This is a genomic window from Mesorhizobium sp. C089B, from assembly GCF_030323125.1.
GTDB lineage: Bacteria > Pseudomonadota > Alphaproteobacteria > Rhizobiales > Rhizobiaceae > Mesorhizobium.
Genome location: NZ_CP100469.1, coordinates 4,631,040 through 4,852,900, shown reverse-complemented (window position 1 = coordinate 4,852,900; position 221,861 = coordinate 4,631,040). Strand labels below are relative to the sequence as shown.

The window sequence follows — 221,861 nt, the reverse complement described above, 5'->3', positions numbered from 1 at the left end:
CAGCCTTCCTTGGAAGCGACCAGTTCGGCATAGTGCTTGCTGGTTGCCCATGAGACGAACTTCTGGGCGGATTCCGCCTTCTGCGTGCCTGCGGGGATCGCCAGCGACCAGGCCCAGAGCCAGTTGGCGCGCTTGCCGAGGCCATTGTCCGGCGCCAAAGCATAACCGACCTTGTCGGCCACCTTCGAGGCCTTCGGATCCGAGACGAAGGACGCCGCCACGGTGGCGTCGATCCACATGCCGCACTTGCCTTGCTGGAACAGAGCCAGATTCTCGTTGAAGCCGTTGGACGAAGCGCCTTCCGGACCGTCGGCCTTCATCAGGTCGACATAGAACTGCAGTGTGTTCTTCCATTCCGGCTGGTCGAACTGCGGCTTCCAGTTCTCGTCGAACCAGCGGGCGCCAAACGAGTTGGACATGGCCGTCAGGAACGCCGTGTTCTCGCCCCAGCCGGCCTTGCCGCGCAGGCATACGCCGTTCACGCCATTGGCGCGGTCGGTCATCTTGTCGGCGGCCTGCTTAATGAAGTCCCAGGTCGGGGCATCGGGCATGGTCAGCCCGGCCTTCTCGATCAGGTCCTTGCGGTACATGACGAAGGAGCTTTCGCCGTAGAAGGGCGCGGCATAGAGCTTGCCGTCGACCGACAGGCCGCCGGCGATGGCCGGGATGATGTCCTTGGCGTCATAGTCGTCGCCGAGCTTGTCGAGCGGCAACAGCCAGCTCTGCTTGGCCCAGATCGGAACCTCGTAGGTGCCGATGGTCATAACGTCATACTGGCCGCCCTTGGTGGCGATGTCGGTGGTGACGCGCTCGCGCAGCACGTTCTCTTCGAGCGTGACCCAGTTGAGCGTGACGTCGGGGTTAGCCTTGGTGAAGTCGTCGGTCAGCTTTTGCATGCGGACCATGTCGCCATTGTTGACCGTGGCGATGGTGATGGATTCGGCGTGTGCGGCAAAAGCGAAAGCGCTGGCCGACAACAAGCCCAGGGTGAGCGTGCGCAGTTTCATCAAATTCCTCCCATGAACCAAGATGAGCATTTGCCTTGGTAATGGGCAATTACTCACTTGGCATAAATTATGTCAAGCCAGATTCGATGCTGCAGCGCAGCACGCAAGGCGGAGCGCGGCGTTGCGCGCGTAGAGGATATTGAACGGATTTGGGAAGCTGTTTGCACGGGATGTGAGAGCGGGTAGATGCCGACCCATCGCAACCCAATCATGGCGCCAAGGGAGCGATGGGGCCCAGCCCGTCAGCCGTGGGACGGGTAGCTTCCGACGGAATATTCGAAAACCCTGCCGTCGCGTGTTTGCTTGGCTCTGGTCAGCACTTCCGTCACCTGGATCCAGCTGGGCTCGTCCTTGCGCAGCCTAACTTCCCGGCCGATTGCCTTCACGGCAGCTTGAAACGGCGTAAATGCTTCGATCACCTGCGTCGTGCGCACGGTGTTGTTTTCGATTTCTTCGACGCGATAGACTTTCATCAGCCGGCTGATCGACCCTGTTTCAATCTGCAGACGATTGATCCTGCTCAATTGGGTCGTCACAAGCACAAGCCTATGCCGGGCGAGTGATATCGACAGCGTTTTTGTCAAGCTTGGTTAACCGGGTGGCCCGATCGCAGCTGTTTGTCCGCGAAAGCGAGCATTCGTCGCGGATCCATGGCTCGCTTTGCATCTCGGAAATCAATCCGCGAGTCGCTCGCCCTCAGGCGCAGGCGATCTCGGCCAGGATCCAGTCCCGGAAGGCTTTTATCTTCGGCACGTTGCGACGCGCCGTCGGGTAGACCAGCCAATAGGCGTGGCCGTCGTCGCCGACTAGGTCGAAGGGCTGGATCAGGCGGCCGGCGGCGAGCTCGGTCTTGAACAATGCGGTGGTCAGGATCGCCACACCATGGCCGGCGATGGCCGCGTTCGCCTCATAGGCCTGCGCGCCCATGCTGGTGCCGGTGCGCCTGGCAAGTTCGTCCGCCGGGACGCCGGCAAGGGCGAACCATTCCCGCCACCAGATGTCGCCGGGATCGAGAATGGGCAGCTTGAACAGGTCGGCGGGTTCGTGGACGCCACCTATGGTGGCAGCGAGTGCCGGGCTCAGCACCGGGGTGAAATCGGCCTTGAACAAAAGATGGGTCTCCACTCCAGGCCACTTGCCGCTGCCGGAGCGGATAGCGATGTCCATGTCCTCGCGGGCAAAATCGATCACCCTGTTCGAGGTATCGACGCGCACCGCCAGCGACGGATGCGCGACCTGGAAGGAGCCGAGATGCTGCGCCAGCCAGTTCGAGGCGAAGGTCAGCAGCGTCGAGACACACAGCACACCATCGGCGCCCCCACGCGCGGCGGAATAGGCGCTTGAGAGCAGGCTGAACGCCTCGCTGACGGCGGGCGCCAGGCGCTGGCCGGGTTCCGTCAGCACAATCTGTCGCGGCTGGCGCAGGAACAGCGGCGAACCGATGCGCTCTTCCAGAAGCTTGATCTGATAACTGGCGGCGGCCTGCGTCATGCCGAGTTCCTGCGCGGCCTTGGTGAAGGAGAGATGCCGCGCGACGGCTTCGAACACCCTGATGGCCTGCAGCGGCGGCAACTGAGCGAGCTGTGGTGCCTTGAGATCGGGCATAAGCCCTCCTTATGGGTCGTGATCGACGTTTGATTGGCGGCAAGAGGCAATCAGGCCGATATCTGGTGTCAACGATCAATCAAGTTCAAGCATAGCGGAGGCTGAAGATCATGACCACGGTACAGCAAAAGCTCCATTCGACCCCGGCGCAGAGCTGGTTTTCCCTGCTGGTGCATGAATTTTCCCTGCTTGTGCACCGCCGACGCGGCTACGTCGACGTCCGGGAGTTGTCGCCGCATCTGCAGCGCGACATGGGTTTCCTCGATGGAAATGATGTTTGCGGACGGCACAAATAGCAGTGCCGATTTTATCACCAGATCAGGCGCCGTCGAGTAGGGCCGTGGCGGTCCGCTCGTCGGTGATGAGGCCATTGACCAGCCGGCGGTTCACCGCGGCCAGGATGCCCGGCAATTTGCGTTCGCCCATGGCGAGTGCAATGACCAGCGACTTTTCGCGTGACGGCAAGGCTGCCGACGATACCCGGTCGTTGGTGATGCCCTCGATCATGCGGCCTTCCCGGTCGAACACCCAGCCGACGATCTCGGCGACGCCGCCAGCCTTTTGCAAAGCCTTCAGCTCGCTTTCCGAGATAAAACCGTCCTCGTAGAGCGGCGCCTTCGGGCCGAGATCGCCGATGCCGACAAAGGTGACGTCGGCTTCCGCGGCCAGCGCCAGCGTCGGTTGGATCATCGGCTGGGCAAGCAGCATCTCGCGCTCTTCCGGCGACGAGGCGATGACCGGCAGCGGCATCGGGAACGAGCGGGCCTTGACCCGGTCGGCCATGGTGAAGATGACGTTGTAGAAGGCGGCCGAACCGTCGGGCGAGATGTTGCCGGTCAAGGACACAACCTTGTGCTGCGAGCATTCCATCGGCGGCAATTGCTCGATCGCCGCCTTCAGCGTGCGGCCGGTGCCGATGGCCAAGACGATGGGCGTCGGTGACCGCAGCCGCCGCTCGATCTCGGCCGCGGCCGCCTCGGCAATGCCGATCGTGGTCGAGGATGAGGTTGGATCGCTCGGCACCACTTCGACGAGGTCGAGCGCGAAGCGTGACTTCAGTCTAGCTGCGAGATCAAGGCAATTGGCGATCGGGTGATCGACGCGAACCTTGATCAGCCCCTCCGACACCGCCAGCGACACCAGCCGCTGCGCCGTCTGCCGGGAAATGCCGAGCGTGGCGGCGATCTGGTCCTGGGTGTTGCCGGCAACATAATAAAGCCAGCCGGCGCGCGCTGCCTCGTCCAGCCTGCTGCTGCCGCCATCTTGCCGCGAATTCAAAATGTGCCTCCAGCCCTGCCCCTTTGCGCGCCCTTGGGCGAAGCGTCGTAGTCTTGCAGGGAATGTGTCGGCGCGCAATTGTTCAATCGGGAAGACAATTGCTTGCTGCTTCGATCCGGCCGCCGCGCGGCAACCAACCCAGCGAAAATCGCCAGCGGACGGGCTCGGCGGTTTATCTCCTGATACAAACGCTTTAAGGGGATCGGCAAAGGAGCCTCGCATGACGCCGAAAGCGGTTTTCTGGGATATGGACGGCACGCTGGTCGACAGCGAGCCGCTGCACGAGGCGGCCTTGGTGGCGGCGCTGCGCAGCGTCGGTATCACGCCGCCGGCCGACCTGCATGAGCGGGTGCTGGGCGTCGCCGCCGCACCGGTCTACGAGATGCTGCGCAGCGAGTTCGGCCTCGACCTGCCCTTCGACGACTGGATCGTGCGCAAATACGATCACTACATGCCGATGGCCGAGACGCTGAAGCCGCGCCCCGGCGCGATCGAAGTGTTCAACGAGTTGCGCGCGCTCGGCGTGCAGCAGGCGGTGGTGTCCAATTCCGACCGGGTGATCGTCGATGCAAATCTGAGCGCCGTCGGCCTGATCTATCCCGGCATGCGCACGATCAGCCGAAACGACGTGCGCGAAGGCAAGCCGCATCCCGAACCATTCCTGCGCGCCGCGTGGCTGGCCGGCGTCGATCCTTCAGACGCGGTGGCCGTCGACGACAGCGTTACCGGCGCCACATCAGGCCTGGCCGCGGGGATGCGGACGATCTTCTGGCCGGAAGCGCCGATGGCAGGACCGAAGGGCGCTGTCGTGATCAACAGTGCGGAAGAGTTGCGGGCTCAGTTGGGACTCTGAGTGAGCCTATGAACGTCGGCGCTGCCCCTCATCCCCCTGCCGGGACCTTCTCCCCGTGAACGGGGAGAAGGGTGAACTCATTCAGCTGCGGTACACCGGCTCCTCCTCGTCGAGGATCGCCTTCAGCTCGGCCAGGTGACGCTCCGCCTGGCCGGGATAGTCGTCCATTTCGCTGGCGGCCTTTTCGGCAATGGCGTCGGAGAGCGTGCGCAGCGGCCGGCCGGTCCACAGCGCCTTGATGTAGGTCTCGGCGGCGCGTTCGAAATAGAACATGCGGTTGAAGGCGTCGGCAACGGTGTCGCCGATGACCATGACGCCGTGATTGCCCATCACCATCACCTTGACCTTAGGGTCGGTGAGCAGTTGCGAGCAGCGCTCGCCCTCTTCCTCGAAGGCCAGCCCGCCATAATGGGCGTCGACGACGTGGCGGTTGAAGAACATGGCCGAGTTCTGGTCGATCGGCGGCAGAGTCGAGTCGGCCAGCGATGCAAGCACAGTGGCATGAATGGAATGCACATGCATGGCGCAGCGCGCATGCGGCACGTTGCGGTGAATGGCGCCGTGCAGACCCCAGGCAGTCGGGTCGGGCGCGTCGGGGCCGGTCAGCGTCTCGGGATCGTTGGCGTCGATCAGCAAAAGGTCGCTCGCCTTGATGCGCGAGAAATGCACCTGGTTGGGGTTCATCAGGAATTTGCTGCCGTCCTCGTTGACCGACAGCGAGAAGTGGTTGGCCACGGCTTCATGCATGTTGAGCCGCGCCGTCCAGCGGAAGGCGGCGGCGAGGTCGACGCGCTCCTCATAATAGGGCAGGTTGGTCAGCGGCTCTTTCTGCAAACGGGCGATGCTCATCAAAAAATCCTCCATTTCCCCAAGAATGCCGCGCCCAATGCCGACCAGCAACCGGTAAGTACTGGGTCAGGCCGCCGAGCGGGCCGACTGCAGCCCGCCATGTTCGACGATGAAGTCGATGACTTCCTGCAGTCCCTTGCCGCGCGACAGGTCGGTGAAGCCGAACGGGCGCTTGCCCCGCATTCGGGCGGCGTCGCTCTCCATGACATCGAGGTTGACGTTCACATAGGGCGCCAGATCGCTCTTGTTGATGACCAGGAAATCGGAACGGGTGATCGCCGGCCCGCCCTTCCTGGGGATTTCCTCGCCCTGGCAAACCGAGATGACATAGAGGGTCAGGTCGGCAAGGTCCGGCGAGAAGGTGGCGGCAAGATTGTCGCCGCCGGATTCGATGAAGACGATGTCGAGATCGGGGAATTTCCTGTTCAGCTCGGCGATCGCCTGCAAATTGATCGAGGCGTCCTCACGGATGGCGGTGTGCGGGCAGCCGCCGGTCTCCACGCCGACGATGCGGTCCTCAGGCAGCGCCTGCAGGCGAGCCAGCATCATGGCGTCTTCCTTGGTGTAGATGTCGTTGGTGACGACGGCGATGGAGAAATCGTCGCGCAGCGCCTTGCAGAGCTTTTCGGTTAGCGTCGTCTTGCCGGAGCCGACGGGACCGCCGATGCCGATGCGCAGGGGACCGTTGGCCTGAGTCATAGCGAAAAATCCGTCATGCCGAAAAACTCCGTGATGGCGAGGATGGCGAAGCTGAGCCCGATCAACAGGCAGAGCGGCGAATAGAAGCTGACATCGAGCCGCGCAAAAGGCTGTTCCGGCGCCAGACGGCGCCACCACGGCGTGAAGCCGGCAATGCCGCGGCCGAGGAAGACCAGCCCTATGAGCAGCGCTGTGGCGGCAAGGCCTTCCCTTGGAAAGGGGGTGGCGAAGACCCCGGTCAGCGCCAGCGGCCACAGGGTTGCGAGGCACAGGCACGCGGCAACGGCGAAACAGGCAAACGGCGTCGGCATCTCGTCGATGCCGCGAAAGCCGACGACGGCGTGGGCGCAGGAGACGCCGTCCCTGCCCGGCCAGATGCCGCCAAGGCCCCAATAGACATGCAGCGCGGTGATCAGCAGCAGGACGGCCGAGAGGGCGAAGGCGAGGACGATCATGAGCGGAACAGCCTGGAATACTGCGTCTCGTGCTTCATCGCCATGATGTCGGAGATGAAGGCGCAGCCGCCGAGATCGTCCAATGTCGAGCCGGCGGCGCGCGCGGCCGTCGACAGCGCCAACGGCTCGAAGCCGGCGAGCAAGGCCATAGCGTCCGTCTGGCCGACGATTCCGAGTCGGATCGCCGCCTGGACGAGGTTGGAGAAGAAGGCCTGCAGGAAGGCCGACATCGCGTCCTGAAGCGCGATGCCGTTGCCGCCGGCAACGGCGCCGACGGCGACACAGTAGGCGCATTCGGCCGGCAGGCGGCCCAATACCGGATTCGCCCACGCCGCTGCCGCTTTCAGGAAGGCGGCGCCTTGCAGCATGGTTTCGGTGTGGCGCTCACGCGAGCCGGCCAGCGCTTCGGCGAGATCGGCAATTTCATGGAGGTCGCCTTCATGGAGGTCGCCGCCGTCGCGGGCGCGGCGCCAGCTTTCCGCGAAGAGCACGGCGTCGTTCCAGCCCGAGCCCATCTCGACCAGCGTCTCCAGCCAGAAGGCGAGGCTGGCGGTATCGGCAACCAGCCCGTCTTGCCCGGCGCGTTCGAGACCATGGCTGTAGGCAAAGCCGCCGACCGGAAAGGCCGGCGACAGCCACGCCATGAGCCGCAGCAAAGCGATGCCGGACGGCTGGTCAGTCATGATCGTGATGATGCCCGTCATGGGAATGGCTGTGCGAATGCGACTCGCTGTGTGCGTGGGAACGTCCATCATGGGAATGCGCTTCGGCGTGCGCATGCGCATGGCCATGATCATGACCATGCGCACCTTGGGCGGAATAGGCGCCGCGCACCGGCTTGAACGGTTCGGAGACTTCGCGCACCGTGGCGCCCAGCCCTTCCAGCATAGCCTTGATAACATGGTCGCGCAAAATCAGGATGCGGCTGGGCTCAATCGCAGCCGCCAGATGCCGGTTGCCGATATGCCAGGCGAGTTCGGTCAGATGCACGGCGTGGCGGGCGCGGATGTCGTAGACCTCTTCGGGTGCCGCGGTGATCTCGACCTGGCCGCCATCCTCCAGCACCAGCCGGTCGCCATCGTTCAAGGTCACGGGTTCGGGCAGGTCGACCAGCACCTTGCTGCCGTCGGCAAGCTCGATGGCGCGGCGGCGCAAATGACGCTCGTCATGGGGCAGGACGGCACGGCCGGATGGCGGCGTAGTTCCGGCAGTGCCGGCAGGCACCACCGAGACGGCCCGGGGGAACTTGGTGAAGTCGGTGTTCAGGTTGAGTTTCATCGCATGGCTCCACCGTTAGCCTGGGCTCTCGCACGGGCAGGCCGCGCCAGGACGCGGTCGAAATACGCGTTGACGCGCTCGGATTCGATCGGAAATTTTCCGGCGCGGGCCCAGCCGCCCATGTCGCCCAACAGCACGTCGACGGCGGAAAACCGGTCGCCCAGCGCAAACTCCCGATCCCCCAGCCGGCCGTCGAGCGCCTTGGCCTCCGAGGCGAAATCGTAGGCGGCGGCGGGGCCGACATCGACCCGCACGTCCTTCGGCAACAGGAAGCGGTGGCGCAGCTTGTTCCACAGCGGCGCTTCGAACTCGGACTGGGCAAAATGCATCCAGGAATCCATTTCGGCGCGTCCGGCCACACCTGGATTGGCGCCCATGCCTTTGTCGGCGTGCTTGTCGGCGAGATAGACGCAGATCGCCGCCGAATCCGTCACCGTCAGTTCGCCATCGATCAGGATCGGCACCTTGCCCGACGGGTTGAGCGCATAGGCTTCCGGCGAGCGCAATTTGACCTCGACGAATTCATAGGGCTGCCCGAGTTCCTCAAGCATCCACAGAACGCGGCTGACGCGGGAGCCACGCGATCCGATAGCCTTGTACATGGTCGAACCCTCTTTCCTGCGACCCTAAACCATAGCCACTGTTCAGACGATGGTGTCGAAGAGCCGCAGGATGAACGATATCTGATAGATCAGCGTGCCGACGACGAAGGCGATGTGGAAGCGGCGGTCGCGCACCAGTATGGCGGCTATGCACAACACCACGAAAACCGGCGTTCGGAACAGATATTCATTGCCGTAGCGGGCGAAATGCTCGGGACCTTTCAGCAGCGTGTCGACGACATCGAGCAGATAGGTGGCCGCCAGCAGGCCGAAGAACCAGCCGCGGCGCGAATAGAAGAAATCCTCGTAGCTGGTGTAGTCGAGCATCGAATCCGGAAACAGCAGCGCGCACAGCAGGAACAGCGTGATGGCGTAGAAGATCAGGAACAGGTACTTGCCGAAAGTCCAGACCTCTATGGTGTAGAGGCCGAACTCCCACCACCAGAAATGCACCAGCAGCAACAGCATGGAGGCGACCCAGCCGAGGTGCACGGGATAGAGCCTGTACTGGCCGGGATGCTGGACGATGCGCGCCACCCCCGACAGCAGGCGAGCGACGCCAAGTCCGATCACCATGCCCATGACGATGCGGATATGCGGGAAGATGTCGTGGGCGGAGGCTATTTCGGTGGCCATGACCTGCTACGCGGTTTCTTTGAGCCGCATATTGCGGCGGCACCGACCGGCTCGCAATGGAATTTGCCGGGTCGATCAAATCGCCCCTCGCCTCAAAACAGGAAATACCGCTGCGCCATCGGCAGCACGGTTGCCGGCTCGCAAGTCAAGAGTTCGCCATCGGCGCGAACCTCATAGGTTTCGGGATCGACCTCGATATGCGGCGTGGCGTCGTTGAGGATCATCGAGTGCTTGCCGATGCCGCCACGGGTATTTTCGACCGCGACGAACTGCTTGTCGACGCCGAGCCTGCCATGCAGGCCGGACTCCAGCGCCGCCTTGGAAACGAAGGTCACCGACGAGTTGGTCCTGGCCTTGCCATAGGCGCCGAACATCGGGCGGTAGTGCATGGGCTGGGGGGTCGGGATAGAGGCGTTGGGGTCGCCCATCGGGGCTGCGGCTATCATGCCGCCGATCAGCACCATGTCCGGTTTGACGCCGAAGAAGGCTGGGTTCCACAGCACCAGATCGGCGCGCTTGCCGACCGCGATCGACCCGATGTCCCTGGACAGCCCATGCGCGATGGCCGGGTTGATGGTGTATTTGGCGATGTAGCGGCGGACGCGGAAATTGTCGTTGTTGCCGGTCTCCTGCGGCAATGACCCGCGCTGGCGCTTCATCTTGTCGGCGGTCTGCCAGGTGCGGATCGCCACCTCGCCGACACGGCCCATGGCCTGCGAGTCCGACGAGATGATCGAGAAGGCGCCGATATCGTGCAGAATGTCTTCCGCCGCGATGGTCTCCTTGCGGATACGGCTTTCGGCAAAGGCGATGTCTTCAGGGATCGACGGCGACAGATGGTGGCAGACCATCAGCATGTCGAGATGCTCGGCCAGCGTGTTGACGGTGTAGGGCCGCGTCGGGTTGGTCGAAGACGGAATGACGTTGGGCAGGCCGCAGACCTTGATGATATCGGGCGCATGGCCGCCGCCGGCGCCTTCGGTGTGGAAGGCGTGGATGGTGCGGCCCTTGATGGCGGCGACGGTGTTCTCCACAAAGCCGGATTCGTTCAGCGTGTCGGTGTGGATCATCACCTGCACGTCGTAATCGTCGGCAACCGACAGGCAGCAATCGATGGCCGCCGGCGTCGTCCCCCAGTCCTCGTGCAGCTTCAGCGAGCAGGCCCCGCCCAGCACCATTTCCTCCAGCGCTGCCGGCAGCGAGGCGTTGCCCTTTCCGGACAGGCCGATGTTCATCGGGAAAGCGTCGGAGGACTGGATCATGCGCGCCATGTGCCAGGGTCCGGGCGTGCAGGTGGTGGCCAGCGTGCCATGCGCCGGGCCGGTGCCGCCGCCGAGCATGGTGGTGATGCCCGACATCAGCGCTTCGTCGATCTGCTGCGGACAGATGAAGTGGATGTGCGCGTCGAAGCCGCCGGCGGTCAGGATCTTGCCCTCGCCGGCGATGATCTCGGTACCGGGGCCGATGATGATGGTGACACCGTCCTGCGTGTCGGGATTGCCGGCCTTGCCGATCGCCGCGATGCGGCCGTCCCTGAGACCTATATCGGCCTTGAAGATGCCGGCAGTGGCATCGACCACCAGCGCGTTGGTGATGACCGTGTCGACCGCGCCGCCGGCGCGCGACACCTGGCTCTGGCCCATGCCGTCGCGGATGACCTTGCCGCCGCCGAATTTCACCTCCTCGCCATGGACGGTGAGGTCCTTTTCGACCTCGATAAACAGCTCGGTATCGGCCAGGCGCACTCTGTCGCCGACCGTCGGGCCATACATCTGCGCGTAGGCGGCGCGGGTAATTCTAGCCATCAGTCAATGCTCCCCAAACGAGAGTCCGGCCGCAGCCGAACTCCACATCGTCGCCATCCAATGGTCATGCAATGACCCGCTCGGCGACACCTTCTGATCCCATTTGGCCGTTGAGGTGGCCGTGCCACCCCAAACCGCCCGTTTGCCAAACCCTTGGCCAAATCGATGAAAGGAAAATACATGCGCAAAATCATCGTTCTTGCAGCCGCCGCCACGCTGGCCTCCGCAACCGTAGCCGGCGCCCAGCAGCAGCCCACGCCGCAACCGAAGCCGGCGGCGCCCAGCGCTCAGCCGGCGGCGCCGGCGATCCAGAAGGTCAACATCGTCGATATCAGCGAATTGCCCAAGGCCACCCAGACGCAGGTCAATCAGGTGATCGCCCAGCGTGGCGATGCCGGGCTGCAGAAACTGCGCTCTTCGATCGACGCGACGCCGCAGATCAAGTCGGCGCTCGAAGCCAAGGGGCTCACCTCGGCACAGGTGGTCGCCGCCAGCATGACCACCGATGGCGCGCTGACCCTTGTCACCAAGAAGGCAAGCTGAAAGAAGCGCTTGGCGGGCCGGCACCCGGCCCGCCAGCCCACAGGGAACCTTCGCCCGACAGGAGGCGTTTCGTTCCTTTGGCGCCGAACGGCGTTGCACAGAAAAGTCCACCAGGAGCGAGCAATGCCTGTCTTTGCCGACACCAGATGGCTCCAGAGCCTTGCTGCCTGCACATTTCTCGCAGCTTTCGGCCCGCAAGCCGCGCAAGGTCTTGAAAGCGCTGACGCCGTCAACCGGGCCGACACCGTCAACAGGATCGTCGGCTCCGATGTCCGGCAGGAGGAGGCGCGGACGGAACCACAGACCAACAAGATCATCACCGCGATCGAGCGGACGCGTGAGAACATCGGCGCCGTGCGCAAGACGTCCAAGCTCGATACTGTGGATATCGTCTTCCTCACCGACGCGGCGCGCAGCGAAGGCGGCCCGCCGCCGGCGGTCGAGAGCAAGGTCGAACAGCATCAGGATGACATTGCGGAACTGCGCAAGGAGATCGACGCCAACGCCTTGCTGTTCAACGCCATCGATTCGCGGCGCGTGCTTACGGAAGACGTCCTTGCGGTGGAATTCGACGGCTCGGCAAGAATCGTCATCTACGCGGCGGCCAGGCCGTCGAACTGACCTCAGGGCGCCCGACCCCGTCGATCTCACAGCCTGCCCATGATCTTCTGCTGAAAACCGTAGACCTCGCGTTTTCCTCCGAACGGCACCAGCGTGACGTCCCGCTCTTGTCCCGGTTCGAAGCGCATCGCGGTGCCGGCGGCAATGTCCAGACGCATGCCGCGCGCTTTGTCGCGATCGAATTTCAACCCCTCATTGGTCTCGAAGAAATGGTAGTGGCTGCCGACCTGGATCGGCCGGTCGCCGCTGTTGGCCACCTTCAGCGTCACCGTCGGCAGCCCCTTGTTGAGCTCGATGTCGCCGCTTGCCGTGATGATTTCGCCGGGAATCATCGTTAGCCTCACAAAACGCCGAAGACCAGGCCGACGGCGACTGCAGCACAAGCGGCGCCAGCGGCGCGGGCAAGCCCGCGAAAGCGCATGCCGAGGCCAAGGCCGGCAGCGATGCCCATGGCATGGAGAAGTGCGGTGGCAACGGCAAAGCCGGCCATATAGTCAAGTCCACCGGCATTTTCCGGCACTTCGGTGCCGTGGGCATGGCCATGGAACAGCGCGAACAGGCCGATGATGGCGACTCCGGCCGAGACCGGCAGATCGACCGCCAACGCCACCAGCAAGCCAAGCGCGACGACGGAGGCAAGGATGCCCGGTTCGACGAAAGGCACCGGCACGTGGAGCATGCCGAGCGCGCCGCCGACCAGCATGACGCCGACAAAGGCCAGCGGCCAGGCCCAGATTGCCTTGCCGCCCTTGAGCGCCGCCCACAGGCCGACGGCTACCATGACGGTCATATGGTCGAGGCCGGACAGCGGATGCGCGAAGCCCGCCGCGAAGGACGAGGTCGTGCCGATGCCGACATGGGCATAGGCGGGCATCGCCGCCGCCAGCAGCAGGATCGCTGCAAGCGTGGTGCGTTTGGTTGAAGCAGAGATCATCGGTCTTCCCTTCGAAGTCACGAAAACAATCACGCAGCCTTGCGCGGGCCGCAGCCCTCGGCCTTGAGCACGCGTTGGGTCGAGGCCGGATATTTCACCAGTTTCTCCACTGGGCGGATCGGGCGTGCGGAAAAATTGCCGCCGCAGTTCGGGCAGACGCCGCCCAGCACATGTTCAGCGCAGTCAGCGCAGAAGGTGCATTCAAAGGTGCAGATCAGCGCGTCCGCCGCTTCCGGCGGCAGGTCCTTGTCGCAGCATTCGCAATTCGGTCGCAGCTCCAGCATCGTTTTCTCCTCACCTGATCGGTTCGTGAACGGTCACCAGCTTGGTGCCGTCGGGAAAGGTCGCCTCGACCTGCACGTCGTGGATCATCTCGGCGATGCCTTCCATCACCTGCCCGCGGGTGATGACATGGGCGCCGGCCTCCATCAGTTCGGCGACCGGGCGGCCGTCGCGGGCGCCCTCGACGACGAAATCGGTGATCAGCGCGATCGCTTCGGGGTGATTGAGCTTGACGCCGCGTTCCAGCCGCTTGCGCGCCACGATCGCCGCCATGGCGATGAGCAGCTTGTCCTTTTCACGCGGCGTCAGGTTCATGCGCTTTCCTGGATTTGGCCTGTATTTGGCTCAGAGTGACCATAATTTGGGCAGACCCGCCCGCCCGTTGAGCAGTTCGACTAGCGGAACCAGCCGCTTGCGCAGCTGATAGCCGTCCTCGGCAAACAGCCTCGCAAGAAGCTTGCCAGATTTTTTGACGCTCCAGGCGCTGGCATCGCCGTCGGCGCCGACGATGTCGCGGGCCGGATCGAGCAAGGCTTCGGCCTGCGGCGAGACCATCAGCAGCGTCGCAGCGGCAATGGCGCCGCCGGCGACCGCCGGGCGGCCAAGTGCCGCCGCGATAGCCGGCCCGATGCGGAAATCCTCGGCATGAACGAGCGCACCATCCTGGCGGACACGCCAACGGTCGTGGAAATGGCCGTGCGCGGCCTCTTCGCCCATGGCGAGGCGGCCGAATATGGTGGCTTCAAGCAGCAATGCCTCGGCGCCTGCGGCAAGCTCGACCTCGAGCGTGCGGGCAAAGGCCGAGCGGTCGAAGACGATGGTTTCCTGGGGCAGCCAGGCGATACGCCCGCCCGCGCCGACGCTGAGCTTCACCCGAACTTCGGCGCGGTCGCTAGCGGCACGATAGATCTTTTCGCAGGCCTGGGTGGTTATCGAGGCGGAGGCACCTGGCCCGACATCGATTTCCCAGCCGAGCCGATCGCCGCCGGTCAGACCGCCGGCGGTGTTGATGAGCACGGCTTCGAGCGGATCGGCCGCAACGGCCGGCATGCGGATTTTGGCCGAGCCGTCCTGATAGAGGCGCAAAAGCCGGGTGCGTCCATCCCTGACGCCGCACGCAAGCCGGGCCGCCCCGGCCGCGCGCTGGGCCGGAAGAGCTGGGATCAAGACATGCTGCAACGTATCCACGGCGCTAACGTTAAGCACTCCCGGCGCTTTGTCGATATGGTGCTTGTTGATATAGCTTGTTGCTTGACAGCGTTTCCGTTTCTATAGAGGGAGCCTCTTTGGAACGGTCATGCTGCGCCTGGCGGGTTTTTGAAGGCGACGGCGATTTCAGTCCAGGCAACAGGGGCGCCAACCAATCGGCACCGCGACGTTATAAAATTGGGGAAGGAATCGAATGGCTGACGAGCTGGCAACGGAAATCATCGCCAAGATCAGGGCACATGCGGAGCCCGGTGGCGAAGAGATCACCACCAATACGGAATTGACCGCGCTTGGCATCCATTCCCTGGAACTGACCGAGATCATCTTCGATCTCGAGGAGCAGTACGGCATCGAGATCGAGATGAACACGGTCGATGCCTGGAGCAATCTCAAGAATGTCGGCGATATGGTTGAGGCTGTTCGCGCGCTGATTGCGAAAAAAGCCTGAGCTGAATGCAAAAGCGCGTCGTCATTACCGGCATCGGCGGCATATGCGGGCTCGGCGCCAATGCGCCTGCAATCTGGAACGAAATGCGGGCCGGCCGATCGGCCATCGGTCAAATCAGCAATCCCGGTTTGCATGATTTGAAGGTCAAGGTCGGCTGCGAAATCAAGACGCTGCCCGACCATGGCATCAGCCACAAGCAGACCGTGTCGATGGACCGCTTCAGCCTTTTGGCGACGATTGCCGCGCGCGAAGCCATGCAGCATGCCGGCCTGACATCGACTGAAGCAACCACCTACCGGATGGGCGCGGTTGTCGGCGTCGGCGTCTGCGGCTGGGAGGCGATCGAGGAGAACTATCGCGCCATCCTGGTCGACGGCAAGAACCGGGCCGGCATCTTCACCGTGCCGAAAGTGATGCCGAGTGCGGCATCCGGCCATGTCAGCATGAATCTCGGCCTGCGCGGGCCGGTGTTCGGCGTCACTTCGGCCTGCTCCTCGTCCAATCACGCCTTTGCCTCGGCGGTCGACCAGATCCGGCTCGGCCGCGCCGATGTCATGGTCGCCGGCGGCACCGACGCGCCGCTGCTTTGGGGCATCCTGAAGGGCTGGGAGGCCCTGCGGGTGCTGGCGCCCGATACCTGCCGGCCGTTCTCGGCCGATCGCCAAGGCCTGTCGCTCGGCGAAGGTGCTGGAATGGCGGTGCTGGAAACGTATGAACACGCCATGGCGCGCGGCGCGACCATTCTGGCCGAATTTGCCGGAGCCGGCCTTTCCGCCGACGCTTCCGATATCGTCGCGCCGACTGTCGAGGGACCGACGGCGGCGATGCGCGCCTGCCTGGCGGACGCCGGGCTCAATCCCGAGGACGTCGACTATCTCAACGCCCACGGCACCGGCACCAAGGCCAACGACCAGATCGAGACGGCGGCAATCAAGCGCGTCTTCGGCGACCATGCCTATAAGCTGTCGGTGTCGTCGACCAAGTCGATGCATGCCCATTGCCTCGGCGCCTCGGGCGGCCTGGAAATGATCGCCTGCGTGATGGCGATCCGCGAAGGCATCGTGCCGCCGACGGCCAATTTCCGGCAGGCCGACCCCGACTGCGATCTCGACATCACGCCGAATGTGGCGCGCGAGCGCAAGGTGCGCGCGGCGATCAGCAACGGTTTTGCCTTCGGCGGCACCAATGCCGTGGTGGCGTTCAAGGCGGTCTGACGGCAAGCGACTGGCCTGAGCGACTGGCCCTGAATGACTGCGAAGACGGTGTGTGCACCTTCGACCGGTTGATCGGCAAAGAAGCCGAGGATAATCCTTCGCAACTCGCCAGACGGCGCGATACCGCGCCAAATTCCCGACCGGAGCTTTCGATGACCGACCTGTCCGCCTTTCCGATCACCAAGCGCTGGCCGGCCAGCCACCCCGACCGCCTGCAGCTCTATTCCGCGACGACGCCGAATGGGGTGAAAGTCTCGATCGCGCTGGAAGAACTCGGCCTCCCCTACGAGGCGCATCTGGTGGATATCGGCAAGGACCAGAGCTGGACGCCGGAATTCCTGTCGCTGAACCCGAACGGCAAGATACCCGCGATCATCGACCCCGACGGGCCGGGCGGCAGGCCATTCGGCCTGTTCGAATCCGGCGCCATCCTGCTCTACCTCACCGACAAGACCGGCAAGCTGATCCCTGCCGATCCGGCGCGGCGCTACGAGACCATCCAATGGGTGTTCTTCCAGATGGCGGCGATCGGGCCGATTTTCGGACAGGTCGGGTTTTTCAACAAATTCGCCGGACGCGAGATCGCCGACAAGCGGCCGCTGGATCGCTACCGCAATGAATCGCGGCGGCTGATCGGGGTGCTGGAGACGCGGCTGAAGGGTCGAACCTGGATCATGGACGACGACTATACCATCGCCGACATTTCGATGCTGGGCTGGGTGCGCAATCTGATCGGCTTCTACGAGGCGCGCGAACTCGTCGGCTTCGACGACTTCCCCACCGTCGCGGCATGGCTGGAGCGCGGGCTGGCGCGGCCCGCGGTGCAGCGCGGCCTGACCATTCCCGCCAGGAATTGACCTCGGCCAGCCGAAGCAGCCGGGTCTATTTCGCCTTGGCCTTGCTTTTCGAGCCGCCCTTGCCGATGACGGACGCAGCGAGCGACGCGGCGCCCCTGGCTGTCGCCGCCACCGCACCCGCGGCGACATTGGCGGTCGCCTTGACCGTGCGCATGGCCCCGCCGGCCATCGAGCCGCGGCTTGCCGGCTTCTTGGGTTTGGCGGTTTTCGCCGCCACCTTCGCCGTCGCGACCGGTTCTACCTTCTTTGGCGCCGCTTTGCCGAAAGCCGGCTTTGCGTCCTTGGACCGCTCGGCGATCGCCGGGCCGGCGCCTGCCTTGGCCTGCGTGGCCTTTGCCTGCCTGGCTTTGGGTTGAGCGGTCTTGCTCTTGGCGGGTGTTTTTGCCTTGGTTGCCATCTGACGGTTCCCTCACGGCGGCACGATTGCCGATGAGAGATAACGACCTGAAAGTCTTAAGGTTCCCGTTCCGAAGTCCAGCGAACTATGCGGGATCGCCAACAACCAGGTCGGCGGACCTGCGACGGCCGAGCACGCGATCGATGTTGGGCATGTCGTTGGAAGCGATCCAGGCGCGGGCGTCTTCGTCGGAGCGGCCATGCTCGTGCCAGCGCACCAGAAGGCGGCGCTCGAGTTCGGCCCGCGGCACATCGACAAAGATGGTGAAGTCGAACAGCGGCGCCAGCCGCGACCACGGCTCCTCGTCGAGCAGGAGGTAATTGCCTTCGACCAGGATGAACTTGGTCTCGGCGGCAACGATGGAGGCGGCGGCGCGCGACAATTCCATGCTGCGGTCGAACACCGGAATGGCGATGTCTGGCTCGCCCGAACGGATGCGCTTCAACAGCGTCTCAAAGCCGGCGAAGTCGAAAGTCTCCGGCGCGCCCTTTCTTGGCCGCAGGCCGCGCTGGTCGAGCACGATGTCGTCATAGTGGAAGCCGTCCATCGGCACGACTTCAGCCGCGCCCTCCGGCAGCAGATCATGCAGCCCGGTCGAGAGCGTCGACTTGCCGGCGCCGGGCGGGCCGGCAATGGCGACGATGAAGCGTTTCGCCTTGCCGGCGCGCTTGAAGATGGTGGCGGCGAGATGGGCGATTTCGGACATTGGGCGCTTCCAGCTATGCTTTGCATCTTGTCGGCAGTTCGAGGAAATTTCAAACCGCGATTTGGGCAATCTCACGACATCCGCCACGTCAGCGCTGCCCCTCGTCGCCCTGCCGGTGTCCAGCCGATAGATGGGTAACACTTCTCCCCCAATGCGTCCGCCGCAGCGCCAAGCAGATTGGTTGGCGCGGCGGTGCGGCGGACAAGCTCCATGTGCCGTGTGTCGAGATGCCGGCAGGCAGGTGAGGGGCAGGGCCAGCGTTCGAAAATCAGCCGGGCTGGCCGATCCGCAGGAAATCGCTGTCGAACCTGACATCGCGGGTCGAACCATCGGCTCCGGTGAGACGCATGTGACCTGAGGCTGTCCCGATAGCGCGCGGCGGCTCGCCGCTCGCCAGCGGCAGCGTGCCGATGACATGGCGGAAGGAGACTTCGCCGCCGAGGGTAAAAGCGGTCGCGACCCCTTCGCGCTTCAGCCAATTGTCGTCGATCGATGCGGCATGGCCGATGGCGGCGCGGCCGTCCTCGATGCCGAGCACGCCGCGATGGCGGCTGCTCCACGGCGCGTAGTCGCGGCCGCCATTGCTGAACCACAGCATGGTGACCGGAAGCTCCGCCGGGTTCTTCAGCACCAGCACCAGATCCTGTTCGGCCCGGCGCGCCAGCGCCGTCCAGCCCGGACCGTCATGATCGGCTTCGACCAGGGTGATGAAATCCTCGCGCTCATCCTCCATGCGGTAGTCGGTGAGATCGAGCGTGCCGCCGCCAGTGGCTGGAAAGCGCGTCAGATCGGTCGAGCGGGCGGGATAGGAAAGCTTGAAGCGGCCGCGGGCCGGATCGGGCTCCAGCGGTGCGTCCAGTGTCCCGGCAAAGCGCTTCGGCGAAAAGGCCAGCCGGCCGCCATCGCGCATCGCCGCCATCGGATGGTGGGCGGCGGAGACAGCGCCGGAACCGCCGGAAAAGACATGCTCCTGATAGAGAAAGGGATGACTGTTGCGGAGCGTGAAGATCTTGTCGACCGTCGCGCCCATCACCGTGCGGCGCAACCGGAAGACGGCCCGCCAGCCGTCGGATGTCGCTTCGCTGGCGGTGACATCCCAGGCGCTGTTGGCCGGCCAGCCATGCAGCGGTGCGGCCTCGATGTCGCTGGCCGAAAACGGTGCGCATAGGAAATCGCCCGACAGCCGCACCGTGCCTTGAGGCAGATCCGGCGGCAGCGTCTCGCCGGCATCGATCCAGGGCGCGCGGTGCAGCGGCTTCAGCTGGCGGCCATCGCTGTCGACCGTTATGTCGGCGATATGGCCGACAGTGAGATCGAGCGTGACCGAAATGCCCTTTGCCTTGATCGTGACCGTATCCATCCGCGCACCTGCTGATTCTGATGGCAGCGAACAAACCCGCTCCGCGAGGGATGCGCAAGCACAGCGACCGGCATTTTGCATCAGGGCGATTTTTACCCTCCCCCTTGTGGGGAGGGTCGGCGAGCGATCGGAGCGAAGCGGAGATCGATCGACGGGGTGGGGGTAGCGCCCTACGAGGACCCCCACCCCGATCCGCTACGCGGATCGACCCTCCCCACATGGGGGAGGGTGGGCGCCTACTGCCGCTTATACTCGCGCACCGGCGACTTGGTGCCATCGGTGTAGGTGACCTGCACCGCCATCGATGTCACGTTGTCGGCGACCTTGAAGTAAGGCTGGTAGTCATAAGGAATGGCGTAGGGGTCCTTCTTGTCGCAAGGCGGCAGCTTGATCTCCTTGTCGAGCGCCGTGCCGTTCAGGCTGTAGCGCACCTCCTTGATGCCGCAGCGGAATGACAGCATCTGGGAGAAATAGACCAGGCCGTGATTGCCGCTGGCGTCGAAGGCGATCCACGACGTCCAGAACTGGTCGAGGATCTGTTTGTTGCCCTGTTGCAGCGCCGCGTCCGGATCGAAACTTATGTTGAACGGCCCGGTCTCGCGGCCCCTGAGATCGAGATATTTGACCCCGATGGTGGTGGCCGTGGTGCTGTCGGGCAATTCGAAGCTCGGATTGGGCATCGGCTTGCCTGTGCGCTGGTCGTTCATCGCCATCAGCCCGGTGTCGGTGAACGGACCTGACACACCCATGCGCCAGGAAATGCCGGTCGCAGCCTCGGGCAGCGAGATGGAGATCGTCCAGCCGGCATTGGAGCGCATCGGCGTCAGCGTCGGGGCAAAGCGCTGCGGGTCGAGCACGTCGCCAAGCGCCGTCAGGCGGGTACGGCTGCGATCGAGCCAGTCGGCGAGCTGCGTCTGGTCGACGAAATATTTGAGCAGCCCGCCTTCCTTTTCATAGGAGACGAACTTGGTCAGCGCCTCGGCCTCGCTGCGCTTGTCGGACAGCGACTGGACGCCGAGGCGATCCTCGGAAAACTCCTGCGCGAGCAGGTAATAGGCCGGTGCGAAATCCGGATTGGCCGCGATGAAGGCGTTGAGCTTGTCGAGACGCTGGGTGTCGTCGAACTGCAGGATATGGACCAGCTTGATCGACAGCGCCTTTCCCTTGTCGGCCAGCTGGCCGAACACTTCGCGGGCGCCGGCCTTGCCGTCCTGCACGCGCAGCAGGGTGGCAAAGCGCGTGTAGGGATCGACGGCGTCGACGTCGAAACCGGCGAAAGCGAGATAGGAGCGCCGCGCATTCAGCATGTCGCCGGACAGCTCGTAGACGCGGGCATTGTGGTAGAATTCATCCGGCCGCTTCGGCTCGGCGATCGCCCCGCCCTGCGCGGCCAATGCGGCAAAGCCCTTGGCGATGGTGTCGATCGAGGCGGCGATCTGCTCGGTGGTCGCCTGAAGCTTATCCGCCTGCTCGGCCTGTTTCTGCTGGCCGGCAGCGAGCGTTTCGGTCGTCTGCTTGACCGCCTCTACCGACTTTTGCGTCTGCGCGCCCTGCTCAGCCTGCTGCTGCTGGGTCGACGCAATTTCCTCGGTCTTCTTCGCCACCGCGTCGGTCGATTGCTTGACCTGGTCGACCGCCAGCTTCGTCTCGGTTACCGTTTGCTCGATCCTGGCCACCCTGGCCGAGACGATGCCCATCTGCTGCTGCAACTGGGCGATGGCCGGCACCAGGCCGGCGATCACACCGTTCTGCGAATTGGTCTGCTGCTGCAGGCCATAGACGCCGCCGGCGACGGCGGCAGCGCTGGTGGCAAAGATCAGCGCCGGCAGCGCTTTGGCGGCCAGCACCAGCCGCAGAACGATGGCAATGGCGATGATGGCGGCGGCAACCGAAGCGACCAGCGCGATATAGGCGGCGAACGGCGCCAGCGGATTGAGGATGTCGGAAGCCGCGCCGCCGATGAAAGCGACGCTGCCGGCCCATTTGCCGGTGCGGCTGAGCGAAGCCCTGATAAGAGATGGCGCAGCCGCGCCGATGTCACCGGTCATTGTCAAATCCCCCAAGCAATTGCCGCCTCTATAGCAGCACCGCGACCCCGCAGGCAAAACAGGACAGGAAGCAGGCGATTTCGGGGCGGGGATTACGGAGTTGGTGAGTAGCGAAGACCGAAGTCACAGCTAATCTCCCCCGCAAGCGGGGAGATTGGCAGCTCCGCCATTAACCAAATGGACGAACACAATGGGTTAGGCTAGGTTCCGGCCCTCTCAGCAACGCCGGACTTGCCTTGCCAAACTTCCATCTACCCTCCCTCGTCCAAAAATTTCTCGCAGCCCTGCTGCTTGTCTTCGTGGCCGGCTGCAGCACCACCGCACCGCCCGACAGCGTGCTGGCGGTGCCGGCGCCGCAGGAGAAATATGCCGCCATCGTAATCGATGCCGGCAGTGGCAAGACGCTGTTCGAGGTCAGTTCGAGGGCGCAACGCTATCCGGCGTCGCTGACCAAGATGATGACGCTCTACCTGCTGTTCGAGGCGCTGGAGACCGGCCGCGTCTCGAAGGAAACCCGGATCCCGGTCTCCGAGAATGCCGCCCGGCAGCCGCCGACCAAATTGCGCTTCAAGCGCGGCGAGAGCATCGATGTCGATTCGGCGATCCGGGCGATCGTGGTCAAGTCGGCCAATGACGTGGCGGTGGCGGTGGGCGAATATCTCGGCGGCTCGGAGAACCAGTTCGCCGCCATGATGACCTCGAAGGCGCGCCAGATCGGCATGAGCAGCACCGTCTTCCGCAACGCATCGGGCCTGCCCGACGATGGCCAGCACACATCGGCGCGCGACATGGCGACGCTGGGGATGGCGCTGCGCGCCCGCTTCCCGCAGCAGTTCCACTATTTCTCCGAAAGCGACTTCATGTTCCGCGGTCGGCTGGTGCGCGGCCACAACGACATGCTCGGCCGGGTGCGCGGCGTCGACGGCATCAAGACCGGCTATATCAGGGCATCCGGTTACAATATCGTCACGTCCTACAATGCCGACGGCCGGCATCTGATCGTGGTGGTGATGGGCGCCGACAGCGCCCGTCAGCGCAACGACCATGTCGAAGCGCTGATCCAGCGCAGTCTTTCGCCGACGCTGGCCGATACCAAGACGCGGCTGATGTTTGCGGGAGACCAGCCGGCAGCATCGCCGCTTCCCGGCCTGCCGCCGCCTGGTTTGCCGGCGCAGTGGTCGCAGTTGCCTGGTTTACCGCCGCAATAGAACCCGTTGTTGGGTGGAGGAACTCTGAAACGCCGGCGGGACAGCACCCCCCTCTGGCCTGCCGGCCATCTCCCCCTCAAGTGGGGAGATTAGCAGCTTCGGCGTCTCGCCTCTTTTTCGTGTTTGGCGAAGCCATGGCGACATCTGATCTCCCCCCTTGAGGGGGAGATGTCCGGCAGGACAGAGGGGGGGTCGTGAAGGATCGCTGCCTCATCTTAACTCTGCAGCAGGCGCAACAGCACTTCGGCGGTCTGGTTGCCGAGCAGCAGGCGAGCGAGGCCCCGGGGGGCTGCGCCGCCACAGGCAATTGCAGCAGGCATTCATCACAAGCGCTTGCACAAGCCCCCAATCTTCACCGCCACAGTGGCTATGGCGTGCCGGCTTGGCGTATCGTGGGCGCGACAGCAGGAGCCGGCATCATGAGCCCAAAACCATCCGAACAGGCCGCCAATGAAAACGACAGCGGCGGCGAGTATTTCGAGGCGCCGACCGACCACGACGCCGAGCTGGTGGCCGACGAGGCGCTGGAAGCGCCCGATGTGCCGGACTCCGAACCTCATGGCCGCCTGAAGCCGAAGCGGAAACCATCGGCGATATCGGGCCGCAAATTCCGCAAGCGCGACCTGGTGCGCATCGACGACCTGCGGCCAAGCCTGGCCGACCGCATCCGCTCCGACCATCCCGACCTGCCGCGCGGCGCCCGCATCAGCCGCGAAGAGCTCGGCCGCTACCGCATGCGCTACATGGAGGAGTTGCTGCAGCAGGAGCATGGCGAATTCTCCGAGCTCGACCGCCAGGTGGTCGAATCGATCGCCAGGCAGGACACCATTTCGGAAAACTCGGAAGAGGAGTTCGAGGAGCACCGCTCGTTCGCCGACCGCGTCTCCGACAACATGGCGGCTTTCGGCGGCAGCTGGTGGTTCCTGATCTCGTTCGGCAGCGTGCTTGCGGTGTGGATCGGCATCAATTTGATCGCGGGCGTGAGCAGCGCCTTCGACCCCTACCCCTTCATCCTGCTCAACCTGCTGCTCTCCTGCATCGCCGCCATCCAGGCGCCGATCATCATGATGAGCCAGAGACGGACGGAGGCCAAGGACCGCCTGCGCTCCTTCAACGACTACCGGGTGAACCTGAAAGCCGAGCTGGAAGTGCGCCACCTGCACGAAAAGCTCGACTACCTGATCTCGCGCCAATGGACGCGGCTGGCCGAAATGCAGCAGATGCAGTTGGACGCGATGCACGAGCTGACGGGGGCGAAGAAGGCGAAGCGGGCGCCACGCAGGGTGCGCAGGCGGGTGGCGAAGGTGGAGGTGGCGGGGTGAGTCCCCGGCTGAGGCTGCAGGGCGGACGCGAACTTGCCAGGCCGCGCAAGGTGGCTTCGAAAATATCGCCACGCCAATTGCCCGTTGAAGCCCGGCGCGGCTTCCGCTAAGAAGCCGTGGCTGGCCGGCCTATCGGCTGGTTCGTTTTCAGGTTCCTTGAAGGCACCCGTAGCTCAGCTGGATAGAGCGCTGCCCTCCGAAGGCAGAGGTCACAGGTTCGAATCCTGTCGGGTGCGCCAACTTACCGAGGTCCATTCCGGACACATAGGTTACGGTTTATATCGGAGACATGGGTAACACTTTTGGCCCGAAGGGGTTTTGGAGTGGTTCGAGCCTGCATGTCTCATCATCGAAGTAGCCCAAATCATAATCCATGAAGGAAGCCAGCCAGATATGGTCCTCGACCTGTTTGATGCCGACGGTCTGGCCGGCAAAGACGAGGCTGAGGTTGATCTTCTTGCGATTGTAGCAGATGCGGCCGCAGGTGGTGACGGTGACGGCCTTGTCGTGAAACGGATAATCGAGATCCGGCAGGCCGGCATAGATGCGCGGTGACGGGGTGTAGCGCTCGGCTGGACAGGCCATGTCGAGCGCCTGATGTGGGCGTTCTGAGTTGAACTCATCGATGAAGTCATCGAACCTGGCCTGCTGCTGCAGGAAATTGGCGCCAGCCGGTTTGGTGGTTTCCTTCTTGAGAGTCAGGTGCATGCGCTCATGGCGCCTGTTCTGCTGCGGACAGCCCGGCTGGATGCGCTCGATGTCGATGCCCAGGCGCAGCCACCAGACCGACAGTTTGCTGAGATTGAACAGCGCGTTTGGGCTGGCAAAGGGAACGCCATTGTCGGTCCTGATGGCGCTGGGCAGGCCGAACTCTTTGAAAACGCTCTCGAACACCGTGAAGGCATAGGCTTCCTTGGTAGTCGACAACGCCTCGCAGGCGATGAGATAGCGGCTGGCGAAGTCGGTGATCGTCAGCGGATAGCAATAGCGCCGATCGGCGAGCATGAACTCGCCTTTGTAGTCGGCACACCACAGATCGTTGGGCCGATAGCCGTTTGAAAGTGGTGTTCCCATCGCCCTGTTGCGCCTTCGCTTGCGGCGCTCGACCAGGCCATGGCGGTCGAGAACCGCATGCACCGTCGAGATCGCAGGCCGGTGAACGTCAGGATACAGCCGGGCCAACCGTTCGCGTATCTTTGGCGCACCCCAGGTCGGCTTGTCTTGCTTGAGGCGCACAATCAGCTTCTCGATTTGAAACGGAAGCTGATTGGCGTGGCGGTAGGGTCGGCGTGATCGATCCGTCAGCCCCTCAAGGCCACTGTCATTGTAGCGTGTGAGGATCTTGTAGCCGGTCTTGCGCGAGATATCGAACTCACGGCAAAGCACCGATATCTTCTCGCCGTCCAGCAGCCGGGCAATGAACTTCAGCCGCTCTTCCATGACGTTACACTCCTTCCAAGGCACCTTGCTCTCCTTGCAAAGGGCCGAAAGTGTAACCCATGTCTCCGGAATGAACTGTCACCCATCTCTCGGGAAGGGCACGATGCATTACAATAGCTCAGATAACCCTAAAGCGCGTCGCGCTGAAACGGATTCATGCGACGCGCTTTAAAGTCTTTGTTTAATGCATGTCGTTGTCCCACAACCGCGGCACTTCTGGGCGACATGCATGAGTGCCCGGGTCTAGGCACGGGCGATCAGTCGATATTCGGTGTTATTGGCGCGTCGATTACCACTTCCGCCCGTTCAGTCAGACGCTATGCTGCTGACCGTGACACCAAGGCGCGCGTTCGTGATGAAGCAAAGTCAACACCGCTTGCATGAGCGGATGACCATTCGCGGCCACCTCGAACCCGCGTCCTTCCTGCCCTGGATCATGCGCCATGCGGCCAAGCTCGGTCTCGCGCACCACATCGCTCATGCAAGCACCGATCGCATCGAACTCGATATTGCCGGTGCGGCGGAACTGATCGACATGATGGAGATGGGATGTTCGCTTGGGCCCATTGAAGTCTGGGTCGAGACGATCGACCGCGCGCCTGTCGAGCAAAAAAACATATAGCTTTGCGTGTGGTTACCCTCCGTTTGCACTTAATTTAATCAATATTGCAATTGCGAAATAATTATGCATACGTCAGCCGCATCGAGCGGTTCGCCAACTCCTTGCGCCGGCATCTCTCTGGTCGGGAAACAGTAGTATCAGTACGGAAAGTAAGGTCATGCTGTCCGACAAGACGGACACCTGGGTGCCGGTCGCCCTTTCCCAGGATCTGCCAACAGGACAGGTAATGCCGGGGCGGACGCCCGCCGGTCCCATTGCCCTCTGGCGAAGCCAATCGGGGCGCTTGGCGGCATCGGCGGATCGCTGTCCGCATCGCGGCATGCGCCTCTCCCATGGCTTCGTGCGCGGCGAGGCGCTCTCCTGCATCTATCACGGCTGGACCTATTCGCAGGCCGGTCAGTGCCTGCGCATTCCTGCCCATCCCAGCCTCACGCCGCCGGAGACGATTCGCGTTGCGACCCGGTTGGTCGAAGAGGCGGGCGGGATCATCTGGGTCGCTGATGGAGAGCCTGACGGCAAGCCACCCCTTTTTGAGGGTTACGTCCCGCTCCGTTCATTGACGGCCCGCGCCGGATGTTCGGCACTCTCGGTCGCTGCCGGTACGAAGGCCACCGTTGAAGGATACGTCTGGCAGGCGCCCGGCGCGCCGGCAATCCGCCTGGTGCCTATCCCGCAGGAAGCCGGCGAGACGCTGATCCACGTCCTTGTTCCAGCCGATTGCGATGCGTCCGAGCGCATCGCCGCCTCGCGAGCCGCCGAGAGCCTTCGGCGCATGGCCGAAGGGATCGAGGCGAAAGGGGCTGTGCCATGATCGACGATGCGATGCGCGACGAATGGTATCCGGTCGGGCTTTTCAGCCGGCTCGACCGCTATGGGCGCGAGACCACCCTGATGGACGAGCCGATCAAGGTTGCGCTCGACGCCGATGGCGCGGCGAAAGTGACAGGCGAAAACGGGCGCGTGCTGCCGGTTTCGGTGCGCTATGGCCATATCTGGTCGTCGCTCGGCGAACCGAAGAAACCGGTCTTCCCAATTCCCGAGGCAGACCAGCCCGGGCGCCGCTTCGTCGATGTCGGCGTGGTGCGGGTGCGCTGCTCGCCGCTCCGCGCCGTCGAGAACTTCCTCGACATCGCACACTTCCCCTTCGTCCATACCGACATCCTCGGCTCGGAGCCGCATACCGAGGTCGAAAACTACAAGGTCGAGATCCGCGAGGAAGAGGACGAGGTCTGGGCGACCCAGGTGAAGTTCTACCAGCCGCAGGCGGCGAAATCCGCGAGCGGAGGTATCACGACGGAATACATGTACCGCGTGCCGGCTCCGACCTGCTCAGTCCTCTACAAGACCTGCCCGCCGCGCCCGGGCGAATGGGATGTCATTACGCTATTCGTCCAACCGCTTGCCGAGGATCTCTGCGACGTCTGGCCGTGGATGGCGCTTTTCGATGACGAGACGCCACAGACCGACCTCATCCATTTCCAGCAGACGATTTTCCTGCAGGACCGCTCGATCCTCGAAAACCAGATCCCGCGTCTTCTGCCGCTCGATCCCGGCATGGAAATCCCGACGCGCGCCGACCTGACCTCGGTCGCCTATCGCCGCTGGCTGAAGCGCCACAATTATACCTACGGCGCGCAATTGGTGGCACAGTGAAGCTTTACGACTACATCCTCTCCCCAAGTTGCTACAAGGTGCGCCTGATGGCGACGCTGTCAGGTGTGAAGCTCGAAATCCGCCCGGTCGACTTCCATCCCGGCGCCGAGCATCGTGGCCCCGAGCTTATGGCGCTTAATCCGGGAGGCTCCATCCCGATCCTTGAAGACGGCGACCTGATCCTGACCGAGTCTTCCGCCATGCTTGGCTATCTCGCCGCGAAGGCAGCACCGGCCTGGCTCGGCAGCGGCGCCCCCGAGGAGACGGCGCGCATCCAGCAATGGCTTTCCTTCTCGCACAGGCTGACCGCCAACCTCGGCGGCGCGCGCCTGCATGAGATGCTGCTGCGCCCCGGTGACATCGGTGCGCTTCAGGCCAATGGCATAGCGGCACTACGTGAGCTGGAAGCCGGCCTCTTCGAACAAAAAATGCGTGGCGACCGGTTTCTCGCTTCCGACCGGCCGACGATTGCCGACATTGCTTGCTTTCCCTATGTCGCGCTCGCGCCCGACGGCGGCGTTTCCCTCGATTCGTATCCCACGATCCGGCTCTGGTCGCGAGCGCTCCGCAGCCTCGACAATTTCATCGAGATGCCCGGTATCCACCGGCTGCACGAGTTGAAGCCCGAACCGCGACCCATGCTGGACGAGGCGTGAGGTGACCGGCTATCTCCTGAAGAATTGCGCAGCGGTCATCACCGACGAGGGCAGGGGTCCGAGCGTCCGGCGCAATGTCGATGTGCTGACGAATGGCCCGCAGATCGAGGCAATCGGGCAAGGCCTGCACAGAAGCGAGTTGCCGGCCGGTACTATCGTGCAGGACGCCGACGGCTGGTTCGTCTATCCCGGCCTCGTCAACACGCACCATCACTTCTTTCAGTGCTTTGTGCGCAACCGTGCCGAACTCGACTGGACGAAGCTGTCGGTCATCGAATGGCTCGACCGGATCTATCCGATCTTCTCCCGGCTCAACGAGGATTGTTTCTACCACGCCTCGATCACGGCGATGGCAGAGATGATAAAGCACGGTTGCACGACGGCCTTCGACCACCAGTACAATTTTCCGCGCCGTGCCGGAAAACGGCTCATCGACCGGCAGTTCGAAGCGGCCGATCTTCTCGGCATGCGTTTCCATGCCGGCCGCGGCGGCAACACGCTGCCAAAATCGGAAGGCTCGACCATTCCAGACGAGATGCTGGAGACCACGGACGAATTCATTGCCGACTGCGCACGCCTCATCGACACTTATCACGACACCAGTCCCTTCAGCATGCGTCAGGTCGTGGTCGCTCCCTGCCAGCCGGTCAACTGCTACCGCGAGACCTTCGTGGAATCGGTTTCGCTGGCGCGTGATCGCGGGGTGCGGATGCACACCCATGTCGGCGAGGGCGAAAGCCCGATCATCGAGGCCCGCCATGGCATGCGTACGGTGGACTATCTCGAGGACCTCGGATTTGCCGGCCGAGACACTTTCTATGCCCATTGCTGGGAGCTGACGCATGACGAACTGCGGCTGATGGCGGCGAGCGGCACCGGTGTCTCGCATTGCCCGGAGCCGGTCTATCTGGTGGGTGCGGAGGTGACTGATATTCCCGCCATGTCCGCCTTTGGCCTGCGCGTCGGTCTCGGCTGCGACGGTGCTGCCTCGAACGACAACTCCAACCTCATGCACTGCATCCATTCCGCCTACATGCTGCAATGCCTGGCGGCCTCGACGCGCGCTCATCCCGTGCCTGCGCCGGTCGATTTCCTCGGCTATGCGACAACGGGCGGGGCCGCGCTTCTGGGCCGCAATGACATCGGCCGACTGTCGCCCGGCATGGGCGCCGACCTCTTCGCGATCGACACGCGCCGCATGGATTATGTCGGCACGCGCCACGATCCATTGAGCCTGATCGCCAAGGTCGGTATCGGCATGCCCACCGACATGACCATGATCAACGGCCGCATCGTCTGGGAGAAGGGTGCGTTTACCGGGCTGAACGAGGCCCGGCTTGCTGCGGACGCGGAAGCCGCCTTTGCCGCGGTGGAATTCTAACAACTTAAGACAGGGGAACTGACATGCTGAACTATCTGACCCGCAGAACTCTGATGAAGGGCCTTGCCGCGACAGGGCTTGCCGGCGCGCTTGGCAGCCGTCCCGCCTTTGCGGCCGACGAGCCGCTCGGTATCACGCTCGTGCTCCCGTCGCCGGTCGGCGATGTCGGCTGGGGCCATGCGCTCGCCGCCGGGCTCGAGCCGGTCAAGGCCGCATACGGCGACAAGGTGAAGATCACCGTCATCGAGAACATCGCCGAAGGGCCGGACGCCGACCGGATCATGAACAAGACCGTCGCCGACGGTAACAAGTTCCTGATCGCCGGCTCATTCGGCTACCAGAATGGTGCACTACAGATCGCCCGCCGCGATCCTGCGGTCACCGTGCTGCATGCCTCCGGCTTCCAGACCGCGCCGAATTTCTCGCCCTTCGCGGCGAAGTATTTCCAGGGCACTTACCTGCTCGGCATAGCCGCCGCAACTCTTTCCAAGACCGGCAAGGTCGGCTCCGTCTCGGCCTTCGCCATTCCGGAGCTGATCACCTCGATCAACGCATTTACGCTCGGCGCACAGACCGTAAATCCCGATATCGAGGTATCGGTCGTCTGGGTGAACTCCTGGTTCGACCCGGCCAAGGAACAGGAAGCCGCCAAGGCGCTGATGGCACAGAACTGCGACGTGATCTTCTCGAACGCGCAGGACACACCCTCCGTGATCTCGGCCTGCGAGGAGGCTGGCGTCTACGCGTTCAACCTCAATTCGTCGATGAAGAAATATGCACCGAAGAAATATCTCGGCTGCATCGCGACGGACTGGTCGCCCTTCTTCAAGGCTTCCGTGGATGCCCATCTGGCCGGAACCTTCAAGGGCGCCAACACCTTCCTCGGCGTCGCCGAAAAGGTGGTGGAGGTCGTGGACTGGAACTCAGATATCCCAGCCGACACGATGACGAAGATCAAGGAAGTGGCGGCGAAGATCGCCGACGGCAGCTTCTCGCCCTTCACAGGTCCAATCACCAAGGCCGACGGCAGCGAAGCCGCCGCCGCCGGTGCGACGATAGCGGATCCCGAGATCGTCGCGATGGACTGGCACGTCAAGGGTGTCACCACACCACTGCCGAAGTAAGTCATGACCCCGCCCCTTCTGTCGCTCCGCGGCATCTCGAAGAGCTACGGCCAGATCCGGGCCAACCAAGCCATCGATCTGGACGTGGCGCCCCAATCGATCCATGCGATCCTCGGGGAGAATGGGGCGGGCAAATCGACGCTGATGAAGCTCATCTATGGCGTTGAACAGCCGGACGAAGGCACCGTCGTCTGGAACGGAGAGCCTCTGCGCCTTGCCTCGCCGGCTGAGGCACGGCGCAGGGGCATCGGCATGGTCTTTCAGCATTTCTCGCTGTTCGAGACGCTGACTGTCGTCGAGAACATCCAACTCGTCGTCCCCGGCGGCAAGGCGGAGCTGGCGGCGCGCATCCGCAGCCTCGGCCAGGATTTTGGCCTTGAAGTGGATCCTCTCGCCGATGTGCACGCGCTCTCGGTCGGCGAACGGCAGCGGGTGGAGATCATCCGCTGCCTGATGACGGACCCGAAGCTGCTCATTCTCGACGAGCCGACCTCGGTCTTGCCGCCGCAGGCGGTGAAGAAGCTGTTCGACACGCTCAGGCGCCTTCGCGACCGCGGCGTGTCCATCCTGTTCATCTCCCACAAACTGGAGGAAATTCGCACGATCTGTGACCAGGCGACGGTCTTGCGTGGAGGGCGCGTTATCGGCACCGTCGACCCGCGCGACTATGATGCGCACGACCTCGCCCGGATGATGATCGGCCGCGACATGCCCGAGGTGATGCCCGCGTTGGCCATGCCCGAGGGGGAGAAGCGGCTGGAAATAATCGACATGGACTACACGCCGGACGACCCCTTTGCCACGCCGCTCTCCGGCATCAGCCTCACGGTACGATCAGGCGAGATTCTTGGCATAGCCGGAATATCGGGCAATGGCCAAGGCGAGCTTGCCGCGCTTATCTCGGGCGAAGCGATGCTGCTGAAGGAACAACGCGACCGGATTTACATGATGGGCCGCGACGTAGGCGCACTCGATGCGGCCGCGCGCAGGAGATTTGGCTTCGCCTTCGTGCCCGAAGACCGGCTGGGACGCGGCGCGGTCCCTGAAATGTCGCTCGTGCTCAACACCGTTCTTACCGCCCATCCTTTCGATCTCGTGAGGCGCGGCCTCATCAACAGCGCCGGAGCGACGGCTTTCACCAGCGAATGCATCCGTCGGTACGACGTCCGCGCCTCCGGCCCGGATGCCGAAGCGGGCTCGCTGTCCGGCGGCAACTTGCAGAAATTCATCGTCGGTCGCGAGATGATGCTGTCGCCAAAACTGCTTTTCGTGGCGCAGCCGACCTGGGGTGTAGACATTGGCGCTGCATCCGCCATCAGAAGGCGGCTCATCGCGTTGCGCAACCTGGGCGTGGCGATCCTCGTAATTTCCGAGGAACTCGAGGAACTTTTCGAACTCTGCGATTTCATCCAGGTGCTCCATCATGGAATGCTGAGTCCGCCTCTGGTCACGCGGGACACGCGCCCCGAAGACATCGGCAGATACATGATCGGAGCACATGCCTCGCCAGAGAAGGTTCCTGCATGAGCGTTTGGGCCGCGCCGTTCCTCCCCGCGCTCGTCCGCCGGGAGCATGCCTCGCTCGTCGCGGCCATGCTGGCCCCGGCTGTCGCGCTTGGCATGGCGATCATCCTCAATCTGGGCCTTTATGTGCTGATAGGCCGAGATCCGGCGGCCGTCCTGTACGCGATGCTTCTCGAGCCGTTCCTCTCCTGGGCATCGTTCGCGGAGGTGCTGCTGAAGGCGGGGCCTCTTCTCCTCATTGCTCAGGGGCTGGCGATCGGTTTCCGCGCAAAAGTGTTCAACATCGGCGCGGAGGGCCAGTTTATCCTGGGCGCTATTTTCGCCTCGGCGATCCCCGTCTGGTTTCCGCAGGCGACCGGGCAGTGGATCTGGCCGCTGATGCTGCTTCTCGGTGCCCTCGGCGGTGCGCTTTGGGCATCTATCACCGCCTTCTGGCGCGTCAGGCTCAATGCGAACGAGATCCTGGTCTCCCTGATGCTGAGCCTCGTTGCGGCGCAAGTCCTCAACTACCTGCTGCTCGGCCCATGGAAGGACCCGGCCGGCTTCAATTTCCCACAATCCGTCATGTTTCAGAACGACGCGATGGTGCCGACCCTGATCGCCGGTACCCGCGTCAACGTCTCGCTGCTCATCACACTTGCGCTCTCGCTGGTGGCCTGGGTTTTCATGCAGCGAAGCTTCATGGGGTATAAGCTCAAGGTCGGCGGCCTTGCCCCGCGCGCGGCCGGTTACGCCGGCTTCAGCGAAGGGCGTGCGATTTGGCTATCGCTTCTGATCGGTGGCTTGGCGGCGGGACTGGCAGGCGCGGCGGAAGTCGCGGGTCCGCTCGGCCAGCTGCAGCGCTCGATCTCGACCGGCTACGGTTATGCGGCCATCATTGTCGCCTATCTCGGCGGCTTGCATCCAGTCGGCATCATCTTTTCCGCGCTCTTTATGGCTGTTCTCTATATCGGCGGCGACAATGCGATGGTGTCGGCAAACCTGCCGATCGCCGCCGTCCGCGTCTTCCAAGGCAGCTTGCTGCTCGCCTATCTCGGCGCTGTGGCCTTCGTGCGCTACCGCATCGAGTGGCGCCGCCCCCATCACCTGAGCCAGCCATGAACGCCGTCGAGTTCATTATTTCGGGCATGCTCGCAGCGGCAACCCCCTTTCTCCTTGCCGCACTCGGCGAGTTGGTGGTCGAGCGCGCCGGCGTTCTTAACCTCGGCGTAGAGGGCCTGATGGCCCTCGGCGCGGTGCTCGCGTTCATCGTCGTCTACCACGGCGGTGGACACCTGCTGGGGTTCGTTGCCGCCGGCCTCGGTAGCGCCGTCCTGTCCCTCGTCTTTGCAGTGCTGGCACTCGGATTCCGGGCAAACCAGGTCGCGACAGGCCTTGCAATCGGCATTCTCGGCCAGGGCCTTTCGGCGCTGTTCGGCAAAAGCTACGAGAGCTTGACGGTCAAGGGGCTCCCGAAACTTGCCTTTCCCGGCCTCTCGGAAATCCCGGTAGTCGGCAGGCTGTTTGTCCAGGACGTCGTCGTATGGCTTTCCCTTGCCGTGACGTTTGCGATCTGGGCGATGTTTGCCTATACGAGAGCCGGCCTTGTCGTGAGGGCAATCGGCGAGAATCCCAAGGCAGCCCACGCCATCGGCTATCCGGTCATCGCTATCCGTGTCGCGGCCATAGCTTTTGGTGGCATGATGGCGGGTTTTGCCGGCGCCTATGCGGCGGCGGTGTACACGCCCCTTTGGGCGGACGGTATGATTGCCGGACGTGGCTGGATCGCGATCGCACTCGTTGTCTTTGGTACGTGGCTCGCTGGCCGCATCTTCCTGGGTGCCTGCCTCTTCGGCGCGGTTTCGCTGATGAGCCTCGCCGCCCAGGCGACCGGTCTGGACCTGCCATCGCAACTGCTTTCCAGCCTTCCCTATCTCGTTACGATCGTCGTGCTCGGTGTCATCTCGGCGGACCGCCGCTTGCTCAGGCTGAACGGTGTCGCCTCGCTTGGCGAACCCTTCGAACGTTAGCCAGGATGCAAAGTGGATTTGCGAAACTCGACGTAAGTTGAAGAGATCGAAACGCCAGCGGACGATCGGCATCCGATCCAAAGGGCAGAAACGCCAAACGGGGCGAAGGTATTTCCGCAAGGGTAGCGCTGACGCCGTCGACTGCGAGCAGGGGAACGATGTGACGCTCAACGCGCCCGACACCGGTGGATCGTCGCGGGTTCTTGGATCGTCCCCTTTCCCCAGTACGAGCCCATTCTCGAGGGTCCATTCTCCACCGCAGCCTAGGGAAGCGGCTTCGCAAGATGGCCTGAGGCATGCGCCCGGTAAATTCCCGCATGCGAGCACTCGTCCTGCCTCTCTAAGATTCCGAGTCTAACCGCAAATCCTCGGTTTTTTCTGCCAATTCCAAAATATGTATTCCGATCGTCGCAAGCAGCGATAACAACGATTTCCAATACTACCTATTCTCGCAGAAACTAAAAACGCTACACTCGCGTAATCATATTGGTAACGGATGCTGTTCAACCTGCGTCCAGGCAACCAACGCGGGGAGCGGCGTTATGGCTTTCTTTAAAAGTTTAACAAAGGTCTTGGCCGGCGGCGCGGTTTCCGTGGCTTTGTGCTTTCCGGCTGGCGCGGGCGGGCTCAGTGTGGGCATCGGCGGCAGCGGTGGGGTGGGCGTCTCGGTCGGCGGCAGTGGCGGCGGACTTGGCGTCGGTGTGTCGGTCGGCGGGAGCAAGGGCGCCAATGTCGGCGCAACGGTCGGCGGCACCAGCGGCACCACCGCCAGTGTCGGCGCTACGGTTGGCGGCACCAGCGGCGTTGCGGCCGGGGTCGGCGCATCGGTGGGCACGGGCGTCGGGGTTGGCGTCGGCGCAACCGTCGGCAGCGGTGTCGGGGTCGGCGCCGGTGTCGGGGTGGGCAATGGGGTGACGGCCGGGGTCGGCGTCGGCATAGGCGCACCGACCGCGCCCACCAGCCCCAGGGATCCCAACACGCCGGCGGTGCCGACGCGACCGGCGGTGGTTGCCATCAGCGCCATGTCGGCCGGCCAGATCGCCAAGATGAAAAAACGCTGCGCCAGCGTGCTCAGCGGAAAGGGCACCTACGACCGGGACCTGAAGGAGCTCTGCCGGATATTGGCGCGGCGCTGAGTACCGCAACATCGCATCTGCCGTGGGGCGTCAGTCTCTCAGCCAGCCACTGCCGCAAGGTGGCGGGCATTCTTAGGGGTAGCTTTGCCAAGCGGTTCAGAGTTTCGCGGAAAGGCGGAACCGCTCAGGCTGTGCGCTTTCATCGGCGGCATTCCGCATGGCTTGGTCGCCGAGCCGAAGGAAGCGCGCCGCCCGGTAGCGGCCTTGCTCCGACCTCTGCCGTCCGTCCGGTCACCCGTTTGGGCCGGCTCGAAGATTCGCCTCTGGCCTTTTGTATCACCCGCTCTAGCTGCTTTGTGTTAGGCTCGTCATGTTAGCCTTGTCTTGCTGATGGAGGTTTTGATGGATCGGCGATCATTCTTGACAGCATTGTTCGGCGTTGCGGGGGCCGCGGCGCTTGCTACCGCGGTTCGGCCTCTCGAGGCCGTGGCCGGGGTTCCCAATATCGGTAACGGCATTCTCGATGAACTCGACAAGCAGGATGCCAATTCGTTTGATGACGACGAAGGCCCGGGCGATGTCGAGCAGATATCGCATCGGCGATGGCACCATCGTCGCCACCACAGGCGGCATGTCTGGAGACGGCACTGCCGCACGTTCTGGCGGCATGGCCGGTTGCGCCGGCGCTGCTATCGCAGGCGCTCCTTCGTCGTCTTGCGGTTCTAACCGCGGCACGTTCCCGGATTGACCCTGCCCTGAGGCGCAAACACCAAACAGACCCATCCCGATTTGCATCGGGATGGGCTGGTTCAGCTTTATCCAGCCACAGCTGCCACCGAATCCCGCTGCACCAGCGGGCATTCCAGCTTGGTGATTGGATAGCGGCCGCGGCCGGGAGGCGGCGGCACTTCGAGCTGTTCGATCGCCCATTGGCCCATCGCCATGTGCGGCAGGATCGATGTTGTCAGCGGCGGGAACAGGTGGCGGGCGATCTCCTCGTCGTCATAGCCGACGACGGAGACGTCCTGCGGGATGTGCAGGCCCGCCTCCTTCAGCGCTTCGTAGCAGCCGATGGCTGTGCGGTCGTTCTGGCAGAAGATGGCGGTCGGGCGCTCCTTGAGCGCCAAAAGCTTAACGGTCGCGGCATAGCCGGCGCTCGCCGACCAGTCGCCCTCGACCACCAGTTCGGGATCGAACGGGATGTCGGCGGTGGCGAGCGCTCTGCGGTAGCCTTTCAGCCGGTCCTGCGCGGCCTGCATCCACGGCTCGCCGGTGATGGTGGCGATGCGGCGGTGGCCGTGGCCGATCAGATGCCGGGTCGAGTTCTGGCCGCCGGCGATCTCGGACGGCACCACGGCCGGGAAGGCATAATCGGCCGTGTAGCAGTTGAGCAGGATGACCGGGATGTCGAGGCCGTAGAGGAAGTCCGGCGCCGTGATCTCGCGGGTGAAGATGGTCATGTAGATCAGCGCCGAGATGCCGCGCCTGGTGAGCGCCGCAACGGCGCGCGGCTCCATGACGGCGTCGCCCATGGTCTGCGCCACGAGCAACACATTGCCGGCGTTCCACGACGCCTGGCGCGCGCCCTCGATGGCGACAACGGCTTCTGGGCTTGTCGCCAGCTGGTCGACGGCGAAACCGATGACACTGTCAAGTCCATCGAAGGCGGGAACAGGTTTGCGCAGCGCCGAGAAGGCGGGTGCTGCGTAGCCGAGCGCACGCGCGGCGTCGATCACCCGCTCGCGCGTCTGCTGCGACAGCCGGATGCCGGGCGAATCGTTGAGCACGAAAGAGACGGTCGCCTGCGAGCACCCGGCTGCCCTGGCGATGTCGGTCATGGTGACGCGGCCGCCCTTGGCGGCTCTCGCCGGCGCCTTGCGCCGCTTCGCCGTGTCGTCCGGATCCCTCGTCTCGCTCATGGCATTGCGTCCCAATCCCCAGCCTGTCTAGTCGCAAGCCTGCCACACCGACAAGATGGTGTCGCGCCGTCGACCGATGGAAATAGTCGAAGGCGTTTATCTTTATTAGCAGCTTTGAAGTTCCCGCCATGCCGCTGCGGGCCGCGTGAAATTCGAGGACTGCAAGGCATCTGCTTGCGCGAAGCGGTGCTGCACCTGTTCGGGAAAACTAGACCTAGGGCCACCGCCGAGTGTCCGCGCGGGACCTCTGCTAATAGTGTTTACTAATACAAAACGACGCTGTAACGTCAATCCGCCGTGTCCGGTCAGGTGGGACCCGTGCGGCGAGAAGTGCACGTGAATGGCCCGATGGCGAGCGGGGTTTGCCTCCGCAAGCGTGGTCTCGGACATGTGATATGTCAGACAAATCAGACTATTTACGAGCACGGGATGAGTCTCTAATGTCCGTGATCGCGACCGACGACGCCATTCTTCAGCGCCGGGAACCCCTGAGGAGGAGGGCGTCCAAATCGCGAGCGGCAAGTCAGTGAATGCAAGATCGGTTCAGTCCGACGACTGAGCCAAAACGGGAGGTTGAACATGAAATCCTTGATACGACATGCATCCGTGGCCACCGCAGCCCTGCTGCTTGGCCTGACCGCGACAGCCATTGCGCGCGCCGACGACAAGCCGACGCTGGCCTTCGTCGTCAACGGCGCTTCCGATTTCTGGAAGGCCGCCGAAGCCGGCGTCAAGAAGGCGCAGGCCGAATTGCCCGACTACAATCTCGAACTCAAATATCCCGAGCAGTCCTCGGTCGCCATCCAGCAGCGGCTGATGGATGATCTGGTGACCGCCGGCGTCAAGGGCATCATGGTCTCGGCCGTCGATCCCAAGACCTCGACCGACGGTCTGAACAAGATAGCGTCGGAAACGGCGCTGTTCACCACCGACTCCGATGCCCCGCAGACCAAGCGTGTTGCCTATATCGGCTCGTCCAATGTCGACGCCGGCAAGCAGGCGGCCGAGATCGCCAAGAAAGCGATGCCGGACGGCGGCAAGTGCCTCGGCTTCGTCGGCCTGCTCGGCGCCGACAATGCCAAGGAACGCATCCAGGGCATGAAGGACGGCCTCGCCGGCAGCAAGATCGAACTGGTGGACGTGCGCGGCGACGACATCGACCAGGCGCGCGCCAAGAAGAATGTCGAGGACGCGCTGGTCGCCAGCCCCGACATCACCTGCATGGTCGGCTTCTATTCCTACAACACGCCGCGCATCTATGAAGCGCTGCGCGACGCCGGCAAGCTCGGCTCGATCACCGTCGTCGGCTTCGATGACGATCCGATCACGTTGGGCGGCGTCAAGGAAGGCACCGTGGCGGCCACCGTCGTGCAGCAGCCCTTCGAATGGGCCTATCAGGGCATGAAGCTGATGGCCGCCTATCTCAAGGGCGACAAATCAGGCATTCCGGAAGGCGGCCTGATCATCATCCCGACCAAGATCATCGGTAAGGACGATGTCGACACCTATGCCGCCAATCTGAAGGCGATGTCCGGAAACTGAGACCACGAGCAGTTGCGCCGGCTCAGGGTTCGCCTTGAGCCGGCGATCGTGTTGACGGGTCGGCCAAGGCCCGTCAGTCTGTAGCCCACCGGCTGCTGGCAAGCCTGATCAAATATGGCGTGATGAATTATTCCGACCCATCTATCGTCGCAACCACCCCGTTCCTCGGCCTCGAGAACGTGCGCAAGACCTATCCGGGCGTGGTGGCGCTGGACGGCTTTTCCATGGAGGTCAGGCCGGGCGAGGTGATCGGCCTGGTCGGCGAAAACGGCGCCGGCAAATCGACCTTGATGAAGATCCTCGGCGGCGTCACCAGGCCGGACAGCGGCGCCATCACCGTCGACGGCGTTGCGCATGACGGGCTCACCGTCGAAGGCAGCCTGGGGTCGGGCATCGCCTTCGTCCACCAGGAACTCAATCTCTTCGAAAACCTCGATGTTGCCGCCAATATCTTCTTCGGCCGCGAGCCGTTGCGCGGCGGGCCGCTGAGATTGGTCGACCGCGCCAAGCTGCGCGAAATGGTGGCGCCACTGCTGAAGCGCGTCGGCGCCAATTTCTCCGCCGATACGCCGGTTGCCTCGCTGTCGCTGGCGCAGCAGCAGATGGTCGAGATCGCCAAGGCACTGTCGATCAAGGCGCGGCTGGTGATCCTCGACGAGCCGACGTCGAGCCTGCCGCTCGCCGAAACCGACAAGCTGCTCGACGTCATCAAGGCGCTGAAGGCCGATGGCATCAGCGTCATCTTCATTTCGCACCGGCTGCATGAGGTCGAGCGCGTCGCCGACCGCGTCGTGGTGCTGCGCGACGGCATGCTGGCTGGCACCTTGCCGAAGAGCGCCATCAACCACGACCAGATGGTCAAGCTGATGATCGGCCGCATGCTGAAGGAGCGCGAGAAGGCCTCCGAGGCGGCTCGGGCGCCGGGCGCCACTGCGCTCTCGGCCAAAGCCATCCGCACCCCCGCCTACCCTGCCCGGCCGGTCGACCTCGACATCAGGCGCGGTGAAATCCTCGGCCTCGCCGGCCTTGTCGGCTCCGGCCGCACCGAACTGGCGCGGGTGTTCTTCGGCATAGACAGCACGCTTGGCGGTGGGCTCGAACTCGACGGCAAGCCGCTTGTGCTGGGTTCGGCGGCCGATGCGGTCGCGCATGGCATTTTTCTGGTTCCGGAAGACCGCAAGCTGACCGGCATTTTGCTTGACCTGTCGATCGCGCAGAACATCTCGCTGCCCAACCTGCCGGCGCATGCGAAGCGTCGACTGGTGTCGGCAAGCGCCGAGACCGCCACCGCCGAGAAGCAGAAGAGCAATCTCGGCATCAAGGCGCCGTCGGTGCAGACGCGAACCGGCACGCTGTCGGGCGGCAACCAGCAGAAGGTGGTGCTGGGCAAATGGCTGGCGATGAACCCGAAGGTGATGATCCTCGATGAGCCTACGCGCGGCATCGATATCGGCGCCAAGGCCGAGATTTACGGGCTGATGCGAGCCTTGGCCGATGCCGGCGTGGCCGTGCTGATGATCTCCAGCGACATGGAAGAGGTGATCGGCGTGTCCGACCGCATCGCCGTCATGCATGAGGGCCAGATCTCGGGCATTCTCGACAAAGAACAATTCAGCCAGGAAAACGTGCTGTTGCTGGCGGTCGGCAAGCCGGCAAACTAGCGGGCTTCAGGCGATTGCCGGTCCGGCGCATTGGGGAGAAGACGATGAGCAAAAAAGATCTCGGCCTGCTGATCCTGATCCTGGTGGTCGGCGCCGTGGTGACCGCCATCAACCCGCGCTTTCTTTTGCCGATCAACCTCGCCAACACCTCGAACCTGATCGGCCTGTTCGGGATCCTCGCCATCGGCCAGGCCTTCGTCATCATTACCGGCGGCATCGAATTGTCGGTGGGATCGCTGGTGGCGCTGCTCGGCACGCTATTCATCGATTTCATCGCCGTGCGCGACATGCCATGGCCGCTGGCGCTGCCGCTGATCCTGGTGCTGGGCGGCATCATCGGACTGGCGCATGGCTGGCTGATCACAAGGCTGAAATTGCAGCCCTTCGTGGTCACGCTGTGCGGCCTTTTGATCTATCGCGGGGTCGCCCGTTTCTATACCGCCGACGGCACCGCCGGCTTCGCCTTCGGCCAGAATTTTCCCGAGCTCGAATTCCTCACCGCGGGCCGCAGCTATGGCGTGCCCAACAGCTTCATCGCACTGATCGTCATTTCGATCGTCATGTGGGTGGTGCTGCACCGCTCGGTGTTCGGACGCTACCTCTATGCCATCGGCAAGAACGAAGAGGCGGCGAAATATTCAGGAATTCGCACCGGCCGTGTCGTCATGGCCGCCTATGTCATCTGCGGCGTGCTGACGGCGCTGTCGGCGATCTATTTCGCCATGTACACGCGCTCGATCTCGCCGGCCAGCCACGGCCAGTTCTACGAGCTCTACGCCATTGCCGCCGCCGTTCTCGGCGGCTTCTCGCTGCGCGGCGGCGAAGGCTCGCTGGTCGGCGTCATCCTGGGCACGGTGCTGCTGCAGGAGTTGCAGAACCTGGTCAATCTGCTCGGCATCCCGTCCTCGCTCAACTTCGCGGTGATGGGCGGCGTGATCCTGATCGGCGTGCTGGTCGACCAGCAATGGGGCGTGTTCCGCGCAAGGCGGCTGATGCTCGATGCCAGCCGGAAGACTGTCGCGGCGGAGTAGCGCTACATCACGCCGGATATATCCGAGAAGGCCATCGCCTTGCGCAGCACCTCGGCGAAGCGTTCTCCGGCGGCTTCGCGCCGGCCGCCATTGTCGATCGAGGTGACGCCGGAGCCGGACAAAGCGATATTGGCGCTGCGGGCGAGCCGAGCCAGCACTTCGCCGCGCGATTCGCGGCCGCGCTGGGCGAGACGCTTGGCGAGGATTTCCGGCGAGGCGGTGATCTCGACGACAGCCAGATTGGCATAGCGCTCCCGCAGCACCGGGATGACTGCGCGCGAGACATTGGCGACCGCGACATGGCCATTGGCGATGGACCAGTCGACATCGGCCGGAATGCCGTAGCGCAGCCCGTGCGCCTCCCAGGAAATGGCGAAGGCGCCGTCGGCCTCGGCTTCGACAAAGGCCGCGTCGGCCAGCGTGTCGTGATCCTCGCTTGCGGCGTCGCTCGGCCTGGTGATGACCCGGCGGACGAACTCCAGCCTCGTCTCGTCGGCAAACAAGGTGCGGGCATAACCGATTACCGTATCCTTGCCGGCGCCACTCGGGCCGACGACGGCGACGAAGACGCCGTTGCGGACCGGAAAGGCCTCGCTGGTCAGTTCGCGCTCGATCGACGCCGAGACCATCAGGCGACCCGCCGCCCTTGGCGCCAGACGGTGCGCACGACCGGCACATGGTCGTCGACGCGCACCCGCACGAGGTCGGCGCGGCGGCCCTGTTCGATGACGCCGCGGTCGTTGAGGCCGATGGCCTCGGCCGGGTTCTTCGACACCATCGCGACCGCCTGCGGCAAGGAGATGCCCTCGACGACGTCGCCGAGGAAGAAGGCCGACTGGATCAGGCTGAAAGGGATATAGTCGGACGACAATATGTCGAGCAGGCCGTGGCCGGCCAGCGTGCGGGCCGAGACATTGCCCGAATGCGAGGAGCCGCGCATGACGTTGGGCGCGCCCATCAGTACGCCGAGCCCGGCATCCTTCGAGGCCTTGGCGGCTTCCAGCGTGGTCGGGAATTCCGCGACGCGCACGCCCTGCTCGATCGCTTCGTCGACATGGCCCGATGTGGCGTCGTCATGGCTCGCCAGCACAATGCCCCGCTCGTTGCAGGCGGCTGATATCGCCACCCGGTTCGGTCCCGAATTCTTCGCTGATTCCGACATCCGCTTTTCGCAGAACAATTGGAAGTCGCGATCGGTCAGCTTCAGCTTGCGCTGGTAGTAATAGGCGTAGGTCTCGAGATTGACGAACTGGCGCTGTCCCGGCGCATGGTCCATCAGCGAGGCCAGTTTGACCCGCTCGTCGCCATCGAAATTGGCGAAAGCCCGCAAGCAATCCGGCGCCGAGACCTCACAGCGCAGGTGCAGGAAATGGTCGGCCCGCAACCGGTCTTTCGCGACGCTGTCCTCGATCGCGTCGGCCAGCTTGCGGATGTCATCGGAGGAAAGGTCGGCGTCCTCGTCCATGCCGACGCGCAGCGCGTCGAGCACGGTGGTGATCCCGGCGGTCGCTACCTGCGCGTCATGGGCGAGCACGGCGGCGATCGGGTTCCAACGCACCTTCGGGCGCGGCGCATAATGGCCTTCGAGATGGTCGGTGTGGAGCTCGACCAGGCCGGGAATGATGTAGTCGCCGCCCATGTCCTCGCCAGCCATGTTCCCGCCGATTTGGCCGGTGCCGGCGTCGATGCCGGAGATAAAACCGTCGCGCAGCGCGAGCGACCCTTCGACGATCTCGTCGGCAAGCACGATGCGGGCGTTGTGGAGAACAGTTTCGGCGGTCATTCAGGCAGTCCTTGCTTACTCGGACGAATTGCGGTCAGGCGGTTTTTCGGGCAGCGCGGCGGCCGAGCGCATGATGCGAAAGCACGATGAACGGAGCGCCCGGTTCGGTTTCGACGAACAGCGTCAGCGCATCCACCAGCACCGGCTGCTGCAGCACATCGGCGAACAGGCTGTCAATTGCCGCGCGCAGACGTTGGCTTTCCTGCGGCCCGGCCCGGCCGGACAGTGTCATGTGGAAGCGAAAGGTCTCAAACACATAGGGATAGCCCCACTGGCAGAGATTGCGGAACTCGGCCGGCTTCAGCGAATCCGGGCTGCGCCGCTCGATCTCGGCCTCGGTGAGCGGCGCGCGAAAACGGTCGAAGCTAAGCACGACATCATCGGCGAAACGGTTGAGCGGCGGCAGCGGGCCTTCCGGCAGCAAAGCGAAGAAACCATCGATCTGGCTGACGACCAGGCGCGGGATGGTGACCGTCGGCGTTGCTTCGGCAAAGGCGTCCAGCGCCGCGCGCAACGAGCTTTCGGTTTCGTTGGCGGCCAACCGGAAGGGCGCTTTCAGCGTCGCATGAAAACCGTAGCGCCGCGCCGATGCGGTGTGAAAGGCGACTTCGGCCGCCGACAGCTCGCCCACCGCCTCGACCGGCCTGGTGGCGGCGCCAAAAGGGTCGCGGCCCAGCCAGTTGGCGGCGATCCGCGCCAACGGCTCGTCCTGCCTCGGGGTGAAATAGATGGCGTAGCGCATCGAAAAAAATCCTCGTCAGCCCGCTGCCATAAGTGATTTCCATGACGGATTGACGAAGCTTATGCGGGTTTTCGAAGGCAAATCGACCCCATGGATCGTTAGCCGACGATTTTTTCCTGCTGGACCAATAACTTCACCTGAAAGACAGAGGCGGTCAGGCCTTCATCAGCCACTCGTGCTCGGGCGCGTTGTGGAACTTCCATGTCCGCGTCGGCCCGGCCATGACGTTGAGGTAATAGAGGTCGTAGCCGTGGCAGGCGGCGCAGGGGTGATAGCCCTTGGGCACCAACACGACGTCGCCGTCCTCGATCGCCATGGCTTCGTCCAGCTCGCGGGCGCCGGTGTTGTCGGCGTCGGTGTAGACGCGCTGGAAGGCAAAGCCCTGCGGCGGGTTGAGGCGGTGGTAGTAGGTTTCCTCGAGATAGGATTCGGCCGGCAGATTGTCCTGGTCGTGCTTGTGCGGCGGGTAGCTCGATGTGTGGCCGCCGGGCGTGATGACCTCGACCACCAGCAGCGAGTCGGCGGGCTTGCCCTCGGGCAATATGTTGGTGACGTAGCGCGTGTTGGTGCCTTTGCCCCGAGTCTCCTGGCCGAGGTCGTCGGGTGCGGTGACGCGAACGGGCAAGCCGCCGCCCAGGCCCGGCGCCGAGCAGACCGCGAGTTCGAGATCAGTGTCGGCGCTGACCGACCAGTCCGAACCCTCCGGAATATAGACCGACCACGGCTTGCCCTCGAAGGGCGACATGCGCTCGCCGAGCAGGCCGAGTTCCTGGCCGCCGGCCTTTGCCGTGCCCTTGCCGGTGACGAACACCAGGCAGACTTCGCGATCCTGCGTCTTGCCGGATGCGGTCTCGCCCGGCTTCAGCCGGTGCAGGTCGAAGCCGACATAGGTCCATCCGGCGCTTTTGGGCGTGACATGGGCGACGCGGCCATGGCCCTTGTCGGCTTTGACGAGCAGTTTCGACATGTTTTGTCTCCTATCGCAAGTCTTCGAGGTCGGCCTCTCAACTTCGTCATCCTAGGGCGAAGCAGGAACGAAGCTCCGTCGCGAAGACCCTAGGATGACGAAGCGAGGGACGTTCCGGCAATCACCGACGTAGGCGATACGCCAGGTGTCGAGTGTCCGACCCGCAAGCCCTTCCGAGCCGCGGCCGCTTCATTCCTTCGGTTCGGCGTCCGCCTTCGCTTCGCCGGTCTGCGGTCGATCAGGCGCAGCCTTGCTCTCCTCCACCGGCTTGTAAAGATAGAAGAACTGCCAGACGGCGTAGGCGGCAAAGCCGAGCGCAATGATGCCCCAGAATGGGGTGCCGGAGGCGAATTCTATTCCGGCCCAGATCACGCAGACGGCGACGACGGCAACGCGCCGCCACAGCGGCCGGAAGAACGGGTGCTCGTAATCCTTCATCGGATCGCCTCAGGCATTGGGAAAACCCTGCGTTTCCACCGTGTAGCCGGCCGCCGTCATCACCCGCATCAATTCCTTGTGGCCGACCTGCGCCATCTTGAGCGGCGGGTTCTTCTTCGGGTCCTGCTCGGCCTCGACGACGAACCAGCCTTCATAGCCATGGTCGGCGAAGCGCTGCACGATGGCGCCGAAATCGAGCGAACCGTCGCCAGGCACCGTGAAGGCACCGAGCGCCACGGCGTCGAGAAAGGACTGCTTTGTGCGGTCGAGCCCGTCGATCACGCCCATGCGCACATCCTTCACATGGACATGGCTGATCCGCTTGTGGTGGTTGTCGATGGCGCGCAGCACGTCGCCGCCGGCAAAGGCGAGATGCCCTGCATCGAGCAGCAACGGAATGCCTTCGCCGGAATGGCGCATGAAGGCATCGAGCTCCGGCTCGGTCTCGACCACCGCCGCCATGTGATGGTGATAGGACAGCGGCATGCCTTGCTCGGCGCACCATTCGCCGAATTCGGTGAGGCGCCTGGCATAGGCCCTCATCTCGTCGTTGGACAATTTCGGCTTCGTGGCGAGAGGCCTGGAGCGATCACCCTGGATCGAGCGGCCGACCTCGCCATAGACGATGCAAGGCGCATTCACCGCCTTGAACAGGTCGATCATCGGCTGGATGCGATCCTTGTTCTTGCCCATGTCCTCATCGACCAGCGTGCCGGAGAACCAGCCGCCGCACAGCGTCACGTCGGCCTTTTTCAGGATAGGCAGCATGATTTCGGGGTCATTGGGAAAGCGGCGGCCCATTTCCATGCCGGTGAAGCCGGCCGAGCGCGACTGGCGCAGGCACTCTTCCAGCGAGACGTCGTCGCTGAGTTCGGCAAGATCATCGTTCCACCACGCAATGGGGGACATGCCCAGTTTGGCTTTCAAGTTTTAGCTCCGGTTTCTTGTTCACCCTCCCCCTTGTGGGGAGGGTCGCTGCGAAGCAGCGAGGTGGGGTGCGGCGCCAGACCCCCACCCGGACCTTCGGTCCGACCTCCCCACAAGGGGGAGGTAGGGGCCGGGTGCATGTACATCAATCGCCGATTGTCTGCATCTGCCGCTTTTCGTCGTAGGCCTTGCGGGCTGCGTTGACCTGCGGCCGTGCGGAGACTTCCGGCACCGCGACATCCCACCAATGGCCGCCGGCATCGGTGGAAATCAGCGGGTCGGTGTCGATGACCAGCACGGTGGTGCGGTCGTTGGTTTTCGACTTTTGCAGCGCGGTCTCCAGGCCGGTGATCGACGGCACCTTCTCGGCAATAGCGCCCATGCTCGCCGCATGCGCGGCGAAGTCGATGTCGGGCAGGATCTCGTGGCGCGCGTCCTTCAGGAGGTTGTTGAAGTTGGCGCCGCCGGTGGCCATCTGCAGCCGGTTGATGCAGCCATAACCCCTGTTGTCGAGCACCACTATGGTCAGCTTCAGGCCGAGCATCACCGACGTGGCGATTTCGGAATTCATCATGAGGTATGAGCCGTCCCCGACCATGACGACGACCTCCTGGTCGGGCTTGGCCATCTTGGCGCCGAGCCCGCCGGCAATCTCGTAGCCCATGGTCGAGAAGCCATATTCGCCATGGTACGAGCCGGGCGCGCCTGCCTGCCAGAGCTTGTGCAACTCGCCCGGCAGGCCGCCCGACGCGTTCAGCAAGGTCACGCCGGATCCCAGCGCGCGCTGCACGGCGCCGATCACCTGCGCGTCCGACGGGAAGGCGGCGTTGGTCGACGCCGTCACCTTGGAGGCTTCGGCCTGCCAAGCCTTCTTGCCTTGGGTCGCATTGTCGGTCCATGTCGCCGGTGCTTTCCAGTTCCCCAGCGCAGCACCGAGTTCGGCGAGCCCTTCGGCCGCATCGGCGACCAGCGGCAGCGCGCGGTGCTTGCCGGCGTCGAAAGGCTGCACGTTGAGGCCGATGATGGTCTTGCCGGAGTTCTTGAACAGCGCCCACGAGCCGGTGGTGAAATCCTGCAGGCGGGTGCCGATGGCGAGCACGACATCGGCTTCCTCGGCCAGCCGGTTGGCCGCGGACGTGCCGGTGACGCCAACCGCCGCCATGTTGAGCGGATGTGTGTCGGGCAGCGAGGACTTGCCGCCTTGCGTCTCGCAGACCGGAATGCCGGCGCTCTCGGCGAATTTCGCCAGTTCGTCCGAAGCCTGCGCATACAGCACGCCGCCGCCGGCGATGATCAGCGGTTTTTTCGCACCCTTCAGCGCGGTGACCGCCGCCGCCAATTCATGCCGGTCCGGACGCGGCCGGCGCTGGTGCCAGACGCGCTCGGCGAAAAAGCTCTCGGGATAGTCATAGGCCTCGGCCTGCACGTCCTGGCAGAGCGACAGCGTCACCGGGCCGCATTCCGCCGGATCGGTCAGCACCTGCATGGTCCGCGCCAATGCCGGGATGATCTGCTCGGGACGGGTGATGCGGTCGAAATAGCGCGACACCGGACGGAAGCAGTCATTGACCGTCGCGGTGCCGTCGGAAAAGTCCTCGGCCTGCTGCAGCACCGGATCGGGGATGCGGTTGGCGAAGACATCGCCCGGCAAAAACAGGACGGGCAACCTGTTTACGTGGGCGAGCGCCGCCGCCGTCACCATGTTGAGCGCACCGGGGCCGATCGAAGAGGTCGCGGCCATGAAGCGGCGGCGGAAATTGGCCTTGCCATAGGCGATCGCCGCATGCGCCATCGCCTGCTCATTGTGGGCGCGGAAGGTCGGCAATTCGTCGCGCAGCTGGTACAGCGCCTCGCCGATGCCGGCGACATTGCCGTGACCGAAGATCGCCCAGACACCGCCGAAGATGGGCACTCGTCTGCCGTCGATCTCGGTCATCTGCTTGCTCAGAAAGCGGGTCAGCGCCTGCGCCATCGTCAGGCGGATTGTCTTGCTCATGGTGTTTTCCTCCGCAGTCCTCTTGCCGCGCCTTTATGCTGCTTTACGGCCACGCGCGGCAAGCCACGCTTCGGTCAACTGTTCGAAGCGCGCGGCCATGTCGGCGATAGCCTCGTCATCCGTCATCTTGCCCGCCAGCCATTGTTCGGCGGCGTGGACGAAGATGGTGCGGCCGACGGCAAAGCCCTTGACGATCGGCGCCTTGGCGGTGGCGGCAAAGGCCGCTTCCAGTTCGTCCTGCGGCGCTTCGAGACCCAGCAGCACGACGCCACGACACCAGGGATCGTGCTTCAGGATCACCGCTTCGATCTTGGCCCAGGCGCCGGCCGACGCCTGCGGTTCGAGCTTCCACCAGTCCGGCTTGATGCCAAGCGCATAGAGTTCTTCCAGGGCGCGCGGGATGGTCGTTTCGTCGAGCTTGCCGTGCTTGCCGGCGATGATCTCGACCAGAAGCTCCCGGCCGACCTTCCGCGCGGCTTCGAACAGCGAGCGCAGCTTCTGCTGCTGCTCTTCCTTGAGCGCTGCCGGATCGTCGGGGTGATAGAAGCACAGGCATTTGATGCAGTGGTCGACCGGCCATTCCACCAGTTGCGAGCCGATGTCCTGCGAGAACTCGAAGCGCAGCGGCCGCGAGCCCGGCAGTTCGACGGGACGGCCGAGCCAGGCAAAGGGGTGGCGGGCGAATTCGAACATCGCTTCGCGGCCATGCTTCTCGTCGATCAGCATGCCATAGCCGTCGCGGCCGGCGGCGACTTTCGCCGCAGCCTTGACCGCCAGCACCTTGAAATCGCGGATGCGCGCCGGATCGGCGCCGGTCTTTGCCGCGACGTCCTCAAGCTGCACACGGTGGTCGCAGGCGAGCGCCATCATCGAGGGGATATCGCGGCGGCGGGTCGTCGCCCAATGGATGTGGTTGATCGCCTCGTCCTTGCGCAGAGCGAGGTGCTTGCTGCCGTTCCTGAGGAAGAACTGCAATTCCTCGAAGGTCGGATATTCCGGCGCGCAGAGCAGCCGCGACACGGCGAAAGCGCCGCAGGCATTGGCCCAGGTCGCCGCTGTCGCATGATCTTCGCCACCCAGCCAGCCGCGCAGGAAACCGGACATGAAGGCATCGCCCGCGCCCAGCACATTATAGATCTCGATCGGAAAGCCCTTGCCGACGATACCGTCTTCCAGATCGTCGCTGACCGGCCCGTCATAGACGATGCAGCCCATGGCGCCGCGCTTCAGTACGATGGTTGCCTTGGACAGCGCGCGGATCGTCTTCAGCGCGCTCAGGCAATCGTCGGCGCCCGAGGCGATCATGATCTCTTCCTCGGTGCCGACGATGAGGTTGCAATCGGGCAGCACCGTCTTCAGCTGGGCTGAGACGCGGTCGGATTTGACATAGCGCTCAAAACCTTCGGCATGGCCGGCGAGCCCCCAGAGGTTGGGGCGGTAGTCGATGTCGAACACCACCTTGCCGCCCTTGGCCTTGATGATGCGGATCGCCTTGCGCTGGGCGGCGTCGCTGTTGGGCCGGGAAAAATGCGTGCCGGTGACGACGATCGAGCGGGCCGAGGCGATGAAGGCTTCATCGATGTCTTCTTCGGCGAGCGCCATGTCGGCGCAGTCGCTGCGATAAAAGATCATTGGCGAGACGCCTTCGCTCTCGACCGAAAGCAGCACCAGGGCCGTCAGCCGTTCCTGGTCGGTCTTGAGCCCATCGACATTGACGCCTTCGCGCCGCAGCTGCTCGCGGATGAAGCGGCCCATCTGCTCGTCGCCGACGCGGGTGAGCAGCGCCGAGCGCAGGCCTAGTCTCGCCGTGCCAACCGAGATGTTGGCCGGGCAGCCGCCGACCGATTTGGCAAAGGAGCCGATGTCCTCCAGCCGCGAGCCGATCTGCTGGCCGTAAAGGTCGACGGAAGCGCGACCGATGGTGATGACATCGAGCGTCGCCTGTTTGGCGTCCACGGCTTCGCTCATTGGAACCTCCCGTCGGTCTTGTTGTCTTGAGCAACGTAGTTGGGGGACACGCGCGAGCGGCAGCGTGGCGCCGGGAATATGAAATAATAATTCCAATCCATAGTCAATATGGAATGAGCATTCCTTCCTTTAAAAGTGCCGAAGAGCGATGGCTGCTGGAGACTTAGGATGGAGACCCGTTACCGCGCAACCAGATGTGGATCGAGACGAGTTTGAGGGGGAAAGCCGCCAGCCGACAAAACGATTCGGTTATGAAAAAGCACGCCAGACCACACTCCCAAGGTCGGGAGAGTAGCGGGCGATGATAGCCTCCTGATCATTTTCCTGCGTCAGAGTTACCTGCTTCCCAGTAGCGTCACCTAGCAATCGCACAAAGCGGTCAAGGTGCTCAATCTCAGTTTCTCCGCTGACTTGCCTAGGATCGAAGTCGAACTCGATTTCGACAACGGTGAAGAAGTGACATGCAAGCTGGATTGGCCCGACGTAAAAAGAAAGTAGGCTGTCTGTTTCGCTTTCCAGGGCGGCTTCGACCCCCAATGGCATCGATTCGATCTTGCCGGAGACACTGAAATTGGCGGGGTCCATTCGAGGAGGATGTCCCAGACGGCCTGCCAATCTGCCTCAGACGTGTTCAGAACGTAGATATCTCGCCATGAGCCGTCCCAAGCGAAATCCGATGCGATCTGTTCCCAATTCATGCATGAACCATTCTCGATGAACTTCGGTTCTAGCATGGCATACGGGATGATCCCTTTCCACAGATCCCAAGTCCGCATTTTCCGGACGGAAAACCGCTTCACGCCTTTTTCTGGGATTGCCTAGACCTTGCGCTTCTTTCCGGTGCTGCGCCGCTTCTCGCCGACGCCGACGGTGAGCGCCATGGCCAGCGCCATGGTGGCCGACAGCGAGCGGAAGCCGGCGAAATCGGCCTCGGCGACCTCGAACCAGACCTTGGCGAACTGCGCTAGTGGCGAAAACGAACTGTCGGTGATGGCGACGATCGGCACGCCCTGTTCGGAAATGGTGCGGGCTTCCTCGATGGTGGCCGGTGCGTAGGGCGAGAAGCTGATGGCGATGACGGCGTCGGCCGGGGTGGCGAAGGCGACCATTTCGGCATTGAGGCCGGCGGCGGATTCGATCAGCTGGTTGCGGATCTTCAGTTTGCCCAAGGCATAGGCGATATAGCTTGCCACCGGGTAGGAGCGCCGCTTGGCCAGGACATAGATGGTCTCGGCCTTGGCCAGCAGCGAGATCGCGTCTTCCAGATGCGCCTCGTCGAGCGTTCGCGAAATATCGTTGAGCGAAGTGCTGGCGGCGGCGACGAAGCCGTCGAAGATGGCTCGGTGTCCAGCACCCGCATCGGCCTTGGCGCGCAGCGCCTGAAGGCGTTCGTCATAAGAGGAATTGCGCTCGCGCAGCCGCTCGCGAAACACCTGCTGCAAGCTGGTGAAGCCGTCAAAGCCTAGTTGCTGGGCAAAGCGGATCAGGGTGGACGGCTGCACGCCCGCCGAAGCAGCGATGCTGGCGGCGGTGCCGAAGGCGATGTCATCAGGGTTGTCGAGCGCGTAGGCGGCGATCTGGGCGATGCGCTTGGGCAAGGTTTCACGGCGATCGAGGATCGTGGCGCGCAGCGTCTCGAAGTCGCGAGGTACCCGTTCGTCCATCGTCGCCCCGTCCAAGCTCATCTAGAGCATGATGCCGAAAAGTGTGCAGCGGTTTTCGGACGACATCATGCTCTCTTTAACTCAAGTGACGTCCTCTCTGCCCCATCATAGCGAGCCTGCGCAAGAAGGCCATAAAAAATGAGGCAGACATTCCATTCGGAGAAGAAATGGACTAATTCATCCATCGATCGCTTCAGGTATTGGGAGAAAGAAATGGTCGGCGTTGGTCTTATCGGCACGGGTTTCATGGGCAAATGCCACGCCATTGCGTGGAGCGCCGTCGGTGCCGTCTTTCCCGATGTCGCCAAGCCGAAGCTGGTCCATCTCGGCGAGGTCAACGAGGAGCTGGCCAAGCGCAAGGCCGGTGAGTTCGGCTTCGCCAAGGCGTCGGGCGACTGGCGTGCCGTCGTCAACGACCCCGAGGTCGATATCGTCTCGCTGACCACGCCCAATCAGTTCCATCCGGAGATGGCCATCGCTATTCTCGAAGCCGGCAAGCATCTGTGGTGCGAGAAGCCGATGGCGCCGAGCTTTGCCGAAGCAGCGGCGATGGCGGCCGCGGCGAAGAAGTCCGGCAAGGTCGCAGCGCTTGGCTACAACTACATACAGAGCCCGGCCATCCGCCACATCGGCGCGCTGCTCGAGGAAAAGATCATCGGCGAGGTCAACCATCTGCGCATCGAGATGGACGAGGACTTCATGGCCGATCCGGAAGCGCTGTTCTTCTGGAAGCATGAGGCCGCATCCGGCTATGGCGCGCTCGACGATTTCGCCGTGCATCCGCTGTCGCTGGTGTCGACGCTGTTCGGCCGCGTCGCAAAAGTCATCTGCGACATGGCCAAACCCTATGTCGACCGCAAGCTGGCCAGCGGCGGCCGCCGTGCGGTGGAGACCTACGACATCGCCAGCGTTTTGATGCATCTGGAAAACGGCATTGCCGGCACGCTGCTGGTCAACCGCTCGGCCTGGGGCCGCAAGGGCCGCATCGCCATACAGATTTTCGGCTCCAAGGGATCGATCCTGTTCGACCAGGAGCGGATGAACGAAATCCAGCTCTACGTCACCGCCGATCGCCCGACCGAACAGGGCTACCGCACCATATTGGTGGCGCCGCACCACAAGCCTTACGACGCCTTCCTCCCGGCGCCGGGCCATGGGCTAGGTTTCAACGACCTCAAGATCATCGAGTGCCACGAATTGCTGACGCGGCTTGCCGGCAAGCCGGCACGGGTCATCGAATTTGCCGAAGGGCTGGAGATCGAGCGCACCGTGCACGCGATGGCGAGGTCGTTCGAGGAAAAGCGCTGGGTGGATGTGCGGTAAGATCCGCTTCAGCCGCCAGCGACAGCGTTCGCCTCCCAGCCACTGACCCAGACCTGCCGCAGGCGATCGCCTTCGCCCTTGAAGCGCAGCCCGGTCGCCCGGCAATCCGCGATGCGGTCGCTGCGGAAATTGCGGATGGCCTGGCGCAATTCGCACCAGGCGACGATGTTGGCGGTTTCTGAATAGTAGATCAGCGCGATCGGACGGATCAGCCGCTCGGAGGCGCGGCCGATTTCGTCGCGATAGGACAGGTCGAGCTTTTCCTCGTCGCGGATGGCGCGGCGCACAAGCGCCAGATCGATGGTGCCGATTGCCGGTGCTGCGAACCCCCAGACATGCAGCGCGTTGGCGTCGAACGCCTGGCGCAACGGCGGCGGCACGGCGCTGGCGATCTTGGCGCTGACGCGCTTGGCCGCCTGCTTGAGTTCGCTGTCTCCCGTGCGCTCCAGCAGGGCGAGCGACAGGACGATCGCTTCCATCTCCTCGATCGAAAACATCAGCGGCGGCAGGTCGAAGCCGGGCCGCAATATGTAGCCGATACCGCGCCCGCCTTCGATCGGCACGCGCATTGCCTGCAGTGCGGCGATGTCGCGATAGATCGAACGCATCGTGACTTCCAGCTGCCCGGCGATCATGGCTGCCGTCACCGGCTGCCGCGCCAGCCGCAGGATCTGGATAATCTCGAACAGCCGCGACGCCTTGCGCATTTCCTCTCCCTGATGAACGCTACTGACACATCCCCGTCAGTTGGGGTGATTTATTGGACTGCCTATCGGGTTGAAAATCAACGAATTCCTCAACGGCACCCCAGCAGGAAGCGACAGGCAACTGACATGAGCTACGCGGAAAATCTCTGGCTGTTCTTTATCCTGCTGTCCGGCATCATCATCGTACCCGGGATGGACATGCTGTTCGTGCTTGCCAATGCGCTCACCGGCGGCCGCGACCGGGGCCTCGCCGCCACCGCCGGCATCATGGTCGGCGGCATCGTGCACACGCTGAACGGCGCCATCGGCGTCGGCCTGCTGATGCATTTCGTACCGATCCTGTACAAGCCGCTGCTGATAGCAGGCGCCGCCTACATGGCCTTCATCGGTATTTCGCTGATGCGCAGTTCCATCACCGTCGGCCATGACGGGCTCGTCGGCAGCCGCACGGCCTGGAAGGCCTTTCGCCAGGGACTGGTGACCTGCCTGATCAACCCGAAGGCCTATCTCTTCATATTTGCCGTCTATCCGCAGTTCCTGAAGCCGGATTACGGCCCGATCTGGATGCAGGCGACGGTCATGGGCATGCTGACGGTGGCGACTCAGGCCGCGATCTATGGCGGGCTCGCCATCACCGCCGGCCGCAGCCGCAATCTGCTGGTGGCCAACCCGCGGGCGACCGCTTTTGCGGGCCGCGCGGCCGGACTGCTGCTGTTTGCGGTCTCGGTGTTCACGGCTTGGGAGGGGCTGAGGATGGCGTGATCGCGATCAAGCGATGACGCCGCGTTTCTTCGTCTCGGCGCTGCGCTTGCGGATCACTATCCCGGTCTTTGTCGTCGAGGGCGGCAGCAACCGCGTCCCCGAGATCGACGACGTCATGACCGCCTCACGCCTTCGCCCAAGACGACGAGAAGCTCGTCCAATTGCTCGAACGTCTCGCCCATCGCATCCGCCGCCCCGGTACCGGCCGCGTCGAGAGCCTGCTTCGAGGGATAGAGTTCGTGCATGACCAGCAGCGTATTGCCACCCTTTTCCTCGAAGGTCAGCGTGGTGACGGGTCCACCGTCACCACCTTCGTCATTGGTCCAGACAAGGCGTGAGTGCGGTGTCACTTCGATATACCTGCCGAAGAATTCGTGAAGGTCCGAGGCGTCGTGGCCGAACACCAGGCGGTACGTGCCTCCGGTACGAGCATCCATCTCACATGAACGCAGGAACATGCCCATCGACTTCGGCACCCACCACTGCTTGAACAGCTCGGGCTTGGTCCACGCCTCGAACACGATGCGCGCCGGACCGTTGACTGTTCGCGTGACGACCAGCTCGCGCTCGGACTTCCGTTCGACCGTGGTGCGGCTGTTCGTGGGCTCACTCTCGGTTCTTTGGCGCATCGGCTTTCTCCTTCCGTTTCAATTCCTCGACAACCTTGTCCAACTCGTTGAAGCGTGCGTCCCAGAGCAGGCGGTGCCGCTCGATCCAGGCCGCCTCTTCCTCCAGTCCGCGCAGGCCGAGCTTGCAGGTCCGCACGCGGCCAACCTTCTGCGTGGTGACGAGCCCCGCCTGCTCCAGGACGCCGACGTGCTTCTTCATGCCCGTGAGGGTCATGTGGAACTTTCCGGCAAGCTCGGTGATCGAAGCATCTGCGCGTCCGAGCTGCTCCAGAACGCCACGCCGGGTGGCGTCCGAGAGCGCGGCGAACGAGGAGTCCAAGTCGGCATACTGAACCATATGGTTCAGTATCTAGCAGACCGGTGGCCGGGGTGCAAGGGGAGCCGCAGCGTCCTTCCCGCGCATCGCCTCGTATCAGGCGGCGCCCGGCCGGTTCTCCATCATGGCGCGGCGGGCTGAGCGGCGCCATTCTACGGCGCCGGCGAGGCCGTGCAGCACCGTCTCGGTGGTCGCCCAGTCGATGCAGCCATCTGTGATGCTCTGGCCATAGACGAGCGGCTTGCCGGGCACGACATCCTGACGGCCGGCAACGAGATTGCTCTCGATCATGAGGCCGATGATGCGTTCGTCGCCCGCCGCGACCTGACCGGCGACATCCGCCGCCACCTTGGGCTGGTTCTCCGGCTTCTTGGCCGAGTTGGCGTGGCTGACGTCGATCATCAGCCGGGGTGCAACGCCGATGCGGGCGAGTTCGGCCGAGGCTGCCTCGACGCTCGCCGCATCGTAATTCGGCTGAACGCCGCCGCGCAGGATGACGTGGCAGTCCTCATTGCCGGTAGTAGTCGCAATGCCGCTGCGTCCGCCCTTGGTCACCGCCATGAAATGATGCGGCTGGGCGGCGGATTTCACCGCCTCGGCGGCGATCCTGAGATTGCCGTCGGTGCCGTTCTTGAAGCCGACCGGGCAGGACAGGCCGGAAGCCAGTTCGCGGTGGATCTGGCTCTCGGTGGTGCGCGCGCCGATGGCGCCCCAGGCGACGAGATCGGCAATGTATTGCGGCGTCGTCATGTCGAGAAATTCGGTGGCCGAGGGCAGGCCGAGATTGTTGACCGCCGACAGCACGTTGCGCGCCATCCGCAGCCCCTTGTCGATGTTGAAGCTGCCGTCGAGATCGGGATCGTTGATAAGGCCCTTCCAGCCGACGGTCGTGCGCGGCTTTTCGAAATAGACCCGCATGACGATCTCCAACCGGTCGGACAGGGTCTCGCGCAGCGCCACCAGCCGGCTGGCATAGTCAACGGCCGCGACCGGGTCGTGGATCGAACACGGGCCGACGATGACAAGCAGCCGGTCGTCGGTGCCGTTCAAGATGGCATGGGTGGCGTTGCGTGATGCGCTCACGGTGCGCGTTGCCGTCAGCGTGCGCGGGATCTCCCGCATCACCTCGTCCGGCGTACTCAATTCTCGGATTTCCTTGACCCGAAGATCGTCTGTGGTGGTCAACACGGCTTTCTGCTCCTGTTTTTAGGAGACCTGCCGGCTGATACAAAAAAGCCGCCAGGTCTGGCGGCTGTTCGGACTTGTTGCTGCAATCTTCAGATCGAGCGCAATCCTCCCGCCGCCAGCGAGCTGCTAAAGTACCAATACGAGGCGGTCAGGTTGATCATCAGGCGTCATATAGTCGATGCCGAGGCGCTTGTCACGTGGGGTATGCGGAGACAATTCGGGATGGGCCGAATCCTCGCGATTTCGTCATCCCTGGGCGGAGCAGGAGCGAAGCTCCGTCGCGGAGACCCTGGGATCCATTCCGTGACCTGGGCCGTGGAGTGCGGCGGAGCAGAATTCTGGACCGTAGCAGCGCTCTGAAGTCGCGGCATGGATCCTCGGGTCTGCGCTGCGTCGCCACGCTCCTTGCTCCGCCCGTGGATGACGAAGTGCCGGCGGTTCGCCAATCGCCAACACGTATAACGCGGAGCGGCTCATGCGGTCCAGGGATCGAAGAGTTCAAGCCCAAAGCCTTCGAAATGTTTCGTATTGCGCGTTGCCAAGGTGAGCTCGTGCGCAATCGCAGTGGCTGCGATCAGGCCGTCCATCGACGATAGACCACGACCGCGGCGCTTGCCAAAACCCATCAGGTCGCCCCAGGCCAAGGCAACCGCATCGTCCACCGGCAAAACCCGCTGTTCGAAGCGCTGGGGCAGGTCCCGGGCGAGCCATTCGGCCAGCGCCTCGCGTTTGCGGCCCTCATCCATCAGAGAGACGCCGCGCCGGATCTCGGCGATCGACACTACGCTGATGAAGGAGCGGTCCTCATCAAGCTCGTCCAGCCAGCCCAGGACACGTGCGACAGGCGCTGGCCTCGTCACCTCGGACAGGACATTCGTGTCGAGCAGCAGTCTCACCGCGGCAGGTCACGCGGTTCGTCGCGCTGACGTTCAAGGTCGAGATCGGCGCCGCGCAGCGGCGAGTCCAGCAGGAACTCGGCAAGCGTACCCTTGCGTGCGATCTTGCGCTGCCATTCCTCGGCCGAGACGACAACCACGCTTGGTTTGCCGTTCTTGGTGATCGTCTGCGGCGAGGACTGCGCGCGCTCGATGACCTCGGAGAGCCGGGCTTTTGCCCCGGCAACCGTCCAGTTGGTGCCTTTGGATGACGTTAGCATCGCATCCCTCGCGACTATCATGACTATCATGACTATTTGGGAATGGCGATGTTGCTGCAACAGGGTTTGAAGCTACTCCGGCGAGGTCCCCGCGACGTTCTGGTCATAGTCGACCAGCGAGCCGGTCATGACGCCGGATTGCGGGCTGGCCATGTAGCTGATCAGCCGCGCCAGTTGGTCGGGCTTGACCAGTTGGCCCATCGGCTGGCCGGCCTCTGCCTTTGCCAGCCAGTCGTCGGAGGCGCCGTGCCATTTCTTCTGCACGATGTCCTCGCCCTCGGTGTCCATCCAGCCCGGCAGAACGGCGTTGCAGCGGATGCGGTTGGAGCGATAGGCGTTGGCGACGTTCTTGGTCAGTGTCGCCAGTGCACCCTTGCTCGATGAATAGGGCGCCAGGAACGACTGGCCGCAATGCGCCGACATAGACAGCACGTTGACGATCGAGCCCGGCGCCTTCTGGTCCAGGAGATGGGCCACCACGCCCTGCATCAGGAAGAACGGGCCGCGCACGTTGGTCTGGAAAATCTGGTCGAAGGTCTCCTCGGAGGTTTCGACCAGCGACCCGCGCGCGGAGGTGGCTGCGGCGTTGACCAGCGCGTTGATGGTGCCGAAATGCGAGACGGCGGTGGCGACGGCACGCTTGCAGTCGGCCACCTTCGAAACGTCGGCGCTGATGAAGATCGCGTCGACGCCGGCGTTGTTGAAGTGGGCGACCGCCTTGTCGCCCTTCTCCTGCGAACGGCCGATGAGCGCCAGCGCCTTGCAGCCCTCGTCGGCCAGCGCTTCGGCGACGGCAAAGCCGATGCCTTGCGCGCCGCCGGTGACGATAGCGCGCGTGTTCGAATTGCGATCGGCGGATGTGCTCATCGCTCTGCTCCTGTGCCCTGGTTCCGGTTCTTACTTGTCGAGACGGACGGTCTTGCCTGATGTCGCCGACTTCAGCGCGGCATCGGCCAGCTTCAGCGCCACGAGGCCGTCGGCGCCGCTCGGCGATGCCTTCTTGCCCGAGGTTGCAGCAGTGATGAAAGCGGCAATCTCGATGGCGTAGGCGTCGAGATAGCGGGTCATGAAGAAGTCGTGCAGCGGCGGGCGCGTATAGCCCTTCTCATTGGCGACCTCGATCGACACAGGCCGCTGGTTTTCGGCGGCGACCATGCCCTTGGAGCCATGCACCTCGATGCGCTGGTCGTAGCCATAGGTGGCGCGGCGCGAATTGGAGATGACGGCCTGCTTGCCGGACGCGGTTTCGAGGATGACGCTGACCGAATCGAAATCGCCGGCCTCACCGATCTTCTTGTCGACCAGAACCGAGGCATGGGCGCTGACCGCGACCACCTCTTCGCCGAGCAGGAAGCGCGCCATGTCGAAGTCGTGGATGGTCATGTCGCGAAAGATGCCGCCGGAGCGCTTGATATAGTCGATCGGCGGCGCACCGGGATCGCGCGAGGTGATGGTGACCATCTCGACCTTGCCGATCGCGCCGTCGTCGATCGCCTTGCGCACGGCGGCGAAATGCGGATCGAAGCGGCGGTTGAAACCGACCATCAGCGTCGCCTTGGCCTTGTCGACCACGGCCAGGCATTTCTCGACACGCTTGACGTCGAGGTCGATCGGCTTCTCGCAGAAGATCGCCTTGCCGGCCTTGGCGAAACGCTCGATCAGATCGGCATGGGTGTCGGTCGGCGTGCAGATGACCACGGCGTCGATGTCCTTGGCCTTCTCGATCGCGTCGATGGTGCGCACTTCGGCGCCATAGGCGGTTGCCAACTCGGTCGCCGCCTTTTCAAAAGCGTCGGCAACGGCCACCAGTCTGGCCTGCGGGTTGGAGCCGACGGCGCGGGCATGGACCTTGCCGATGCGGCCGGCACCGAGGAGGGCGAAACGAACAGTCATGGGGTATTTCCTCTAGGGGGATGGGTTCGAGAGAGTTGTGTCTCCACCTTCCTTTTGAGAAAGGTGGCAAGATAATTTTTCGAGCACGCCAGAAAACAGGATGACCATCCTGTTCAGGCCGCGAGTTCCGCCTCCCCGGTCTTGGCGCCGGTGATGTAGGAGACGATGTCGTTGCCGTCGGTGTTTTCCTTGCGCAGGTTGGCGACGATGCGGCCGCGCCGGAAGACGACGATGCGGTCGCACAGGTCGAACACCTGGCGCATGTTGTGGCTGATCAGGATCAGCGGCTCGCCATTGTCCTTCAGCGTGCGGATGATGTTCTCGACCTGCGCCGTCTCCTGCACGCCAAGGGCTGCCGTCGGCTCGTCCATGATGATCAGCTTGGAGGCGAAGGTCGCGGTCCGGGCGATGGCAACGCACTGGCGCTGGCCGCCCGACATGTGACGGATGGTGTTGGACAGATTGGGGATTTTCACGGCCGTGCGGATCAGCGCCGCCTCGGTCGCCTTGCGCATATATTTGCGGTCGAGGATAGAGAACGGGCCGAGATTGAAAAGCACCTTTTCGCGGCCGAGGAACAGGTTCGACGGCACGTCGAGATCGTCGGCCAGCGCCAGATTCTGGAACACGGTCTCGATGCCCGCCGTGCGCGCTTCGATCGGCCCGGCAAAATTCACTTCCCTGCCGTCGAACCAGATCTGGCCGCTGGTGCGCTGCTCGACGGCGGTGATCTGGCGCACGAAGGTGGATTTGCCGGCGCCATTGTCGCCCATGATGGCGACATGCTCGCCCTTGCGCAGCTCGAAATTCGCGCCTTCCAGCGCATGGACGCCGCCATAGCGTTTGGTCAGGTTTTCGGTCTTCAGGACGATGTCTGTCGTGGAGATATCTGGCATGGTCAAGCCCTCAATGCCCGCATGCGCTGGCGCCATTGGTCGAGAACGACCGCGCCGACGATGATCACGCCCTTGACCATCTCCTGATAGTAGGCGTCGAGGCGCAGGAAGGTGAAGCCGGAAATGATGACGCCGAAGATCAGCGAGCCGATAACGGTGCCGACGATCGAACCGCGGCCGCCCGACAAAGAGACGCCGCCGATGACCGCCATGGCGATGGCGTCGAGTTCGTACATGACGCCCATGCCGGACTGTGCCGTCAGGTTCTTGGAGGAGAGCACGACGGCGGCCAGCGCGGCGAGGATGCCGGCAATGACATAGACGAGGATCTTGTGGTTGGCGATCTTGATGCCGGACATGCGCGCGGCATCCTCGTTGGAGCCGATGGCGTAGCAGTGCTTGCCGTAGCGTGTGTAGGTCATGATCAGCTGGAACAGCACCGCCAGCGACAGGAAGATGATGACCGGCATCAGCCCCTTGCCGATACCAGCGAAACTTTCGGTCGGAAACGAGATCGGCTGACCCTTGGACCACCATTTGGCAATGCCGCGCGCGGTCACCATCATGCCGAGTGTGGCAATGAACGGCGGAATGCGCGTGTATGCAATCAAGGAGCCGTTGACGAGGCCGGCGAACAGACCGCAGGCGATGGCGACCAGCACCGGCACGATGACCGGCAGGTCGGTCCAGCCCTGCGCCAGGAACATCGCCTTGGGGTTGGGATTGCCGTTGACCGTCGCCACCTGGGCAAAACTCATGGCGATCATGGCGGTGGCGCCGACGATCGAGCCCGAGGACAAGTCGATGCCGCCGCAAATGATCACCTGCGTGACGCCGATGGCGATGATGCCGACGATCGACACCTGCAGGATGATGATCTGCAGGCGGGCCTCATTGAAGATCCCGGCGACGTTGTAGCGCGTGTTGAACAGGAAGCTGTCGCCAAGAAAGATGCGGCCGATCATTTCGAAGATGACGACCAGAATGACCAGCGCCAGGAAGACGTTGAATTCGGCCGGCCATGTCCGCCTCTTCGCGTCATAGCTGACCCCGCCGACGCCATGAGATGTCTGTGACATGTCTGTCCTCCGTGAGGCGGCATTTGCCCTCCCGCACGTAAGGGCGGTGAGGGAAACGGGAGCGGCGCGATTGATGCGCCGCTCCGTTAGTCGAACGAGTCGCCGGCTCAGTTCTTCTTCAGGAACTTGTCGATGTTGGCTGGCGTCACGAGTTGGAAGGGCACGTAGACCTTGTGCTCGACCTTCTCGCCCTTGGCGAGCTTCAGCGCTGCGTCCAGAGCGCCGGCGCCCTGGCCGGCCGCATCCTGGAACACGGTGGCATCGAGGTCGCCGGCCTGCATGGCGGCAAGCGCGTCCTGCGTGGCGTCGACACCGCCGACGACGACCGTCTTCATGTCGATGTTGGCGGCCTTCATCGCCTGGATGGCGCCGATGGCGCTTTCGTCATTGTTGGCGATGACGCCGTCGAACGGCTTGCCGGTTGACAGCCAGTTGGTCATCAGGTTCTGCGCTTCGTCGCGGTTCCAGTTCGAAGTCTGCTTGTCGATGATCTTGATGAAGCTGCACTCCGGCGTGGCGATCACCTCTTCGATGTCCTTGGTGCGCTGCACGGCGGCCTGGTTGGAAAGCTCGCCCATGATGACATAGACATTGGCTTCCTTCTTGCCGGCCTCGGTGAACAGGCGGCAGACTTCCTTGGTCTCGAGCGTGCCGGAATCGGCCTCGTTCGACGCGACGAAGGCCTGGTTGTCCGGCAGCGTGTCGACATTGACCGGCTGGCGGTTGACATAGACCAACGGGATCTTGGCGGCTGCGGCGGCGTCCGACATCGCCTGCGTGGCCGAGGTATCGACCGGGTTGACGATGATGGCGTCGACGCCCGAGGCGGCGAAGTTCTTGATCTGGTCGAGCTGCTTGGCGACGTCGTTCTGCGCGTCCTCGACCTGCAGTTCCACGCCGCTCATGCCCTTGGCCTGCTCGATCATGCCGTTGCGCAGCACGGTGAGGAAGTTGTCGTCGAACTTGGCCATCGACACGCCGACCTTGGCGGCAAAAGCGGACGAACTCATCAGCGCCGCAAAGGCGACGCCCAAAATCAGTTTCTTCATTGTGTTTCTCCTCCACATTGGTGTCCGGCTGCACCGATCTACCCGGAATCCCCGATAGCCCGAGGAATCGCTCCCTGATGCCTTCCTGTTCCGTATGGCGTTTTGTCCAAGGGATGGAACGCCAGGCTCCCAGTTTGAAACAGATGTTCCGGAACGAAAGAACCAAAATACCAATCTGATGAAATATTTATTCCATTTTTTCGCGAGACGTCAAGAGCGATTCCTAAGTCGGAAAGCGGATTTTCGGTCGCCGCGCCGCAATTTCACGCCGAATCAAGGCCGACAGCGGCCCAGGCCGAGTCTGAAGGCGGAATCTGATAGATTCTATCATCGCCGGAGAGCCCACGCCGAACGGGTCGGCGCGGCAACGCGTTAGATATTTTCCGGCAGATAGATGTCGAAGGGCAGAAAGGTCTGGCCCGGCGCGTTGGCGGCGCCGGCCTCGATGGAATGCGCCATCAGGTCGACAAGCTCGCGGCACAAGGCGGCGAGCGGCGTCGAGATCACCATTGTCAGGATGTTGTCGGCGAGTGCCGCGCGCGATTCGGCGTTGATCTCGTTGCAGACGACCACCGGCATGTTTGCGGGCTTCGCTGCGCGCAGCGCCGAGACCGCGCCTTCCATGCCGCCGCCGGCGACATAGCAGCCGGCAAGATCCGGATACCGCACCAGGAGATCGATCATCGCATCGTGGGTGACCTGGTTGGCTTCCAGATTGACCAGCGTTTCCATCACCGTGAAGTCCGGCGCATGTTCGCGGAAGAAGGAGCGAAATCCGATCTCGCGCAGTTCATGGCCGTGGAAGCGATGACTGCCGACGAAAAGGGCGACCTTGCCGGGGTTCTTTGCCGCCCTGGCGATCATCCAGGCCGCGGTGCGACCGACCTTGCGATTGTCGAGGCCGACATATCCCTCACGGATGCCAGCGGCAAAGTCGGACAGCAGCGAGAAGACAGGTTGCCCCCTCGCTTTCAGCGACTCCACGACCGCCGTCAGCGTCGGATGGTCCGGACCGACAACGGCGATTGCTCTGGATTTCGCTGCCAGCTTGCGCATCTGGGCGGCGATCTCGTCGGCGGCTAGCGAGCTGGCGAAATCGATGGTGGCGACGCCGCGGAAGCGCTGCGATTGCGAGACCGCCATTTCTAGCTCCCTCGCGAAATCGCCGTAAAAAACATCATTGCCCCGCAGCAGCAGAAAGCCGAGGCGGTATTCCGGCAATTCCTGGCGCATGCGCCGCTTGATCAGCCCGGCGGCGTGGTAGCCGATGCCGGTCGCCGCCTCATAGACGCGGCGCGCGGTTTCCTCGCGCACCGGCAGCCGGTTGTTCAGCACCCTGTCGACAGTGGCGACGCTAACGCCGGAGATGCGCGCCAGATCGGTGATGGTTGGCCGTTTTGCCATGACTGTCCCGCATGAGTGCCTGCAACTGCTTACATCGTTCTGATGGAAAATGATAGAAACTATCTTTGTGATATTGAGACTATCACCGCATGGCGCTATTTTGCGCTCGGACACAAGCGCCTGTAATGGACATATCCGTCCTGACGGATGCTGTGGCCGACGGAGGCAGCCCTATGGAAGCGACATTATCCACACCACCGTTTCGGCGCGACTACAGCCTGATCGGCCGCGATTCCAAGCTCGCCGTCGAGACCGGGCTGGCGGCGGCCGAGTGGTATCATACCGATATTCCGCGCAAGCAGATGAAGGAGCTGATGCAGCGCTCCGACGGTCCGGCGATCCGCGACACCGCGATCTGGCTGGCCGCGCTGATCCTGAGTGCCGCCGGCGGCGCCTGGTTCTGGGGCAGCTGGTGGTGCGTGCCGTTCTTCTTCGTCTATGGCGTGCTCTACGGCTCGTCGACCGATTCGCGCTGGCACGAATGCGGCCATGGCACCGCCTTCCGCACCCAATGGATGAACGACGCCGTCTACCAGATCGCCTGCTTCATGATCATGCGCAATCCGGTGACCTGGCGCTGGAGCCACACCCGCCACCACACCGACACCATCATCGTCGGCCGCGACCCGGAAATCTCCGTCATGCGGCCGCCGGATCTGTTCCGCGTTGCGCTTGGCTTTATCGGCGTGCTGGATGCCTGGCATGCGATGTCGGACATGCTGCGCAACGCCGCCGGCAATATCAGCGCGGCGGAAAAGACTTTTATCCCCGAACAGGAGCAGCCTAAAGCCATTCGCATCGCCCGAATCTGGACGGCGATCTATGCCGTCACCATCGCGATCGCACTGTATTTCGGTTCATGGCTGCTGCTGATGCTGGTCGGGCTGCCCCGGCTCTACGGCGCCTGGCACCATGTCATGGTCGGCCTGCTGCAGCATGGCGGGCTGGCGGAAAATGTCGTCGACCATCGGCTGAACAGCCGCACCGTCTACATGAACCCGGTCAGCCGCTTCATCTATTGGAACATGAACTATCACGTCGAACACCACATGTTCCCGATGGTGCCCTATCATGCACTGCCTAAACTGCATGCGCTGATCAAGCACGATCTGCCGGCGCCGACGCCGTCGATCCTGGCGGGCTATCGTGAGATGATCCCGGCCTTTTTGCGCCAGCTGCGCAACGAGGACTATTTCCTCAAGCGCGAACTGCCGCCGACGGCGCGGCCCTATCGCGAGGAACTCCAAAACGACGCCGTCGCCGCCGCGGCGGAATGATCGCGCGATTAAGCTTTTGTTTTGACGCAACTCCGAACGGAAAACCGCAACGCACTTTTCCTGGAATTGCTTTTGGGAGGAACACATGAGCGACTGGATCGAAGCCTGTGCTGCCGGCGACATCGACGAAGAAGATGTGATGCGCTTCGACCATGGCGGCCGCACCTTCGCCATCTACCGCAGCCCCGATGACGACTACTTCGCCACCGATGGCCTGTGCACGCACGAAAAGGTGCATCTGGCCGACGGGCTGGTGATGGACGACATCATCGAGTGCCCCAAGCACAATGGCCGCTTCAATTACAAGACGGGGGCGGCACGCGGCGCGCCGGTCTGCGTCAATCTCGCCACCTATCCGGTAAAGGTCGAGGCCGGCAAAGTGCTGATCCAGATCGGGTAGGACCATGCAGGCGGGAATGGTCATCATTGGCGCCGGCGAGTGCGGCGGGCGGGCAGCCCTTGCTCTGCGCGAACTGGGCTATGACGGGCCGGTGACGCTGGTGGGTGACGAACCCCATCTGCCCTATGAGCGGCCGCCCCTGTCCAAGGACGCAATGACGAGCGACGCGGCCGAGATCAAGACGATCGCCAGCGACGAAATTCTGGCCGAGAAATCGATCCGGCATATCCATTCCGTTCAAGCGGTGGCGATCGACCGCCCGGCGCATATGGTGCGGCTGTCGGACGGTTCGGCCCTGCCCTACGACAAGCTGCTGCTGGCGACCGGCTCGACGCCGCGCAAGCTGCCGATGCCGGGATTGGGGCCGCGCTGCGTCTACCTCCGCACCTTTGCCGACGCGCTGGCCATTCGCGCCCACCTCAGCCCGGCAAACCGCATCGCCATCATTGGTGGTGGCTTTATCGGCCTGGAGCTCGCCGCTTCGGCGCGCAAGCTCGGGGCCAGCGTCACGGTCATTGAGGCGCAGCCGCGCATCCTCATGCGTGGCGTGCCGGCGGAGATCGCTGAAATCATCCATCAGGCGCATGAGGCCGAAGGCGTCACCGTGCTCACCGGTCAGGGCATCGCTGATATCGCCGACGACGGCGCTGAGGTGCACATCATGCTCGCCGATGGGCAGGACATCGTCGCCGATCTCACCGTCATCGGCATCGGCGCCGTGCCGGTGACCGGGCTTGCCGCGGAAGCGGGCCTGACCGTCGATAACGGCATCGCCGTCAATGGCGAACTCCAAACAATCGATCCCGACATCTTCGCCGCCGGCGATTGCTGCTCGTTTCCGCTCGCTGTCTATGCTGGCCGGCGGGTGCGGCTGGAAGCCTGGCGCAATGCGCAGGAACAGGGTGCGCTGGCCGCGAAGAACATGTTGGGCGCCCGCGAAGCGCATGCCGCGGTGCCATGGTTCTGGTCGGATCAGTATGGTTTGTCGCTGCAGATCGCCGGCCTTTCGGACGAGGGCAAAAGCACGGTCCGCCGCGATCTCGGCGACGGTGCTTTTATTCTGTTTCATCTGGCCGAGGATGGCAGGCTGGTGGCGGCGAGCGGCCTCGGTACGGGCAATGCCGTGGCGCGCGACATCAGGCTGGCCGAGATGCTGATCGCGAAACGGGCACAGCCCGCGCCGGAGGCGTTGGGGTCGCCGGATGTGAAGCTGAAGTCGTTGCTGGCAGCGTAAGTTTTACCCTTCCCCTTGTGGGGAGGGTCGCTGCGAAGCAGCGGGGCGGGGGTGCGGCACCGACCCCCACCCGGACCTTTGGTCCGACCTCCCCACAAGGGGGAGGTAAAGGGCCCCAGCCCTAAAACAGCGCCTTCAGCTCGTCCAGCTTGTCGTTGACCAGCCAGCCGTAATAATTCTCCTCGGGCAGTTTGACCGTCTCACCCGCGGCGCGGCGCTTGTCGTTCTCTGCTTTCAGCGCATAGGCGCGCTGCTCGGGATTGCCGACATTGTAGAGCGTGGCGGTCAGCCCCGGATTGCCTGAGATGTCGAAGCCGGCAATGTTTTTGTAGGCGTCGATCGACTTCCTGATCGTCGCTGCGACGTAGGGCAATGTCAGGTCTGGATCCATGATGGTCTTGTAGACCCCATTGGGATCGCCGACATCGAGCTCGGGCAGCCCCGACACCTTGTGCACGAGATCGCTCATCTGCAGCGCGGTCAGCGGGTTGAGCTGGCCGAGGCCAAAGGTCTGGCCGGCATAGTAGGGCTGGAAGAAGGTTGCGCCGAAGCGGTCGTTGGGAAAGCTTGTGCCGCCGACGGTCTTGCCGCGGAAGGAGCGGTTCCACACCTGCTCGCGGCATTCCCACAGGTCGTAGCTGTCCGACATCGTGCACTTCTTGAATTCCGGCCGCTGCACGAAATCGGTGATGTCCTCTCCGTCATAGGCAAAGGACAGCTTGCTGGAGAGGTAGGAAATCGCCTTGACGTAGTAGGTCTGCAGCCGGTCGTAGGCGTCGACATTGTAGGTGTGCTCGCCGACGATGGCGCCGACGATGTGCAAAGGATTGATGCCGTAGGCAGCGGCGGCCTTCCTGATCTTGGCGCGCAGTTCGGCGTCGTTCTGAAGCAAGGCGTAGACCTTGCGGTATTTGGCCTGGAAGGTGGTGTTGGTGGCCTGGGTGCGGCGGCTGGAGGCGCCCGGTATGTCAGGCTGCACGACATTGCGGTTGCCCGCCGGCACCAATGTCGCCGCGTCAGCCGAGAACAGCGTCGCCGCCAGCGTCAAGCCGAGAATGACAAGGATCAGTTTTTTCATGCGCCGCCGCCCAAGCAATTCCAGGAAAAGTGTGAAACGGTTTTCCGTCCGGAATTGCGTCTAGAGAATTGCCGCGCAAATTAGGGAGTGCTCCGGGTTGAGTCGAGAGCGCCCTTGCAGCCGGCAAGACGAAAGGTGGCCCGATGATACCATCCGGCCACACATCAACCTGTTAGCCGGATTGTTGCCTAAGCATCGGCCCAAAGATCCAAACCGATTTTTGGGCCGATGCGTCGATTCAATACTGCTAGAGCGACCTTTGCGTGTCCAAAGGACGCGCGGCGCTCTAATACCGGCGCCGGATGAACCGGCGCCCTCGTTTAAAGGATGAATCGCGACAAATCTGTGTTTCGCGAGAGGTCGCCGACATGCTTTTCCACATAGGCGGCATCGATGGCGACGCTGGTGCCGTTGCGGTCGGGCGCGTCGTAGGAGATCTCGTCCAGCACGCGCTCCATCACCGTCTGCAGGCGTCTCGCTCCGATGTTTTCGACGCTAGCGTTGAGGTCGACAGCGATGCCGGCCAGCGAATCGATGGCATCGTCGGTGAAGGTGAGGTCGACGCCTTCGGTCTTCATCAGCGCGATATACTGCTTGATGAGGCTGGCCTCGGTCTCGGTGAGGATGCGAATGAAATCGTCCTTCTCCAGCGCCCGCAACTCGACACGGATCGGCAGGCGGCCCTGCAATTCCGGCAACAGGTCGGACGGCTTGGAGACATGGAAGGCGCCCGAGGCGATGAACAGTATGTGGTCGGTCTTCAACGGTCCGTATTTGGTCGCCACCGTCGTGCCTTCGATCAGCGGCAGCAGGTCGCGCTGCACGCCTTCGCGCGAGACGCCGGCGCCCATGCCGCCTTCGCGCGAGGCGATCTTGTCGATCTCGTCGAGGAAGACGATGCCGTCATTTTCGGTCGCGTCGAGCGCCCGGCGCACCACCTCGTCCTGGTCGAGCAGCTTGTCGGACTCGTCGTTGACCAACAGCGCGTAGGACTCCTTGACCGTCGTCTTGCGCGCCTTGGTCTTCTTGCCACCCATCGCCTTCGACAGCATGTCGTTGATGTTGAGCACGCCGATATTAGCGCCCGGCATGCCGGGGATCTCGAAGCCGGGCATGCCGCCGGTGCCGGTGTCGGCAACCTCGATCTCGATCTCCTTGTCATCGAGCTCGCCGTCGCGCAGCTTCTTGCGGAAGGAATCGCGGGTCGCCGGGCTCGCCGTCTTGCCGACCAGGGCTTCCAGCACGCGCTCCTCGGCATTGAGGTGCGCGCGCGCCTTCACGTCCTCGCGCATCTTCTCGCGCACCAGGCCGATGGCGATCTCGACCAGGTCGCGGATGATCTGCTCAACATCGCGGCCGACATAGCCGACTTCGGTGAACTTGGTGGCCTCGACCTTGACGAAGGGCGCACCGGCGAGTCGCGCCAGGCGGCGCGAGATCTCGGTCTTGCCGACGCCGGTCGGGCCGATCATCAGGATGTTCTTCGGCATCACCTCTTCGCGCATCTGGCCTTCCAGCTGCTGGCGGCGCCAGCGGTTGCGCAAGGCAATGGCCACGGCGCGCTTGGCGTCCTTCTGGCCGATGATGAAGCGGTCGAGTTCCGAAACGATTTCACGGGGAGAGAAGGTGGTCATATCACTGAATTCCACTTTGCCACTGCTTGATGGACTCGAACGGATGCAGCAGCATGATCACGTTGAGCGTCAGATTGTCCCGGATGAGGTAGCCGACACCCAGTTCGAAGATGAGGGCGAGGCCGACGATGCTCCATATAGGTAGCTTTCTGGCCATCACAAACCCCAGCACCATGGCCAGCGTGTCGGACACCGAATTGATGATGCTATCGCCATAGTAATCCAGCGAAATGGTGCCGGCGCGGTAGCGCTCGATGATGAACGGGCTGTTTTCCAGGAGTTCCCAGCCTCCCTCGATGACGACGGCGAAAGCCAGGCGCAGACCGATTGGCGAGCGCGGGAACAGGAACCAGGCCAAGGCGTAGAACAGGAAGCCGTGGATGATGTGCGAGAAGGTGTACCAGTCGGAAATATGCTGGGAATTCTCCGAACTGTTCACCACACCGTGCCAGAGTTTGACGTAACCGCAGGTGCAGATCGGCGTGCGGCCCATGCCGTAAAGCGCACCGGCCTGGAAGATGAGCAGAGCGAGCACGAGCAGAAGCCCCATCCGCCAGCTGTCTTCGTAGGCCGAGTAATTTTTGGCAGTGCCCGGTGTCGCCATCAACTCATTCCCCTTCTTCCACGTCGCTCTCTTTGCCATCGACAGCATCAGCACGGCGTCGCCATATCTAGAGTGCCTGCGATCAATGACGCGGAATCCGGCCTTTTCATAAGCGCGGATGGCACGGCCATTGCCGGGATGCGGATCGATTATGACGCGCGGCGCGCCTTCCTCGAACAGTTGCTCGACGAATTGCCTGACGATCGCCGAGCCATGACCTTTGCCAACCAGGTCAGGCACGCCGATCGACAGGTCGATGCCGAGCGTGCCGAACGGCTGGTCGGCATAGGGATGGTCCTCTTCCAGATGCGGATCGTAGCTCTGCAGATAGGCGATCGGCCTGCCCTCGAGCTCGACGATCAGCGGCTCTACAGAAATAGAGTCAATGTGCTCCCGGATTTCGGCGATTTCCGTCTCCGGATCGTCCCACCATTCGGCGACATGCGGCTCGGCCAGCCAGCCGGCGATCATCGGCAGGTCTTTTTCGGTAACCGGTCGAAAATCATAGAGCACCAGCGGGTTAGCCGGCATCGAGCGTTTCGACAACAAAGTTGTTGTTGGTGTAGACGCAAATGTCGGAGGCGATCTGCATCGCCTTGCGGGCGATCTCCTCGGCATCCTTGTCGCTGTCCATCAGCGCGCGGGCAGCGGCCAGCGCATAGTTGCCGCCGGAACCGATGGCCATGACGCCGAATTCGGGCTCCAGCACGTCGCCGGTGCCGGTGAGCGCCAGCGAAACCGACTTGTCGGCCACCAGCATCATCGCTTCCAGCCGGCGCAGATAACGGTCGGTGCGCCAGTCCTTGGCGAGCTCGACGCAGGCGCGCGTCAACTGGTCGGGATATTGTTCGAGCTTGGCTTCCAGCCGCTCCAGAAGGGTGAAAGCATCCGCCGTGGCGCCGGCGAAACCCGCAATGACATTGCCGCCTTTGCCGATGCGGCGCACCTTTTTGGCGTTGCCTTTCATGATGGTCTGGCCAAGGCTGACCTGGCCGTCGCCGGCGATCACCACCTTGTTGCCCTTGCGCACCGTCACGATGGTCGTGGCGTGCATGCTCAGTTCATTCGACATTTTTAGCTCCGATTCGCGCGATCCCGATAAGGCGATTGGCGCGCGGTACGAGTGATTTCGATCGGCCATATGTATGCATGGGGCGGGTGATTGCAAACGGCGTCCGCCATGGCCGGTGGCTGTCCGCATCGCAACTGGCAATCGCCGGATCATGCTGCTAGAAGGCTTTCGTTTTCAAGCAAATGACAGCTTGGAACCCCGTCTTGAGTTTCGAACCCCTCAGCCAAGGACAAGGTCATGGCGTCCCGTTCCGCCGAAGTCAGCCGCAAGACCAAGGAAACCGAGATCAGCGTCTCGGTCCATGTCGACGGCACCGGAAAATCCGACATGTCGAGCGGCGTCGGCTTCTTCGACCACATGCTGGACCAGCTGTCGCGCCACTCGCTGATCGACATCACGGTGAAGGCCAAGGGCGACCTGCACATTGACGACCACCACACGGTCGAGGACACCGGCATTGCGATCGGCCAGGCGCTGGCCAAGGCGCTGGGCGAGCGGCGCGGCATCATGCGCTACGCCTCTGTCGACCTTGCCATGGACGAGACGCTGACGCGGGCCGCGATCGACGTGTCGGGCCGTCCGTTCCTGGTCTGGAATGTCGCCTTCTCGTCGCCCAAGATCGGCACGTTCGACACCGAACTGGTGCGTGAATTCTTCCAGGCGCTGGCGCAGAATGCCGGTATCACGCTGCATGTCACCAATCATTATGGCGCCAACAATCACCATATTGCCGAGACCTGCTTCAAGGCGGTGGCGCGCGCGCTGCGTTTCGCACTGGAGCGCGACCCGCGCCAGCCGGAAGCGGTTCCCTCCACCAAGGGATCTCTGAAAGGGTAGGCTGATGGCCATCTATGTCGTGATGGAACCGCCAGGCCGCACCGAGGCGGCCGACGCAACCGTTTTGGTCCGCGACGGTTTTTCCTGGCTGGCTTTCCTGGTGGCGCCGCTGTGGCTCGCCTGGCACAGGCTGTGGATCGAGGCGGCGCTCGCCTTCGTCGCCATGGGGCTCATCTCGGTGCTCGGCCAATGGCTGGGACTGGACTGGGCCGGCTCCGCACTGTCTTTACTGGTCTCGCTCTATATCGGGCTGGAAGGCCAAGGGCTGCGGATCGCAGCGCTGCGCCGCCGCGGCTGGCATGAATGGGGCGTCGTCGAAGCCGACAATCCTGACGATGCCGACATCCGCCAGACACTGGACGCCCAGGCGCTTGCCGACGAGCCGGCGCCGCTGCCGCGCATCGTGCCGGACGCCAGCCTGGCCCGGCCGACGCAGACCGGGCTGACGCTGGGCCTGAGCCATACGCCGGGAAAAGCCTGAGATGCGGGTTGCCATCATCGATTACGGGTCGGGCAATCTGCGCTCGGCCACCAAGGCCTTCGAGCGCGCCGCGCATGAAGCCGGCATTGCCGCTGCCATTGAGCTAACCGCCGACGCCGAGCGGGTGCGCAGCGCCGACCGAATCGTTTTGCCCGGCGTCGGCGCCTATGCCGATTGCGCGGCGGGCCTGCGCGGCGTCGCCGGCATGTGGGAAGCGGTGGAAGAGGTAGCGATCGCCAAGGCGCGGCCGTTCCTCGGCATCTGCGTCGGCATGCAGCTGATGTCGCAGCGCGGCCTGGAAAAGACCGTGACCAAGGGCTTCGGCTGGATTGCCGGCGACGTCAAGGAGATCACGCCCGCCGATCCGGCACTGAAGATCCCGCAAATCGGCTGGAACACCATCGATCTGGAGCGCAAGCACCCGCTGTTTTCGGGTATTGCGACCGGGCCTAAGGGTCTGCACGCCTATTTCGTTCATTCCTACCATCTCGACGCGACAAGGCCGGACGAAGTGCTGGCCGTCGCCGATTATGGCGGCCCGGTAACGGCGGCGGTCGCGCGCGGTAACCTTGCCGGCACGCAATTCCATCCGGAAAAGAGCCAGGCGCTCGGCCTGGCACTGATCACCAACTTCCTGCGCTGGAGGCCTTGAGATGAGCAAGAAGGGCTACTGGATGGCGATGGTCGATGTGACCGATCCGGAAAACTATCCGAAATACATCGCCGCCAACAAAGCGGCGTTCGACAAATACGGCGCGAAATTCCTGACGCGAGGCGGTCAGTCGTCAAGCCCGGAAGGGCCATCCGGCAATCGCCATGTGATCGTCGAGTTCGAAAGCTACGAGGTCGCGCTGGCTTGCTTCCATTCTCCCGAATACCAGGCAGCGCTGAAATTCCGGCGCGCTTATTCGACCTCGCATTTCGCCATTGTGGAAGGGGTCTGAACGGTGATCCTGTTTCCGGCCATCGACCTCAAGGACGGCAAGTGCGTGCGGCTGAAGCACGGCGATATGGCGACCGCGACCATCTACAATGACGACCCTGCGGCCCAGGCCAAGGCCTTCGAAGAGCAAGGGTTTGAATGGCTGCATGTCGTCGACCTCAACGGCGCCTTCAAGGGCCAGAGCGTCAACAGCGCGGCGGTCGGCGCCATCCTCAAGGCGACGAAAAACCCGGTGCAGCTCGGCGGCGGCATCCGCACGCTGGCGCAGATCGAGGACTGGCTCGACCGCGGGCTGGCCCGCGTCATCCTCGGCACGGTGGCGGTGCGCGATCCCGACCTGGTCCGGGAAGCCTGCAAGGAATTTCCTGGAAAGATCGCCGTGGGCATCGACGCCAAGGGCGGCAAGGTGGCGGTCGAAGGCTGGGCCGAGGCTTCCAGCCTCGGCGTCATCGAACTGGCGCAGAAATTCGAAGGCGCCGGCGTTGCCGCCATCATCTACACCGACATCGACCGAGACGGCGTTCTGACCGGCATCAACTGGGATGCCACGATCGATCTCGCCGACGCGGTCTCGATCCCGGTCATCGCCTCGGGCGGGCTGGCTTCGATCGCCGACATCGTGCGCATGACCATGCCCGACGCGAAGAAACTGGAAGGCGCCATCTCCGGCCGCGCGCTCTATGACGGGCGTATCGACCCGGCCGAGGCGCTTGCGGTGCTGCAGGGCAAGGCGATGGAGACCCGGCCGTGAAAATCTCCATCATCCTGGCATCCTATGACAGTGGCCACTATCACGGCGGCATGGGCCGAGGCCCGGATGCACTTATCGCCGGCGGGCTTGTCGACGCGCTGACGCTCTCCGGGCATGACGTCGTCGTCACCGATATCGGCAGGGTTGGCGACGAACAGCAGCGCGAGATCGCCACCGGCTTTGCCGTGTGCGGTGCCCTCTCCGGCGAGGTCCGCATCGCCATAGACCGCGGCCGGTTTCCCATCGTGCTGGCCGGCAATTGCCTGACATCGGCCGGTGCGGTTGCCGGCGAGGATGCCGATGCGATCATCTGGGCCGACCAGCATGGCGATCTCAACACCCCGGAGACGTCCATCTTCGGCTTTCTCGATGGCATGGCGCTGGCCACGGTTCTCGGCCTGTGCTGGAAGCCGATGGCCTCGGCCATCCCCGGCTTCAGGCCGATCGATCCGGCGCGCTGCGTGCTGGTCAACGCGCGCGATCTCGATCCGGCCGAAACGGAGCTGTTGAAGACGTTGCCGGTCATCCGCACCGAATGCCCGGACTGGGCCACGGCGTGCGGCAGGCTGAAGGCGCCGGATGCGAAGCGGGTGCACCTGCATCTCGATCTCGACGTGCACGACCCCGGGGCGCTGCAGGCCAACCGTTACACCACGCCCGGCGGCCCGGAGCCGAAACAGCTGCGCCAGGCTGTCTGCGGCATGGCCGGCCTGCTGCCGATTTCCGGCATCACCATTTCCGCCTACGATCCGGCGTTCGATGCGCAGGCCGAGGTTCCGCCGCTGGTCGGCGAACTGCTCAGCGAGTTGCTGGCGACGATGGAGAAGGGCTGATGCTGAAGGCCCGAGTCATCCCTTGCCTCGACGTCAAGAACGGCCGCGTCGTCAAGGGGGTCAATTTCGTCGACCTCATCGATGCCGGTGATCCGGTCGAGGCGGCCAAAGCCTATGACGCGGCCGGCGCAGACGAGCTTTGCTTTCTCGATATCACCGCGTCGTCCGACAACCGTGAAACCATCTTCGACGTCGTCGCCCGCACCGCCGAACAATGCTTCATGCCGCTGACCGTCGGCGGCGGCGTGCGCCAGGTCGCCGATATCCGCAAACTGTTGCTGGCCGGCGCCGACAAGGTGTCGATCAACACTGCGGCGGTGAAGAATCCCGATTTCGTCGCCGAAGCCGCCGACAAGTTCGGCAACCAGTGTATTGTCGTCGCCATCGACGCCAAGAGGGTGTCGGCGCCGAAAGAGCCCGGCCGCTGGGAGATCTTCACCCATGGCGGCCGCGAAAAGACCGGCATCGATGCGGTCGAGTTCGCGCGAAAAATGGTCGATCGCGGCGCTGGCGAGATTCTTTTGACCTCGATGGACCGCGACGGCACCAAGGCCGGTTACGACATTGCGCTGACCCGCGCGATAGCGGATGCGGTGCGCGCGCCGGTGATCGCGTCGGGCGGCGTCGGCACGCTCGATCATCTGGTCGAGGGCATTCGCGACGGCCATGCCGGCGCCGTGCTCGCCGCCTCGATCTTCCATTTCGGCACTTACACGATTGCCGAAGCCAAGGCGCATATGGCCGAGGCCGGGCTGCCGATGCGGCTGGACTATCCGGTTCAATCCACTCCACAAAGGCTGTAGGCTGCGCCATGGCTGAATTTTCGCTGTCCGATCTGGAAACGATCATTGGCGAACGCGCCCGTTCCGGCGACCCGGACTCGTGGACGGCAAAACTGTTCGCCAAAGGCATCGACAAGGCGGCGCAGAAGCTTGGTGAAGAGGCAGTCGAGACCGTCATTGCCGCCGTCAAGGGCGACGAGAAAGCCCTCGTTTCCGAAAGTGCCGATCTCATATATCATTGGCTCGTCGTGCTTGGCATGGCCGGCGTTTCGCTGGGCGAGGTGCTGAAGGAGCTTGAGGGCCGCACCGGCCGTTCGGGCGTCACTGAAAAGGCATCCCGGCCGAAAGGCTGACCGCTAGAGCCGGATGATTTCGGGCCGAGGCCTTAAATCTGAATCCGTCTCTAAATTGATAGAGGGAGCATGATGTCGCCCGAAAACCGCTTCACACTTTTCGGCATCATGCTCTAGAGGGCAGGAACTCGATGGACCAGCTCGCTCCGACCGAGAAATATTCCCCCTATCGTTTCTTCTCGGCCGAGCAATGGTCGAACTTCCGCGCCGACACGCCGATGACGCTGGGCGAAGACGAGATCAACCGTCTGCGCTCACTGAACGATCCGGTCGACCTGGAAGAAGTCAAGCGCATCTATCTGTCGCTCTCGCGGCTGCTTTCGGCGCATGTCGAGGCCAGCCAGTTGCTGTTTCGCCAGCGCCAGGCCTTCTTCAACGCGCTGGATGTGGTCAAGACACCGTTCATCATCGGCATTGCCGGTTCGGTTGCGGTCGGCAAATCGACCACGGCGCGCGTGCTGAAGGAGCTTCTGGCGCGCTGGCCGTCGAGCCCCAAGGTCGATCTCATCACTACCGACGGGTTCCTGCTGCCCAACAAGGTGTTGCGACGAGACAATCTGATGGAGCGCAAGGGCTTTCCCGACAGCTACGATGTCGGTGCGCTGCTGCGTTTCCTCTCGGGCATCAAGTCGGCGCAGCGCAATGTCCGCGCGCCCGTCTATTCGCATTTGACCTATGACGTCATTCCCGGCGAGTTCGTCACCATCGACCGGCCCGACATTCTGATCTTCGAAGGCATCAACGTTCTGCAGCCCGGCAAATTGCCGAAGGACGGCAAGATAGTGCCGTTCCTGTCGGATTTCTTCGATTTCGCCATTTATATCGACGCCGACGAAAAGCTGATCCACCAATGGTACATCGCCCGCTTCATGCGGCTGCGCGAGACGGCCTTCCGCAATCCGGACTCCTTCTTCCACCGCTATTCGCAGCTTTCGGAAGACGCCGCGCGCGCCATTGCGGAAGGCTTGTGGGCCAACATCAACCTGAAAAACCTGCGCGAGAACATCGTGCCGACACGGGCGCGCGCCGACCTCATCCTGCGCAAGGGCGCCAATCATCTGGTCGAGGAAGTGGCGCTCAGGAAACTGTGACGACTGGGTTAACGGCGCCTTAGGCAATCCCGGCTAGTTTTTGCTGCAATTCCAGCGGGTCGGGAGCAAGCGGTGATCAATTCGAGCGATGCCGGGGGCCGCCAAGCCCCGGTCTATTCTCTGGTCATTCCGATCTTTAACGAGGAAGCGGTGCTACCGCTGCTGGTGCGGCGGATCCGCATGCTGCTGGACGCGCTGGACGGCCGTGCCGAAGCGATTTTCATCGACGATGGCAGCCGCGACACCAGCCTCATCTTCCTGCGCGGCATGGTTGCCGAGGACGACCGCTTCCGGCTGATTGAGCTGTCGCGCAATTTCGGCCACCAGATCGCCATCACGGCCGGCATGGATGCTGCCGCCGGGGACGCCGTCATCGTCATGGATGCCGACCTGCAGGACCCGCCGGAGGTGGTGCTCGATCTCGTCGCCAAGTGGAAAGAAGGCTACGAGATCGTCTATGCGCGGCGCATCCGGCGCGAGGGCGAAACCTGGTTCAAGCGGGTCAGCGCCAATCTGTTCTATCGCGCGCTCGAGCAGATGACCTCCGTCAGCATTCCGCGCGATGTCGGCGATTTCCGCCTCGTCGGCCGCAAGGCGCTCGAGACTTTCAAACGCATGCCCGAGCGTGACCGCTTCGTGCGCGGCATGTTCGGCTGGATGGGTTTCAAGCAGACCGCCGTGCCGTTCGAGAGGCCGACGCGGGCAGCAGGCGAAACCAAATATCCGTTCTGGAAGATGGTGCGGCTGGCCGTGCACGGTATCATCAGCTTTTCCGACAAGCCGCTGCGGCTGGCGCTGTGGGCGGGTCTGGCCATTTCCGGTCTCGCCGCCCTGCTTGGGCTCTACGCGGTGTTTTCCTGGCTTTTTGTCAGCGGCGTCGTCCATGGCTGGACATCGACGGTGGTGATCATTTCCTTCCTGTCGGGCATCAATCTGCTGATGACCGGCGTCATCGGCCTTTATGTTGGCGGCATTCATGCCGAGGTGAAACGGCGGCCGCTTTACGTCGTCGACCGGCTGACCGGCTTCGAGGAAGCGATCGCCGCCATCAGCAATTCCCAGACGTCGAAAAAGACGCCGCCCGCGACGCACGAACGCCGGTTCGGTTGACTGTGCGCCAGGCGGTCAACGATCCTTTGCCCGGCTACCGGTTCTGGTCATGGGCCATGGGCCGTTCGGAGCCGGCGCGAATCCTGCGGTTTGCTGCAATCGGCGGCGTATCGACCCTGATCTACGCCGTGCTGACCTTGGCCCTTTCGGCTCTGCATGGCTTTGGCAGGCCTGCGACAATCGCCTCGGTCGCTGGCTATGGCGCCGGCGCGGTGTTCTCCTATTGCGGGCATCGCTTCGTGACGTTCATGTCGGACGGCTCGATTGGCTTCGAGATCGTCCGCTTCGCCTGCGCCACGGCGATCGGGTTTCTGCTCTCGGTCGGGCTGGCTATGATCCTTACCGACGTAGCTGGACTGCCGCCATTGGTGCCAGTGGCAATCGCTTCCATCCTGGTTCCGGTCCTGAACTTCATTATCCTGCGCAAATTCGTCTTCGTGGCGGCCCGATGAGTACGGAGATCCGCACTTCGCTCATCGAGAGATCCGCCCTGACTTCGGCCCAGGGCAGCTCGCGAACGCTGCCACCGACCAGGGTCATCTGCCTGCTCGTGCTGGTGGCGGCCGTGCCCTGGCAGATGCGCTGGGGCGTCATACCCGACACCAGTTGGGCAATCACCATGTCCGAGAAGGTGCTTGCCGGCTCACGGCTCTATGTGGATCTCTTCGAGGTCAATCCGCCGTTCACGCCGTGGATGTTCATGCCGGCCGTGGCCTTGGCGCACGCTCTCGGCATTTCGCCGGAAGTCGTCATTCATCTCTATGCCTATACGATCTGCCTGCTGGGTCTCGGCATTGCCGCGCGGATCGCTAGATTGGCCGGCTTTGCCGAGAACCATGTGCTGTTCTCGATGCTGCCGCTGTTTCTGGCACTGCTGATCATTCTTCCGGGCAACGCTTTCAGCGAGCGGGAACATCTGGGCATCGCCCTGTTTCTGCCGTTGCTGATGTTGATGGCTTGGCGCGCCGCGCCGACGCAAGGGCGCACGCCGAGCTTGTCGATAGCGGCATTGGCCGGCCTTTGTGGCAGCGTCCTGGTGCTGGTGAAACCCTATTATGCGCTGATGGTGCTGGTTCCGGCGCTGTACGTGGCCTTTCAGCGCCGGTCGATCTGGTCGCTCTTCCGCATCGAATACTGGGTAATCGGCTTGGTCTGCGTCGCCTATCTCGTCGCCGTGCTGTACTTTTATCCAGAGTTCCTCAACACCATCTATCCGGTGCTGACCGACACCTATATGCGGCTGCGGGTGGTGCAAGCGCTGTTGGTCAAGTATGCACCAGCCTATCTCGTCGCTCTCTACATGTTGCGCTCGCTTCGGCCGGGCCTCGCCCTGTCGCCGATGATCGTGGTGTTCGTCCTGGCGTCATTGGCCGCCACCGTGCCTCTCGTCTACCAGGCCAAGGGCTGGCCCTATCATGCATTCCCGGCGATCAGCCTGATAGCGGCGGCGTTGCTGCTCAGAGCCATCCAGATTGACCCGGCGAGGCAATCGCTATCGGGCATGGGGCTGGCGCGGATGCTTTTGCTTGCCGCCACCATTTTGGCCAATGCTGTCCCCTTCTGGCCCAGCCAGAAGCCCAGCGCCGATTTCGTCGCGACGATAAATGCCGCGGTAGACCATCCGAAGGTCGCGCTCATAGGTTCGGACATTGCGGCGGGCCATCCGCTGATGCGAATGGTCGGCGGGAGCTGGATCTCGACGTACTGCAGCGATTGGCTCGGGGGATTTGCTACCTATTTCGCGAAGGTCGAGGCGCAAAGCGGCAACGAGGCGGGGGCCGAACACTACAAGCGGATCACCGATCGCTACATCGATGACAAGCTTGCCCAACTCGAAACCAACCAGCCATCGCTGGTCATTGTGCAGAAGGAGGACATCTTGTGGCTGACCGAGCTTTCCGGCCGGCAGGATTTCGTCCGCTTCATGCAACACTATCGCCAGATCGCGGAGGACGATACGTTGAGGGTCCTTGTTCGCGACGACTTTAGCCGGGCTCCGTCACCCGCCGCAGCGTCAGATTGATCCGGCCGCCATTTTTCAGCAGCGCCGAGGTCGACGGATAGATGCGGTCGACGCCGTGGAAGCAGAGCCGGCCTTCGCCGCCGAGCACGACGACGTCGCCGCTTTTCAGGCGGAACGATTTGGTGCCGCCGTCGCGTGTGGCCCCCCTGCCCGTCACTTGGCCGACCCGGAACAGGCAATCGTCGCCAAGTGACACCGAGACCACTGGGGCCGAGAAATCGGCTTCGTCGCGATCCTGGTGCAGACCCATTTTGGCGTCCTGCGTATAGAAATTGACCAGGCAGGCCTCCGGCGGATTCGGATAGGCGGCGACCTCCTGCCACAATTGCATCAGCGCGTCTGGGATCGGCGGCCATGGCTCTCCGGTGAGTGGGTGCGTTGGCTGGTAGCGATAGCCCAGCTCCTTGTCGGTGACCCAGCCGAGCGTGCCGCAATTGGTCATGCGCACGCTCATCTCCTTGCCGGTCCGCGGCATCGCCGGCACGTACAGCGGCGCCCGCTGTACAATGGTCCTCACCTCTTCCACCAGCGCTTCCTGCGCCGCGCGGGACAGATAACCAGGCATGTGGCGGACGCCTTTGGGCAGAACGAGCATGACTTCGCCTCCGGTTGATACTGAAACCATGCCACCGCCAATCAGAAACAGCGACCCGAAAGCCACCGTTGTCGGCCTCCCTTTCTGTGGCAATGGTGAAACCTTGCGGCTGCGGCTCCGAAGGGGAAGCCGCTTTATGCACGCAGTCGGCGCGGTCCTTAGTCGTTCTCTACCCGGCCGCGCAGCTTTTTGATCGTGCCGCGCCCCGCCTTGCTTTGCAGCCGCCGCTCCACCGAGCCTTTCGACGGCCTGGTCTTCTTGCGCGGCGGCGGCGGCGGTTCCGCGGCCTTGGCGACCAGCGCCGTCAGCCTTGCCCGGGCATCGGCCCGGTTCTGCTCCTGGGTGCGGAAGCGGCCGGCCTCGATGACGATGACGCCGTCCTTGGTGGCGCGCTGGCCGGCGAGCTTGATCGTGCGCGCGCGCACGCGTTCGGACAGGCCAGCCGCATTGGCGGCGTCGAAGCGCAATTGGACGGCGGTCGCCACCTTGTTGACGTTCTGGCCGCCGGGACCCGACGAGCGGATGAAATCCTCGTGTAGGTCGCCCGGATGGATTACGGCTTCGTCTGATATGATGATGTCGTCGATCGGCATGCCGCAGTCATGGCGCGGCGGACCAAAAAAGAAAAGGCCCGATCGAGATCGCGCCTTTCAAGGATGCTTCGGTGAAGACGCCTCGACTATTCCGCAGCTTCCTGCAGGCGGGGTGCTGCGCCGAGCACGACGGCATCGACATGGCTCTCGAATTTCTCGAAGTTGACGGCGAACATGCCGACCAATCGCGCTGCCTGCCGGTCATAGGCTGCCTTGTCGGCCCAGGTCGAACGCGGGTCGAGAATGGCGCTGTCGACGCCAGGCACAGCAACCGGCACCTCGAAGCCGAAATTGGCGTCGGTGCGGAAACCGGACGCCTTCAACGAACCGTCAAGCGCTGCGGCCAGCAAGGCGCGCGTCGCCTTGATCGGCATGCGCTTGCCGGTGCCGTAGGCGCCGCCGGTCCAGCCGGTGTTGACCAGCCAGCAATCGGCGCCGTGGCGGGCGATCAGCTCGCGCAGCAGATTGCCGTATTCCTTGGGGTGGCGCGGCATGAACGGGGCGCCGAAGCAGGTCGAGAAAGTCGCTTCCGGCTCGGTAACGCCCTTCTCGGTGCCGGCCACCTTGGCGGTGTAGCCGGAGAGGAAGTGGTACATCGCCTGCGCCGGGGTCAGCCGGGCGATCGGCGGCATGATGCCGAAGGCATCGGCGGTCAGCATGATGATGTTTTTCGGGTGGCTGGCCCGTCCGCTCTTCGAGGCATTGGGGATGAAATCCAGCGGATAGGCACAGCGCGTGTTTTCGGTGAGCCGGCCGTCGTTGAAGTCCGGCACGCGGTCGGCGTCGAGCACGACATTTTCCAGCACCGTGCCGAAACGCTGCGTGGTGGCGAAAATCTCCGGCTCGGCCTCGGCCGACAGCCGGATCGTCTTGGCGTAGCAGCCGCCTTCGAAGTTGAAGATGCCGTGCGGTCCCCAGCCGTGCTCGTCGTCGCCGATGAGCGTACGTGACGGATCGGCCGACAGCGTCGTCTTGCCCGTCCCGGAAAGCCCGAAGAAGATCGCTGCGTCGCCGCCCGGGCCCTCATTGGCCGAGCAGTGCATCGGCATGACGCCCTTTTCCGGCAGCAGATAGTTGAGCATGGTGAACACCGACTTCTTCATCTCGCCGGCATAGGAAGTGCCGCCGATGAGCACGATCTTGCGGGTGAGATCGACCGCAATCACCGTTTCGGTGCGGCTGCCGTGACGGGCCGGATCGGCGCGGAAGGACGGCAGGTCGATGATCGTCATCTCCGGCACGAAATCTTCGAGCTCGGCGGCCTGCGGGCGGATCAAAAGATTGCGGATGAACAGCGAGTGCCAGGCGAATTCGGTGATGACCCGCGTCGGCAGCTTCAGCTCGGCATCGGCGCCGCCGACGAGGTCCTGCACATAGAGATCCCTATTCGCGGCGTGGACAAGGAAATCGGCGAGCAGCATTTCGAACTGGCCCGCCGAAATCGCCTTGTTGTTGTCCCACCAGACATGGGGCTCGGTGGCGCCATCGCGGACGACAAACTTGTCCTTGGGCGAGCGGCCGGTGTGCTGGCCGGTCTCGGCAAGCAGCGCGCCGCCGGCGGTCAACCGGGCCTCGCCACGGCGGATCGCTGCCTCATAAAGGGCGGCCGCACCAAAATTATAATGCACCGTGCCGGTGGTTTTCAGGCCGATACGATCGATCGCGCAAGCAGAATTGCGTTTGCCGACTTCCGACATCAAGGGTCCCTTCTTCTGGAATCGCCGCACTTTGCCGTCGTATTTCCGGCAGGCCCGCGAAGTGGGCTAAGATGGTCAGAACCAGAAAACCCAAATGATATCAAATCATTAATCGATTTAAAAAAATTGAAAGTTGTTTAAATCGTTTATATATGCAAAAAATTACAGTGGTTACCCAAAGGATTGGCCAGGGTCAGGCGTCCAATCTGCATAGAGGTGCGGGATGGGTCACCGGCAACCCTTCCGTGACAGCGGACGGAGCCTGTGCCACATTTTGTACCTAATTTGTCCTGCAAAAGCCCCTTCTCTAAGACAGAAGGGACAGCTCATGAGGGAGCCGCTTGAAATGGCAACAATCGCGCTTGTCGATGACGACCGCAACATTCTGACATCGGTGTCGATCGCCCTCGAGTCCGAGGGGTATCGCGTCGAGACCTACACGGATGGTGCGTCGGCGCTGGAAGGCCTGGCGGCGCGGCCGCCGAATCTCGCCATCCTCGACATCAAGATGCCGCGCATGGACGGCATGGAGCTGTTGCGCCGGATGCGGCAGAAGTCCGACCTGCCGGTGATCTTCCTGACCTCGAAGGACGATGAGATAGATGAGCTTTTCGGCCTCAAGATGGGCGCCGACGATTTCATCCGCAAACCGTTCTCGCAGCGCCTGCTGGTCGAGCGGGTGCGCGCCGTGCTGCGCCGCGCCAGCGCCCGCGAAGCTGCGGCAAAGGCGCCCAGCCAGCAGGCCCGTTCGCTGGAACGCGGCCAGCTCGTCATGGACCAGGAACGCCATACCTGCACCTGGAAGGGCGAGCCGGTGACGCTGACGGTCACCGAATTTCTCATCCTGCACTCGTTGGCGCAGCGCCCAGGCGTGGTAAAAAGCCGTGATGCGCTGATGGATTCCGCCTATGATGAGCAGGTCTATGTCGACGACCGCACCATCGATAGCCACATCAAGCGGCTGCGCAAGAAGTTCAAGGCCGTCGATGACGACTTCGAAATGATCGAAACCCTTTACGGAGTCGGATACCGGTTCCGCGAAGCTTGAGTTGATGCATGTCGCCCAAAAGTGGTCGCGGTTTTTGGGACGACGACATGCATAAAACCAAAGACTAGGCGGGAGCTGCTATTCGATGGCAGTGGATGTACAGCGGAGCAGACGGACGAGCGCTGTCAGGCGGTCGCGGATTCTGCCCGCATTCCTGTCGAGGTTGACGGTGCCGATGCGCCGCTTCCTCGGCCACCACATCTTTTCCAGCCTGACCCGGCGCATCCTGTTCCTCAACCTGGCCGGCCTCGCCGTGCTGGTCACCGGCATCCTCTATCTCAACACCTTCCGCGACGGGCTGATCGACGCCCGCGTCGAAAGCCTGATGACGCAGGGCGAGATCATCGCCGGCGCCATTGCCGCGTCGGCGACGGTCGAGACCGATTCGATCAGCATCGATCCGGAAAAACTGCTCGAACTGCAGGCCGGTGAAAGCCTGGGGCCGGGCTCCGACCAGCTCGACAATCTGGATTTCCCGATCAATCCCGAGCGCGTCGCGCCGGTGCTGCGGCGGCTGATTTCGCCGACGCGCACCCGGGCCCGCATCTATGACCGCGACGCCAATCTGCTGCTCGATTCGCGCCATCTCTATTCGCGCGGCCAAATCCTGCGCTACGACCTGCCGCCGGTCGAGGACGAGCAGCCGGATATGCTGGAGCGCGTGCAGAAATTCGTCTTCGACTTCTTCCGCAACAAGGACCTGCCCGTCTACCATGAGCAGCCGGGCGGCAACGGTGCGGCCTTCCCGGAAGTGGTCAAGGCGCTGACCGGCAGTCCATCGACGATCGTGCGGGTGAGCGAACAGGGCGAGCAGATCGTTTCGGTGGCGGTGCCGATCCAGCGCTTCCGTGCCGTTCTCGGCGTGCTGATGCTGTCGACGGAAGGCGGCGACATCGACAAGATCGTCGCCGCCGAACGCAAGGCTATTTTGCGCGTGTTCGGCATCGCCGCCCTTGTCACCGCCATCCTGTCGATGCTGCTCGCATCCACCATCGCCAATCCGCTGCGCCGGCTATCGGCGGCGGCAGTGCGGGTGCGGCGCGGCGTCAAGAGCCGCGAGGAGATCCCCGACTTTTCCGACCGCCAGGACGAGATCGGCAATTTGTCGGTCGCGGTGCGCGATATGACCAATGCGCTCTATGCCCGCATCGAGGCGATCGAAAGCTTCGCCGCCGATGTCTCGCACGAGCTGAAGAACCCGCTGACGTCGCTGCGCAGCGCGGTGGAGACCTTGCCGCTGGCCAAGAACGACAATTCACGCGGCAGGCTGATGGAGATCATCCAGCACGATGTCCGGCGTCTCGACCGGCTGATCACCGACATTTCCGATGCCTCGCGCCTCGACGCCGAACTGGCGCGTGAGGATGCCGCGACGGTCGATTTGAAGAAATTCATCACCGATCTCGTCGCCGTGTCGCGCGAAGCGACGCGCAACAAAAAGGCTGTCGAGATCGAATTCAAGGCCGCCAAGCTGCCGCAAGGCGTCAAAGGCTATTTCGTCACCGGCCATGATCTCAGGATCGGCCAGGTCATCACCAATCTGATCGAGAATGCCCGCTCCTTCGTGCCGGAGGACCACGGCCATATCGCCATTTCCCTGGCACGCTCGGGCAAGGTCAACATCGTCACCGTCGACGACAACGGCCCCGGAATCCGCGCCGACGCCATCGACCGCATCTTCGAGCGCTTCTACACCGACCGCCCGGCGGGCGAGGCGTTCGGCCAGAATTCGGGGCTTGGCCTGTCGATATCCAGGCAGATCGTCGAAGCCCATGGCGGCACGCTGACCGCCGAGAACATCCCCGGCACCAAGCCCGGCGACATCAAGGGCGCGCGCTTCGTCGTTACGCTGCCGGCCGAAGGCTGATCGCGGCTGCGCATGCCCGATCCCACCGCGGAACCCGAGAACATCCATGCCACCGCAGTCCTGATTGGCGAGCGGGGCGTCCTGATCACCGGGCCGTCCGGCTCGGGCAAGACAACGCTGGCGCTGGCGCTCATCGACCATTTCAGCCGGCTCGGGCTGTTTGCGCGGCTGATCGGCGACGACCAGCTGTTTGTCGCGGCGCGTTTCGGGCGGCTGGTCTGCCATGCGCCCGCCAGCATTGCCGGCCTCGCAGAGGTGCCCGGACTTGGTCCGAAGCCGCTTTTGTTCCAACCTGTGGGGGTCATCGACCTTACGATCCAGCTGGTTGCCGCTAACGCTGTGGAGCGTTTCCAGGAAGAGTCGAGCGCGACCATTGCCGGCTGTGTGGTGCCGCGCATCGACCTCGTTCAGCGCAACGTCACTGCGGCTTTGCCGGCGGTAATGGCGCGGCTGGCGATTGCGCCTTTCGTATGATCCGCCGCCGGTTTTTTGCTGCAATGCGTCAAATTGGCCATGGCCGACGCAATTTTGGGCTTGTCAACGCGCCGCGCGTCGACAAGATAGCGCTCCCGCCGCCTGGGATGGCCGGCGAGCATAAAAAGCGCCTGTGAAGCGGCGATGACGGGAGCCACCATAGAATGATCGGACTCGTGCTTGTAACGCACGGTCAACTGGCCGCCGAGTTCCGCCATGCCGTGGAACATGTCGTGGGGCCACAAGACAATTTCGAAACCGTGGCAATCGGCGCCGATGACGATATGGAGCAGCGTAGGCGCGATATCGTCGACGCCGTCGGCCGCGTCGACACCGGGACCGGGGTCATCGTTCTGACCGATATGTTCGGCGGCACGCCTTCCAACCTCGCCATTTCGGTGATGGAATCCGGTCGCACCGAGGTCATCGCCGGCATGAACCTGCCGATGCTGATCAAGCTGTCGTCGATCCGCAAGGGCGACAACATGGCGACCGCGCTCGACGAGGCGCAGGCCGCGGGGCGCAAGTACATCAACGTCGCAAGTCAGCTGCTGAGCAGCAAATGAACGCGCTGTCGCCCGGTGAGATCGTGCGCGAGTTCCCGATCGTCAACCAGCGCGGCCTGCATGCGCGCGCCTCGGCGAAGTTCGTCCAGGTCGCCAGCGGCTTCGACGCCACCGTCCATGTTGAGAAGGATGGTCTCAAGGTCGGCGGCACTTCGATCATGGGGCTGATGATGCTGGCGGCGAGCCCCGGTTATTCGATCCGTGTCACCGCCAGCGGCGCTGAAGCCGCAGCGGCAATGGACGCGCTGGAGCAGCTGGTCGCCTCGCGCTTCGGCGAAGAGTGCTGAAGCTCTTTTTTGTTTGAGCATGATCTTGTCCGAAACCGGCTTCCACTTTTCGGGATCATGCTCCGCAAACACATGCGCGCATAAAGATTTCTTTATATCCCATTGTCGTCTTGGCGGCGATCTGCTAGTCAGGCCGGCATTCCGCGCCCTTCGACGCGCCGTGTGGCGCAGGCGCATTCTGAAGACAAATCACACCGGAGCACTGCCATGACAGGTAGCAAGGACTATGTGGTCGCCGACATCTCGCTTGCCGGCTGGGGCCGCAAGGAACTCGATATCGCCGAAACCGAAATGCCGGGCCTGATGGCCTGCCGCGAGGAATTCGGCGACAAGAAGCCGTTGAAAGGTGCGCGCATCACCGGATCGCTGCACATGACCATCCAGACCGCGGTGCTGATCGAGACGCTGAAGGCGCTTGGCGCCGATATCCGTTGGGCATCGTGCAACATCTTCTCGACCCAGGACCATGCGGCCGCGGCCATAGCCGAGGCCGGTATCCCGGTGTTCGCCGTCAAGGGCGAGTCGCTCGAGGAGTACTGGGACTATACCGACAGGATCTTCCAGTGGGCCGATGGCGGCCTCTCCAACATGATCCTCGATGATGGCGGCGACGCCACCATGTATATACTGATCGGCGCCCGCGCCGAAGCCGGCGAGGACGTGCTGTCCAACCCGCAGAGCGAGGAAGAGGAATACTTCTACGCCCAGGTCAAGAAGCGCCTGAAGGCCTCGCCCGGCTTCTTCACCAAGCAGAAGGAAGCCATTCGCGGCGTCACCGAAGAGACGACCACGGGTGTCAACCGGCTATACCAGCTGCAGAAGAAGGGCCTGCTGCCCTTCCCGGCGATCAACGTCAACGACTCGGTCACCAAGTCGAAGTTCGACAACAAATATGGCTGCAAGGAATCGCTGGTCGACGGCATCCGCCGCGGCACCGACACCATGATGGCCGGCAAGGTTGCGGTCGTCTGCGGCTATGGCGACGTCGGCAAGGGCTCGTCGGCTTCGCTCAAGGGCGCCGGCGCCCGCGTCAAGGTCACGGAAGTCGATCCGATCTGCGCGCTGCAGGCGGCGATGGACGGCTTTGAAGTCGTCACGCTGGAAGATGCCGCACCGACCGCCGACATCGTCATCACCACCACCGGCAACAAGGATGTCGTCACCCTCGACCACATGCGCTCGATGAAGGACATGGTGATCGTCGGCAATATTGGCCACTTCGACAATGAGATCCAGGTCGCGTCGCTGCGCAACCTGCAATGGACCAACGTCAAGCCGCAGGTCGACATGATAACCTTCCCGGACGGCAAGCGGATGATCCTGCTGTCCGAGGGGCGCCTGCTCAACCTCGGCAACGCGACCGGTCATCCGAGCTTCGTGATGTCGGCCTCGTTCACCAATCAGGTGCTGGCGCAGATCGAACTCTACACCAAGCCCGGCCAGTACCAGAACCAGGTCTATGTGCTGCCCAAGCACCTCGACGAGAAGGTGGCGCGTCTGCATCTCGACAAGCTTGGAGCCCGCCTGACCGAACTGTCCGGCGAACAGGCCGCCTATATCGGCGTGACCCCGCAGGGTCCGTTCAAGCCGGAACACTACCGCTATTAGCCAAAGCGGCGTTTACCACTAGATATTGAAGCCGGGCGATTGACTTTTCGCCCGACTTCTTTTTTGCGCGGATGATTCTTCACGCCGATTCCAGCACGCGCTATTGTGCTGATTCGTGGGCCGGGGACGAGGGCCGGCGTACGCATCGAGAGCATGATTCGAACCGAAGGACCGCGTCAGCGAAAAGTGGGAAGCGGTTTTCGGAAAAGATCATGCTCTTCAAGAGAGAGTTAGGTCAGAAGGGCGTTTCCATCAAACGTGATCCTGATCTAGGCGGTCTTGCATTCAGGCGGCGAAGAGGACCAAGACATGCCGGGGGAAAACCCGCCTCGCGCGGGATCGGCCGTTTCCGGTGACGATTCCGATAGCACTGGCTCCGTCACGACAGGCGGTGGCCTGAAGAGGCGTGTCGGCGCCCGCACCGCCGGCTTTCTTGCCACCTCAGCTCTTGCCGGCCCGCTCACCTCGTTTGCAGCCCATGCCGAGCCGGCCATTGCGCAGAAGGCCGGACTGTCGGTCAGCGCGGTCGAAGTCATCCAGCTCGCCATGTTCGTCGGCGTCATGGGCGCGGCACTGGTCTCGGCCATCTTCCTGATCCGCGAAAGAGCCCGCACCTCGGCGCAGAATGTCGAACTCAGAGCCCGCATTGCCGACATCAATGCGGCGCTGCAGCGCTCCGAGGCGCTGCTCAATCTGCGTGACCAGCGCGTCATCGTCTGGGCGTCCGAGAACAAGAAGCCGGAGCTGATCGGCACGCTGCCGCTGGAAAGCGGTGCGCCGGACGACCGTGCAGCCTTCCTCGCCTTCGGCCGCTGGCTGATGCCGCGCTCGGCGGCGGCGCTCGAAAATGCCGTCGCTGGTCTGCGCGAGAAAGCGAAACCCTTTGATCTCGTGATCGAATCGCAGGCCGGGGCGCCGCTTGAAGTGCATGGCCGCAAGAGCGCCGCGCATGTGCTGGTGCGCTTCGTCTCGCTGTCGGAAACTCAGAGGAGCCAAGCCAGGCTGAAGATCGAGAACCAGCGTCTGGCCGCCGACTACGAGACCATGATCGGCCTGCTCGACGCCTTGCCGATGCCGGCCTGGCTGCGCGCCACCGACGGGCGGCTGAAATGGGTCAACCGTGCCTATGCCGGAGCGGTCGAGGCACCGAACGCCGAGACCGCCGTGCGCGAAGCCAAGGAATTCCTCGGCGCCCAAGCGCGCGAACAGATCGCCGCGCAGCACAAATCGCGCCCAATCTTCGAACAAACGCTGTCGACAGTGATCGAGGGCGACCGCCGCGTGTTCGCCGTCACCGACTTCGCCGGTGCGGACGGCTCGGCCGGCCTTGCCTGCGACACCAGCGCCACCGAAACCCTTCGCGGCGAATATGAGCGCACGGTGCGCAGCCATGCCGACACGCTCGACCAGCTCAACACGGCGGTGGCGATCTTCGATGCCAACGAGAAGTTGCGCTTCTTCAACCAGGCGTTCCAGAAACTGTGGGGGCTGGACCCGGGCTTCCTGCATAGCGCGCCCGACAATGCGCTGCTGCTCGACCGGCTGCGCAGCGAAGGCAAGATCGCCGAGCAGCCGGAATGGCGGCGTTGGAAAGAAGGCCTGCTTGGCGCCTACCGCGCGGTGGAATCGCAAGAGCATTGGTGGCATTTGCCCGACGGCAAGACCATCCGCGTGGTGGCCAACCCCCAGCCGAAGGGCGGCGTGACCTGGGTGTTCGAGAACCTGACCGAGAAGATGGACCTCGAAAGCCGCTACCAGACGGCGGTGCGGGTCCAGGGCGAAACGCTCGACAATCTGGCCGAAGGCGTCGCCGTGTTCGGTCCCGACGGGCGGCTGCGCCTGTCGAACCCGGCCTTTGTCGCGCTGTGGGGACTGAGCCAGGATGTGATCAAGCCCAACGTCCATGTCTCGGCGATCCGCGATCTCAGCGACCAGCGCGCCGTCGACAGCCCGTGGGGCGGGTTCGTCGCCGCCATCACCGGTTTCGACGACGAGCGCCGCGACCGCCATGGCCAGACCGAACTGAAGAACGGCACAGTGCTCAGCTACGCCGTCATCCCGCTGCCCAACGGCCAGGTGATGATGACCTTTGTGGACGTCACCGACAGCGTCAATGTCGAGCGCGCGCTGAAGGACAAGAACGAAGCGCTGCAGAAATCCGACCAGCTGAAGAACGAGTTCGTGCAGCATGTCTCCTACGAGCTGCGCTCGCCGCTGACCAACATCATCGGCTTCACCGAGCTTCTGTCGCTGCCGGCGACCGGGCCGCTCAGCCCAAAGCAGCGCGAATATGTCGAGCATGTCGGCTCGTCATCCTCGGTGCTGCTCACCATCGTCAACGACATACTCGACCTCGCCACCGTCGACGCCGGTATCATGCAGCTCGACATTTCGGAAGTAAGCGTCGAGCGCACCATCGAGGCCGCGGCCGAACTGGTCGCCGACCGGCTGCAAGAGCATTCGATCAAGCTCCGGATCGACGCCGCTGCGGCGCCGAAGAGTTTTCACGGCGACGAGACCCGGGTTCGCCAGATCCTCTACAATCTGCTCAGCAACGCCGCCAATTACGCGCCGGAGGCGAGCACGATCACGCTTGCCTGCCGGCATTTGGAGCAAGGTGTGGAATTCTCCGTCCATGACAACGGCCCCGGCATGCCGCCGGACCTGCTCGATTCGGTGTTCCGCCGCTTCGAGCCGCGCACCAATGGCGGGCGCCGGCGCGGTGCGGGCTTAGGCCTGTCGATCGTCAAGAGCTTTGTCGAGCTGCACGGCGGCAGCGTGCGCATCGAGACCGGCAAGGACAAGGGCACCACCGTCATCTGCACCTTCCCCGATGCACCGTCGGGCATCCGCGCCGCGGCCGAGTAGCGGGCTCGATGACCGTTGTTGTGCTGGAGCGTTTTCTCGCCGACGCGGCTGCGACCGCAAGGCTCGGCGAGGACCTGGCCATGGCGCTGCGGCCGGGCGACGTGCTGGCGCTCAAGGGCGATCTCGGCGCCGGCAAGTCGACGCTGGCGCGGGCCCTGATCAGGGCGCTGGCCGACGATGCCGGCCTCGATGTGCCGAGCCCTACCTTCACCTTGGTGCAAAGCTACGACACGCGCATCCCCGTGCACCATTTCGATCTCTATCGCCTGTCCTCGGCCGGCGAGATGGACGAGCTGGGTTTCGACGAGGCGCTGCTGCATGGCGCTGCCCTTGTCGAGTGGCCGGAACGGGCGGAGGCCGCTCTGCCCAGGACGTCGATCTGGATCGAACTCGTCCATCAGGGCGAAGGCCGCCTGGCGAAACTATCGGGCCAAGGCGTTGGCTTCGAACGCGTGGCGCGATCGCTGGCGATGCGCGATTTCCTCAAAACGGCCGGTTGGGGCGACGCCGCGCGGCGCCATTTCGTCGGCGACGCCTCGGCGCGCTCCTATGAGATCGTCTCGCGCGCCGGCCTTGCGCCGCGCGTGCTGATGAATTCGCCGCGGCTGGTGCTGGGGCCGCCGGTGCGCGACGGCAAGCCCTATGCCGTGATCGCCCACACCGCGCAGTCGGTCACCGCCTTCGTCGCCATCGACAAGGCGCTGCTGGCGCAAGGTGTCAGTGTCCCAAAAATCCATGCCGAGGATCTCGAACGGGGCTTTCTGCTGCTGGAGCATCTGGGCTCGGAAGGTTTTCTCGACGGCAATGATGAGCCGGTGGCCGAGCGCTACGCGGCAGCGGCCGAATTGCTGGCGATGATGCATGGGAAGACCTGGCCGCAGCGCATGGAGGCCGTGCCGGGCGTCTTCCACGAGGTGCCGCCGTTCGATCGCGACGCCATGCTGATCGAAGCCGATCTCTTGGTCGATTGGTATGTGCCGATGGTGACCGGCAGCCCGGCAAGCGAGGCTTTACGCGCCGGCTATCACAGGGAATGGAACGCGGTTCTCGATCGGCTGGACACACAGAAATACACGCTGATGCTGCGCGACTTCCATTCGCCCAACATCATCTGGCGCGGTGACCGCAAAGGCCACGACCGCCTCGGCATCGTCGACGTCCAGGACGCGCTGATGGGTCCTGCGGCCTATGACGTTGCGTCGCTGGCCATGGATGCCCGCGTCACCGTTTCGCCCGATATCGAGCAGCGGACCGTGGACGCCTATGTCGCTGCGCGGCACGCCGCCGTCGGCTTCGATGAGGACGCCTTCCGCAGGGCCTATGCGATCATGGCGGCGCAGCGCAATTCAAAGATCCTCGGCATTTTCGTGCGGCTCGAAAAGCGCGACGGCAAGCCCTATTATCTCCGACACCTGCCGCGCATCCGCGATTATCTCAGGCGGGCGCTGGCGCACCCGGCGCTGGCTCAGCTGAAGGAGTTTTACATGGCACATGGCCTGCTGGAGGAACGGCTCCCGTGACCTTGACCACAGCGATGGTGCTGGCGGCGGGTCTTGGCAAGCGCATGCGGCCGATCACCGACACCATGCCGAAGCCGCTGGTGCGGATCGCCGGCAGGACCTTGCTCGACTGGGGGCTGGACAGTCTCGAAGCGGCCGGCGTCGAGAAAGCCATCGTCAACGTGCACTATCTGCCGGACCAGATCGTCGCCCATATCGCCCACAGGCGGGCGCCAAAGATCGTCATTTCCGACGAGCGCGACGCGCTGCTGAATTCGGCGGGTGGCATCGTCAAGGCATTGCCGCTGCTGGGTGCCGAACCCTTCTACATCATCAACGCCGATACGTTCTGGATCGACAGCGGCCAGCCCAGCCTCGAGCGCCTTGCCCTTGCATGGGACGGCGCGAAAATGGATATTCTGCTGATGCTTACCGATCTCGACTCGGCCACCGGACACGGTGTCGGCACGGATTTCCTGATGGCGCCGGATGGCGGCCTGCGGCGCTCGAAAGGCGATCCGGCCGGGTTGATCTATGCCGGAGCGGCAATCGTCAATCCCGCCATCTTCAGGGATGCGCCGGCCGGGGCGCATTCGCTCAACACCTATTTCGACAAGGCAATCGCCTCTGGCCGTCTGTTCGGCATGCAGATGCGCGGAAGCTGGATCACCGTCGGCACTCCCGACGCCATTCCGCAGGCGGAAGCGGCGGTCGCCGACGCTCTCGCGAAGGTGGTATGAGCGGCGCGCGCCGCGTTCTTTCGATCCCGCCCGGAGCGCCATTCCTGCCGACTCTGGCCGAGGCCTTGCTGGCCGGACGGCTGGTGCCCGGCTTCCGGTTCGACGGCGATCCGCTGGCGCTGGCTGATGTCACCATCTATGTGCCGACACGGCGCGCGGCCCGTGCGCTGCGCGGCGCTTTTGTCGACGCGCTTTCGGGACCGGGGGGAGCCGCCGTTCGGCGATCCTGCCGGTCATCCGCCCGCTCGGAGAGTTCGACGAGGACGAAGCCGCCTTCGACGCCGGCACGCCGACCGAGCTTGAAATGGCGCCGCCGATCGCAGCCATCGAACGCCTGCTGCTACTGGCGCCGCTGGTGCGGGCCTGGAAGCGCACCTTGCCGGCGCATGTCCTTGATATGTTCAACGAAGAGATCGTCGTGCCGGCCTCCGCCGCCGATGCGATCTGGCTAGCGCGTGACCTCGCCCGGCTGATGGACGAGATCGAAACCGAAGGCACGGACTGGACCAGGCTTGCCGATCTGGTCACCGGCAATCTTGCCGGATGGTGGCTTGTGACGCTCGATTTCCTCCGTATCGTCACCGAGGCCTGGCCGAAATTACTGGAGGAGCGCGACCGCTCCAACCCGGCCGCGCACCGCAATGCGCTGATCCGGCGCGAGGCGAAGCGGCTGGAACGCAACCCGCCCAAAGGCCCGGTGATCGCCGCCGGCTCGACGGGCTCTATTCCCGCCACGGCCGAACTGCTTGCCACGGTCGCCAGCCTGCCCAACGGCGCCGTGGTGCTGCCCGGGCTCGATGGGATGCTGGACGAACCGTCTTTTGCCGCGATTGGGGCGCCCGGTGCGCGGCCGGCACTGCTTGGCCACCCGCAATACGGCATGGCCAAGCTGATCGGCAAGATTGGCGTGCTGCGTGGCGATGTCGAGGAAGTGGTCTCCGCCGAGCCCGCACTGGCGCTCCGCGCGGCCCTTGTCGGCGAGGCGCTGCGGCCGGCCGAGACCACGGAATCATGGGCCGAGACCCGCATATGCTTCAACGCCGTAGACATCGCCGAGGCCTTCGCCGACGTGACGCTGGTCGAAGCCGCCAGCGAACGCGACGAGGCGGCGGCGATCGCCATCGCGCTGAAAACCGCCGTGGAACAGCCGGGGCACAGGGCAGCGCTCGTTACCGGCGACCGCGGGCTGGCGCGGCGCGTCTCGGCCGAGCTGTTGCGCTTCGGTGTGATCGCCGACGATTCCGGCGGCACGCCGCTCGCCAACATGCCTGCCGCCAGCCTGCTGCGGCTCGCACTTCAAGCAGTATTCCGGCCGGGCGATCCCGTCGGCCTTTTGTCGCTGCTCAAGCATCCGCTGCTCGGGCTCGGACTTGAGCGCACCGGCGTGCGCCATGCCGCCGAGCTCATCGAACTCGTGGCGCTGCGCGGCGGCACCGGACGCCCCGACATCGCCTCTTTGCCAGCACTGTTCGAGGAGCGTCTCGCCGGGCTGCGCGGGGACAAGCGCCAGCCCTTCTGGTTTTCGCGCCTGAGCGTGCGCGGCATCGACGATGCCCGCGAGCTGCTGACCTGGCTTGTGACGGCACTGGCGCCGCTGACCGCCTTTCGCGGAGAAGAGAACGCCGATCTCGTCGCGCTGACCAGAGCGAGCGTCGCCGCGCTGGAAAATCTCGGCCGCACGGCGGACGGCAGCCTCGCTGAACTCTATGCCGGCGATGCCGGTGAAAAACTCGCCGAGTTGCTGCGCGGTGTGGTCGCGGCGTCGGCGTCCTTCGACTTCCCGGCCGACGAATGGCCTGATGTGATGGACGCGCTGGTAGCACCGGAAACGGTCAAGCCCGGGCAAGGCACAGACCGCAACATCGCGATATGGGGCGCGCTGGAAGCGCGGCTGCAGAATGTCGACACGCTGGTCATTGGCGGGCTGAACGAGGGCGTGTGGCCACGCAAGCCGGAAAGCGATCGCTTCATGTCGCGGTTGATGAAGACCGGCATCGATCTCGAGCCGCCGGAGCGCCGTATCGGCCTTGCCGCCCACGACTTCCAGATGGCGATGGGGGCGAAAAAGGTGGTGCTGACGCGCTCCGCCCGCGCCAGCGACGCACCGGCGGTGCCGTCGCGCTGGTTGCAGCGCATCCTCACCTTCATCGGCAAGGATCCTGCAGCCGCACTGCGCGGACGCGGCGACGAAATGCTTGCCTGGGCGCGCGCGCTCGATGCCGGCGAGCGGCAGCATTTCGCGCCGCGACCGCAGCCGAAACCGCCGCTGAGCATGCGGCCCACCCACTTCTCGGTGACCGAGATCGAGACGCTGCGCCGCGACCCCTATGCGGTCTATGCCAAGCGTATTCTGAGCCTTCTGCCGCTCGAGCCGGTGATCCGCGACCCCGGCGCGGCCGAGCGCGGCACGCTGTTTCATGACATCCTGCATCTGTTCTCGACAGAGGTGGCGGATCCCCGCGCGCCCGAAGCTCTGGAACGCCTCATCGCTGCCGGCCGGACCTGCTTTGCCGAGATCGCCCTGCCCGCCGACGTCGAGGCTGTGTGGTGGCCGCGCTTCGAAAAGCTTGCCGCCAACATCATCGAATGGGAGCGCGGCCGCGCTCCCGCCGTCGCCCGGCGGCATGCCGAGGAGCGCGCCGAAAAGACCGCTGTCGGCCGCACCGGCGTGACGCTGTCCGGCTATGCCGACCGCGTCGACCTTTTGGCCGGTGGCATGGCCGACATTCTCGACTACAAGACCGGCTCGTCCCCGTCCAAGGCGCAGGCCCACACGCTGCTGGCGCCACAGCTGGCGCTCGAAGGGGCGCTGCTCCGGCGCGGCGCCTTCAAGGGGCTTGGCGCGCGCGAGCCCTCCCAGCTTGCATTTGTGCGGCTGAAGCCGAATGGCGAAGTGTTCGAGGAATCCATCCTCGACTACAACCGCCAGCCTCGGACCGCCGAAGACCTCGCCGAGGAGGCCTGGGCGCGGCTGGAAAAGCTGCTGGTCCATTATGCAGATCCGACGACCGGCTACCTGTCGCGGGCGCTGCCGTTTCGCGAGGGCGAGAGCGATGGCGATTACGACCATCTGGCGCGCGTGCTCGAATGGTCGGCCGGCGGCGACAGCGATGACGAGGCGGGGGAGACATGAAAAAAGCCTATCCCATCCCCAGCGAAACCGCCGCCAGCCAGGCGCGCGCTTCCGACCCGAAGAACTCGGCCTGGGTGTCGGCCAATGCCGGCTCGGGCAAGACGCATGTGCTGGCCCAGCGCGTCATCCGGCTGCTGCTCAACGGCACCGATCCGTCGAAGATCCTGTGCCTGACCTATACGCGGGCGGCCGCCGCCAACATGTCGAACCGCGTGTTCTCGACCCTGTCGGAATGGACGGCGCTCGGCGATGCCGAGCTTGCCACAAAGATTGAGGCGGTGGACGGCCGCCGGCCCGACCGCGACACGATGCGGCGGGCGCGCCGGCTGTTTGCCGAAGCGCTGGAAACGCCGGGCGGGCTGAAGATCCAGACCATCCACGCCTTCTGCGAATCGGTGCTGCACCAGTTCCCGCTGGAGGCCAACATCCCGGCGCATTTCGAAATGCTCGATCCGCAGATGGAGGCCTCGCTGTTTGCCGGCGCCCGCCGCGACATGATTTCGGGCACGTCAGCCGGAGACGCCGGACTGGCCGAGGCCTTTGCCACCGTGCTGGAGCGCGGCGGAGAACACGGGCTCGATGCGCTGCTCGCCGAAATCGTGCGCAAGCGCGACGGGCTGCGCGGCTTCATCGATGCGGTCCGGCGCGACGGCGCCGGCTTTCAGGCCCTGTTCGACGAATTCCATTTCCGCCCCGGGCAGAGCGCCGAAGACATAGCGGCATCGGTATGGCCGCTGCCGGGTTTCCTGCCGGACTTCTTTGCAGTGTTCGCCAGTGCCGCCGAGGCCACCGACGCCCGCACCGTGCTCAACAATCTCTTGCCCTATGCCCGCTTGGCCTTTGCCGAGACGGACCCGACCCGCCGGCTGCAGATGCTCGGCAAAGCCTTTCTCAAGGCCGATGGCGACCCCTATGATCCCTCAAAGTTGTTCAAGAAGGCGCTGCTCGGCCGGCTGCCCGACCTTCCCGAGCGCTATCTGGTGGCCGTCAAGGCGATAACAGACGTCTCCGACCGGCAGGCGCTGTTCCGGATGCTGGTAGGCACGGTCGCGGCGTTGACCATAGCCGACTGGCTGATCGTGCGGTACGAGCGCCTGAAGCGCAGCCGCGGCTTTCTCGACTTCAACGACCTCATCACCCGCACCGTCAACCTTCTGGCGCGGCCGGATGCCGGACCCTGGGTGCAGTACAAGCTCGACCAGGGTATCGACCACATCCTGCTCGACGAGGCGCAGGACACCAGCCCCGACCAATGGGAGGTGGTGAAGCGGCTGGCGGAGGAGTTCTTTGCCGGCCACGGCCAGCGCGGCACGACCAATCGCACGGTGTTCGCCGTCGGCGACGAAAAGCAGTCGATCTATTCCTTTCAGGGTGCCGCGCCGGATTCCTTCGCCGACAGCCGGCTCTTGTTTTCCGGACGCGTGAACGCCGCCAATGCTTCGTTTGCCGACCTGAAACTGACCTGGTCGTTCCGGTCGACCGACGACGTGCTTGCCGCCGTCGACCGCGTCTTTGCCGATCCGGGCGTGCGGCGCGGCATCAGCCATGACCCCGATCCGCTCGACCACAAGGCGATCCGCAACGACGCGCCTGGCTATGTCGAGGTCTGGCCGTCGCTCGGCGCTGACGCCGTCGAGGAGCCCGACGACTGGACGTTGCCGGTCAATCATGCCAGCGCGCCGGCTGTGCGGGTGGCCGAGCACGTGGCTGCGACCATCCAGACCTGGCTCAAGGACCGCGAGATCATCGAGGGCAAGGGACGCAGGCTGAGGGCCGGCGACATTCTTGTGCTGGTGCGCAAGCGCGACCGCTTCGTCCATGCGCTGTCGCGCGCGCTGAAGGACCGCGATATTCCCGTCGCCGGCGCCGACCGGCTGAGCCTGCCCGGCCACATCGCGGTCAAGGACCTGATCGCACTCGGCCATTTCCTCATCCAGCCGCAGGATGACCTGTCGCTCGCCGCCGTGCTGCGCAGCCCGGTTTTCGACGTGTCGGAGGAGACGCTTTTTGCGCTTGGCGCCGGACGGCCAGCCGGAACATCGCTGATCGCCTCACTACGCCAGCATGCTGGCGACAATACCGCGCTGACCGATGTCGTTGCCCGGCTCGACGGCTGGGCCAACGAGGCGGCGTTCCGGCCGGTGTTCGAATTCTACGCCGGGGTGCTGGCGCGCGACGGCCTGCGCAAGAAGATGATCGCCCGGCTCGGCCCGGAGGCCGGCGATATTCTCGACGAGTTCCTGAGCTTCTGTCTGGCCGAAGAACGCACCGGCTTGCCGGGGCTGGAGGCTTTCCTGGCGACGCTGGAAAACACCGGCCCGGAGATCAAGCGCGAGATGGACCAGACGCGCGACGAGGTCCGCGTCATGACCGTGCATGCCGCCAAGGGCCTGGAAGCGCCTGTTGTCTTCCTGGTCGATGGCGGTTCGGCGCCGTTCAGCGACCAGCATCTGCCGCGGCTCATGCCGTTCGACGCTTCGGGCCGCAATTTCGACGGCAAGGGCTATCTCTGGCGCTCAGCCGCCGATGTCGCCAACGGCTTCTCAAAGGCAGCCTCGGCCAGGGCGCGGGAGCTTGCCGACGACGAATACCGGCGGCTGCTCTATGTCGGCATGACACGCGCCGAGGACCGGTTGATCGTCTGCGGCTATCACGGCAAGCGTCAGCCCAGCACCGGCACCTGGCATTCGATCGTCAGCCGCGCGCTGACAGGTGCACCCGAAAGCACCGAGCGCCGCCACCCCGCCAGCAGCGAGCCGGTGCATCGTTTCGTCATGAGCAAGCTTCCGCCGGTGGCGCAGGCGGCAGCCGACGAGTCGCGGCTGCCACAACAGGTGCTGCCGCTGCCGGTGGGCTTGTTCCGGCCCTTGCCGCCTTATGAGGAGCTGCCGCGCCCGCTGTCGCCTTCCGGCGCGTCGGCGCTGATCGACGAGGGCAAGGAAGCTGTTGTCGATACCCGCTCGCCGGTGCTGGACAGCGAGGCGGAGCCGGGCTTTGCGGTGATGCGCGGGCTGGCGCTGCACAAATTGCTGCAGATGCTGCCCGGCTTCCCCGAGGACGAACAGCAAGCAGCGGCGTTGCGATATCTCAGCCGTGCCGGCGCCGACTGGCCGGAGGCCGAGCGCAACAAGGCGCTGGCTTCGGTGATGGCGATCCTCAGAGATTCGCGTTTTGCCGGGCTGTTTTCGCCGTCGTCCCGCGCCGAAGTTGCTGTGATGGGCAGCCTTGAGGTCAAGGGCAGACTGCGCTCGATCTCCGGCAAGATCGACCGGCTGGCGGTGACGCCCGGGCGCGTATCGATCGTCGACTACAAGACCAACCGGCCGGCGCCCGCAGGCCTGGCCCAGGTGCCGCCGGCCTATATCCTGCAGCTGGCGCTCTACCGCGCGCTGCTCCAGCCGCTTTACCCCGGCCGCGCGGTGACGGCAGCACTGCTGTTCACCGAGGCACCGAGGCTTATCGAACTGCCGGCGCAGGCGATGGATGACGCCCTTGCCCGACTCACGGGAGCGTGACACAAGTTCTGCTTGAAGAAGGGCTGCTCAACCACCACATTTGGTGCGAGATAAATTTCGAAAGGATTTTCGCATGGCCACCGTCAAGGTCGACAAGAGCAATTTCCAGGCGGATGTGCTCAACGCCTCGCAGCCCGTCGTCGTGGATTTCTGGGCCGAATGGTGCGGCCCCTGCAAGATGATCGGTCCGTCGCTGGAAGAGATCGCCAACGAACTCGGCGACAAGATCAAGATCGCCAAGCTGAACATCGACGAGAACCCTGAGCTTGCCGCCCAATTCGGCGTGCGCTCGATCCCGACGCTGATGATCTTCAAGGGCGGCGAAGTCGCCGACATGAAGGTCGGCGCCGCGCCGAAGACCGCGCTGTCGCATTGGATCAATGGCAGCCTCGCCTGAGCTGGCTTTGTTTTGATGCATGTCGTCCTCCCAAAACCGGGACCACTTTTGGGTGACCTGCATTAGTTCCCGAGATCGAAGCCCGGCCCTCGCGCCGGGCTTTTTCTTTGGCGTCATCGCCCGGCCGCCTCTGGCCCTCGCATCGGCGCACTCCATGTCATCTGCTTGAGGCAGGACAGGGAGAAACAGAATGACCGGATCCGCCAAGGCCACCGTCTTCATCGACAATGAGCGCGTCATCGTCACCGAATACCGCTTCCAGCCCGGCGACAACACCGGCTGGCACCGGCATGGCCATGACTACGTCGTGGTGCCGCTGATGGACGGCAAGGTGAAGCTGGTGACCAAGGACGGCGAGAGTTTTGCTGAAATGAAGAAGGGCGCGCCCTACTTCCGCAAGGAAGGCGTCGAGCACGACGTCATCAGCGCCAATGACGGCGAATACGCCTTCATCGAGATCGAGCTGAAATAGGCCTCAGACTGGTGCCGCGGCCGCCGATGTCTATTTAGTTTGAGCCACGGTTTTTTTGGCCTGCCTAGGCTTGCCGGGCTTCCGTCCGGTCGCGGGCTTCAGGACCTGCCCATATCCCTCTATAGCGCCCGTATACACACGATAGAGAAACGTCTCTCGGCTTACGAAATACGCGACACTGGGCTGGCCGGATGCATCATTGGGGCGCGTCGGTCTGTGGGCCACTCGAACAATTGGGTGCGGTGGCTCGATGGCTCCCGGTAACATCACATGATCGCCGACCCGCGGAGCATATTCAAATATCAGCTCCTCCGGCGGGTCGTTGTCGACGGTAACAAGACACTTCACAACCATTCGAGCTTGCCTCCATGCTTCGCCAAGCATATCGGGGCTTCTGCCCGAGGGGCAACCGCCCGATAGATTCCCCGGGCCAAAATACTACCAGTCGGCGATGCGATCCCCGCCGGTGAATTGCGCGCTTTTTGCGGTGTATTCGAACAGCTCGATCTTCACGCCGTTGGGGTCGCGGATCCAGGCCTGAAACGTGTCGTCGCAGGCATGCTTCTTGGCCGTGATATCAATGCCTTTCGACTTGATGTGGGCGATCGCCGCATCGATGTTTTCCACCTCAAGGCAGAAATGGTTGATCTGGTTGAGCTCGCTATGGCTGGTGCCGTCCTTCTGGAACACCTCGACATGGCTGCGATCGCCGCAATTGAGGTAGAAGCCGAACACCTTTCCGTCGCGCAGGAAGTTGAACTGCGTGTCGAGGCCGAGCACGTCGCGGTAGAAGGCCCGCGTCGCTTCCAGATCATGCGCGAAGATGCAGACATGGGCGAGTTGCTTCACCTTGATCATCACCGGCTCCCTCGCGAAAGTGTGGATTCAGGTCGGTGGCGTGCCGTTTTCGGCCAGCACCGCACCGGCGAGATACAGCGAACCACCGATCAGGATGCGCGGCGCCGGGCCGTCCCAGGTGTCGCGCAACAGCATCAGCGCGCTGGCGACGGAGCTGACCGGCTCGGCGGTGAGGCCGGCCTCGGTCGCCCGGATCGCCAGTTCGTCATTCGGCACACCGGCGTCGCTCATGCTCACCGGCACGGTGTAGACATGGCGGACCAGGCCCTTGAAGGCGTGGAAATAGCCGCTCTGGTCCTTGGTGTTGATCATGCCGGCAATCAAAAACAGCGGCCGCGCGTTCTTTTCCTCCTGCTCGGCCAAGGCTTCCGCCACCACCACGCCGGCGCCCGGATTGTGACCGCCATCGAGCCAGATGTCGGCGCCCTTGGGAGCGAGGTCCGCCAGCCGGCCCTGTGCCAATTTCTGCATGCGGCCCGGCCATGCGACGCTCGCCATCGCCTTCTCAGTGGCGCGATGACTGATTTCGAAACCGGCGGCCTTGACGGCGGCAATCGCTGCCGCCGCATTGGCGAACTGGTGGCGCCCGGGCAGGCGCGGTGGCGGCAGGTCCATCAGCCCGTCCTCATCCTGATAGACCATGCGGCCGTTTTCCTCGAAGGCGAGAAAATCCTGGCCGTAGACGAAGGTCGGGCAATCCAGCCGCTCGGCGGTTTCGATCAGCACTTGCAGCGCCGTCTCGCTCTCCTGCGCGCCGATGACCACCGGGCAGCCGCGCTTCATGATGCCGGCCTTTTCGGCGGCGATCAGTTCGACCCGGTCGCCGAGATAGGCTTCGTGATCCATCGACACCGGCATGATCACCGACACCGCCGGCCGGGCAACGACATTGGTGGCGTCGAAGCGGCCGCCAAGGCCGACCTCGATGATGGCGGCGGCAGCCGGATGTTCGGAAAACAGGATGAAGGTGACGGCGGTTAGGATTTCGAAGACGGTGATCTTCTGGCCTTGATTGGCCCGGGCGACGCGGGCGATGGCCTCGGCGAAGGTCTCGTCGTCGACCAGCCGGCCGCCGCCCTCGGCCGCCAGTCGGTAGCGCTCGGCCCAGTTCACCAGATGCGGCGAAGTGTGGACATGGACAAGGTGGCCGCCGGCTTCGAGCAGCGCGCGCGAAAAGGCCGCGCACGAGCCCTTACCGTTGGTGCCGGCGATATGGATGACCGGCGGCAGCCGCTCCTGCGGATTGCCGAGGCGTTCGAGCAGCCTTGTGATGCGGTCGAGCGAAAGGTCGAAGCCTTTCGGATGCAGCGCCATCAGGGCTTCGATTTCACGATCTGCGGCAAGCGTTGTCATGAGCGAATCCTACGCATGCGCGCAGGTGCACGCAATCGCGGTTTGCGGCCAGAAATGTCGCGTCAGGCCTGCGGGCGGGCTTCCGTCGGGATGACCGACGGCGGCAGGATTTCCGGCTCCAGCGGCTTTTGCTCCTGCGGCAGTTTGAGCAGGATTTTCAACAGCCGTGAAATCGTCTCGCGCAGTTCCAGCCGCGACACCACCATGTCGACCATGCCGTGCTCCATCAGATATTCGGAGCGCTGGAAACCGTCCGGCAGTTTCTCCCGGATAGTCTGCTCGATGACGCGCGGGCCGGCGAAGCCGATCAGCGCGCCGGGCTCGGCGATATGCACGTCGCCCAGCATGGCGTAGGAGGCGGTGACGCCGCCGGTGGTCGGGTTGGTCAAGACGACGATGTATGGGAGGCCGGCTTCCTTCAGCCGATCGACGCCGATCGTGGTGCGCGGCAACTGCATCAGCGACAAGATGCCTTCCTGCATACGCGCGCCGCCGGAGGCGGCAAACAGGATCAGCGGCCGCTTGCGCTGCAAGGCGACCTCGAAACCGTGCACAATGGCGTCACCCGCGGCCATGCCGAGCGAGCCGCCCATGAAGGCGAAATCCTGCACCGTCACTACAACCGGCAGGCCCTCGACCGTGCCCAGCGCATTGATGATGGCGTCTTCCAGGCCGGTCTTGGCCTTGGCGTCCTTCAAGCGGTCGGTGTAGCGCTTCTCGTCGCGGAACTTGAGCGGGTCCTGCATGACCTTGGGGTTCTCAAGCTGCTCGTATTTGCCGTCATCGAGGAAGAATTTCAGCCGTTCCTTGGCCGAAATCTTCATGTGATGGCCCGATGACGGGATGACGAACTGGTTGGATTCCAGGTCCTTGTGAAACACCATCTCGCCGGTCTCGGGATCCTTGATCCAGAGATTCTCGGGCATGTCGGTGCGCCGGCCGAGCATCGAATTGATCCTCGGGCGAACGTAATTGGTGATCCAGTTCATCGCTTCGGCTCCTGTCCTGACGAAGAGTTGGCTCGTGCATGTCGCCCAAAAGTGGGAACCGGTTTTGGGATAACGACTTGCACAAGGCCTAAGTAGGGAAACTATTCGGCAGCAGCAAGGCGGGCCGAACGCACGCCCTGAGACAGTCCGCTGACCAGGGTGGCGACGGCCTCGGCCGGGTCGGCGGTCTTCTCGCCCTTCGGTCCCAACACATTGGCGACCGCGTTGACGATCGCGGTGCCGACGACGACGCCATCGGCATTGGCGCCGATAATGCGCGCCTGCTCGGCGGTCTTGACGCCGAAGCCGACGCAGACTGGCAAGTTGGTGTGGCCCTTGATGCGCTTGACCGCGGCGGCAACCTTGCCGGTGTCGGCCAAAGCCGAGCCGGTGATGCCGGTCATCGACACGTAATAGACGAAGCCCGACGTATTCTGCAGCACCTTGGGCAGGCGCTTGTCGTCGGTGGTCGGCGTTGCCAAGCGGATGAAGTTGATGCCGGCCTTCAGCGCAGGGATGCAGAGTTCTTCGTCCATCTCCGGTGGCAGGTCGACGACGATCAGCCCGTCAATGCCGCTGGCGATGGCGTCCTTGAGGAAGCGATCGACACCGTAGATGTAGATCGGGTTGTAGTAGCCCATCAGCACGATCGGCGTTTCATTGTCGGTGGCGCGGAAATCAGCCGCCGTCTTCAGCGTCTTGACCAGCGTCTGGCCACCTTTCAGCGCGCGCAGGCCCGCGGCCTGGATCGCCGGGCCGTCGGCCATCGGATCGGAAAACGGCATGCCCATTTCGATGATGTCGGCGCCGGCCTTCGGCAGCGCCTTCATGATCGACAAAGCGGTGTCATAGTCGGGGTCGCCGCTCATGAAATAGGTAACGAGCGCCGGGCGTCCCTCGGCTTTCAGTTTCGCCATGCGGCGGTCGATGCGGGTCACCATGATCAGATCTCCATGCCCAGCATCGAGGCCACTGTGTGCACATCCTTGTCGCCGCGTCCCGACAGGTTGACGATGACGATCTGGTCCTTGTCCATATCAGGCACGATCTTCACCGCATGCGCGATGGCGTGGGCGGATTCCAGCGCCGGGATGATGCCTTCGACGCGCGTCGTCAGCTTGAAGGCTTCCAGCGCCTCGTCGTCGAGGATCGGCACATATTCGACGCGGCCGGAATCGCGCAGCCAGGAATGTTCGGGGCCGACGCCGGGATAGTCGAGGCCGGCCGAGATCGAATGGCCGTCCATTATCTGGCCATCGGCGTTCTGCAGGAGATAGGTGCGGTTGCCGTGCAGGACGCCTGGCGCGCCGGCATTCATCGAGGCGCAATGCTCGATGCCGTCGAGGCCGCGGCCGCCGGCTTCGATGCCGATGATGCGGACTTGCCTGTCGTCGAGGAAAGGATGGAACAGGCCGATGGCGTTGGAGCCGCCGCCGACAGCCGCGATGATGGTGTCGGGTAGCCGGCCTTCCTGTTCGAGGATCTGGGCGCGCGCCTCGATGCCGATCACCGACTGGAAGTCGCGCACCAGCTCCGGATAGGGATGCGGGCCGGCGGCAGTGCCGATCAGGTAATAAGTGTCCTCGACATTGGTGACCCAGTCGCGCAACGCCTCGTTCATGGCGTCCTTCAGCGTGCCGTGGCCGGCGGTGACCGGCCGCACTTCGGCGCCGAGCAGCTTCATGCGGAAGACGTTGGGGCTTTGGCGGGCGACGTCGGTGGCGCCCATATAGACCACGCAGGGAAAGCCGAAGCGCGCCGCGACTGTGGCCGCCGCCACGCCGTGCTGGCCGGCGCCCGTCTCGGCGATGATGCGCTTCTTGCCCATGCGCTTGGCGAGCAGAATCTGACCGAGGCAATTGTTGATCTTGTGCGAACCGGTGTGGTTCAGGTCCTCGCGCTTGAAATAGACCTTGGCGCCGCCCCCGAGGCCCTTCGCCGAGGAAACCTCACGAAGATGTTTGGTCAGGCCTTCGGCGAAATACAGCTTTGACGGCCGCCCGGCATAGTGGGTCGAGAGGTTGGTCAACTCAGCCTTGAAGTCCGGATCGTTCTTGACCTCGTTCCAGTGCCGCTCGAGGTCGAGGATCAGCGGCATCAGCGTCTCGGCCACGAAGCGGCCCCCGAAGATGCCGAACATGCCCTGTTCGTCGGGTCCCGTGCGGAAGGAATTGGGTGTCGCCGGCTTGTTCATCGCCGATCTCCTGGTCTTGGTTCTGAGCATGTCTTATCGGAAAACCGGTTCCCACTTCTCCGGAACATGCTCGGGTTCGAAAGAAGTGCCTCAGGCAGCGCGGTCGTCGCGCGCGGCCCTGACGGCCCGGAAGAACTGCTCGATCAGCGCCGGATCCTTGACGCCCGGGCCGCTTTCCACCCCCGACGAAATGTCTATCGCGGGCGGATTGGCTGATATCAGGGCGTCGCCGATATTGGCGGCGTTGAGCCCACCGGAAAGCATGTAATCGAGCCCGGCGTCAAGGCCGGCCAGGATGCGCCAGTCAAAGGCGACGCCATTGCCGCCCGGAAGTTGCGAGCCCTTTGGTGGCTTGGCATCGAACATGAAGCGATCGGCAACGCCGATGAACGGCTTTAGCCGCTCGAGATCGGCTACCTCACTGACGGAGAACACCTTCATGACAGGCAGGCCGTAGCGGGCTTTCACCTCGGCCACCCGCTCGGGCGTCTCCGTGCCGTGCAGTTGCAGCATGTCGGGTCGCATCTTTTCGACGATCTCGTCCAGGAAGGCGTCATCGGCATCGACCGTCACGGCAACCGCCAGGGCCTTGCCGATTGCCGCCTGGCGCAGGCGGCCGGCTGCCGCAGGCTCGACATAGCGCGGGCTCCTGGCAAAGAAGATGAAGCCGACATGGCTGGCGCCGCCGGCCAATGCCGCGGCCATTGCATCATCGGTCTTCAATCCGCAGATCTTGATATCGAGCGCCATGGCGCGGGGATTGGCACGAAACCGGCCAAGAGTCGAGAAAAAGCATGCTGTTTGCCGGCAACGCCAAAGGCGCTACCTATTGATGGGAGAAGCAAGGCGGAGCAGACCAATGGCCGACCAGAGCATAGCCGAACTCAGGCAGAAGATCGCGCAAGCGCGCGACGTCATCGCGCATCTGATGCAAAAGGCCGCCTTCGACGGGGCAGAAGCGCACCGGGTCCTGGATTATTTCGGCAGCGATGCGTTCGAGCAGAATTTCCTGCCATGGCCGCGCCATGGCGACGAAGGGCTGCGGCCTGAAGAGCTTAATGCGGCCAATGATGATTGAGCGCGCCGCCGGCGAAGGCTAATCGAACACAATCGCCTGCAATGCCCCACCATTCCGCTTCAGCCAGTCCTTGCAGCGGTCGGTGTCGGGGCAGAGCTGCTCGCACAGTTTCCAGAATTTCGGGCCGTGGTTCATCTCCTTGAGATGCGCCACCTCATGCGCGACCAAGTAGTTTATCACCGGCGTCGGCGCCATCATGATGCGCCATGAGAAGGACAAATTGCCGTCGGAAGTGCAGGAGCCCCAGCGGCTCGACGTGTCCTTGAAGCGGATCGCCTTGGCGCGCTTGCCGATGGCCTCGGTATGCTTGACCACCAGCTTCTCGATGTCCTTCTTGGCCTCGCGCTTGAGGAAATCGGCGATGCGGCGCGGCAAATGTATGCGCTCGCCATGGACGATCAGCAGCGGACCGCGCTCGTCGCGCGACACGGTGACGGTGCCGCGTTTCGACGGTTCGTGGACGATGCGATGCGCGACGCCGCGTATCGGGATCTTGATGCCGGGACGCACCTGAGGCCGGGTCGGGACCTTGGCCAGCCGCTGCTCCAGCCAGTCCTGGTGGCGGTGAAGGAATTTCTCCACCTCGCCGCGGCGCAGGCCCGGCGGCACGGTGATGCGCAGCCCCTGGCCGCCCGAATCAATGCGCAGCGTCAGCCGCCGTGCGCGGGCGCTCTCGACGATCCTGAGCGGCAGTGTGCGGCCGGCAACGACGTGCTCTCGCTCTTCGACAGGCGAGGGTTTTGGTTTGGTCAGGTTGCGGAAAAAGCCGAAGGACATGGCTGAACGATACGCGATTCGAGGAAAACGACCAGAACAAAAAAGAAACGGCGCCGCTCGCGCGACGCCGTCCATCATGCCAAGGCCTGTCTTAGAGCGCCGCGCGTCTCTGACGCGCAAAGGACGCTGTAGCACTCTAATTCGGCGCATGAACCTTTCCGAAAATCGGTTTCGATTTTCGGGGTCATGCGCGCAGCCTCAGTCGTCAAGCAGGTTCGGGCCCTTGCGCTTGGGCGTCGCGGGCTTGGCCGTTTCGGCCGAGCCTGTCTTCGCAGGCGCTGTCGACTTGTTGCGGTTGGCCATGAAGCGGTCGAACTCGTCCTGGTCCTTGGCGCGGCGCAATTCGCGGGCGTACTCATCGAACTCGCTCAGCATCTCATCGAGCTTGCGACGCTCTTCGGCGAGGCGTTCGAGTTCCTTCTCGCGCCAGTCGTCGAAAGCGACATTGCCGGTGCGGGCCGAACCGTGGCCCCAGCGCGCGGCCTTGTCGGAACCGCGACGGCAGCCGGCGAAGATGCCGTCGGTGGCCCGGTTGACGTCGCGCTTGAAGCCGTCAAGCCGGTCGCCCCAGATGATGTAGGCGAGCATGGCGAAGCCAAGCGGCCAGAACACCATGAAGCCGATCACCATCAGCGCGATGGTCGCCGGCGTCCAGGCCGGGCGGATCAATGCGGATGTGTTCATTTTCTCCCATTCCTTCGGTTGGAGACAGCCAAGAGCGGCTGCGTGGATTCGAAATGGGATGAGAAAAACGGCGATTCAAGACAACGTCGGCCAAAACCGGACAAGGTCCTGAAATGATTATCGCTTTTTGACCGCTTCGAGGAAAAGCACGACCAGGCCGGCGACCAAGCCCCAGAAGGCGGCGCCAACGCCGAACAAAGTCAGCCCCGACGCGGTGACAACGAAGGTGACAGTAGCCGCCATGCGCTGGTCCTCGTCCTTGAGCGCGATCGCCAGCGCGTTGGCCAGCGACCCCATCAACGCCAGGCCGGCCACCAGCACGATCAGGCTTTGCGGCAGCACTGCGAAGACCGCCACCAGCGAGGCGCCGAAAACCGCGAAGATCAGATAGGCAAGTGCATAGAAGGGTCCGGTCTTCCAGCGCTCGGCCGGGTCGGGATGGACGTCCGGCCCGGTGCAGATCGCCGCAGAGATCGCGGCCAGATTGGTGGTCGAGCCGCCAAACGGCGCCGACAGCAGCGAGAACAGGCCGGTGACGCCGATCAGCGGGCCGGGTTCGGGGTGATAGCCGGCGGCGCGCAAGACGGCGAGACCCGACAGGTTCTGCGACGCCATGGTGACGAGGTAGAGCGGCAGCGCCAGGCCGATGACAGCTGCGGCGCTGAAATGCGGAGCAATCAGCGTCAGCGTCGACAGTTCCGGCGCCGGCAGTCCGCCGACGCGGCCTGTCAGGAAGGCGGCGATGCCGCCGCCGATCAGCACCGCCAGCACCGACAGCGCCGGGTTGAACAGGCGAATGACGAAGAAGGCCGCGATCAGCGGCAGGATCAGCCAGGGGTCGACCGGAATGGTCTTGACGGCATTGAGCGCGAAGGTGACGACGATGCCGGCCAGCATGCCGGACGCGACCGACGTCGGTATCCTTGATATAAGCTGGGTCAGCGGCTTGAACAGGCCGGTGGCGATCAACATCAAGCCGGTGACGATGAAGGCGCCGACCGCATCGGCCATGGTAAAGCCGCTCGATGCCGCCATCAGCGCCAGGCCTGGTGTCGACCAGGCGGTGATGATGGGCATTTTCGTGCGCCAGGACAGCCACAAGCATTCGATCGCCATCGCCACGCACACTGCCGTCACCCAGCTCGCGGTTTCGGCTTGCGTGGCGCCAACCGCCTTGGCGGCGGCAATGACGACGGCGAGCGTGCCGCCGAAGCCGACGATTGCCGCGACAAAGGCGGATATCGGGATGGAAATGCGCATTCTCGCCTACCCCGCCCGCTGAACCATGTCGCCCACCGCCCTCAGCAGCATGTCGAGATCCTGCGGCCGCGACAGGCGGTGGTCGCCGTCGGGAATGAGCGACAAGGTGACGTCGTCGGCCGGCAGCAGCGAGACCAGCTTCAGCGCATGGCTTGCCGGCACATCGGCATCGGCCAGGCCCTGCAGGATGTGGACGGGGCAATGGGTATCGATCGGCCCGGTCATGACCCGGTTCGCCCTGCCGTCCTCGATCAGCGCGCTTGTGTAGATGTAAGGCTCGGCGGAATAGTCCGAAGGTTCTTCGAAAAAGCCTTTCTCCCGAAGTTCGCGCCTCTGTGCCTCCGTCAGAGCCGGCTCGACCAGCTCGGCGGTGAAATCCGGCGCCGGCGCGAGCAGCACCAGGCCAACCACATTGCTGTCGCCCGCCTTGCGCAGCTCCTGCACCATGCGCAGCGCGATCCAGGCGCCCATCGACGAGCCGACCAGGATTTGCTTGCCCTCGGTGAAATGCCGGAAGGCGGCGAGGCTCTCGCCAAGCCATTTCGAGATAGTACCGTCGGCAAAGGCGCCGCCGGATTCGCCATGGCCGGAATAGTCGTGGCGCAGATATGCGCGGCCTTCCCTGGCCGCCCAATCCGACAGCGTCTGCGCCTTCGTGCCCAGCATGTCGGATTTGTAGCCGCCGAGCCAGACGACGCCGGGCGTTGCGCCCGAGGAATGGCGAACCGCGATATCGATGCCGTCGACATCCAGCAGGGTTGGGGTGGTCGCGGTCATGGCTGTGGATCAATCCTGGTTCTGGGGGCCTGATTGTGGGAGCCTGATTTTACTCGCCGGTCTTTTGACACAGGCACAGGCGAGGCGGAAAGTGCTCGCGACATCCTTTGTTTGGTGCAGGCCTGCGATCAGGGTGATTTTCTGTCAGCGCTGTGCTATTGACTCCGCCCGCGCGCTCACCACATTGGCGCGTCCTGAACATTCTAGATTGAAACCCTGAACGAAACGGCCAAGGAGACCACGACCATTCGCAGACCTTTCAAAGCAGCGGCGCCCACCAAAGATGGCCCGCGCTCCAACCGTGATATCCGGGTGCCCCGGGTCCAGCTGATCGACGCCGATGGCCAGAACCGCGGCGATATTTCCATCAACGACGCATTGCTGCTCGCCGAAGAGGCAGGGCTCGATCTGGTCGAGATCTCGCCCAATGCGGTGCCGCCTGTCGTCAAAATTCTCGATCTCGGCAAATTGAAATACGCCAACCAGAAGAAGGCGGCCGAGGCGCGCAAGAACCAGAAGGTCATCGAGATCAAGGAGATCAAGATGCGCCCGAACATCGACAGCCATGACTACGAAACCAAGATGAAGGCCGTGCGGCGCTTCTTCGAGGAAGGTGACAAGGTCAAGCTGACGCTGCGCTTCCGCGGCCGCGAGATGGCGCATATGGAACTCGGCATGCAGCTCCTGAACAAGGTGCGCGAGGAGACGGCTACCATCGCCAAGGTCGAAGCCGAACCGAAGCTGGAAGGCCGCCAGATGATGATGGTGCTGGCCCCGCGCTAGATCAGTTCGGGCGTTGCGCTCTAAATCCGCCTGAATCCTGTCTCATGGCGTCCCGGCGATCGGCGGGACGCCTATTCTCCTGTCCAGACGCCGCGATCGCCGGCAAGTTTTTCGACGATCGGATTCCCGACATGGCCAATGAAATCAACCCTGCGCCCATCAAGGAGCTGGGCGGCTACCAGCACATGCGCCGCATGGTGCTTGCGGTGCTGGTGGTGGTGCTCTTTGCGGCACTGCTGTTCGGCCAGTCGACCTTCCCGCCCGATACCCCGGTGCATGAAACGATCGAGATGGTCGGCGTGCTGCTGATCTTCCTTGGCGTCGTCGGCCGCTTGTGGTCGACACTCTATATCGGCGGGCGCAAATCCTCCGAAGTGGTCACCGGCGGGCCCTATTCGATCACCCGCAATCCTCTCTACGTGTTCTCGACCGTTGCCGCCGCCGGCGTCGGGGCGCAGATCGGCTCGTTCTCCGGCATCGTCCTGTTTGCGCTTTTGTGCGCCGGCGCCTTCCACATCGTCATCCTGCGGGAAGAGCGGTACCTCAAGGAATTGCTCGGCGCCCCCTACAAGGCTTATCTGGCGCGGGTGCCGCGTTTCTTCCCCCAGCTGTCGCTCTACCAGGAAGGCGACACCGGCAGCTTCAAGCCGCGCCTCTTGCTGACCACCTTGCTCGACGGGCTGGTGTTTCTGGTGGCGTTGCCGGTGTTCGAGACCATCGATGGCGCCCAGCAATCGGGCATACTCCCGGTGCTGTTCAGGCTGCCCTGATCGCGGAGAGAGCGTCGCAGCCGCTCGGGTGTTGCGCGCCAGCCCGCTTTGACGTATAGGACCGCCGTTCCAAGAAAACCGCCCGGCAGGGCATGCCGTGGCGGTTTCATTTGCTTTTCGGGCTTTTGGTCCGCCCGAAGCGAACAAGAAGCGCGATTGTGCGCCACCAATACGGAGTAGCAAAATGCCCAAGATGAAGACCAAATCGGCCGCCAAGAAGCGGTTCAAGATCACAGGTACGGGTAAAGTCCTGTCGGCTGCGGCCGGCAAGCGTCACGGCATGATCAAGCGTTCCAACAAGTTCATTCGAAATGCCCGCGGCACGATGGTTCTGGCTGAACCGGATGGCAAGAAGGTCATCAAGAATTTTCTGCCGAACGGCCTCTGAGCATTCGGTTTCAGGAACAGCGTTTAAGGAGATCATGACATGGCACGCGTAAAAAGAGGCGTCACCTCGCACGCCAAGCACAAGAAGGTCCTGAAAGCCGCGAAAGGCTTCTACGGCCGCCGCAAGAACACCATTCGCATCGCCAAGCAGGCGGTCGAAAAGTCGATGCAGTACGCGTATCGCGACCGCAAGAACCGCAAGCGCTCGTTCCGCGCGCTGTGGATCCAGCGCATCAACGCCGCGACGCACGAGCATGGCCTGACCTATGGCCGCTTCATCGACGGCCTCAACAAGTCCGGTATCGAGATCGATCGCAAGATCCTGTCCGACATGGCCATCCATGAACCGCAGGCGTTCGCCGCACTCGTGGCCAAGGCCAAGGTCGCGCTCGAATATCTGAAGAACACCACCCCGAATGCTTTTGAAAGCGCTGTCGCCTAGAGCATGATGCCAAAAAGTTGCTGACTTTTTGGACAACATCATGCTCAGGGAAATTTAGCGAGGAGCGCGATCTTTCCGAAAGTCTGCAACTTTTCGGGATCGGGCTCCGAGCCCAGCGCTTCCCAGCATTCGCAATTCTGATTGGGGAACCCGCGCTGGCACGGCTGGCGCGGGTTTTTCTTATGGCTGAACTTTCAACTTGAAAGTGACTTTCACCTCAAAGTTGACTCCCAACACAGCGAGTTTGACCGTGAACGACATAGCTACCGGCTTGGATACTCTCGAAAACTCCCTGATGGCCGACGTCGCGTCGGCCGCCGATGAGGCTGCTATCGAAGCCGTGCGCGTCGCGGCTCTCGGCAAAAAGGGGTCGATCTCGGAATTGCTGAAGACACTGGGCGCGATGAGCGCCGAGGAGCGCCAGGTCAAGGGCCCCGCGATCAACGGCCTGAAGAACCGCGTCACCGAAGCGCTGACGACACGCAAGGCCGAGCTGAAGGATGTGGCGGTCACGGCGCGCCTTGCCGCCGAGACGGTCGACGTGACGCTGCCGGTGCGGCAATCGCCGGCCGAGCGCGGCCGCATCCATCCGATCAGCCAGGTCATCGACGAGATCGCGGCGATCTTCGGCGATCTCGGCTTTGCCATCGCAGAAGGTCCCGATGTCGAGAGCGACTATTACAATTTCACCGCGCTGAATTTCCCCGAAGGGCATCCGGCGCGCGAGATGCACGATACCTTCTTTTTCCAGCCGGACGAAAAGGGCGAGCGCAAGCTGTTGCGCACGCACACCTCGCCGGTACAGATCCGCACCATGGAGAAGCAGAAGCCGCCGATCCGCATCGTCATTCCCGGCAAGACCTACCGGCAGGATTCCGACGCTACCCACTCGCCGATGTTCCATCAGGTCGAGGGGCTGGTGATCGACAAATCGGCCAATGTCGCCAACATGAAGTGGGTGCTGGAAGAATTCTGCAAGGCTTTCTTCGAGGTGCCGCAGGTCAAGATGCGCTTCCGGCCGTCCTTCTTCCCGTTCACCGAGCCCAGCCTCGAGGTCGACATCCAGTGCGACCGCTCGCGGCCCGGCGAAGTGCGATTCGGCGAAGGCTCCGACTGGATGGAGATCCTCGGCTGCGGCATGGTCCACCCCAATGTGCTGCGCGCCGGCGGGCTCGATCCCGACGAATATCAGGGCTTTGCCTGGGGCATGGGCATCGACCGCATCGCCATGCTGAAATACGGCATGCCGGACCTGCGCGCCTTCTTCGACGCCGATGTGCGCTGGCTGTCGCATTACGGTTTCAGGCCGCTCGACATGCCGACGCTGTTCGGAGGTCTTTCCGCATGACGGCGCCGCACACGGGTGGCTGCCGCTGCGGCGCGGTACGGTTCGAGGCATCAGTCGAACCGCACCATATCAGCTATTGCCATTGCAGCGATTGCCGGCGCGCCAGCGGCGCGCCGGTGTCGGCCTTTGTCGGCTTCCTGACCGAGCAGGTGGCTTTCACCGGCAAGGCGCTGAAGATGTACGAGAACGGGCCGGTGACGCGCTCGTTCTGCGGCATTTGCGGCTCGCCTATCGCCTATGTCGACGAGCGGCTGGAAGACCACATCTATTTCATGCTGGGCGCCATGGACATGCCGGCCTATTTCCGGCCGACGCACCATGCCTATGTGCGCGAGCAGCTGCCCTTCGTGCATATGCCCGACGACTTGCCGCGCCATTTGAAGACAAGCGTGCCCAGACCCGATGGACAAGGTCCGGGCGGGTACAGACAAAACGGAACACAGTGATGAAACTCACCCTTTCCTGGCTCAAGGATCATCTCGACACCGACGCCACGCTCGACGAGATCGTCGAGAGGCTGACCTCGATCGGCCTCGAAGTCGAGCATGTCGACGACAAGGCCGGCCTGAAGCCGTTCGTCATCGCCAAGGTGCTGACGGCGGTGCAGCATCCCGACGCCGACCGGCTGCGGGTGCTGACCGTCGACACCGGCAATGGCGCAGCCCCTGTCCAGGTGGTGTGCGGTGCGCCGAATGCCCGCGCCGGCCTGATCGGCGCCTTCGCCGCGCCCGGCGCCTATGTGCCCGGTATCGACGTGACGCTGACCGTCGGCAAGATCCGCGGCGTCGAGAGCCATGGCATGATGTGTTCCGAGCGCGAGCTGGAGCTGTCGGATGAGCACAATGGCATTATCGACCTGCCGGCCGATGCGCCTGTCGGCACCAGCTTCGCGGCTTACGCGCATCTCGACGATCCGGTGATCGAGATCAATCTGACGCCGAACCGGCCGGATGCGACCAGCATTTATGGCGTCGCCCGGGACCTGGCGGCAAGCGGGCTTGGCCGGCTCAAGACCGCGCCGGTCGAAGCGGTCCTTGGCAAAGGTGAAACGCCGGTCAAGGTGATCATCGAGGCGCCTGAGCTCTGCCCCGGTTTCGCGCTGCGCCTGGTGAAAGGCGTGAAGAACGGGCCGTCGCCGAAATGGCTGCAGCAAAGGCTGATCGCCATCGGCTTGCGCCCGATCAGCGCGCTGGTCGACATCACCAACTACGTCACCTTCGACCGTGGCCGGCCGCTGCATGTGTTCGATGCCAAGAAGGTCGCCGGCAATCTCGTCGTGCGCCGCGCACGCGACGGCGAGAAGGTGCTGGCGCTTGACGGGCGCGAATACACGCTGACGCCGCAGATGTGCGTGATCGCCGACGACAATGGCGTCGAATCGATCGCCGGTGTCATGGGCGGCGAGCATTCCGGCTGCGACGAGAACACCACGGACGTGCTGATCGAATCCGCTCTTTGGGATCCGATCACCACGGCCCGCACCGGCCGTACGCTCGGCATCATCACCGATGCCCGTTACCGTTTCGAGCGTGGCGTCGACCCGGAATTCATGGTGCCCGGCGTCGAGCTGGCGACAAAGCTGGTGCTGGAGTTCTGCGGCGGAGAGCCGACCGAGACGGAGGTGGTCGGCTATGCCGGCTACAAGCCGAAGATCGTTTCCTTCCCGATCTCGGAAGTGAAGCGGCTGACCGGCATCGAGGTGCCGAAGGCGGAAAGCCTCGACATCCTGACCCGCCTCGGCTTCAAGCCGTCAGGCTCGGGCGACGTCGTCGATGTCGCTGTGCCGTCCTGGCGTCCTGACGTCGACGGCAAGGCCGACCTGGTCGAGGAAGTGATGCGCATCCACGGCGTCGACAACATCGCGCCGCAGCCGCTCGGCTCGCATGACGCGGTCAACTCCAAGATACTGACGACGCTGCAGGTTCGCACCCGCACTGCCAAGCGCTCGCTCGCCGTGCGGGGCATGCTGGAGGTTCTCACCTGGTCGTTCATCCCGGCCAAACACGCCGAACTGTTCGGCGGCGGCCAGACGGCGCTGAAGCTCGCCAATCCGATTGCAGCCGACATGTCCGATATGCGGCCCTCGCTGTTGCCCGGCCTGATCGTCGCCGCGCAGCGCAATGCCGACAAGGGCATCGGCGATGTCGCGCTGTTCGAGGTCTCCGGTACCTATGAGGGCGACGGCCCCGACCAGCAGCGGCGCGTTGCCGCCGGTGTGCGCCGCGGCACCGCCAAGCTCGACGGTTCCGGCCGCAGTTGGGCCGGCAATTCCGGTCCGGTCGGCGTGTTCGACGCCAAAGCCGACGCGATTGCAGCGCTGGAAGCCTGCGGCGCGCCGGTCGACAGGCTGCAGATCGAGCCAGGCGGTCCGGCCTGGTATCATCCCGGCCGCTCCGGCACGATCAAGCTCGGCCCGAAGACAGTGCTCGGCACCTTCGGCGAGTTCCACCCGAAGACGCTGGAGGGGTTGGACGTTTCCGGACCGATCTGCGGTTTCGAGGTCTATATCGACGCCGTGCCCGAGCCGAAGGCCAAGCCGACGAAAACCAAGCCAAAGCTGGAGCTGTCCGCCTTCCAGGCGGTGAAGCGCGACTTTGCTTTCGTCGTCGACAAGACGGTGGAGGCCGGCGCGCTGGTGCGCGCGGCGCTCGCCGCCGACAAGAAGCTGGTCACCGGCGTTTCGGTGTTCGATGTGTTCGAGGGGGCATCTCTCGGGACCGCCAAGAAGTCGGTTGCCATCGAAGTATCTATCCAGCCGGTTGAAAAGACGCTCACCGACGAGGATTTCGAGGCGCTGGCCAAGCGCATCGTCGACAATGTTGGCAAGCAAACGGGCGGCATGCTGAGAACGTAGAGCGGCTAACGCCGCCCTACGTATTTCGACTTCACGCAATTCTTAGGGAAAGCGCGTCTTAGGGAAAGCGCGGCGCGCTTTCCCAGTAAAACCGCTACACACTTTTCCTAGAATTGCTTCTGAGGATTGCCGGCAGTTGCGAATCGCTCTCCAAAGGGCGATGGACCATCTGCGCTATTCCGGTCTGCCGTTCGAAGCCCAGCGCGAAGCGTTTCTCGCCATGGTGTTGGCGGATGCGCTCGTCAGCGACGCGCTGGAGCGGGCCCGCACGCTGGCGTTGCCGGACTGGCTGGTGGTGTCCGGCGCGCTCTACAACAGCGTCTGGAACCACCTGACCGGCAAGCCGCCGGGCTACGGCATCAAGGATGTCGATCTCTTCTACTTCGATGACAGCGACCTGTCCTACGAGGCCGAGGACGCGGTCATCCGTCGAGCCGCGCAGCATTTCGAGGGGCTGGCTCTGCCGGCCGAGGTGCGCAACCAGGCACGGGTGCATCTGTGGTATCCGCAGAAATTCGGCCAGCCCTGCCCGCGCTATACAAGTTCCAGCGAGTCGGTGAGCTATTTCGCCTCGAAGACGCATGCGGTCGGGGTGCGATACGATGCCGATGGGCAGCTTGAGGTCGTGGCGCCGTTCGGGCTGGATGACCTCTTCGCGTTTCGCATCACGCCCAACCGGCTGATGGATAACAGGCGCACGCATGAGGCCAAGGGGGCGAGGGCGAAGGCGTGCTGGCCGGAGATTACGGTGGTGCCGTGGTGAGACTTACCCTCCCCGTTGTGGGGAGGGTCGGCTCGCTGTCGCAGCGAGGCGGAGACAGAGAGACGGGGTGGGGGTGCGCCTCACGAGGACCCCCACCCCGATCCGCTTCGCGGATCGACCCTCCCCACAAGGGGGAGGGTAAAGGCACTCACCCATTCACCAGCGCCAACAGCTCCTCCGTATAGCGCTTGCCAACCACCTTGTCCGGCGACAGCGCATCGCCGATCGCCGCGACCTCAGCCGCGCTCAGCTCGATCCCGACCGCCGCCGTGTTCTGCTCGAGATGGCGTATCTTTCTTGCGCCGGGGATCGGCACGATGAAGTCGCCCTGGTGCAGCACCCAGGCCAGCGCCAGCTGGGCCGAGGTGACGCCTTTTTCCACCGCCAGCTTTTCCAGCGTCGCAACGACCTTGGCATTAGCGGCCATGGCGTCGGCCTGGAAACGCGGCAAGGTCCGGCGCCAGTCGTCGTCGCTGAGGGCCTCGGGCTTGGCGATGGTGCCGGTGAGCAGGCCGCGACCGAGCGGGCTGTAGGGGACGAAGCCGATGCCGAGTTCGCGGCAGACATCGAACACTTCGTCTTCGGGGTCGCGGCTCCAGAGCGAATATTCACTCTGCACGGCAGCGATCGGATGCACGGCGTGCGCCCGGCGGATGGTGGTGGCACTGACCTCCGACAGGCCCAGCGCCCGCACCTTGCCGTCGCGCACCAGTTCCGCCATGGCGCCGACCGTGTCCTCTATCGGCACGCCGGGATCGACGCGGTGCTGGTAGTAGAGGTCGATGACATCGGTATCGAGCCGTTTCAGCGAGGCTTCCGCCACTGCCTTGACGTGCTCCGGGCGGCTATCGACGCCAACCATACGTTCGAGGCCTGAGCCTTCCTCGGAAATCTTGAAGCCGAATTTGGTGGCGATCGTCACCCTGTCGCGCACCGGCTTCAACGCCTTGCCGAGAAGGATCTCGTTCTCAAAGGGACCATAGACTTCGGCGGTGTCGAAAAACGTCACGCCGATCTCGACAGCGCGGCGCAGCGTGGCGATTGCGTCCGCCTCGGCCTGACCGCCATAGGCGAAGCTCATGCCCATGCAGCCGAGGCCGACGGGGAAGACTTCGAGTTCAGTACCAAGTTTGCGGGTTTTCATGGCGCGTCTCCTTGTTGCGATGAAAGAGAGATAGCGCTTGGCTTTACGTTCGATAATTGGCTGTCATTCGCACGGGCTGTTCTATAAAATAGAGCAATGAACCGAGCGCATCTTTCTCAACTCGCTGTACTGGCAACAGTCGCCCAATGCGGCAGTTTTCGTGGCGCGGCGCGCGAACTGGCCATAGCGCCCTCGGCAGTGAGCCATGCCGTGTCCAGCCTGGAGGCGCGGCTCGGCGTGCGGCTTTTGGCGCGCAGCACCCGCAGCGTAGCGCCAACGGAAGAGGGCGCGCAGTTGCTCGAACGGCTGCGGCCGGCGCTGTCCGAGATCGATCTGGCGCTGGAAACGGCGATCGAGGCGCGCGACCGGCCGGCCGGGAACCTGCGGCTGACCGTGCCGCGCACCGCGGCCCACCTGGCATTGACGCCCAGGCTCGGCGGCTTTGCCGCGGCCTATCCTGACATCGTGCTGGAAATCGTCATCGAGGATCGCTTCACCGACGTCGTCGAAGGCGGCTTCGATGCCGGCGTGCGGCTCGGTGAGAGCCTGCAGCGCGACATGATCGCGGTGCGCATCGGACCGGACCTTCGCGGCGCCGTGGTCGGCGCGCCATGCTATTTCGCGACCATGCCAAGACCCCGCCATCCGCGCGATCTTGCCGACCACCGCTGCATCCGCTTCCGTTTTTCCAGCGGCATTCTTTACCGCTGGGAATTCGAGAAGGATGGCGAAGAGATCGAGATCGCGGCGCAAGGGCCGCTGATCCTCGACGAAGACCATCTGATCGCCCAGGCGGCGGTCGACGGCGCTGGGCTCGCCTTCGTCTTCGACGATTATGTGCGCGCGCCGCTCGCCGACGGTCGCTTGATCCGCGTGCTGGAAGACTGGTGTCCGCCCTTCGACGGTTTCTTCGTCTACTACCCCAGCCGCCGCCAGATGCGCCCGGCGCTGCGGGCGTTTGTGGATTTCTTCAAGGTCGGTGCTTAGCCACCTCCCCCTTGTGGGGAGGGTCGATCCGCGTAGCGGATCGGGGTGGGATCTTCGTAGGGCGCTACCCCCCACCCCGTCGCTTCGCGCCGACCCTCCCCACAAGGGGGAGGGTGGAAGAAAGCCCAGCTGCCATTCGTTCACCAACCATGCCGGCATTCATCACCAACAACTCAACCCGCTACGGCTGGGCGGCGATCGTCCTCCACTGGCTGATCGGCATCCTGTTCATCGGCCAGTTCATGCTCGGCTTCATCATGGTGCGGTTGACCAGCCAGCGCACCGCCTTCGAGCTGATCCAGCTGCACAAATCCTTCGGCTTCCTGCTGCTCGGCCTCCTCATCCTGCGCATTGCCTGGCGGCTCGGCAATGCGGCCCCGGCCTTGCCGGCCTCGGTCGGAGGGCTGGAGCGTCGGACGGCGCCGCTGGCGCATCTGGCGCTTTATGGCTTCCAGCTCGCGGTGCCGCTGTCCGGCTGGGCACTGGTTTCGGTGTCGATGCTGGAGATACCCAGCATGCCGTTCAACCTGTTCGTGATGCCGAACCTGCCGCTCGGCGTGTCCGATGCGGCGGAAAACTTCTGGGCGATAGCACACTGGTATCTCGCCTATGTCGGCATTGCCTTGGTCGCGCTGCATGCGCTGGCGGCGCTGCGGCATCATTTCTGGCTGCGCGACAGCGTGCTCACGCGCATGATCACGCCTTCGTCAGATCAGGACCTGGAATAGCGCGCGCCGCGCATTCGTTCATTGGAGTGAGGGCGCAACACTTCGCCTGCCCCAGAAGGACAAAACCCATGTATGCGCGCATCTTCGGATTGGCGGCTGTTGCCGCTTGCCTTGCCATGCCTGTCTCCGCCGCTGTGGACCTCGGCGACGCCGCCGGCAGCTACACGGTCAACCGGGCCAGCTCCAGCATTCGCTTCTCCATCGGCAAGGTCGGTGGCGGCGGCCTCGACGGCGCCTTTGGCCGCTTCAAGGGCTCCATCCGCATCGACAACAGCGATGTCGGCCGTTCCGCGGTCAACTTCACCATCTATCCCGAAAGCGTCGGCACCGGCCAGGGCCGCATCGACGCCTTCCTGCGCTCCGATGCGGTGTTCGACGTCGCCAACAGCCCCGAAATCCAGTTCCGCTCGACCAGCGTAACCCGAACCAGCGACACCACGGCGCTGGTCAGCGGCCGGCTGACGGCGCGCGGCAAGACGTTTGCGGAAAAGTTCACTGCCGAGCTCGGCCGGCTGAAGGGTGGCGTCATTACGTTCCACGTCACCGGCAAGGTGCTGCGCTCCCGCTACGGCATGGATGTCGGCACGCCGATCTATTCGAATATCGTCGATTTCGACATGACGCTGACGGGCAAGCGAGGCTAGCAGGACCAGCGATCCGCATTGGCTTTTCCCGCAATTTCGGGCAAACCTCCTCGCCTGTAAATCGATAGGAGAAGCCTGATGTTCCGATGGGGTGTTTTGTCGACGGCCAAGATCGGCCGCGAGCAATTGTTGCCGGCAATCGTCGAGGCCGAGAATGGCGTTTTGTCCGCGATCGCCAGCCGCGACCTGTCGAAGGCCGAGGCCCTGGGCGAGCGGTTCGGCGCCAGGCATGCCTTTGGTTCGTATGAGGAGCTGCTGGCTTCGAAAGACGTCGACGGCGTCTACATCCCGCTGCCGACCTCGCAGCATGTCGAGTGGACGGCCAAGGCCATCGAAGCGGGCAAGCATGTGCTGGTGGAAAAGCCGCTGGCGCTCGACGCCAAGAATATCGCGCCGCTGATCAAGCTGCGCGACCAGAAGAAGGTGCTGGTCTGCGAGGCCTTCATGGTCATCTACCACCCGCAATGGATCAAGGTGCGCGATCTCATCGCCGATGGCGCCATCGGCCGGCTGCGCCATGTGCAGGGCGCCTTCTCCTATTACAATGTCGATCCCACCAACATGCGCAACCAGCTCGATCTCGGCGGCGGCGCGCTGCCTGATATCGGCGTCTATCCGACGGTGTCGACGCGGTTTTCGAGCGGCAAGGAGCCACTCCGCGTGCAGGCGACGATCGAGCGCGACAAGAAATTCGGCACCGACATCTATTCCTCGATCCGCGCCGATTTCGGCGATTTCGAACTGTCCTTCTATCTGTCGACGCAGATGGCGGCGCGGCAGGTGATGGTGTTCCACGGCGAGAAGGGTTTCATCGAGGTGTTCTCGCCGTTCAATGCCGGGCTCTACGACCATCACCGCATCGAATTGCACAACCAGAACCATACGGAGGCGCAGGTGTTCCGCTTTCCCGGCACGCAGCAATACCGGCGCGAGGTCGAGACGTTTGCCAGGGCGGCACAGGGTGGCAAGGAGCGTGTCTTCACGCTAGAGGAGTCCGTGCTCAACCAGAAGGTCATCGACGCCATCTTCCGCGCCGGCGGCAAGGAAGGCTGGGAGGCCGTCTGATACAGCAATCTTAGCGGGTAATTTCATGGGAGAAGGGCGTCCGCATTGTGCATGCGGACGCTCCTTTCCTATTGAACTGACGATCTCACGCGCCTCTGAGCGTCAGGTGCAAGGTCTCGGCGAAGCGGTCGGGATAGGGCGCAAAGCCCATGTGGTCGCCGGGGAAGGCGGCGCGCTTGCTGCCGAGCCTGTCGGCCAGCGCCTTGCCCATGCCGTCGATCGGCTGGCCGACGGACTCTTCGCCGATACCGACCACGACCGGGCGGCCGCGCAGCGCCTCGATATCGGGACGGTAGAGCGACAGCGGCATGACGCCATGCGCCAGCCAGTATTCGAAATTGCCGCTGACCCTGGCAAAGGTCTCGGCCTCCTCGGGCGACGGTTCGAACGAAGGCGGTCCGTCCTGCGGCCCGGCTTCATCCTGACCCGGCCCTTCCGACAGGCTGTTCTCGCTGAAGAATTTCTGCATCGCCGCCTCGACGCCCTGGCTGCGATAGGTGTCGTGCAGGTCGCGCATGCCGGCCAGTGACGGCGACGGGTCGTCGAGCAGCATCATGCTGGGCGGCTCATGCGCCACCAGCGCACGAACCCGGCCGGGATGGCGGGCGGCGAGGTTGAGCCCGATCTGGGCGCCGCCGCTGGTGCCGAACACATAGGCCGGTCCGGCGCCAAGCGCCTCGATCAATCGCGCGGCATCGTCGCCATGGACATCGAGGTCCTGCTCTTGCGGCTCTACGTCGAAGGTGCTGCGCGAATTCCCGCGCGGATCATAGGCGACCACCGTGTAGCGGTCGGCGAGGTGGCCCGCGACATCGGCGAAGACGCCGGCGTCCTGCGGTCCGCCGGGGATTATCAACAGTACGGGGCCGGAACCGCGCATCTCATAATAGAGGCCGCGCCCGGTACTTTCAGCGTCGACGTTTGGGGGGTCATGTCCATCTCTCCTGTTGTTCTCATGTCAAAGTTCGGCTTTGCGCCGGGTCCGATCATTTGCCGGTCACAACCATGCGGTTGCCCTCGCTGTCGCGGAATTCGGCGACCGTGCGGCCCCGCTGCCAAGGCGCTTCCTGCGGCTCGGTGATGATTTCGACGCCGCGCGCCTTCAGGCCCGCGACCGTTGCCTCGACATCGCCATCAACGAGCACCAGCACGGGCTCAGTGCCCGGCGTGTCATCGGGGCGTTTGACAAAATGCAAATTGGTGACGGCGCCGGGAAATGTCAGCTCGATCCAGCGCCAGCCGCTGTCGCCCATCAGCTGGTCCTCCGCCACCTGGCAAGCAAGATGTCCGGTGTAGAAGGCCTTGGCGCGGTCCTGGTCGAACACCGGCAATTCGGCAAACTGGATGTGCATGATGGGTCTCTCCTGCTCCTCGACGGCTGCCGCGCAGCCGTCGACGGGAAAGACGATCCGGACGATCGAAAAGATTCGCCGGGCGACGAATCTTTTCGAGGCCGCGAAACGTCTTCTCCGTGCAGAGTTGAAAATAGGAGACGACAATGGGCTACAATCTCATCCGCTACGGCGTGAAGGACGAAAGCATCGCCGAGAACCGTATGCTGGTTGCACAGGTGTTCGAGGCACTCGACGACACGAAGCCGCAATCCGTGCGCTACCTCGTCCTGGAACTGGAGAATGGCGAGTTCATCCATCTTGTCAGCCAGGATGGCGACGGCCTGACGGGGCTCGCAGCCTTCAAGGCCTTCAGCGCCGATCATGCCGGACGCCGCTCGACGCCGCTTGCCAGATCGCCGGCAAAGATCGTCGGCAATTATCGTATGCTGGCCGGCGAGGTCGTGCCGGCTTGAATGCAAAGACCGGCATTTTGGGAACGGACAGGATGAACACAGCAAAACTCGACCGCGTTGCCCTGGAGGCGATGCTCGGCTCCTTGCGACCGAAGCTGCACCGCTACTGCGCCCGCATGGCCGGCTCGGTGATCGATGGCGAGGACATCGTCCAGGAGACACTGATCAAGGCACTGCAGGCCATCGACGGCGACGCCGCCGTCGAGCGTCCGGAGCAATGGCTGTTCCGCATAGCCCACAATGCCGCGCAAGATCATCTGCGCCGGCGCCAGCGGGAGCAGGCGCGCATGAGCGAGACCGACATGACGACGATCGAAGACCCCTCCGCCAGCGCCGATGCGAGACTCGCCACCGCCGCCAGCCTGCGAAGCTTCATGCAGCTGGCAACAGTGCAGCGCAGCGCCGTGATCCTTGTCGACGTGCTTGGCCTCAGCCTGCACGAAACCTGCGAAGTGTCCGGCGCGACCCTGGCTGCGACCAAGGCAGCGCTCCATCGCGGGCGGTCGCAGCTGCGCCTGCTGGCGTCACAGGACGAGCAGGCGCCTGCCCCAAAGCTCGACGCCGACGACGAGCGGCGCCTGCGCCGCTATGTCGACCTGTTCAACGCGCGCGACTTCGACGCCGTGCGCGCGTTGATCGCCGAGGATATCCAGCTTGAAGTCGTCAACCGCACCCGCATGCGCGGCAAGGCGCAGGTTTCCAACTATTTCGGCAATTACGACCGTGTCCAGGACTGGGCGCTGTCGCTCGGCTTCGTCGACGGCAGGCCGGCCATCCTGATCCGCAACCCGCAAACGGGAGATGACGCCGTGCGCGGCTTCATGCTGGTCGACTGGCAGGATGGAAAGGTCAGCCATATCCGCGATTTCCGCTACGCGCCCTATTGCCTTGCCGATGCGGACATCCGCTTCATCGACGAGTAAGCATCGGCCAGAGAGCGCGGGCTTCGCGCCTCAGGCGAAGCTTTGCAAATTGGCGTCCTGCAGCTTGGAGCCGGCGAGCAAGGCCTCGAGCACCTGCTTCTTGAGCGACAGGCACTGCGAGCGGGCAAGCTTTGCGATGGCCGAGACTTCGGCCAGCTCGCAGGCAAGCACCAACTCCTTCTGCTGGCCGATGATCGCTTGCGTGAAGTCGCGCGATTTGAAGCCGAGATGGAGGACACGCTCCGACTGGTCGAGCGTTTGGTCGAGCAGGCGAACCAGCCGCAGATTGCCGGAGAGTTCGGCCAGGGCCAGGCGAAAGGCGCGGTCGGCCGCCAGAAAGGCGACATGGCTGCGCAGCGTCTCCGGCTTCAGCACCTTCTGCGCCGCCAGCCTGATGTCGTCGAGCCCGCGTTCGGTGAGGTTTGCCGCGGCCACCCGGAACACTTCCGGTTCGATCAGGCTGCGGACGTCGAAGATCTCGTTGACGTCGCGCAGGCTAAGCGGTGCGATGACATAGCCGCGGCGCGGCTCGCTCTTGATCAGCCCTTCCTGCGTCAGGCGGGCCAAAGCCGAGCGGATCGTCGCCTTCCTGATCTGGTAGCGGTCGCCGATCTGCTTTTCGGTCAGGCTTTCGCCGGGTTGCAGGACGCAGGCGACGATGTCGCTCTTCAGCTGCTCATAAGCTTCCTCGCTGCGCAATATGTCGGCGGTCGACGGCGCCTTGACGGCGGACGGTGACACTGATTTCGGAAGAGCCATATCTGCCTGCCCGTTTGGTCTGCCCGCGTGGTCTGCCCGCGTAGTCTGCTTGCCCGTTCGACCATCCGGTTGACGGGTCTGCCGGCATTCGCTAGCCTGAGCATCTCAGTTGTATTGGTTGAGCTTCCCAATGGAGATGACGACAAATGCCTCTTGCCGCCAACTCGCCTCTTTACGCCGTAACCTCCGATATCGTCAACGCAGCCAAAGGTGCTCATGCCTTCGAACGGGTCAAGGCGGTGCTGCGCGAACACACCGACCGCTTCCATGCATCAGGCGTGCTCGCGCATGAGGAAGACGACGATGAGGTGCTGCTGCATGCCAGCCCTGACTTGACCATCTACCACATCACGCTGTCGCCCGGCCTGCAGTACCCGCCGCACAACCATCTGATGGATGCGCTGATCGGCATCTACAAGGGCAGCGAGACCAACTTCATCTATCCCGTCGACGGCAGCGAGATCGATGCGCCGGAACGCCACGACGTCGCGGCGCCCGCGGTGGTGCACATGACCCCTGATACTGTGCACGCGGTCGCCAACACCGGCAACGCCCGCTCAGGCGCACTGCATGTCTATCTCGGCAATCTTACCGAGACCCACCGCCACATATGGAGCCCGGACAGCACCCACGCCGAGCCGTTTGACAATGAGCGGTATCTGGCTGGGGCGAGGCCTATTGGGCCCTGATCCGGGAAAGCGGAATAACGGTCGCCGCATACCGGCCCATTTCAAGAACACCGCAGCGCGTTGATTAGCGCAGTTAGTGCGGCAGGCTGATGCTGGCGACTGGGGTAATATTTAAAGAAGCCTGGAATAGGCGGCGTCCAGTTCTCCAGCACTCGAATGAGGCGGTGCTCGGCAACGTGTTCCGCGACCTGCTCTTCATATGTGAGCCCAAGACCGGCTAGCGGATCGCAGGAAATCACAGTTTCGGCGGAAATGGCGCGCCCGAAGAGATTCGAACTCCTGACCCCCAGATTCGTAGTCTGGTGCTCTATCCAGCTGAGCTACGGGCGCGCAATAGGCCATGCTTTACATAGCCCCGCTAACCGATCCCGACGACCGGCCGCGACAAGACGTGTTCCCTAGCGACTGAATTTCCGAAAAGCAAGCCAATCCGGCAAAAGTTTTCTCGCAGCTGCTTTCGACGGTGCCGATCAAGGTGTGCTGAGATTCAGCTAAGTCCGACTTCGGCTGAATATCAAATACAGCTCAGGCCGGGCGGCGCAGGCCGCTGCGGGCCTGGTCGAGGCGGACCGGCTGGTCGGGGATGGTGACGGCGAAGGTGGTGCGTCCGCCGATCGATTCGACCAGCTCCACCGTGCCGCCATGGGCGCGGATCAGTTCGTGCGCGATGGCCAGGCCAAGGCCGGTGCCGCCGCTGCGGGCCGAGCCGCGAAACGCCGCGAACAGGTTTTCTCGCGCCTTCGCCGGCAGGCCGGGACCGGTGTCGGTAACAATGATGCGGCTTACGCTGCCTATGCGCTCGGCCGATACGGCGAGCCGGCGCACCAGCGCGCTCTCGGCGTCGGCCGCCATCGCCTGGACCGCGTTGCGACAGAGATTGGTGAGCACGCGAAACAGCTGGTCGGAATCGGCATCGACCTCGAAGGCGAGCTCGACGGCATTGACGAATTCGATGCCGTCCTCGATGTCGAGCAGGCCGTGGACGTCGTCGACCAGCTGGCGCAGCCGCAAGCGGCGGCGTGAGGGCGCCGGCTCCTGCGTGCGGCCATAGTGGAGCACGCCTTCGGAATAGGAGACGGCGCGGTCGAGCGCGCGCAACAGCTTTGGCGCGAAGGCCTGCACCGTCGGGTCCTTGACCAGGCGCAGGCGGTCCGACATCAGTTGCGCCGAGGCCAGGATGTTGCGCATATCATGGTTGATCTTGGAGACGGCGAGGCCAAGATCGGCAAGATGCTTCTGCTCCGACAGCATCTTTTGCAGCCGTTCCTGCATCTGCGACAGTTCGCGCTCGGCAACGCCGATCTCGTCGGCACGGGCGGCCGGGTGGATGATGCGCCCTGGATCGTCGGGCGCCTCGGAAAAGGACAGCATCGAGCGCGTCATGGTGCGGATCGGGCCGATCATGATCAGGTCGATCGCGGCATAGACCAGCATTGCGGTGAACAGCGAGATCAGCAGCGAGACGAAGGCGACGTTGCGCGAATAGCGCAGCATGGCGTTGCGCAGGGAATAGTCGGGCATGATCAGCTCGAATTCCTTGTCGCTGTCGCCGACCGGGCCGAACACCCGCAGCATGCGCTTGCCGCCGAAGAACAGCGTATCCAGCGCCCCGGTCATGCCCTTGATCATGCCGACATTGGCGATGTCGATATGCTCGTCGACCTGCGGCGGCATCTCGGCCACCACCAGCAGGCGCGATACGCCGCCGTCGCGCACCGCGATCGCCTTGGCGCCGATTGCCATCAGCACGTCGTTCTGGGCGGCGCGGGAGAGCGAATTGGGCTCACCCTGCACCAGCACGATCGACACCGCGGCAGCGGTGCTTAGCCTCTCCTTCAGCCAGGCCAGGCGGTAGCTGGCGATCCAGGGCAGGAAAATGAGGACTTCGGCCAGGAGCACGAAGACAATGGTGAGCAAGAGCAGCTTGGTCGACAGGCCGCGCGCCAAGGGCACTGAACGATTGGGCACCGAACGGCTCGCAACCGGGCGAACGGTCGCCGGGCTGGCATCGGCTGTCGCCGGGCCGCTCCCTTCATCCGCTGATGCAACTTCGCTCATTAAGGCCTGTCTTCACAAACGCTTGATCGGTTGAGATTAGGCGATTGCGGCTTTTTTGCCAATTTCATCCTTCGTTGGACGATGGTACCAGCAATAAAGATCGCCTCGAACTGGGTTTTCGCGCTGCGACGAACGGGGTGTCGCGCCATGACGAACTGGCAGTTCGCGCTGCGACGAACTGGCGTTCGCGCTGGATTGACTCCCAAAACCCTTCTTTCTATAAGCCGCTCACGCTCGGGCCATTCGTCCCGGCGCGGTTTCGATCGCGCCAATGCCGGCCCGGCAAAGCTCCTGTTACACAGTGACAGAATCAAGAAGGGCCGCACCCCGCGGTATTAAAACAAATGAAGCGTACCTACCAACCGTCCAAACTCGTCCGCAAACGCCGGCACGGTTTCCGTGCTCGCATGGCCACCAAGGGTGGTCGCGGCGTCGTCGCAGCTCGCCGCAACCGCGGCCGCAAGCGGCTCAGCGCCTGAACGGAAGACGAGATCGTTGCCCGCAACCGGCAAGCCAGTGGGACCAAACCCCAAGCGGCTTCTGAAACGTGCGGAATTCCTGGCCGTCCGCCGCGGTGAAAAGCGGCGCGGGCGGCTTTTTCTCGTCGAAGTTCTCGACCGCAATGACGGCCTGCCGCCGCGCGTCGGCTTCACCGTCACCAAGAAGGTCGGCAATGCGGTTGTCCGCAACCGCGTCAGGCGGCGGCTGAAAGAAGCCGTGCGCACCCATGCCGCAAGTGACATGGCGCCCGGCAATGACTATGTCATCGTCGGGCGTGAAGACGTGCTCACCATTCCGTTCGGCCAGTTGAAGGCCGAACTCTCCCGCCGTCTCAGCGGAACACGATAGGCCAAGGGCTTTCGATGGAAAACAACCGGAACTTCTACATCACCATCGTCTTGTCGGTGCTGATCCTCGGGCTGTGGCAATATTTTTATGTGCTGCCGCGCAGCGAACAGCAGCGCGAGGCGGCCCGCATCGAAGAGCAGCGGGCGGCGGAGCAGAAGAAGGCGGCCGAGGCCGCCAATCCCGGCGGCACGACGGCGCCCGCGGCGCCCGGCGCCATTCCAAACGCGCCCGGCACCTATGTCACCACGCCGGAAGGCCGCGCGCAGGAAGTGGCCAAGACGGCCCGCGTCAACATCGACACGCCGAGCCTGTCGGGCTCGATCAACCTGACCGGCGCGCGTCTCGACGACCTAAAGCTCAAGCACTACACCGAGACGGTCGACAAGACATCGCCGCAGATCCAGCTGCTCAATCCGCAGGCGCTGCCCACCGGCTATTATGCCGAGATCGGCTTTGTCGGCAGCGACACGACCGGCACGGTGCCGGGCCCGGAAACGGTCTGGAGCGTCGACGGCAATGCGACGCTGACGCCGGCGACGCCAGTGACGCTGACCTTCACCAACGACAAGGGCCTGACCTTCAAGCGCACGATCTCCGTCGACGGCGACTACATGTTCACCGTTTCCGATGCGGTGCAGAATTCAGGCTCGACCCCCGTCACGCTGTCCAATTACGGCCGCGTCATCCGTTTCGACAAGCCGGCCGTCGCCAGCTCCTACGTGCTGCATGAAGGCCTGATCGGCGTCACGGGAACCGAAGGCCTGCAGGAGCACAAATACGCCGACATCGAGAAGAACAAGCTCTATACGCCGAGCAAATCGACCGATGGCTGGCTTGGCATCACCGACAAATATTGGGCGGTCACCCTGGTGCCGACCGAGAAGCAGCCCTTCCAGCCGCACTATGCCTATTACGACAATGGCCGCCCGCGCTACCAGTCGGACTTCCTCACCGACCCGATCACCATTGCCGCCGGCCAGTCGGCGACGGTGGAGACCGAGATCTTCGCCGGCGCCAAGGAAGTCAACAAGATCAACGCCTACGCCCAGGACCGCCAGATCAGGCTGTTCGACCGGCTGATCGATTGGGGGTGGTTCATCTGGATCACCAAGCCGATGTTCTACCTGATCGACACGCTGTACAAATTCTTCGGCAATTTCGGCCTGGCCATCCTTGCCACCACGGTCGTCGTCAAAACCCTCTTCTTCCCGCTCGCCAACAAATCCTATGCGTCGATGGCGAACATGAAGAAGGTGCAGCCCAAGATGCTTGAGATCCGCGAGAAATACGCGGACGACAAGATGAAGCAGCAACAGGCGATGATGGAGCTGTACAAGACCGAGAAGATCAATCCGCTCGCCGGCTGCTGGCCGGTGGCGCTGCAGATCCCGGTGTTCTTCTCGCTCTACAAGGTGCTCTACATCACCATCGAGATGCGGCACGCGCCGTTCTTCGGCTGGATCCAGGATCTGGCCGCGCCCGATCCGACCTCGGTCTTCAACCTGTTCGGCCTGCTGCCCTTCGCGCCGCCGGCATTCCTGCCGCATATGGGCGCCTGGGCGGTGGTCATGGGCATCACCATGTTCCTGCAGATGCGCATGAACCCGACGCCGCCGGATCCGACGCAGGCGCAGATCTTCACCTGGATGCCGGTGATCTTCACCTTCATGATGGGCAGCTTCCCGGCCGGCCTCGTCATCTACTGGGCCTGGAACAACACGCTGTCGATCCTGCAGCAGGGCGTGATCATGAAGCGCCAGGGCGCCAAGATCGAATTGTGGGACAATCTGACGGCATTGTTCCGAAAGAAACCCTCGCCGGCTGAATAGAAGGCGCTATTCCGGCAATCAAAGCCCCGGCTCGTCCGGGGTTTTTGTGGACGAGGCGCGCATCACGTTCCCGTGAGGCGCGAAACTTGCGGCGTGCAACCGGCGTGGCTGCTGCTTGTACCGCCAAGGCCGATCAACACCGATCAGCCCTAATCCGAAGACCGTTGTTTTTGATCCGTGACCCCGTCATGTCCATCGCGGGGATGCGGCGCGTGGAATGGGCATTCGCCTTTAAGTATTTGTTATCATTATCATTTTTTACTCTGCACCGAAACTTTCCCGCAATCGCCGCGTAACTCTTCCCGACAATCGAATCAACAATTGTCGCACCAGAAGGGTTCTCCAATGGCAAAGTCCATCCTCAAGGCATTATGCTTTTCCGTCGGCCTGGCTCTATCGGGCCTCGCAGCGACGACGGCCTATACGCACGCCAATCCCGCCGTTGGCGGCGCTGCGATGCTGACCTCCAAGAACATCGTCGAGAACGCCCTCAACTCGCCGATCCACAAGACGCTGGTTGCCGCCGTCAAGGCCGCCGGCCTGGTCGACACGCTGGAAAGCGCGGGACCCTTCACGGTGTTTGCGCCGACCGATTCCGCCTTCAAGAAACTTCCGGCCGGCACCGTCGCCACGCTGGTGAAGCCCGAAAACAAGGACAAGCTGACCAAGATCCTGACCGCCCATGTCGTGGCCGGCAAGATCTCGGCCAAGGAGATGATGACCAAGGCCAAGGCGATGGGCGGCAAGTATGAGATGAAGACCGTTAGCGGCGACACGCTGATCGCCGAGGTCAAGGGCGGCTCGCTCTACATCGTCGACGAGTCCGGCGGCGCCGCCAAGGTGACGGTCGCCGACGTCAACCAGTCGAACGGCGTCATCCACGTCGTCAACAAGGTGCTGTTGCCGAAGTAACGGCTTTACGCAACGGGGAATGACGGCGGGCTGCGACGGGCTTTCTCGGTCTGCCTTCCCCACCTCACGAGGAGGTGCCATTCTTTTGAAGCCGTCTTCGACACCACCGGGGTCCTGCTTGTCCTTCGCAGGGCCCCGTTTTTTTGGGTTTCAGGGCGCCTTAGCCGACGGCGGCGGTCGACCTGATCGTGATCTGCCGCGGCACGAACTGAACATCGAAGCCCAGCAGGGCTCGCTCATCGGGCGATTGGTGCTATAGGGCGGATCACGCCATCTAGAATGGCGGCTTTAATTTGCGCCACTCTCGACGGATCTCGCCATGGACGGACCCAACCCAGACATCAAACACCCGATCCCGATGCACACCCGCGTCGGCTTCCTCAAGCCCTGGTCACCGCACCGAATATCGAGATCGGCGAGTTCACCTACTATGACGATGCTGACGGACCGGACAAATTCGCCGAGCGATGCGTGCTGCATCATTATCCCTTCATCGGCGACAAGCTGATCATCGGCAAGTTCTGCGCCATCGCCGAGGGCGCGCGCTTCATCATGAACGGCGCCAACCATGCCATGTCCGGCTTTTCCACCTATCCGTTCAACATTTTCGGCCATGGCTGGGAGCAAGGCTTCGACCCGAAGACGTGGTCGCAGGAGCTGCGCGGCGACACGGTGGTCGGCAATGATGTATGGATCGGCATGGATGCGGTGATCATGCCCGGCGTGTCGGTCGGCAATGGCGCCATCGTGGCGGCGAAATCGGTGGTGACGCATGACGTGCCGGCCTATGCGATCGTCGCCGGCAATGCGGCAAAGGTGGTGAAGATGCGTTTCGACGACAGGACGGTGCGGCGGTTGCTGGCTGTGGCGTGGTGGAATTGGCCGGTGGACAAGATCGGCCGCAACCTCAACGCCATCCGGGGCGCCGATATTTCGAGGCTGGAGGCAGCAATTTGAACGCGCTGGGCAACACCGTCATCGGCACCGACCTGTTCACCAAGGGGTGGATCTTCATCCGCGGCGTGCCGGCGATGAAGTTCCTGCCGCCGGAGGGGCCGCCTGAGATCGCCTTTGCCGGCCGCTCCAATGTCGGCAAGTCGTCGCTGATCAATGCGCTCGTCGGCCATAACGGGCTGGCGCGCACCTCCAACACGCCGGGGCGCACGCAGGAGCTCAACTATTTCGTGCCGGGCGGGTTTTCCGGCGAAGGCACCGACCTGCCGCCAATGGCGCTGGTCGACATGCCGGGCTACGGCTATGCCAGCGCGCCGAAGGAAAAGGTGGACGATTGGACCAAGCTGGTCTTCGACTATCTCAAGGGCCGCGTGACGCTGAAGCGGGTCTATGTGCTGATCGATTCCCGGCATGGCATCAAAGCCAAGGACGACGAGGTGCTGTCACTGCTCGACAAGGCGGCGGTGTCCTACCAGATCGTGCTGACCAAGACCGACAAGATCAAGGCCGCCGGCGTGCCGCGGCTGATCGAAGAGACATTACTGAAGATCAAGAAGCGACCGGCGGCGTTTCCGTTCGTGCTCGCCACGTCGTCGGAAAAGGGCGAGGGTCTGGACGAACTGCGCGCGGCGATCGTGCTGGCGGCCAATGGCGGTTAAAAGCAACTCCGGGAAAAGTGTGAAGCGGTTTTCCGTCCGGAGTTGCGAAAAAAGACCTTTGGCTAACTAGGCCTTTGCCTTGGACTTCGCCTCGAGCGCGATCATCTGATGGCTTTCTTCCTCGGCAAGCTTTTCGGTGCCGTAGGACTTCAGGAACAGGCTGACGCCCGACCGCACGATGTGGTCGATTTCATCCTGGCTCGGCGCCTTGGTGCGGTAGGCGAAGATGCACTGGCGAAACAGGCCGGCGAGGCACAGTTCGGTGAATTGATAGGCGGCAAGATCGACATCATCGATCTTGAGCAGGCCGCGTTCGATGGCTGCATCGAGGAACTTGACCACCTTGTCGTGGCCGCGTTTGGGGCCACGTTCGTAAAACCGCGCGCCCATGTCCGGTATCCTGTCGGAGGCGCCGATCACGGTGCGTTGCGCCTGGATGACCTTGGCCGAGGTGATCTTCATCGACAGCACCTTGCCGAATTTCACCAGCGTCTGGCGCAGATCGTCGGCGCGGTCGAGCATGTCGTACATGTTCTTGAAGATGGTGCCGCGCTCTTCCTCGATCAGCGCCTCGAACAGCTCTTCCTTGTTGGCGAAGTAGACATAGATCGTGCCCTTGGAGACGCCGGCCTCGCGGGTAATGTCGTTCATCGACGCCGCTTCGAAGCCCTTGTCGATGAACACGCGCCGCGCGCCCTCAATGATCTGGCTGCGCTTGACCGGATCCTGGCCCGCCGCCGGGCGGCCGCGACGCGCACTATCCAGCACATCGCACCGATCATTTTCGACGTCGGGTAACGTGTCGGCCATTAAAGTCACACCTCGCGAAATAATTCGAACCGAGCGGTTCGATTGCTCTTGATATGGGCCCGCTTTAGCGCTATGTCAACGTTCGCATCGAACCGAACGGTTCAGTATAACACATTTTCCTTATGTAGCTACGGTAGCGAGATATCATGTCCTCGAACACGCCAACCACCGCCGAAGTCCGCCCCTTTCCCAACGCCAAGGTCTCGCCGGTTATCGAAGCGCCGGAAGCGCCCATCAAGCCTGCCGCCGAAGTTTTGGCCGAGGTGCCGGCCAAGAAGAAGCGGTCGGCTCGCTCGTTGATGCTGCCGATGATCGGCCTCGCTCTGCTCAGTGCCGGCGCCTGGTATGGCTATAATTACTGGACCGACGGCCGGTTCCTGATTTCGACCGACGATGCCTATGTCCAGGCCGACATGTCGTTCGTCTCGCCGAAGATTTCCGGCTATGTCGATCAAGTCAAGGTCTCGGAGAACCAGCAGGTCAAGGCTGGCGATCCGCTGCTGACGATCGATGACGGCGACTACAGAATAGCCGTTGCCCAGGCGGAGGCGCAGATCGCCACGCTGGCCAAGACGCTCGACCGTATCGACGCGCAGACCAAGGCGGCGCAAGCTTCGCTGCAACAGGCGCAGGCGCAGAAGGTCGCCGACCAGGCGGCAGCCGACAATGCCGCTCGCGCCCAGCAGCGCGCCGCGCAACTGGTCAAGACGCATGTCGGCACGCAGGCGCAACTGGACGATGCCCAGACCGCTCTCGATCAGGCCAATGCGGCCCTTGTCGGCGCCGACGCGCAGATTGCAGCCGCACAGGCCAATATCGGCGTGTTCGAAGCGCAGCGCGCCGAATCGGCCAGCACGCTGGCTTCGCTGCGGCTGAACCGCGACAAGGCCGCGCGCGATCTGTCCTTCACCGTGCTCAAGGCGCCTTATGACGGCGTCGTCGGCAACCGCTCGGTCGAGCAGGGCGACCTCGTCAGCCCCGGCCAGAAGCTCGCCGTCGTGGTGCCGCTGGACAAGCTCTACATCGTTGCCAACTTCAAGGAGACGCAGCTGGCCAAGCTGGTGCCCGGCGAGAAGGTTCGGGTCTCGGTCGACGCCACGGACGGCCATGATTTCGAAGGCACGGTGTCGTCGCTGGCGCCGGCTTCGGGTGCCGTGTTCTCGCTCCTGCCGCCGGAAAATGCCACCGGCAACTTCACCAAGGTGGTGCAGCGCATCCCGGTTCGCATCGACGTCCCGGCCGATGTGCTGAAGGCAGGCAGGCTGCGCGCCGGCCTGAGCGTCGTTGTCGCCGTCGACAGCCGCACGGCTCCGGCCGCGGCGAACTGAGCGAAAGCCGGGAGCAACGCCATGGCAACCGCAACCATAACAGCAGGAGCGGCGCCGGCCATGCCAGCGGTGCCGACGACCATCTCGACGCGCCGCCTCATCGCCTTCCTGGCGATGGTGTTCGGCATGTTCATGGCGATCCTCGACATCCAGATCGTCTCAGCCTCGCTGGCCGAGATCCAGGCCGGCCTCAGCGCCAGTTCCGACGAAATCCCATGGGTGCAGACCGCCTATCTGATCGCCGAAGTGGTGATGATCCCGCTGTCGGGCTTCCTCAGCCGGATGCTGTCGACGCGCGTGCTGTTTGCAGGCGCCGCGGCCGGCTTCACGGCGGCCAGCGCGCTGGCCGCGACCGCCACCAACATCGACCAGATGATCGTCTACCGAGCCATCCAGGGCTTTATCGGCGGCGGCATGATCCCGAGCGTTTTCGCCGCCGCCTTCACCATCTTCCCGCCGTCGCGCCGCGCCATGGTGTCGCCGATGATCGGCCTGGTGGCGACGCTGGCGCCGACCATCGGCCCGACCGTCGGCGGCTATATCAGCCATGCCATGTCGTGGCACTGGCTGTTCCTCATCAATGTCATTCCAGGCATTCTGGTGACGGTCACGACCTGGACCCTGATCGATTTCGACAAGCCCAATCTCGGCCTGTTCAGCAAGTTCGACTGGTGGGGCCTTGCCGGCATGGCGGCGTTTCTCGGCTGCATGGAATATGTGCTCGAGGAAGGTCCGAACCATGACTGGCTGCAGGAACAGGCCGTGTTCATCTGCGCCATCATCATGGTTGTCGGTGCGGCGCTGTTCTTCTGGCGTGCCTTCACCGCCGAGGAGCCGATCGTCGATCTCAGGGCCTTCACCAACGTCAATTTCGCCTTCGGTTCGCTGTTCTCCTTCGTCATCGGCATCGGCCTGTACGGTCTGACCTATCTCTACCCGGTGTTCCTCGGGCGCATCCGCGGCTACGATTCCATGATGATCGGCGAAGCCTTGTTCGTCAGCGGCCTGGCGATGTTCGTCACTGCGCCGATTTCCGGCATCCTGTCGAGCAAGATGGATTTGCGCATCATGATGATGATCGGGCTGTTCGGCTTCGCTGCCGGCACATGGTGGATGACGCATCTGACCGCCGACTGGGATTTCTGGGAATTGCTGATCCCGCAGATCCTGCGCGGCAGCTCGATGATGCTGTGCATGGTGCCGATCAACAACATTGCGCTCGGCACCTTGCCGCCGGACCGGCTGAAGAACGCGTCGGGCCTGTTCAACCTGACCCGCAACCTCGGCGGTGCGGTCGGCCTTGCCGTCATCAACACCGTGCTGATCGATCGCAGCGCCTTCCACTACGCCAGGCTGGCCGAGCATGTGGAATGGGGCAGTGCGGCGGCGCAGACCAAGCTGCAGAACATGACGCTCGACTTCCAGCAGACTCCCGGCCTCGACGCCACCAAGGCGGCGATCTCCAAACTGTCGGGCATGGTCCAGCAGCAGGCGTCGCTGCTGTCGTTCATGGATGTGTTCACCATGCTGACCGTGCTGTTCGCGACCATGGCGGTCTTCACCCTGGTCATCGCCAAGCCGGCGCCGCCCGCGGGCAGCGGCGGCGGAGGCCATTGAGCGCGCCGGACCCCCCGCCTGGCGCGCTCATGTGTGACCCCGGAAATCACCCCCGATTTCCGGGGTCACGCTTAAGCATCGATCGTTGTCAAGCTCCTTGGTCGAACACCCGGCGCGCTATGCTGCGGCAGGCGGCCCAAACCATTTGGTCAGCGAGTCGGTTAGCCCGGCTGCTTCAGGGCCGCCGACCCAGGCCACATAACCGTCAGGCCGGACCAGCACTGCGCGTGGGGCTTCGACTGCCCCCAGCACCGGAAGCTCCCATGCGCCATCGTAGCTGGCGTCGACCAGCTGAATCCGCTCCACCCACTGGCCGATACCAAAAGCGCCGGGCTCACCAAGATTAAGCAGCAGCGGCCGAGCGTCATGCAGCAGGGCGAAAACCGGCAGTGGACCGGCAGCGGTGACGAGGTCGAGATCCGGCATGCGACGCCCCAGCAGCGGATGCCCCTCGCCAAGATCGTAGTGGATGTCCAGGCCGGACAACATGCCGGCAAAACGCTTGCGCGGCTCTTCCATGCCGAGAAGTTCCGACACTGTATCGCGCAGCGCCTTGGTGCGCTCGTCTTCGCGACGGAGCACGACCGACGCCATGGTGTTTTTCATCACACGCGCGGCAATCGGGTGGCGCTCTGCCTGGTAGCTGTCGAGCAGGCTTTCGGGCGCAGTTTTCCTGACCACCTGGGCGAGCTTCCAGCCCAGATTGACCGCGTCCTGCACGCCGGTCTGCAGCCCCTGTCCACCGTCCGGTGGATGCACGTGCGCGGCGTCGCCTGCCAGCAGCACCCGCCCCTTGCGGTATGAGGCTGCCTGCCGGGTCATGTCGGTGAAGCGGGCCAGCGATGTTGGATTGTGGACGCCGTAATCGGTGCCGTAGACGGCAATGAGCGCCTCGCTGAGCTCATGCAATGTGGGCACGCCGCCGGCCCCGACCTCGCGTTCGGTCACCAGCACCCGCACCGTACCGTCTTCCAGTCTGCTGAGGCCGTGAATTCCGATGGCATCGCGGTGGATACCCCATTGCGGCTCTTCTGTTACCTCGATCTCGGCGATCAAATTGCTGGTTGTCGGCTCGGAACCGGGGAACTCTATGCCCCCCGCCTTGCGCACGAGGCTTCTGCCGCCGTCGCAGCCGACAAGATAATCGGCACGAAGCGACCCGCCATCTGTCAGCGCGACATCGACGCCGCCTGCATCCTGCACGAAGCCTGTCACCTCGCGGCCACGGTAGACCGTGACGCCAAGTTCATCGACCCAGCAGGCAAGGATGCGCTCGATGTGCTTTTGCCACAGCGCCAGCCCGTAATTGTGGCGGGTGGGGAAGTCGCTGATATCAAGCGAAACGCCGGCGAAACCCGCGACCTGGGCGGTCTGGCCTTGCGACAGGAACCGATCGGCAATGCCGCGCTGGTCGAAGATCTCGATGGTGCGCGAATGCAGGCCGCCGGAGCGCACGCCCGCGAGATCCTGGTTCTCGCGCCGCTCGACGATGGCGACATCGATGCCGGCCAGGGACAGTTCGCCGGCCAGCATCAACCCGGTCGGGCCGCCGCCGGCGATCACCACTTGATGGGAGATACGCGGCCGGTCCGCATCAACACCGCCGGTCGATTTGGCGGTCGATCTGCGCTCGCTAGCGCGAGCCCGTGCTTTGGTTCGTTGCATAGGTTCTGGCCCTCTCGTTAGGGCTGCGGAATCTACGCATAAAAAGCCGTCTGCCAATTCTTGAAGTTGACTGTTTTCGCTCCATTTCAAGAGATAGGAGGCGGTCGTCACGCCGGCGCCAAATCCCCACCCCGCTAAAGACGCCGAACGGTCAGGCAGTGGCCGGCTTGAAGCTGAGCGCAACGCCGTTGATGCAGTGGCGCAGGCCGGTGGGTGCGGGACCGTCATCGAAGACATGGCCGAGATGACCGCCGCAGCGGCGGCAATGAACCTCGGTGCGGGTCATGCCCAGAGAACGATCCGTGGTCTTGCCGACGCTGTTGGCGATCTCCTGCCAGAAGCTCGGCCATCCGGTACCGGAATCGAACTTGGTCTCCCAGGAATAGACCGGCAGGTCGCAGCCGGCGCAGGCGAAAATGCCTTTGCGGTGCTCGTTGAGCAGCGGGCTGGTGCCGGGATATTCGGTGCCTTCCTTGCGCAGCACATTGAAGGCTTCATCCGACAGGATGGCGTGCCACTCGGCGTCGGTCTTGGTGACCTCGAAGGTTTCGGCAGCTCTGGCGGACTGGGTTCCGCCCAAGCGTAGCGTTGCCAAGGCGCCGGCGACGGCCGCAAAGGCGACGCCACTCAAAAGCAAGTCGCGACGGTTCATGACGGAAATCCTCCTGCGGATCATTTTGCCAGATTTGGCCGCCACTCGAAAATCAAAAGCCGGTGACGGTTGCCCTGCAAACCGAACGCTCCAAGCCGGCTCCGCGTTTTGTGGCGGACGGCGTGGAGCGCTCGGAAGATTGCGCGGCCCGCGAAGGGGGAGCCGCGCAATCAGAGAGCTTACCGCCTGTTCGTCGGCGGCAGGGGCTTTGTTACATCTTCGGCAGCAGGACCTTGTCGATGACGTGGATGACGCCGTTCGACTGCTCGACATCGGCGATCGTGACATTGGCGACATTGCCGTTCTCGTCGGCTACGGTGACCTTGCCGCCATCGGCCTTGAGCGACAGCTCGCAGCCGCCGACCGTCTTGACCTTGTGGGTGCCGCCATCGGCCTTGGCCATCGAGGCGACATCGGCGCCCATCGCCTTGGCGCCGATGACATGGCAGGTCAGGATCTTGGTGAGCTTGTCCTTGTTCTCGGGCTTGAGCAGCGACTCGACCGTGCCAGCCGGAAGCGCGGCGAAGGCCTCATTGGTCGGCGCGAAGACGGTGAACGGGCCGGCGCCCTGCAGTGTCTCGACCAGGCCGGCAGCCTTGACGGCGGCGACCAGTGTCGTGTGATCCTTCGAATTGACGGCGTTCTCGACGATGTTCTTGTTGGCGTACATGGCGGCGCCGCCAACCATCGGATTCTCGGCATAGGCGATTGTGGCGAGGGCGGAGACGGCAATGGTACCGGCGAGCAAAAGGGTGGCGATTCTACGCATAGTGTTCGAACTCCTCGGGGTTATTGTTTCCTCTTTCGGAACAGAGGAGATACGAAATAGACCTGCCTGAGTTTCCGCGCGCCGGGAAAAATTTCCTTTATTTTGTCGGCGAATTAATCTCCCAGATCGAACCTCTAATCTCCAGCAGCGTATCCAAAACGAAAACAGCGGAAGATGTACTTCCGCTGTCTTCATTGTCACGTCATGGTTTTACGATCTATCAGATGCCCTTCAGGTCGCCCGCGGCAACGACCGGTCCGGTCGGCTGTCCCGTCGTCGAACCGCCCGTCGGCTCGACGCTGACAGCAAGCACGGCGCCTTGCGCCAGCTTCTGCTGCACGGCCGGGGTAACCGGGATATGGGCGACCTGGCCGGCGGGGATGAGGCCCATCGAGACCGGAGCATTCTTGCCTTCGATCATCCACAGTTCGAAGTCCTTGCCGGCGGCGCGTTCGCCCGAAACCAGCGACAGGCCGACATCGCGGCGGGAAGCGTCGTAGACGACAAGGTATTTGACATCGCTGCCTTCGGCAGCCAGCGAGGCGACGAGGCGCTCCTGCGGCACGACGACCGGCGACCTGACGTAAGGCACGGCGACATAGAGCACCAGGGCCGCGAGAGCCGCTGCGGTGAGGCCGCGCCAGAAGCTAAGGCTGGACCACAGGCTGCCGCTCGGGGCCGTCGTCGACGCCGCGGTGGAGGAGAACAGCCGGCGATCGATAGCCGGCTTGATGGTGGCCGGCGGCTCTACCTCAGCATAAGCGGCAGCCATCGGCGAGAGGTTTACTTCCCAGGAATCGACGAGACGGGCAAAGCCGGTCTCCGCGTCGATGCGTCCGGAGGCTATCTGGCGCTCATCCGCCGGCAGCACGCCGAGAACGTATTCGGCTGCGAGCAGGTCGTCGCCTCCACGTTCCGGTCCATTTTCTTCTGCCAGGGTCATCTTTCCAGACATTCTCTAAGTTTCAACAGGCTGCGGCGCAGCCATGTCCGCATCGTGTTGAGCGGAACCTTGTGACGTTCCGCGAGCTCGGCGTAACTTTCGCCGTTCAAATAAGCACCCCGAACGGCTTGCGCCCGGTCTTGTTCCAACTCTTCAAGGCACTGATAGATGCGCTCGGATTCACCGCCCGCAACAACCATAGCCTCTGGCCCCGGACCGGGGTCAGCCACGTCGAGCGCGGCATCGATATCGGCAGCGGGCTTGCGTCGCGACCGGATGCGATCAATCGCATGATTGCGTGCTATGGCCACCAGCCAGGAGATTGGGCTTAGATCGGAAACAGCGAAACGGTCCGCCTTCGTCCACACTTTGACGAAGACCTCTTGCAGCGCTTCTTCCGCATCTCCGCGATCCTTCAATACACGAAGGCACACGCCGAAAAGTTTCGCACTGGTTTGCCGGTAAAGCAGATCGAACGCAGTCCGATCCTTCATCGAGGTCCGGACAATCAGGGTGGAGATATCCTGCGGCGTCATACGGACAAGCTAAGCGATCACGATTTATTTGCAAAGGCAGAAATCTTGTTGTCCACGCAATCGATGTCCGCGCCCGATCGCCAGTAATCGCCGGTCGGTTGCCAAGGAAATCGGCTGTCGTTAGCCTCCCGCAGATAGGGGAACAGCAATGTCGGCCGAACGGATGCTGTGGGAGAACGATGCGACCGGCTTGGCAGAGCTGTTGCACAGAGGCGAGATCTCTCCGCCAGACCTTGTCGATGCTGCGATCGCGCGCGCCGAGGCAACCCGATCATTGCGCATCCGCCGCTTGCCTGAGGCGCCATGGACCCGAAGGGGGCCGACGAGCTCATCGAAAACCTGCTCGACAAATTGCATTTGACCCGTCTCTTGGAGATCAGATCCTTGTTTGGGCAATTGATGGACAAGAGCCTGTGGTTCACCACTGGCCGGCGATCCAGAATGGCCTGCCGCTTGGCATCCAGGCCGTCGGCCGCCCCGGCGACGAGCAGGACGCTTTTGTCGCTTGCCGCGCAGATGGAGAAGGTTTCCGGGTGGCTGACGCGGCGGGCGCCGCTCAAGGTGCCGGCCTGATCCGGCAGATTTCATCATCGTGATAGCAAAGCTGTTTGCGGCCTGGGCCAATTCCCGCTAAGACGCCGCCGTCCTTACCCGCATCCAGGGAACCATGCCGATGACGGAGATCACCGCCACCGCCGAAATGCAGGCCGCCCTGCTCTCGCGGGCCCTGCCCTATATGCAGCGCTACGAGCACAAGACGGTGGTGGTGAAATATGGCGGTCATGCCATGGGCGATATCGAGCTCGGCAAGGCTTTCGCCCGTGACATCGCGCTGCTGAAGCAGTCCGGCGTCAACCCGATCGTCGTCCATGGCGGCGGGCCGCAGATCGGCGCCATGCTGGCCAAGATGGGCATCGAATCCAAGTTCGAAGGCGGGCTGCGCGTCACGGACCAGAAGACGGTCGAGATCGTCGAGATGGTGCTGGCCGGTTCGATAAACAAGGAGATCGTCGCGCTGATCAACGCCGAGGGCGAATGGGCGATCGGCCTGTGCGGCAAGGACGGCAACATGGTGTTCGCCGAAAAGGCGCGCAAGACCATGATCGACCCGGACTCCAACATCGAGCGTGTGCTCGATCTCGGTTTCGTCGGCGAGCCGGTCGAGGTCGACCGCACCCTACTCGACCTGCTGGCACGCTCGGAAATGATCCCGGTGCTGGCGCCGGTGGCGCCGGGCCGCGACGGCCACACGTACAACATCAATGCCGACACCTTTGCCGGCGCCATCGCCGGCGCCTGCCAGGCGACGCGCCTTTTGTTCCTGACCGACGTGCCCGGCGTGCTCGACAAGAACAAGAAGCTGATCGACGAACTGACAGTGGCCGAAGCCAAGGCGCTGATCAAGGACGGCACGGTGTCGGGCGGCATGATCCCCAAGGTCGAGACCTGCATCGAGGCGATCGAGCGCGGCGTCGAAGGCGTCGTCATCCTCAACGGCAAGACGCCGCATGCGGTGCTTCTGGAACTGTTCACCGAACACGGCGCCGGCACGCTAATCGTGCCCTGATCGGCAACTGGCTTGGCGGCCAGTTGGTCGGCTGGCCAGCCCTTAGGCAGGCTGGGGCAGGCGCGCGATGACCTTTATCTCGAAGTCGAAGCCGGCTAACCAGTTGACGCCGACCGCCGTCCAATTGGTGTAGGGCGGTTCACCGAACACCTTCAGCCGAACGGCATCGATCACGGGCCATTGCGTTGCCGGATCGGTGTGAAAGGTGGTCACGTCGACTATATCGTCGAACGTGGCGCCCGCTGCTTTCAGCACTGCCGCGAGATTGTCGAAGGCAAGCTGGACCTGCTTTTCGAAGACAGGTTCGGGCGACCCGTCCTCGCGGCTGCCGACCTGGCCCGAGACAAACAAAAGATCGCCCGATCGGATTGCAGCAGAATAGCGATTGATCTCGTAGAGAGCCTGCCTGCCGGCAGGAAAGATCGCGTCACGTTTGGTCATTTTCACTCCATTGTCCGGGGCACTCACATACGTCCCGTATGCATGAGGTGGGTACATACGCCGCGTATGTCAATACGCATACGGTACGTATCTATGAATGGCAGCGAGCCGGTCAGGTGCCGGCCGAGATCGCGACAGCCGCTTCGGCCGGCTTGAGCGGCGGGCGCATGACGACCATGGATTCCTCATCGGCATCCTGCGGCGCGCCCCAGAACTCAGCCAGCGTCGGACCATCCTTGAGGCGGCGGTCGCGGGCCAGGAAACCCCAGACCTCGCGGAACCACACGCGGCGGCCCATTTGGGTGTACCAGCGCATCGAATGGCGCTGTTCGGGATCGGGGTGGAAGAGAATGCGCGCCAGCGCCTTCGGCCGCGACTGCACCGCGACCTCGATCAGCTTGACCGAGAAGAACAGCATCCACGGTTTCAGCCGGGTCATCTGCAGCACCTGGTGCTTGTAGTCCCACAGCCGGGCATCCGTCTGGATCACCTTGCGGTCCTTGGCGATGCGGAAGAACGGCGTCCAGCGGTGCGGCGTGACATAGAGCGCCTGGATCTGGTCGGGGTCGTAGGCAAGCAGCTGGCGAAAGCCGCGCCACAGATCGCGAAAGGTCTCATCCTCGAACCCCGCCACCCAGGTCGCCATGGACAGTATGCCATGCTGGCGGAGCAGCCGGATCGCCTCGCGGTCGGATGAGGTGCTGCCGCCCTTGCGGATCAGTTGAAGCGTCTGCTGGTCGGTGTTTTCCATGCCGAGCAGCCAGCGGATGACGCCGGCCTTGCGATAGAGGTGCAGGATGTCGGCATCGCGCACGATGTCGTCGGCCCGGGTCGAGCCGACGATCAGCACCGGCACGTTCTCGGCGATCAGCGCATCGAGAAAGGCGCGCCAAACCTTCTTCGATACGGTCGGGTTTTCGTCGGCGAGGTTGATCAGTTCGACGCCGTGCTGGCGGTGCAGCCAGGCAATCTCCTGCGCAAATTTTTTGGGGTCGCGGTGCCGCCAGCGGGTCCAGAAACCGCGCTGGCCGCAATAGTTGCACAGATGCGGACAGCCCCGCGAAAACTGCATGACCACGGCGCGCTTGCCGCCCCAATAGCTGTAGCGGCGGTGATCGATCAGCTCCCAGCCGACGCGGTACTCGTCCAGATTGGCAGTGGTCCCGGCCGGCCGCGTCGCGAAGGGGCGGCCGAGATCGTCGCGATAGGCGATACCCGCGACATCGCCCAGCGGCCGGCGATTGTCCAGTGCCACGACCAGGGCAAGGATGGTTGCCTCGCCCTCGCCGCGCACGATGAAGTCGAAGACATCGCTCGCCGCCAATATGTCGCGCCAGTGATAGGTCGGGAACACGCCGCCATAGATCACCAGCGTCGCCGGCTCGAGCGCCTTGACCATGCGGGCGATCGCGAGCGCGGTGGGATGCGCCGAGGTCGAGCCGGAGTGGCCGATCAGGATGCAATCGGGCTGGCCGCTGAGCGCATCGCGCACCAGAGTTTCCAACGGCATCGGCCCGAATTCGGCATCGACCAGCCGGACTTTATGGCCGGCGTCGATAAGCGGGCCGCCCAGTGCCAGCAGGCCGAGCGGTGGCAGATGGTCATCGGGCACGCGGCTGCCGATGGCGGTGTGCGGCGGATTGATCAGCACGATGTTCATGACGGACCTTTGAGCGACGGTCCGCATGGCGTAGCCGGCGTTTCAGTTTCGCATTTGGGCTCCGTTCAGCAGTTTGCGTGCAGCTTTTCCGCAGAAATGGCGGTGCGTGTCCTACCGCCTGAGGTGGGCGAGCGGCACGTGGCCCGGGCCCTTGATGTTCTGCAGCACCAGCTGGGTGTGAACGTCGCGCACGCCGGCAAGGCGCATCAGGCGGTGCATGACGAAGGCGTTGAGTTCGTCGACCGACGGCACCATGACGTGCAGCAGGAAATCGTGGTCGCCGGTCATCGTCCAGCATGACGACACTTCATCCATGCGTTGCACGGCGGCGATGAAGGTTTCGGGCGAACCGTCGCTGTGGCTGGTGAGCCGCACCTGGATGAACACCTCGACCATCAGGCCGACGCCGCGGCGGTTGAGCACGGCGGCAAAGCCCTTGATGATGCCGGCCTCCTGCAGCGCCTCGAAGCGGCGGGCGCAAGGCGTCGTCGACAGGCCGATCTCCTGCGCCAGTTCGGACACGGGCTTGCGTCCATCGCGCTGAAGCACATCCAGCATCTTGATCTCGAAATCGTCGAACTGAGGCATTTTCACTCTCTTTCAGCTTCTGCTTGGTGATTTTTACCTCAAATCATGGACCCAAGCCATCATCAAAGCTGAATTGCCTCGCCGGCCGCCGCTAGACTCTGCGGACATATTCAAGTGTCACGATCAGGGGAGAAGAACCATGACGACGATGAGCGTTGCCGAATATGCCCGTGATTGCGCGGCGCAAGGCCTGCGTGGCGACTATTCAGTGTGCCGTTCCGACTTCACCGTGGCGCAGGGCTACAACTACATCGCCGACGAACAGGCGGTGTGGCGCACGTTGTGCGACCGGCAGACCAAGCTGACGCAGAAGCTGGCGCACCATTCCTATCTCGATGGGATCGCCGCGCTCGGCCTGCTCGACGAGATCCCGGATTTCGGCGCGGTCTCAGACAAGCTGCGCAAGCTGACCGGCTGGGAAATCGTCGCCGTGCCTGGCCTCATCCCGGCCGCGCCCTTCTTCGACCATCTCGCCAACCGGCGCTTTCCGGTGACCAACTGGCTGCGCACCAAGGACGAGCTCGACTACATCGTCGAACCCGACATGTTCCACGACTTCTTCGGCCATGTGCCCATCCTGACGCAGCCGGTGTTTGCCGACTTCATGCAGATGTATGGCGAAAAAGCCGAGAGCGTGATTGCGCTGGGCGGTGACGAGATGATCACCCGGCTCTACTGGTACACCGCCGAATACGGGCTGATACAGGAGGCGGGCCAGAAGCTGAAAGCTTTCGGCGCCGGGCTGATGTCGTCGTTCACCGAATTGCAGTTCGCCGTCGCGAGCCCGGACGCGCACCACGTGCCCTTCGACCTCGAAACGGTGATGCGCACCGGCTACGAGATCGACAAGTTCCAGCGCGCCTATTTCGTGCTGCCCTCTTTCGACGTGTTGCGCGATGCGTTCCGGACCGCCGATTTCAAGGCGATTGTTGCCCGTCGCAAGGGGCAGCCGGCCCTGGATCCAGCGACGGTTTAGCAAATCCTGAAGGGTTTGCGCGGCACCTATCCCCACCCTTAATCCCTCCCCACAAGGGGGAGGGAGATCTCGTTGGCGCTGATTCCGAGGGTTTCGACACCAAGGCATGGGTAGCGCCGGCAGCAATCCTGTCGCGCCCTTCGCTTTTTTGACAATCAGACGGTGATGACTTCGTCACACCGGGGGGATGACTTCATCACACCGTGATTACTTTGGTCAGATGGTCGCCTAGCCGGCAGGCCAGCGCTGTGATCGTCGTCGTTGGGTTGCATTCGCCCGACGTGCAGAATACCGAGGAACCACCGACATAGAGATTGTCCATGCCGTGCACCTTGCAGTTGGCGTCGACCACGCTTTTGCTCACATCGGTGCCCATGCGCGTGCCGCCCATGTGGTGGTGGCCGGCCAGTTCCTCATCCGTCGGGTAGTCCTCGCCATTGGTCAGCCAGTCCATGATGCGGACGCGGCCGAGGTCCTTCTCGATCAGCGTCGTTCCGAACAGCTTGAGCCCCTCGAGGATGGTGCGGCGCTCCAACGGCGACTTCTTCCAGTGCAGCTCGATGCGCGGCACGCCGGCACGGTCGACATCGGTCTTCGACAATTCGATATGGTTCGAGGCCAGCGGCGCCTGTTCCCAGGCGACGTAGAGCTGGGCGGCGCAGCGCAGGTTCTGGCTGAGCTGGTAGGCGACCCATTCGGCGGCCTCGGGCGCGGTGCAGGCAAGGTCGGCAATCAGGCTCTTGACGCCGGCATAGGGCGTCTCGATCAGGCGTATGCCGAAATTCATGATCTGCAGCCGCTCCATGGCGGCGAGCGTCGGCGAGAAGAACGCCTCGTTGACGGCATCGACCTCGAACTCGCTGTAATCGGCCAGGATGGCATTGCCGCCCTCGAAGGTCGGGTGCTCCATCCAGTAGCGGCCAAGTGCCGTGGCGTTCGGCACCACGCCGCCATTCGAGCGCTGGTTCGACCATAGAAGCAGCCGCGAATTCTCCAGCCCGCCGGCGCAGACGATGAAATAATCGGCGCTGAAGGCGCCGGCATCCTTGCCGTTCGACCACAGCCTGGCGCCGGTCACTCGTTTGCCGTCCCCGGCAAGTTCGGTGGCATAGGTGTTGAGCACGAGCGCTATGTTCTTGCTCTTGTCGAGCTCGTCGGAGAATTTCTCGCCAAAGCGCACGGCCGGGCTCTTGATCAGCTGCACCCAGCGTATGTCGTCTGAAATCGGCACATCGGGCTTGAAGTCGGGAAGCTCGAGTATGTCGTGCAGCTCGGACAGATAGGGCTCGATGTCGGTCCGGGCGATTGGCCAGCCGGTGTCCGGCGCCCATGCCTTGGGCTCAAAGTCCTGCTTGTCGAGCACGCGGCACCAGCCGGCCCAGTGGTTCGACGACCCGCCCATGAAGCGCAGCCGGGTGATGTCGAGATCGAAATATTGATCGCCGACCGTGGAGCCGCGGTAGAAATCCTGCGACTCGTCGCTGAATTCGCGTGCGCCGGCCTCCAGCACCACGACCGGAATGCCGGCGGCGCCGAGCTTTCTGGCAATGGTGGTGCCGGCCGGCCCGGAGCCGAGAATGCAGACCTTGGGCTTGAAATCCGAGGCTCGAAACGCCTCATAGCTGTCGAAGATCATGCCAGGTCGCTCCGCTTCAGGATCCAGCCATTGACCACGACGATCACGTCGGGATCGGCCGGGGGGCGGTCGCTGTCAGGCTGCTTGCGAAAAAGCTGTAGCGCCGGCATCGCAATCAGCGCCTGCACGATGGTGCGGCGCGATATTTTCCTGATGAAGAAACTCATGACACGTCTCTGGATGGGGGCTTCGATCCACGCATGGCGTTCCCTGAACGGCACAGGTACCGGCCAGACATGCCATTCCCGTGCCAAGCCTTGCCTGTAAACGAGTTACAACCCGGTAAACGGCGCAGTTGCGTGGAAACAATGTTGGCGAACCGTTAACAGCCCCACCACCAACACCTAGGCAGCTTCGGAAATGTCCCGGTCGAGGATCGACAAATTGCGGCCGCGGTGCTTGGCCTCGTAGAGCCGGCGGTCGGCGGCGCGCATCAGGTCCGAGACATCGGCATCTTGCGCACAGGTGATGCCGCCGATCGAGACGGTCAGCGGCACCGTGCGCTCGTCGACCGGACGAAAGCGGACCAGCTCGACTTCACGGCGGATGCGCTCGGCCACGCGCCGGGCTTCGGCTTCCGTAGCGCCGACCAGGAAGGCGCCGAACTCCTCACCGCCAATGCGGCCGAGCACGTCGCCGCTGCGGACGCCGCGCTCGATGGCGCTGGCGATCAACACCAGTGCGTCATCGCCGGTCAGATGGCCGAAACTGTCGTTGATCGCCTTGAAATGGTCGGCGTCGATGATCAGCAGCGCGCCGCGATCGGATTTGCGCCGCGAGCCGTCCAACGCGGCAAAGAAGCTCTCGCGGTTGAGCATGCCGGTCATGTCGTCGCGGCTCGCCTTCGCCGACAGGCGCCGATGCGCGGCGGCGAGCTGGGCATGCGCGCGGGCGAGATCGCGATGCGCGTTTTTCAGTCGGTCGCTCTGCCAGAAGGTGCTGGCGCAGGCGATCCAGGCGAGCGCCAGCGGGCACACCGTCGATGTCAGCCAGACAGTGCGGTCGACCGGAAAACCCATGGCGGGAACGATGATCAGCGTCAGCAAAAGCGAGATGGCTACCGAGCCGAATGCGACCGCGGCGGACTTTAAGACTATGCGACTCATCGCTGGCTCCCACTGAACCGTCTCTGTGCCAGCAAGCCCTGAAGGCCACCTTTCCGTGATGGCTAAAATTTGAATGGTGAGCCCATTTTTACAACTCTAGATGCACATAGGTTGTGGATAAGCTCTACATCAGAAAGGGGTTCGAACGGCAGATATTTCATGCCATAACACGCCATGACCACGCTGCCCGATCCCGCCCGCTTCGCCCATGTCACCGACTGGGTGTTCGACCTCGACAACACGCTTTATCCGCACCATTCGAATCTGTTTTCGCAGATCGACGTCAAGATGACGGCCTATGTCGGAGAACTGCTCACGCTGCCGCGCGAGGAAGCGCGCAAGCTGCAGAAGGAACTCTATCAGGAATATGGCACGACGCTGAACGGGCTGATGACGCGTCACGGCATCGACCCCGACGACTTTCTCGAAAAGGTGCATGATATCGACTATTCGTGGCTGGTGCCGGATCCGGTGCTGGGCACCGCTATCCGCCAGCTGCCCGGCCGCAAGTTCATCTTCACCAATGGCGACCGCAGGCACGCCGAGCGCACCGCGCGCCAGCTCGGCATACTCGACCATTTCGACGACATTTTTGATATCGTCGCCGCCGGGCTGACGCCGAAGCCGTCGCGGCAGACCTATGAGAAGTTTGCCGAACTGCACGCCGTCACCGGACACAATGCGGTGATGTTCGAGGATCTCGCCCGCAACCTCGAGGTGCCGAAATCACTGGGCATGACCACGGTGCTGGTGGTGCCGCGCAATTTCGAGCCGACCTTTGCCGAGATCTGGGAGCGCGATCCGGCCAATGAGGACGACGTCGATTTCGTCACCGACGATCTCGCGACGTTTCTGACGGGGATAGTGGAGGGGGTAGAGGAATTGAGGAGCTGAAGAATTGAAGAACTGGTGAAAGGGAGACCGATCCGGACCTCCTTTTCCTCAATTCTTCAGTTCTTCAATTCCCGGTTCCCCTACTCCCCCAACTTGTAGAAGCGGCTGATGATCCCCCAGGCCTCGTCGGCGGTGTCGACAAAGTCGATGATATCCTGGTCGCCGGGCGTGATGGTGCCTTGTTCGGCCAGGAAATCGAGGTCGATCGCGCGCTGCCAGAACGCCTTGCCGAACAGGATCACCGGCACGCGCTCCATGCGGCCGGTCTGGATCAGCGTCAGCGTCTCGAAGAATTCGTCCATGGTGCCGAAGCCGCCCGGAAACACCGCGACGGCCTTGGCGCGCATGACGAAATGCATCTTGCGGATGGCGAAATAGTGGAAGTTGAAGCACAGCTCCGGGGTCACATAGGCGTTCGGCGCCTGCTCGTGTGGCAGGACGATGTTGAGGCCGATCGACGGCGCGCCGACATCGTCGGCGCCGCGATTTCCCGCCTCCATCACGCCTGGGCCGCCACCGGTGACGACGACGAATTCGCGGTAGTAGGACGTGGCCGATTGCTGTGAGCAGAGGCGGGCGAATTTGCGCGCCTCCTCGTAGTATTTGCTGTTTTCCTCGAGGTTTTTCTTCTGCGTCTCGTTCTTGGCGGCCCAGGCCTCGCCGCCGGGCTCGGGAATACGCGCGCCGCCGAACAGGATGACCGTCGAGCGGATGCCGCGCTCGGCCAGGATCATTTCGGGCTTCAAGAGCTCAAGCTGCAAGCGCACAGCGCGCAATTCCCGGCGCGTCATGAAGTCGGGATCGTTCCAGGCCAGCCGGTAGGTTTCGGCGCGAGTCTGCGGCGTGTCGGGCACGCTTTTCGACCGCTCCAGATCCTCGTCCGAATGCGGCAGCGGCGTCCATCCCGCCTTTTCCATAGGAGTCATATGCTTTCTACCCGTCCCAACAGTTCACTTGCGCCGTCCCATGGCGCACCCGCGATTGACCCCCAATACGCCTTAACATAGGGTCCGCGCGACTTTCAAAACAAGGTTAAGGCCGACGGCCTTAACAGCGTGGTAACGGAGCGAATTCATGTCGAAGCCTGATCTGGCCAGCCTCGAAAAGACCATCGAGAAGGCCTTCGAGGAGCGCGACACGATTTCGACCGCGACCCGTGGCGAAACGCGCGACGCCATCCAGTCCTCACTCGACCTGCTCGACCGTGGCACCGTGCGGGTCGCCGAGCGCCAGCCGGATGGCAAATGGCATGTCAACCAGTGGCTGAAGAAGGCGGTGCTGCTCTCCTTCCGGCTCTATCCGATGGAGATCATCAAGGGCGGCCCCGGGCAGGCGGTCTGGTGGGACAAGGTGGCGTCGAAGTTCGACGGCTGGAGCGCGGTCGACTTCGAGAAGGCAGGCTTCCGCGCCGTGCCGTCTTCGATCGTGCGCCGTTCTGCCTATGTCGCGCCGGGCGCGGTGCTGATGCCGTCCTTCGTCAATGTCGGCGCCTATGTTGACAGCGGCACCATGGTCGACACCTGGGCCTCGGTCGGCTCCTGCGCCCAGATCGGCAAGAATGTGCACCTCTCGGGCGGCGTCGGCATCGGCGGGGTGCTGGAGCCGATGCAGGCCGGCCCGACCATCATCGAGGACAATTGCTTCATCGGCGCGCGCTCCGAAGTGGTCGAGGGCTGCATCGTGCGCGAAGGCTCGGTGCTCGGAATGGGTGTGTTCATCGGCCAGTCGACCAAGATCGTCGACCGCGCCACCGGCGAAGTGTTTTATGGCGAGGTGCCGCCGAATTCGGTCGTCGTCGCCGGCTCGATGCCGGGCAAGGCCTTTCCGAACAACGAGCCGGGCCCTGGCCTCTACTGCGCCGTCATCGTCAAGCGCGTCGATGCCAAGACCCGGTCGAAAACCTCGATCAACGAACTGCTGCGTGATTGATCCTGTCCGAGCAACCAGAGCGCTCCAGATTGCCCAACACACCACCACTTCCCTGGCTTTTCTTCAGCCTCTCAGGGCGCGTCAGCCCAAGTGCCTACGTGCTCGCCGGGCTGCTGCTGGTGCTTGCACAGTTTTTCCCGCTCTACCAGTTGTCGAGACTGGAACCCGGCACCGCAACCAGCCAGAACTGGGCACTTGTGTTCTGGGTCGTTTTGCTGATCTCGACATGGTCGAGCTTTGCGGTAACCGCAAAGCGGTTTCATGATTTCGGCAAGCCGACTTATTACGCGTTGATCTCTCTTATCATCGGCCCCATTCTTCTCATCGTTCTAGCGTGTTTCCGCGGTGACCCCGGTCCGAACCGCTACGGCAAACGCAGCAACGCGCCGGCTGAACCATGAGCGCCGACCGGATATCTCGCCATGCGCTACCGCACGCTTGATCCGAAACTGATCATCGACACCGCCGAGCGGCTGGAAGAGCGCGTCGCCGAGCGTTTTCCCGATGCCGGCCTACGCGGCGTCGCCGCCGAACTGGTGTCGCTATCGCGCGACCTGGCCAAGGCGGCGCAGGCGCTCGAAGCGCCGATCTGGTGGCTGCGCGGCGCCATCGTCGCCGCTGTTGCCGCCGGCGCGCTGATCTTCCTATTCGTCGGCACCATCCTGCCGCTCATCCATATCTCGCAGGCCGACGATGCGGTGCAGTCGGTGCAAGGCATCGAAGCCACGATCAACATGATGATCCTTGCCGTGCTCGGCCTGCTGGCGCTGATCCGCACCGAGGAGCGCATCAAGCGCAAGCGGGTGTTTCGCCAGCTGCATGGGTTGAGATCGCTGATCCATGTCATCGACATGCACCAGCTGACCAAGGATCCGGCAGCATTGTCCGCCAATTTCAGGCCGACCGCGCATTCGCCGGCTCGCATCACCAATGCCGCCGACCTTGCGCGCTACCTCGACTATTGCTCGGAAATGCTGTCGATCACCGGCAAGATCGCGGCGCTGTTTGCGCAGTCCGTCAATGACGATGTGGTCATCGACGGCGTCAACGACGTCGAGAACCTGGCGTCCAACCTGTCGCGCAAGATCTGGCAGAAGATCACGCTGATCGAGAACCACCCGGCGGCGCAGCCCGTGCCGGCGCCAGGCCCGGCGAGCAAAGCGCCGGCTCCGAGGCGCGCACCAAAGCTGTGACGCGGCGGGCCCACGCGCCTGTTTTCGGGCTATGCGGGCCAAGGCCCGCGGCTCGCGGCAAGTAGACTATCCAGTGACGGCTTCCGGCGTCAGCCCGGGTGAGCCGCGCTTTTCCCGCTCGGCCTGCTGCACCAGCGCGGTGACCCGCTTCAGCAGAGGCGCCGGCGTGCCGGCCTTTTCGGCGAGGCTCAGGACGGCCCCCTGCAGGTCACCGATCTCGGTCGGCCGACCGCGCTGGAGGTCGTCCCACATGGACGAGCGCGCCTGCGGGTCGATGGCGAGCATGCGGCGGGCGACCAGCCGGAACAGCCAGTCCGGCAGCCGGAGCAGCTTCGACAGCAGGCCGGGACGCAAGCCGCCGATCCGCGCCGGCGCGATATGTAACGCCTTCATCGCCGCCAGGGCCTCGTCGATCTGACCGGCCAGGATCCGCCGCCAGCGGCGGTCGGCAAGTTCGCTCGCCAGCGGCAGGCCGGACAAGGCGACAAGCGCGTTGTTGAGGTTGATCAGCAGCTTGCCCCACTGAACGGCTTTCATGTCGGGATGGGTTTCCACGCCAAGCCCTTCGACATCGAGAAGGCCGGCAAGGCCGGTCACGCCATCTTCGATCATGACCTTGCCGTCGCTGGCGCGATGCACGTGAAGCGGCAAATTGCCTATGGCCGACTGGACGACATTGAACGGCACCATGCCGGCGAGTACAGTCCGGCCACCGAGCACGGCGCGTAACCGGTCGGCATTGCCGACGCCGTTCTGCAGGCTGACCACCACGACATCGCCGCGCGCATGTCCGGCAACAAGCGACGCCATCTCCTCGGTAGCGCCGTTCTTGACCGTCACCAGCACCACGTCGGCGCTGGCGAGGGCAGCGGCGGGATCGGTGGTGACGGACTCCGGCCGGATGGATCGGTCGCGACCATCGAGATCGGTGATGCGCAGGCCACCGCCCAGCAAGGCCGTCGCTATGTCTGGCCGCGCCAAAAACACCACCTTGCGTCCGGCCAGCGCCAGGCAACCGCCGACATAGCAGCCGATGCTGCCGGCGCCGGCAATGACGATGGTCTTTTCGGCGTTGGCCATGCGATTATCTCGTGTTGGCCTGCACTATACGACAGGAAAACCATAATGTCGGCGGCAGGATCGGTCATCATCTCTGGCCGTGACAGGCCTTTCGCTTTCGACTATCGCTTTGCCCATGAAACTGCCGACCGATCCCGCCGCCAACCTCGCGACCCTCATACGCTGCGCCTCCGTAACGCCCGCCGAGGGCGGCGCGCTGGCTGCCCTGGAAGGCATGCTGAAGCCGCTCGGCTTTTCCGTCGAACGCCCTGTGTTTTCCGAAGACGGCACCCCCGACATCGAGAACCTCTACGCGCGTCGCTCCGGCAACGGGCCGCATCTGATGTTTGCCGGCCATACCGACGTGGTGCCGGCGGGCGACGAGGCGTCGTGGACGCATCCGCCCTTCGCCGCCGAGATCGCCAAGGGCGAGATGTATGGCCGCGGCGCCGTCGACATGAAGGGCGGCATCGCCTGTTTCATCGCCGCCGTGGCGCGCCATGTCGAGAAAAAGGGTGGTCCGAAAGGCTCGGTCTCGCTGCTGATTACCGGCGACGAGGAGGGGCCGGCGATCAACGGGACGACAAAACTGCTCGACTGGGCGGCGGCCAAGGGCGAGAGATGGGACGCCGCGATCGTTGGCGAGCCGACCAATCCGGACACGCTCGGCGACATGATCAAGATCGGCCGGCGTGGCTCGATGTCGGGCAGTGTCACGGTCAACGGCCGCCAGGGCCATGTCGCCTATCCATTGCTCGCCGACAATCCGGTGCGCGGCCTGATCAGCCTGGTCGACGCCTTGCTGTCGCCCGTCTTCGACAAGGGCACGAAGGATTTTCAGCCGACCAATCTGGAAGTGACCTCGATCGATGTCGGCAACCCGGCGACCAATGTTATTCCGGCCAAGGCGACAGCCACCTTCAACATCCGCTTCAACGACACATGGACTGCCGAGACGGTGCAGGCCGAGATCCATAACCGCCTCGACCAGGCGGCGAAGCGCAAGAAATACCGGACCGGCAAGACGCCGGTCGACTACGAGCTGATCTGGCGCGACCGGCCGAGCCATGTCTTCCTGACGCGCGACGACAAGCTGATCGAGACGCTGCGCGGCTCGATCAAGGCGACGGTCGGCAAGGAGCCGGCGCTGTCCACCTCGGGCGGAACCTCGGATGCGCGTTTCATCAAGGACTATTGCCCGGTGGTCGAGTTCGGCCTGGTCGGCAAGACCATGCACATGGTCGACGAGCGCGTCGCACTGGCCGACCTCGAGACGCTGACCCAAATCTACCAGCGCTTCATCGATGACTGGTTCGAGCAGGGCTGATCATGCTTTCGGTTGACGAGACCTCTTCATCGCTTAACGGCGCCTGGCGGCTGATGCTCGGGAAGGCCGACGGCTTGCGGCTGCTCGACCTGTCGGCGGACGGCTTCTGGAATTCCTTCTTCGCCATCGTCGTCGCCGCGCCGGCGATGATCGTCGGCTGGGTCGGCACGGCCAACGAGATCGGCGATCCCAATGCGTTCGCCGGCCGGCTGGGCATGTTGATTCGCCTGGCGACCGTCGACCTCGGCTCGTGGCTGCTGCCCCTGGTTGTGCTTGCCCTGGTCGCATCGCGCGCCGGCATCGGCGACCGCTTCGTCCACTATGTCGTCGCCAGCAACTGGGCGTCGGCGATCACCGCCTGGATGCTGCTGCCTTCAGCGCTGATCAGGCTTTTCCTGCCGTCCGGCAACCCGGTTGCCGAATTGGTGTGGCTGGTTCTGGTGGTGCTGTCGCTGGTACTCTCCTGGCGGATGACCAACGCCGCGATCGGAAAGGGCGCGGCTGTCGGCAGTGCCGTGTTCGCAGGCATGTTGGTGGTGTCTCTAGCCGTCTTGTTCGCCCTGGTGGCGCTGCTCGGCATCACGGTGCCGACCGCCGCTCCGGCTTAGAACTTTTCCGCATAGTCTACACCGACGAGAAAAAGCCCGTCGGGCGGCGCCACCTGGCCGCAGGCGGCGCGGTTTTTCGCAGCGAGCGCGGCCTTGAGGTCCGCGGCGGTCCAGCCGCCGTCGCCGACGCGTTTCAGCGAACCGACCATGGAGCGCACCTGGTTGTGCAGGAAAGAGCGCGCCGAGGCCCTGACTTCGATCAGGTCGCCCTGGCGGCTTACATCGAGCCGCTCCAGCGTCCGCACCGGACTGTTGGCCTGGCATTGCGTCGAGCGGAAGGTGGTAAAGTCATGTCGGCCGAGCAGGACTTTCGCCGCTTCGTGCATGGCGTCCGCATCGAGCCGCTTCGGCACCCACCAGACCTTGCCCTTTTCCATCGCTGCAGGCGCGCGCCGGTTGAGGATGCGGTAGAGATAGTGGCGTCCGGTGGCCGAGAAACGGGCGTCGAACTCATTGGGGACAACCGTGGCCTGCAGGATGGCGATGCGCGCGCCTGCCGCCTGCAGGTGCGCGTTGACGGCGTCGCGCACCTTGTCGTTTGGCCATGCCTTGGCGAGGTCGACATGCGCCACCTGGGCGGTCGCATGCACGCCGGCGTCGGTGCGGCCGGCGGCGCGTATCCGCACCGCCTCACCGCAAAATTTCTCGATCGCCTGCTCTATCGCCTGCTGCACCGAAGGCTGATCCGCCTGGTGTTGCCAGCCGGCGAAGAGGCTGCCGTCATATTCGATATCGAGACGAAAACGCGGCATACACCCTTCGTTCAGGCGGCGAGTGCGGTAAAGGCCTGGGCGTAGACCAGTTTGCCTTTTTCGGGTGCGTCACCCCAGGCCAGCGCCTGCAGCGCTTCGCCCTGATATTCGCTCTCGAACTTTTCGGCGCGCGCATGGCTGTAGCCGAAGCGGCCGTAATAGGCCGGATCGCCCAACACAACGGCGAGCGTCTCGCCGCCATCCCTGAGGCGGATATGCGCTTCGCGGATCAGCGCACCGCCAATGCCCGAGCCGTGGAACGAAGGTTCCACCGCCAACGGCGCCAGCGCCACGGCTGCGAACTGCTTGCCGCCGTTCTGGACGAACAGCCTGGAAAACAGGATGTGGCCGACCACCTGGCCGTCTTCTTCCGCCACCAGTTCGACAACGGCGTCGCCGCCGGTGACCAGAGCGTCGACCAGCCCGGCCTCCGCCTGCTGGCCGAATGCGTGTTCCTCGACCAGGCGTATGGCCTCGCGGTCCCGCGGCGTCGCGCCGCGTATCGACATCATGCTCATGAGAACTTCATTCCTTTTTCGATCTTGGCCCCGCGCAGAAACTCCTGCGCGGCAGCAGGCTTTCCGCCCGCCCGTTGAACTTCGACCAGCCTGACCGCGCCCGACCCGCAGGCGACCGTCAGCCGGTCATCGAGAATTCCTCCCGACTCGCCCATGCTTTCAGAAAGCGTGCCTTCCAAAAGCGTCGAGCGAAGCAGTTTCAGCCGTTCCGTGCGGCCGCCGATGTCGGCCTCGCACCAGGCGCCCGGGAATGGCGACAGGCCGCGAATGTGATTGTGGACCTCCGCAGCCGGGCGCGTCCAGTCCACACGTGTCTCCGACTTATCGATTTTCCTGGCGTAGGTCACCCTGTCAGCCGCCTGCAAAGTCGATGCCAGGGTATTTGTCTCCAATCGGGACAGCGCTTCCACCATCAGCGTGGCAGCAATATTCATCAAGCGGTCGTGCAGATCGCCGGCCGTCATGTCGGGCTCTATGGCGCATTTTTCAACCAGTGCCACCGGACCGGTGTCCAGGCCCTCTTCCATGCGCATCACCATCATGCCGGTTTCGACGTCGCCGGCCATAATGGCGCGCTGGATGGGAGCTGCACCACGCCAACGCGGCAAAAGCGAGGCGTGGCCGTTGAGGCAGCCGAGGCGCGGAGCCTCCAGAATACCCTTCGGCAACAGCAAACCATACGCGACGACGACCGCGACATCGGCACGCAACGCATGGAAAGCAGCTTGCTCGGCCTCGCCCTTCAGCGACAGCGGCGTGCGCACTTCGATGCCCAGCCGCTCAGCCTCGCGCTGCACCGGCGACGGTGTCAGCTCCAGCCCGCGGCGGCCCGCGGCGCGCGGCGGCTGGGTGTAGACGGCTGCTATCTCGTGCCCGGCCTCGGCAATCGCGCGCAGCACCGGCACCGAAAACTCCGGCGTGCCCATGAAGATGACGCGAAGCGGCATCTTCCCTATCCCACCAGCTTGCCCGGCGCCTTGTCCTTGGCGAGCTTCTTGAACTTCTTGACCACCATGTCGCGCTTCAGCTTCGAGATGTGGTCGATGAACAGCACACCGTTGAGATGGTCGATCTCGTGCTGCAGGCAGGTCGCCATCAGGCCTTCGGCCTCGATCTCCTGCAGCTTGCCGTCGCGGTCGAGATATTTCACGCGCACCGAGGCGGGACGCTCGACCTCGGCGTAATAGTCCGGGATCGACAGGCAGCCTTCCTCGTAGACCGAGCGAGCGTCGGCGCTTTCGAGGATTTCGGGATTGATGAAGACATGCGGCGCCGGCGGCTCGTCTTCCTTGGCGAGGTCGATGACCAGCATGCGCAGCGGCTCGCCGATCTGGATTGCGGCCAAGCCGATGCCCGGCGCATCATACATCGTCGCCAGCATGTCGTCGGCCAGTTTGCGCAAAGGCGCGTCGACACGTTCGACCGGTTTGGAAACCTGGCGCAGGATAGGATCGGGAAGGATGATGAGCGGCTTGATCGACATGGCGCCTCACCTAAAACGTCGCAGGAGAAGCGTCAACCGGTGCGAATCGGTCTCGTTCACGTTTTGATCTGTGCCAGGTCTGCGAATCGGCTATGCTGGCGGGATGAACGACCTGAGCACCATCCTTTCCGAACCCGTTGCCCGGCTTGGCGCCACGACGATCACGCTCGGCCATGCACTGGCCCTCGGCGCGCTGGTGTTTCTCGGCCTGTTCCTGGCGCTTGTCGTGGCGCTGTGGCGATCGGCCAAGGCGCGCACCATCGCCGCGGCGGAAGCCGCCGACCACGCCCGCGACGCCGAGGCGCGGATGGCCGGCATTTTGCAAAGCCAGGCCGAGATGCAGGGCCGCATGGGCGCCATCGCCGACGTGTTCGGCGCAAGGCAGGCCGAACTCAACCAGTCGATCGGCCAGCGCCTCGACGCCATGACCGGCAGGCTCGGTCAAACCATGACCGAACAGACCAAATCGACGCATGAGAGCCTCGCCAAACTGCAGGAACGGCTGGCGGTCATCGACACCGCGCAAGGCAACATTCAGTCGCTGGCCGGCCAGGTCGTGCAATTGCAGGCGATCCTGTCCAACAAGCAGACGCGCGGCGCCTTCGGCCAGTCGCGCATGGAGGCGATCGTCGCCGACGGCCTTCCGATGGGCGCCTACGAGTTCCAGGCAACACTGTCAAACGGCAGCCGTCCCGACTGCCTGGTCAGGATGCCGAACGGTGCGCCGCAGCTTGCCATCGACGCCAAGTTTCCGCTGGAAGCCTGGAACGCCATCCGCGCCGCCGATGGCGCCGAACAACAGAAGATCGCGGCCCAGGCTTTCCGCCGCGACATCGAAATTCACGTCCGCGATATCTCGGAAAAATACCTGATCCAGGGCGAGACGCAGGACACCGCCTTCATGTTCGTGCCGTCCGAATCGGTGTTCGCCGAAATCCACGAGAATTTCGACGCCGTGGTCCAGAAGGCGCACCGGGCGCGTGTCATCATCGTCTCGCCGTCGCTTTTGATGCTGTCGATCCAGGTCATCCAGGCCATCCTCAAGGACGCCCGCATGCGCGAACAGGCGCATCTGATCCAGGGCGAGGTGATCCGGCTGATGGAGGACGTCGCGCGCGTCGACGAACGCGTGCGCCGGTTGCAGACGCATTTTGGCCAGTCGGCCAAGGATATCGACGAGATACTGGTGTCGACGTCGAAGGTCACCAAGCGCGGCCAAAAGATCGAAGCGCTGGAGTTTGGCGAAAACGAAGCCGAAGTGCGCGGTGGCGGACCCGCCAAGGCCGAAGCCGGGGTGCGGGTGGCGGATTCCAAGACGGGGCAGCTCAGGCTACGTGTCGTCGAAGGCGACGATTAAAGTGCGTCGCGCTGAAACGGATTCATACGACGCGCTTTAAGTCTTTGTTTTGATGAATGTCGTTGTCCCAGAACCGCGGCTCACTTCTGGGCAACATGCATTAGACCGTAGCCACCATCACGTGCGCCTGGATCTTGGCCGCAACCTCGCCGCTGCCGTGTCTGGCTGCAATCACGGACGCAGCGTGATCGGTTGCGGCTTCCAGTTTTCCTCTGGCCTCGATTTCGTTGCGAAGCGGAGTTCCCTGGCAATAGGCAACCGCCGGAAGGCGCGGCGAGGAGGCACGGCTTTGTTCGGCCCTCGTGTCGATCACCACACGGGAGAAACCTGCGACTTCCAACTCGCCGCGGATCAATGCAGTGTCATTGTAGCCGTGCGGCGTGCGGGCGAGAAAGCGGGGCGGATCGTTCGGAAAAATCTCCGCAAGAGCATTCGTCACATCATTGGCGAATACATTCTCTTCGATGCGATCCCACACGTTGAACAGGAAATGGCCGCCGGTCTTCAGGACCCGCTTTGCTTCGCGATAGCCGGCGGCTCGGTCGGGAAAGAACATCGCGCCGAACTGACAGCAAACGAGATCGAAAGCCGCATCTTCGAACGGCAGCGCCAGAGCATCCGCCTGACGCCATTGTATGCGACTGTCGGGAGCTTGTCGCGAGGCCGCGTAGTCGAGCATAGGCTGGTTGAGGTCGGTCACGACATAGCTTGCGCCAGGGGACAGTTTTGGCGCCAATGCGCGGGTAACAACGCCGGTGCCGGCGGCGACTTCCAGGACGGCGCCGGGCGACAAGGACGCTGCCCGTCGTGCCAAATCCGCGGCGAACGGCTCGAAGATCAGCGGCACCATGTAGCGGTCGTAGTTTTCCGGAATCGAGCCGGCAAACACTTTGTCCGTTTCCGACATTGCTATCCCCCGCCATCCGTTTGATGGCTAGCCTAGCACATTATTGGCTGGTTTGGGCCGCGTTTAACCGGGAGGCAGGTGCTACTGCGCCTCTACGATGCTTACGCCCTCGAATTCCGGAAGCCAGTGCAGGGCCGATCGGTGCCATTTCTGTTGGGTCGGAACGAGATCCTCGCGTTGCCGCGCGGTCCCCGCCCTGATCCCATAGACCTTCGGCCCGTCGCCAACCGACGTTGCGTAAAGATGCGAACCGCAGTCGCCGCAGAACGCCTGGGCACGCTTGGCGCCGCTCGATCCCGTCTTGATATAGACCTTCGGTGTGCCCTTGGTGATCCTGTAATGATCCTCAGGCGCGGGAACAGTGACACGAAAGGCGGTGCCGGTCAGTTGCTGGCAGTCGGTGCAATGACAGATAGAGGTCTTTTCCGGGTCGACGTCTGCTTCATAAGTTATGGCGCCGCAATGGCACCCACCATCGATTTTCATGGTTGATTCTCCGAAATCCGTCGGGTGATCTTAGCGGGACCAGGCGATGGGGCCAACGGTGCACTGCTGGTCCAGAACTAGTCCGACGCCGCCTCGACCTGCTTGCGCCGGTGCTCCCACGTTCCGGTCGTCTGCGGCTTGACGAACAGTCTGGTGATCTCCGGCATTTCTTTTTCAAGAGCGCCTCGATGCGCTCGACACAGGCTTCGATCTCAGGCGCCGTCAGATGGTCCTCGAATTCGATGCTCAGCCCAGCGACGATCTGTTGCGGGCCGAGATGGACGGTGAGAACGCCGTTGGCCCGCTGCACCGCCGGATCCTGCTGGGCGATGGCCAGCACCTTGGCCTGCACTTCCGCCGAGGCCGGCTCACCGATGAGCAATCCCTTGCTTTCGCGCGCCAGAAAGATGGCGGTGGCGCCGAGGATCATCGCGATGCCGATCGAGGCGACGCCGTCGAGTTCGGGCATGTCGAGGAGTTCGGCCGCCAATATGCCGGCGAAGGCGACGAAGAGACCGAGCAGGGCGGCGCTGTCCTCGAACAGGATCGTGTAGACGCTCGGATCCTTGCTCGATTGCACGGCCTGCAGCCAGCCTTGCTTGCCCTTCTGCTGGCGGAACTCCTTCAGCGCCACGTACCAGGAGCTGCCCTCGAACAGCATCGAGAGGCCAAGCACGATGTAGTTGATTTTGGGATTGGCGACCGGCTCAGGCGCCATGATGTGGACGACGCCTTCATAGAAGGACACGCCGGCGCCGAGCGCAAAGACGAGCAGGGCGACAATGAAGCTCCAGAAATACAGCTCGCGGCCATGGCCGAGCGGATGCGTGCGGTCCGGCGGACGGGCGGCGCGGTGCATGCCGTAGAGCAGCAGCCCGCCATTGCCGGTATCCACCAGCGAGTGCACGCCTTCCGACAGCATCGCCGAGCTGCCGGTGAAGAAGGCGGCGACGAATTTGGTCACAGCAATAGCTAAATTACCGGCGAGCGCCGCGTAGATGACCGTCTTCGACCCGCCATGCGCTGCCATGCTGTCCCTCCAAGGCGCCCAATGTAACGGCCTGCCGCCGAGCTCCACAGGCATCACAACGCACGAATCGCCTGGTCGTTCAGGTTGAAGGCCAGCTTGCGGAAAGACGCCCCTATTCGATGATCTCGTCCGTCCACACCTTGAAACCAGCCAGCGTGCCCGGTCCGAAGATGTGGGTCAGCGGCACGTCGGCGGCGTCGCGACCCGACGCGATCAGGATGCGGCCGATGCGTGGCGAATTGTTGCGCGGGTCAAAGACATGCCAGCGGCCACCGAGATAGACCTCCATCCAGGCTGCGAAATCCATGCTCGCCCACGGTTTGGGCAGGCCGATGTCGCTGATGTAGCCGGTGCAGTAGCGGGTCGGGATGTTTAGCGCACGGCAAAAGGTGACGGCGAGGTGGGCAAAGTCACGGCAGACGCCGCTTTGCTCGCGATAGGCTTCCGCCGCGGTGCGGGTCGGCCGCGCATTGCCGTAGCTGAAGACGATGTGGTTGTGGACGAAGTCGCAGACCGCCTGGACGCGCGCAATGCCAAGCGGCGTATGCCCGAACAGCCGCCAGGCTTCGCTGGCCAGCAGATCGCTCTCGCAAAAGCGGCTGGGCAACAGGAACAGCAATGTGTCCGACGGCAGGTCGCGCACCTCATGCTGCCAGGCCATCAGGTCGCCCATCTCGAAGGTACCGGGGTCGCGGATTACCGAATCGGTGCCGAAGGTGAAGCGTCCGGGCGGGGCGACGAAACGGTTGCACCAATTGCCGAAACTGTCGCGGTAGCTCTGGATCGGCACCGGCGGGTTGGAGGTCAGGAAATCCGGGCGCTCGAGATCGGAGGCCCTGGAGTAGTGGACGTTGAGCATCGCGATGAGCGGCGTTTCCTGCGGAAAATCGAAACTCATCTCGCTGCCGATGCGGATTCGCATTGTCGTCCTGACCGCACTTCCTGATCATCGCCGGGCGAAGGCATGGCCGATGCTGCAGTGCGAAGGCGACCATGGCACGGACCGGAATGGTTTACGAGCAAATTAGAAACCGGTTGAAAGCGGCCCGCCGGCGCCGGCGACGGACGCCCGCCCCCTTGCAGTCCGGCGTTTCTCTTGTTTCACTTGGCCTCCCAGCAACTGGAGGAACGAATCATGGCTAAAGGTGCGATGAAGGCGGGCAAGGAAGCTCGCAAGCCGAAAAAAGACGCCAAGAAGCCCGCAGCGGCTCCGGCACTCAAGGCGCCGCCCGTCAAGGCGATGAGGCTCAAGGAAAGTAAGCCCGCCTCGGAAGATCTTGGACGGTTGAAATCCGGACAACCGTTTCGGCGCAGATTTTGACACCGGCGGCATGAACGATGCGGCCGGTGTTTTTGTTGATCGCACCGGCGCAGCCGCTTATACCGAAGCGGCGAGGACGACCTCGCGCCTTTCTCAAAAGTCCGGCCGGGACGCCCCGCCATCCTCATGGAAGGAGTGCATCCCGATGTCGTGGATTTTTCTGTTCTTCGCTGGTCTGTTCGAAATCGGCTGGGCGATCGGCCTCAAATACACTGACGGCTTCTCGAAGCCGCTGCCGACGGTGCTCACTGTCGCCTCGATGATCATCAGCCTCGGGTTGCTCGGCCTGGCGCTCAAGACGCTGCCTGTCGGGACGGCCTATGCGGTGTGGACCGGCATCGGCACGGTCGGCACGGCGCTGCTTGGCATCTGGCTGCTGGGCGAGCCGGCGACGGCCATCCGGCTCGCCTGCATTGCGCTCATCGTCTGCGGCATTATGGGGCTGAAGCTCGCCGCCTGAGCAAAGCAACCAAGGAAATCGACGCACAAACACATTCAGGGCCGCTGGAAGGCGACCCTGATGTCCGATCGTTTCGATCGAAGCGTTAGCGGGCGGAGAAGCCCGGAGGCGTCCTGCCGGTACGCTGCTTGCGGGCCGCATAGCGTGCGTCGCGCTTGGCCTTGCGTTCGGCTTCGTCGGCCAGCAAACGGGCAATGCGCTCGTTTTCTTCGGCTTCCTTGATCTTCGCTTCAGCCTGCGCTGCCTCTTCGGCCGCAATACGCGCCGCTTCGGCTGCTGCCTCGCGCTCGGCCTTCTCGACCGCCTCGCGTGCCAGCTTTTCCTGCTTCAGCCTGGCCTTTTCGGCCTCGCGTATCTCGCGAGCCTCAAGAATCGCCTTGCGTTCGGCTTGTTTGGCCAGAACCGCAGGATCATCAGCCGCCGGCTTTGACTTGAAGCGCTCCAGAAGCGCCTTCTTTGCCTCGTTCGCGGCATTGCGCCGCTCGAAAATGTCTTTTTCCCTGTAGATAGCCAAGTCCACTTCCCTGAAGTCAATTCGCGACGCTTACATACGCGCGAAAACCGAGAGTTCAAGCGCCAAAACGGTATGCCAGCCATGAAAGTTTATGCTGTTGCAGCCGGGAGACGCGTTTTCCCTGAAACAAAGCCGGCCGAAACCGACATGCACTGTTCACCATCCGCCCCTCTGGCGGCCGGGGCGGCTCGCCGCTACCTCTAGCGGCAAATCAGAACATTTGGATGACATGCCATGGAACTCGGTCTCTACACTTTCGCCGACGTCAGCCCGGAGCCCGGCCCCGGCGCGATCGGCCCGCATCAGCGACTGCGCAATCTGATCGAGGAGGTCGAGCTGGCCGACCAGGTCGGCCTCGACGTCTTTGGTCTGGGCGAACATCACCGCCCCGACTATGCCGCGTCCGCGCCGGTGGTGGCGCTGGCCGCTGCCGCCGAACGCACCAAGCGCATCAAGCTGACCAGCGCGGTCACCGTGCTGTCCTCCGACGATCCGGTGCGCGTCTTCCAGCAGTTCGCAACGCTCGACCTTTTGTCGGACGGCCGGGCCGAGATCATGGCCGGGCGCGGCTCGTTCATCGAATCCTTCCCGCTGTTCGGCTACAATCTCGAGGACTATGACGAGCTGTTCGCCGAAAAGCTCGATTTGCTGCTGGCCATCCGCGATAATGTAAATGTCACCTGGTCCGGCAATCTGCGCGCGCCCATCAACGACCGCGGCGTCTATCCGCGGCCGCTGCAGGACAAATTGCCGATCTGGATCGCAATAGGTGGAACGCCGCAATCTGCGGCGCGCGCGGGCGTGCTCGGCCTGCCGCTGGCGCTGGCCATCATCGGCGGTGAGCCGGCGCGGTTTGCACCGCTGTTCGACATTTATCGCGATGCCGCCAGGCGGGCCGGTACCGACCCCTCGGGCCTTGCCACCAGCATCAATGTGCACGGCTTCATCGCCGGGACCACTGAACAGGCGGCCGACGATTTCTACGGCCCGCAGGCCGAAGTGATGAACCGCATCGGCCGCGAGCGCGGCTGGGGCCCGACCTCGCGGGCGCATTTCGATCAGTCGCGTGGTCCGAACGGCGCGCTGTTCGTCGGTAATCCGGAGCAGGTGGCGGAAAAGATCGTCGCCCAGCACAAGATCTTCAACAATGACCGCTTCCTGCTGCAGATGGCGATCGGCGCCATGCCGCACGCCAAGATCATGAAGGCGATCGAACTGTACGGCACCAAGGTGGCGCCGATCGTGCGCAAGGAGACCGCCAAGCCCGGCGTCGCCGTCGCAGCGCCAGCCGCCTGAGCGACGGGCGGCCCGGATTGAGGGCCTTGCCGGCTAACGGAACCTTGGGCTTGCAGAGGCGTTTCCGTCAGGGGAATGCACCAATTGCGGTGCGCCGCTGAGGGAAAATCATGAAAGCCGAACCCGCCGCTTTGGGTGCTGGCCTTGCCGAAACCGAAGAGGCGAGAGTTGTGGCGCGTGCCGACACGCATCTGATGCGTTCGCTGCTCATCGGGATCTTCCTGTTCATGGCCATCTACGCGCTGTATTTCGCGCGTGCTTTCTTCATGCCGGTCATCCTCGCCTTCCTGCTGACGCTGACGCTGACACCAATCGTGCGCTTCCTGCGCAAGCGCGGCATTCCGGAAGTGGTTTCGGCGACAATGTTGGTCGTGCTGTCGATCTGCGTCTTCGGCGTTGCCGGCTATCTGCTCAGCGGCCCGGTCATCGACCTTCTCAACAACACCTCGTCGATCGGCCAACAACTTACCGAACGGCTGGCGCAATTACGGCGTCCGCTCGAGAGGATCATGCAGATCTCGCATCAGATCGAACAGATGACGGAGACCTCGCAGGAGCCGGGCATCCAGAAGGTGGCGATGGCACAGTCCGGCGTCCTGTCGGCCGCCGCCAGCAACGTCCTGTCGGCGGGGACAAGCCTGACCATCATCTTCGTGCTGTCGCTGTTCCTGCTGGCGTCAGGCACGATGTTCTATGAGAAGATCATCCAGTCCTTCGCCAGCCTCAGTGAGAAGAAGCGGGCCTTGCGCGTCGTCTATGACGTCGAGCGCGAAATCTCGCATTATCTGCTCACCGTCACCGTCATCAATGCCGGTCTCGGCGCGGTTATCGGCCTTGGCCTGTGGGCGCTCGGCATGCCCAACCCGCTCGTCTGGGGAACGATGGCGGCGCTGCTCAACTTCCTGCCCTATGTCGGCGCGCTGATCACCATCGTGCTGGTCAGCGTCATTGCGATGATCAGCTTCGACTCGATCACCTACGCCCTTTTGGCGCCGGGCTTCGTGCTTTTGTGCGACATCGTCGAAGGCCAGTTCGTTACGCCGATGGTTGTCGGCCGACGCCTCGAGATCAACGCCGTGGCGATCTTCATCGCCATCGCCTTCTGGTCCTGGCTTTGGGGCTTTGTCGGCGCGCTGATGGCGGTGCCGCTGCTGGTCGTCGTCAAAGTGTTCTGCGATCATTTCGATGGCCTCAGCCATGTCGGCAATTTTCTCGCCGCACAGCAGACGGCCGTGGTGGAGGAGGAAGCGGCCGAAGAGAACGGCAAGGCCGCGGCATAAGCTTGCCGCGCCCGTCCATCATCTCGCATTTGTTGTCTTCAGGCGGAGTGCCTATATCGAGCCGGTCAAGCCGGACCCTGCGATGAACGATGCCTCCTTCGACCTCGATTCCTATTTCGACCGCATTGGCTATCGCGGTCCGATGCGTCGGTCGACACGCTGAGCGCGCTGCATCGCCAGCATCCGCAGGCGATCCCGTTCGAGAATCTGGACCCGTTGCTTGGCGCCAGCTCGACATCGTCATTCCCGACCGCGCCTTCGAAACCAGGGGCAGGCAGTTGAACATCGTAAAGGCTTGAGGCCCATGACCGCACTTTCCGTTCTCGACCTGTCGCCGATCGTCGAAGGCAGCGACGCCTCGCAATCGCTGGCAAATTCGCTCGACCTGGCCCTCCATGCCGAGCGGCTCGGCTACAGGCGCTACTGGCTGGCCGAGCACCACAACATGCCGGGCATCGCCAGCGCGGCGACCGCCGTGGTCATCGCCCATGTCGCCGGCGGCACCAAGACCATCCGCGTCGGCGCCGGTGGCATCATGCTGCCCAACCATGCGCCGCTGGTGATTGCCGAGCAGTTCGGCACGCTGGCGGCACTGCACCCCGGCCGCATCGACCTCGGCCTCGGCCGCGCGCCCGGCACCGATATGGGAACAGCGCGCGCGCTGCGCCGCAATCTCGAGGCGTCAGACAATTTCCCCCAGGATGTCGTCGAGCTGATGGGCTATTTCCAGCCGGCCGCGGAAGGCCAGCGTATCCACGCCGTGCCCGGCGAAGGCCAGAAGGTGCCGGTCTGGATCCTCGGTTCCAGCCTCTATGGCGCGCAGCTCGCCGCCATGCTCGGCCTGCCCTATGCCTTCGCCTCGCATTTCGCGCCGGCCGAACTCGACCATGCGCTGGAGATCTACCGTTCGCGCTTCCAGCCTTCGGAACAGCTGGACAAGCCCTATGTCATGCTCGGCCTCAACGTTTTCGCCGCACCAACCGACTCCGAGGCCAAACTGCTGTTCACCTCGCTCCAGCAGGCCTTCGTCAATCTGCGCACCGGGCGGGCCGGCCGCCTGCCGCCGCCGGTCGAGGGCTATGACCAGACGCTCGAGCCGATGGCAAAAACCATGATTTCGCAGGCGCTGTCCTGCGCCGTCGTCGGCTCTCCCGAAACCGTCCGGCAAGGCATAGACGCGTTCGTGCGCCGCACCGGCGCAGACGAGCTGATGGTGACCGCGCAGATCTTCGACCATGCGGCACGCGTGCGCTCGTTCGAAATCCTGGCCGAGGCGCATAAATCGCTGTCGCAGGCCGCGTGACGCTTTTGCCTGTGTCTGCTTGGCAGGCGCCTTCCTCAGCCAGGAGCCGCCTCTCTCACGCATAGGTGACGTTTTCTTGTGGTTTCGAAGCCCTGACTGGGCGCTTCGCCGGGGGATCGGGCAGATCCTGGGGTTTTGAGCGCGGTTTGAGCACATCCGGGCCGCCGGGCGGCTGTTCAAAGGCGCCAAGCGCGGCGCGGTGGATGCCATGCGCAGAATGCTTGCGCCCGATGCCGCCTGTTCTTATATACGCGCCAAGCCGCCCAGTGCCGGAATGCCGGTTGCCGGAGCGGAATTTCTTGTGAACAGGGGCTTTCGTCGGAACGCCTTACGGGTCCTGAGAGCCTGCTTAGCGGAGAGACTAGAAAAATGGCAAAAGTAATCGGTATCGATCTCGGCACCACCAACTCCTGCATCGCCATCATGGATGGCAAGGAGCCCAAGGTCATTGAAATGCGGAAGGCGCGCGCACGACGCCTTCCATCGTCGCCATCTCGGGCGACGGCGAACGTCTCGTCGGCCAGCCGGCCAAGCGCCAGGCGGTCACCAATCCTGAAAACACCATCTTTGCGGTCAAGCGCCTGATCGGCCGCCGCTATGACGACCCGGTGACGGAGAAGGACAAGAAGCTTGTCCCCTACAAGATCGTCAAGGGTGACAATGGCGATGCCTGGGTCGAGGCCGGCGGCAAGAAGCAGTCGCCCAGCCAGATCTCGGCCATGATCCTGCAGAAGATGAAGGAAACGGCGGAGGCCTATCTCGGCGAGAAGGTCGAGAAGGCGGTCATCACCGTTCCGGCCTATTTCAATGACGCCCAGCGCCAGGCCACCAAGGACGCCGGCAAGATCGCCGGCCTTGAGGTGCTGCGCATCATCAACGAGCCGACGGCTGCAGCACTTGCCTACGGCCTCGACAAGAAGGATGGCAAGACCATTGCCGTCTATGACCTTGGCGGCGGCACGTTCGACATTTCGGTGCTCGAAATCGGCGACGGCGTGTTCGAAGTGAAGTCGACCAATGGCGACACCTTCCTCGGCGGCGAGGATTTCGACATGCGTCTCGTCGAATATCTGGCGGCCGAGTTCAAGAAGGAACAGGGCATCGACCTGAAGAACGACAAGCTTGCGCTGCAGCGCCTCAAGGAGGCGGCTGAAAAGGCCAAAATTGAGCTGTCGTCGACGACGCAGACCGAAATCAACCTGCCCTTCATCACCGCCGACGCGACCGGCCCCAAGCACCTGACGCTGAAGCTGACCCGCGCCAAGTTCGAGCAGCTGGTCGACGATCTCGTCCAGCGCACCATCGAGCCCTGCAAGGCGGCGCTCAAGGATGCCGGGCTGAAGGCTGGCGAGATCGACGAAGTGGTCCTGGTCGGCGGCATGACCCGCATGCCCAAGATCCAGGAGATCGTGAAGCAGTTCTTCGGCAAGGAGCCGCACAAGGGCGTCAACCCGGATGAAGTCGTCGCTTTGGGCGCCGCCATCCAGGCCGGCGTGCTGCAGGGCGACGTGAAGGACGTGCTGCTGCTCGACGTGACGCCGCTGTCGCTCGGCATCGAGACGCTGGGTGGCGTGTTTACCCGCCTGATCGAACGCAACACGACGATCCCGACCAAGAAGAGCCAGGTGTTCTCGACCGCTGAAGACAGTCAGTCGGCCGTGACCATCCGCGTCTTCCAGGGCGAGCGTGAAATGGCTGCCGACAACAAGGCGCTCGGCCAGTTCGACCTGGTCGGCATTCCGCCGGCGCCGCGCGGCGTGCCGCAGATCGAGGTCACTTTCGACATCGACGCCAACGGCATCGTCAACGTTTCGGCCAAGGACAAGGGCACCGGCAAGGAGCACCAGATCCGCATCCAGGCCTCTGGTGGCCTTTCGGACGCCGACATCGAGAAGATGGTCAAGGACGCCGAAGCCAATGCCGAGACCGACAAGCAGCGGCGTGCTTTGGTCGAGGCCCGCAACCAGGCCGAGGCGCTGGTGCACTCCTCCGAGAAGTCGCTGAAGGAATATGGCGACAAGGTTTCGGAAACCGAGCGCACGGCGATATCGGAGGCTATCACGGCGCTGAAGGCTGCTGCCGAAGGCGACGATGCCGCCGACATCGAGGCCAAGTCGCAGACGCTTGCCGAAGCATCCATGAAGCTCGGCCAGGCCATGTACGAAGCTTCGCAGAAGGAAGCGGCGGAAGCCGACGCCAAGGCGGACGCGGCCAAGGATAGCGATGTGGTCGACGCCGATTTCGAGGAAATCGACGAAAACGACGAGAAGAAGAAGTCGGCCTGACCGGTTGACGGCAAATAAAGCGAAAAGCCCGGCGCAAAGCCGGGCTTTTTTGCAACCCTCGCTGAAAAAGTGCGGGCCTTGCCGAAAAAGTCACTGAAAAACACAGGCACAAGCGCGCCGGCCCTAGCATCCGGGCAGCACCGCTCCTAAATCGAGACAACGTGCCGGCAAACGACGCAACATGCATCAAGACGTTGAGCATCCGGACTGCGGGAAAAGATGAAAGCTGATTTCTACGAGACGCTGGGCGTGCAAAAGGGCGCCGACGAGAAGGAGCTCAAGAGCGCTTTCCGCAAGCTGGCCATGCAGTTCCATCCCGACCGCAATCCCGGCGATCACTCATGCGAGCATAAGTTCAAGGAAATCAACGAAGCCTACGAAACGCTGAAGGACCCGCAGAAGCGCGCGGCCTATGACCGTTTCGGTCACGCCGCCTTCGAGCAGGGCGGCATGAATGGCGGCGCGCAAGGTTTTGGCGCCGGCGGCTTCGCCGACATTTTCGAAGATATTTTCGGCGACATGATGGGCGGGCGCCAGCGCCGCTCGTCGGGCGGCCGCGAACGCGGCGCCGATTTGCGCTACAATATGGAAATCACGCTGGAAGAAGCGTTTGCCGGCAAGACCGCGCAAATCCGCGTGCCGGCCTCGATCTCATGCACGGAATGCTCCGGGACCGGCGCCAAGCCCGGCACCCAGCCGGTGACCTGCTCGATGTGCCATGGCCACGGCAAGGTACGGGCGACGCAAGGCTTCTTCTCGATCGAGCGTACCTGCCCGCAATGCCAAGGCCGCGGCCAGACGATCAAGGACCCGTGCCCGAAATGCGCCGGCCAGGGCCGTGTCACCGAGGAACGCTCGCTGTCGGTCAATATCCCGGCCGGCATCGAGGACGGCACCCGCATCCGGCTTGCCAATGAGGGCGAGGCGGGCCTGCGCGGCGGCCCATCGGGCGACCTCTATATTTTTCTGGCGGTGAAGCCGCATGAATTCTTCCAGCGCGACGGCGCCGATCTCTACTGCAAGGTGCCGATATCGATGACGACGGCCGCCCTTGGCGGCTCGTTCGAGGTGACGACGCTGGACGGCAGTCAGACCAAGGTGAAAGTGACCGAAGGCACGCAGAACGGCCGCCAGTTCCGCCTCAAGGGCAAGGGCATGCCGGTGCTGCGCCAGCCCAATGTCGGGGACCTCTATATCCAGACCGCGGTCGAAACGCCGCAAAACCTGTCGCGCCGCCAGCGCGAGCTGCTGGAAGAGTTCGAGCAGCTGTCGTCGAAGGACAATTCGCCCCAGTCGAGCGGCTTTTTCGCCCGCATGAAGGACTTTTTCGAATCCTTCGGCGAGCACTGAACCCAAACCAAGGCCGCCACGCTTCCCGAACGTCATCAACATCTTATGCCAGATCGCGCCTTGCCTTGGACCTGTTAGCTGCTAAGTAGCGTTCGGGGAGTGTTGAGGAGAACTTGCATGGCACGTGGTCCGGGATTGCGGAAGGCGCTGGCGGAAAAGTTCGACGACGAACTCAAATTCTTCAAAGGCTGGATCGACAAGCCGAAGTCGGTCGGTTCGATCGTGCCGACAAGCTCCATCACCGCCCGCAAGATGGCTTCCATCGTCAATCCGAAGTCCGGCCTGCCGGTGCTTGAAGTCGGACCCGGCACAGGCGTCATCACCCGTGCAATCCTCGCCCAGGGCGTTAAGCCCGAAAACCTGTACGCGGTCGAGTATTCCACCGATTTCGTGCGCCATCTGCGCCAGCTCTACCCCGGCGTCAACGTCATCGAGGGCGATGCCTTCAATCTCAACGCCACGCTTGGCGAGAAGAGCGGGATGGTTTTCGATTCCGTCGTCTCCGGCGTGCCGCTGCTCAATTTTCCGGTCGCACAGCGGATCGCCTATATTGAAAGCCTGCTAGACCGCATCCCGGTTGGACGGCCGATCGTGCAGCTGACCTATGGGCCGTTGTCGCCGATCCCGCCCGGCCGCGGCAATTACACGGTCAAGCATTTCGACTTCATCTTCCGCAACATCCCGCCGACGCAGCTGTGGATCTACCGGCGCGAAGCGCATTAGCTGGTATTGGGGGCGGGAGAAGTCTCTGGCGCCTTGTAGAGGATCGACGTCTCCCGAAGGAAGCTCGATTGAGGGTCGATCCACATCCTTGACTGTTATCCGCCTCGCAAACTCGTGGCGACCTCTCTGATCGCCGCGCACATGGCCCGCACGGCCGTTGCTTCGGCGCTGCTGGAGAACAGAAGCAGCAGAGGCCGACGCGCACGCGGCTCCAGAGGACGCCTCGCGACGGTTCGCTGCCAATCGGCCGGAAACGCCAGGCCTGGCGCAATCGACAAACCGCGCCCGGCCCCAACCAGAGCAAGCAGCGCCGCCATATCGCTCGCCGACAGGATGACAACTGGCGCAACGCCAAAATCCTGGAACAATTCGGCAAGCATTGGTCCGCAGCCGCCGCTCGACATGATGAATGGCTGGCCGTCGAGAGCGCGGATCGGAAATGACCCGCCTTGGACTGAGTTCTTTTGCGATGACGCCACAAAGAGTTCGTCGTCGACAAGTTCCTCGGCTTGGCAATTGCCGGCGATGTAGGACAGTCCAATATCGGCGGCACCGCGATCGACCCACTCCGCCACCTCGGTATCCGTGCCCAAGAGCAGTTCGACAGCAAGCTCCGGGTGCCGGACGGAAGTAATGTTCAACGCATATGGAGCAATCTTTACCGAGGCGCTGCTGACCAGCGCGAGCCGTACTCTGCCTTTGATGGAGTGTTCCCGTAGGCCGGCAAGACGGCCTAAAGCATGCAAAGCGGCGCGCGCCGCATCCAAAGCCGCCTCGCCGGTTGCGGTGAAAGCGACACCGCGCCGATCACGTATGACGAGGGGCGCGCCAACGATCTCCTCCAGCGCCTTCATTGCATGGCTTATGGCCGATTGAGAAAGACAGAGCCGCTCGGCGGTTTTCGTGAAGCTGCGCGTCTCGCTGAGCGATGTCAGGACGCGCACCATTGTGATGTTGATATTAGCTTTGTTCATGGCTGCCGAAATATCTTTCATTTCGCTCATATTAAAGGGCGCTGTAGGTTTGTGAAGATGAGGGAAACGACCCTCGAAATCGCGGCGAGCGGCTTCCTGGCCTCTCTGGCATGCAGGCGTGCGGTACGACGAGCCTGAAATTGGAGCTTCGCATGAGCTACCTTCCGCAATTCCTGACACTTGCTTCAGTGTTCCTGCTCGGCGCCATGAGCCCGGGACCCGATTTTGTAGCCGTGACTTCCCATGCGCTGATCAGCCGTCGCGCGGGGTTCCATGTGGCGCTTGGCATTGCCGCAGCGATCATGGTGTGGGCGGCTCTCGCGATGTTTGGCCTGGGCCTCGTGCTGACGCAGATTGCATGGGCTCACCTTGCCGTCCGGATCGCCGGCGCCGTGTATCTCGGTTACCTGGGCAGCAAGATCCTTTTGTCGGCTTGGCAGGCGCAGCCACCGCTGGCCGTCAGTGGCGCAGAGACTACGGCTCCTTGGCGAAGCGGCTTCGTTGTCGGAATTACAAATCCGAAGACGGCCGCCTTCTTCGCGAGCCTGTTCATATCGGTATTGCCGATGCAGGCTCCGATCTGGGTCCAGGCAGTGTCGCTGGCCATAATCGGGCTGGTCGCGATGGCGTGGTTTGGGCTTGTCGCGCTAATGTTCTCCACAAGAAGGGTTCGGTCGGTATATGGCAGCGTCCGCAGGCCGATAGATGCCTTGCTCGGAGTTGCACTCATCGCGCTGAGTGCAAGAATTGCGGTCACCCACTAGCAATAGCCCAGCTGCTCGGCACACCTTCGCGCGCCTGCCCCCCGATCGTTTCCGTTTTTTGAGCCAGTGCGTTGATTTGCGCAGCCTCTGGCTGTACCTGTCCGGGAACAAGAGTGGCCAATGGCTGTGATCGCGAAAATCCTCGTCTTCGCCGGCTCGGTGCGCAGCGGCGCCTTCAGCGGCAGGACCGCCGATGTGGCGCAGAAGGAGCTGGCCATGCAAGGCGCCGAGGTGACGCGCATTTCGCTGGCCGACTATCCGCTGCCGATCATCGACGAGGACCTCGAAAAGGAAAAAGGCGTTCCCGACAACGCCGTGAAGCTCGGCCGGCTGATCGCCGCCCATGACGGGCTACTGATCGCGACGCCGGAATATAATGGCTCGATCCCGCCACTGCTCAAGAACACGATCGACTGGGTAAGCCGGGTGCGCCTCGATGGCGGCTGGCCGGTGAGGCCGCTTGTCGGCAAGGTCGCCGGCCTGTGCTCGTCTTCCAACGGACATTTCGCCGGGATCCGCTGCATCAACCATCTGCGCGCCGTGCTGGTGCGCTGCCAGTTGGAGATGGTGACGCCGGAATGCTCGGTATCCGATGGCGGCAGTGCCTTCGACGGCGACGGCAATTTCAGGGATGAGAGACTGACCAAATCGATGGAGCACCTATGCCGCACGCTGATCGAAACCTCGCGCATGCTGTCGACCCGGACCGGGGCATGATTTCCACAGCCATGCAGGCCCATACCATGAGAGAAAGGCTGATCGTCGGCCTCGACGTGCCGACGGTGAAAGAGGCCGAACAGGCGGTGCGCGAACTCGACGGCGTCGTCTCCTTCTACAAGATCGGCTATCAGCTGGCCTTCGCCGGCGGGCTCGACTTCGCCAGGGAGTTGGCCAGCGGCGGCACCAGAATCTTCCTCGACATGAAGCTGCTCGACATCGACCACACGGTGGCCAAGGGTGTCGAGAACATCGTGCGCATGGGCATGACCATGCTGACCATCCACGCCTATCCCAAGGCGATGCGGGCCGCGGTGGAGGCCGCCAGGGGCAGCGACCTGTGCCTGCTGGCGGTCAGCGTGCTGACCTCGATGGACGAGCAGGACGTGATCGACGCCGGCTATGAATATGACCCGCACACGCTGGTGCTGAGGCGCGCCGAACAGGCGCTGCATGCAGGCATGGGCGGCGTCGTCTGCTCGGCCGAGGAGGCGGAAGCGGTGCGCCGCATCGTCGGACCCGACCTGGCGGTGGTGACGCCGGGGATACGGCCCAAGGGCAGCGACCATGGTGACCAGAAACGCGTGGTGACGCCCGGCCAGGCGATCCGCAACGGCTCCAGCCATCTTGTTGTGGGCCGGCCAATCGTGGCGGCAAGCGACAGGCGCGCGGCGGCGGAAGCCATACTGGAAGAGATGCGCGCCGCGTAACGAGGAGAAGAAAATGCCCAAGGATACTGGATAGCCCGCGTCGATGTGCGCGACGCCGAAGGCTACAAGGACTATGTCGCTGCCGCCAAGCTCGCTTTCGACCGTTTCGACGTGAAGTTCCTTGCCCGTGGCGGTGAGCATGAAAAGGCCGAGGGGCCTGGCCGCGCCCGCAATGTCATTATCGAGTTCGAATCGCTCAGCGCGGCGCACGATTGCTACCACTCGCCGGAGTACCAGCGCGCCGTCGCCATCCGTCAGAAAGTAGCCGATGGCGAGATCGTGCTGGTCGAGGGTATCTGACGCGCGAAGCTGCTCTGCTCAGTGCGGCGCTTCCTCCTGCGCCAGCACCTCCAGTTGATGGCGGTGCCCCGACAGCTCATAGCCGACAACGGTGACGGCCGGCGCTAGCGTGAGTAAGATGAGGCAGACCGCCATGTCGACGCCGGCAAGGGCGGCGATGATGGCAAGTGCGACGACCGCAGCCGTTCCCGCCAGCAGCCAGACATAGAGGGGATCGAAGCGCTGGACGAGATAATAATACAGCGCGTAGATCGCCCCCAGGAACACGCCTAGCGGAATGGCGACCGAGAGCAGGGTCGCTACCGGGCCGATATGGGCCTTGTGCTCGATGAAATAGGCCGCGACATGCAGCCCGGCGCCGGTGGCGACGATGGCCGCCACGATCAGCATCTGGCCATAGCCCCAGACAAAAGAGCGATTGCGGTGCTGGTGCAGCACCGTCCCGAGGGCAGCATGTAATAGACCCACCACATGCCGAAGGTGAGACCCATTCCGGCAATGCCGATCAAGGCGGCATCGAGGTTCCAGCCCTGCTCCTCGACCACGGCCGACAGCGTCGCCAGCGTGCCGACCACCCCTTCGCCCAGCGCGATGATGGCGAAGAGGCTGTAGCGCTCGGCGACGTGATGCGCGTGCCAGGGCGTGCCGCCATCCCGGCGTTCGGCGATGACCGGTCCGGCAAGCTCGATGAGAAGCAGGACCGCGCCGAAAGCCAGGCTCGTCGCCAGCGAGAAATCGACCAGGATCTGCACCACCCAGCCGATCTGGGCGATCGCGATGGCGATGGCATAGGTGAGACAGGCACGCCGCCGCCCAGGGTCCTGCCGCGCCGCGCGCAGCCATTGGAAGATCATGGCGACGCGCATGATGACGTAGCCCAGCACCATCACCGAATTGTTGAGGTGTTCGCCATGCTCGATCGAGGCGAACATGCGCGGCAGGCCGATGGCCAGCACCAGCACGCCGATCATCTGCACCATGGTGACGAGGCGGAAGATCCAATCGTCGGTGTCATAGGCGGAGGAAAACCAGGAGAAATTGATCCACGCCCAGCAGATCGCGAAGCTGGCAAAGCCGAAGCCGATCAGCGCCGCCGCGTAGTGGCCCTCGGCCAAGGCATGCGCCAGTTGCGACGAGGCAAGGCTGAAGGCGGTGACGAAGGTCAGATCGAACAGCAGCTCGAGCGGCGTGGCGACGCGATGCGCCTCATGCGGATCGCGCCCGGCCATGCGCCTTATGTGATGATGGAGGGAGCTTGCTGGTGTGCTCATCGCGCGGCCTTGCCTGAGGACTGTCCCGCGACACTAAAGGTGGAGCAAAAGCCGTCAAGGCGCGGTAGGTCGTGCCGGTCCCCGCGGCCTTTCAGATCGCCTGTCGGTTCAGTCGGTTCGCCGCCGTCTCGGCAACCGCATCGGCCAGCGTCATGCTCCATTGCAGCCGGCAATAGGCGCGGAAATCGAAGCAGGGCAGGCCGGGACAGACTTCGAACTCGATGAGGTGGGCATGATCGGTGGCCTCGACCCTGAAATCGATGGAAAACACGTCGCGCAGGCCAAGTCCGCTGACCAGCCGCTCGGCGATGCGGCGGATGGTTGCGGCGGCTGCCGGCTGGGTGTCGGCGACCGGCTCCAGCACCGGCTCGCTGTATAGCCCAGCCGCCTTGGCGGCCTCGCCGGTGTCGCCGTAAAGCGCCATCGAGTCCGCCATGGTCTGGAAATCGCCGCCGGAGTCGACGAACGCAATGCCGAGCGCTTCCGCCCCGGCATCCGTTTGCAGCCCAAGGAAGCTGGCGCGGACATTGCGACCGCCGACATAGGGCTGGACGACGACATCGTCGCGATAAGCGGCATAGACCCGCCGGCTAAGCTCCAGCGCATGGGCCAGGTCGTTGCAGCGTGAATCCGGCCAGATGCCTACCTTGGAGCCGAGCCGGTTCGGCTTGACGAACCAGCCGGCTTCCGAAGCTGGCGGGTCGGCCAGCCAGCGGCCGTCGCGGGCCAGGCCTGCCTGCGGCGCCGGCAGGCCGAGCGCGCAAAACACGGCGCCGGAACGGAACTTGTCCTGGCAAAGCGCGAACAGCGCATCGTCGGCTCCGATGGTTCTAAGCCCATTCAGCCTGGCAAGTGCGGGCGCCGCAGCACCGCGGAAATAGGCAATGCCGTCGGTCAGCGTCCAGACCAGCGTGGTTGCGGGATCCGCCTTCGCCAGCGCTGCCGCCGCATCGTCGAGTTCGACCGGCAGGAAGGCGAGGCCGCGCCGCCCGCAAGCCGCAGTGAGCTCATCGAATTCGGGCGCGAGATCGGTCGATTGCGCCAGATAGGACGAGATTTCCAAGGCACGCTCGGCAGGAAAGCCATCGGCGACCAGCCTGTCGAAACAGGCCTTTTCAGGCTCGTAGACGAGGATCAAGGTCGGGCGCGGCATGGGTCAAAGCTTCTCGGTGATGCAGCCACACCATCGCACGGCCAATGCGATCGGCTTGCGCGAAATCGACCCGCGCCCGCCGCCTGCACGACAACCGGTACGCTCAGGCGATCAGCACGCGCGGCTCGAAGCGGCCGTTGACGGGGATGTCGAGCAGGAAGGTCATGCCGGCCTGTGGGTCGAGCTTGCGCTGCTTGTCGTCCTTGCCTTTCCAGGCCGAGGTCACCGCCAGCCGATCGGCCTTGGCCCCGACAAAGGCCGGGCACGAGGACTGCCCCGCCGGCACGGCAATTTCGCGCAACAATGTGCCATCTGGCGAATAGGCCTTGACCGCCTTGCCGCCCCAGACGGCGTTCCACAGCACGCCGTCGCGATCAACGACCGAGCCGTCGACAAAGCCCTTGGACGAGCGATGGTCGACGAACACTTTCGACTCGCCGATCGGCAGGCCCGTCGCCGGATCGCAGGCGACACGCATCAACAGGCCGGTCGAGGTATCGGTGTAGTAGGCGATCGTTCCATCCTGCGAGAAACAGATCGAGTTCGACACGGTGATGCCGGTGTAAAGCGTGCGCAGCTCGCCCTTGAAGAACCAGTAGATGGAGCCGGCGCCCTTCTCCTCACCCTTGCCCATCGTGCCGACCCAGAAGGCGCCACAAGGGTGGACGCGCGAATCGTTGGAGCGGGTCAGCGCATTGTCGGCCTCGATGGGCGTATGCAGCGTCAGCTTGCCGGTCGAGACGTCGCGGACATGCAGGCCAGTCTCGGTGGCGATGAGCTGGCGATTGTCATCGACAATGGCGATGGCGCTGGCCATCTGGCCGAGTTCATGGACTTTCCGCGCGCCGGACGTGACACCCTGCTCCAGCAGCAGGCCGTTGACAATGTCGAACCAGAACAGCGTATCGGTGGCGGGATCGTAGCTCGGCCCCTCGCCGAGCTCGCAGACATGGTCCGAGAAAACCGAAACGTTTTCCATCATGCCGCTCCGCCGAAGGCCGCATCCCAGGCCGTCACCGCCGCCCGGGCGCGCGAGGCCACCTCGTCGACGCTCATACCAGGTTTGAACAGGCTGGAGCCAAGACCAAAAGCAGTCACCCCAGCAGCTTTGTAGCCGGCAAAGTCTTTGTCGGAAACGCCGCCGACGGCGCCGACCACGGTATCGGCCGGCAGCACGGCCCGCATCGCCGAAATGCCGCTAGGCCCGAGCACGCTTGCCGGGAAGAATTTGAGCGCCGAAGCCCCAAGCCTAATCGCCTGAAAAGCTTCGGTGGGGTGAACACGCCTGGCATCGTCACCATGCCATGGTGCATGGCGCGGGCCATGACTTCGGCATCGATGTTGGGGCTGACCAGCAGCCTCCCGCCGGCCTTGGCCAGGGCGTCGACATCGGCTGAAGTCAGCACCGTGCCGGCGCCGACCAGCGTTGTCTTGGGCAATGCGGTGACAATGCTGGCGATCGATGAAAACGGCTCCGGCGAATTGAGCGGCACCTCGATGGCTTCGATGCCGGCGTCAAACAGCGCCTGGCAGATGGCAACCGCCTCGCTGGGTTTGAGGCCGCGCAGAATGGCGATAAGACCACGCTTGAGCTTCGGGAAGGGGGCGGTCTGGGTCACGCTGTCACTCCACTCTGGTGGTCATTTGGCGATCATGCCATTTTCGCGCGCTGCCTCAATAAGGCCGGCACGCACCGCCTCGTCGGCGTCGACCGTCCTGACGGCAAGCCCTGCAAGGTCGAGCGCCTGGCGGTAGAGGGCTGCTAGCGACCCCGAGGCGACCAGCACGATTGCAGTGGTGCTTTCGCCATAGCGGCGGCCCGCCGAGGCGATCTCGCCGCCGATCAGCAGGCCGGACAGGCAAGCGGCGGCATCGTCGGCCTTGAGGTTCTGCAGCAGGCCGGCGGCGCGGATCGAGAACAGCCGCGAGGTGACATCGCCGCCCTCCGCCAAAGCCTTGCGGCACCATTCCTGGAAGAACGGATTTTCCGGAATGACCGGCTTCGGGCTCTCGCCCAGCGAATGGCGCAGGATCGAGTGAGTGGCCAGCACCGAAAACAGCTCGCCGGTCGGCCAGGTGCAGAAGCCGTCGACCGCGCCGTCTTCGACCAGAACCCATTTCGAATGGGTGCCGGGCATGCAGACGAGATGGCGACCTTTTGCCGGCAAACCGGCGCCGGCAAGCTGGGTTTCCTCGCCGCGCATTACGTCCGGCGCATCTTCCAGGCGCTGCGCCAGGCCAGGCACGATGCGGATGTCGCGGCTCTGGCCGGGAATGCGGGCGGCCCCCGCGAGGATGGCACTGAGCGGCGCCGGCACGGTGACGTAAGGCGCTTCCAGCCAACCCTGGCGCGAGCCGGCCATGCCACAGATGATGACCGGCAGTGTGTCAGGTGCGCCGAGCGCCGCCAGATGGCCCTCGAGGATGGTCGAAAAGCCTTTTTGCTGCGCGGTGATCAACCCATCATCGCCGCGACGCTCGGCAAGCACCCCGCCCGCCTCGTCGACCAGCCAGACCCGCATGCGGGTCGTGCCCCAGTCGACGGCGGCGACTGCCGGCGTGCCTTTTGCCGGATTTTGATTCACCGGGCTCACAGGAAACCCCCGTCCACGATCAACATCTGCGCCGTCAGCATACGCGAGGCGTCGGAGGCCAGGAACAGCACCGTGCCGACGATGTCGTCGGGCTGCATGACCTGCTTGATGCATTGCTTGGCCACATGGGCGGCGAGCCCCTGCTCGGTGACCCAGAGTTCCCGCTGCCGCTCGGTGATCACCCAGCCCGGCGCAATCGCATTGACGCGGATGCCGTCGACCCCAAGCTTGCCCGCGAGACCTTTGGTGAGGCCGAGTATGCCGGCCTTGGCGGCGGTGTAGGCCGGCATATCGGGGTGGTTGATGAGATAGGAGGTTGAGGTGAAGTTGATGATCGAACCGCCGCCGGCCCGCTTCATGCCCGGCGCGACCGCCTGTGCGGTGAAGAAATGCGGGCGCAGATTGACGGCGAGATTGTTGTCCCAGAACTCGACGGTAACGTCAGCGACATCGTGGCGTTCGTCCCAGGCGGCATTGTTGACCAGCACGGTGACGTCGCCATGTGCCTCAGCCGCTTTGGCGGCCGAAGCGCGCAACGCCTCGACGTCACGCAAATCGGTCTTGAGGTAGAGCGGTCGCCGGCCAAGTTCTTTTTCGACGCGGTCGGCAAGCAGCGTGCTTGGGCCATCGGCGATGTCGATGAAGGCGACATGGGCGCCTTGGCGAACGAAGCCCTCGGTCAGTGCCGCACCAATTCCGGAACCGCCGCCGGTGATCAGCACCGAGGCTCCCCTGAGGTCGGCAAAATCGGCCGATGGCATCATATCTTCATCTCCCGGTCCGGTCGGCGCGCATCCTATCCAGCCAAGTCCGGGGAGCAAGGGCGAAAACGGCGATTTGATTGGCTTATGTCAGACAAAAGGCCGCAAGATGGCGGGCACAGTCGATCTGGCTCGCACCGCTGACTTGCTCGACGCAGGCCAGACCGCCGGTCAGACTGCCTTGGCGTAGAGGGCGCCGCGATAGGAATCGCGGAGGTAGCCGAGCGTGGCGTCGGCATCGACTGGTTTGCCGAAGAGATAGCCCTGGCCGCCGGCGCAGCCGAACTGGACGAGGCGGTCGGCCTGCGCCTCCTCCTCGATGCCTTCGGCGACGACATCCATGCCGAGCCCTTCGCACATGGCCAGAATGGCGCGGATGATGTGTTCCGACGGTCGGTCGTCGAGGATCGAGGAGACGAAGGCGCGGTCGATCTTGAGCTTGTCGAAATGGAATTCGCGCAAGCGGCCGAGCGAGGACTGGCCGGTGCCGAAATCGTCGAGCGAGACTCGGATGCCGACGCGACGCAGATCCTCGACGATCTTCTCGGCCGAGGCCGGATCGTTCATCAGGCCGGTTTCGGTGATTTCGATCTCCAGCCGTCGCGGATCGAAGCCGGTGCGGTCGAGGATCGACAATATGTGCAGGCCGGTGTTCTGGTCGACGAGCTGCGAGGGCGACAGGTTGAAGGACAGGAACAGGTCCTTCGGCCAGCTGCGCGCCGCTTCGGTCGCCTTGCGCAGTACCAGCTGCGACAGCGGGCCGATGATGCCGCGCTCTTCGGCGATCGGGATGAACACGGTCGGCGGCACCACGCCGAGGTCGCGATCGGTCCAGCGCGCCAGCGTCTCGAAGCCGATGGTGCGGCGGGTGGTCAGATCGACGATGGGCTGGAAATGCGGCTCGACCTCACCGGCCGAGACGGCGCGGCGCAGCGCCTGTTCGATGCGGGTGACGCGCTTGGCCGCCTCTTCCATTTCGCGGGTGTAGACGACGACGCGGCCACGGCCCGAACGCTTGGCGTGGTAGAGCGCCGTTTCGGCCTTGTTGACGAGGATTTCCGTGGTTTCGTCGCCGGAATAAAACAGCGAGCAGCCGACCGAGGCCGAAAGCCTGGCGGTGCGTTCGCCGACATCGTAGGGCGCCGACAGGATTTCGATCATCATGCGCGACTTCTCGGCCGCCGCCTCCTCCGAGAACACCATCGGGTAAAGGAAGGCGAATTCGTCGGCGCCGATGCGGCAGACGGTGGAGTGGCTGTCCATTGAGGCGCGCAGCCGCATCGCCACCTGGATCAATATGTCGTCGCCGGCCTTGTGGCCGAACAGATCGTTGATCGGCTTGAAGCCGTCGAGGTCGAGAATGCCGACCGTGAACGGCGCGGGATCGTCTGCACGGTCGCTGATCAGGCGATCGACCTTATCGAAGAAGCGGCGATGGTTGCCAAGCCCGGTCAGCGCATCGGTGAACGCCAGATCCGAGTTTTCCCTGCTTGCCTGCCCGGTGCCAAACGTCGTTTGCATCGGTATCCCTGTTTGTGACGCCCGAAATTTAGGCTGAGACTGGCAGCAAAGCGTTTAGGAAGCGTATCGCGAAATCGATTTTTCGCTGGCGAATGATGCTTTAGCGGACGCGGTAGAGTTCGACCGGGTCTCCGCGCGTTTCGGCCACCGGTTCGAGCCAATCGGGGACGCTTCCCTGCATAAGCCCGGCCAGGAAGCCTTGCGGCGCCTTGGCGGCAAGCATCTTGCTTTCGGCGCTGCCGCGGCAGAGCGCCATCAGGCCGACGTGGTGAGCCGCCGCGATCATCCTCGCCTGGTCCGCCGATCCGAGGAAGGCATCGAGCGCAAGCAGGTCGCCGGCGATGTTGCGATGATAGGGGCCGGCAAAGACGCGGTGCCCGGAATAGGCCAGGATGGGCGAGCCGAGATTGGAGATGGCAAGCACCGTGGTGTGCGGCAGCCGGGCCAACGCCGCGAAGGAGGCCTTGCGCTCGCAGGACGGATCGTTGTCGGTGTCCTGTGCCTCGACCGAGACCTTGTCGGCCTCGAATACGCTCGACGTCGCGGCGGCAGCACCGGCCCAGACGGCATTCACCGACACCACCCAGACCGCCGCCATGCGCAGCGATACGCTGCGCGCAGGGCTGATCCTCGCCCGTTCGCGCCAGCTTGCGATCCAGGCCGACAGCGGGATGACGGCAAAGGCGATCGAGAATGTCGAGCCGCGCACCTGCCAGGCGCTGACGATGAAGGCGCCGACCAGCAAGGCGCCGACGAGGCTGTCCTGGCGGCGCCATGGTCCGCGCAGGCGAAGCGCCATCAGCGCGATCGCCACCAGCGGCGTGACATAGCGCGCCGCCAGCGACGCCGGCTCGCTGGCGGCAATACTGAACAGCGACTGCGCCTCGTCAATGTGATCGAGCCACAATTCCTTGAGGCGCGGATCGAGGTTTGCGTAGGGAGCCGCAAGGCATTGCGGAAACAGCGCCACGATGACGGCGCCCAGCACAAGCGCGAGCAGGCTAAGCGAGATCAGGCGGCGGCTGGCCGTGCCATTGGACACCGTGAGCGACGTCACGGCGGCAAGCCCCAGTCCGGCGATTGCCGCCACCACGAACTGCACAGCCGAGAAGGCATCGCACTGCGGCTGGCCCATGGCCGATGGCGGGATGGTGGTGACGAAGACGAGGGCTGAAACCCCGGCAAAGCCGAGACCGAAATCCCTGGCGATCCGGCGTTCGCCGCCGGGATCGACGACGAACAGCAAGGCGATGCAGGCGCCGATGGTGGCGACATAGGGCGCGGTTTCCATGCCGACGGCCAGCGTCAGGGCCGCACACAGCCCGGAAATCAGCGCCGCCCAGCGACGCGCCGGCGCCTCGAGCAGCAGGCTGAGGCTGGCCGTGGTCAGCGTCAGCTGGACATTGTGATGATCGAGCACACCCGGCAAGAAAATGCCGATGAAATGCAGCGCTGCAGCGCCGATGACGATAGCGGGCAGCACGGCGCCGACGCCGGCGAAGCTTCGTGCCGCACGGGCTGTAAAAAACACCGCCAGGCAGAACAGCAGCGACGGCCACAGCACCTGTGCGATCGCTTCGGCCATGGCCATGCTGCCGGTCAGCGCTGAGGCGGCGAGGATGATGGCGGCGAGCGGTGCGTCGACCAGCCGCGACCAGTGCATGACGAAACCGCCTTCCGGCCCCATCCTGTACTGATGCAGGTCGAACCAGCCCTGGCCGGCCAGCATGTCGCGAACCTCGACCAGCCGCAGCAGGCTGTCATTGTCGCCGCCGGCATTGCTCAATTCGCGAAAGCCCGTGGCGGCATTGACGGCCAGCACCACCAGCATGGCAAGCAGCGCCAGCGTCATATCGGACTTCCAGGAAGAAGCACCCGCCTTGGCTGCGTTCATCATCATGACCTTCGTCGGAAAGACTGCGGCCTTAAACCTAGCCTTAACAGCTTCAATAAATAGTAAAGTCGCCTGAGCGAGGCCGCATATGAGCGCGGCCGGAGGCTCCGCCGGGCGTCGGGAGACGGAAATGCCGCACGAAGTCCGCCATGAGCCGGCCATTGCCGTGCTCCTGCCTTGTTACAATGAGGAACTGACCATCGCCGAGGTGGTGCGGCGCTTTCGCGAGACGCTGCCATCGGCCGACATCTATGTCTATGACAACAATTCGCGCGACCTGACGGCATTAAAGGCCCGCGCAGCGGGCGCCATCGTCGTCCGCGAGCCGCGCCAGGGCAAGGGCAATGTCGTGCGGCGCATGTTCGCCGACATCGATGCCGATATCTATCTGATGGCCGACGGCGACGGCACCTATGCGCCGGAAGATGCCTCGCTGCTGATCAACATCCTGCAGACCGAGCGCTGCGACATGGTGGTGGGCACCAGGCGCGGCGTCACCGACGATGCCGGCCGTTCCGGCCATGCCTTTGGCAACCGCATTTTCAACAGCCTCTACAAGCGGCTGTTCGGCACCGACTTCACCGACATCTTCTCCGGCTACCGCGTCTTCTCGAGGCGTTTCGTCAAGAGCTTTCCCGCGGTTTCCGGCGGCTTCGAGATCGAGACCGAAATGTCGGTGCATGCCTCGCAGCTCAAACTGCCGGTGAGCGAGATCGCGCTCGATTATGGCCGCCGGCCTGAGGGATCGTCGTCGAAGCTGTCGACCTATCGCGACGGCGCCAGGATCCTGTGGATGTTCGCCATGCTGATGAAGGAGACGCAGCCGCTGCGCTTCTTCGGCGCCTTCGCGATTTTCTTCCTGGCGTCGAGCCTTGCCCTGATGACGCCGGTGCTGATCGAATTCGCCCAGACCGGCCTCGTGCCGCGCATGCCGACCTGGGTGCTGTCGGTCGGCCTGCTGCTGCTCTCGATGCTTGCGATGGTGACCGGATTGATCCTCGATTCGGTATCGCGCGGACGCGCCGAGCAGAAGCGCATTTTCTATCTCTCGGTTCCGTCGGGCCGGGTCGAACGGCGCGAACGCACGAGCGAAACAGCGAAGGCCGAACCGGGCAAGACGCCCCGGGCCGCCTGAGGCCGTGAGCCGGCTCGCCCGCTTCGTCCTGGCCGGCGGCGTTGGTTTCGTCGCCGATGCCGCGGTGCTCTGGCTGCTCTTGGCGGTGACGCCGCTCGGTCCCTTCGTCGCCCGTGTCCTGTCGATCGGCTTTGCGCTGTGCGTCACCTGGCAGATCAACCGGCACCTGACCTTTTCGCCGTCGAGCCGCGGCGTGGCGCAGGAGGGCGCGCGCTATGGCGGCGTCGGCATCGCCACCAGCATTGTCAACTATCTCGTCTACTGCGCCATCCTGTTCGCGCTGCCGGCAATGCCGCCGCTGGCGGCACTTGCCGTCGCTTCGCTGGTCGCCATGGCGCTGTCCTTCATCGGTTACTCCCGGCTGGTCTTCGACCGTTAAAGGTCTGGGCCAAGGAAGCGCGATTGGCAGAAGCCGCCAAGTTCCGTATATCGGCGACTTGCCTTGCCGCAATTCCGGACGGAAAACCGCTACGCACTTTTCCTGGACTTGCTCGACCCGCTGGAGACCAGAAGATGACCCTGAAGATCGCCGTCCAGATGGACCATGTCTCCACCGTCTCGATCGCCGGCGACACGTCGTTTGCGCTGTCGCTGGAGGCGCAGCGGCGCGGCCACCAACTGTTCCACTACACGCCCGACCGGCTGTCGATGCTGGGCGGCAAGGTGTTTGCCCGCATCGAGGAGATGAAGCTCCGCGACGAGAAGGGCAATCATTATACGCTGGGCGACAAGGTGCGCACCGACCTGTCGGAGATGGATGTGATCCTGCTGCGCCAGGATCCGCCCTTCGACATGAATTACATCACCACCACGCATATTCTGGAGCGCATCCACCCGAAGACACTGGTCGTCAACGACCCGGCCTGGGTGCGCAACAGCCCGGAAAAGATCTTCGTCACCGAATTCCCCGACCTGATGCCCGAAACGCTGATCACCAAGGATCCCCAGGAGGTCGCGGCCTTCCGCAAGGAATTCGGCGACATCATCGTCAAGCCGCTCTACGGCAATGGCGGCGCCGGCATCTTCCATCTCAAGGAGGGCGACCGCAACCTCGCCTCGCTGCTCGAAATGTTCGCCCAGCTGTCACGCGAGCCCTATATCGTCCAGCGCTATCTCAAGGATGTGCGCAAGGGCGACAAGCGCATCATCCTGATCGACGGCGAGGCGGTCGGCGCCATCAACCGGGTACCGGCCGACCACGATTCGCGCTCCAACATGCATGTCGGCGGCCGCGCCGAAAAAACCGAACTGACGGAACGCGAACGCGAAATCTGCGCCCGCATCGGCCCATCGCTGAAAGAGCGCGGCTTCATCCTGGTCGGCATCGACGTGATCGGCGACTACATGACCGAGATCAACGTGACCTCGCCAACCGGCGTGCGCGAAGTGCAGCGCTTTGGTGGCGCGGATATCGCCAGCCTGTTCTGGGACGCGGTGGAGGAAATGCGGCGGGTAGGCTCGGCATAGGGAGCATCGCGATCGTGTGTGTGTTCCCGTAATGTTCTTGCCTTCGCCTGAAATCTATGGTTGTCTTGTCCTGACGTCGCTCGCGGTCTGAACCACGAGGCCGAGGCGAGCCGATATCCGGGGGCAGAGCAAGATGGTGGCGCGCGTTCGCACGGTTGCTTTCCAGGGCATCGAGGCCGTACCGGTCGATGTCCAGGTGATGATCGCGCCGGGCAAGGTCGGCATGCAGATTGTCGGCCTGGCCGACAAGGCGGTGGCCGAAAGCCGCGAGCGCGTGCAGGCGGCGCTGCACGCTTCGGGCCTGTCGATGCCGTCGAAGAAGGTGACGGTCAACCTGGCGCCTGCCGACCTGCCCAAGGAAGGGAGCCATTACGACCTGCCGATCGCGCTCGGCCTGATGGCAGCACTCGGCGCCATTCCGGGCGACATGCTGGCCTCCTATGTCGTGCTCGGAGAATTGTCGCTCGACGGCACCATTGCCGCGGTCGCCGGTGCGCTGCCGGCGGCGATCGGTGCCAATGCCGAGGGAAAAGGCCTGATCTGCCCGTTCGGCTGCGGGCCGGAAGCGGCCTGGGCGGGCAAGGATTTCGACATATTGGCGCCGCGCAGCCTGATTGCCATCGCCAATCATTTTCGCGGCACGCAGGTGCTGTCGCGGCCCGAGCCCGGCATCCATGTCTCGGCCCGCGACCTGCCCGACCTTTCAGACATCAAGGGCCAGGAAAGCGCCAAGCGGGCGCTGGAAGTGGCGGCGGCCGGCGGCCACAATCTGTTGATGGTCGGGCCTCCCGGCTCGGGAAAATCGATGCTGGCGCAGAGGCTGCCCTCAATTCTGCCGCCACTGGCGCCCAAGGAACTTCTTGAAGTCTCGATGATCGCCTCGGTGGCCGGCGAGCTCGGCGAAGGCAAGCTCACCGACCGGCGGCCGTTCCGCGCCCCGCACCATTCGGCTTCGATGGCGGCAATGGTCGGCGGCGGCATCAGGGCGCGGCCGGGCGAAGTATCGCTTGCCCACAACGGCGTGCTGTTCCTCGACGAGTTTCCCGAATTCACGCCGCAGACCTTGGATGCGCTGCGCCAACCGCTGGAGACCGGCGACTGCATGATCGCGCGCGCCAACCACCGCGTCACCTATCCAGCGCGCATCCAGCTGGTGGCGGCGATGAACCCGTGCCGTTGCGGCATGGCCGGCGAGCCCGGCTATCGCTGCCTGCGCGGTGAACGCTGCCGCACCGACTACCAGGCGCGCATCTCAGGCCCGCTGCTCGACCGCATCGACCTCAGGATCGAGGTACCGGCTGTCTCGGCCGCCGATCTGATCCGGCCGGATCGGGCGGAGAAAAGTGCCGCCGTTGCGCAGCGCGTCGCGCGCGCCCGCACCATCCAGCGCGAACGGTTCGAGCGGCTCGGCGTGACCAGCGCGACCACCAACGCGCATTGCTCGCCTTCTGTTATCGAGGACATCGCGATGCCGGATGCCGCCGGCCTGTCTCTGTTGAAGGACGCCAGCGAAAAGCTCGGCTTTTCCGCGCGCGCCTATCATCGGGTGCTGAAAGTGGCGCGCACGCTGGCCGATCTCGAAGCGAGAGAAACCGTCGGCCGCATTCACCTGGCCGAGGCGATTTCCTACCGCATGATGTCGGAGCGGGTGGCGCAGGCGGCGTAACGCTCCTCCTTGAGGGAAGGTGGCCCCGAAGCGGCAGGGTGGGGGTCGCCGAAGAATGGTCGATCTTTTTGGAGCCGAGCCGAGAAAGGGCCTCTGCAATGACATTGCTTGTAGTGTCGTCCGAAGGGAGTCGCCGCACTTCACGCAGGACCCCACCCGGCCCTTCGGGCCACCCTCCCCTCAAGGGGGAGGGAAATGCAGGCGCTAATTCGCCCGCTCTTTCGCCTTCAGCTCCAGCCGCCGTGCGTGCAGCACCGGTTCCGTATAGCCATTCGGCTGTTCGCGGCCTCTAAACACCAGGTCGCAGGCGGCGTGGAAGGCGATGGAATTGTCGAAATCGGTGGCCATCGGGCGGTAGAGCGGGTCGCCGACATTTTGGAGGTCGACGATCGCTGCCATGCGCCGCAGCGAATCCATCACCTGGATCTGCGAGCACACCTTGTGGTGCAGCCAGTTGGCGATGTGCTGCGAGGAGATGCGCAGCGTGGCGCGGTCTTCCATCAGGCCGACATCGTTGATGTCGGGCACTTTCGAGCAGCCGACGCCCTGGTCGATCCAGCGCACGACATAGCCAAGAATACCTTGCGCATTGTTGTCGAGTTCGCGCTGGATCTCGTCGGGGGTCCAGTTCGGCCGCACCGCCACCGGCACCGACAATATATCATCGAGCTTCGCCTTCGGCCGGCTCTTGAGCGCCGCCTGGACGGCATGGACATCGACCTTGTGATAGTGCGTGGCGTGCAACGTCGCCGCCGTCGGCGACGGCACCCAGGCGGTGCTGGCGCCGGCCTTGGGATGCGCGATCTTCTGTTCCAGCATCGCCGCCATCAGATCGGGCATCGCCCACATGCCCTTGCCGATCTGGGCATGACCGGCGAGCCCGCATTCGAGCCCGATATCGACATTCCACGCCTCATAGGCGGAGATCCAGGCGGCCTGCTTCATGTCGCCCTTGCGGATCATCGGCCCGGCTTCCATCGAGGTGTGGATCTCGTCGCCGGTGCGGTCGAGGAAGCCGGTGTTGATGAACACGACGCGTTCCTTGGCGGCGCGGATCGCCTCCTTGAGGTTGACGGTGGTGCGCCGCTCCTCGTCCATGATGCCCATCTTGATGGTGTTTGCCGCCATACCGAGCAGCGCTTCGACGCGGTCGAAAATCTCGACTGCGAAGGCGACTTCCTCCGGCCCATGCATCTTCGGCTTCACCACATACATCGAGCCCGCGCGGGAATTCATCCGACGCCCGTTGGCGCCGACATCGTGCAGCGCGATCAGCGCCGTCATCGCCGCATCCAAGATGCCTTCCGGCACCTCGTTGCCATCGCGGTCGAGGATGGCCGGATTGGTCATGAGGTGACCGACGTTTCGCACCAGCATCAGCGAGCGGCCAGGCAAGCTCAGCGCGCCACCACTGGGCGCGGTCCAGGCGCGGTCCGGATTGAGCTTGCGCGTGAAGGTTTTGCCGCCCTTGCTGATTTCCTCCGCCAGATCGCCCTTCATCAGGCCGAGCCAGTTGCGGTAGACGATGACCTTGTCCTCGGCATCCACCGCCGCGACCGAATCCTCGCAGTCCTGGATGGTGGTCAGCGCCGATTCCAGGATCACGTCGGCAATGCCGGCCGGGTCGGTGCGGCCGATCTGGTTGGTGCGGTCGATGAGGATCTCGATGTGCAGGCCGTTCTGGACCAGCAGGATGGCTTCCGGGTTGGCGCCGTCGCCGCGGTAGCCGGCAAATTGTTTCGGGTTGGCCAGTGTGGTGCCGCCGGCGCCGGCGCCGAGCCGCAAGGTGCCACCCGAAACCGTCAGCCCGTTCACGCCGGCCCATTTGCCCGAGGTGAGCGGCACGGACTCGTCCAGAAAACTCTTCGCCCAGGCAACCACCTTGGCGCCGCGCACGGGGTTGAAGCTTTTACCCTTCTCGGCGCCACCGGTCTCGGCAATGGCGTCGGTGCCGTAGAGCGCATCGTAGAGCGAGCCCCAGCGGGCATTGGCGGCGTTGATCGCATAACGCGCATTCATCACCGGCACCACCAGCTGCGGCCCGGCAACGGTGGCGATCTCGGGGTCGACATTGTCGGTCGACACGGAAAAGGCCGGCCCTTCGGGCACGAGATAGCCGATCTCACGCAAGAAGCTTTTGTAGGTCTCCATATCGATGGGCGCGCCATTGGCGCGGTGCCAGGCGTCGATCTGTTCCTGCATGGCGTCGCGTTTGGCCAACAACGCCCGGTTCTTCGGCGCGAGATCATGGACGATAGCCGAAAAGCCGTTCCAGAAGGCGTCGGCGGCAATGCCGGTACCCGGCAGCGCTTCGCCGACAAAGTCATGCAGTTCGCGGGCAATCCGCAATCCGGCGATCTCGACGCGATCGGTCATCAGGGCTTCTCCAGATGAAAGGCTTTGCGGCCTTTGGCATGTCAGGGGTGAAGGGTCAATTCAGCTTAGGGTGAAGGCGGGGAATTTGAAGCTGCTGATCTCTCCCCTCGTGGGGGAGATGTCCGGAAGGGCAGAGGGGGGCGCGAAGGAACGCAAACCTTTCCATGACCGATCGAAACAGGCCGAGTCGCGGGGTTGAGCGTCGATGAGAGGTCGGCGGGACAGCACCCCCCTCTGGCCTGCCGGCCATCTCCCCCTCAAGGGCATAGGCGCTAAGATAGCTTTGGCATGGACTGAAACTTGCGCTTTCGTGGTGGCTCACGCCAGCGATATCGCAAGGCACGGAGATTGTGGCGCAGGGTTGCCAAGGGAGGTTGAGCGAAGATCGCTGCGATCAGAGAGGCGACGATCTGGCGGGTGGCGCGCCACAGCAGCGGGCGCCCGTCGCTCAAGGGGGAGAGACACCCAACTCCTGCGAGAGGGGTTCGGTCACGAGCGCGATGAGGAAGTGTGCAAGGATCCAAGGCTTTGCGATCCTTGGGTCTTTGGCGGGAGGAGAGCGCAGCCCGATCAGGCTCTTCAGGCGCTTGAAGGCGAGCTCGATGCGCCAGCGCATGCGGTAGAGCTTGAGGACCGTATCGGCGGGAAACTCCTCCCGGTCAAGCGAGGTCACAAGCAGGACGAAGCCGGCCGCAATCAGCGTCTGCGGTTGAACCTTGTTGCCCTTGGCCCTGGCTTCCTTGTTGATTTTGCGCCGCGCTTCTTGTGCCGCGGCCTCGGATTTGCGCAAGGCGATCAGGCGCATCTTCACAGGCTCGCCCTTCTTGAGTGCCAGCCGGGCAGGCGTTTCGCAGACTTCCTCCCGGCAGCTCTCCAGGTAGCCGATGAGATCGAACGCCCTGCCGTTGGCGTCGAGCCATCGCGCGTTTTTCCACGACGCGCGCACAACAACATCGCCGCCTTGCGCCATCACCTTGGCGATCCGCTCGGCCTGCAGATAGGCGCGGTCACCGATGCGGATCTCGCCCGCCACCACCGGCACGCGGTCGATCAGCTCGGCCTCGCTCTGGTCGGTGATCTCGATGAAGTCGAACTGCTCGCGCTCAAGCTCGAAGGCGCAGTGCATGCGCCAAAGACCATTGTTCTTCTTCTCATACGCACCGGCCTTGGCAACCGCTGTCGCATCGAGGATGCGAACCAGCCGGCCTTTGGCCAAACCTGCATCCTCGCGCTTCAAAAGGTGCCCAATCAACTGCTGCAGCCATGGTCCTGCATTGCGCAGCCGGCCAAGCAACGCCACGTCCGAAATGTCGGCAATCCCGCTCGCCGCCGCCCAGGCCACGACGCCCCGCATGCCAACCTTGCCAAGGCAGTAAGCCAGTGTCAGGCGCAACAGATCGCTCGCCGACCTGACGCCCCGCGGGCGCAGGAACGCCTTCGTCTCGCGGGCACTTCCTGCGATCAACTCTTCGCCGCCCAGAAGCTCAATCGTCTCGGCCCAGCCGTCACCAACAAGCGATTCGTGTGTCATCGCAGTGTAGAATCACACCCGATTCCGCAGGGCAATACCTATCTTAGCGCCTATGCCCGTGCTGGGGGGAGATTGCCCTAAAGCGCGTCGCGCTGAACGGATTCATACGACGCGCTTTAAGTCTTTGTTTTGATGCATGTTGTTGTCCCAGAACCGCGGCACACTTCTGGGCGACATGCATTAAACCGCAATCCTCGGCCGACCCGATGCAACCGCCACCACATGCGCTTCGATAAACATCCGTTGGGCCTCAACCGTAGACACCTTGAACTCGGTCGAAACTTCTATCTCAGCGTTGTCGGTGCCGGCATTTTTCGCCCGCTCGGCCACAATCGCCCGCACATCAGCCTCCGCTGCCGCGATCGCCTCGGCCTCGTCCGTGAAGTCGCGCACCGTTTGCCCCGACGCCAAACGAAACAAACCTTCCCTGGGCTGGCTGACGCGGGCTTCGGCGGAGACGCGGACCTGGCCGACGACAGCGCCGAGCGCGTTGGCGACATCAGTATCCTCCGGCACCACGCACTCATTACCGACCAGCTCGGCCAAGCCGGCATAGTGCAGCGGCGCCGAGGCGCCGAGGCCAATGACCGGACGATCGAGCGCGACGCTGAGCCTTGCGATGCCGGGATGGGAATCGACGGCGCGCTGCACCAGCGCATGCGCGACGGTGGCGGCGCCATCCAGCCCATCCTCGGCAAAGGCTGTCTCCAGAATGTATTCGGCCGACCAGCGCGTGAGCGTCAGCAGCACGCGTTCGGAAATCACCTCCGGAGACGGCGCGATGTACTGGCCTCGCCCATCACGCTTGCGGGCAAACAGTTCGGCGCCGAGCCGGGCCGCAAGCGGGTCCCAGTTGGCCTGCTTGCCGAGCACATGGGCGGCGTCCGAGGGGGTGAAGCCCGAGATATGCACAAGACCGCGCGAGACCAGCCGGTTCAGCGTGGCGTTCTGGGCGTTCGAGGTGAGCAGCCTGTCGATGGCGAGCGGCACGGCACCAATCAGTTCATACAGTTTCGCCTCGGGCGCGGTCAGGCCGGCGGCGAGCCTGTCCGGCACGCCGGTGCGCAACGCAAAGCGGCCGTCCATGCGGCCGGGGTTGGGCGCCCTGAGCTGGCGCTCGAGCTCCGATGTCACGGAAACACCATGCATCATGCCGGCCAGCGCCAGTGGCACCAGGCGGCGCGGCCCGAGCAGGATCTTCGGATTGAGCGCGCCATCTTCCAGCGCCACCTCGGAATCGCCGCCGAGGCCGAAGGTGCGCATGGCGACCGCCTCGACCATGGTGCGGAAGCCGCCGACAGTGGCGCCTTCGGGATCGAGCCGGGGACGGCCGCCGTCGAGCACGGCGACATCGGTGGTGGTGCCGCCAATGTCGGACACCATGGCGTTGTCCAGGCCCGTCATGTGGCGGGCGCCGACCAGGCTGGCGGCCGGGCCGGAGAGGATGGTCTCGATCGGCCGCTGGCGTGCAAACGCCGCCGAAACCAGCGCGCCATCGCCGCGCACCACCATCAGGGGGGCTACGATGTTGCGGGCTTCCAAAAATCCTTCGGTTGCCGCCACCAGCCGGTCGATCATCGAGATCAGCCTGGCGTTGAGCAAGGTGGTGAGCGCGCGGCGCGGGCCGCCGAGCTTGGCCGACAATTCGTGGCTGGCGGTGACCGGCAGGCCGGTCTTTTCGCGGATGAGGTCGCGCGCGGCGAGTTCATGCGCCGGGTTGCGGGTGGCGAAATAGGCGCAGACGGCAAAGCCCGACACCGAGGCGCCGAGTTCAGGGAGTGCCGCTTCCAGACCCGACAGATCGAGCTTGGCTGCATTGCCGTGCACGTCATGGCCGCCCGGACAAAACACCACCGGATCGGTGCCGAGCGCGGTCTTCAGCCCGTCGCGGGCAAGGTCGCCTTCGGAAAAGCCGATCATGATGAGCGCCACACGCCCACCCTGGCCCTCGACCAGCGCATTGGTGGCGAGCGTCGTCGACATCGACACGAGTTTGATCGCGGACGGATCGGTGGCGGATTTTCCCATCACCGCATCGACCGCGCCGGAAATGCCGACAGCAAGATCGTGCCGCGTGGTCAGCGCCTTGGCCTTGGCCAGCACCTTGCCTTTTGGCCCGCCTTGTTCCGACCACAGCACGGCATCGGTATAGGTGCCACCGGTGTCAATACCGAGGAACAGGGGTTTTGGCTTGGCGGTCATGTCTGGCGGTCCGGGATTCTGCTCCCCCGCCCTTAGCCGATGCGGCCCGGCGGATAAAGGCGGGAGAGGTGGGCCAGTTTGACCCTCGTCGCCGCTCATGCCCGCCAAACTTTGTAACGGTCACATTTTTTCATTGGTGCGTGGCCTGCCTTTGCGTGCACCATGCGCCGATCTCATCCCTTTCAGGACTTCGCCATGACCACGCTTCCCGGCATCGCCGACATCCATGCCGCCGCCGCGCGGCTCTCCGGCCTGATCGCCGAAACGACCTTGATCGAATCGCTGGAACTCAACAAACGCTTCGGCGGCCGCATCCTGTTCAAGCCGGAGACGCTGCAGCGCACCGGCTCGTTCAAGTTCCGCGGCGCCTACAACAAACTGTCTTCGCTGAGCGAAGAAGAGCGCAGCCGCGGCGTCGTCGCCTTCTCCTCAGGCAACCATGCTCAGGGCGTCGCCGCGGCGGCTGCCATGTTCGGCGTCAAGGCGGTCATTGCCATGCCGGCCGACGCGCCGGCGATGAAGATCGCCAATGTCCGCAAGATGGGCGCCGAAGTGGTGCCGTTCGACCGCTTTCGCGACGACCGCATGACGGTGGTGCGACCCTACATGGACAAGGGCATGGTGCTGGTGCCTCCTTTCGACGATCCGGCCATCATCGCCGGCCAGGGCACGATCGGTCTCGAGCTGATCCGCCAGGCAAAAGCGCTCGGCGTCAGCCTCGATGCGGTCGTCATTCCCTGTGGAGGCGGCGGCCTGACGAGCGGCATTTCGATCGCCGTCAAGGATGCCTCGCCGGCCACAGCAGTCTGGGCCGTTGAGCCCGAGCATTTCGACGACACCCGCCGCTCGCTGATCGAAGGAAAAAGGGTTTCCAACGAGCCCGGCCACAGTTCGATCTGCGATGCCATCCTCACCGCAGAGCCCGGTGCCATCACCTTCGAGATCAACCGCAAGAACCTCGCCGGCGCCATCGCCGTCTCCGACAAGGCGGCCGCACAGGCGGTGCGCGACGCCATGGCCCATCTCAAGCTGGTGGTCGAACCCGGCGGCTGCGTGGCGCTGGCGGCGCTCTCGTCAGGCGAGATCGAACTGTCGGGCAAATGCGTCGCCGTCGTGCTGTCAGGCGGCAATGTCGATTTCACCACCTATGCCGAGATCATGGCTGCGGCCTGAGAACCGATATGGCAGACGCTGAGATAAGGGCGGCTCTGGATCGCCATTGGGCGGCCTGCGATGCCGATGATTTCGAGGCGGAGCATCAGATTTATCGCGACGACGCGGTGCTTGACTATCCCCAGTCAGGCGAGCGCATCAGCGGACGGCACAACATCCAGTTGTCGCGCGCCGCGCAGCCCAACCGGAAGCGCTTTGCCGTGCGGCGGATCACCGGGTCAGGCGACCTCTGGATCACCGAATATGTCCTGACCTATGACGGGATTCCGTCCTATACGGTGAGCATCATGGAGTTCGTCGATGGCAAGGTGGTTCGCGAAACCCAGTATTTCGGCGATCCGTTCGAGCCGGGGCAGTCGCGCGCGCAATGGGTCGAACGGATACCTTGAAACACGGCGGCGGTAGCATGACCGGCCACCATCCGCTCGATCGTGCCGAACTGCCTGATGATACGGCCGATCTCGCCCGCTATCTCATCGGCAAGCTCGTGGTGCGGGAGCTGCCGGAAGGCATCGTCAGCGGCCGTATCGTCGAGACCGAGGCCTATGTCACCGGCGACGCCGCCGGGCACGGCTATCGCGGCATGACGCCGCGCAACCGTTCGCTGTTCCTCGGGCCCGGACACGCCTACGTCTATCTCGCCTATGGGGTCTCCTGGATGCTCAATGTCTCGGGCGAGGGGCCGGGCACCGGCACCGGCGTGCTGATCCGGGCGCTGGAGCCGCTCGAAGGCATCGCCATCATGCGGCTGAACCGGGGCGTGGAGCGCCTGCGCGACCTGGCGCGCGGGCCGGGGCGGCTCGCCCAGGCATTGCGGATCGACCGTTCGCTGGACGGCCTCGATCTGTGCCGCCAAGGCCCGCTATGGCTGGCAGCCGACGAGCACGAGCCCGGCGACATCGGCCAAGGCATCCGCATCGGCATCACGAAGGATGCGGACCGCCCGCTGCGGTTCTATGTCAGGGGCAGTCCGTTCGTCAGCGGTCCGCCATCGCTCAATTCCTGAACGCTCAGTCGAGCGTGCGCCTGAACCGCACCAATGCGACGCCGGCAAACAGGGCCACGAACCCGACCAGCCAGGCGATCTCGCCCGCAACCGCCGGCAGTTCGGCGCCCTTCAGCATCACCGCGCGGGTGATGCGCAGAAAATGCGTCAGCGGAAAAATCTCGCCGAAGGTCTGCGCCCAGCCCGGCATGCCGCGATAGGGGAACATGAAGCCGGACAAAAGGATCGACGGCAAGAAGAAGAAGAAGGTCAGCTGCAGCGCCTGCATCTGCGTGCGGGCGATGGTCGAGATGGTGTAGCCAAGCAGCACCAGCGCCAGCACGAACACCAATACGGCTGTAAGCAGCAGCGACATCGAGCCGGTGAAAGGAATGGCGAACAGAAGCTTCGACGCCGCCAGCACCACCACCACCTGGACGCCGCCGACCACCAGATAGGGCAGCACCTTGCCCAGCATGATCTCGAACGGGCTGGACGGCATGGCGAGCAGGTTTTCCATAGTGCCGCGCTCGGTCTCGCGGGTCAGCGCGATCGAGGTCATCATCACCAGGGTCATCTGCAGGATGACGCCGAGCAGGCCGGGCACGATGTTGTATTGCGAGATGCCTTCCGGATTGTAGCGCTGGTGCACCACCACATCGAGCTGGCCCCTGGCGGCCTCACTCGCCGCCTCCTGCATGCCTTGCGCCCGAAGCAGCGCCTGGCTGGCCACTTTGCTTAGCGTCGAGATGGCGCCGCTGGCGGCGGCCGGGTCGGTTGCGTCGGCCTCGATCAGGATCTGCGGATTGTCGCCGCGCTCCACCCGACGGCCGAAATCGGCCGGGATGGTGACGACGAAGGCGACATCGCCGCGCGCCATCAGGAATTCAGCATGCTCGGCACTTTGCGCGACATGGTCGAAGCGGTAGTAGCCGGTCGTCTGCAGAGCCGCGACGATGGCGCGGGTGTAGGGGTCGTTGCTGGTCGCCACCAGTGCGGCAGGCAGGCTTTTGGGATCGTTGTTGATGGCGTAGCCGAACAGCACCAGCTGCAAAAGCGGCACGCCCAGCATCATGGCGAAGGTGATGCGGTCGCGCCGCATCTGGATGAATTCCTTGATCAGCAGCGCACCGAGCCTGGCGAAGGAGAAGACGCTGTTCATGCCATATTGTCCTTCGAGCCGGACATGAACTGGATGAAGACGTCCTCGAGGCTGGTCTCGCCGGGTTTTACGCTGACACCCTTGTGCTCCTTCTCGACATCGGCGAGCGCCTTTTCGAGCTTTGCCTTGTCGGAGCCGACGACATGCAGCGTCGCGCCGAACGGCGCCACCTGGTCGACGCCGGGCCGGTCCCTGAGTGCATCGGCGACCTGGTCGAGGCGCGGTCCCTGCAGCACGAAGGTGGTCAGACCGGCATTCGTCACCACCTCGTCCACCGTGCCGGTGGCCAGCATCTTGCCGTAGGAGATGTAGCTGATTCGGTGGCAGCGCTCGGCTTCGTCCATGTAGTGGGTGGACACCAGCACGGTCAGACCGCCGCTCGCCAGCCGGTGGATCTCGTCCCAGAATTCGCGCCGCGCCTTCGGATCGACGCCGGCGGTCGGCTCGTCGAGCAGCAGCAGCTTCGGCTTGTGCATGATGCAGGCGGCCAGTGCCAGCCGCTGCTTCCAGCCGCCCGACAGCGTGCCGGCGAGCTGGTTGCGGCGGCTCGTCAGGCCAAGCTCTTCCAGCGTTTTCGACACATGCTCCTCGACCGGCTTCAGCCGGTAGAGCCGCGCCACGAATTCGAGATTCTCGCCGATCGTCAAATCCTCGTAGAACGAGAATTTCTGCGTCATGTAGCCGACTTCGCGCTTGATGCGGAGCGACTCGGTGCGGATGTTGAAACCCAGCACCGTACCTTCGCCCTCGTCGGGCGTCAGCAGGCCGCACATGATGCGGATGGTCGTCGTCTTGCCGGACCCGTTGGGCCCGAGAAAGCCGACGATCTCGCCCTCTGCCACCTTCATCGTCACATGGTCGACGACAGTCTTGTCGCCGAAACGCTTGACCAGGCCATGAACGTCGATGGCGTTCATTTTGCGGAGGCCGCCAGCTCGACATCGACGATCTGTCCCGGCTGCAGCGCTTGCGCCTTGCCCTCAGGCCGCGCCTCGACGAGGTAGACCAGCTTCTGCCGGTTCTCGAGCGAGTAGATCACCGGCGGGGTGAATTCCGGGTCGGGCGAGACATAGCTGACGCGCGCCTTCACCTCCGGCCCGCAGCCGTCGCAATGGACGACAAGCAGCGTGCCGACCTTGATCGACGAGAACGCACTTTCCGGGACATAGACGCTGAGCTTTACCGCACCGTCCGGCAACATCGAAATGACAGGCGCGGTCGGACCGGCGGTGTCGCCGGGATTGCGGATGACGTCATTGATGCGGCCGGGCGAGGGTGCCGCCAGCACGCGCTTCGATAGCCGCCACTCAGCCTGTTCCAACGCCGACTGCGCCTGTTTGACCTGATTGTCTGCCGCCTTGATCGTTTCGGGACGCGCAGGCAGACCGCCGACGGCGAGGTTGGCCTGCGCCTGGCCGACCTGCGCATTGGCGGTCTCCAGCGTCGCGGCGGCGGTGTCGTAGTCGGCCTGCGTGCCGGCACCGCGCTTGAACAGGTCGGCGGCGCGGTCGTATTTGCGCTTGGCATCCGTGGCCTGGGCCTTGGCCATGTCGACCTCGGCCTTCAGCACCGCGATCTCCTCCGGCCGCTTGCCGATCTGCAGGTCGGCCAGCTGCGCCTGCGCCTGGGCGAGCGCGGCATCTGCCTGGGCGACGGCGATTTTTGCGTCGGCGCTTTCGAGAGTCACCACCGGCGTGCCTGATACAACACGGTCGCCGCGCTTGACCGCGACGGTCTCGACCTGCGCCACTTCGATCGGCGCCAGCAAGACATAGTCGCCCTCGACATAGCCGACGGCAAGCGGCGCTGCCGGCGCGCAGGCGCCGAACAGCTGGGCTGCGAGCGGCAGGGAACAGAGAAAACTCATCGCTTGCCCTCCTTGCGGGCGACCGGATTGCGGGCCGCCAGTATGGCGCCAAGATTGCTTGTGACCGCCGCCACCACCTTGGCGGCTTCGGTGTTACCGATCTCGCGCCAGCCCATACGACGCATCACTGCTTCGCGGCCGATGCGGAAATAGATGACCTGGCCGATCAGCGTGAAGACTACGAGCTTGGTGGCCTCGCTTTCGGCCGGCTCGCCCGTCGCCTGTTCCCAGATCTGGCAGAGGCGGCGATGCGTCGGTTCGAACACCCCGTCATAGATGCGGTCGAGGGCGGCCGTCGGATGCGACAACTCTCTAAGTACGAATTGTACGATCTCGCCAGCTTCCGGTCTGGCTACGATAAACGCCACCATCGCTTCCAGCGCGGCGAACAATTGTGCCCTCGCCGCCTCCGGGCCGGCTTGACCCGGCAATTGCGTGCCGCCGAGCGCCTGGCCGGCAACCGACTGGATGGTTTCGACGATGTGGTCGGCGGCGGCCGCGCGCAACCCTTCCTTGCCGCCGAAATGATAGGCGATCGAGCCGATGTTGGCCTTGGCCTCGGCGGCGATCTCACGCGTCGACGTGCCGTCGAACCCTTGCCGTCCGAACAGCTTGAGCGCCGAAAGCACGAGTGCGGCGCGCGTCTGCTCTGCGGGGGATGTCTCCTGGCGGGGCGTTTTATCGGCTACGGTTTTGATCATGCTGGGCACTTTAATCAATCGATTGATTAAAGTCAAATTGATTATCCGCGGCGGCTTGCCATGTCGGGCCGCAGACGCTTTAGTGCGCGGCCATGGGCAAGGAAGTCGAGCGCAAGTTCCTGGTCTCCAGCGCCGAATGGCTAGAAATGGCCGAGGCGAATATACGCATTCGCCAGTTCTATCTTGCCGCAGCACCTGGCCGCACCGTGCGCGTGCGCATCAGCGACGGCAGTTCGGCGAAGCTGACGCTTAAATTCGGCAGCAAGATCCGCGAGCGCGACGAATACGAATATGAAATTCCTCTGACTGATGCCGAGGAGATGCTGGCCTTCGCCATCGGACATGTCATCGAGAAGACACGCCACCATGTTAGGCATCGCGGCTATCTCTACGAAGTCGATGTTTTCGGCGGGATCCTAGCCGGCCTTGTGGTGGCCGAACTGGAGACGCCGGAGGATGTACCTGACGAAATGCTGCCTGATTGGCTCGGCCGCGAAGTGACCGGCGAGCAGAGATTTTACAACGCGTCGCTCGCCCTAGAGCCGGATGATTTTAGGTCGGGTCGACCTAAAATCGGAATCCGGCTCTAAATCAAAAGAGATGGACCATGATGTCGTCCGAAAACCGCTTCACACTTTTCGGCATCATGCTCTAGGGGGATTCCGGAGATCGCCGCATGAGCTTTCGCATCGATCCGCGCCTGCCGCTGACCGGCGAGGTCAGGCGTATCCTTGGCGAGGAGATCGGCAAGGCGCTTGCCCATCTGGCCGTCGCGCGCGACCAGCCGGAGCAGGCATTGCACAAATGCCGCAAGCGGCTGAAGAGCGCGCGCGCCTTGCTGCGGCTGGTCCGTTCCGGAAATGAAACATTCTGTCCGACTGAGAACCAATGCTACCGTCAGGTGGCGGCGCTGCTTGCCGGGCCGCGCGAGGCGACCGCGCTGGTCGAGACCGTCGACCGGCTGGCAGCCGCCTTTCCCGAGCAGGTTGCCGGCGGCGGCCTCGACAGCGTGCGCGACCGGCTGATTGCCCGCCAGCATGAAATGCATGCCGGCGCCGGCCTCGACGCCGCCATAGGCGCGGCCACCGCCGCCTGCGAGGAAGGCCTGATCAGGATAGAGCGGCTGCTGCTCCCCGATCTGCCTGAGCATGCAGCCGATGTGCTTGCGGAAGGCGCTCGCAAGACCTTGCGCCGTGCCAGGAAGGCCCTGGACCGGGCGGGATCGCGCGGCGAAGGAGAGGATTTCCACGATCTGCGCAAGGCTGCCAAGACCCACTCGATGCATTTGTCGCTGCTCGGCCGGCTGTGGCCGACGCCGATCAAGGTGCGGCGCAAGGCAGTTGATGAACTTGGCGAAAAACTCGGCGAACTGCACGACGTCTTCGTCATGCGCGTGTTGCTCGAGGCCGACGGTGAGCCGCTCGGCGATGCGCAGGACACAAGGCTTCTTGGCAAGCTTTTGAAGCGCTCGGAAAAAAGCCTGAAGAAGAGCTGCCTTGCCGGAGCGGCCGAGTTGTTCGGCGACAGCCCCAAGCGCTCGACGAAGAAACTCGCGCGCAATGCGCGCGACGACCTCGCCGGCCCGGCATCGTCGGAAGAGGTCCCGGTCGGTTGATCATGGCCGAGGACGTCACCTCGTGCTAGTCACACTTTGCCATGACCGCGCCGCGCGACACGCTTCTCGACCGCCTTGGCCGCTGGCTTGCCGGCCGGCTGCAGGACGAATCCTCCGGCTATGAGCCCTACACGCCGTCCGACGCCGAGACGTTGCGGCGCACGCTCGAGCCCGGCGACATCCTGCTCATCGAAGGCAACCAGAAGATCTCGGCGGCAATCAAATACCTGACACAGTCGACCTGGTCGCATGCGGCTTTCTATATCGGCGATGCCTTGTCCGAGCCGGAGGACGGATCGGAACGGCGTCGGCTGATCGAAGTCACGCTCGGCGAAGGCTGTGTCGCCGTGCCGCTGTCGCGCTACCGCACCTACAATACCCGTATCTGCCGGGCGAGCGGGCTGACCCCGGAAGACCGCGACCATGTCGTCGCCTTCATGATCGGCAAGCTCGGCCTGAAATACGATCTCAAGAACATTTTCGACATGCTGCGCTTTTTCCTGCCGACGCCACCGGTGCCGGTGCGCTGGCGCCGCCGCATGCTGGCTTTCGGTTCCGGCGATCCGACCCGCGCCATCTGCTCGACGCTGATCGCCGAAGCCTATGGCGAGATCCGCTACCCGATCCTGCCCGAGATCACCCGCGCGCCCGGCCGCGCCTCGGCGCAGTCGAACTATTCGCGCCGCGAAATCCTGCACATCCGCCACCACTCGCTCTACACGCCGCGCGACTTCGACCTGTCACCCTTCTTCCGCATCGTGAAACCGACGCTGGAATTTGGGTTCGACTACCGGGCGGTGACCTGGGAGGACAAGGCAGGCACCGACGCCGCAGCCGCGAAGGCTGGCGCAATCGCCTCAGACACGTGATGGCTTCGGCCTGAGTCATGAGGTTCAGGCGTCTCACATGGCGGCCTGCATCACGCCGAAACCGCAATGGCGCCCTGGTTTTCGGCCCTGTGTTCGACCCAGACATGGACCGGTTCGTCCCGGCCGCGGATGCTCACCGGCCCATGGTCGCGCGCATTCAGCTGTGTCCCGAGCGATTCCGCCTTCGCGGCCTCGATCAGTCGTGACCCAAAGCAAATATTCGCCTGAAGCTCACGGCAGAGCGCCTGCAAACGGCTGGCGACGTTGACGGTGTCGCCCACCACCGCGAAGGACAGGTTGCGCTCGCTGCCGACCGCGCCGAGGACGACGGCGCCATATTGTGCACCGATCCGAACGTCCAGCGGCGGATATCCCCTGGACACACGCTGGACATTCCAGTCTTCGATAGCGGCGATCATCGCTTCAGCGCACCGGATGGCCCGGGTTGCGTCGTCATGGCTGGCCTGCGGAACCCCGAAGGTCGCCATGATGCAATCGCCGATATAGTTGTCGACGGTGCCATGGTGGTCGAAAACGACCTGCTCCATGCGACGGTGGAACTGACGCAGTAGTTCGAACACTGCTTCGGCCGGATGATCCTCGGAATAGTGTGTGAAGCCGACGATGTCGGCGAACAGCACCGCGATATCCTGCCGGCGGACCGGACCGAAGGGCTCGTCATCCGAGGCGAGCTGGTCGACGACATTGGGCGAAAAATGCCGGGCGAGATTGGCGCGGGCGCGCTCCGCCTTGACATAGTCTTCCGACAGATGCCGGGAACGAGAGACGACCAGCGCCATGATCGCGCCGATAATCAGCACAACCAACACATTGGTCGCCTGCGCGAACGTATCGACGAAATTGGGGTTGAGATAGAGATTCAGTCGCTCTGTCATCGGCAGCGAATAGAGGTTCGTTGCCGGAATGACGGTTCCCGCATGAAAAACCACCCATCCCACCCCGATCGTCCACGTCAAGGCCGCGAGCGCGCCGAGATAGAGCGCCAATCGTGTCGAAAGGGTCAGCGCGCCAAGGCATACGAAAATCAGCAGGAATTTGAAGCTGCCCTCGCGCAGTTGCATCGCGGCCGGCGCGACCTCGAGGGAAAACGGGTTGGGCGTTACCAGCAGAACGGTCAACAGAATGATGTCCAGCGTACCGACGAGGTAACCGATCCACCATGGCGCGTTGCGACGGCGCGCAAAGCGAAACTGGATCAGGCCGACGAGCTGGAACAGCGCTAGGCCCGCCAGCACGAAGAGCAGCGAGGCATCCCAGCGGCTGATCAAGGAAAAGAAGCAGGAGATCACGGCGAGCGATGCCGTGCGCGCCCAGAACTGCAATGCAGCACCCTGGCGCTCTGCGCGCTCCCGCAAATTTTTCAGGCGCGAATAGCGGCGAAGTTCAAGTGTTGGCGCGGTCGGCATAGGATCACTTCGATTTTGCGGGGACGGTCACGCATTCGGCAAACCCGCCCCGTGCAGTCTGGCAAATCAGCGCGCGAACTCTATCATGAATGTGGCTTCATTTTTGAAGCACCTCCGGACTGGAGCGCGACAAGCTCAGCCGCCAGATGCAATCCTGCTCGGATGATGGCCCAGTCAGGCCGGCAACGGGCGGCGTCCCTTTGCCGGAGCGGTGGGCCGGTCGGACGCACCGGCATCCCTGGGGTGCGGGCCGATCGGCATGATCGCCGGAAACGGGGTTGCGCCAAAAGCAAACGTCCATTTGTAGCCGGTCAGCCCGTCTTCCGGCGTCGTGTGCTGGTCGTGATGGGCGAGCAGTTTGGCGCGCTCGGCCAGTTCCTCCGCCTCGCGCTTCACCATCTCCGCCGTCTCCGGCCGCATCCGCCTGGAGAAAGAGACGAAGGTCGCTTCCCGCTCCAGATGGGTGATCGCCCAGCCGATGAAATTCTTGTTTGTCATCTCGAACAGCGGCCTGAGCGGCCCTTCGAAATTCCACTGGATCGGTGTGTCGACCAGCAGCCGTGCCGACAGCCCGCTGCCCAGCGCAACGAGGCCGAGCGCTTCGAGATCGCGCAGGTAGAGGAACATCGACGCTTCGCTCAAGCCCTGCGAGCGCATGACGCCCTCGGGCGTGAATTTCTCCGACAGCATGACGAAGATGAACAGCAACGCCGGCCGGCCGGCAAGCTTGCGCTCGACCTCCGGCGCGATGCGGTTGACCGGTCCCGGCCCCGATTCATCGACCCCAGCACGTTTTCCAGCTCGACGCCGGCGGCAGCGCAGATCCCGACGAGACGGTCGAGCTTGCAGTTGCGCTCGTGGAAGATGCGCTTGACCGTCGGCTCGGAAACGCCCATCCGCCCGGCAAGCTCACGATAGGTGACGCCCTTGGCCTTCAGCGTCCGCTTCAGCGCCTCGAAGATCAGGCCGTTCATGGAATGCACCTCTTTTGCGCCATTTCGTATCGGTTTCCGATACTAGCTCGAATCGTCCTTCCGGAAAAGTATCGAAAATCCTAGCTCTCCGCCATCCAGCACAGGAGACCTGGCCATGAAAACCCTCATCCCCTCTATTTGTCTCGCCGCCTTCGCTATCGCGCTCGTGCCTGCGGCCGAGGCCGCCGAACTCTGGCGCGCCTCGGGCTTCGAGCAACCGGAATCGGCGCTGTTCGACGCCGCCAACAGTCGCATCATCGTCTCCAACATCGTCGGCAATCCTGGGGAGGCCGACGGCAACGGCTATCTCTCGGTGCTGTCGCTGGACGGCAAGATCATTAGCCGGCACTGGACCGACGGCATGGATGCACCGAAGGGCTCGGCGATCTCTGGCGGCAAGCTCTACGTCGCCGACATCACCAAGGTGCGCATCGTCGATCTCGCCAGCGGCAAGCTCGTCTCGACCATCGATGTGCCCGGCGCCGTTTTCCTCAACGACGTGACATCGGACAGTTCGGGCAAGGTTTATGTCACCGACATGCTGGCCGATGCGATCTACCGCATTGACGGCGACAAGCCGGAACTGTTCGTGAAGGATGCGAAGCTCGCCGCGCCCAACGGCATCTTTGCCGATCGCGATCGGCTGATCGTGGCGTCCTGGGGCAAGGGCATCAAACCGGACTTCAGCACTGCCGCGCCCGGGGGCCTGCTGTCGGTCGATCTCGCGACGAAAGCCGTGACGCCGCTGCCTGGCGCACAAAACTTTGCCGACCTCGATGGCGTCGTCGCCATCGGCGACAGCATCTACGCCACCGCCTTCATGACCGGCACGCTCTATCGGTACAAAGTCGGCGAGGCGCCGGAGGCTGTAGAGCAGTTCAAGCCGGGCAGCGCCGATATCGGCACAGACGGCACGCGGATTTTCGTGCCGCTGATGAACGAGGGCGAGATCGCGGTGCTGAGCCTGGACTGACGGCGCACACTTGCCGGCTCAGCCAGCGGGCGCGGCTTTGAGTTGCGCCCGGGCATCCTTGATCGAGGCGGCAAAGGTCACCAGCGGCCGCTTGACGCCGTGGTTGATCAGCATGCGCCGCGTCTGCGGCGAGGCGCCGGCGATGATGAAACGCACGCCGGCGCGTTTCGCCTTGTGCGCCGCGCCCTCGATGACATTGGCCGCGGTGGAATCGAAGAAGGGCACCGCCGAACAATCGAGGATGAAGTTCTTGCGCTGGTCGGCGATGCGGTCGAGCACCGTGCCGACAGTAGAGGCGGCGCCGAAGAAGAAGGCGCCGGAGATGCGATAGACGACGGTGTCGGCGTCGCTTGCCTCGCTTGCATCGTAGGCGCGGCCCCTGCTGTCGGCGACATCGTCCTGCACCAGCGGCAAATCCGCCTCCACGGCGATCGACTTGGCCATACGGTCGATGAACAGGATCGAGCCTAGCGCGAAGCCGACGACGATGCCTTCGGTGAGGTCGCGGAAGACGACGATCAGGAAGGTTGCCATCAGCACCAGGGCATCGCCGCGCGAAGCGCGCAGCAACGTGGCGAAGGCCTGCTTCTCGAACATGTTCCAGCAGACAACCGCCAGCACCCCGGCAAGGGCGGCAAGCGGGATGTAGCTGGCCAGCGGTGCGGCCACCAGCATGAAGACCAGCAGAAAAAGCGAATGCAGCATGCCGGAAACCGGCCCATGCGCGCCGGCCCGCACATTGGTGGCGGTGCGGGCGATGGTGCCGGTGGTGCAGATGCCGCCGAACAGGGCAGACGCGATGTTGGCAAAGCCTTGCGCCACCAGTTCGCAATTGGAACGGTGACGCCGCCCGGTCATGCCATCGGCGACCACGGCCGAGAGCAGCGATTCGATGGCACCGAGCAGCGCAAAAGCCACCGCATCCGGCAGCACCGCAATCGCCTTGTCGAGGTTGAGTCCCGGCAGTGCCGGCAACGGCAGGCTGCGCGGAATGCCGCCATAGCGCGTGCCGATCGTTTCCGCCGGCAGCGAAAGCAGCGCCACGACAAGGGAGGCCAGTCCGACGGCGATCAGCATGCCCGGCCAGCCGGGCCGCCAGCGCTTCACCCCGACGATGGTGGCGATGGTCAGCGCCGCCACCAGCGTTGCCGAGATATTGAGCGTGCCGGCCGCGTGGCCGATCGCCATCAGCTTCGGCAGCAGCGGCCCGGGCTCCGGCCCGGCAAGCCTCAGCCCGAACAGTTCGACGATCTGGCCGGAGAAGATGATGACTGCGATGCCGGCGGTGAAGCCGACCGTCACCGGGTAAGGGATGAATTTGATATAGGTTCCGAGCCGGAGATAGCCGATGGCGAGCAGGAAGATGCCGGCCATCATCGTCGCCAGCAGCAGTCCGTCGACGCCTTCGCGCTGCACCGTCGCCGCCACCAGCACGATGAAGGCGCCGGCCGGGCCGCCGATCTGGAAGCGGCTGCCGCCGAGCGCCGAGACGATGAAGCCGCCGACAATGGCCGTGAACAGGCCGCGCTCCGGCGTCACGCCCGAAGCAATCGCAATCGCCATCGACAGCGGCAACGCGACAATAGCGACGGTCAGCCCGGCCATGAAGTCGGCCTTGAACTGCGGCAGGCGGTAACCTTCGCGCCAGACCGTCACCAGCTTGGGCGTGAACAGCTCTGAAAATGTCGGCTTTGCCGACTTCTGGGCCGGTTGATGCACTGCCCGCCGGATCTGATCCATGGACTGCCTTCCGCTTGCGTGAAGGCGGCGGGATCGTCGGCAGGACTGTCGGCGGTCGCCGTCGCGACTATATGCCGGCTCAGCCTTGCGGGTTCGGCGGCGCGACCGGCTTGAGGCGCACGCCCCGGCCGCCGCGCTCGCTGGTCTGGTTCTCGCCGATGAGCTCCACCCCGGCCTCGTCGAGAGCCTGGATAACCTTCATCAGCGTATCGACCACACCCCTGACCACGCCGTCACTCGCTTCCATGCGCTGGATTGTCGGAAGCGAAACGCCGGCACGCTCGGCGAGCGTCTTCTGATCGATGCCGGCCAGCGCCCTCGCGGCGCGCATCTGCGCGGCAGTGATCATCGGTCGGAACCCCCGTCTGAGTCTGCGGAGACGACGTGTAATACAATCATAGTGATGTTTCAACCATCATAAAGCATACATGAAACATGATCTCTCCACAAAGCCGGATGGCGGGATACGGGATGAGCATGCTACGCTACCGCCTTGGCTCTTACTGGCGGGGAAATATCAGTTGAAGATTTTCAGGACCTTGACGACTTCGGCAGCCTTGCTGTCGGCGGTTTTTCTGCTGGCAGGCTGCGGACACGGGCTGATCAACCGGCTGATTTGAATGTCGCTCCGGATCGTCAGTCTTCGGGCTCGTTGCCATCGGCCACCGCCTTGTTCCGCTGCAGCATTCGCGCCGCCAGCCAGCACAGCGTCGCCCAGGTGAAGCCGGCGCACCATCCCGCCAGCACGTCGGAAGGCCAGTGGACGCCGAGATAGACGCGGCTGACGCCGACCAGCAGCGTTATCAGCACCGCCAGGCTGAGGACATAGATTTTCGTCGTTCGTCCCGGCAGGAAGCGCGCTGCCAGCGAGCCCAGCGTGAGATAGGTCACCGCCGACAGCATGGCGTGGCCGCTGGGAAACGACAGCGACGTCTCGTTGGCCAGGTGCGAGACAAGATCGGGGCGCGGCCGGTCGATGCCGGCCTTGAGCAAGGTCGACAGCAGCTGCCCGCCGGCCACCGCGACAAAGATCAGCAGCGCCGTCCTCGGCCTGCGGATCAGCAGGAGGTAGACGATCACCGCCGTTACGATCAGCACCAGCACGCTGGAGCTGCCGAGGCTGGTGATGTCGCGCATCGCGCCTTCCAGCCATGCCGGGCCGACGGGAACATCCGGCTGACCCACTTTTCGGAAAGCGAGCAGGATCTCAGTATCGAAAGCGTGCGGCGTGGTGGCCCGCGCCACCTCCATCAGTTCCTCGAAGCCCCACAGCCCGGCGGCTATCACCAGCCCGGCCAGCAGCACCGGAAATTCAAGCCAGTTGGTGAACGCACGCGGGGTCTTCATCGGATTACAGTCGCCCCTGCAGGTAAGGCCCGAGCGAGATCAGCACCACCGCCGCGATGGCCAGCACGATGCCGGTCGCTTGCAAGGCATTGACGCGTTCGCCGAAGAACACCAGCGCCACCACATTGACCGCCACCAGCTGGATCACCGCCGACAGGCTGAACGACACCGACATGCCGAACTCACGAACCAGCCGCAGCATCATCAGATTGCCCGCCGTATACAGCGCCAGTGTCAGCACGATCTTGCCAAGGCTTGGCGCCAGCCCCCATTGCTTGGCCGCGATTGCCGCCAGCAGGAAAATCACCGTCGAAACGACGAGCTGCGCCAGTCCCCAGAAACTCACTTTTGTGCCTCGCTGTCGTTTGTGGCAGCCCTTGTTTCGCAAGCGCGCCGACACGTCAAGCAGACTGCGGCGAGACAGGCCCGACGATGACGAGAGGTGGCTGAATGAATGGCAGCACGATCGCGGTCTGATTGCAACGCTCGGGCCGGATTAACGCAAACCCAGGCAGCTGCCCACCCAAGCCCCGGATAAGAATGGACATTTAAACATGGCGCCCTACGTCTTCTGGAGGAGAGTGCCATGCCAAAGTCCGTCTATGACCGTGGCCTGCTGAAACCCGACGACATCGCCAGGCTGCAACGCGTGTTCGACGAAGCCTGCCGCAGGCGCGACGTGCATCCCGATTCGGCGGAGGCGCGGGAGATCGCGCTGAACCTGCTTGCGCTCCACAATGCCGGCATGATCGAGGAAGATATGCTTATGGAAACCGTGGGTTTCCGCAGGTTGGAGCCGAAATCAGCCTGAGGCCCGCAAGGCGGCCTGGAGCAATTCCAGGAAAAGTGTGAAGCGGTTTTCCGTCCGGAATTGCGTAAAAATAAAGGCCTAGGAGCGGTTCGCCGTTTCCGTGAAACGGTGAAACGCTCTAGCCGGCGCGCTGCACGACGGCCACATTCATCTCTGCCCGCAGCCTGAAGCCGATGGATTCGTACAATCCAACCGCGTTGGCATTGCTGGCATAGGCATGCAGGTAGGGAACTTCGCCGCGCGCAAAAATTCGGTTGGCCACGAACACCGACAGCAGCCGGCCGAGGCCGCTGCCGCGAAATTCGGGATGCGAGCAGACGCCGCTGAGTTCGCTGTAGCCGGGCTGCTTCATGCGCTCGCCGGCCATCGCCGCCAGCCGGTCGTCGATTTTCACGCCCCAGAACTCGCCGAGGCTCAGCGCCTTGAGCGTGAACGGGCCGGGCTTGGTCAGTGACGCCAAAGCAAGCATCTCGGCCGCGTCGTCCTGCGTCAGCTGCTGCACACGCTCGTCCGACACGGAAGGCAATGGCGCCTCGGCAACCATCTGAACGCCGAAGGCGGTCACGGTCGCGGTCAGTTCCGGCGGCAAGGCAACGGGGTCCGCCTGGAGCATGAACACGCTCTCACCTGCAGGAATGAGGCTTGCGAGCGCCTGCAGACTCTCAGCGTCGTCTGCCCCGGAAGCCGCGAAGGGGACGATCGAGGAGGGATAGCGCCTGGCGAGCCTGTCGCCATACGCAAAGATCCGATGCCGCGTGTCGAGCGCGCTCCAGACCGGACGATCGAGGACATGGCTCATGGCGCGACATCCTGTTTCACACGGCGGTCGAGCGGGGCCGCCGCCAGGCCGTCCTCCATTGCCGAGAGTTGTTCGAGAAGCGGCCCTGCAAGGCCTTTGCACAAGTCGGCAACGGCGTTCTCGATGCGCGGCCAAACGTCCCGCTTCGCCTTATCGACCAGGCGCTGGCCGTTCGCGGTCAGCGAGATCATCCTGCGGCGCTGGTCGTCGTTCGATGGCGCGGCCTCGACCAGCCCCAACTCGGCCAGCAGCGCCACGCTGCGCGTCACCCCCGGCTGGGTGATCCCCAGTGACTGCGCCAGTTCGCCGACAGGCAGCGGCCCAAGCCGGTCGAGCGCGGCCAGCAGAGGATACTGGCTGGACTGCACCGGCACCTCCAGCCCATCGAGCATGCGCTGCGTATCGGCCTGCAACTGCTCGCCGATGCGCTTCAGCCTGCTGCCGAGGGTGAGGTAGCCAAGGGATCGAATGATGTCTTCCATGGGTGGTCCGTCTCCTGGATAACCATAACATGTTATATAACGATGCAATGAACGAGTTCAAGCGCCTGCTTTGGAGGTTGGCCGCAAGCATCTCAACTTCGTCGTCCTTGGGCGAAGCAGGAGCGAAGCTCCGTCGCGGAGACCCAGGGATCATGCCTTGGCCGTGGAAGCAGCGGAGCAGAACCTGCAACGCAGCGTAGTTCAGAAGTCACGGCATGGATCCTCGGGTCTGCGCCGTCGCTACGCTCCTTGCTTCGCCCGTGGATGACGACGGGATCGGCGTTTCAGCCAATCGCCAGGATATTCGATCCGTCTTGCAGATGCGTTGAACCACTAGTCCGCGCCATAGCAGCAGCCCGAAGTGCGCGGTGGTTCTCCGTCCAGAAGCGCTCGTCTACAACCCCTTGGCGATCTGACGGGCAATCGCTTCGGCCTGCAGGCCGGCGCTGTGAAAATAGCTGGTCAGGCTTGGCCGCATGCCGATGAACCACAGGCCGGGCTGGCCGCTCGGGGTGCCGCCATTGGCCTTCGGCACGCCCTTGGCGTCGAGCACGCCGAGATCGCCCAGCATGGCCTCCAGGCCGGTGCGATAGCCGGTTGCCGCGATCACCACATCCGGCTCGAGCACCGTGCCGTCGTTCAGCCGCACGCCGGCGCCTTCGAAAGCCGCCACCGGCGCCACCACCGAAATCCGTCCGGCCTTCAGCGCGGTGACGGCGCCGTCGTCGACGGCAATAGCGATCTGCTCGACGTCGAGCCGGCTGGCGCCGCCCTTCGGCGCCGGCGGCAGGCCGAAGCGGGCGAGGTCGCCGAACATCAGCCGCTGCGTCGCGGCAATCGCGGCATCGGCAATCCACGTCGGCAGCATCGCCATGAAACCGCCGAAGCGCGCCACGGCGACCTTGCCGATCCGTTTCGGCATCAGCGACGGACCCTGCCTGGCTGACAAGCAGATGGCCTTGGTGTCGGCGCGGACGAGGTGGTTGAGCACGTCGAAGCCGGAATTTCCGGCTCCGACCACCAGCACGCTTTTGCCCACATAGTCCTGTGCTGTGCCGAAATCGGCGGCGTGGACAAGTTTGCCGGTGAAAGTCGCCTTGCCTTGCCAGTCCGGCGTCCATGGCAAGCGGTCGCGGCCGGTGGCGACGATGACATTGCGGGCGCTCAGCGTTTCCCGGCCCGTATGGACGAGCCAGCCATTGCCTCTGCGTTCGATCCGCTCGACGGCGGTGCCGAATTCGACCCTTATGCCGCGCGCGCGGGCAAAATCCTCGAGATAACCGACGATGGCATCCTTGTTCGGAAAGGCGGCGGTGCGTGGCGGATAGGCAAGGCCGGGCAGGGCCGATAGCGCGCGATGCGTGTTGAGGGTCAGCTTCTCGTGCCGCCCTCGCCACGGTTCGGCGATCCGCGGCTCCTTTTCAAGCACGACGACCCGCACGCCGCGCCGGCCAAGCGCGTCAGCGGCCGCCAGCCCCGCCGCTCCGGCGCCGATGACGATAACCGTATAGTCGGGTCCTTTCGGCCCCAGGACGATTGGCATCGTTTCGCTTGTCGTAGCCGCCATTCGGTCGAGATTTCCTTTTAGGTGCGCCATGGGGACCCGTCCTATATGGCACGTCCCATATGGCACAGGGGCGATATGATCGATAATGAGGTCGCGTCAATGCGACTGATTCGAGGCCTTGGGGGCAAGCCTCTGTTTATCATCGGCACGCGGAAGCTCGACCATGCCCTCCTTGCGTATCTTTCTCGACAGACTGCTGGAGGGCGCCGCAGCCAAGGTGCCGCGCCAGGATTTTTCGCTTGTCGAGCGGCTGGCGCTTGTCCGCCAGCACGGCGACTTCTCGCTGGCCTATTCGACCGCCGTGCAGCAAAAACTGTCCTATTTCGGCGACGCCGACGGCTACATCGCCTTCGGCACCAAGATGAAGCACCATTTCGCGCTAGGTGACCCGGTGGCCCATCCGGCTGATCGGCCCGACTATATCAGGCGCTTTGTCGAAGCCGCCGACAGCCCGTGGTTCGTGCAGATCGGCGAACCGACGGCGCGCGTTCTGGCCGGGCTCGGCTACCAGGTCAACCGTCTCGGCGTCGACACGCGGCTGGAACTGCCGGCTCACGATTTTTCCGGCAAGCGCAACGAAACCGTGCGGTATTCCGAACGCTGGCTGTTGAAGAAGGGGTTTTCTTTTGGCGAAGGAGCGGTCTATCTCGACGAGGTCCAGCGCCTGTCACAGAACTGGCGGGCCGACCGCATCGTCAAGCGCTGGGAGATGGCGTTCCTCAACCGCCCCTTTGCCGATCATCTCGGCATCGATATGCGCCGTTTCGTGCTCTACAGCCCGGAAGGCGAGCTCGTCGCCCTGCTCGATTTCGATCCGATGTTCAGCGACGGCAAGGTGATCGGCTACACCACCTCGTTCAAGCGCAAGCATATCGACGCCTCGCCGCATGCCGAAATCGGGCTGACCAAATTCGCCGTCGACCGCTTTCGCGGCGAGGGCATTTCCGTCGTCACTCTCGGCCTGTCGCCGATGCTCGATGTCGGAGCCAACAGCTTTGCCGAATCGAGCTTCTGGCGCAACGCCTTCGAGCGGGCCTATGAGTCGCCCTGGGTCAACCGCAGCAAGTTCAACCTCAAGGGCCAGGCGGCGTTCAAGCGCCGCTTCCACGGCATCGAGGAACCGACCTACATCGCCTTCCGCCAAGGCAGGCTGATCGAGATGCTGGGGTTGCTGCGCCTCATCAAGGCGATCTAGCAAGAACCGTCGCGGCCAACGTGCCAATTTGCCCTCAGCAAAACTGTTGATTTGACCGGCGCACGGGGGATCGCCAATTTGCATGTCGCTCAAAAGTGGTCCCGGTTTTGAGACAACATGCATAAAAACAAAGACCTAAAGCGCGTCGCCTGAGTCCGTTCAAACGCGACGCGCTTTAGGCGCCGGGGTCAGTTCCTTAGCCGGTAGCCGGTGCGGAAGATCCAGGCGACGATGGCGATGCAGATGGCGAGGAACACCATCGTCATGCCCAGGCTGACGGCGACCGAGACATCGGACTTGCCGTAAAAGCTCCAGCGGAAACCGCTGATCAGGTAGACGACCGGGTTGAACAGCGTCACCGTGCGCCAGGCCTCGGGCAGCATGTTGATCGAATAGAAGCTGCCGCCGAGGAAGGTTAGCGGCGTGATGATCAACAGCGGCACCAGCTGCAATTGCTCGAAGCTTTTCGCCCAGATGCCGATGATGAAGCCGAACAGGCTGAAGGTCACCGCCGTCAAGACAAGGAAGGCCAGCATCCAGAACGGATGCTGGATGGTGAGCGGCACGAACAGCGAGGCCGTCGCCAGGATGATCAAGCCGAGGATGATCGACTTGGTCGCGGCGCCGCCGACATAGGCGATGACGATCTCCAGATACGACACCGGCGCCGACAAGAGCTCGTAGATGGAGCCGACGAATTTCGGGAAATAGATGGCAAAGGAGGCGTTGGAGATCGACTGCGTCAACAGCGACAGCATGATCAGGCCGGGCACGATGAAGGCGCCGTAGCTGATGCCGTCAATCTCGGTGATGCGCGAGCCGATGGCCGAGCCGAAGACGACGAAATAAAGCGATGTCGAGATCACCGGCGAGACGATGCTCTGCAGCACGGTGCGGAACGCACGCGCCATCTCGACCCGGTAGATCGCCCATACTGCTCGCCAATTCATGGCTCTTGCCTCAACAGATTGACGAAGATCTCCTCGAGCGAGCTGTTTTGCGTGTCCATGTCGCGGAACTGGATGCCTGCCGTCTCGAGTTCGCGCAGCAGCGATGCGACGCCGGGGCGTTCGCTCTGGTTGTCATAGGTGTAGGTCAGCTGTGTGCCATCGTCCGACAGCTCCAACGCGTAGTGCGAGAATGCACCGGGAATGGCGGTGAGCGGGTTGCGCAATTCGACGATCAGGCGCTTGCGGCCGAGCTTGCGCATCAGTTCGGCCTTGCCCTCGACCAGGATGATCTCGCCGCGGTTGATGACACCGACACGGTCGGCCATCGCCTCGGCCTCTTCGATATAGTGCGTGGTGAGGATGATGGTGACGCCATCGTCGCGCAGCCGCCGCACCATCGCCCACATGTCCTGGCGCAGTTCGACGTCGACGCCGGCCGTGGGTTCGTCGAGGAACAGGATGCGCGGCTCATGTGACAGCGCCTTTGCAATCATCAGCCGCCGCTTCATGCCGCCCGACAGCGTGATCGCCTTGGCGTCCTTCTTGTCCCACAACGACAAGTCGCGCAGCACCTTTTCGACGAAGCCCGGATTGGGCGGCTTGCCAAACAGGCCGCGACTGTAGGTGACGGTTGCCCAGACGCTCTCGAACGCGTCGATGGTCAGCTCCTGCGGCACCAGCCCGATCAGGCTGCGCGCGGCGCGGTAGTCTCGGTTGATGTCGTGGCCGTCGACGGTCACCGTTCCCGACGAACGGTTGACGATGCCGCAGACGATCGAGATCAGCGTCGTCTTGCCGGCGCCGTTCGGCCCCAGCAGCGCGAAAATCTCGCCGCGTTCGATGTCGAGGTTGATTTCCTTCAGCGCCTTGAAGCCGGTGGCGTAGGTCTTGGTGACCCCGGAAATCGAAATGATGGAAGGCAAATTCGTGGAAGACATGAGGCCGAAAACGACTGTTTGAAAGAGGCGGGGATTATTATTGCGCTGAATGTCGGTGCGCACGGCGGGAAGTCAATGCCGCTGCTGACAATTGTGGACAAACGTTCCCCTTTTGCCGTTTCGTATGGGGGTATCGGGGCACTGACGGATTGATCCCATCTGCTGCGACAACGCGCCCCGCGTGACGCCAAGCCGCTTTGACCGGACCGCATCCGCCGCCTATTCTGCGCCAACAAACAGCAGCCGGAGCCCGCATGGACCCGCTCATCCTGTCGCGAATGCAGTTCGGGGCGAATATCTCGTTCCACATCCTGTTTCCGACCATCACGATTGCGCTTGGCTGGGTGCTGCTGTTCTTCAAGCTCCGCTACAACGCCACCGGCGATTCCGCCTGGATGCGCGCTTATTTCACCTGGGTAAAGGTGTTCGCGCTGTCCTTCGCCATGGGCGTGGTCTCGGGCGTCACCATGAGCTTCCAGTTCGGCACCAACTGGCCGGGCTATATGGAGCATGTAGGCAACATCGCCGGGCCGCTGCTTGCCTACGAGATCCTCACCGCCTTCTTCCTCGAAGCGGCCTTCCTCGGCATCATGCTGTTCGGCTTCCGCCGCGTCTCCAACCGCGTCCACACGCTGGCGACGGTGTTGGTCGCCGGCGGCACCACGCTGTCGGCCTTCTGGATCATCGCGCTGAACTCCTGGATGCAGACGCCGGCCGGCTTCGAGATGATCGACGGCAAGGCGCATCCCGTCGACTGGTGGGCGATCGTCTTCAACCCGTCCATGCCCTACCGTCTGACGCATATGCTGCTTGCCTCCGGCCTGACGGTGTCGTTCCTGATCGCCGGCCTGTCGGCGCTGCGCTACCTCACCGGCGACCGGTCGGAATCGATGTGGAAGGCGCTGCGCACCGGCGTCTTCACCGCCGCCATCCTGATCCCGATCCAGATCTTCGC

229 protein-coding genes, 2 tRNA genes and 6 pseudogenes (2 of these 237 cut by a window edge) are annotated in these 221,861 nt (G+C 63.6%); 115 read left to right on the top strand and 122 right to left on the bottom strand.

Features of this window, described 5'->3' with window-relative positions; genetic code table 11:
* From NLY44_RS24080 to NLY44_RS24070, 3 genes are all read right to left on the bottom strand, one after another.
* A protein-coding gene (locus tag NLY44_RS24080; RefSeq protein ID WP_023806257.1) for an ABC transporter substrate-binding protein crosses the window boundary here: on the bottom strand, window positions 1–1,007 show its 5' portion. Its footprint begins 304 nt before the window's first position; the window shows 1,007 of its 1,311 coding nt (coding positions 1–1,007); it begins with the start codon at window positions 1,005–1,007; its stop codon lies off the left edge, out of view.
* Window positions 1,008–1,249: 242 nt separating this feature from the next.
* On the bottom strand, window positions 1,250–1,591 hold the full coding sequence (locus NLY44_RS24075; protein ID WP_155923262.1) for a hypothetical protein: 342 nt from the start codon (window positions 1,589–1,591) through the stop codon (window positions 1,250–1,252).
* Window positions 1,592–1,703: 112 nt separating this feature from the next.
* Window positions 1,704–2,612 carry a LysR substrate-binding domain-containing protein gene (locus NLY44_RS24070; RefSeq protein ID WP_023671245.1) on the bottom strand — a complete coding sequence of 303 codons (909 nt, stop codon included), beginning with the start codon at window positions 2,610–2,612 and terminating at the stop codon, window positions 1,704–1,706.
* 110 nt (window positions 2,613–2,722) lie between these two features.
* Here NLY44_RS24070 and NLY44_RS24065 point away from each other — a divergent pair, with 110 nt between their 5' ends.
* On the top strand, window positions 2,723–2,908 hold the full coding sequence (locus tag NLY44_RS24065) for a hypothetical protein (RefSeq protein WP_023689164.1): 186 nt from the start codon (window positions 2,723–2,725) through the stop codon (window positions 2,906–2,908).
* 22 nt (window positions 2,909–2,930) lie between these two features.
* Here the strand turns inward: NLY44_RS24065 and NLY44_RS24060 are convergent, their stop codons facing one another.
* Window positions 2,931–3,890: a sugar-binding transcriptional regulator gene (locus NLY44_RS24060; protein ID WP_023689163.1), complete on the bottom strand. Its 960-nt coding sequence runs from the start codon at window positions 3,888–3,890 to the stop codon at window positions 2,931–2,933.
* Between the two features lie 220 nt (window positions 3,891–4,110).
* Here NLY44_RS24060 and NLY44_RS24055 point away from each other — a divergent pair, with 220 nt between their 5' ends.
* Window positions 4,111–4,743, top strand: coding sequence for an HAD family hydrolase (locus NLY44_RS24055; protein WP_023671242.1), 633 nt, complete (start codon window positions 4,111–4,113; stop codon window positions 4,741–4,743).
* 81 nt (window positions 4,744–4,824) lie between these two features.
* On the opposite strand, the gene NLY44_RS24050 is transcribed toward NLY44_RS24055, so the two are convergent.
* From NLY44_RS24050 to ureC, 8 genes are all read right to left on the bottom strand, one after another.
* A complete protein-coding gene (locus tag NLY44_RS24050) occupies window positions 4,825–5,592 on the bottom strand; it encodes a class II aldolase and adducin N-terminal domain-containing protein (RefSeq protein WP_023689162.1) in 768 nt (255 codons plus the stop codon).
* 66 nt (window positions 5,593–5,658) lie between these two features.
* A complete protein-coding gene (gene ureG, locus NLY44_RS24045; RefSeq protein WP_023689161.1) occupies window positions 5,659–6,291 on the bottom strand; it encodes an urease accessory protein UreG in 633 nt (210 codons plus the stop codon).
* On the bottom strand, window positions 6,288–6,746 hold the full coding sequence (locus tag NLY44_RS24040; protein WP_023689160.1) for a DUF3995 domain-containing protein: 459 nt from the start codon (window positions 6,744–6,746) through the stop codon (window positions 6,288–6,290). The genes ureG and NLY44_RS24040 overlap by 4 nt, the downstream gene beginning before the upstream one ends.
* Window positions 6,743–7,429 (bottom strand): urease accessory protein UreF, encoded by a 687-nt coding sequence (locus tag NLY44_RS24035; RefSeq protein ID WP_023689159.1) that lies wholly within the window; start codon window positions 7,427–7,429, stop codon window positions 6,743–6,745. The genes NLY44_RS24040 and NLY44_RS24035 overlap by 4 nt, the downstream gene beginning before the upstream one ends.
* Window positions 7,422–8,024: an urease accessory protein UreE gene (gene ureE / locus NLY44_RS24030; RefSeq protein ID WP_023689158.1), complete on the bottom strand. Its 603-nt coding sequence runs from the start codon at window positions 8,022–8,024 to the stop codon at window positions 7,422–7,424. The genes NLY44_RS24035 and ureE overlap by 8 nt, the downstream gene beginning before the upstream one ends.
* On the bottom strand, window positions 8,021–8,626 hold the full coding sequence (locus NLY44_RS24025; RefSeq protein ID WP_023683600.1) for a glutathione S-transferase family protein: 606 nt from the start codon (window positions 8,624–8,626) through the stop codon (window positions 8,021–8,023). The genes ureE and NLY44_RS24025 overlap by 4 nt, the downstream gene beginning before the upstream one ends.
* Window positions 8,627–8,668: 42 nt before the next feature.
* Window positions 8,669–9,262: a hypothetical protein gene (locus NLY44_RS24020; protein ID WP_023726001.1), complete on the bottom strand. Its 594-nt coding sequence runs from the start codon at window positions 9,260–9,262 to the stop codon at window positions 8,669–8,671.
* Window positions 9,263–9,354: 92 nt separating this feature from the next.
* Window positions 9,355–11,067 carry an urease subunit alpha gene (ureC, locus tag NLY44_RS24015; protein WP_031203249.1) on the bottom strand — a complete coding sequence of 571 codons (1,713 nt, stop codon included), beginning with the start codon at window positions 11,065–11,067 and terminating at the stop codon, window positions 9,355–9,357.
* A 180-nt stretch (window positions 11,068–11,247) separates the two neighbouring features.
* On the opposite strand from ureC, the gene NLY44_RS24010 reads away from it, so the two are divergent.
* Together NLY44_RS24010 and NLY44_RS24005 are read left to right on the top strand one after the other, a co-directional pair.
* The gene (locus NLY44_RS24010; RefSeq protein WP_023671233.1) at window positions 11,248–11,610 is read left to right on the top strand and encodes a hypothetical protein; all 363 of its coding nucleotides are present in this window, start codon (window positions 11,248–11,250) and stop codon (window positions 11,608–11,610) included.
* A 123-nt stretch (window positions 11,611–11,733) separates the two neighbouring features.
* On the top strand, window positions 11,734–12,231 hold the full coding sequence (locus tag NLY44_RS24005) for a hypothetical protein (protein WP_023689155.1): 498 nt from the start codon (window positions 11,734–11,736) through the stop codon (window positions 12,229–12,231).
* A 26-nt stretch (window positions 12,232–12,257) separates the two neighbouring features.
* Here the strand turns inward: NLY44_RS24005 and NLY44_RS24000 are convergent, their stop codons facing one another.
* Genes NLY44_RS24000 through NLY44_RS23980 form a run of 5 tightly spaced genes read right to left on the bottom strand, consistent with a single transcriptional unit; the run spans window position 12,258 to window position 14,614 of the window.
* Window positions 12,258–12,563, bottom strand: a complete 306-nt coding sequence (locus tag NLY44_RS24000; protein ID WP_023671231.1) for an urease subunit beta — start codon at window positions 12,561–12,563, stop codon at window positions 12,258–12,260.
* Window positions 12,564–12,571: 8 nt separating this feature from the next.
* Complete coding sequence (locus NLY44_RS23995) at window positions 12,572–13,165, bottom strand: HupE/UreJ family protein (RefSeq protein ID WP_023689154.1); 594 nt, start codon at window positions 13,163–13,165, stop codon at window positions 12,572–12,574.
* Between the two features lie 29 nt (window positions 13,166–13,194).
* Window positions 13,195–13,449 (bottom strand): DUF1272 domain-containing protein, encoded by a 255-nt coding sequence (locus NLY44_RS23990; protein ID WP_023671229.1) that lies wholly within the window; start codon window positions 13,447–13,449, stop codon window positions 13,195–13,197.
* Window positions 13,450–13,459: 10 nt separating this feature from the next.
* Window positions 13,460–13,762 (bottom strand): urease subunit gamma, encoded by a 303-nt coding sequence (locus tag NLY44_RS23985; protein ID WP_023689153.1) that lies wholly within the window; start codon window positions 13,760–13,762, stop codon window positions 13,460–13,462.
* A 30-nt stretch (window positions 13,763–13,792) separates the two neighbouring features.
* Window positions 13,793–14,614, bottom strand: a complete 822-nt coding sequence (locus tag NLY44_RS23980) for an urease accessory protein UreD (protein WP_081726189.1) — start codon at window positions 14,612–14,614, stop codon at window positions 13,793–13,795.
* Window positions 14,615–14,849: 235 nt separating this feature from the next.
* Between NLY44_RS23980 and NLY44_RS23975 the strand changes: the two genes are divergently transcribed.
* From NLY44_RS23975 to NLY44_RS23965, 3 genes are all read left to right on the top strand, one after another.
* On the top strand, window positions 14,850–15,104 hold the full coding sequence (locus tag NLY44_RS23975; RefSeq protein WP_023671226.1) for an acyl carrier protein: 255 nt from the start codon (window positions 14,850–14,852) through the stop codon (window positions 15,102–15,104).
* 5 nt (window positions 15,105–15,109) lie between these two features.
* Window positions 15,110–16,318, top strand: coding sequence for a beta-ketoacyl-[acyl-carrier-protein] synthase family protein (locus NLY44_RS23970; RefSeq protein ID WP_023671225.1), 1,209 nt, complete (start codon window positions 15,110–15,112; stop codon window positions 16,316–16,318).
* Window positions 16,319–16,470: 152 nt separating this feature from the next.
* Window positions 16,471–17,175, top strand: coding sequence for a glutathione S-transferase family protein (locus NLY44_RS23965; RefSeq protein ID WP_023671224.1), 705 nt, complete (start codon window positions 16,471–16,473; stop codon window positions 17,173–17,175).
* Window positions 17,176–17,200: 25 nt separating this feature from the next.
* On the opposite strand, the gene NLY44_RS23960 is transcribed toward NLY44_RS23965, so the two are convergent.
* The 4 genes from NLY44_RS23960 to NLY44_RS23945 form a co-directional block, all read right to left on the bottom strand.
* The gene (locus NLY44_RS23960; protein WP_023671223.1) at window positions 17,201–17,572 is read right to left on the bottom strand and encodes a hypothetical protein; all 372 of its coding nucleotides are present in this window, start codon (window positions 17,570–17,572) and stop codon (window positions 17,201–17,203) included.
* Between the two features lie 85 nt (window positions 17,573–17,657).
* Window positions 17,658–18,278, bottom strand: a complete 621-nt coding sequence (locus NLY44_RS23955; protein ID WP_023714519.1) for a nucleoside triphosphate hydrolase — start codon at window positions 18,276–18,278, stop codon at window positions 17,658–17,660.
* 268 nt (window positions 18,279–18,546) lie between these two features.
* Complete coding sequence (locus NLY44_RS23950; protein ID WP_023806259.1) at window positions 18,547–19,638, bottom strand: hypothetical protein; 1,092 nt, start codon at window positions 19,636–19,638, stop codon at window positions 18,547–18,549.
* Window positions 19,639–19,874: 236 nt separating this feature from the next.
* Window positions 19,875–21,686 (bottom strand): methyl-accepting chemotaxis protein, encoded by a 1,812-nt coding sequence (locus NLY44_RS23945; protein WP_023806260.1) that lies wholly within the window; start codon window positions 21,684–21,686, stop codon window positions 19,875–19,877.
* Between the two features lie 236 nt (window positions 21,687–21,922).
* Between NLY44_RS23945 and NLY44_RS23940 the strand changes: the two genes are divergently transcribed.
* The 3 genes from NLY44_RS23940 to NLY44_RS23930 all read left to right on the top strand — a co-directional run bounded on the left by NLY44_RS23940 (window position 21,923) and on the right by NLY44_RS23930 (window position 24,455).
* Complete coding sequence (locus tag NLY44_RS23940; RefSeq protein WP_023806261.1) at window positions 21,923–22,894, top strand: D-alanyl-D-alanine carboxypeptidase family protein; 972 nt, start codon at window positions 21,923–21,925, stop codon at window positions 22,892–22,894.
* Between the two features lie 419 nt (window positions 22,895–23,313).
* Complete coding sequence (locus NLY44_RS23935; RefSeq protein ID WP_023745876.1) at window positions 23,314–24,216, top strand: DUF1003 domain-containing protein; 903 nt, start codon at window positions 23,314–23,316, stop codon at window positions 24,214–24,216.
* Window positions 24,217–24,378: 162 nt separating this feature from the next.
* A tRNA-Arg gene (locus NLY44_RS23930) sits at window positions 24,379–24,455 on the top strand.
* A gap of 37 nt (window positions 24,456–24,492) precedes the next feature.
* Here NLY44_RS23930 and NLY44_RS23925 read toward each other — a convergent pair.
* The gene (locus NLY44_RS23925) at window positions 24,493–25,680 is read right to left on the bottom strand and encodes a helix-turn-helix domain-containing protein (RefSeq protein WP_023806263.1); all 1,188 of its coding nucleotides are present in this window, start codon (window positions 25,678–25,680) and stop codon (window positions 24,493–24,495) included.
* 331 nt (window positions 25,681–26,011) lie between these two features.
* On the opposite strand from NLY44_RS23925, the gene NLY44_RS23920 reads away from it, so the two are divergent.
* From NLY44_RS23920 to NLY44_RS23875, 10 genes are all read left to right on the top strand, one after another.
* Entirely contained in the window at window positions 26,012–26,278 is a 267-nt protein-coding gene (locus NLY44_RS23920; RefSeq protein WP_023689148.1) for an acylphosphatase, read from the top strand.
* Window positions 26,279–26,435: 157 nt separating this feature from the next.
* On the top strand, window positions 26,436–27,089 hold the full coding sequence (locus NLY44_RS23915) for a Rieske 2Fe-2S domain-containing protein (protein WP_023689147.1): 654 nt from the start codon (window positions 26,436–26,438) through the stop codon (window positions 27,087–27,089).
* Window positions 27,086–27,931: an aromatic ring-hydroxylating oxygenase subunit alpha gene (locus NLY44_RS23910; protein ID WP_023689146.1), complete on the top strand. Its 846-nt coding sequence runs from the start codon at window positions 27,086–27,088 to the stop codon at window positions 27,929–27,931. The genes NLY44_RS23915 and NLY44_RS23910 overlap by 4 nt, the downstream gene beginning before the upstream one ends.
* The gene (locus tag NLY44_RS23905) at window positions 27,928–28,587 is read left to right on the top strand and encodes a glutathione S-transferase family protein (protein ID WP_023689145.1); all 660 of its coding nucleotides are present in this window, start codon (window positions 27,928–27,930) and stop codon (window positions 28,585–28,587) included. The genes NLY44_RS23910 and NLY44_RS23905 overlap by 4 nt, the downstream gene beginning before the upstream one ends.
* A gap of 1 nt (window position 28,588) precedes the next feature.
* On the top strand, window positions 28,589–29,968 hold the full coding sequence (locus tag NLY44_RS23900; RefSeq protein WP_023806264.1) for an amidohydrolase: 1,380 nt from the start codon (window positions 28,589–28,591) through the stop codon (window positions 29,966–29,968).
* Window positions 29,969–29,994: 26 nt separating this feature from the next.
* Window positions 29,995–31,092 (top strand): BMP family ABC transporter substrate-binding protein, encoded by a 1,098-nt coding sequence (locus NLY44_RS23895; protein WP_197031298.1) that lies wholly within the window; start codon window positions 29,995–29,997, stop codon window positions 31,090–31,092.
* 3 nt (window positions 31,093–31,095) lie between these two features.
* Window positions 31,096–32,619 carry an ABC transporter ATP-binding protein gene (locus tag NLY44_RS23890; protein ID WP_023727824.1) on the top strand — a complete coding sequence of 508 codons (1,524 nt, stop codon included), beginning with the start codon at window positions 31,096–31,098 and terminating at the stop codon, window positions 32,617–32,619.
* A complete protein-coding gene (locus NLY44_RS23885; RefSeq protein ID WP_023727825.1) occupies window positions 32,616–33,716 on the top strand; it encodes an ABC transporter permease in 1,101 nt (366 codons plus the stop codon). Before NLY44_RS23890 ends, NLY44_RS23885 begins: the two co-directional genes overlap by 4 nt.
* Window positions 33,713–34,624: an ABC transporter permease gene (locus NLY44_RS23880; RefSeq protein WP_023727826.1), complete on the top strand. Its 912-nt coding sequence runs from the start codon at window positions 33,713–33,715 to the stop codon at window positions 34,622–34,624. The genes NLY44_RS23885 and NLY44_RS23880 overlap by 4 nt, the downstream gene beginning before the upstream one ends.
* A gap of 542 nt (window positions 34,625–35,166) precedes the next feature.
* Window positions 35,167–35,760 carry a hypothetical protein gene (locus tag NLY44_RS23875; RefSeq protein ID WP_286455426.1) on the top strand — a complete coding sequence of 198 codons (594 nt, stop codon included), beginning with the start codon at window positions 35,167–35,169 and terminating at the stop codon, window positions 35,758–35,760.
* 354 nt (window positions 35,761–36,114) lie between these two features.
* Here the strand turns inward: NLY44_RS23875 and NLY44_RS23870 are convergent, their stop codons facing one another.
* Both NLY44_RS23870 and NLY44_RS23865 read right to left on the bottom strand, forming a co-directional pair.
* A complete protein-coding gene (locus tag NLY44_RS23870; protein ID WP_196813864.1) occupies window positions 36,115–36,297 on the bottom strand; it encodes a hypothetical protein in 183 nt (60 codons plus the stop codon).
* Between the two features lie 218 nt (window positions 36,298–36,515).
* The gene (locus NLY44_RS23865; protein WP_023727829.1) at window positions 36,516–37,619 is read right to left on the bottom strand and encodes a LacI family DNA-binding transcriptional regulator; all 1,104 of its coding nucleotides are present in this window, start codon (window positions 37,617–37,619) and stop codon (window positions 36,516–36,518) included.
* 579 nt (window positions 37,620–38,198) lie between these two features.
* Between NLY44_RS23865 and NLY44_RS23860 the strand changes: the two genes are divergently transcribed.
* From NLY44_RS23860 to NLY44_RS23850, 3 genes are all read left to right on the top strand, one after another.
* The gene (locus NLY44_RS23860; RefSeq protein ID WP_023672352.1) at window positions 38,199–39,161 is read left to right on the top strand and encodes a sugar-binding protein; all 963 of its coding nucleotides are present in this window, start codon (window positions 38,199–38,201) and stop codon (window positions 39,159–39,161) included.
* A 122-nt stretch (window positions 39,162–39,283) separates the two neighbouring features.
* Window positions 39,284–40,822 carry a sugar ABC transporter ATP-binding protein gene (locus NLY44_RS23855; protein WP_023672351.1) on the top strand — a complete coding sequence of 513 codons (1,539 nt, stop codon included), beginning with the start codon at window positions 39,284–39,286 and terminating at the stop codon, window positions 40,820–40,822.
* 44 nt (window positions 40,823–40,866) lie between these two features.
* On the top strand, window positions 40,867–41,853 hold the full coding sequence (locus NLY44_RS23850) for an ABC transporter permease (RefSeq protein WP_023672350.1): 987 nt from the start codon (window positions 40,867–40,869) through the stop codon (window positions 41,851–41,853).
* A gap of 2 nt (window positions 41,854–41,855) precedes the next feature.
* Here the strand turns inward: NLY44_RS23850 and phnN are convergent, their stop codons facing one another.
* The 10 genes from phnN to NLY44_RS23800 form a co-directional block, all read right to left on the bottom strand.
* A complete protein-coding gene (phnN, locus tag NLY44_RS23845) occupies window positions 41,856–42,485 on the bottom strand; it encodes a phosphonate metabolism protein/1,5-bisphosphokinase (PRPP-forming) PhnN (protein WP_023805765.1) in 630 nt (209 codons plus the stop codon).
* Window positions 42,482–43,636, bottom strand: a complete 1,155-nt coding sequence (locus tag NLY44_RS23840) for an alpha-D-ribose 1-methylphosphonate 5-triphosphate diphosphatase (protein ID WP_023805766.1) — start codon at window positions 43,634–43,636, stop codon at window positions 42,482–42,484. The genes phnN and NLY44_RS23840 overlap by 4 nt, the downstream gene beginning before the upstream one ends.
* Window positions 43,637–43,670: 34 nt before the next feature.
* Entirely contained in the window at window positions 43,671–44,378 is a 708-nt protein-coding gene (locus tag NLY44_RS23835) for a DUF1045 domain-containing protein (RefSeq protein ID WP_023805767.1), read from the bottom strand.
* A gap of 154 nt (window positions 44,379–44,532) precedes the next feature.
* Entirely contained in the window at window positions 44,533–45,345 is an 813-nt protein-coding gene (gene iolB, locus NLY44_RS23830) for a 5-deoxy-glucuronate isomerase (RefSeq protein ID WP_023805768.1), read from the bottom strand.
* 189 nt (window positions 45,346–45,534) lie between these two features.
* Window positions 45,535–45,783: a hypothetical protein gene (locus NLY44_RS23825; protein WP_023687401.1), complete on the bottom strand. Its 249-nt coding sequence runs from the start codon at window positions 45,781–45,783 to the stop codon at window positions 45,535–45,537.
* Between the two features lie 9 nt (window positions 45,784–45,792).
* Window positions 45,793–46,710 carry a myo-inosose-2 dehydratase gene (iolE, locus tag NLY44_RS23820; protein WP_023805769.1) on the bottom strand — a complete coding sequence of 306 codons (918 nt, stop codon included), beginning with the start codon at window positions 46,708–46,710 and terminating at the stop codon, window positions 45,793–45,795.
* Between the two features lie 145 nt (window positions 46,711–46,855).
* Window positions 46,856–48,706 carry a 3D-(3,5/4)-trihydroxycyclohexane-1,2-dione acylhydrolase (decyclizing) gene (iolD, locus tag NLY44_RS23815; RefSeq protein ID WP_286455401.1) on the bottom strand — a complete coding sequence of 617 codons (1,851 nt, stop codon included), beginning with the start codon at window positions 48,704–48,706 and terminating at the stop codon, window positions 46,856–46,858.
* 33 nt (window positions 48,707–48,739) lie between these two features.
* Window positions 48,740–50,674 (bottom strand): bifunctional 5-dehydro-2-deoxygluconokinase/5-dehydro-2-deoxyphosphogluconate aldolase, encoded by a 1,935-nt coding sequence (locus NLY44_RS23810; RefSeq protein ID WP_023805770.1) that lies wholly within the window; start codon window positions 50,672–50,674, stop codon window positions 48,740–48,742.
* Between the two features lie 249 nt (window positions 50,675–50,923).
* Window positions 50,924–51,259, bottom strand: a complete 336-nt coding sequence (locus tag NLY44_RS23805; RefSeq protein ID WP_023744934.1) for a hypothetical protein — start codon at window positions 51,257–51,259, stop codon at window positions 50,924–50,926.
* 233 nt (window positions 51,260–51,492) lie between these two features.
* The gene (locus NLY44_RS23800; RefSeq protein WP_023714510.1) at window positions 51,493–52,338 is read right to left on the bottom strand and encodes a MurR/RpiR family transcriptional regulator; all 846 of its coding nucleotides are present in this window, start codon (window positions 52,336–52,338) and stop codon (window positions 51,493–51,495) included.
* Between the two features lie 213 nt (window positions 52,339–52,551).
* Here NLY44_RS23800 and NLY44_RS23795 point away from each other — a divergent pair, with 213 nt between their 5' ends.
* Entirely contained in the window at window positions 52,552–53,661 is a 1,110-nt protein-coding gene (locus tag NLY44_RS23795; protein ID WP_023748282.1) for a Gfo/Idh/MocA family protein, read from the top strand.
* An 8-nt stretch (window positions 53,662–53,669) separates the two neighbouring features.
* Here the strand turns inward: NLY44_RS23795 and NLY44_RS23790 are convergent, their stop codons facing one another.
* Window positions 53,670–54,368 (bottom strand): helix-turn-helix transcriptional regulator, encoded by a 699-nt coding sequence (locus NLY44_RS23790; protein ID WP_023672341.1) that lies wholly within the window; start codon window positions 54,366–54,368, stop codon window positions 53,670–53,672.
* Between the two features lie 126 nt (window positions 54,369–54,494).
* Between NLY44_RS23790 and NLY44_RS23785 the strand changes: the two genes are divergently transcribed.
* Window positions 54,495–55,130, top strand: a complete 636-nt coding sequence (locus NLY44_RS23785; protein ID WP_023805771.1) for a LysE family translocator — start codon at window positions 54,495–54,497, stop codon at window positions 55,128–55,130.
* A 113-nt stretch (window positions 55,131–55,243) separates the two neighbouring features.
* On the opposite strand, the gene NLY44_RS23780 is transcribed toward NLY44_RS23785, so the two are convergent.
* The 11 genes from NLY44_RS23780 to NLY44_RS23730 form a co-directional block, all read right to left on the bottom strand.
* The gene (locus NLY44_RS23780; protein ID WP_023805772.1) at window positions 55,244–55,759 is read right to left on the bottom strand and encodes an SRPBCC domain-containing protein; all 516 of its coding nucleotides are present in this window, start codon (window positions 55,757–55,759) and stop codon (window positions 55,244–55,246) included.
* On the bottom strand, window positions 55,737–56,096 hold the full coding sequence (locus tag NLY44_RS23775; RefSeq protein WP_023687408.1) for an ArsR/SmtB family transcription factor: 360 nt from the start codon (window positions 56,094–56,096) through the stop codon (window positions 55,737–55,739). The genes NLY44_RS23780 and NLY44_RS23775 overlap by 23 nt, the downstream gene beginning before the upstream one ends.
* Before the next feature lie 75 nt (window positions 56,097–56,171).
* On the bottom strand, window positions 56,172–57,263 hold the full coding sequence (locus tag NLY44_RS23770) for a 3-deoxy-7-phosphoheptulonate synthase (RefSeq protein WP_023732717.1): 1,092 nt from the start codon (window positions 57,261–57,263) through the stop codon (window positions 56,172–56,174).
* 473 nt (window positions 57,264–57,736) lie between these two features.
* Complete coding sequence (locus NLY44_RS23765; RefSeq protein ID WP_023805773.1) at window positions 57,737–58,159, bottom strand: type II toxin-antitoxin system VapC family toxin; 423 nt, start codon at window positions 58,157–58,159, stop codon at window positions 57,737–57,739.
* A complete protein-coding gene (locus tag NLY44_RS23760; RefSeq protein WP_023702090.1) occupies window positions 58,156–58,419 on the bottom strand; it encodes a type II toxin-antitoxin system Phd/YefM family antitoxin in 264 nt (87 codons plus the stop codon). The genes NLY44_RS23765 and NLY44_RS23760 overlap by 4 nt, the downstream gene beginning before the upstream one ends.
* A gap of 72 nt (window positions 58,420–58,491) precedes the next feature.
* Window positions 58,492–59,286 carry an SDR family oxidoreductase gene (locus NLY44_RS23755; protein WP_023805774.1) on the bottom strand — a complete coding sequence of 265 codons (795 nt, stop codon included), beginning with the start codon at window positions 59,284–59,286 and terminating at the stop codon, window positions 58,492–58,494.
* 30 nt (window positions 59,287–59,316) lie between these two features.
* Window positions 59,317–60,312 (bottom strand): inositol 2-dehydrogenase, encoded by a 996-nt coding sequence (gene iolG, locus NLY44_RS23750; RefSeq protein WP_023805775.1) that lies wholly within the window; start codon window positions 60,310–60,312, stop codon window positions 59,317–59,319.
* 113 nt (window positions 60,313–60,425) lie between these two features.
* Complete coding sequence (locus NLY44_RS23745; protein WP_027049093.1) at window positions 60,426–61,208, bottom strand: ATP-binding cassette domain-containing protein; 783 nt, start codon at window positions 61,206–61,208, stop codon at window positions 60,426–60,428.
* Between the two features lie 2 nt (window positions 61,209–61,210).
* Window positions 61,211–62,287, bottom strand: a complete 1,077-nt coding sequence (locus NLY44_RS23740; RefSeq protein WP_023805776.1) for an ABC transporter permease — start codon at window positions 62,285–62,287, stop codon at window positions 61,211–61,213.
* A 107-nt stretch (window positions 62,288–62,394) separates the two neighbouring features.
* A complete protein-coding gene (locus NLY44_RS23735; RefSeq protein WP_023684065.1) occupies window positions 62,395–63,336 on the bottom strand; it encodes a sugar ABC transporter substrate-binding protein in 942 nt (313 codons plus the stop codon).
* Window positions 63,337–63,708: 372 nt separating this feature from the next.
* The gene (locus NLY44_RS23730) at window positions 63,709–64,740 is read right to left on the bottom strand and encodes a LacI family DNA-binding transcriptional regulator (RefSeq protein WP_023684066.1); all 1,032 of its coding nucleotides are present in this window, start codon (window positions 64,738–64,740) and stop codon (window positions 63,709–63,711) included.
* A gap of 173 nt (window positions 64,741–64,913) precedes the next feature.
* Between NLY44_RS23730 and NLY44_RS23725 the strand changes: the two genes are divergently transcribed.
* The 3 genes from NLY44_RS23725 to NLY44_RS23715 all read left to right on the top strand — a co-directional run bounded on the left by NLY44_RS23725 (window position 64,914) and on the right by NLY44_RS23715 (window position 67,651).
* Complete coding sequence (locus tag NLY44_RS23725; RefSeq protein WP_031356090.1) at window positions 64,914–66,017, top strand: fatty acid desaturase family protein; 1,104 nt, start codon at window positions 64,914–64,916, stop codon at window positions 66,015–66,017.
* Window positions 66,018–66,102: 85 nt separating this feature from the next.
* A complete protein-coding gene (locus tag NLY44_RS23720; RefSeq protein WP_023672328.1) occupies window positions 66,103–66,417 on the top strand; it encodes a MocE family 2Fe-2S type ferredoxin in 315 nt (104 codons plus the stop codon).
* Between the two features lie 16 nt (window positions 66,418–66,433).
* The gene (locus NLY44_RS23715; RefSeq protein WP_023805778.1) at window positions 66,434–67,651 is read left to right on the top strand and encodes an NAD(P)/FAD-dependent oxidoreductase; all 1,218 of its coding nucleotides are present in this window, start codon (window positions 66,434–66,436) and stop codon (window positions 67,649–67,651) included.
* Window positions 67,652–67,772: 121 nt separating this feature from the next.
* Here the strand turns inward: NLY44_RS23715 and NLY44_RS23710 are convergent, their stop codons facing one another.
* The 5 genes and pseudogenes from NLY44_RS23710 to hslV form a co-directional block, all read right to left on the bottom strand.
* Window positions 67,773–68,729 carry a DUF1402 family protein gene (locus NLY44_RS23710; protein WP_023805779.1) on the bottom strand — a complete coding sequence of 319 codons (957 nt, stop codon included), beginning with the start codon at window positions 68,727–68,729 and terminating at the stop codon, window positions 67,773–67,775.
* Window positions 68,730–69,049: 320 nt separating this feature from the next.
* Window positions 69,050–70,363 carry an ATP-dependent protease ATPase subunit HslU gene (hslU, locus tag NLY44_RS23705; RefSeq protein ID WP_023672325.1) on the bottom strand — a complete coding sequence of 438 codons (1,314 nt, stop codon included), beginning with the start codon at window positions 70,361–70,363 and terminating at the stop codon, window positions 69,050–69,052.
* Between the two features lies 1 nt (window position 70,364).
* Window positions 70,365–70,967: a DUF2585 domain-containing protein gene (locus NLY44_RS23700; protein ID WP_023687417.1), complete on the bottom strand. Its 603-nt coding sequence runs from the start codon at window positions 70,965–70,967 to the stop codon at window positions 70,365–70,367.
* Between the two features lie 4 nt (window positions 70,968–70,971).
* Window positions 70,972–71,498, bottom strand: a pseudogene (locus NLY44_RS23695) (GNAT family N-acetyltransferase).
* The gene (gene hslV, locus NLY44_RS23690) at window positions 71,488–72,039 is read right to left on the bottom strand and encodes an ATP-dependent protease subunit HslV (RefSeq protein ID WP_023672322.1); all 552 of its coding nucleotides are present in this window, start codon (window positions 72,037–72,039) and stop codon (window positions 71,488–71,490) included. Before hslV ends, NLY44_RS23695 begins: the two are co-directional and overlap by 11 nt.
* Window positions 72,040–72,276: 237 nt before the next feature.
* On the opposite strand from hslV, the gene hisB reads away from it, so the two are divergent.
* The 12 genes from hisB (at window position 72,277) to NLY44_RS23630 (ending at window position 81,243) form a co-directional block, all read left to right on the top strand.
* Complete coding sequence (gene hisB / locus NLY44_RS23685) at window positions 72,277–72,876, top strand: imidazoleglycerol-phosphate dehydratase HisB (RefSeq protein WP_023672321.1); 600 nt, start codon at window positions 72,277–72,279, stop codon at window positions 72,874–72,876.
* Between the two features lie 4 nt (window positions 72,877–72,880).
* Window positions 72,881–73,357 (top strand): DUF2628 domain-containing protein, encoded by a 477-nt coding sequence (locus NLY44_RS23680; RefSeq protein WP_023672320.1) that lies wholly within the window; start codon window positions 72,881–72,883, stop codon window positions 73,355–73,357.
* 1 nt (window position 73,358) lies between these two features.
* Window positions 73,359–74,009, top strand: coding sequence for an imidazole glycerol phosphate synthase subunit HisH (gene hisH, locus NLY44_RS23675; protein ID WP_023672319.1), 651 nt, complete (start codon window positions 73,359–73,361; stop codon window positions 74,007–74,009).
* 1 nt (window position 74,010) lies between these two features.
* Window positions 74,011–74,301 (top strand): DUF1330 domain-containing protein, encoded by a 291-nt coding sequence (locus tag NLY44_RS23670; protein WP_023672318.1) that lies wholly within the window; start codon window positions 74,011–74,013, stop codon window positions 74,299–74,301.
* Window positions 74,302–74,304: 3 nt separating this feature from the next.
* Window positions 74,305–75,051: a 1-(5-phosphoribosyl)-5-[(5-phosphoribosylamino)methylideneamino]imidazole-4-carboxamide isomerase gene (gene hisA / locus NLY44_RS23665; protein ID WP_023672317.1), complete on the top strand. Its 747-nt coding sequence runs from the start codon at window positions 74,305–74,307 to the stop codon at window positions 75,049–75,051.
* Window positions 75,048–75,884: an arginase family protein gene (locus NLY44_RS23660; protein WP_023672316.1), complete on the top strand. Its 837-nt coding sequence runs from the start codon at window positions 75,048–75,050 to the stop codon at window positions 75,882–75,884. Before hisA ends, NLY44_RS23660 begins: the two co-directional genes overlap by 4 nt.
* Window positions 75,881–76,687 (top strand): imidazole glycerol phosphate synthase subunit HisF, encoded by an 807-nt coding sequence (gene hisF / locus NLY44_RS23655; protein ID WP_023739749.1) that lies wholly within the window; start codon window positions 75,881–75,883, stop codon window positions 76,685–76,687. Before NLY44_RS23660 ends, hisF begins: the two co-directional genes overlap by 4 nt.
* 8 nt (window positions 76,688–76,695) lie before the next feature.
* Entirely contained in the window at window positions 76,696–77,019 is a 324-nt protein-coding gene (locus NLY44_RS23650; protein ID WP_023681408.1) for a phosphoribosyl-ATP diphosphatase, read from the top strand.
* Window positions 77,020–77,150: 131 nt separating this feature from the next.
* On the top strand, window positions 77,151–78,110 hold the full coding sequence (gene coaA / locus NLY44_RS23645; RefSeq protein WP_023672313.1) for a type I pantothenate kinase: 960 nt from the start codon (window positions 77,151–77,153) through the stop codon (window positions 78,108–78,110).
* Between the two features lie 72 nt (window positions 78,111–78,182).
* Entirely contained in the window at window positions 78,183–79,220 is a 1,038-nt protein-coding gene (locus NLY44_RS23640) for a glycosyltransferase family 2 protein (protein WP_286455373.1), read from the top strand.
* A gap of 2 nt (window positions 79,221–79,222) precedes the next feature.
* The gene (locus tag NLY44_RS23635) at window positions 79,223–79,672 is read left to right on the top strand and encodes a GtrA family protein (protein WP_050588916.1); all 450 of its coding nucleotides are present in this window, start codon (window positions 79,223–79,225) and stop codon (window positions 79,670–79,672) included.
* Window positions 79,669–81,243: a hypothetical protein gene (locus NLY44_RS23630; RefSeq protein ID WP_023805781.1), complete on the top strand. Its 1,575-nt coding sequence runs from the start codon at window positions 79,669–79,671 to the stop codon at window positions 81,241–81,243. Before NLY44_RS23635 ends, NLY44_RS23630 begins: the two co-directional genes overlap by 4 nt.
* Here NLY44_RS23630 and NLY44_RS23625 read toward each other — a convergent pair.
* The 3 genes from NLY44_RS23625 to NLY44_RS23615 form a co-directional block, all read right to left on the bottom strand.
* Window positions 81,206–81,838: an alpha-ketoglutarate-dependent dioxygenase AlkB family protein gene (locus NLY44_RS23625; RefSeq protein WP_023805782.1), complete on the bottom strand. Its 633-nt coding sequence runs from the start codon at window positions 81,836–81,838 to the stop codon at window positions 81,206–81,208. The genes NLY44_RS23630 and NLY44_RS23625 overlap by 38 nt on opposite strands.
* A 158-nt stretch (window positions 81,839–81,996) precedes the next feature.
* On the bottom strand, window positions 81,997–82,431 hold the full coding sequence (gene arfB, locus NLY44_RS23620) for an alternative ribosome rescue aminoacyl-tRNA hydrolase ArfB (RefSeq protein WP_023672309.1): 435 nt from the start codon (window positions 82,429–82,431) through the stop codon (window positions 81,997–81,999).
* 86 nt (window positions 82,432–82,517) lie between these two features.
* Window positions 82,518–84,128 (bottom strand): phosphoenolpyruvate carboxykinase, encoded by a 1,611-nt coding sequence (locus tag NLY44_RS23615; protein ID WP_023805783.1) that lies wholly within the window; start codon window positions 84,126–84,128, stop codon window positions 82,518–82,520.
* 346 nt (window positions 84,129–84,474) lie between these two features.
* Here NLY44_RS23615 and NLY44_RS23610 point away from each other — a divergent pair, with 346 nt between their 5' ends.
* The 13 genes and pseudogenes from NLY44_RS23610 to NLY44_RS23550 all read left to right on the top strand — a co-directional run bounded on the left by NLY44_RS23610 (window position 84,475) and on the right by NLY44_RS23550 (window position 102,602).
* A complete protein-coding gene (locus NLY44_RS23610; protein WP_010912942.1) occupies window positions 84,475–85,176 on the top strand; it encodes a response regulator transcription factor in 702 nt (233 codons plus the stop codon).
* A gap of 85 nt (window positions 85,177–85,261) precedes the next feature.
* Window positions 85,262–87,043: a sensor histidine kinase gene (locus NLY44_RS23605; protein WP_023672307.1), complete on the top strand. Its 1,782-nt coding sequence runs from the start codon at window positions 85,262–85,264 to the stop codon at window positions 87,041–87,043.
* Window positions 87,044–87,055: 12 nt separating this feature from the next.
* Window positions 87,056–87,517, top strand: coding sequence for an HPr kinase/phosphorylase (locus tag NLY44_RS23600; protein WP_023672306.1), 462 nt, complete (start codon window positions 87,056–87,058; stop codon window positions 87,515–87,517).
* A gap of 164 nt (window positions 87,518–87,681) precedes the next feature.
* Window positions 87,682–88,083, top strand: a complete 402-nt coding sequence (locus NLY44_RS23595) for a PTS sugar transporter subunit IIA (RefSeq protein ID WP_023672304.1) — start codon at window positions 87,682–87,684, stop codon at window positions 88,081–88,083.
* On the top strand, window positions 88,080–88,370 hold the full coding sequence (locus tag NLY44_RS23590) for an HPr family phosphocarrier protein (protein WP_023672303.1): 291 nt from the start codon (window positions 88,080–88,082) through the stop codon (window positions 88,368–88,370). The genes NLY44_RS23595 and NLY44_RS23590 overlap by 4 nt, the downstream gene beginning before the upstream one ends.
* Window positions 88,371–88,577: 207 nt before the next feature.
* The gene (gene ahcY, locus NLY44_RS23585) at window positions 88,578–89,978 is read left to right on the top strand and encodes an adenosylhomocysteinase (RefSeq protein WP_023681401.1); all 1,401 of its coding nucleotides are present in this window, start codon (window positions 88,578–88,580) and stop codon (window positions 89,976–89,978) included.
* Window positions 89,979–90,287: 309 nt separating this feature from the next.
* Window positions 90,288–92,846, top strand: a complete 2,559-nt coding sequence (locus tag NLY44_RS23580; protein ID WP_023805784.1) for a sensor histidine kinase — start codon at window positions 90,288–90,290, stop codon at window positions 92,844–92,846.
* A gap of 8 nt (window positions 92,847–92,854) precedes the next feature.
* A complete protein-coding gene (gene tsaE, locus NLY44_RS23575; protein ID WP_023805785.1) occupies window positions 92,855–94,366 on the top strand; it encodes a tRNA (adenosine(37)-N6)-threonylcarbamoyltransferase complex ATPase subunit type 1 TsaE in 1,512 nt (503 codons plus the stop codon).
* Between the two features lie 14 nt (window positions 94,367–94,380).
* Window positions 94,381–95,085 (top strand): nucleotidyltransferase family protein, encoded by a 705-nt coding sequence (locus NLY44_RS23570; protein WP_031199014.1) that lies wholly within the window; start codon window positions 94,381–94,383, stop codon window positions 95,083–95,085.
* A pseudogene (addB, locus tag NLY44_RS23565) lies at window positions 95,082–98,218 on the top strand (double-strand break repair protein AddB). The gene NLY44_RS23570 and the pseudogene addB overlap by 4 nt, the downstream one beginning before the upstream one ends.
* Entirely contained in the window at window positions 98,215–101,733 is a 3,519-nt protein-coding gene (gene addA / locus NLY44_RS23560) for a double-strand break repair helicase AddA (RefSeq protein WP_023805786.1), read from the top strand. The pseudogene addB and the gene addA overlap by 4 nt, the downstream one beginning before the upstream one ends.
* 73 nt (window positions 101,734–101,806) lie before the next feature.
* Entirely contained in the window at window positions 101,807–102,130 is a 324-nt protein-coding gene (gene trxA, locus NLY44_RS23555; RefSeq protein WP_023672297.1) for a thioredoxin, read from the top strand.
* 190 nt (window positions 102,131–102,320) lie between these two features.
* Window positions 102,321–102,602, top strand: coding sequence for a cupin domain-containing protein (locus NLY44_RS23550; RefSeq protein ID WP_023681396.1), 282 nt, complete (start codon window positions 102,321–102,323; stop codon window positions 102,600–102,602).
* A 438-nt stretch (window positions 102,603–103,040) separates the two neighbouring features.
* Here the strand turns inward: NLY44_RS23550 and NLY44_RS23545 are convergent, their stop codons facing one another.
* The 6 genes from NLY44_RS23545 to NLY44_RS23520 form a co-directional block, all read right to left on the bottom strand.
* Entirely contained in the window at window positions 103,041–103,460 is a 420-nt protein-coding gene (locus NLY44_RS23545) for a VOC family protein (RefSeq protein ID WP_023687435.1), read from the bottom strand.
* A 27-nt stretch (window positions 103,461–103,487) separates the two neighbouring features.
* Window positions 103,488–104,813 (bottom strand): bifunctional folylpolyglutamate synthase/dihydrofolate synthase, encoded by a 1,326-nt coding sequence (locus tag NLY44_RS23540; RefSeq protein ID WP_023805787.1) that lies wholly within the window; start codon window positions 104,811–104,813, stop codon window positions 103,488–103,490.
* A 62-nt stretch (window positions 104,814–104,875) separates the two neighbouring features.
* Window positions 104,876–105,802 (bottom strand): acetyl-CoA carboxylase, carboxyltransferase subunit beta, encoded by a 927-nt coding sequence (gene accD / locus NLY44_RS23535; RefSeq protein WP_023687437.1) that lies wholly within the window; start codon window positions 105,800–105,802, stop codon window positions 104,876–104,878.
* A 101-nt stretch (window positions 105,803–105,903) separates the two neighbouring features.
* Window positions 105,904–106,743 (bottom strand): tryptophan synthase subunit alpha, encoded by an 840-nt coding sequence (gene trpA, locus NLY44_RS23530; RefSeq protein ID WP_023693067.1) that lies wholly within the window; start codon window positions 106,741–106,743, stop codon window positions 105,904–105,906.
* 2 nt (window positions 106,744–106,745) lie between these two features.
* Window positions 106,746–107,996: a tryptophan synthase subunit beta gene (trpB, locus tag NLY44_RS23525; protein WP_023687439.1), complete on the bottom strand. Its 1,251-nt coding sequence runs from the start codon at window positions 107,994–107,996 to the stop codon at window positions 106,746–106,748.
* 90 nt (window positions 107,997–108,086) lie between these two features.
* On the bottom strand, window positions 108,087–108,746 hold the full coding sequence (locus NLY44_RS23520) for a phosphoribosylanthranilate isomerase (RefSeq protein WP_023672289.1): 660 nt from the start codon (window positions 108,744–108,746) through the stop codon (window positions 108,087–108,089).
* Window positions 108,747–108,855: 109 nt separating this feature from the next.
* On the opposite strand from NLY44_RS23520, the gene NLY44_RS23515 reads away from it, so the two are divergent.
* The gene (locus NLY44_RS23515; RefSeq protein WP_023672288.1) at window positions 108,856–109,074 is read left to right on the top strand and encodes a hypothetical protein; all 219 of its coding nucleotides are present in this window, start codon (window positions 108,856–108,858) and stop codon (window positions 109,072–109,074) included.
* A gap of 18 nt (window positions 109,075–109,092) precedes the next feature.
* Here the strand turns inward: NLY44_RS23515 and NLY44_RS23510 are convergent, their stop codons facing one another.
* From NLY44_RS23510 to NLY44_RS23495, 4 genes are all read right to left on the bottom strand, one after another.
* Window positions 109,093–109,851, bottom strand: a complete 759-nt coding sequence (locus tag NLY44_RS23510) for a M48 family metallopeptidase (RefSeq protein WP_023702070.1) — start codon at window positions 109,849–109,851, stop codon at window positions 109,093–109,095.
* 198 nt (window positions 109,852–110,049) lie between these two features.
* Entirely contained in the window at window positions 110,050–110,535 is a 486-nt protein-coding gene (locus NLY44_RS23505) for a DUF2852 domain-containing protein (RefSeq protein WP_023672286.1), read from the bottom strand.
* A 117-nt stretch (window positions 110,536–110,652) separates the two neighbouring features.
* Complete coding sequence (locus NLY44_RS23500) at window positions 110,653–111,795, bottom strand: benzoate/H(+) symporter BenE family transporter (protein ID WP_023805788.1); 1,143 nt, start codon at window positions 111,793–111,795, stop codon at window positions 110,653–110,655.
* A gap of 6 nt (window positions 111,796–111,801) precedes the next feature.
* Entirely contained in the window at window positions 111,802–112,572 is a 771-nt protein-coding gene (locus NLY44_RS23495) for an alpha/beta hydrolase (protein WP_023805789.1), read from the bottom strand.
* A gap of 246 nt (window positions 112,573–112,818) precedes the next feature.
* Here NLY44_RS23495 and infC point away from each other — a divergent pair, with 246 nt between their 5' ends.
* From infC to NLY44_RS23455, 8 genes are all read left to right on the top strand, one after another.
* A complete protein-coding gene (gene infC / locus NLY44_RS23490) occupies window positions 112,819–113,355 on the top strand; it encodes a translation initiation factor IF-3 (protein WP_023744911.1) in 537 nt (178 codons plus the stop codon).
* 131 nt (window positions 113,356–113,486) lie between these two features.
* A complete protein-coding gene (locus NLY44_RS23485) occupies window positions 113,487–114,125 on the top strand; it encodes a methyltransferase family protein (protein WP_023805790.1) in 639 nt (212 codons plus the stop codon).
* Between the two features lie 184 nt (window positions 114,126–114,309).
* Entirely contained in the window at window positions 114,310–114,513 is a 204-nt protein-coding gene (gene rpmI, locus NLY44_RS23480; protein ID WP_006201248.1) for a 50S ribosomal protein L35, read from the top strand.
* 39 nt (window positions 114,514–114,552) lie between these two features.
* The gene (gene rplT / locus NLY44_RS23475) at window positions 114,553–114,954 is read left to right on the top strand and encodes a 50S ribosomal protein L20 (protein WP_023672281.1); all 402 of its coding nucleotides are present in this window, start codon (window positions 114,553–114,555) and stop codon (window positions 114,952–114,954) included.
* Window positions 114,955–115,249: 295 nt separating this feature from the next.
* Window positions 115,250–116,302: a phenylalanine--tRNA ligase subunit alpha gene (gene pheS, locus NLY44_RS23470; RefSeq protein ID WP_032891898.1), complete on the top strand. Its 1,053-nt coding sequence runs from the start codon at window positions 115,250–115,252 to the stop codon at window positions 116,300–116,302.
* Entirely contained in the window at window positions 116,299–116,748 is a 450-nt protein-coding gene (locus NLY44_RS23465) for a GFA family protein (protein ID WP_023805791.1), read from the top strand. Before pheS ends, NLY44_RS23465 begins: the two co-directional genes overlap by 4 nt.
* Complete coding sequence (pheT, locus tag NLY44_RS23460) at window positions 116,748–119,156, top strand: phenylalanine--tRNA ligase subunit beta (RefSeq protein WP_023805792.1); 2,409 nt, start codon at window positions 116,748–116,750, stop codon at window positions 119,154–119,156. The genes NLY44_RS23465 and pheT overlap by 1 nt, the downstream gene beginning before the upstream one ends.
* Before the next feature lie 160 nt (window positions 119,157–119,316).
* Entirely contained in the window at window positions 119,317–119,919 is a 603-nt protein-coding gene (locus NLY44_RS23455) for a nucleotidyltransferase family protein (RefSeq protein WP_023725578.1), read from the top strand.
* A 148-nt stretch (window positions 119,920–120,067) separates the two neighbouring features.
* Here the strand turns inward: NLY44_RS23455 and NLY44_RS23450 are convergent, their stop codons facing one another.
* Window positions 120,068–121,063, bottom strand: a complete 996-nt coding sequence (locus NLY44_RS23450) for an aldo/keto reductase (RefSeq protein ID WP_023703777.1) — start codon at window positions 121,061–121,063, stop codon at window positions 120,068–120,070.
* Between the two features lie 96 nt (window positions 121,064–121,159).
* On the opposite strand from NLY44_RS23450, the gene NLY44_RS23445 reads away from it, so the two are divergent.
* From NLY44_RS23445 to NLY44_RS23430, 4 genes are all read left to right on the top strand, one after another.
* Complete coding sequence (locus NLY44_RS23445) at window positions 121,160–122,050, top strand: LysR family transcriptional regulator (RefSeq protein WP_023752338.1); 891 nt, start codon at window positions 121,160–121,162, stop codon at window positions 122,048–122,050.
* Between the two features lie 149 nt (window positions 122,051–122,199).
* Window positions 122,200–122,778: a cytochrome b gene (locus tag NLY44_RS23440; RefSeq protein WP_023805793.1), complete on the top strand. Its 579-nt coding sequence runs from the start codon at window positions 122,200–122,202 to the stop codon at window positions 122,776–122,778.
* Between the two features lie 68 nt (window positions 122,779–122,846).
* The gene (locus NLY44_RS23435; protein ID WP_023728834.1) at window positions 122,847–123,422 is read left to right on the top strand and encodes a YceI family protein; all 576 of its coding nucleotides are present in this window, start codon (window positions 122,847–122,849) and stop codon (window positions 123,420–123,422) included.
* Between the two features lie 78 nt (window positions 123,423–123,500).
* Window positions 123,501–124,487, top strand: coding sequence for a Gfo/Idh/MocA family protein (locus tag NLY44_RS23430; RefSeq protein ID WP_023681380.1), 987 nt, complete (start codon window positions 123,501–123,503; stop codon window positions 124,485–124,487).
* 85 nt (window positions 124,488–124,572) lie between these two features.
* On the opposite strand, the gene NLY44_RS23425 is transcribed toward NLY44_RS23430, so the two are convergent.
* Both NLY44_RS23425 and NLY44_RS23420 read right to left on the bottom strand, forming a co-directional pair.
* The gene (locus NLY44_RS23425) at window positions 124,573–125,367 is read right to left on the bottom strand and encodes an alpha/beta fold hydrolase (protein ID WP_050588917.1); all 795 of its coding nucleotides are present in this window, start codon (window positions 125,365–125,367) and stop codon (window positions 124,573–124,575) included.
* Window positions 125,368–125,473: 106 nt separating this feature from the next.
* Window positions 125,474–125,839, bottom strand: a complete 366-nt coding sequence (locus tag NLY44_RS23420) for a VOC family protein (RefSeq protein WP_023693054.1) — start codon at window positions 125,837–125,839, stop codon at window positions 125,474–125,476.
* Window positions 125,840–125,985: 146 nt separating this feature from the next.
* On the opposite strand from NLY44_RS23420, the gene NLY44_RS23415 reads away from it, so the two are divergent.
* Together NLY44_RS23415 and NLY44_RS23410 are read left to right on the top strand one after the other, a co-directional pair.
* A complete protein-coding gene (locus NLY44_RS23415; protein ID WP_023681378.1) occupies window positions 125,986–126,294 on the top strand; it encodes a hypothetical protein in 309 nt (102 codons plus the stop codon).
* A gap of 32 nt (window positions 126,295–126,326) precedes the next feature.
* The gene (locus NLY44_RS23410; protein ID WP_023805794.1) at window positions 126,327–127,217 is read left to right on the top strand and encodes a sigma-70 family RNA polymerase sigma factor; all 891 of its coding nucleotides are present in this window, start codon (window positions 126,327–126,329) and stop codon (window positions 127,215–127,217) included.
* A gap of 30 nt (window positions 127,218–127,247) precedes the next feature.
* Here the strand turns inward: NLY44_RS23410 and NLY44_RS23405 are convergent, their stop codons facing one another.
* Window positions 127,248–127,976 carry a GntR family transcriptional regulator gene (locus tag NLY44_RS23405; RefSeq protein WP_023714481.1) on the bottom strand — a complete coding sequence of 243 codons (729 nt, stop codon included), beginning with the start codon at window positions 127,974–127,976 and terminating at the stop codon, window positions 127,248–127,250.
* A gap of 146 nt (window positions 127,977–128,122) precedes the next feature.
* Between NLY44_RS23405 and NLY44_RS23400 the strand changes: the two genes are divergently transcribed.
* Window positions 128,123–128,665, top strand: coding sequence for an autotransporter (locus NLY44_RS23400; RefSeq protein WP_023805795.1), 543 nt, complete (start codon window positions 128,123–128,125; stop codon window positions 128,663–128,665).
* A gap of 253 nt (window positions 128,666–128,918) precedes the next feature.
* Here the strand turns inward: NLY44_RS23400 and NLY44_RS23395 are convergent.
* Both NLY44_RS23395 and NLY44_RS23390 read right to left on the bottom strand, forming a co-directional pair.
* Window positions 128,919–128,995: transfer RNA gene (locus NLY44_RS23395), tRNA-Arg, on the bottom strand.
* A gap of 195 nt (window positions 128,996–129,190) precedes the next feature.
* Entirely contained in the window at window positions 129,191–130,723 is a 1,533-nt protein-coding gene (locus tag NLY44_RS23390; RefSeq protein ID WP_023728827.1) for an ATP-binding protein, read from the bottom strand.
* 344 nt (window positions 130,724–131,067) lie between these two features.
* On the opposite strand from NLY44_RS23390, the gene rpmH reads away from it, so the two are divergent.
* The 6 genes and pseudogenes from rpmH (at window position 131,068) to yihA (ending at window position 135,926) form a co-directional block, all read left to right on the top strand.
* Complete coding sequence (gene rpmH, locus NLY44_RS23385) at window positions 131,068–131,202, top strand: 50S ribosomal protein L34 (protein ID WP_008833937.1); 135 nt, start codon at window positions 131,068–131,070, stop codon at window positions 131,200–131,202.
* A 16-nt stretch (window positions 131,203–131,218) separates the two neighbouring features.
* Window positions 131,219–131,572 carry a ribonuclease P protein component gene (gene rnpA, locus NLY44_RS23380; RefSeq protein ID WP_023672264.1) on the top strand — a complete coding sequence of 118 codons (354 nt, stop codon included), beginning with the start codon at window positions 131,219–131,221 and terminating at the stop codon, window positions 131,570–131,572.
* A gap of 14 nt (window positions 131,573–131,586) precedes the next feature.
* Window positions 131,587–133,401, top strand: coding sequence for a membrane protein insertase YidC (gene yidC, locus NLY44_RS23375; RefSeq protein WP_023805796.1), 1,815 nt, complete (start codon window positions 131,587–131,589; stop codon window positions 133,399–133,401).
* Window positions 133,402–133,746: 345 nt separating this feature from the next.
* Complete coding sequence (locus NLY44_RS23370) at window positions 133,747–134,313, top strand: fasciclin domain-containing protein (RefSeq protein ID WP_023805797.1); 567 nt, start codon at window positions 133,747–133,749, stop codon at window positions 134,311–134,313.
* Between the two features lie 319 nt (window positions 134,314–134,632).
* A pseudogene (locus tag NLY44_RS23365) lies at window positions 134,633–135,270 on the top strand (CatB-related O-acetyltransferase).
* Window positions 135,267–135,926, top strand: a complete 660-nt coding sequence (gene yihA / locus NLY44_RS23360) for a ribosome biogenesis GTP-binding protein YihA/YsxC (RefSeq protein ID WP_023696022.1) — start codon at window positions 135,267–135,269, stop codon at window positions 135,924–135,926. The pseudogene NLY44_RS23365 and the gene yihA overlap by 4 nt, the downstream one beginning before the upstream one ends.
* 66 nt (window positions 135,927–135,992) lie before the next feature.
* On the opposite strand, the gene NLY44_RS23355 is transcribed toward yihA, so the two are convergent.
* Window positions 135,993–136,736 carry a TetR/AcrR family transcriptional regulator gene (locus NLY44_RS23355; protein ID WP_023805799.1) on the bottom strand — a complete coding sequence of 248 codons (744 nt, stop codon included), beginning with the start codon at window positions 136,734–136,736 and terminating at the stop codon, window positions 135,993–135,995.
* Between the two features lie 146 nt (window positions 136,737–136,882).
* On the opposite strand from NLY44_RS23355, the gene NLY44_RS23350 reads away from it, so the two are divergent.
* Both NLY44_RS23350 and NLY44_RS23345 read left to right on the top strand, forming a co-directional pair.
* Entirely contained in the window at window positions 136,883–138,064 is a 1,182-nt protein-coding gene (locus NLY44_RS23350) for an HlyD family secretion protein (protein WP_023728825.1), read from the top strand.
* Between the two features lie 21 nt (window positions 138,065–138,085).
* Complete coding sequence (locus NLY44_RS23345) at window positions 138,086–139,681, top strand: DHA2 family efflux MFS transporter permease subunit (protein WP_023744900.1); 1,596 nt, start codon at window positions 138,086–138,088, stop codon at window positions 139,679–139,681.
* 117 nt (window positions 139,682–139,798) lie between these two features.
* Here NLY44_RS23345 and NLY44_RS23340 read toward each other — a convergent pair whose 3' ends face one another.
* The 5 genes from NLY44_RS23340 to NLY44_RS23320 all read right to left on the bottom strand — a co-directional run bounded on the left by NLY44_RS23340 (window position 139,799) and on the right by NLY44_RS23320 (window position 144,246).
* Window positions 139,799–141,346, bottom strand: coding sequence for an FAD-dependent monooxygenase (locus NLY44_RS23340; RefSeq protein WP_050589216.1), 1,548 nt, complete (start codon window positions 141,344–141,346; stop codon window positions 139,799–139,801).
* A 151-nt stretch (window positions 141,347–141,497) separates the two neighbouring features.
* The gene (gene msrB, locus NLY44_RS23335) at window positions 141,498–141,998 is read right to left on the bottom strand and encodes a peptide-methionine (R)-S-oxide reductase MsrB (protein ID WP_023736961.1); all 501 of its coding nucleotides are present in this window, start codon (window positions 141,996–141,998) and stop codon (window positions 141,498–141,500) included.
* A 211-nt stretch (window positions 141,999–142,209) separates the two neighbouring features.
* The gene (locus NLY44_RS23330) at window positions 142,210–142,767 is read right to left on the bottom strand and encodes a fasciclin domain-containing protein (protein WP_023687459.1); all 558 of its coding nucleotides are present in this window, start codon (window positions 142,765–142,767) and stop codon (window positions 142,210–142,212) included.
* A 220-nt stretch (window positions 142,768–142,987) separates the two neighbouring features.
* Window positions 142,988–143,710: an anti-sigma factor gene (locus NLY44_RS23325; RefSeq protein ID WP_023805800.1), complete on the bottom strand. Its 723-nt coding sequence runs from the start codon at window positions 143,708–143,710 to the stop codon at window positions 142,988–142,990.
* On the bottom strand, window positions 143,707–144,246 hold the full coding sequence (locus NLY44_RS23320) for a sigma-70 family RNA polymerase sigma factor (protein ID WP_023673234.1): 540 nt from the start codon (window positions 144,244–144,246) through the stop codon (window positions 143,707–143,709). The genes NLY44_RS23325 and NLY44_RS23320 overlap by 4 nt, the downstream gene beginning before the upstream one ends.
* Before the next feature lie 303 nt (window positions 144,247–144,549).
* Here NLY44_RS23320 and NLY44_RS23315 point away from each other — a divergent pair, with 303 nt between their 5' ends.
* Complete coding sequence (locus tag NLY44_RS23315) at window positions 144,550–144,819, top strand: hypothetical protein (protein ID WP_023728820.1); 270 nt, start codon at window positions 144,550–144,552, stop codon at window positions 144,817–144,819.
* Between the two features lie 100 nt (window positions 144,820–144,919).
* Window positions 144,920–145,813, top strand: a complete 894-nt coding sequence (gene argB / locus NLY44_RS23310; RefSeq protein ID WP_013528489.1) for an acetylglutamate kinase — start codon at window positions 144,920–144,922, stop codon at window positions 145,811–145,813.
* A 42-nt stretch (window positions 145,814–145,855) separates the two neighbouring features.
* Here argB and NLY44_RS23305 read toward each other — a convergent pair whose 3' ends face one another.
* The 3 genes from NLY44_RS23305 to NLY44_RS23295 form a co-directional block, all read right to left on the bottom strand.
* Entirely contained in the window at window positions 145,856–146,254 is a 399-nt protein-coding gene (locus tag NLY44_RS23305) for a RidA family protein (RefSeq protein ID WP_023687463.1), read from the bottom strand.
* 112 nt (window positions 146,255–146,366) lie between these two features.
* On the bottom strand, window positions 146,367–147,914 hold the full coding sequence (bchE, locus tag NLY44_RS23300) for a magnesium-protoporphyrin IX monomethyl ester anaerobic oxidative cyclase (protein WP_023703792.1): 1,548 nt from the start codon (window positions 147,912–147,914) through the stop codon (window positions 146,367–146,369).
* 111 nt (window positions 147,915–148,025) lie between these two features.
* The gene (locus tag NLY44_RS23295) at window positions 148,026–148,502 is read right to left on the bottom strand and encodes an Lrp/AsnC family transcriptional regulator (RefSeq protein ID WP_023728109.1); all 477 of its coding nucleotides are present in this window, start codon (window positions 148,500–148,502) and stop codon (window positions 148,026–148,028) included.
* A 139-nt stretch (window positions 148,503–148,641) separates the two neighbouring features.
* Between NLY44_RS23295 and phhA the strand changes: the two genes are divergently transcribed.
* The gene (gene phhA, locus NLY44_RS23290) at window positions 148,642–149,478 is read left to right on the top strand and encodes a phenylalanine 4-monooxygenase (RefSeq protein WP_023728818.1); all 837 of its coding nucleotides are present in this window, start codon (window positions 148,642–148,644) and stop codon (window positions 149,476–149,478) included.
* 196 nt (window positions 149,479–149,674) lie between these two features.
* Here the strand turns inward: phhA and NLY44_RS23285 are convergent, their stop codons facing one another.
* The 3 genes from NLY44_RS23285 to NLY44_RS23275 form a co-directional block, all read right to left on the bottom strand.
* Window positions 149,675–151,114, bottom strand: a complete 1,440-nt coding sequence (locus tag NLY44_RS23285; RefSeq protein WP_023805801.1) for a GMC oxidoreductase — start codon at window positions 151,112–151,114, stop codon at window positions 149,675–149,677.
* The gene (locus NLY44_RS23280; RefSeq protein ID WP_023805802.1) at window positions 151,111–151,281 is read right to left on the bottom strand and encodes a hypothetical protein; all 171 of its coding nucleotides are present in this window, start codon (window positions 151,279–151,281) and stop codon (window positions 151,111–151,113) included. Before NLY44_RS23280 ends, NLY44_RS23285 begins: the two co-directional genes overlap by 4 nt.
* A 177-nt stretch (window positions 151,282–151,458) precedes the next feature.
* Window positions 151,459–152,220: a GGDEF domain-containing protein gene (locus tag NLY44_RS23275; RefSeq protein ID WP_023681345.1), complete on the bottom strand. Its 762-nt coding sequence runs from the start codon at window positions 152,218–152,220 to the stop codon at window positions 151,459–151,461.
* A gap of 174 nt (window positions 152,221–152,394) precedes the next feature.
* Here NLY44_RS23275 and NLY44_RS23270 point away from each other — a divergent pair, with 174 nt between their 5' ends.
* Complete coding sequence (locus NLY44_RS23270) at window positions 152,395–153,114, top strand: pyrimidine 5'-nucleotidase (RefSeq protein ID WP_023681344.1); 720 nt, start codon at window positions 152,395–152,397, stop codon at window positions 153,112–153,114.
* A gap of 80 nt (window positions 153,115–153,194) precedes the next feature.
* On the opposite strand, the gene NLY44_RS23265 is transcribed toward NLY44_RS23270, so the two are convergent.
* Entirely contained in the window at window positions 153,195–154,040 is an 846-nt protein-coding gene (locus NLY44_RS23265) for an LOG family protein (protein ID WP_023681343.1), read from the bottom strand.
* 148 nt (window positions 154,041–154,188) lie between these two features.
* On the opposite strand from NLY44_RS23265, the gene dapD reads away from it, so the two are divergent.
* Genes dapD through NLY44_RS23250 form a run of 3 tightly spaced genes read left to right on the top strand, consistent with a single transcriptional unit; the run spans window position 154,189 to window position 156,236 of the window.
* Complete coding sequence (gene dapD / locus NLY44_RS23260) at window positions 154,189–155,043, top strand: 2,3,4,5-tetrahydropyridine-2,6-dicarboxylate N-succinyltransferase (RefSeq protein WP_023696035.1); 855 nt, start codon at window positions 154,189–154,191, stop codon at window positions 155,041–155,043.
* Window positions 155,040–155,444 (top strand): DUF805 domain-containing protein, encoded by a 405-nt coding sequence (locus NLY44_RS23255; protein ID WP_081725464.1) that lies wholly within the window; start codon window positions 155,040–155,042, stop codon window positions 155,442–155,444. The genes dapD and NLY44_RS23255 overlap by 4 nt, the downstream gene beginning before the upstream one ends.
* Before the next feature lie 21 nt (window positions 155,445–155,465).
* Window positions 155,466–156,236, top strand: a complete 771-nt coding sequence (locus NLY44_RS23250; RefSeq protein ID WP_023673220.1) for a hypothetical protein — start codon at window positions 155,466–155,468, stop codon at window positions 156,234–156,236.
* Window positions 156,237–156,302: 66 nt separating this feature from the next.
* On the opposite strand, the gene NLY44_RS23245 is transcribed toward NLY44_RS23250, so the two are convergent.
* Window positions 156,303–157,316 carry a 2-dehydropantoate 2-reductase gene (locus NLY44_RS23245; RefSeq protein ID WP_023744892.1) on the bottom strand — a complete coding sequence of 338 codons (1,014 nt, stop codon included), beginning with the start codon at window positions 157,314–157,316 and terminating at the stop codon, window positions 156,303–156,305.
* Between the two features lie 115 nt (window positions 157,317–157,431).
* Between NLY44_RS23245 and dapE the strand changes: the two genes are divergently transcribed.
* Window positions 157,432–158,622, top strand: coding sequence for a succinyl-diaminopimelate desuccinylase (gene dapE / locus NLY44_RS23240; RefSeq protein ID WP_023696037.1), 1,191 nt, complete (start codon window positions 157,432–157,434; stop codon window positions 158,620–158,622).
* 2 nt (window positions 158,623–158,624) lie between these two features.
* Window positions 158,625–159,230: a hypothetical protein gene (locus NLY44_RS23235; RefSeq protein WP_023741315.1), complete on the top strand. Its 606-nt coding sequence runs from the start codon at window positions 158,625–158,627 to the stop codon at window positions 159,228–159,230.
* Here the strand turns inward: NLY44_RS23235 and truA are convergent.
* Genes truA through def form a run of 4 tightly spaced genes read right to left on the bottom strand, consistent with a single transcriptional unit; the run spans window position 159,227 to window position 161,983 of the window.
* Window positions 159,227–159,982, bottom strand: coding sequence for a tRNA pseudouridine(38-40) synthase TruA (gene truA, locus NLY44_RS23230; RefSeq protein ID WP_023805803.1), 756 nt, complete (start codon window positions 159,980–159,982; stop codon window positions 159,227–159,229). The two genes, NLY44_RS23235 and truA, sit on opposite strands and share 4 nt — an antisense overlap.
* Window positions 159,983–159,993: 11 nt before the next feature.
* The gene (locus tag NLY44_RS23225; RefSeq protein ID WP_023673215.1) at window positions 159,994–160,500 is read right to left on the bottom strand and encodes a GNAT family N-acetyltransferase; all 507 of its coding nucleotides are present in this window, start codon (window positions 160,498–160,500) and stop codon (window positions 159,994–159,996) included.
* On the bottom strand, window positions 160,497–161,447 hold the full coding sequence (fmt, locus tag NLY44_RS23220; protein WP_023805804.1) for a methionyl-tRNA formyltransferase: 951 nt from the start codon (window positions 161,445–161,447) through the stop codon (window positions 160,497–160,499). Before fmt ends, NLY44_RS23225 begins: the two co-directional genes overlap by 4 nt.
* A 5-nt stretch (window positions 161,448–161,452) precedes the next feature.
* The gene (gene def, locus NLY44_RS23215; RefSeq protein WP_023673213.1) at window positions 161,453–161,983 is read right to left on the bottom strand and encodes a peptide deformylase; all 531 of its coding nucleotides are present in this window, start codon (window positions 161,981–161,983) and stop codon (window positions 161,453–161,455) included.
* 103 nt (window positions 161,984–162,086) lie between these two features.
* On the opposite strand from def, the gene NLY44_RS23210 reads away from it, so the two are divergent.
* Window positions 162,087–163,340, top strand: a complete 1,254-nt coding sequence (locus NLY44_RS23210; RefSeq protein WP_023714471.1) for a DNA recombination protein RmuC — start codon at window positions 162,087–162,089, stop codon at window positions 163,338–163,340.
* 100 nt (window positions 163,341–163,440) lie between these two features.
* Here the strand turns inward: NLY44_RS23210 and NLY44_RS23205 are convergent, their stop codons facing one another.
* From NLY44_RS23205 to NLY44_RS23190, 4 genes and pseudogenes are all read right to left on the bottom strand, one after another.
* Window positions 163,441–164,247: a class I SAM-dependent methyltransferase gene (locus tag NLY44_RS23205; protein WP_023714470.1), complete on the bottom strand. Its 807-nt coding sequence runs from the start codon at window positions 164,245–164,247 to the stop codon at window positions 163,441–163,443.
* 81 nt (window positions 164,248–164,328) lie between these two features.
* On the bottom strand, window positions 164,329–164,733 hold the full coding sequence (locus tag NLY44_RS23200; RefSeq protein ID WP_023673210.1) for a GFA family protein: 405 nt from the start codon (window positions 164,731–164,733) through the stop codon (window positions 164,329–164,331).
* A 77-nt stretch (window positions 164,734–164,810) separates the two neighbouring features.
* Window positions 164,811–165,763: pseudogene (locus tag NLY44_RS23195) on the bottom strand (cation diffusion facilitator family transporter).
* A 112-nt stretch (window positions 165,764–165,875) separates the two neighbouring features.
* On the bottom strand, window positions 165,876–166,685 hold the full coding sequence (locus NLY44_RS23190; protein ID WP_023687480.1) for a transglutaminase-like domain-containing protein: 810 nt from the start codon (window positions 166,683–166,685) through the stop codon (window positions 165,876–165,878).
* A gap of 174 nt (window positions 166,686–166,859) precedes the next feature.
* Between NLY44_RS23190 and NLY44_RS23185 the strand changes: the two genes are divergently transcribed.
* Window positions 166,860–167,084: a hypothetical protein gene (locus NLY44_RS23185; RefSeq protein ID WP_286455276.1), complete on the top strand. Its 225-nt coding sequence runs from the start codon at window positions 166,860–166,862 to the stop codon at window positions 167,082–167,084.
* Window positions 167,085–167,229: 145 nt separating this feature from the next.
* Window positions 167,230–167,544 (top strand): quaternary ammonium compound efflux SMR transporter SugE, encoded by a 315-nt coding sequence (gene sugE, locus NLY44_RS23180; RefSeq protein ID WP_023681326.1) that lies wholly within the window; start codon window positions 167,230–167,232, stop codon window positions 167,542–167,544.
* An 85-nt stretch (window positions 167,545–167,629) separates the two neighbouring features.
* Here the strand turns inward: sugE and NLY44_RS23175 are convergent, their stop codons facing one another.
* Complete coding sequence (locus tag NLY44_RS23175) at window positions 167,630–168,058, bottom strand: DUF6481 family protein (protein WP_023673205.1); 429 nt, start codon at window positions 168,056–168,058, stop codon at window positions 167,630–167,632.
* A 234-nt stretch (window positions 168,059–168,292) separates the two neighbouring features.
* Here NLY44_RS23175 and NLY44_RS23170 point away from each other — a divergent pair, with 234 nt between their 5' ends.
* The 7 genes and pseudogenes from NLY44_RS23170 (at window position 168,293) to pmtA (ending at window position 176,295) form a co-directional block, all read left to right on the top strand.
* Complete coding sequence (locus NLY44_RS23170) at window positions 168,293–169,354, top strand: LLM class flavin-dependent oxidoreductase (protein ID WP_023673204.1); 1,062 nt, start codon at window positions 168,293–168,295, stop codon at window positions 169,352–169,354.
* Between the two features lie 110 nt (window positions 169,355–169,464).
* Window positions 169,465–170,634 carry an AI-2E family transporter gene (locus NLY44_RS23165; RefSeq protein ID WP_023673203.1) on the top strand — a complete coding sequence of 390 codons (1,170 nt, stop codon included), beginning with the start codon at window positions 169,465–169,467 and terminating at the stop codon, window positions 170,632–170,634.
* A gap of 27 nt (window positions 170,635–170,661) precedes the next feature.
* The gene (locus tag NLY44_RS33010) at window positions 170,662–170,916 is read left to right on the top strand and encodes an arylamine N-acetyltransferase (RefSeq protein WP_353654468.1); all 255 of its coding nucleotides are present in this window, start codon (window positions 170,662–170,664) and stop codon (window positions 170,914–170,916) included.
* Window positions 170,917–170,938: 22 nt separating this feature from the next.
* Window positions 170,939–171,937 (top strand): LLM class flavin-dependent oxidoreductase, encoded by a 999-nt coding sequence (locus NLY44_RS23155; protein ID WP_023805805.1) that lies wholly within the window; start codon window positions 170,939–170,941, stop codon window positions 171,935–171,937.
* A gap of 369 nt (window positions 171,938–172,306) precedes the next feature.
* Window positions 172,307–174,222, top strand: a pseudogene (gene dnaK, locus NLY44_RS23150) (molecular chaperone DnaK).
* Between the two features lie 219 nt (window positions 174,223–174,441).
* Window positions 174,442–175,572, top strand: a complete 1,131-nt coding sequence (gene dnaJ, locus NLY44_RS23145; RefSeq protein ID WP_023681322.1) for a molecular chaperone DnaJ — start codon at window positions 174,442–174,444, stop codon at window positions 175,570–175,572.
* Window positions 175,573–175,689: 117 nt separating this feature from the next.
* Complete coding sequence (gene pmtA / locus NLY44_RS23140; RefSeq protein WP_023687484.1) at window positions 175,690–176,295, top strand: phospholipid N-methyltransferase PmtA; 606 nt, start codon at window positions 175,690–175,692, stop codon at window positions 176,293–176,295.
* Between the two features lie 95 nt (window positions 176,296–176,390).
* Here pmtA and NLY44_RS23135 read toward each other — a convergent pair whose 3' ends face one another.
* Window positions 176,391–177,299: a LysR family transcriptional regulator gene (locus tag NLY44_RS23135; RefSeq protein ID WP_023673197.1), complete on the bottom strand. Its 909-nt coding sequence runs from the start codon at window positions 177,297–177,299 to the stop codon at window positions 176,391–176,393.
* 122 nt (window positions 177,300–177,421) lie between these two features.
* Here NLY44_RS23135 and NLY44_RS23130 point away from each other — a divergent pair, with 122 nt between their 5' ends.
* The 4 genes from NLY44_RS23130 to NLY44_RS23115 all read left to right on the top strand — a co-directional run bounded on the left by NLY44_RS23130 (window position 177,422) and on the right by NLY44_RS23115 (window position 179,760).
* Entirely contained in the window at window positions 177,422–178,033 is a 612-nt protein-coding gene (locus NLY44_RS23130) for a LysE family translocator (RefSeq protein ID WP_023714463.1), read from the top strand.
* A 120-nt stretch (window positions 178,034–178,153) separates the two neighbouring features.
* A complete protein-coding gene (locus tag NLY44_RS23125) occupies window positions 178,154–178,750 on the top strand; it encodes an NADPH-dependent FMN reductase (protein WP_023673195.1) in 597 nt (198 codons plus the stop codon).
* Window positions 178,747–179,460 (top strand): orotidine-5'-phosphate decarboxylase, encoded by a 714-nt coding sequence (gene pyrF, locus NLY44_RS23120; protein ID WP_023805806.1) that lies wholly within the window; start codon window positions 178,747–178,749, stop codon window positions 179,458–179,460. The genes NLY44_RS23125 and pyrF overlap by 4 nt, the downstream gene beginning before the upstream one ends.
* 30 nt (window positions 179,461–179,490) lie before the next feature.
* Window positions 179,491–179,760 (top strand): DUF1330 domain-containing protein, encoded by a 270-nt coding sequence (locus NLY44_RS23115; RefSeq protein WP_286457821.1) that lies wholly within the window; start codon window positions 179,491–179,493, stop codon window positions 179,758–179,760.
* An 18-nt stretch (window positions 179,761–179,778) separates the two neighbouring features.
* On the opposite strand, the gene NLY44_RS23110 is transcribed toward NLY44_RS23115, so the two are convergent.
* The 9 genes and pseudogenes from NLY44_RS23110 to NLY44_RS23070 form a co-directional block, all read right to left on the bottom strand.
* Window positions 179,779–180,150 carry a low temperature requirement protein A gene (locus tag NLY44_RS23110; RefSeq protein ID WP_286455262.1) on the bottom strand — a complete coding sequence of 124 codons (372 nt, stop codon included), beginning with the start codon at window positions 180,148–180,150 and terminating at the stop codon, window positions 179,779–179,781.
* On the bottom strand, window positions 180,144–181,031 hold the full coding sequence (locus tag NLY44_RS23105; RefSeq protein WP_286455257.1) for a low temperature requirement protein A: 888 nt from the start codon (window positions 181,029–181,031) through the stop codon (window positions 180,144–180,146). The genes NLY44_RS23110 and NLY44_RS23105 overlap by 7 nt, the downstream gene beginning before the upstream one ends.
* A gap of 91 nt (window positions 181,032–181,122) precedes the next feature.
* Window positions 181,123–182,184 (bottom strand): D-alanine--D-alanine ligase family protein, encoded by a 1,062-nt coding sequence (locus NLY44_RS23100; protein ID WP_023805808.1) that lies wholly within the window; start codon window positions 182,182–182,184, stop codon window positions 181,123–181,125.
* A 103-nt stretch (window positions 182,185–182,287) separates the two neighbouring features.
* Window positions 182,288–183,163 carry an SMP-30/gluconolactonase/LRE family protein gene (locus NLY44_RS23095; RefSeq protein ID WP_031356096.1) on the bottom strand — a complete coding sequence of 292 codons (876 nt, stop codon included), beginning with the start codon at window positions 183,161–183,163 and terminating at the stop codon, window positions 182,288–182,290.
* Window positions 183,163–183,803: pseudogene (locus NLY44_RS23090) on the bottom strand (2-dehydro-3-deoxy-6-phosphogalactonate aldolase). Before NLY44_RS23090 ends, NLY44_RS23095 begins: the two are co-directional and overlap by 1 nt.
* A 21-nt stretch (window positions 183,804–183,824) precedes the next feature.
* The gene (locus tag NLY44_RS23085) at window positions 183,825–184,769 is read right to left on the bottom strand and encodes a 2-dehydro-3-deoxygalactonokinase (RefSeq protein ID WP_031356097.1); all 945 of its coding nucleotides are present in this window, start codon (window positions 184,767–184,769) and stop codon (window positions 183,825–183,827) included.
* A gap of 5 nt (window positions 184,770–184,774) precedes the next feature.
* A complete protein-coding gene (locus NLY44_RS23080; RefSeq protein ID WP_023673186.1) occupies window positions 184,775–185,542 on the bottom strand; it encodes an SDR family NAD(P)-dependent oxidoreductase in 768 nt (255 codons plus the stop codon).
* A 168-nt stretch (window positions 185,543–185,710) separates the two neighbouring features.
* Complete coding sequence (locus NLY44_RS23075) at window positions 185,711–187,060, bottom strand: putative bifunctional diguanylate cyclase/phosphodiesterase (RefSeq protein ID WP_023681311.1); 1,350 nt, start codon at window positions 187,058–187,060, stop codon at window positions 185,711–185,713.
* Between the two features lie 100 nt (window positions 187,061–187,160).
* Entirely contained in the window at window positions 187,161–188,960 is a 1,800-nt protein-coding gene (locus NLY44_RS23070) for a hypothetical protein (RefSeq protein WP_023805811.1), read from the bottom strand.
* A gap of 124 nt (window positions 188,961–189,084) precedes the next feature.
* Here NLY44_RS23070 and NLY44_RS23065 point away from each other — a divergent pair, with 124 nt between their 5' ends.
* From NLY44_RS23065 to NLY44_RS23050, 4 genes are all read left to right on the top strand, one after another.
* Complete coding sequence (locus tag NLY44_RS23065) at window positions 189,085–190,089, top strand: glycosyltransferase (protein ID WP_023805812.1); 1,005 nt, start codon at window positions 189,085–189,087, stop codon at window positions 190,087–190,089.
* Between the two features lie 4 nt (window positions 190,090–190,093).
* The gene (locus NLY44_RS23060; RefSeq protein ID WP_023805813.1) at window positions 190,094–190,468 is read left to right on the top strand and encodes a GtrA family protein; all 375 of its coding nucleotides are present in this window, start codon (window positions 190,094–190,096) and stop codon (window positions 190,466–190,468) included.
* 134 nt (window positions 190,469–190,602) lie between these two features.
* On the top strand, window positions 190,603–191,556 hold the full coding sequence (gshB, locus tag NLY44_RS23055) for a glutathione synthase (RefSeq protein ID WP_023805814.1): 954 nt from the start codon (window positions 190,603–190,605) through the stop codon (window positions 191,554–191,556).
* 133 nt (window positions 191,557–191,689) lie between these two features.
* Window positions 191,690–193,222 carry a YifB family Mg chelatase-like AAA ATPase gene (locus tag NLY44_RS23050; RefSeq protein ID WP_023673178.1) on the top strand — a complete coding sequence of 511 codons (1,533 nt, stop codon included), beginning with the start codon at window positions 191,690–191,692 and terminating at the stop codon, window positions 193,220–193,222.
* Between the two features lie 204 nt (window positions 193,223–193,426).
* Here NLY44_RS23050 and NLY44_RS23045 read toward each other — a convergent pair whose 3' ends face one another.
* The 3 genes from NLY44_RS23045 to NLY44_RS23035 all read right to left on the bottom strand — a co-directional run bounded on the left by NLY44_RS23045 (window position 193,427) and on the right by NLY44_RS23035 (window position 199,331).
* Window positions 193,427–195,598, bottom strand: a complete 2,172-nt coding sequence (locus NLY44_RS23045) for a malate synthase G (protein ID WP_023673177.1) — start codon at window positions 195,596–195,598, stop codon at window positions 193,427–193,429.
* Window positions 195,599–196,046: 448 nt separating this feature from the next.
* Window positions 196,047–197,129, bottom strand: coding sequence for a transposase (locus NLY44_RS23040; protein WP_023805815.1), 1,083 nt, complete (start codon window positions 197,127–197,129; stop codon window positions 196,047–196,049).
* A gap of 180 nt (window positions 197,130–197,309) precedes the next feature.
* A complete protein-coding gene (locus NLY44_RS23035) occupies window positions 197,310–199,331 on the bottom strand; it encodes a hydantoinase/oxoprolinase N-terminal domain-containing protein (protein WP_023805816.1) in 2,022 nt (673 codons plus the stop codon).
* Between the two features lie 195 nt (window positions 199,332–199,526).
* Between NLY44_RS23035 and NLY44_RS23030 the strand changes: the two genes are divergently transcribed.
* Genes NLY44_RS23030 through NLY44_RS23020 form a run of 3 tightly spaced genes read left to right on the top strand, consistent with a single transcriptional unit; the run spans window position 199,527 to window position 201,510 of the window.
* Window positions 199,527–200,504 carry a threonine ammonia-lyase gene (locus tag NLY44_RS23030; protein WP_023805817.1) on the top strand — a complete coding sequence of 326 codons (978 nt, stop codon included), beginning with the start codon at window positions 199,527–199,529 and terminating at the stop codon, window positions 200,502–200,504.
* 8 nt (window positions 200,505–200,512) lie between these two features.
* Window positions 200,513–200,893 carry a nuclear transport factor 2 family protein gene (locus tag NLY44_RS23025; RefSeq protein ID WP_023805818.1) on the top strand — a complete coding sequence of 127 codons (381 nt, stop codon included), beginning with the start codon at window positions 200,513–200,515 and terminating at the stop codon, window positions 200,891–200,893.
* Window positions 200,894–200,910: 17 nt separating this feature from the next.
* The gene (locus NLY44_RS23020) at window positions 200,911–201,510 is read left to right on the top strand and encodes a DNA-3-methyladenine glycosylase (RefSeq protein WP_023805819.1); all 600 of its coding nucleotides are present in this window, start codon (window positions 200,911–200,913) and stop codon (window positions 201,508–201,510) included.
* A gap of 4 nt (window positions 201,511–201,514) precedes the next feature.
* On the opposite strand, the gene NLY44_RS23015 is transcribed toward NLY44_RS23020, so the two are convergent.
* From NLY44_RS23015 to NLY44_RS23000, 4 genes are read right to left on the bottom strand one after another with little or no spacing between them, the layout of a single operon-like run.
* A complete protein-coding gene (locus NLY44_RS23015) occupies window positions 201,515–202,651 on the bottom strand; it encodes an ABC transporter permease (RefSeq protein WP_023805820.1) in 1,137 nt (378 codons plus the stop codon).
* Window positions 202,648–203,568: an ABC transporter ATP-binding protein gene (locus NLY44_RS23010; RefSeq protein WP_023805821.1), complete on the bottom strand. Its 921-nt coding sequence runs from the start codon at window positions 203,566–203,568 to the stop codon at window positions 202,648–202,650. The genes NLY44_RS23015 and NLY44_RS23010 overlap by 4 nt, the downstream gene beginning before the upstream one ends.
* Window positions 203,565–204,518 carry an HlyD family secretion protein gene (locus tag NLY44_RS23005; RefSeq protein WP_023805822.1) on the bottom strand — a complete coding sequence of 318 codons (954 nt, stop codon included), beginning with the start codon at window positions 204,516–204,518 and terminating at the stop codon, window positions 203,565–203,567. The genes NLY44_RS23010 and NLY44_RS23005 overlap by 4 nt, the downstream gene beginning before the upstream one ends.
* Window positions 204,515–205,219, bottom strand: coding sequence for a CerR family C-terminal domain-containing protein (locus tag NLY44_RS23000; protein ID WP_023805823.1), 705 nt, complete (start codon window positions 205,217–205,219; stop codon window positions 204,515–204,517). The genes NLY44_RS23005 and NLY44_RS23000 overlap by 4 nt, the downstream gene beginning before the upstream one ends.
* Window positions 205,220–205,311: 92 nt before the next feature.
* Here NLY44_RS23000 and NLY44_RS22995 point away from each other — a divergent pair, with 92 nt between their 5' ends.
* From NLY44_RS22995 to NLY44_RS22985, 3 genes are all read left to right on the top strand, one after another.
* A complete protein-coding gene (locus NLY44_RS22995; RefSeq protein WP_023681278.1) occupies window positions 205,312–205,809 on the top strand; it encodes a CYTH domain-containing protein in 498 nt (165 codons plus the stop codon).
* Window positions 205,810–205,895: 86 nt separating this feature from the next.
* Window positions 205,896–206,834: a CHAD domain-containing protein gene (locus NLY44_RS22990; protein ID WP_023825829.1), complete on the top strand. Its 939-nt coding sequence runs from the start codon at window positions 205,896–205,898 to the stop codon at window positions 206,832–206,834.
* Between the two features lie 41 nt (window positions 206,835–206,875).
* Complete coding sequence (locus NLY44_RS22985) at window positions 206,876–207,703, top strand: C40 family peptidase (RefSeq protein ID WP_023710375.1); 828 nt, start codon at window positions 206,876–206,878, stop codon at window positions 207,701–207,703.
* A 50-nt stretch (window positions 207,704–207,753) separates the two neighbouring features.
* On the opposite strand, the gene NLY44_RS22980 is transcribed toward NLY44_RS22985, so the two are convergent.
* The 3 genes from NLY44_RS22980 to NLY44_RS22970 all read right to left on the bottom strand — a co-directional run bounded on the left by NLY44_RS22980 (window position 207,754) and on the right by NLY44_RS22970 (window position 210,026).
* A complete protein-coding gene (locus NLY44_RS22980; protein WP_023687510.1) occupies window positions 207,754–209,130 on the bottom strand; it encodes an adenylate/guanylate cyclase domain-containing protein in 1,377 nt (458 codons plus the stop codon).
* A gap of 174 nt (window positions 209,131–209,304) precedes the next feature.
* On the bottom strand, window positions 209,305–209,838 hold the full coding sequence (locus NLY44_RS22975) for a hypothetical protein (protein WP_286455189.1): 534 nt from the start codon (window positions 209,836–209,838) through the stop codon (window positions 209,305–209,307).
* Window positions 209,769–210,026, bottom strand: a complete 258-nt coding sequence (locus NLY44_RS22970) for a hypothetical protein (RefSeq protein ID WP_286457819.1) — start codon at window positions 210,024–210,026, stop codon at window positions 209,769–209,771. The genes NLY44_RS22975 and NLY44_RS22970 overlap by 70 nt, the downstream gene beginning before the upstream one ends.
* 193 nt (window positions 210,027–210,219) lie before the next feature.
* On the opposite strand from NLY44_RS22970, the gene NLY44_RS22965 reads away from it, so the two are divergent.
* A complete protein-coding gene (locus NLY44_RS22965; protein ID WP_023805826.1) occupies window positions 210,220–211,077 on the top strand; it encodes an SMP-30/gluconolactonase/LRE family protein in 858 nt (285 codons plus the stop codon).
* A gap of 18 nt (window positions 211,078–211,095) precedes the next feature.
* Here the strand turns inward: NLY44_RS22965 and NLY44_RS22960 are convergent, their stop codons facing one another.
* A complete protein-coding gene (locus NLY44_RS22960) occupies window positions 211,096–212,817 on the bottom strand; it encodes a SulP family inorganic anion transporter (RefSeq protein ID WP_023805827.1) in 1,722 nt (573 codons plus the stop codon).
* A gap of 79 nt (window positions 212,818–212,896) precedes the next feature.
* The gene (locus NLY44_RS22955) at window positions 212,897–213,166 is read right to left on the bottom strand and encodes a helix-turn-helix domain-containing protein (protein WP_023673276.1); all 270 of its coding nucleotides are present in this window, start codon (window positions 213,164–213,166) and stop codon (window positions 212,897–212,899) included.
* A 79-nt stretch (window positions 213,167–213,245) separates the two neighbouring features.
* Between NLY44_RS22955 and NLY44_RS22950 the strand changes: the two genes are divergently transcribed.
* On the top strand, window positions 213,246–213,437 hold the full coding sequence (locus tag NLY44_RS22950) for a hypothetical protein (RefSeq protein ID WP_155923589.1): 192 nt from the start codon (window positions 213,246–213,248) through the stop codon (window positions 213,435–213,437).
* Between the two features lie 16 nt (window positions 213,438–213,453).
* On the opposite strand, the gene NLY44_RS22945 is transcribed toward NLY44_RS22950, so the two are convergent.
* Window positions 213,454–214,164, bottom strand: coding sequence for a phosphatase PAP2 family protein (locus NLY44_RS22945; protein ID WP_023692974.1), 711 nt, complete (start codon window positions 214,162–214,164; stop codon window positions 213,454–213,456).
* A gap of 4 nt (window positions 214,165–214,168) precedes the next feature.
* Window positions 214,169–214,510, bottom strand: a complete 342-nt coding sequence (locus NLY44_RS22940) for a hypothetical protein (protein WP_023673273.1) — start codon at window positions 214,508–214,510, stop codon at window positions 214,169–214,171.
* A 240-nt stretch (window positions 214,511–214,750) separates the two neighbouring features.
* On the opposite strand from NLY44_RS22940, the gene NLY44_RS22935 reads away from it, so the two are divergent.
* Window positions 214,751–214,975 (top strand): hypothetical protein, encoded by a 225-nt coding sequence (locus tag NLY44_RS22935; RefSeq protein ID WP_023736970.1) that lies wholly within the window; start codon window positions 214,751–214,753, stop codon window positions 214,973–214,975.
* Between the two features lie 118 nt (window positions 214,976–215,093).
* Here the strand turns inward: NLY44_RS22935 and NLY44_RS22930 are convergent, their stop codons facing one another.
* The 3 genes from NLY44_RS22930 to NLY44_RS22920 all read right to left on the bottom strand — a co-directional run bounded on the left by NLY44_RS22930 (window position 215,094) and on the right by NLY44_RS22920 (window position 217,799).
* Window positions 215,094–215,774, bottom strand: coding sequence for a GNAT family N-acetyltransferase (locus NLY44_RS22930; protein ID WP_023732788.1), 681 nt, complete (start codon window positions 215,772–215,774; stop codon window positions 215,094–215,096).
* Window positions 215,771–216,256, bottom strand: coding sequence for a MarR family winged helix-turn-helix transcriptional regulator (locus NLY44_RS22925; protein WP_023687520.1), 486 nt, complete (start codon window positions 216,254–216,256; stop codon window positions 215,771–215,773). Before NLY44_RS22925 ends, NLY44_RS22930 begins: the two co-directional genes overlap by 4 nt.
* 394 nt (window positions 216,257–216,650) lie before the next feature.
* Window positions 216,651–217,799, bottom strand: coding sequence for a flavin-containing monooxygenase (locus NLY44_RS22920; RefSeq protein ID WP_050588921.1), 1,149 nt, complete (start codon window positions 217,797–217,799; stop codon window positions 216,651–216,653).
* Window positions 217,800–217,986: 187 nt separating this feature from the next.
* Between NLY44_RS22920 and NLY44_RS22915 the strand changes: the two genes are divergently transcribed.
* The gene (locus tag NLY44_RS22915) at window positions 217,987–219,018 is read left to right on the top strand and encodes a phosphatidylglycerol lysyltransferase domain-containing protein (RefSeq protein ID WP_023805829.1); all 1,032 of its coding nucleotides are present in this window, start codon (window positions 217,987–217,989) and stop codon (window positions 219,016–219,018) included.
* Window positions 219,019–219,206: 188 nt separating this feature from the next.
* Here NLY44_RS22915 and NLY44_RS22910 read toward each other — a convergent pair whose 3' ends face one another.
* Window positions 219,207–219,968 carry an ABC transporter permease gene (locus NLY44_RS22910; RefSeq protein ID WP_023805830.1) on the bottom strand — a complete coding sequence of 254 codons (762 nt, stop codon included), beginning with the start codon at window positions 219,966–219,968 and terminating at the stop codon, window positions 219,207–219,209.
* Window positions 219,965–220,891, bottom strand: coding sequence for an ABC transporter ATP-binding protein (locus NLY44_RS22905; protein WP_023805831.1), 927 nt, complete (start codon window positions 220,889–220,891; stop codon window positions 219,965–219,967). The genes NLY44_RS22910 and NLY44_RS22905 overlap by 4 nt, the downstream gene beginning before the upstream one ends.
* Window positions 220,892–221,160: 269 nt before the next feature.
* Between NLY44_RS22905 and NLY44_RS22900 the strand changes: the two genes are divergently transcribed.
* Window positions 221,161–221,861, top strand: partial view of a cytochrome ubiquinol oxidase subunit I gene (locus NLY44_RS22900; protein WP_023805832.1) — the 5' portion only. 661 nt of this gene lie beyond the right edge of the window; 701 of the gene's 1,362 nt are visible here — the first part of the coding sequence; its start codon is at window positions 221,161–221,163; its stop codon lies beyond the right edge, outside the window.

Coding starts and splice junctions, on each gene's coding strand:
- NLY44_RS23280 (WP_023805802.1), bottom strand. CDS start 151,281: ATGAGTTTCTTCATCAGGAAAATATCGCGCCGCACCATCGTGCAGGCG.
- NLY44_RS23855 (WP_023672351.1), top strand. CDS start 39,284: ATGAATTATTCCGACCCATCTATCGTCGCAACCACCCCGTTCCTCGGC.
- NLY44_RS23720 (WP_023672328.1), top strand. CDS start 66,103: ATGAGCGACTGGATCGAAGCCTGTGCTGCCGGCGACATCGACGAAGAA.
- NLY44_RS23625 (WP_023805782.1), bottom strand. CDS start 81,838: ATGCTCGTTCTGCCCAAAGGCGTCCGCCACATGCCTGGTTATCTGTCC.
- NLY44_RS23100 (WP_023805808.1), bottom strand. CDS start 182,184: ATGCCGCGCCCGACCTTGATCCTCGTCTACGAGCCTGAAAAGGCCTGT.
- NLY44_RS23740 (WP_023805776.1), bottom strand. CDS start 62,287: ATGTCACAGACATCTCATGGCGTCGGCGGGGTCAGCTATGACGCGAAG.
- NLY44_RS23760 (WP_023702090.1), bottom strand. CDS start 58,419: ATGCTAACGTCATCCAAAGGCACCAACTGGACGGTTGCCGGGGCAAAA.
- NLY44_RS22945 (WP_023692974.1), bottom strand. CDS start 214,164: ATGAAGACCCCGCGTGCGTTCACCAACTGGCTTGAATTTCCGGTGCTG.
- NLY44_RS23825 (WP_023687401.1), bottom strand. CDS start 45,783: ATGAAGGATTACGAGCACCCGTTCTTCCGGCCGCTGTGGCGGCGCGTT.
- NLY44_RS23875 (WP_286455426.1), top strand. CDS start 35,167: ATGGCTTTCTTTAAAAGTTTAACAAAGGTCTTGGCCGGCGGCGCGGTT.
- NLY44_RS23405 (WP_023714481.1), bottom strand. CDS start 127,976: ATGGCTCTTCCGAAATCAGTGTCACCGTCCGCCGTCAAGGCGCCGTCG.
- NLY44_RS23945 (WP_023806260.1), bottom strand. CDS start 21,686: ATGACCGGTGACATCGGCGCGGCTGCGCCATCTCTTATCAGGGCTTCG.
- yidC (WP_023805796.1), top strand. CDS start 131,587: ATGGAAAACAACCGGAACTTCTACATCACCATCGTCTTGTCGGTGCTG.
- NLY44_RS23110 (WP_286455262.1), bottom strand. CDS start 180,150: ATGCTGATCGTGGCGGCCATCGTCGCCACCGGCGCCGGGCTGCATGTC.
- NLY44_RS23315 (WP_023728820.1), top strand. CDS start 144,550: ATGGACCCGAAGGGGGCCGACGAGCTCATCGAAAACCTGCTCGACAAA.
- NLY44_RS24035 (WP_023689159.1), bottom strand. CDS start 7,429: ATGACTGACCAGCCGTCCGGCATCGCTTTGCTGCGGCTCATGGCGTGG.
- NLY44_RS23810 (WP_023805770.1), bottom strand. CDS start 50,674: ATGAGCGAAGCCGTGGACGCCAAACAGGCGACGCTCGATGTCATCACC.
- NLY44_RS23870 (WP_196813864.1), bottom strand. CDS start 36,297: ATGCGATATCTGCTCGACATCGCCCGGGCCTTCGTCGTCATCAAACGA.
- NLY44_RS23920 (WP_023689148.1), top strand. CDS start 26,012: ATGAAGCAAAGTCAACACCGCTTGCATGAGCGGATGACCATTCGCGGC.
- NLY44_RS23545 (WP_023687435.1), bottom strand. CDS start 103,460: ATGATCAAGGTGAAGCAACTCGCCCATGTCTGCATCTTCGCGCATGAT.
- NLY44_RS23805 (WP_023744934.1), bottom strand. CDS start 51,259: ATGGACCCCGCCAATTTCAGTGTCTCCGGCAAGATCGAATCGATGCCA.
- NLY44_RS23285 (WP_023805801.1), bottom strand. CDS start 151,114: ATGATCTTCGACAGCTATGAGGCGTTTCGAGCCTCGGATTTCAAGCCC.
- NLY44_RS23965 (WP_023671224.1), top strand. CDS start 16,471: ATGACCGACCTGTCCGCCTTTCCGATCACCAAGCGCTGGCCGGCCAGC.
- addA (WP_023805786.1), top strand. CDS start 98,215: ATGAAAAAAGCCTATCCCATCCCCAGCGAAACCGCCGCCAGCCAGGCG.
- def (WP_023673213.1), bottom strand. CDS start 161,983: ATGTCGATCAAGCCGCTCATCATCCTTCCCGATCCTATCCTGCGCCAG.
- NLY44_RS24010 (WP_023671233.1), top strand. CDS start 11,248: ATGCGCAAAATCATCGTTCTTGCAGCCGCCGCCACGCTGGCCTCCGCA.
- NLY44_RS22995 (WP_023681278.1), top strand. CDS start 205,312: ATGGGCAAGGAAGTCGAGCGCAAGTTCCTGGTCTCCAGCGCCGAATGG.
- iolD (WP_286455401.1), bottom strand. CDS start 48,706: ATGAGCAAGACAATCCGCCTGACGATGGCGCAGGCGCTGACCCGCTTT.
- NLY44_RS23580 (WP_023805784.1), top strand. CDS start 90,288: ATGCCGGGGGAAAACCCGCCTCGCGCGGGATCGGCCGTTTCCGGTGAC.
- trxA (WP_023672297.1), top strand. CDS start 101,807: ATGGCCACCGTCAAGGTCGACAAGAGCAATTTCCAGGCGGATGTGCTC.
- hisH (WP_023672319.1), top strand. CDS start 73,359: ATGCGGGTTGCCATCATCGATTACGGGTCGGGCAATCTGCGCTCGGCC.
- NLY44_RS23320 (WP_023673234.1), bottom strand. CDS start 144,246: ATGACGCCGCAGGATATCTCCACCCTGATTGTCCGGACCTCGATGAAG.
- NLY44_RS23865 (WP_023727829.1), bottom strand. CDS start 37,619: ATGAGCGAGACGAGGGATCCGGACGACACGGCGAAGCGGCGCAAGGCG.
- NLY44_RS23510 (WP_023702070.1), bottom strand. CDS start 109,851: ATGTCCTTCGGCTTTTTCCGCAACCTGACCAAACCAAAACCCTCGCCT.
- NLY44_RS23465 (WP_023805791.1), top strand. CDS start 116,299: ATGACGGCGCCGCACACGGGTGGCTGCCGCTGCGGCGCGGTACGGTTC.
- ureC (WP_031203249.1), bottom strand. CDS start 11,067: ATGGCTAGAATTACCCGCGCCGCCTACGCGCAGATGTATGGCCCGACG.
- hisB (WP_023672321.1), top strand. CDS start 72,277: ATGGCGTCCCGTTCCGCCGAAGTCAGCCGCAAGACCAAGGAAACCGAG.
- phhA (WP_023728818.1), top strand. CDS start 148,642: ATGACGACGATGAGCGTTGCCGAATATGCCCGTGATTGCGCGGCGCAA.
- NLY44_RS22950 (WP_155923589.1), top strand. CDS start 213,246: ATGAAACATGATCTCTCCACAAAGCCGGATGGCGGGATACGGGATGAG.
- NLY44_RS23420 (WP_023693054.1), bottom strand. CDS start 125,839: ATGCACATCCAGTTTGCCGAATTGCCGGTGTTCGACCAGGACCGCGCC.
- NLY44_RS23550 (WP_023681396.1), top strand. CDS start 102,321: ATGACCGGATCCGCCAAGGCCACCGTCTTCATCGACAATGAGCGCGTC.
- NLY44_RS23950 (WP_023806259.1), bottom strand. CDS start 19,638: ATGGATACGGTCACGATCAAGGCAAAGGGCATTTCGGTCACGCTCGAT.
- NLY44_RS23250 (WP_023673220.1), top strand. CDS start 155,466: ATGCGCTACCGCACGCTTGATCCGAAACTGATCATCGACACCGCCGAG.
- NLY44_RS22960 (WP_023805827.1), bottom strand. CDS start 212,817: ATGGATCAGATCCGGCGGGCAGTGCATCAACCGGCCCAGAAGTCGGCA.
- NLY44_RS23650 (WP_023681408.1), top strand. CDS start 76,696: ATGGCTGAATTTTCGCTGTCCGATCTGGAAACGATCATTGGCGAACGC.
- coaA (WP_023672313.1), top strand. CDS start 77,151: ATGGACCAGCTCGCTCCGACCGAGAAATATTCCCCCTATCGTTTCTTC.
- NLY44_RS23390 (WP_023728827.1), bottom strand. CDS start 130,723: ATGAGCGAAGTTGCATCAGCGGATGAAGGGAGCGGCCCGGCGACAGCC.
- NLY44_RS23450 (WP_023703777.1), bottom strand. CDS start 121,063: ATGAAAACCCGCAAACTTGGTACTGAACTCGAAGTCTTCCCCGTCGGC.
- NLY44_RS23775 (WP_023687408.1), bottom strand. CDS start 56,096: ATGGTTCAGTATGCCGACTTGGACTCCTCGTTCGCCGCGCTCTCGGAC.
- NLY44_RS23225 (WP_023673215.1), bottom strand. CDS start 160,500: ATGAGCATGATGTCGATACGCGGCGCGACGCCGCGGGACCGCGAGGCC.
- iolB (WP_023805768.1), bottom strand. CDS start 45,345: ATGTCGAAACTGCTCGTCAAAGCCGACAAGGGCCATGGCCGCGTCGCC.
- NLY44_RS23275 (WP_023681345.1), bottom strand. CDS start 152,220: ATGAGTCGCATAGTCTTAAAGTCCGCCGCGGTCGCATTCGGCTCGGTA.
- NLY44_RS23910 (WP_023689146.1), top strand. CDS start 27,086: ATGATCGACGATGCGATGCGCGACGAATGGTATCCGGTCGGGCTTTTC.
- ureE (WP_023689158.1), bottom strand. CDS start 8,024: ATGAAACTCAACCTGAACACCGACTTCACCAAGTTCCCCCGGGCCGTC.
- iolG (WP_023805775.1), bottom strand. CDS start 60,312: ATGACTGTTCGTTTCGCCCTCCTCGGTGCCGGCCGCATCGGCAAGGTC.
- NLY44_RS23935 (WP_023745876.1), top strand. CDS start 23,314: ATGAGCCCAAAACCATCCGAACAGGCCGCCAATGAAAACGACAGCGGC.
- tsaE (WP_023805785.1), top strand. CDS start 92,855: ATGACCGTTGTTGTGCTGGAGCGTTTTCTCGCCGACGCGGCTGCGACC.
- rpmI (WP_006201248.1), top strand. CDS start 114,310: ATGCCCAAGATGAAGACCAAATCGGCCGCCAAGAAGCGGTTCAAGATC.
- msrB (WP_023736961.1), bottom strand. CDS start 141,998: ATGAACCGTCGCGACTTGCTTTTGAGTGGCGTCGCCTTTGCGGCCGTC.
- NLY44_RS23795 (WP_023748282.1), top strand. CDS start 52,552: ATGGTCGGCGTTGGTCTTATCGGCACGGGTTTCATGGGCAAATGCCAC.
- NLY44_RS23700 (WP_023687417.1), bottom strand. CDS start 70,967: ATGGCGACACCGGGCACTGCCAAAAATTACTCGGCCTACGAAGACAGC.
- NLY44_RS23755 (WP_023805774.1), bottom strand. CDS start 59,286: ATGAGCACATCCGCCGATCGCAATTCGAACACGCGCGCTATCGTCACC.
- NLY44_RS23710 (WP_023805779.1), bottom strand. CDS start 68,729: ATGAAAAAACTGATCCTTGTCATTCTCGGCTTGACGCTGGCGGCGACG.
- NLY44_RS23415 (WP_023681378.1), top strand. CDS start 125,986: ATGGGCTACAATCTCATCCGCTACGGCGTGAAGGACGAAAGCATCGCC.
- NLY44_RS23040 (WP_023805815.1), bottom strand. CDS start 197,129: ATGACACACGAATCGCTTGTTGGTGACGGCTGGGCCGAGACGATTGAG.
- NLY44_RS23155 (WP_023805805.1), top strand. CDS start 170,939: ATGACCGCACTTTCCGTTCTCGACCTGTCGCCGATCGTCGAAGGCAGC.
- NLY44_RS23485 (WP_023805790.1), top strand. CDS start 113,487: ATGGCCAATGAAATCAACCCTGCGCCCATCAAGGAGCTGGGCGGCTAC.
- NLY44_RS24065 (WP_023689164.1), top strand. CDS start 2,723: ATGACCACGGTACAGCAAAAGCTCCATTCGACCCCGGCGCAGAGCTGG.
- NLY44_RS22985 (WP_023710375.1), top strand. CDS start 206,876: ATGACCGCGCCGCGCGACACGCTTCTCGACCGCCTTGGCCGCTGGCTT.
- NLY44_RS22925 (WP_023687520.1), bottom strand. CDS start 216,256: ATGGAAGACATCATTCGATCCCTTGGCTACCTCACCCTCGGCAGCAGG.
- NLY44_RS23000 (WP_023805823.1), bottom strand. CDS start 205,219: ATGATCAAAACCGTAGCCGATAAAACGCCCCGCCAGGAGACATCCCCC.
- NLY44_RS23430 (WP_023681380.1), top strand. CDS start 123,501: ATGTTCCGATGGGGTGTTTTGTCGACGGCCAAGATCGGCCGCGAGCAA.
- NLY44_RS23995 (WP_023689154.1), bottom strand. CDS start 13,165: ATGATCTCTGCTTCAACCAAACGCACCACGCTTGCAGCGATCCTGCTG.
- NLY44_RS23540 (WP_023805787.1), bottom strand. CDS start 104,813: ATGACAACGCTTGCCGCAGATCGTGAAATCGAAGCCCTGATGGCGCTG.
- NLY44_RS23425 (WP_050588917.1), bottom strand. CDS start 125,367: ATGCGCGGTTCCGGCCCCGTACTGTTGATAATCCCCGGCGGACCGCAG.
- NLY44_RS23330 (WP_023687459.1), bottom strand. CDS start 142,767: ATGCGTAGAATCGCCACCCTTTTGCTCGCCGGTACCATTGCCGTCTCC.
- NLY44_RS23915 (WP_023689147.1), top strand. CDS start 26,436: ATGCTGTCCGACAAGACGGACACCTGGGTGCCGGTCGCCCTTTCCCAG.
- NLY44_RS23970 (WP_023671225.1), top strand. CDS start 15,110: ATGCAAAAGCGCGTCGTCATTACCGGCATCGGCGGCATATGCGGGCTC.
- NLY44_RS24000 (WP_023671231.1), bottom strand. CDS start 12,563: ATGATTCCCGGCGAAATCATCACGGCAAGCGGCGACATCGAGCTCAAC.
- NLY44_RS23850 (WP_023672350.1), top strand. CDS start 40,867: ATGAGCAAAAAAGATCTCGGCCTGCTGATCCTGATCCTGGTGGTCGGC.
- pheS (WP_032891898.1), top strand. CDS start 115,250: ATGGCCGACGTCGCGTCGGCCGCCGATGAGGCTGCTATCGAAGCCGTG.
- NLY44_RS22915 (WP_023805829.1), top strand. CDS start 217,987: ATGCCCTCCTTGCGTATCTTTCTCGACAGACTGCTGGAGGGCGCCGCA.
- NLY44_RS23495 (WP_023805789.1), bottom strand. CDS start 112,572: ATGACCGCGACCACCCCAACCCTGCTGGATGTCGACGGCATCGATATC.
- NLY44_RS23615 (WP_023805783.1), bottom strand. CDS start 84,128: ATGTCGGAAGTCGGCAAACGCAATTCTGCTTGCGCGATCGATCGTATC.
- NLY44_RS23005 (WP_023805822.1), bottom strand. CDS start 204,518: ATGAGTTTTCTCTGTTCCCTGCCGCTCGCAGCCCAGCTGTTCGGCGCC.
- NLY44_RS23800 (WP_023714510.1), bottom strand. CDS start 52,338: ATGGACGAACGGGTACCTCGCGACTTCGAGACGCTGCGCGCCACGATC.
- NLY44_RS23135 (WP_023673197.1), bottom strand. CDS start 177,299: ATGAGCGAAATGAAAGATATTTCGGCAGCCATGAACAAAGCTAATATC.
- NLY44_RS22930 (WP_023732788.1), bottom strand. CDS start 215,774: ATGAGCCATGTCCTCGATCGTCCGGTCTGGAGCGCGCTCGACACGCGG.
- NLY44_RS23165 (WP_023673203.1), top strand. CDS start 169,465: ATGAAAGCCGAACCCGCCGCTTTGGGTGCTGGCCTTGCCGAAACCGAA.
- NLY44_RS23890 (WP_023727824.1), top strand. CDS start 31,096: ATGACCCCGCCCCTTCTGTCGCTCCGCGGCATCTCGAAGAGCTACGGC.
- NLY44_RS23410 (WP_023805794.1), top strand. CDS start 126,327: ATGAACACAGCAAAACTCGACCGCGTTGCCCTGGAGGCGATGCTCGGC.
- NLY44_RS23885 (WP_023727825.1), top strand. CDS start 32,616: ATGAGCGTTTGGGCCGCGCCGTTCCTCCCCGCGCTCGTCCGCCGGGAG.
- NLY44_RS23955 (WP_023714519.1), bottom strand. CDS start 18,278: ATGTCCGAAATCGCCCATCTCGCCGCCACCATCTTCAAGCGCGCCGGC.
- NLY44_RS23520 (WP_023672289.1), bottom strand. CDS start 108,746: ATGGCGCTCGATATCAAGATCTGCGGATTGAAGACCGATGATGCAATG.
- NLY44_RS23065 (WP_023805812.1), top strand. CDS start 189,085: ATGCCGCACGAAGTCCGCCATGAGCCGGCCATTGCCGTGCTCCTGCCT.
- NLY44_RS22935 (WP_023736970.1), top strand. CDS start 214,751: ATGCCAAAGTCCGTCTATGACCGTGGCCTGCTGAAACCCGACGACATC.
- NLY44_RS23130 (WP_023714463.1), top strand. CDS start 177,422: ATGAGCTACCTTCCGCAATTCCTGACACTTGCTTCAGTGTTCCTGCTC.
- NLY44_RS23835 (WP_023805767.1), bottom strand. CDS start 44,378: ATGCGCTACGCCATCTATTTCACCCCGAGGCAGGACGAGCCGTTGGCG.
- NLY44_RS23015 (WP_023805820.1), bottom strand. CDS start 202,651: ATGAACAGCGTCTTCTCCTTCGCCAGGCTCGGTGCGCTGCTGATCAAG.
- NLY44_RS23975 (WP_023671226.1), top strand. CDS start 14,850: ATGGCTGACGAGCTGGCAACGGAAATCATCGCCAAGATCAGGGCACAT.
- trpA (WP_023693067.1), bottom strand. CDS start 106,743: ATGGTGACCCGCATCGACCGCCGCATGGCGAAACTGAAAGCCGAGGGA.
- NLY44_RS23235 (WP_023741315.1), top strand. CDS start 158,625: ATGCTTTCGGTTGACGAGACCTCTTCATCGCTTAACGGCGCCTGGCGG.
- NLY44_RS23745 (WP_027049093.1), bottom strand. CDS start 61,208: ATGCCAGATATCTCCACGACAGACATCGTCCTGAAGACCGAAAACCTG.
- argB (WP_013528489.1), top strand. CDS start 144,920: ATGACGGAGATCACCGCCACCGCCGAAATGCAGGCCGCCCTGCTCTCG.
- ureG (WP_023689161.1), bottom strand. CDS start 6,291: ATGACTCAGGCCAACGGTCCCCTGCGCATCGGCATCGGCGGTCCCGTC.
- ahcY (WP_023681401.1), top strand. CDS start 88,578: ATGACAGGTAGCAAGGACTATGTGGTCGCCGACATCTCGCTTGCCGGC.
- NLY44_RS23295 (WP_023728109.1), bottom strand. CDS start 148,502: ATGCCTCAGTTCGACGATTTCGAGATCAAGATGCTGGATGTGCTTCAG.
- NLY44_RS23840 (WP_023805766.1), bottom strand. CDS start 43,636: ATGACCGCCGAAACTGTTCTCCACAACGCCCGCATCGTGCTTGCCGAC.
- NLY44_RS23265 (WP_023681343.1), bottom strand. CDS start 154,040: ATGACTCCTATGGAAAAGGCGGGATGGACGCCGCTGCCGCATTCGGAC.
- NLY44_RS23170 (WP_023673204.1), top strand. CDS start 168,293: ATGGAACTCGGTCTCTACACTTTCGCCGACGTCAGCCCGGAGCCCGGC.
- NLY44_RS23355 (WP_023805799.1), bottom strand. CDS start 136,736: ATGGCCGACACGTTACCCGACGTCGAAAATGATCGGTGCGATGTGCTG.
- arfB (WP_023672309.1), bottom strand. CDS start 82,431: ATGCCGATCGACGACATCATCATATCAGACGAAGCCGTAATCCATCCG.
- NLY44_RS24050 (WP_023689162.1), bottom strand. CDS start 5,592: ATGAGCATCGCCCGTTTGCAGAAAGAGCCGCTGACCAACCTGCCCTAT.
- accD (WP_023687437.1), bottom strand. CDS start 105,802: ATGAACTGGATCACCAATTACGTTCGCCCGAGGATCAATTCGATGCTC.
- NLY44_RS23960 (WP_023671223.1), bottom strand. CDS start 17,572: ATGGCAACCAAGGCAAAAACACCCGCCAAGAGCAAGACCGCTCAACCC.
- NLY44_RS23035 (WP_023805816.1), bottom strand. CDS start 199,331: ATGACCGCCAAGCCAAAACCCCTGTTCCTCGGTATTGACACCGGTGGC.
- NLY44_RS23715 (WP_023805778.1), top strand. CDS start 66,434: ATGGTCATCATTGGCGCCGGCGAGTGCGGCGGGCGGGCAGCCCTTGCT.
- NLY44_RS23610 (WP_010912942.1), top strand. CDS start 84,475: ATGGCAACAATCGCGCTTGTCGATGACGACCGCAACATTCTGACATCG.
- pmtA (WP_023687484.1), top strand. CDS start 175,690: ATGGCACGTGGTCCGGGATTGCGGAAGGCGCTGGCGGAAAAGTTCGAC.
- pheT (WP_023805792.1), top strand. CDS start 116,748: ATGAAACTCACCCTTTCCTGGCTCAAGGATCATCTCGACACCGACGCC.
- NLY44_RS23985 (WP_023689153.1), bottom strand. CDS start 13,762: ATGAACCTGACGCCGCGTGAAAAGGACAAGCTGCTCATCGCCATGGCG.
- NLY44_RS23205 (WP_023714470.1), bottom strand. CDS start 164,247: ATGTCGGAAACGGACAAAGTGTTTGCCGGCTCGATTCCGGAAAACTAC.
- NLY44_RS23860 (WP_023672352.1), top strand. CDS start 38,199: ATGAAATCCTTGATACGACATGCATCCGTGGCCACCGCAGCCCTGCTG.
- NLY44_RS22990 (WP_023825829.1), top strand. CDS start 205,896: ATGAGCTTTCGCATCGATCCGCGCCTGCCGCTGACCGGCGAGGTCAGG.
- NLY44_RS23725 (WP_031356090.1), top strand. CDS start 64,914: ATGGAAGCGACATTATCCACACCACCGTTTCGGCGCGACTACAGCCTG.
- NLY44_RS23305 (WP_023687463.1), bottom strand. CDS start 146,254: ATGACCAAACGTGACGCGATCTTTCCTGCCGGCAGGCAGGCTCTCTAC.
- NLY44_RS23435 (WP_023728834.1), top strand. CDS start 122,847: ATGTATGCGCGCATCTTCGGATTGGCGGCTGTTGCCGCTTGCCTTGCC.
- NLY44_RS23045 (WP_023673177.1), bottom strand. CDS start 195,598: ATGACCGATCGCGTCGAGATCGCCGGATTGCGGATTGCCCGCGAACTG.
- hslV (WP_023672322.1), bottom strand. CDS start 72,039: ATGTCGAATGAACTGAGCATGCACGCCACGACCATCGTGACGGTGCGC.
- NLY44_RS23730 (WP_023684066.1), bottom strand. CDS start 64,740: ATGGCAAAACGGCCAACCATCACCGATCTGGCGCGCATCTCCGGCGTT.
- NLY44_RS23210 (WP_023714471.1), top strand. CDS start 162,087: ATGAACGACCTGAGCACCATCCTTTCCGAACCCGTTGCCCGGCTTGGC.
- bchE (WP_023703792.1), bottom strand. CDS start 147,914: ATGAACATCGTGCTGATCAATCCGCCGCACACCGCCATCGGCAGCCGC.
- NLY44_RS24070 (WP_023671245.1), bottom strand. CDS start 2,612: ATGCCCGATCTCAAGGCACCACAGCTCGCTCAGTTGCCGCCGCTGCAG.
- NLY44_RS22910 (WP_023805830.1), bottom strand. CDS start 219,968: ATGAATTGGCGAGCAGTATGGGCGATCTACCGGGTCGAGATGGCGCGT.
- NLY44_RS23785 (WP_023805771.1), top strand. CDS start 54,495: ATGAGCTACGCGGAAAATCTCTGGCTGTTCTTTATCCTGCTGTCCGGC.
- dnaJ (WP_023681322.1), top strand. CDS start 174,442: ATGAAAGCTGATTTCTACGAGACGCTGGGCGTGCAAAAGGGCGCCGAC.
- fmt (WP_023805804.1), bottom strand. CDS start 161,447: ATGCCGCTTCGCGTCATCTTCATGGGCACGCCGGAGTTTTCGGTGCCG.
- NLY44_RS23095 (WP_031356096.1), bottom strand. CDS start 183,163: ATGGAAAACGTTTCGGTTTTCTCGGACCATGTCTGCGAGCTCGGCGAG.
- NLY44_RS23050 (WP_023673178.1), top strand. CDS start 191,690: ATGGTGGCGCGCGTTCGCACGGTTGCTTTCCAGGGCATCGAGGCCGTA.
- NLY44_RS23590 (WP_023672303.1), top strand. CDS start 88,080: ATGAACGCGCTGTCGCCCGGTGAGATCGTGCGCGAGTTCCCGATCGTC.
- rpmH (WP_008833937.1), top strand. CDS start 131,068: ATGAAGCGTACCTACCAACCGTCCAAACTCGTCCGCAAACGCCGGCAC.
- NLY44_RS23515 (WP_023672288.1), top strand. CDS start 108,856: ATGGCCGACCAGAGCATAGCCGAACTCAGGCAGAAGATCGCGCAAGCG.
- NLY44_RS23080 (WP_023673186.1), bottom strand. CDS start 185,542: ATGATGCCATCGGCCGATTTTGCCGACCTCAGGGGAGCCTCGGTGCTG.
- sugE (WP_023681326.1), top strand. CDS start 167,230: ATGTCGTGGATTTTTCTGTTCTTCGCTGGTCTGTTCGAAATCGGCTGG.
- NLY44_RS23630 (WP_023805781.1), top strand. CDS start 79,669: ATGAGTACGGAGATCCGCACTTCGCTCATCGAGAGATCCGCCCTGACT.
- trpB (WP_023687439.1), bottom strand. CDS start 107,996: ATGAACAAGCCGGCGACACCCAATTCCTTCCGCACGGGACCCGACGAA.
- NLY44_RS23030 (WP_023805817.1), top strand. CDS start 199,527: ATGACCACGCTTCCCGGCATCGCCGACATCCATGCCGCCGCCGCGCGG.
- NLY44_RS23370 (WP_023805797.1), top strand. CDS start 133,747: ATGGCAAAGTCCATCCTCAAGGCATTATGCTTTTCCGTCGGCCTGGCT.
- NLY44_RS23500 (WP_023805788.1), bottom strand. CDS start 111,795: ATGCGCATTTCCATCCCGATATCCGCCTTTGTCGCGGCAATCGTCGGC.
- NLY44_RS22980 (WP_023687510.1), bottom strand. CDS start 209,130: ATGCCGACCGCGCCAACACTTGAACTTCGCCGCTATTCGCGCCTGAAA.
- NLY44_RS23325 (WP_023805800.1), bottom strand. CDS start 143,710: ATGACCCTGGCAGAAGAAAATGGACCGGAACGTGGAGGCGACGACCTG.
- rplT (WP_023672281.1), top strand. CDS start 114,553: ATGGCACGCGTAAAAAGAGGCGTCACCTCGCACGCCAAGCACAAGAAG.
- NLY44_RS23440 (WP_023805793.1), top strand. CDS start 122,200: ATGCCGGCATTCATCACCAACAACTCAACCCGCTACGGCTGGGCGGCG.
- NLY44_RS24025 (WP_023683600.1), bottom strand. CDS start 8,626: ATGTACAAGGCTATCGGATCGCGTGGCTCCCGCGTCAGCCGCGTTCTG.
- NLY44_RS23570 (WP_031199014.1), top strand. CDS start 94,381: ATGGTGCTGGCGGCGGGTCTTGGCAAGCGCATGCGGCCGATCACCGAC.
- NLY44_RS23270 (WP_023681344.1), top strand. CDS start 152,395: ATGACCACGCTGCCCGATCCCGCCCGCTTCGCCCATGTCACCGACTGG.
- NLY44_RS23010 (WP_023805821.1), bottom strand. CDS start 203,568: ATGAACGCCATCGACGTTCATGGCCTGGTCAAGCGTTTCGGCGACAAG.
- NLY44_RS23070 (WP_023805811.1), bottom strand. CDS start 188,960: ATGATGATGAACGCAGCCAAGGCGGGTGCTTCTTCCTGGAAGTCCGAT.
- NLY44_RS23075 (WP_023681311.1), bottom strand. CDS start 187,060: ATGCAAACGACGTTTGGCACCGGGCAGGCAAGCAGGGAAAACTCGGAT.
- NLY44_RS24040 (WP_023689160.1), bottom strand. CDS start 6,746: ATGATCGTCCTCGCCTTCGCCCTCTCGGCCGTCCTGCTGCTGATCACC.
- NLY44_RS23400 (WP_023805795.1), top strand. CDS start 128,123: ATGCCTCTTGCCGCCAACTCGCCTCTTTACGCCGTAACCTCCGATATC.
- NLY44_RS24005 (WP_023689155.1), top strand. CDS start 11,734: ATGCCTGTCTTTGCCGACACCAGATGGCTCCAGAGCCTTGCTGCCTGC.
- NLY44_RS23445 (WP_023752338.1), top strand. CDS start 121,160: ATGAACCGAGCGCATCTTTCTCAACTCGCTGTACTGGCAACAGTCGCC.
- NLY44_RS23780 (WP_023805772.1), bottom strand. CDS start 55,759: ATGCGCCAAAGAACCGAGAGTGAGCCCACGAACAGCCGCACCACGGTC.
- NLY44_RS23990 (WP_023671229.1), bottom strand. CDS start 13,449: ATGCTGGAGCTGCGACCGAATTGCGAATGCTGCGACAAGGACCTGCCG.
- NLY44_RS22955 (WP_023673276.1), bottom strand. CDS start 213,166: ATGATCACTGCCGCGCAGATGCGCGCCGCGAGGGCGCTGGCCGGCATC.
- NLY44_RS23345 (WP_023744900.1), top strand. CDS start 138,086: ATGGCAACCGCAACCATAACAGCAGGAGCGGCGCCGGCCATGCCAGCG.
- gshB (WP_023805814.1), top strand. CDS start 190,603: ATGACCCTGAAGATCGCCGTCCAGATGGACCATGTCTCCACCGTCTCG.
- NLY44_RS23105 (WP_286455257.1), bottom strand. CDS start 181,031: ATGAGCACACCAGCAAGCTCCCTCCATCATCACATAAGGCGCATGGCC.
- NLY44_RS23200 (WP_023673210.1), bottom strand. CDS start 164,733: ATGAAAATCGATGGTGGGTGCCATTGCGGCGCCATAACTTATGAAGCA.
- NLY44_RS22920 (WP_050588921.1), bottom strand. CDS start 217,799: ATGCCAATCGTCCTGGGGCCGAAAGGACCCGACTATACGGTTATCGTC.
- NLY44_RS23505 (WP_023672286.1), bottom strand. CDS start 110,535: ATGAACACATCCGCATTGATCCGCCCGGCCTGGACGCCGGCGACCATC.
- NLY44_RS23735 (WP_023684065.1), bottom strand. CDS start 63,336: ATGAAGAAACTGATTTTGGGCGTCGCCTTTGCGGCGCTGATGAGTTCG.
- NLY44_RS23455 (WP_023725578.1), top strand. CDS start 119,317: ATGGACCATCTGCGCTATTCCGGTCTGCCGTTCGAAGCCCAGCGCGAA.
- NLY44_RS23880 (WP_023727826.1), top strand. CDS start 33,713: ATGAACGCCGTCGAGTTCATTATTTCGGGCATGCTCGCAGCGGCAACC.
- dapD (WP_023696035.1), top strand. CDS start 154,189: ATGTCGAAGCCTGATCTGGCCAGCCTCGAAAAGACCATCGAGAAGGCC.
- NLY44_RS23595 (WP_023672304.1), top strand. CDS start 87,682: ATGATCGGACTCGTGCTTGTAACGCACGGTCAACTGGCCGCCGAGTTC.
- dapE (WP_023696037.1), top strand. CDS start 157,432: ATGAAACTGCCGACCGATCCCGCCGCCAACCTCGCGACCCTCATACGC.
- NLY44_RS23600 (WP_023672306.1), top strand. CDS start 87,056: ATGCCCGATCCCACCGCGGAACCCGAGAACATCCATGCCACCGCAGTC.
- truA (WP_023805803.1), bottom strand. CDS start 159,982: ATGCCGCGTTTTCGTCTCGATATCGAATATGACGGCAGCCTCTTCGCC.
- NLY44_RS22965 (WP_023805826.1), top strand. CDS start 210,220: ATGAAAACCCTCATCCCCTCTATTTGTCTCGCCGCCTTCGCTATCGCG.
- NLY44_RS23680 (WP_023672320.1), top strand. CDS start 72,881: ATGGCCATCTATGTCGTGATGGAACCGCCAGGCCGCACCGAGGCGGCC.
- NLY44_RS22970 (WP_286457819.1), bottom strand. CDS start 210,026: ATGGGCGTTTCCGAGCCGACGGTCAAGCGCATCTTCCACGAGCGCAAC.
- NLY44_RS23605 (WP_023672307.1), top strand. CDS start 85,262: ATGGCAGTGGATGTACAGCGGAGCAGACGGACGAGCGCTGTCAGGCGG.
- pyrF (WP_023805806.1), top strand. CDS start 178,747: ATGATTTCCACAGCCATGCAGGCCCATACCATGAGAGAAAGGCTGATC.
- NLY44_RS23025 (WP_023805818.1), top strand. CDS start 200,513: ATGGCAGACGCTGAGATAAGGGCGGCTCTGGATCGCCATTGGGCGGCC.
- NLY44_RS23350 (WP_023728825.1), top strand. CDS start 136,883: ATGTCCTCGAACACGCCAACCACCGCCGAAGTCCGCCCCTTTCCCAAC.
- NLY44_RS23020 (WP_023805819.1), top strand. CDS start 200,911: ATGACCGGCCACCATCCGCTCGATCGTGCCGAACTGCCTGATGATACG.
- NLY44_RS23670 (WP_023672318.1), top strand. CDS start 74,011: ATGAGCAAGAAGGGCTACTGGATGGCGATGGTCGATGTGACCGATCCG.
- NLY44_RS23190 (WP_023687480.1), bottom strand. CDS start 166,685: ATGCGAATCCGCATCGGCAGCGAGATGAGTTTCGATTTTCCGCAGGAA.
- hslU (WP_023672325.1), bottom strand. CDS start 70,363: ATGACCACCTTCTCTCCCCGTGAAATCGTTTCGGAACTCGACCGCTTC.
- NLY44_RS23340 (WP_050589216.1), bottom strand. CDS start 141,346: ATGCAACGAACCAAAGCACGGGCTCGCGCTAGCGAGCGCAGATCGACC.
- NLY44_RS23125 (WP_023673195.1), top strand. CDS start 178,154: ATGGCTGTGATCGCGAAAATCCTCGTCTTCGCCGGCTCGGTGCGCAGC.
- NLY44_RS24055 (WP_023671242.1), top strand. CDS start 4,111: ATGACGCCGAAAGCGGTTTTCTGGGATATGGACGGCACGCTGGTCGAC.
- NLY44_RS23790 (WP_023672341.1), bottom strand. CDS start 54,368: ATGCGCAAGGCGTCGCGGCTGTTCGAGATTATCCAGATCCTGCGGCTG.
- NLY44_RS23245 (WP_023744892.1), bottom strand. CDS start 157,316: ATGGCCAACGCCGAAAAGACCATCGTCATTGCCGGCGCCGGCAGCATC.
- NLY44_RS24020 (WP_023726001.1), bottom strand. CDS start 9,262: ATGGCCACCGAAATAGCCTCCGCCCACGACATCTTCCCGCATATCCGC.